The sequence below is a fragment of the Streptomyces sp. NPDC014764 genome (assembly GCF_043082785.1).
GTDB classification, from domain to species: domain Bacteria; phylum Actinomycetota; class Actinomycetes; order Streptomycetales; family Streptomycetaceae; genus Streptomyces; species Streptomyces althioticus.
This window is the reverse complement of the sequence record NZ_JBIBXY010000013.1, coordinates 1-178,558: the sequence shown is the minus strand read 5'-3', so window position 1 is coordinate 178,558 and position 178,558 is coordinate 1. Positions and strand designations below refer to the sequence as shown.

The window sequence follows — 178,558 nt, the reverse complement described above, 5'->3', positions numbered from 1 at the left end:
ACCAGTGGGGCGTCGAACTCGGCAAGGTGCTCGCCAAGCGCGTCGAGCCCGCCCTCACCGAGGGCGCCGACGTCCCCGGCCTCGACCCGTCCACGAAGGCCCTGGTCGCCGCCTACCGGGAGCTGCGCGGACGCGGCTGACCGGACACCGCGGGGGCGGACGGCGCGCGTCCGTCCGCCCCGTACGATCCGCAGCCGCCGTACGGCCCGTAGGGGCCGCGTCCGCGTCCGCTCAGGCCACCGCGCTCAGGGTGTCCGCGAGGCGGCGGCGGGCCGCTCGGGCGGCCGGGAGGGCGGCCAGGGCGGCGGCGCCCAGGACGGCGGCCGTGCCCAGCAGCACCAGCAGCGCGGGGGAGGGAAGCCGGGCGATGCCCGCGCCGATGCCGCTCGACCTGCCCTGGGCGTCGATCAGCCAGTGCGCCAGCGGCAGCCCCAGCGCGGTGGCGAGCAGCACCGCCGCAAGGGCCGTGCCGGCGGTGGCGGTCACCGTGACCGCGGTGATCTGCCGGGGCGACAGGCCGACCGCCTTCAGCGCCAGCAGGTCGCGCTCGCCCTCGCGGACGGTGCCGCCGATCGCCGTCAGCAGCTCCACCAGACCGATCAGCGCCAGCACCGCGACCAGTCCCAGGACGACCGCGCGCAGCGGGGACAGCCCGTCCGCCGGGTTGGTCACGGTGTGCACGTCCAGATGGCCGCGGCCCTCCGCCGCGAGCCGCGCCGCCACCTCCGCCGGGTCCGCGCCGGGTTCGAGGCGGACCTGGTAGAGGCCGGGCCGCATCTCCGGGTCGTTGGCGCGGAGGGTGTCGAGGGAGGTGGAGATGACCCGTCCCGCGTTCTCCGGCTCGATGCTGCGGCCCACGATGTGCAGGATCTGCGGGCGGTCCCCGACGGTCATCCGCACCCAGTCGCCCACCCGGACGTGCAGCAGGTCGAGCAGCCCCTGCCCGGCCACCGCCTCGTCCGGACCGTGCGCCGGCCGGCCCTCCGCCAGCGCGAACGGGTACGGGTCCTCGCGCGTGCCGTACCCGCGCAGGGCGATCGTCGCGGTCTGGCCGGGGACCAGCGCGGCCACCTCCACGCCTGGGTGGGCGGCAGCGACCTGCGGGTCGCTCTCCAGCAGCTTCCGCGCCTCCGCGTCGTCCAGCGAGGCGTCGGCGCGCACGCTGAGCGCTGCGGGCAGCCCGATCCGCTCGGGCGCGCTGTGGAAACGGTCGATGGTCGTCCAGGCGCTCAGCGCCACCACGATCAGCAGCAACGGCAGCGCCAGCCTGGCCACCGCGCCCAGCGACCGCGGCCGCCGGGTGAACGCCTTGTGCCAGCCCAGCACCAGGGCCGGTGGCACTCGCGCGCCCAGCGCCCGGCGCGCCGCCCCGCTCAGCCGCCCCGCCGGCGCCGCCGCCGGACGCGGCACCGGAACCGGCGGCACCCGGCCCGCGCGCCAGGCGGCCAGGCCGGTCGTCGCGCCGATGAACAGCACCGCGCCCACCGGCACCACGAACAGCGCGGCCGTGTGCCCGGGCAGCCCCTGCCACACGTCCACCGCGTCCCCGAGCCGCCCCGGTACCGAGCCGCCCAGCGCCTCGGTGAGCGCGGCGGCGGCCACCGCGCCCAGCAGGGCGTGGCCGAGGTGCTGGATCAGGAAGACGCGCACCACCTGACCGGGGGTGAAGCCGATCGCCTTGAGGACGGAGATGTCCCGCAGATGCCCCCGGATCCGGGTGGTGATCGCGCCGTGCACGGCGAACCCGGCGGCGACCAGCGCGCCCAGCCCGAACAGGCCCAGCACCTGCCCCAGCAGCCGGTTGTCGCCCTGCGCCTCGGCGCGCGCCTGCTGCCAGGTCGCCACCTCGCCGATCGCCCCGGCGCCCAGCTCGGTCACCGCCCGCTGCACGGCGTACCCGGTGTCGCCCGGGTCGGCCAGCCGCAGCCCGATCACCTGCCCGTCCGGGTCCGGCACCGCCGACGGCAGCGCCCACACGAGCCCCGCCCGCTCGCCCGGCCGGAACCGGGGTTCGGCGCTGTCCGCGACGCCGACCACGGTGAACTGCCGCGCGGTGCCGGGCACGGTGAGGGTGTCGCCGGGGGCGGTGAGCAGGGCGCGGGCCAGCTTGCTCTCCAGGACCACGCCGTCGGGCGTCGCCGGGTCCAGCCAGTGCCCGGAGGTGACGATCGGGCGGCCCACCTCGGGCCGGTCCTGCGTGCCGCGCACCTCCACGGAGGCCCGGCCGCCCTGCGAGGCGAGGGTCAGCGAGGAGGTGGGGTAGGGGCCGGCGACCGACCGGACGCCGTCCAGGCCGGTGAGCCTGTCCGCGTCGGCGGAGGCGGTGGTGTGCAGGGTGACGTGGGCGCCGTGCGCCTGCGTGAAGACGCGCTGCCAGGGGTTGGTGGCGTACCCGAACAGGGCCGTGGCCAGCAGCAGGGACACCGCGATGCCCGCGGTGGCGAGCACCAGGAACAGCGCCTCGCCGCGGTGCGTGCGCAGATCGGAGTACGCCCAGCGCAGAGTCGCTCGCACCGGCCTCAGCCCTTCGCGGGTCGGTCGTCGACGCGTATGCGCGTGGCAGGTCGGTGGGTGACGCGCATGTCAGTGCCTCGCGGGTCGGTCGTGGACGCGCATGTCAGTCCCTGAGCTCCAGCACGCCGGACGCTCCGGCCCTGCGCGGTGGCGCGGCCGCGTCGAGGGTGGCGTCGTCGGCTATCCGGCCGTCGAAGAACGAGATCACCCGGTCCGCGGCGCTCGCCAGCCGGGCGTCGTGCGTGACCAGCAGGATCGTCTGCCCGCGCTGGTGGAAGCGGGACAGCAGCCGCATCACCTCGCGCGTGCCCCTGCTGTCCAGGCTGCCCGCGGGCTCGTCGGCCAGCAGCAACGGAGGGTGGTTGACCAGCGCCCGGGCCAGGGCGACCCGCTGCTGCTCACCGCCGGACAGCTCGCCCGGCATGCTCCGCTCCTTGCCCTCCAGGCCCAGCTCGGCGAGCAGTTCCCGGCGCGCCGCACGGGCCTTCTTCGGCGGGACCCCGGCGAGCAGCGCGGGCAGCTCCACGTTGTCCGCCACCGACAGGTCCGAGACCAGGTTGAAGAACTGGAACACGATGCCGATGCGCCGCCGCCGCTCCACCGCCCAGCGCGCCTCGCTCCAGCCGTCGGCGCGCTCGCCGTCCAGCCGGATGGAGCCCTCGTCCGGCCGCTGGAGCCCGCCGAGGAGATGCAGCAGCGTCGACTTGCCCGCGCCCGAGGGGCCGGTGACCGCCACGAACTCGCCGCGCGTCACCCGAAGGTCGACGCCGCGCACGGCGTGCGCCGGGGCGCCCTCGCCGTGATGCGTCTTGACCAGGCCGTCGGCGCTCAGCAGGGGAGCGTCGTTCTCGCTCACTGAAGCTCCTCCAGCTCTTCCTGACACCGCTCCAGCCAGTCGAGATCGGCCTGCAGATGCAGCATCGCGCCCTCGATCAGCAGTTGGGAGATGCGGTTGTCCCGGTCCTCGGCGGCGGCCAGTTTGGACAGCTGCCGCATCGTGTTCAAGTACTGGCGGCGCTGGCGGTTGATCAGGGCGATCTGGTCGGCGAGACCGGTCTGCGGGGCCAGGGCCAGCTTCATGAAGAACTCGTCCCGCACCCGGGGTTCGTCCGCCGTCTCCTCGTACCAGGCGCGCAGCGCCTCGTGCCCGGCCTCGGTGAGGTGGTAGACCTTCTTGTTCGGCCGGCTCGACTGCTCGATGGCCTCGCCCTCGATCAGCCCCGTCTTCTCGAGGCGGCCGAGGGTGACGTAGATCTGGCCGACGTTCGGCTGAGGGTACGCGGAGCCCAGCAGTTGCTCAAGGTCCTGCTTGAGCTCGTAACCGTGCGCCGGGCCGCGGGCGAGCAGCGCCAGGAGGGGCAGCCGCACTCGTGCTCTCCTCCTCGCGCTCCTGGGTAATGTGCCGCAGGACCTAGTATCGCCCATACCTAACGGGTATACATGGCCTCTGACCCCGGCAAGGGTGCCCGGGTGCCGGTGTACAGGGAGGAACCTATGCGGTGGATCCATGCCGCGGGTAGGGGCCTTCTCGTCCTGATCGTCGTTCTGACCGGTTACATCGCCTCCGGCGCGAGCGCCGACGAGGGCCCCGGTGACGGGCGCGGACCGCTCACCCTGGCCACCGCCGGCGATCTCACCGGCTACCTCGGCTCCGTCCTCGACGGCTGGAACCGCACCCACCCCGGCGAGGAGGTCACCCTCGTCGAACTGCCCGACTCCGCCGACGAGACCCGCGCGCAGATGATCACCGACCTGCGGGCCGGCGAGGGCGGCCGCTTCGACGTGCTGAACATCGACGTCAGCTGGACCTCGGAGTTCGCCGCCGCCGGCTGGATCCGCCCGCTGCCCCGCGACCGGTTCCCGCTGGACGCCTTCCTGCCCCCGGTCGTCGGCACCGCCACCTACGACGACCGGCTGTACGCCGTCCCGTACGTGACCAACGCCGGGCTGCTGCTGTACCGCAAGGACGTCCTCGACGAGGCGGGCGTCGAGCCGCCGCGCACCTGGGCCGAACTGGAACGGACCGCGAAGACCCTCGCCCCGGCGCGCGGACTGGACGGCTACGCGGGCCAGTTCCTCCCCTACGAAGGGCTCACGGTGAACGCGGCCGAGGCCGTCTACTCGGCGGGCGGCAGCATCCTCGGCGACGAGGGCGAGCGCGTCACCGTGGACTCGCGGGCCGCCCGCAAGGGCATCGGCTTCCTGGCCCGCGGGGTCCGCGAGGGCTGGATCCCCGAGGAGGCGCTGGCGTACAAGGAGGAGGAGTCCAAGCGGGCCTTCCAGGACGGCCGGCTGCTCTTCCTGCGCAACTGGCCCTACGCGTACGTCGCCGCCTCCGCCCCGGACTCGAAGGTCGCCGGGAAGGTCGGCGCCGTGCCCCTGCCCGGACCGGACGGTCCCGGCACCAGCGTGCTCGGCGGGTCCAACCTCGCCGTCAGCAGCCACGCCGAACACCCCGACTCCGCCGCCCGGCTGCTCGCGTACCTCACCGGCGAGCGGGTGCAGCGCCAGGTGCTGACCCGCGGTGCGCTGCCGCCCGTACGGGCCGATCTGTACGACGACCCGGAGCTGGTGCGCCGCTTCCCGTACCTGCCGACCCTGCGGGAGAGCGTGCTGGCCGCCGCGCCACGGCCCAAGAGCCCGCGCTACGACCAGGTGAGCCTGGTGGTGCAGGCGGTGGTGCACGACGCGATGAGCGGGCGGCAGACGCCCGAGGCCGCTGTGCGCCGGCTGGCGGAGGAACTGGCCGCCGTATCCTCCCGCTGACTCCGTACCTAGTTACCTGTTAGGTAACGCGCACATCTCGTTCGCGCCGGAATCACCCCCTTACGTCCTGACTCGCACCCTGCAACCTCCCGGTAGCTTGCGCATGTTCATTGACACCCGCTGTTCACCGCTACCTAACATGCATGCATAACAAGCAGCGCTCCTCACAGACAGGTCAATCGGGGTGAACAGGCACCATTGGTGGCGTGACGCGGTGATCTACCAGGTCTACGTCCGCAGCTTTCTGGACAGCACCGGGGACGGCATCGGCGATCTCGCCGGAGTCAGGGCGGGACTGCCGTACCTGAGGAAGCTCGGCGTGGACGGGATATGGCTCAGCCCGTTCTACCCCTCGCCCCAGCACGACCACGGCTACGACGTGGCCGACTACCGGGACGTCGACCCGGTCTACGGCGACCTCGACGAGTTCGACCGGCTGGTGGTCTCCGCCCACCGCCTCGGCATCCGTGTGCTGCTCGACATCGTGCCCAACCACTGCTCCAGCGAGCACCCGTGGTTCCGCGAGGCCCTGGCCGCCGCACCCGGCAGCCCCGAGCGGGCCCGCTTCCACTTCGCCGACGGCCGCGGTCCCGACGGCGGTGAGCCGCCCAACAACTGGCACGCCATGTTCGGCGGCCCCGCCTGGACCCGCGTCACCGAGGCGGACGGCCGGCCCGGCCAGTGGTACCTGCACATGTTCACGCCCGAGCAGCCCGACTGGAACTGGCGCAACCCCGAGGTCGCCGACGAGTTCGACCAGGTCCTGCGGTTCTGGCTGGACCGGGGCGTCGACGGCTTCCGCATCGACGTCGCCGCGGGCCTGTTCAAGCACCCCGGACTGCCCGACTCCCCGGACCCCGAGGCCGATGCCCGCACCCGCGACTCGGTCAACCCGCTCGCCTGGAACCAGCCCGAGGTGCACGACGTGTGGCGGCACTGGCGCGCCGTGTGCGAGGAGTACACCGCCCGTGACGGCCGCGAGCGGCTCCTGGTCGGCGAGGTGTCCGTGCCGTCCGCCCGCGAGCACGCCGAGTACGTCCGCCCGGACGAGCTCCACCAGGCGTTCTTCTTCGACCTGCTCGGCGCGCCCTGGGACGCCGACGCCTTCCGCAAGGTCATCTCCGAGGCCATGCAGGACATCGCCGGCACCGGCTCCACCGTCACCTGGGTCCTCAACAACCACGACCAGGTGCGCACCGTCACCCGCTACGGCGAACCCGCCGAGGGCAGCGGACTCGGCGCCGCCCGTGCCCGCGCCGCCGCGCTGCTGATGCTGGCGCTGCCCGGCGCCGCGTACATCTACCAGGGCGAGGAGCTCGGCCTGCCCGAGGTCGTCGACCTGCCCGACGACGTGCTCACCGACCCCATCTTCCGCCGCACCGGCAGCCGCGCCCGCATCCGCGACGGCTGCCGGGTGCCGCTGCCCTGGTCCGGACAGGCCTCGCCGTTCGGCTTCACCCCCGGCGACGAGGGCGCCAAGCCCTGGCTGCCGCAGCCCGACTACTTCGCCGAGTACGCCACCCACCGCGCCCTCGCCGACACCCGGTCCTCCTGGCACCTGTACCGCGACGGCCTGCAACTGCGGTCCGCGCTGCACCAGTTGGGCGAGGGCGCGCTGCGCTGGCTGGACACCCAGCCCGGCGTCCTCGCCTTCGCCCGCGGCGACGACCTCGTCTGCGCCGTCAACTTCGGCACCGCTCCCGTACCCGCCCCGGTCACCGGCACCCCGCTGCTCGCCAGCGGTCCCTGCCCGCCCGGGGAGCTTCCCGGCTCCACCGCCGCCTGGTGGATCCAGGGCTCCTGAGAAGCACGCCCGGCCGCCCGGCCCGGTCACTCCCGTTCTCCCGGATTCCCCCGAAGGGACATCGATGATGATGCGACGACGTACCACCCTGCTCGCCGGATGCACCGCCCTCGTCCTCGCGCTCGGCGCGACCGCCTGCGGAGGCGGCGAGCCCGTCGCGGCCGGCGGCGGCGACAAGTCACTCGACGGCCAGACCGTCACCGTGGCCGGTGTCTGGTCCGGCAGCGAGCAGAAGAACTTCCAGAAGGTGCTCGACGCCTTCACGGAGAAGACCGGCGCCAAGACCCAGTTCGTCTCCACCGGCGACAACGTCTCCACCGTCGTCGGCAGCAAGATCGAGGGCGGCAACGCCCCCGACGTCGTGATGGTCCCGCAGGTCGGCGTGCTCAAGCAGTTCGCCGGGCAGGGCTGGCTGAAGCCGCTGGACAAGAAGGTGCAGTCCGCGGTCGGCGCCAACTTCGCCGAGGTGTGGCAGAACTACGGCAGCGTCGACGGCACCCTGTACGGCCTCTACTTCAAGGCCGCCCACAAGTCGACCGTCTGGTACAGCCCCGAGGCGCTCGAACAGGCCGGCGTCACCGAGCCCAAGACCTACGACGAGATGCTGAAGAGCGGCCGGACCATATCCGACTCCGGGCTCGCCGCCTTCTCCGTCGCCGGCCAGGACGGCTGGACCCTCACCGACTGGTTCGAGAACGTCTACCTCTCCCAGGCCGGGCCCGAGAAGTACGACGCCCTCGCCGCGCACGAGATCGAGTGGACCGACCCGACCGTGGTAGACGCGCTCACCACCCTCGGCAAGCTGTTCAAGGACAAGCAGCTCATCGCGGGCGGCCAGAAGGGCGCCCTGAACACCGACTTCCCCGGCTCGGTGGAGAAGGTCTTCGGACCCGAGGCCGAGGCCGCCATGGTCTACGAGGGCGACTTCGTGGCGGGCGTCGCCAAGGACCAGTTCGGCCGGACCATCGGCACCGACGCGAACTTCTTCCCTTTCCCGCCGGTCGGCGGCGGTGAGGCGCCCGTGGTCAGCGGCGGCGACGCGGCCGTCGTCCTCAAGGACGGCAAGAACAGCGAGGCCGGCATGGCGCTCGTCGAGTACCTCGCGAGCCCCGAGGCCGCGGCCGTCTGGGCCGAGGCGGGCGGCTTCCTCTCCCCGAACGAGAAGCTCGACCTGTCCTCCTACGGCGACGACGTCACCCGTGCCACCGCCGAGTCCTTGATCGCGGCCGGCGACTCGGTCCGCTTCGACATGTCCGACCAGGCCCCCGCGGCCTTCGGCGGCACCAAGGGCGCCGGCGAGTGGAAGATCCTCCAGGACTTCCTGCGTGACCCGTCCGACCCGAAGAAGACCGCGGCCGAGCTCGAGAAGGCCGCCGCCAAGGCCTACGGGAACTGACGGCCATGACCGCCACAGTCGTGAAAGACACGACGTCGTCCGCCCCCGCGCGCCCCGACGGCGCGCGCGGGCGGCGCCTGCGCCGCCGCGGCCGGATCGTCGCCCTGCTGTTCGCGCTCCCCGCGCTGCTGCTGCTCGGTGCGCTGGTCGTCTACCCGGTGCTGTTCTCCGTCGGCCGAAGCTTCTTCGACGCCACCGGCACCGAGTTCGTCGGCGGCGAGAACTACACCGAGATGTTCCGCGACCCGGCGACCCTCAAGGCCGTCCGCAACACGGCCATCTGGGTAGTGGTCGCCCCCACCCTGCTCACCGGGCTCGGACTGATCCTCGCCGTTCTGGTGGAGAAGGTGCGCTGGGCCACCGCCTTCAAACTGCTGCTGTTCATGCCGATGGCGGTGTCCTTCCTCGCCGCCGGCATCATCTTCCGCCTCGCCTACGACGAGGATCCCGACAAGGGCGTCCTCAACGCGGCTGTCGTCTCCGTCCACGACGCCTTCACGGGCAGCTCCTCCTACCCGACGGCCCGCGCCCGCGACGGAGAAGGGCTGACCAAGGAACCCGACGGCTCCTACGTCACCGCCGCGGAGGTCTCACCCGGCGGCACGGCGGCGCTCGGCCTGGTCGGCGTCGCCCCCAAGGACCTGCCGGGCGGGGCCGGACCCGCGTCCGGGGCGGCGTCGGACACGGCCGCCCCGGACGAGGTGCGCGGCGTGGTGTACCTCGACTTCACGCCCGGCGGAGGAGGGGAGCCGGGCGTGGTCGACCGGGAGGAGAGCGGACTGCCCGGCCTGACCGTCGAGGCGGTACGCGACGGGAAGAAGGTCGCGAGCACCACCACCGCGTCCGACGGCTCCTTCCGCTTCACGGGCCTCGACGGCGGCTCGTACGCGCTGAAGCTGCCCGCGGACAACTTCGCCCCGCCCTACGAGGGGATCTCCTGGCTCGGCCCGGCGCTGGTCACCCCGGCGATCATCGGGGCGTACCTGTGGATCTGGACCGGGTTCGCGATGGTGCTGATCGGGGCCGGCCTGTCCACGCTGCCGCGGGACGCCCTGGAGGCGGCCCGGATGGACGGCGCGAGCGAGTGGCAGATCTTCCGGCGGATCACCGTCCCGCTGCTCGCTCCCGTCCTGACCGTGGTGTTCGTGACGCTGGTGATCAACGTGATGAAGGTCTTCGACCTCGTCTACATCATCGCGCCCGGGCCCGTGCAGGAGGACGCCACGGTCCTCGCCACCCAGATGTGGCTGGTGTCGTTCGGCGGCGGCAACAACCAGGGGCGGGGCAGCGCGCTCGGCGTCCTGCTGCTGCTCCTGGTCATCCCGGCCATGGTGTTCAACGTCCGCCGCTTCAAGAGGAGTCAGCGATGAACGTGATCCGTCGCGGCCTGGGCAACGCGGTGGTGCAGGCCTTCCTCGTGGTCATCGGGCTGGTCTGGATGACCCCGCTGGCCGGTCTGTTCCTGTCCTCGCTGCGGTCCGCGGAGGACACCGCGAAGGGCGGCTGGTGGACCGTGTTCACCAGCCCCGGGCAGCTGTCCTTCGACAACTACTCGGCACTGCTGGAGAACTCCGGCATCACCCAGGCCTTTTGGAACACCGTCCTGATCTCGGTGCCGACCACCGTGCTCGTCGTGGTGGTCGCCGCGCTCGCCGGATACGCCTTCGCCTGGCTGGAGTTCCCCGGCCGGGACACGGTGTTCCTGGTCGTCGTGGCGCTGCTGGTGGTGCCCGTGCAGATCGGACTCCTGCCGGTCGCCAAACTCTTCGGCCAGCTCGGCCTGTTCGGGACCATCCCGGGCGTGGTGCTGTTCCACGTGGCGTACGGACTGCCGTTCGCGGTGTTCCTGCTGCGGAACTACTTCGCGGAGATGCCGAAGGAGATGCTGGAGGCCGCGCGGATGGACGGCGGCAACGAGTGGCGGATCTTCACCCGGCTGGTGCTGCCGGTGGGGCGGCCGGCGATCGCCAGCCTCGCCATCTTCCAGTTCCTGTGGGTGTGGAACGACATGCTGGTGGCGCTGCTGTTCGCGGACAGTTCGTCGCAGCCGCTGACGGTGGAGCTGCAGTCGCAGATCCGGCAGTTCGGAAGCAACGTGGATGTGCTGGCGCCGGGGGCGTTCCTGTCGCTGGTGGTGCCGGTGGTCGTGTTCTTCGCGTTCCAGCGGCACTTCGTACAGGGGGTCATGGCGGGGTCGGTGAAGTAGGAGGGGGGGCGGGGAGGGTTGTTCGCCCCCTCCGCCCCTTCCCCGGCCGTCCCGGGGCTGCGCCCCTGGCCCCCTACGGCCCTTCGGGCCTCGTCCTCGAACGCCGAAGGGCTGGTTACGCCGTCGCCGGCGGGTACAGCGTCCTCGGGAGTTGCGAAGCCGCCGCCGTGTCCAGGAGCCACAGGGTGCGGGAGCGGCCGTACGCTCCCGCTGCCGGGGCCTGGATCTCGCCCGCGCCCGAGAGGGCGATGGCCGCTGCCTCCGCCTTGTCCTCGCCCGCCGCGAGGAGCCACACCTCGCGGGCCGCGCGGATCGCGGGGAGGGTGAGCGTGACCCGGGTGGGCGGGGGCTTCGGGGCGCCGTGGACGCCGACCACCGTGCGTTCCGTCTCGCGGACCGCGGGCAGTTCGGGGAACAGGGACGCCACATGCGTGTCCGGGCCCACGCCCAGCATCAGCACGTCGAAGGCCGGGACCGGGCCGTGGTCCTCGGGGCCCGCGGCGGCGGCCAGCTCCGCCGCGTAGGCGGCGGCCGCCGCCTCCACGTCCGAGCCGTGCGGACCGTCCGACGCGGGCATGGCGTGCACGCGCTCCGGGTCCAGCGGCACCGCGTCCAGCAGCGCCTCGCGGGCCTGGGTGACGTTGCGGTCCGGGTCGCCCTCGGGCAGGAACCGTTCGTCGCCCCACCACAGGTCCAGGCGCGACCAGTCGATCGCGTCCCGGGCCGGGGCGGCGGCCAGCGCGGCCAGCAGGCCGTTGCCGTTGCGGCCGCCGGTCAGTACGACCGACGCCTCGCCCCGCGAGGACTGCGCGTCCACGATCCTGGTGATCAGCCGGGCCGCCGCGGCCTGCGCCATCAGCTCCTTGTCCCGGTGCACGACCAGCTGGGGTGCCGTACTCACTTCGCCCCCGCCCTCTTCACCGGTGCCTCCGCCGTCGCTTCGGCCGCGGGACCTTTCGCAACCGACTCGACGGGAGCGGGGACGGCTTCCCGTTCGCCGGCGTCCTGTTCTCCTTTGGCCGGAGCGTCACCGCCGTTCTCCTGCTTCAGCCGCTCCACGCCGTAGCGCAGGGCGGACGCGTAGGTGTCGTCCGGGTCCAGCCGGCGCAGCTCCTCCGCGATCAGCTCCGCGGTCTCCCGGCGCTTGAGCGCCACCGCCCGCTTGGGCTGGCCCTGGATGGCCAGCGTCGCCAGCGATCCGTCGGCGCGGTCCAGCACGATCGGGCCGCAGTCGGTGTCCATGCGGACCGCCGTGAGACCCGGGCCGGCCGAGCGGGTGCGCCTGACGGGGACGTCCAGCCGGTCCGCGAGCCACATCGCCAGCAGCTCGCAGCTCGGGTTGAACTCCTCGCCCTCCACCTCGACGCCCTGCACCTCGCAGGCGACCTGGTCCAGCGCGGCGGCCAGCATCGAACGCCACGGCGTGATGCGGGTCCACGACAGGTCCGTGTCGCCCGGGGTGTAGGCGTCGGCGCGGGCGGCGAGCTCCTTCACCGGCTGCTCGCAGGCGTAGGTGTCGGTCACCCGGCGCTGGGCCAGCGCGCCCAGCGGGTCGTTCGCCGGGTCCAGCGGCGCGTTGACCGGCCACCACGCCACCACCGGGGCGTCCGGCAGCAGCAGCGGCAGCACCACCGACTGGGCGTGGTCGACGACCTCGCCGTGCAGGCGGAGGATCACCGTCTCGCCCGTGCCGGCGTCCGCGCCGACCCGCACCTCGGCGTCCAGCCGCGACTGTGTCCGGTCGCGGGGGGAGCGGGACACGCGCTTGATGACGACCAGGGTGCGCGAGGGGTGCTCGCGCGAGGCGTCGCCGGCCGCCTTCAGGGCGTCGTAGGCGTTCTCCTCGTCCGTCACGATGACCAGGGTCAGCACCATGCCGACGGCCGGCGTGCCGATGGCCCGCCGCGCCTTCACCAGCGCCTTGTTGATCTTGCTGGCCGTGGTGTCCGTGAGGTCTGTCTTCATGGCCGGCGCCAGCTCCGTCCGTCTCGCTCGAGCATTTCGTCCGCCTCGACCGGTCCCCAGGTTCCGGCCTGGTACCGGGCCGGCTTGCCGTGCGCGTCCCAGTACTCCTCGATCGGGTCGAGGATCTTCCAGGACAGCTCGACCTCCTCCGTGCGCGGGAAGAGGTTGGAGTCGCCGAGCAGGACGTCGAGGATCAGCCGCTCGTACGCCTCGGGGCTGGACTCGGTGAACGACTCGCCGTACGCGAAGTCCATCGACACGTCCCGGATCTCCATGGACGTGCCCGGCACCTTCGAGCCGAACCGCACCGTGACGCCCTCGTCCGGCTGCACGCGGATCACGATGGCGTTCTGACCGAGCTCCTCGGTGGCCGTGGTGTCGAAGGGGGAGTGCGGCGCCCGCTGGAAGACCACCGCGATCTCCGTCACCCGGCGGCCCAGCCGCTTGCCGGTGCGCAGGTAGAAGGGGACGCCCGCCCAGCGGCGGTTGTCGATGCCCACCTTGATCGCCGCGTAGGTGTCGGTCTTGGACGCCGGGTCGATGCCGTCCTCGTCCAGGTAGCCGATGACCTTCGCGCCGCCCTGCCAGCCGGACGCGTACTGCGCGCGCACGGTGTCCCGGCCCAGGTCCTTCGGCAGCCGCACGGCGCCGAGCACCTTGGTCTTCTCCGCGGCCAGCGCGTCCGCGTCGAAGGAGGCGGGCTCCTCCATCGCGGTCAGCGCGAGCAACTGCAGCAGGTGGTTCTGGATGACGTCGCGGGCGGCGCCGATGCCGTCGTAGTAGCCGGCCCGGCCGCCGATGCCGATGTCCTCGGCCATCGTGATCTGCACGTGGTCGACGAACGACCGGTTCCAGATCGGTTCGAACATCGTGTTGGCGAAGCGCAGCGCCAGGATGTTCTGGACGGTCTCCTTGCCCAGGTAGTGGTCGATCCGGAAGACCTGCTCCGGCGCGAACACCTCGTGGACGATGGCGTTCAGTTCCTCGGCCGACCTCAGGTCGTGCCCGAACGGCTTCTCGATGACCGCGCGCCGCCAGGAGCCGCCCGTCTGGTCCGCGAGACCGTGCTTCTTCAACTGCTGGATGACCACCGGGAAGGACCGCGGCGGCACCGACAGGTAGAACGCGAAGTTGCCGCCCGTGCCCTGTGCCTTGTCCAGCTCCTCGATCGTGCCGCGCAGCCGCTCGAAGGACTCGTCGTCGTCGAAGGTGCCCTGCACGAAGCGCATGCCCTGGATGAGCTGCTGCCAGACCTCCTCGCGGAAGGGGGTCCGCGCGTGCTCCTTGACCGCGTCGTGGACCTCCTGCGCGAAGTCCTCGTTCGCCCACTCCCGGCGGGCGAAGCCCACCAGCGAGAAGCCCGGCGGCAGGAGCCCCCGGTTGGCGAGGTCGTAGACCGCCGGCATCAGCTTCTTGCGCGACAGGTCACCCGTGACGCCGAAGATGACCAGGCCCGACGGCCCCGCGATACGCGGGAGCCGTCGGTCCGCCGGGTCACGCAGCGGATTGCTGCTCGACAAGGTCTCAGCCCTCCGAGGGGGCGAGGCGCTGGAGCTCCGCCTCGGTCGACTTCAGCAGGTCGTTCCAGGAGGCCTCGAACTTGTCGACGCCCTCGTCCTCCAGAAGCCGCACCACCTCGTCGTACGAGATGCCGAGCGCCTCGACCGCGTCGAGGTCGGCGCGCGCCTGCTCGTACGTGCCCGTGACGGCGTCGCCCCGGATCTCGCCCTTCTCCTCGGTGGCGTACAGCGTCGCCTCCGGCATGGTGTTCACCGTGTTCGGCGCCACCAGCTCGTCGACGTACATCGTCGCCTTGTAGGCCTTGTCCTTCACACCGGTGGACGCCCACAGCGGACGCTGCTTGTTGGCGCCCTCGCGCTCCAGCGCGGCCCAGCGGTCGGTGGAGAAGACCTCCTCGTACGCCTGGTAGGCCAGGCGCGCGTTGGCGATGGCGGCCTTGCCGCGCAGCGCCTTGGCCTCGTCCGTGCCGAGCGCGTCGATCCGCTTGTCGATCTCGGTGTCCACGCGGGACACGAAGAAGGACGCCACGGAGTGGATCTTCGACAGGTCCAGGCCGCGGGCCTTGGCCTTCTCCAGGCCGGTCAGGAACGCGTCCATCACCTTGCGGTAGCGCTCCAGCGAGAAGATCAGCGTGACGTTGACGCTGATGCCCAGGCCGATGACCTCGGCGATGGCCGGGATGCCCGCCTCGGTCGCCGGGATCTTGATGAGGGTGTTGGGACGGTCCACCAGCCAGGCGAGCTGCTTGGCCTCGGCGACCGTCGCCCGGGTGTTGTGCGCCAGGCGCGGGTCCACCTCGATGGACACCCGGCCGTCCTGGCCGTCGGTGGCGTCGAAGACCGGGCGCAGGATGTCGGCGGCGTCACGGACGTCCGCCGTGGTGATCATCCGGATGGCCTCCTCGACGGTCACCTTCCGGGCCGCGAGGTCGGTGAGCTGCGTGTCGTAGCCGTCGCCCTCGGAGATCGCCTTCTGGAAGATCGTCGGGTTGGTGGTGACGCCCACGACGTGCTGCTGGTCGATCAGCTCCGCCAGGTTGCCGGACGTGATCCGCTTGCGCGACAGGTCGTCCAGCCAGATCGCGACGCCTTCGTCGGAAAGGCGCTTCAGTGCGTCTGTCATGGAAATTCCATCTCCTACGTGTCGTATGTGAGCGTCAGCGCCGGGCGGCGGCGATCGATTCCCGCGCGACGGCGGCCACGTTGTCGGCGGTGAAGCCGTACTCCTCGAACAGCACCTTGCCGTCGGCGGACGCCCCGAAGTGCTCCAGCGAGACGATGCGGCCGGCGTCGCCCACGTACTTGTGCCAGGTGAGGCCGATGCCCGCCTCGACGGCCACACGCGCCCTCACGGACGGCGGCAGGACGCTGTCCCGGTACCCCTGGTCCTGCTCCTCGAACCACTCGACGGACGGCATCGACACCACGCGCGTCGGCACGCCGTCGGCCTGGAGCCGCTCGCGCGCCTCGACGGCGACGTGCACCTCGGAACCCGTGGCGATCAGGACGACCTCGGGCTCGCCGCCCTCGGCCTCGAACAGTACGTAGCCGCCGCGGGCCGCGTCCTCGTTGGGCTCGTACGTCGGCACGCCCTGGCGGGTCAGCGCCAGACCGTGCGGGGCGCCCTTGCCGAACTCCTTGGTCCAGCGCTTGAGGATCTCGCGCCAGGCGATCGCGGTCTCGTTCGCGTCGGCCGGGCGGACCACGTTCAGGCCCGGGATGGCGCGCAGCGACGCGAGGTGCTCGACCGGCTGGTGGGTCGGGCCGTCCTCGCCGAGACCGATGGAGTCGTGCGTCCAGACGTACGTCACCGGCAGGTGCATCAGCGCGGACAGACGCACGGCGTTGCGCATGTAGTCCGAGAACACCAGGAAGGTGCCGGCGTAGATGCGGGTGTTGCCGTGCAGCGCGATGCCGTTCATCTCCGCGGCCATGGAGTGCTCACGGATGCCGAAGTGGATCGTGCGGCCGTACGGGTTCGCCTCCGGCAGCGGGTTGTCCGCCGGGAGGAACGACGACGTCTTGTCGATCGTCGTGTTGTTGGAACCGGCGAGGTCGGCCGAGCCGCCCCACAGCTCCGGGATCACCGCGCCGAGCGCCTGCAGCACCTTGCCGGAGGCGGCGCGGGTGGCGACGCCCTTGCCCGGCTCGAACACCGGCAGCGCGTCCTGCCAGCCCTTGGGCAGCTCACCGGCGGCGATCCGGTCGTACTCGGCGGCACGCTCGGGGTTGTTGTCCCGCCACTGCTGGAAGGACTTGTCCCACACGGAGCGGGCGGCCTGGCCGCGCTCCAGCGCCTTGCGGGTGTGCGCGATGACCTCGTCGGCGACCTCGAAGGTCTTCTCCGGGTCGAAGCCGAGGACCCGCTTGGTGGCCGCGACCTCGTCGTCGCCGAGCGCCGAGCCGTGCGCGGCCTCGGTGTTCTGCGCGTTCGGGGCCGGCCAGGCGATGATCGAGCGCATCGCGATGAAGGACGGCCGGTCGGTGACCTTCTTCGCCTCCTGGATCGCGTCGTAGATCGCGTTCGGGTCCAGGTCCCCGTCGGGCTTCGGCGCCACGCGCTGCACGTGCCAGCCGTACGCCTCGTACCGCTTGACCGTGTCCTCGGAGACGGCCGTCTCGGTGTCGCCCTCGATCGAGATGTGGTTGTCGTCCCACAGCAGGATCAGGTTGCCGAGCTTCTGGTGCCCGGCCAGCGAGGACGCCTCGGCGGAGATGCCCTCCTGGAGGCAGCCGTCACCGGCGATGCAGTAGACGTGGTGGTCGAACGGCGACTCCCCGGCGGGGGCCTCCGGGTCGAACAGCCCGCGCTCGTAGCGGGCGGCCATCGCCATGCCCACCGCGTTGGCGACACCCTGGCCGAGCGGGCCGGTCGTGGTCTCCACGCCCGTGGTGTGGCCGTACTCCGGGTGGCCCGGGGTCTTGGAGCCCCAGGTGCGGAAGGACTTCAGATCGTCCAGCTCGAGACCGAAGCCGGCCAGGTACAGCTGGGTGTAGAGGGTCAGGGACGAGTGGCCCGCGGACAGCACGAAGCGGTCGCGGCCGACCCAGTCGGCGTCCGCCGGGTCGTGCCGCATCACCTTCTGGAAGAGGGTGTACGCGGCTGGCGCCAGGCTCATCGCCGTACCCGGATGGCCGTTGCCGACCTTCTGTACGGCATCGGCGGCCAGGACGCGGGCGGTGTCGACGGCCCGCTGGTCCAGCTCGGTCCACTCGAGGTCTGTGGTGGTCGGCTTTGTGCTCACCCTGGGTCAGGGCTCCTCTCCACATGTCGGATGCCGGTGACTGCCCACCGGCGTGGTCGAGCCTACCCCCGTAGGACGTGCCTTTTTCCGCGTCATTCCAGAGTGCGGGCACTCCCCGGGATCCGCCTCCTGACCGGTGAGTTTCCGCATTCGGCAGATGAATACGGAGCCGCTCATCCGCGTGCTCAATCGAGCTTCGGGACGCACCTCGGAGAGGGGCCCGCCAACACGACCGGACCCCCGCGAATGCCGGGGTCTGGGCAACGTCTAGAGTGGCGTGGTACGCGCGAGCCTTTACCGGCACTTCACAGGAACGGCTCGCTGGGATGTCTCTGTAGGGGTGTGCGTGACGGCCGTTGAATCCCGCCCGGCGGGGGTTTTGGGGACGAGTCAGAGCCCTGCGCATCGGCCGTTCCGGGCCCGTGTAATGGCATTCGTGGCTCTCACCAAGCCGCGGATCATCGAACTGCTGCTCATCACCACCGTCCCGGTGATGTTCCTGGCGCAGCAGGGCGTGCCCGACCTGACGCTCGTGCTGCTGACCTGCCTCGGCGGCTACCTGTCGGCGGGCGGCGCCAACGCGCTCAACATGTACATCGACCGCGACATCGACGCGCTGATGGACCGCACCTCGCAGCGTCCGCTGGTGACCGGCATGGTCAGCCCGCGCGAGGCCCTGGTCTTCGGCATCACCCTGGCGGTCGTCTCCACGCTGCTGTTCGGCCTGACCGTCAACTGGCTGTCCGCCTGGCTGTCCCTCGGCGCGCTCCTCTTCTACGTGGTCGTCTACACGATGATCCTCAAGCGGCGCACGGCGCAGAACATCGTGTGGGGCGGCATCGCCGGCTGCATGCCGGTGCTGATCGGCTGGTCCGCCGTCACCAACTCGATGTCCTGGGCCCCGGTCGTCCTCTTCCTCGTCATCTTCTTCTGGACGCCGCCGCACTACTGGCCGCTGTCCATGAAGGTGAAGGAGGACTACGCGCGCGTGGGCGTGCCGATGCTGCCGGTCGTCGCCGGCAACAAGGCGGTGGCCAAGCAGATCGTCCTCTACAGCTGGGTGATGGTCGGCGTGTCGCTGCTGCTCACCCCGATGGGCTACACCGGCTGGTTCTACACCGCGGTCGCCCTGGCGGCCGGCGGCTGGTGGCTGTGGGAGGCGCACGCGCTGCTGAACCGCGCCAAGGCCGAGGTGACGGGCGCCAAGCTCAAGGAGATGCGCCTCTTCCACTGGTCCATCACCTACGTCTCGCTGCTTTTCGTCGCCATCGCGGTGGACCCCTTCCTGCGCTGAGACACCGATCCGCACGCCGACGGGCGGGGCACGTGGCCAAGGCCACGGACCCCGCCCGTCGCCGTTCGATCTACCCGTCGGTAGCATCCTGCTCATGGCAGACACGCAGCAGGTGGACCCGAAGGACGGGCAGAAGGCGGCCCGGCTCGCCAAGCAGATCGGCGGCTACGCCAAGGAGCACGGCGGCGCCGAGGGACACGTGGAGTACCTCGGACAGCGCGGCGCCCGCATCGTCCTCGTCGGAGAGGACGGCGCCTGGGGTGACGTCTTCGCCCCCTCCATGGAGATCGCGCGGCAGGCCGTCGAGAAGGCCGGCATCACGGTGCACGAGGAGTTCGACGGCGAGTTCGCCGCCAAGGTGAAGACCGGCCCGTACGAGTGGAGCCGCATGGCGGGCATCCAGGTCGGCGGCCCCTCCGACGACTGACCGCCCCCAGGGCAACACCTCTTCACCGGTTCACCCGTTAGGACCTGTAGGCAGCGACAGCGTCCACACGGGGAGAGTCCGGAGATGATCGACCCGCCGTCCCTCGTGGACCAGTACTGCCACGGCGTACTGCGCACGGAGCTGGGCCTCGGCACGTTCGAGGCCCAGCTGGCCCGCACCGAGGGGGCGCCGGCGCCCGGCACCACCCTCTTCGACACCCAGACCGGGTTCGCGGTGCGCCGCTGGTGCCCGCCGCTGCTGGGCCTGGAACCGCACTGCCCGCCCGCCCGCTACCTCGCCCGCCGCCGTGAGCTGGGCACGGCCGAGGCGGGCCGCCGACTGCTGCGGGGCAGCGGCATCACCGCCTACCTCGTCGACACCGGCCTGCCCGGCGACCTCACCGACCCCGGCGAGCTGGCCCGCGCCGGCCAGGCCGAGGCGCACGAGATCGTCCGCCTGGAGCAGCTCGCCGAACAGGTCGCCGACACCTCCGGCACCGTCGAGTCCTTCCTCGCCAACCTCGCCGAGTCGGTGCACGGCGCCGCCGCGCACGCCGTCGCCTTCACCTCCGTCGCCGGACTGCGCCACGGCCTCGCGCTCGCCCCCGAACCGCCCGAGCCGGGGGCGGTGCACGGCGCGGCCGGACGCTGGCTCGCCGCGCGGGGCGCGGGAGGACGGCTCACCGACCCCGTGCTGCTGCGCCACCTGCTGTGGATCGCCGTGGCCTCGGGACTGCCGCTCCAGCTCCACGCCGGGCTGGGCGCCCCGGGCGCGCGCGTCGACCGCACCGACCCGGTGCTGCTCACCGACTTCGTCCGGGCCACCGCCGGCCTCGGCACCGACCTGGTGCTGCTGTACGGCTACCCCTACCACCGGCACGCCGCCCATCTCGCGGGCGTCTTCCCGCACGTCTACGCCGACTGCGGCGCCGCCCTGGTCCGCACCGGCGCCCGGGCCGCGACCGTCCTCGCGGAGGTGCTGGAGCTGGCCCCCTTCGGCAAGATCCTCTTCTCCAGCGGCGCCCGTGGCCTTCCCGAGCTGCACGTCGTCGGCGCCCACCTCTTCCGCGAGGCCCTCGCCAGGGTCCTCGGCGGCTGGGTCTCCGAGGGGGCCTGGTCCCTGGACGACGCCCGGCGGGTCGCCACGATGATCGCCTCCGGCAACGCGGCACGGGTGTACGGGCTGAGCTGAGCGGAAGACGCCGCGCGGGGGCGGGGACAGGGGGAGACTGGGCGGGTGAAGCAGACCGACGCCCTGCTCGACCGGTTCCTCCCCGGGCTCGCGCCCCTGTCCCCGCTCGCGGTGTGGGCGCACGGCTCCCTGGCCGCCGGCGACTACGTGGAGGGCCGCAGCGACCTCGACCTGATCGCCGTCCTGCCGCATCCGCCGAGCCCCGGCGCCGTGTGGCGGGTGGCCGTCCTGCACAACCGGCTGCGCGCCGAACCGCTCGCGGGCGGACTCCACTGCACGTACCTGAGCCCGGACACGGCCGAGGACGCCGAGCGGCGCCACCTCACCTGGGCGCACGGACGGCTGCTGCGGCGGCCAGTCACCCCCGTCACCCGCGCCGAGCTGCACACGTCGGGCCGGGTGCTGCGCGGCGCGCCGCCCGCGGACGTCCTGCCGCCGGTGCCGGACGGGGAGCTCGCCGCGTTCGTGTCGCGGGACCAGCACGACTACTGGCGGCCGCACGTGGACCGGGCGGACCTGTGGACGCGGGACGTATGGGTCGACCTCGGGATGCTGACCCACGCGCGGGCCGCCGTCACCCTCCGGGAGGGCCGCCTGATCAGCAAGCGGGAGGCGCTGGACGTGCTGTCCCGCCTCGGCGCGCCCGAGGAGGTCGTGGAGGACATCCGCGCACGCCGCTACGGCGGACCGGTCACGGCCGACACGGCATGGCTGCGGAGGCGCGCCGGACTGGTGCGGGGTTACCTGGGCCCGGCGATCGACGCGCTGGCGGCCGGCTCCTGAGCCGGGACGGTCTGCGGCTGCGGGGCCGCCTCGGGGCGCTCGCGGAGGGACAGCAGGACGCGCAGCACCCAGATCCACATGACGCACGAGCCGAACATGTGCGCGCCCACCAGGACCTCGGGCAGGTCGGTGAAGTACTGCACGTAGCCGATCACGCCCTGCGCCAGCAGGATCAGGAACAGCTCACGGGTGCGCGCCAGCGGCCCCTTGGGGGCGTCGACGGCCTTCAGCACGAACCACAGGGCGAAGGTCAGCGTCACCACGATCCACGCGAGCACGGCGTGCAGCTTGGCCACCGTCTCCCAGTCGACCGGCATCCGCGGGACCTCGCTGGAGTCGCCCGCGTGCGGACCCGCGCCGGTCACCACCGTGCCGACCGCGATCAGCAGCACGGACGCGGCCACCAGGAACCACACCAGCTGCACCACGGCCTTGCCGACCAGCGGCCGCGGCTCGGCGTCGCCCTCACGGGTGCGCTGCCACATCACCGTCGCGACCGCGATCAGCGCCGAGGACAGCAGGAAGTGCGCCGCGACCGTGTACGGGTTCAGCCCGACCAGCACCACGATGCCGCCGAGCACCGCGTTGCCCATGACCACCCAGAACTGCGCCCAGCCCAGCCGGGTGAGGCTCCGCCGGTACGGCTTCTGCGAGCGCGCGGCGACGATCGCCCAGCCGACGGCCGCGCACAGCACGTACGTCAGCAGGCGGTTGCCGAACTCGATGTAGCCGTGGACGCCCATCTCGGCGGTGTTGTGGATGGAGTCCTCGGTGCACTTGGGCCAGGTGGGGCAGCCCAGCCCCGAGCCGGTCAGCCGGACAGCGCCGCCGGTGACCACGATGACCACCGACATCACGAGCGCGGTGAGGGCCGCGCGGCGGACGGTCCGGGGGTCCGGCGTCCAGCGGGCGGCGACGAAGGCGAGCGGGTTGCGCAGGAACGACGGGGCGTCGGCGCGGGTCACGTTTGGCACGCGTCCCATCGTAGGCCGCCGCTTGTGCACGCTTTCACGAGGGTCGGTCGCGGTCATCGCGCGCTCACTCCCACCGGAAGAACCTGCCCGCGGCCGCGAGGCCGGCGACCGCCCAGGCGGTGAGGATCCCCAGGTCGGCCCAGGGCATCCCGGCGCCGTGCTGGAGCACGTCCCGCAGGCCCCCCGACAGCGCGGCGATGGGCAGCAGGCCGAGCACGTCCTGCGCCGCCTCGGGGAACTTGTCCAGCGGCACGACGACCCCGCCGCCGACGAGCAGCAGCAGAAAGACCAGGTTGGCGGCGGCGAGCGTGGCCTCCGCCTTGAGCGTGCCGGCCATGAGCAGACCGAGCCCGGAGAAGGCGGCCGTGCCCAGCGCCAGCAGCGCGACCACGGCGAGAGCGCCGCCCTGCGGGTCCCAGCCGAGCATCAGCGCGATCACCGTCAGCAGGACCACCTGGAGCACTTCGGTCACCAGCACCGACAGCGTCTTGGCGGTCATCAGGCCCCAGCGGGGCAGCGGGGAGGCGGCGAGCCGCTTCAAAACGCCGTAGCGGCGCTCGAAGCCGGTGGCGATGGCCTGCCCGGTGAACGCGGTCGACAGCACCGCGAGCGCGAGGACGCCGGGCGCGAGGAAGTCCACCGCCGCGCCGTCGCCGGTGTCCACCACGTCCACGGTGCTGAACAGCACCAGCAGCAGGGTGGGGATGATCACGGTGAGCAGCAGCTGCTCGCCGTTGCGCAGCAGCATCTTCGTCTCGAGCACCGCCTGCGCGGCGATCATGCGGGCCAGCGGCGCCGCGCCCGGCTGCGGAGAGTAGGTCCCGGTGGCCGTCACGAACGCAGCTCCTTGCCGGTCAGCTCCAAAAACACGTCTTCGAGGGTGTGGCGCTCCACCGAGATGCGGTCCGGCAGGACACCGTGCTGGGCGCACCAGGACGTCACCGTGGCGAGCAACTGCGGGTCGACCTTGCCGGAGACCCGGTACGAGCCCGGCGTCACCTCGGCGGCCGACGCGTCGGAGGGCAGCGCCTTCAGCAGGGACGCCACGTCCAGCCCGGGCCGCCCGGAGAAGCGCAGGGTGTTCTCGGCGCCGCCCCGGCACAGCTGCTCGGGGGAGCCCTGGGCGACGACCCGGCCGGCGTCGATGATCGCCACGTCGTCGGCGAGCTGCTCGGCCTCTTCCATGTAGTGCGTGGTCAGGACGACGGAGACGCCGTCGGCGCGCAGGTCGCGGACCAGGTCCCAGGTGGCGTGGCGGGCCTGCGGGTCGAGGCCGGCGGTCGGCTCGTCCAGGAACACCAGTTCCGGGCGGCCCACCACGGCCATCGCGAGTGCGAGCCGCTGCTGCTGTCCGCCGGACAGCCGCCGGTAGGACGTACGGCCGCAGGAGCCGAGGCCCAGGCGCTCGATCAGCGCGTCCACGTCCAGCGGGCGCGCGTGCAGTTTGGCCACGTGCCGCAGCATCTCGTCCGCCCGCGCCCCCGCGTACACGCCGCCGGACTGGAGCATCACGCCGATGCGGGGCCGCAGCGCCGCCGACTCGCGGACCGGGTCGAGACCCAGGACGCGCACCGTGCCGGAGTCCGGCCGCCGGTACCCCTCGCAGACCTCGACCGTGGTCGTCTTGCCCGCTCCGTTGGGGCCGAGCACGGCGGTCACGCCCTGCCGGGCCGCCAGGTCGAGGCCGTTCACCGCGGTCTTCGTGCCGTACCGCTTCACCAGGGACTGCACCTGGACCACGGGCTCACTTCGCATGGGTCATGAGTCTAGGGAGCTTCCGGGGGGCTCAGGGCCGGGGGTACGGGAAGCCGGCCGGACGTGAGACGCGGTCTTGCGCGGACCGTCCGGAATATGCTCCGGAACGGCAAGTGCGCCGGTCGGAGGGGGTGCGGGCCGTGCCGGCGGGCGCTCGTGGACGGTGCCGGTCCGATCGATCAGAGATCGTTTCCGCAGGTCAGATTAGGTATGCCTAAGTGATGCAAGGCACTGTGGGCCGTCCGGGCGCGGCTTGCCCGCCTCCGAGGAATTACGCAACAATGGCGTTGTGAAAAACGTTGGCGAGGCGTCCCACGAGGATCTGGCAACCGGTGAGCGGTCCACCCGCAACCGGGTCGCCCGCTCCATCCTGGACCACGGCCCGTCGACCGTCGCCGAACTGGCGGAGCGGCTGAAGCTCACCCAGGCGGCCGTGCGCCGCCACCTCGACGCCCTGGCCGCGGACAACGTCGTGGAGGCCCGTGACCGGCGCGTCTACGGCACGCGCTCGCGCGGGCGTCCGGCCAAGGTGTTCGCCCTGACCGACTGCGGCCGGGACGCCTTCGACCAGTCCTACGACAAGCTCGCGGTGGACGCGCTGCGCTGGATCGGCGAGCGTGAGGGCGGCGGCGAGGCCGTCGCCGCGTTCGCCAGGGCCCGGATCGCCGCTCAGGCGGGCGCCTACCGCAAGGCCGTGGAGGCCGTGCCGCCCGAGAAACGCACGGAGGCCCTGGCCAGGGCGCTCAGCGCGGACGGGTACGCTGCGACCGCGCGCAGCGCACCGGTCGGCGAGCAGCTCTGCCAGCACCACTGCCCGGTCGCCCACGCCGCCGAACAGTTCCCGCAGCTCTGCGAGGCCGAGACGGAATTTTTCGCCGAGCTCCTCGGTACTCACGTACAGCGGCTGGCGACGATCGCGCACGGCGACGGCGTCTGCACGACGTTCATCCCCAAGATTTCCCACAACGCATCTGCAAGCACGTCCGGGAGGAACCCCGCATGACTCTCCCCACGGAGACTGCCCACCCCGAGCTGGAGGGTCTGGGCAACTACGAATACGGCTGGGCCGACCGTGACGAGGCCGGTGCGTCGGCGCGACGCGGCCTGAACGAGGAAGTCGTCCGGGACATCTCCGGGAAGAAGAACGAGCCGGAGTGGATGACCAAGCTCCGTCTCAAGGGCCTGCGCCTGTTCGAGAAGAAGCCCATGCCGAACTGGGGTTCCGACCTCTCCGGCATCGACTTCGACAACATCAAGTACTTCGTGCGCTCCACGGAGAAGCAGGCGGAGTCCTGGGAGGACCTCCCCGAGGACATCAAGAACACCTACGACAAGCTGGGCATCCCCGAGGCCGAGAAGAAGCGCCTCGTCGCCGGTGTCGCCGCCCAGTACGAGTCCGAGGTCGTCTACCACCAGATCCGCGAGGACCTGGAGGAGCAGGGCGTCATCTTCCTCGACACCGACACCGCCCTGAAGGAGCACCCGGAGCTCTTCAAGGAGTACTTCGGCACGGTCATCCCGGTCGGCGACAACAAGTTCGCGTCGCTCAACTCCGCGGTGTGGTCCGGCGGCTCCTTCATCTACGTCCCCCCGGGCGTGCACGTGGAGATCCCGCTCCAGGCCTACTTCCGGATCAACACCGAGAACATGGGCCAGTTCGAGCGGACCCTGATCATCGTCGACGAGGGTGCCTACGTGCACTACGTCGAGGGCTGCACCGCGCCGATCTACAAGTCGGACTCGCTGCACTCCGCGGTCGTCGAGATCATCGTCAAGAAGAACGCCCGCTGCCGTTACACGACCATCCAGAACTGGTCGAACAACGTCTACAACCTGGTCACCAAGCGGGCCGTGGCCTACGAGGGCGCGACCATGGAGTGGGTCGACGGCAACATCGGCTCCAAGGTCACCATGAAGTACCCGGCCGTCTACCTGATGGGCGAGCACGCCAAGGGCGAGACCCTGTCCATCGCCTTCGCGGGCGAGGGCCAGCACCAGGACGCCGGCGCCAAGATGGTCCACATGGCCCCGAACACCTCGTCGAACATCGTCTCCAAGTCGGTGGCGCGCGGTGGCGGCCGTACCTCCTACCGCGGTCTGATCGAGATCGGCGAGGGCGCCCCCGGCGCCAAGTCCAACGTGCTGTGCGACGCGCTGCTCGTGGACACCATCTCCCGCTCGGACACCTACCCCTACGTGGACGTCCGCGAGGACGACGTGTCCATGGGCCACGAGGCGACCGTCTCCAAGGTCTCCGAGGACCAGCTCTTCTACCTGATGAGCCGCGGTCTGAGCGAGTTCGAGGCGATGGCGATGATCGTGCGCGGCTTCGTCGAGCCGATCGCCAAGGAACTGCCGATGGAGTACGCGCTCGAGCTCAACCGGCTGATCGAGCTCCAGATGGAAGGCGCGGTCGGCTGACACCGGCCAGGGGCGGCCATCGGCCGCCCCGCCGTTCCGTCAAGCCCCTTACGTAAGGAAAGCGAGCACTACGACAGCCATGGCTGAGGCTCAGAACATCCCGGTCGGATCGACGACCGCCGGTTCGATCGCGGTCGCCGCCGAGTCGACCGTCGCCACGCGCATGAGCGCGCCCCCGTCCTTCGACGTGGCGGACTTCCCCGTCCCCCACGGCCGTGAGGAGGAGTGGCGGTTCACCCCGCTGGAGCGGCTGCGCGGCCTGCACGACGGCACCGCCACCGCCACCGACGAGGGCGTCAAGATCGCCGTCGAGGCGCCCGAGGGCGTCACCGTCGAGGCCGTCGGCCGCGACGACGCCCGGCTCGGCCGCACCGGCGCCCCGGCGGACCGCGTCGCCGCCCAGGCGTACTCGGCCTTCACCCAGGCCTCGGTCGTGACCGTGCCCAAGGAGACCGTCCTCACCGAGCCGATCCGCATCGCGGTGCACGGCGACGGCGGCACCGCCTACGGCCACCAGGTCATCGAGCTCGGCGCCTTCGCCGAGGCCCTCGTGGTCATCGACCACACCGGCGACGCGGTGCTCGCCGCCAACGTCGAGTACGTCCTCGGCGACGGCGCCAAGCTCACCGTGGTGTCCGTCCAGGACTGGGACGGCAAGGCCGTGCACGTCGCCCAGCACAACGCGCTCGTCGGCCGCGACGCCTCCTTCAAGTCGGTCGTCGTCACCTTCGGCGGCGACGTCGTCCGCCTCCACCCGCGCGTCACCTACGCGGGCCCCGGCGGCGAGGCCGAGCTGTTCGGCCTGTACTTCACGGACGCCGGCCAGCACCAGGAGCACCGCCTCCTGGTCGACCACAACGTCCCGCACTGCAAGTCCAACGTCGTCTACAAGGGCGCGCTGCAGGGCGAGGAGGCGCACGCCGTGTGGATCGGCGACGTGCTCATCGAGGCCAAGGCCGAGGGCACCGACACCTACGAGATGAACCGCAACCTCGTCCTCACGGACGGCGCGCGGGTCGACTCGGTGCCGAACCTGGAGATCGAGACCGGCGAGATCGTCGGAGCCGGCCACGCCTCCGCGACCGGCCGCTTCGACGACGAGCAGCTCTTCTACCTGATGGCCCGCGGCATCCCCGAGAAGGACGCCCGCCGTCTGGTGGTCCGCGGCTTCTTCGCCGAGCTCGTCCAGCAGATCGGCGTCCCCGACATCGAGGAGCGCCTGATCGCCAAGATCGAGGAGGAGCTGGAGGCAGCGGTCGCATGACCTTCGTACGCGTCTGTGGACTGGGCGAGCTGGAGGAGGACACCCCCAAGCGGGTGGAACTCGACGGCACGCCGGTCTCCGTCGTGCGCACCGAGGGCGAGGTGTTCGCGATCAACGACATCTGCTCGCACGCGAACGTGTCCCTCTCGGAGGGCGAAGTCGACGACTGCCACATCGAGTGCTGGCTGCACGGCTCGCGCTTCGACCTCCGTTCCGGAAAGCCCGACGCCCTCCCGGCGACGCGCCCCGTCCCCGTTTACCCCGTAAAGATCGAAGGGGACGACGTGCTCGTCTCCCTCACCCAGGAGTCCTGAGGCACCCATGGCAACGCTTGAAATCCGAGACCTGCACGTCACCGTCGAGGCCGACAACGCCACGAAGGAGATCCTCAAGGGCGTCGACCTCACCGTGAAGCAGGGCGAGACGCACGCCATCATGGGCCCCAACGGCTCGGGCAAGTCGACCCTCGCCTACTCGCTCGCGGGTCACCCCAAGTACACGATCACGCAGGGCACCGTCACCCTCGACGGCGAGGACGTCCTGGAGATGTCCGTCGACGAGCGCGCCCGCGCCGGCCTGTTCCTCGCCATGCAGTACCCGGTCGAGGTCCCCGGCGTCTCCGTCTCCAACTTCCTGCGCACCTCCGCCACCGCCATCCGCGGCGAGGCCCCCAAGCTGCGCACCTGGGTGAAGGAGGTCAAGGAGGCCATGGAGCGCCTCAACATGGACCCCGCCTTCGCCGAGCGGAACGTGAACGAGGGCTTCTCCGGCGGTGAGAAGAAGCGCCACGAGATCCTTCAGCTCGAGCTGCTCAAGCCGAAGATCGCCATCCTCGACGAGACCGACTCCGGCCTCGACGTCGACGCCCTGCGTGTCGTCTCCGAGGGCGTCAACCGGGTCCGCGAGTCCGGCCAGGTCGGCACCCTGCTGATCACGCACTACACGCGCATCCTGCGCTACATCAAGCCCGACCACGTCCACGTCTTCGCGGCCGGACGGATCGCCGAGTCCGGCGGCCCCGAGCTCGCCGACAAGCTGGAGGCAGAGGGCTACGAGGCATACACGAAGGGTGGCGCATCCGAGTGACACAGCTGCCGGGCCTCCTCGACACCGAGGCGATCCGCAAGGACTTCCCCATCCTGGACCGTCAGGTCCACGACGGGCGCAAGCTCGTGTATCTGGACAACGCGGCGACCAGCCAGAAGCCGCGTCAGGTGCTGGACGCCCTCGGCGAGTACTACGAGCGCTACAACGCCAACGTCCACCGCGGTGTGCATGTGCTCGCCGAGGAGGCCACGGCGCTGTACGAGGGTGCGCGCGACAAGGTCGCCGAGTTCGTCAACGCGCCCTCGCGCGACGAGGTGATCTTCACCAAGAACGCCTCCGAGTCGCTCAACCTCGTGGCCAACATGCTCGGCTGGGCCGACGAGCCCTACCGGGTGGACCACGAGACCGAGATCGTCATCACGGAGATGGAGCACCACTCCAACATCGTGCCGTGGCAGCTGCTCGCGCAGCGCACGGGCGCGAAGCTGAAGTGGTTCGGCCTCACCGACGACGGCCGGCTCGACCTGTCGAACATCGACGAGGTCATCACCGAGAAGACGAAGATCGTCTCCTTCGTGCTGGTGTCCAACATCCTGGGCACGGTCAACCCGGTCGAGGCCATCGTGCGCCGCGCCCAGGAGGTCGGCGCCCTGGTGTGCATCGACGCCTCCCAGGCCGCGCCGCACATGCCGCTTGACGTGCAGGCCCTCCAGGCCGACTTCGTGGCCTTCACCGGCCACAAGATGTGCGGCCCGACCGGCATCGGCGTCCTCTGGGGCCGCCAGGAGCTGCTGGAGGACCTGCCGCCGTTCCTCGGCGGCGGCGAGATGATCGAGACCGTGTCGATGAGCTCGTCGACGTACGCCCCCGCCCCGCACAAGTTCGAGGCGGGCACCCCGCCGATCGCCCAGGCGGTCGGGCTCGGTGCGGCGATCGACTACCTGTCGGACATCGGCATGGACAAGATCCTCGCGCACGAGCACGCCATCACCGAGTACGCCGTCAAGCGGCTCCTCGAGGTGCCGGACCTGCGCATCATCGGTCCGGCCACCGCCGAGGACCGGGGCGCCGCGATCTCCTTCACCCTCGGGGACATCCACCCGCACGACGTGGGCCAGGTCCTCGACGAGCAGGGCATCGCGGTCCGGGTCGGCCACCACTGCGCCCGTCCCGTCTGCCTGCGGTACGGAATTCCTGCGACCACGCGGGCGTCGTTCTATCTGTACTCCACGCCGGCGGACATCGACGCACTGGTCGACGGTCTGGAGCACGTACGGAACTTCTTCGGATGAGGGGCTGAGGCGTGAAGCTGGACTCCATGTACCAGGACGTCATCCTGGACCACTACAAGAACCCGCACGGGCGTGGTCTCCGGGACGGCGACGCCGAGGTGCACCACGTCAACCCGACGTGCGGCGACGAGATCACGCTGCGCGTGAAGTACGACGGCACGACCATCAGCGACGTCAGCTACGAGGGCCAGGGCTGTTCCATCAGCCAGGCGTCCGCGTCCGTGCTGAACGACCTGCTGGTCGGCAAGGACCTTGCCGAGGCGCAGAAGATCCAGGGCACGTTCCTGGAGCTGATGCAGTCCAAGGGGAAGATCGAGCCCGACGACGCGATGGAGGAGGTGCTGGAGGACGCGATCGCGTTCGCCGGCGTCTCCAAGTACCCCGCGCGGGTCAAGTGCGCCCTCCTGAGCTGGATGGCGTGGAAGGACGCGACGGCCCAGGCGCTGGGCGCCGACGCCGAAAGGACTACGGCATGAGCGAGACCGTGGAGATGAAGCCGGCCTCGGAGGAGGAGCTCCGCGAGGCCCTGATGGACGTCGTCGACCCCGAGCTGGGCATCGACGTCGTCAACCTGGGCCTGATCTACGGCATCCACGTGGACGACTCCAACGTGGCGACCGTCGACATGACGCTGACGTCTGCCGCCTGCCCGCTGACCGACGTCATCGAGGACCAGGCGAAGTCCGCCACGGACGGCCTGGTCAGCGAGTTGCGGATCAACTGGGTCTGGATGCCGCCGTGGGGCCCGGACAAGATCACGGACGACGGCCGTGAGCAGCTGCGGGCGCTGGGCTTCAACGTCTGAGTCCGCCGCACCACGGATCGACGGCGACGTCCCCTTCGGGGGGCGTCGCCGTTTTCGTGCCGCTTCGGGGTCTCCGTTGTGTACGCTCGTACACATGGGATACCTGCTGCTGGCCGGGGCCATCGCGGCCGAGGTGTGCGCCACCACCGCCATGAAGTACAGCGACGGCTTCAGCAGGCTCTGGCCCTCCCTGCTGACCGTGCTCGGTTACGTCGTCTCCTTCGCCCTCCTCGCGCAGACGCTGCGCACCGTGGCCGTCGGCACCGCCTACGCCATCTGGGCCGGCGTGGGGACCGCCGCCATCGCGACCATCGGCATCCTGTTCCTCGGCGAGGGGATGACGGTCCCCAAGGCCGTCGGCATCGGGCTGATCATCGTCGGCGTGGTGGTGCTGAACCTGGGCGGCGCGCACTGATGGCCGGGCGCCGGTACGACCCGGAGCGGCGGCAGCGGATCATCGACGCGGCGATCCGGGTGGTCGGCCGCAGCGGCATCGCCGGACTCAGCCACCGCAGCGTCGCCCAGGAGGCGGACGTGCCCCTCGGCTCCACCACGTACCACTTCAAGACCCTCGACGAGCTGATGGTGGCCGCCCTGCGCCAGGCCAACGAGGGCTTCGCCAAGGTGATCGCCTCACGCGGCGGCCTGGAGGACCCGCGGGCCGACCTGGCGGGCGAGCTGGCGGCGCTGATGGGGGAGTGGCTGGGCGGCGAGCGGACGGGCGTGGAGCTGGAGTACGAGCTGTATCTGGCGGCGCTGCGGCGCCCGGCCCTGCGTCCGGTCGCCGCCGAGTGGTGCGAGGACGTCGCCGTGGTGCTGTCCCGCCGTACGGACCCGGTGACGGCGCGGGCCCTGGTCGCCCTGATGGACGGCATCTGCCTCCAGGTGCTGCTGACGGGGACGCCGTACGACGAGCAGTACGCGCGGGAGGTGCTGGGGCGGCTGCTTCCGGGTGACGGCGGGTCCCGGACAGGCGCCCGAGGCGTGTCCCGGACCGGCACCCGAGATGCGGGCGGCACCGGTTCGCGTCCGGTGCCACCGGCCGGTTAGGTTGCCCTCATGACCGACACGACTGCTCAGAGCACCACCGGCGCAGTGGCCGCCGGCCTCGCCACCATCGCCGCCGACGGCACCGTCCTCGACACCTGGTTCCCGGCCCCCGAGCTCGCCGCCGAGCCGGGCCCGTCCGGCACCGAGCGGCTCTCCGCCGAGCAGGCGGCGAAGCTGCTGGGCGGCGGCGCCATCGCCGCGGCCGGCCCGGACCCGCGCCGGGGCGTCGAGGTCGTCGCGGTCCGCACGGTCATCTCGTCCCTGGACGCCAAGCCGGTCGACGCGCACGACGTCTACCTGCGGCTGCACCTGCTCTCCCACCGGCTGGTGAAGCCGCACGGCCAGAACCTGGACGGCATCTTCGCCCACCTGGCCAACGTCGCCTGGACCTCGCTGGGTCCGGTCGCCGTGGACGAGCTGGAGAAGGTGCGGCTGAACGCCCGCGCGGAGGGCCTGCACCTCCAGGTGACGTCCGTGGACAAGTTCCCGCGCATGACGGACTACGTGGCCCCCAAGGGCGTGCGCATCGCCGACGCCGACCGCGTCCGCCTCGGCGCGCACCTCGCCGAGGGCACCACCGTGATGCACGAGGGCTTCGTCAACTTCAACGCCGGCACGCTCGGCACGTCGATGGTCGAGGGCCGCATCTCGGCGGGCGTCGTCATCGGCGACGGCTCCGACATCGGCGGCGGCGCGTCCACGATGGGCACCCTGTCGGGCGGCGGCAACGTCCGCATCTCCATCGGTGAGCGCTGCCTGGTCGGCGCGGAGGCGGGCGTGGGCATCGCCCTCGGCGACGAGTGCGTGGTCGAGGCCGGCCTCTACGTCACCGCGGGCACCCGGGTGACCATGCCCGACGGCCAGGTCGTCAAGGCCCGCGAACTCTCCGGCGCCTCCAACATCCTCTTCCGCCGCAACTCGGAGACGGGCCGCGTGGAGGCCCGTCCGAACAACGCGGTGTGGGGCGGCTTGAACGACGTGCTGCACAGCCACAACTGACGGCCGACGGCCGCTGCTCGCGGCCGCCTTGCCGATCAGCGTCCTGACCGGCTGCCGAGCTGTCGGCAGTTGTCGGCGTCGATCAGCGTCGAGCGCCCTTCCGCGGCCCGAGGACGGACCGGGAGGGCGCTCGCGTTTGTGTACGGGACGCCTCGCGGTCCCGGTCGCGGTGGTTGCTCCACGCGCCGCTGCAAGCGACGAGCGCCCGCGGCGTGTGTACCCGCACCACCCACCTCGCAGGCGGGGCGGTGTCCGTCAGGCCTCGGGCTCCACGGCAGCGTCGATCTCCGAGATCAGGGCCTCGACGCGAGCCCTGATCTCCTCACGGATGGGGCGGACGGCCTCGACGCCCAGGCCTGCCGGGTCCTCCAGGGCCCAGTCGAGATACCTCTTGCCCGGAAAGACCGGGCAGGCATCACCGCAGCCCATGGTGATGACGTAGTCGGACGCCCGGACGGCGTCGGTGGTGAGGATCTTCGGCCTCGCGGTGGAGATGTCGATGCCGACTTCCCTCATGGCCTCGACGGCGGCCGGGTTGACCCGGTCCCCCGGGACGGAACCGGCGGAGCGGACCTCGACACGGTCGCCGGCCAGGTGGGAGAGGAATCCGGCCGCCATCTGCGAGCGGCCGGCGTTGTGCACACAGACGAACAGCACGGAGGCGAGCGGGTTGACGGACATCGGTTCGTGCCCCTTCGGCTGTGGCATCAACAGGAGGTCGACCCCGGGTTCTCGGCCCATCAGCCGTGACTGGTATCAGTGTCGACTGATGTGACAGTATCAGCTCATGATGACGTCAGCCGACGCTGATCTGATGCGGGTGCTCGCCGACCCCCTCAGATTCCGGATCGTGCAGTTGCTCGCCCGTGAAACGCTCTGCACCACGCACCTCATGGAGGAGACGGGCGCCAAGCAGACGAACCTCTCCAACCATCTGAAGGTGTTGCGCCAGGCCGGTGTGGTCGAGACCGAGCCGTGCGGCCGGTGGACCTACTACAGCCTTCGGCCGGACGTCATCGAGAACCTGGCCGGCCAGTTCGCCGATCTCGCCGCCACTGCTCGCGCGGCCGCAGACAACAAGAGGGCCTGCCCGTGACCCGCACCACCGTGACCGCGCCGCCCGCGGAGCCCTCGGTCGTCGCGAAGCTGTCGGCCCTGGACCGCTGGCTCGCGGTATGGATCCTGCTTGCCATGGCTCTCGGCCTGGGCCTGGGACGTGCCGTCCCCGGTCTGAACGACGTCCTGGCCGAGGTGGAGATCGGCGGCATCTCCCTGCCCATCGCCGGCGGCCTGCTGATCATGATGTACCCGGTCCTGGCCAAGGTTCGCTACGACAGGCTCGATGCTGTCACCGGTGACAAGAAGCTGCTGTTCTCTTCCTTGGCCATCAACTGGCTCGTCGGTCCGGCGGTGATGTTCGCGCTGGCATGGGCCTTCCTGCCGGACCTGCCCGAGTACCGCACCGGCCTGATCATCGTGGGCCTCGCCCGCTGCATCGCCATGGTCATCATCTGGAACGACCTCGCCTGCGGTGACCGCGAGGCCGCGGCCGTCCTCGTCGCTCTCAACAGCGTCTTCCAGGTGCTGGCCTTCGGCCTGCTGGGCTGGTTCTACCTCGACCTGCTGCCCGGCTGGCTCGGCCTCGGTGACGGTCAGCGCCTGGACATCTCCATGGGGAAGATCGCCCTCAACGTCGTCGTCTTCCTCGGTGTCCCGCTGATCGCCGGATTCCTCACCCGCCGTATCGACGAGCGCCGGCTGGGCCGCGACGCCTACGAGGCGAACTTCCTGCCCCGGATCGGTCCTTGGGCCCTGTACGGGCTGCTGTTCACGATCGTCGTCCTCTTCGCCCTGCAGGGGAGGACCATCACCTCCCAGCCGCTGGACGTCGCCCGGATCGCCCTGCCGCTGCTGGCGTACTTCGCCCTCATGTGGTTCGGCGCCTTCGCGCTCGGCAAGGTGATCGGTCTTCCCTACGACCGCACCGCCACGCTGGCGTTCACCGCGGCCGGCAACAACTTCGAGCTGGCCATCGCCGTTGCCATCGCCACGTTCGGTGTCACCTCCGGTCAGGCTCTGTCCGGTGTGGTCGGCCCTCTCGTCGAGGTGCCCGTCCTGGTCGGGCTCGTGTACGTCTCGCTGGCGTGGCGCCGGAAGTTCGCCGTGCGGGACCAGGCCTGACACGGCGCACCGAAGTGGCGGTGCTCCGGCGTCAGGCCACGGGCGACGCGCCGGCCAGCAGTTGCCCCATCGCGGCGAGCACGGACGGCTCGACCCGGTAGTAGACCCAGGTGCCGCGCCGCTCGGAGGTCAGGAGGCCGGCCTCCTTCAGCTTCTTGAGGTGGTGGGAGACGGTCGGCTGGGAGACCCCGACGTCGGAGATGTCGCACACGCACGCCTCACCGCCCTCGTGCGAGGCGACCGCGGAGAACAGCCGGAGGCGGACGGGATCGCCGAGGGCCTTGAACATGCGGGCGGCCGTCTCGGCTTCCTCGGCGTTCAGGGGCCGCTCGGTCAGCGGCGGGCAGCACGGCGCGACACTCCCACCGTCGAGTTCGAGCAGCGGCAGAACCTTGGCATTCGACATGCGTCTATGTTGACACATGTCGAATTACGCCGCCAGAGCCATCGGTGCCGGACACCTCGTTTCGACAGACGTCTATGTTGACGTCTGTCGATACAGGTGCCATGCTGGCTCCAACAAGACATCGACGGAATTCGAAACAGGGGATCGGGGAGTCCGCATGCCCGTGTGCTGAGGTGTGTGATGCCGACAGCCGTGCGGACACCCGGCGCAGCGGGACCCATCTCGCGTCCGCTCCCCTCTCCCCGCTCCGCCGAGGCGCCCGAACCGCAAACGACACAGAGGACAACCGCCATGGAGAAGCAGAACCTGCCCGTCGTGGTCATCGGGGCCGGACCGGTCGGCCTGGCCGCCGCCGCCCACCTCGTCGCGCGAGGTATCGAACCGCTCGTGCTGGAAGCCGGCACCACGGCGGGCAGCGCGGTGCGGGAGTGGAGCCATGTGCGGCTGTTCTCCACCTGGAGCGAGGTGACGGACCCGGCCGCCGAGAAGCTGCTGGCGCCTACCGGTTGGGTCAAGCCCGACCCGGCGTCCTATCCCTCCGGCGGGGACTGGGCCGAGAGGTACCTTCAGCCGCTTGCCGACGTCCTCGGCGGGCGAGTGCGCACCGGGGCACGGGCGACCGGAGTTTCGCGCGCCGGCCGTGACCGGATCGTCGACGCCGACCGCGAGACGCAGCCCTTCGTCGTCCACGTCACCTACGCCGACGGCCGGGAGGAGAAGGTGCTCGCCCGGGAGGTGATCGACGCCTCCGGCACCTGGACGACGCCCGGTCCGGCCGGTGGCAGCGGTCTGCCCGCACTCGGCGAGAGGGCAGCCGCCGACCGGATCACCTACCGTGTCCCGGATCTGAAAGACCCGGCCGTGAGGACCCGGTACGCCGGCAGGCGCACCGCCGTGATCGGCACCGGTGCCTCCGCCTTCACCGCACTTGCCTACCTCGCCGATCTGGCCGAGGCCGACGACGGCGCAGGCACCCACGCGGTGTGGATCCTGCGCCGCGGCATCTCCGGCTCGACCTTCGGCGGCGGCACCGCCGACCAGCTCCCGGCGCGAGGCGCGCTCGGGCTCGCGGCCAAGGCCGCCGTGGACGACGGTCACGCGGACGCGGTCACCGGCTTCCGCACCGAGGCGATCGAGCGGGACGCCGACGGCCGTCTCGTCCTGGCCGCCGAGGACGGCCGCCGCCTGGAACCGGTGGACGAGGTGATCGTGCTGACCGGCTTCCGGCCGGACCTGTCGTTCCTGTCCGAGATCCGTCTCGGACTGGACGAGCGTCTTCAGGCCCCCGTCGCACTGGCGCCGCTGATCGACCCCAACCAGCACTCCTGCGGCACCGTCTACCCGCACGGCCACCGCGAACTGGCCCACCCGGAGAAGGGCGTCTACCTGGTCGGGATGAAGTCCTACGGACGCGCCCCCACGTTCCTGGCGATGACCGGCTACGAGCAGGTCCGCTCCGTGGTCGCCGCCATCGCCGGGGACACCGAGTCCGCCGACCGTGTCGAACTCACCCTCCCCGAAACCGGGGTGTGCGGTGGAGCCGGGCTCTTCGACGCCCCCGCGGCGGAGCAGAGCGGCGACGGCTGCTGCACTCCGGCGCCGCAGCTGATCCAGCTCGGCTCGAAGGCGCCCGCCGAGGAGGCCCCCGCGGGCGGCTGCTGCGGCTCGTGATCGGTCTCCGCATGGGGAACTCGGCCTGACCACCGGCCGTCACCTCTCGCGGCGTCGCGGCCCAGGGGCGTCCTCGCAGACACCCCTCGGCCGTTCGGCACCGCGCGACACGGCCTCGGCGCGACGTTCGTGCCCGAGTCCGCGGGGCCGGCCGCCGAGACGAGGACGAGGACGGGGCGGAGGCCGTGTGACACGATCAAGGGATGCTGCGACTCACCGATTTCATCATCGACTGTCCCGACACCATGGCGCTGGCGGGCTTCTACTCCGAGGTGACGGGGCGGCCGGTGAAGGAGGACAGTACCGCGGACTGGGCCGGAATCCGGTTCGGGGAGATCGAGTTGGCGTTCATCCGGGTCGACGACTTCCGGGCTCCGCAGTGGCCCGACACCGAGCATCCCAAGCAGTTCCACCTCGACTTCGAGGTCGACGACATCGAGGCCGAGCAGACTCGCGTGCTCGGCCTCGGGGCCACGCTGCGGCAGGACTTCACCGGGCCCGAGGGGTACGGGTGGCGGATCTACACCGACCCGGTCGGGCATCCCTTCTGCCTCTGCCGCAACAAGGGCGTCGTCTGGACCGACGAGGGGCCGGTCTGGTCCGGGCGGGACTGACCTGTCGTCGTGCGTGAGATCTTCGCCGGAGTGTCGGCCGAGTGCAGCGCACCCGTGGACGCGGCCGCGTCGAGGGAGGCGGAGCGGCGGCTCGGGCGTGCGGTGCCGGCGAGGTTGGGCGCCCTGCTGCGGGAGACCGACGGGGTGGTCGACGCGTACGGGACCGGGGTCGTGTGGCCGCTCGCCCGGATCGTCGGGCAGAACCTGTTGTTCTGGTCCGGGGAGGGGCTCCGCGAGTCGTACATGCCCTTCGACTCGCTGCTGTTCTTCGGCGACAACGGCGGGGGCGACCAGTTCGCCCTCGTCGTCGCGCCCGAGCGGGACGACGTCTTCGCGTGGGACCACGAGACCGACAGCCGGGTGTGGGTCGCCGGAAGCATCGACGCGTATGTGCGGCGCGCCCTCGCCGAGGACGCGGCCGGGGACTGGTGGCGGTAGCCGTTCCGCGGTAGCTCATGCTCGTACGGGTTACTTTCCGTGACCTTGAGGTCGTTTTGGCAGATGAACGGGTGGACACAGGGTCCGATCAGACGCCAAGGCGACTGGAAGTGCACGGAAGTGGGACGGGCGATGAGTGACAAGTGGGTGCGGGGCGTGCTGCGCTGTGTGATCGGTGTGATGGGGGTGGCCGCGATGCTGATGCTCTGCGGGAGCCTGGCGGGCACCGCGTACGCCGACGAGACGACCAGCGGCTCGAAGAACGGGCCCCGGGTGGGGCTGGTGAACGCCGATCTCGGGCAGATCGACGACCCCGCCGAGGACGTCCTGGAGCACGTGCTGCTGCTCAGCGACGGGCAGATGTGGAACTGACGTCCGCCAGGCGGTCGTAGGTCTCCCTCAGGGCGGCCGTCGTGCGCGGGTCCGCCGGGCGTAGGGGCGGGCGGACGGGGCCCGCGGGAAGGCCCAGGGCGGGGAGCAGGGCTTTCGCCGTCACCGTGCCGGGGAGGCCGCCCGCCATCATCGCCTCGACCAGCGGCATCAGCCGGTGCTGGAGGCGCACGGCCTCCGCCGTGTCGCCCCGGTCGAAGGCGTCGAGGACGGAACTCACGGCGGACGGGGCCACGTTGGCCACGGTGCTGACACACCCGGCGCCGCCCACCGCGTACAGCGCCAGATTGTGCTCGTCGCAGCCCGCGTAGTACGCCAGATCCGTGCGGGCCATCACCTTCTGCGCGGCCAGGAAGTCGTTGCTGCAGTCCTTCACCGCCACGATCCGCGGGTGCTCGGCCAGTCGCAGCAGGGTGTCCGGCTCGACTCGGACGCCGGTGCGGGCCGGGATGTCGTAGAGGACCAAGGGGAGCCCGGTCGCGTCGGCCGTCTCGCGGAAGTACGCCTCGACCGCGTCCTGCGGCGGGCGGCTGTAGTACGGGGCGACCAGCAGGAGGGCGTCGGCGCCCGCCCGCTCCGCATCACGGGCCAGGGCGGCGGTGTGGGCGGTGTCGGGGGTGCCGACGCCGGCGACCAGCGTGGCGCGGGTGCCGACGGCCTCCCGTACGGCCGCGATCAGCGACCGCTTCTCGGCGTCCGTCGTCGTCGGGGACTCACCGGTCGTGCCGGACAGCACAAGGCCGTCGCAGCCCCGGGTCACCAGACCGTCGGCCAGCCGCTGGGCGCCGTCCAGGTCCAGCGCGCCCGAGGCGGTGAAAGGGGTGATCATCGCGCACAGCGTGCGGCCGAGGGAGGGAGGGGTGGTCGTCATGGGAGTAGTGTCGGCTCGCGGACGGTGAAGGTCTACTTACAGGTTCTGACCGGTACTCGTAAGCATTGCTTGAGGGATAGGGCGGAGCGGGCGGGGGTACTCGGGTGGCCCCACCGAGAGGAGGCGCACCGTGGCCGGAACCATCCAACAACGGCCCGTCCGCGACGAGCACAGCGTCGGCGAGCTCGTCGGCCAGGCCACCGAACAGATCTCACGACTCGCACGGCAGGAAGTGGCGCTCGCCAAGGAGGAACTGGCCGAGAAGGGGCGCCGGGCCGGAGTCGGCGGCGGGATGCTGGGAGCGGCGGGAGCGTTCGGTTACGCGGGGCTGCTCGCGCTGGCCGCCACGGGAATCGCCGCTCTCGACCTGGTGCTGCCGCTGTGGGCGGCGGCCCTGATCATCACGGGCGTGCTGTTCCTGATCGCCGGTGTGCTGGCGCTCACCGGACGCGGGCAGCTGCGCCGGGCCACGCCGCCCAAGCCGGAGCGGACGCTGGGCAGCGTCAAGGCCGACGTCGAGGAGATCAAGGGAAGGGCACACCGATGACGCACGACGTGAGGGGCTCGGCGTCCCCGTCGGGAGCCCACGTGGACGCCGGCAGTGAGGCGGCGCACGGGGCCAAGGGCCCGGACGAGCTGCGGCGGGAGATCGAACGGACCCGGCACGAACTCGGCGACACCGTCGAGGAACTGGCCGGGAAGATGGACGTCAAGGCACGGGCCAGGGCGCGCGCCGACGAACTGAAGGACCGGGCCGGCGCGATGAGCGTGCAGATGCGCAGCAGCGCCGCCCACGCGGGCGAGGTCGGCAAGCAGCACCGCACGCAGCTGATGGCCGCCGCGGGCGGGCTCGTGATGCTGGCCGTGGGCGCGGCGGTGATGGTGCAGCGCCGCCACCGCTGAGCGGGCCGGCCGCGCGGCCGGGAGAACCGGAACCCGGTGCAGGGCGGCGGGGGTCGGAATCGGACATCCGCTTCCGACCCCCGCCGCCCGTTGCCGGAGCGGCGTCAGGCCGGGGTCACGGCTTGAAGCGCAGGACCTGCGGGTCGTGGTCGCTGATCTGGTCGTGGAACTCCGCGTTGATGTGCACGCTGTCGTAGCTGAACGAGCACGAGCGGCGGATCGACGGGCTGATCAGGATCTGGTCCAGCGCCTGGCTGTTGCCCTGGTACACGTACGAGTAACGCTCCGACGCGGGCAGCGACTTGATCGCCGACCAGAGGACGCCGTCGCCCTCCATGATGCGGGTGGTGCGGGAGAACTCGAAGTCGTTGATGTCGCCGAGGGCCACGACCGCCGCGTTCTTCTGGACCTTGAGGATCTTCGCGGTGAAGTCGTGGACCTCCTGGGCCTGGAGGTGACGCTGCGTCTCCGAGCTGCGCAGCGGCGGCTGGTACTGCGAGGTCAGGCCCTGGTCGCCGCCCTTGGACGAGAAGTGGTTCGCGATCACGACGACCGTGCGGCCCCGGAAGACGAACTCGCCGGCCAGCGGCTTGCGGCTGTCCTCGAACGCCGACGATTGCGGGGCGATCCGGCCGGGCGACAGGGTGAGGGCGGCCTTGCCGCGGACTCTCACCACGTCGGTCGGCGTGGTGGCGTCACCGCCGGGCCGGTCGGTGAAGGACACCCGGGCCGGGTTGAAGAGGAACGCCTGGCGGATGTTGCCGCCCGGCTCGCCGCCGTCCCGCTTGTCGGCCGGGTCGACGGCGCGCCAGTCGTAGCGCGGGCCGCCTGCCGCCTCGACGGCGTCGATCAGCTTCCCGAGCGTGACGTCGGCGGCGACCGTGCCGTCGTCCGTGGCGCCGTTGTTGTCCTGGATCTCCTCCAGCGACACGATGTCGGGCGAGGAGAGGCGGTGCACGATCGCCTCGGCGTGCGCGGCGAACGTGTCGTCCGACGGGTCGAGGTTCTCCACGTTGTACGTGGCTATCGCGAGTTCGGAGCGGTGCTGCGCGCGGGTCGTCTCGCGCTTCGTGCCGCCCGCCTCCAGCGTGCCGAGCTCGCTCGCGACCAGGGTGTAGCCGCCGTACTGGTTGTAGTCCAGCGGGCCCGTGGTGGCGCCCGCGAGGACGTCGCCGACGTTCGCGTCGGGGAAGTCGGCGGCCTTGCCCAGCGACTGGATCTGGATCCGGCCGGTGTTCTGCGCGTCGTACGAGCCGTAGACCGTGCCGCCGCGCCGGTTCCGGTTCTCGCGCGGCTTCACGGTGACCCACAGCTCCGTGTACGGGTCGGTCGCGCCCACCACGCGGGCGTCGGCGACCCGGACGTTCATGCCCTCCAGCGATTCGTACAGGTCGAGGGCGTACCTGCCCGGACGCAGCGTGAGGGCGTTGACCGAACCGCCGGCCGCCGGGCCGCCCTGCGGGGCGTACGCGGCCGGGACGGTGCGCGCGTCGAGGACGGCCGGGGCCGGGACCGGGTTGCCGCGCGAGACGACCGTGACGGTGGGCTTGGTGATCTCGGTGACCGACTGGTTGCCGGAGGACGCGCCGCCGGGGACGAACTCGGTGACCGTGCCGGAGACGGAGACCTCGTCGCCCACCGCGACACCCTGCGGGGTGGAGCTGGTGAAGACGAACACGCCCTCACTGGTGGCCGGGTCTGCGTCGGGGGCGGGGTCCTGGATCCAGAAGCCGCGGGACGAACCGTAGGTGCGGATGCCGGTGACGATGCCGGTCACGTCGGTGACCTGCTTGCCGGCGAACGGCGAAACACGCGTGTCGCCCTGGATGTCGTGGATGCGCACGGACTCGGCGTGCGCGGGCGTCGTGAGGACGACGGTGGACGCCGCGGAACACACGGCGGCGACGGTGAGCGCGGCGAGGCGCGCGGACGGCTTGCTCGGCAACGGGATTCCCTCCGGGGACCGGAACGAGGGTGGGGCGGGCGCGGTGCGGGACACACCCCGTCTACGCGCGTCAATGTCCAGCCTGCCCGGACCACTTGTCAAGGTTTCGGCCATGCACGCCGCACGACGCGGAGAGGAAGTGGGCGGCATGGGTGGAAATCCGTCTAGGCTGAGCGGCTGAGACGTAGAGGGCACTAGGAGAAACAGCCGATGTCAGACAGCTCCATCCTGCCGCCGGCGCGGCTGCGCCCCGAAGCGGAGCTGGCGCGCGACGCCCTGTCCACTCCGGTGCTGTCCCGGGCCGCCCGGCTGGCCCGCTGGGCAGGCCCCGCGACCCGCGTGGACGCCGGCGGCGGACTGGTGGACGAGCAGCTCCCGGACGCCGCCGCGGAGTTGGGCCTGAGCGGTGAGGACGCCGCGACCGACGCCAGTGAGGCCTGGCGGGTCGCCGTGGACACCGGGCTCGTCGAGGTGGCCGACGAGGAGGAGGGCACCGTCCGCGCGGGCGACGAACTGTCGCTGCTCACCGGGGGATCGCCGCAGGACGTGCTGAACGTGTGGCTCGGCGCCCTGGAGACCGTGCTGGACGACGCGAGCGTGCCCGACCTGGGCGGTCTCGTCGACGCCATCGCCGGCGGCGAGGGGTCGGGGGAGCTGGACCTCGACGCGCTGGACTGGAACCCGGAGGCCGAGGCGGAGTTCCTCGACGGGGTCCTCGGCAACCTGTACCTGCTGACCGTCGGCGAGGACAAGGCCGGCGACGCGCCGGTGCCGCTGCCCGCGCTGGCCGCCTCCGTCATCGTGCCCGACGACATGGCGGAGCCCAGCAACGACGTCCTGGAGCAGGTGTCCGACGCGATGATGCGGCTGGACGACCAGTTCCGGATGCTGGAGCCCATCGGGCTCGTCGAGTACCAGCCCGTCGACGAGGCCCTGATGGCCGACGCCGACGAGGAGCCCGCCGCCCCCGTGGACGACACGGACGTGGCCCGCTACGGGCTGGTACGGCTCACCCCGCTCGGGCTGTACGGGCTGCGCGCCCGGCTGCTGGAGGCCGGCTTCGAGGCGCCCGCGGTCGGCGACCTCGCGGACAAGGGCGCCGACGCGCTGCTCGACGGCACGGCCGTCTACCCGCCGGCCGCCGCCCATGCCGAGACCGAGCACTGGCTGGAGCGGCGCCGGCCGCTGGAGGCCGCGCGGGAGCTGCTCGCCGCCGCGCGCGGCTCCGACGAGGGGGCGCCGCTGCGGAGGCTGCGCTGCCAGCAGGCGCTGTCGCTGGTGGGCGGCGCCGCGGAGCCCGCGCTGCGGGAGGTGCTGGACGACGCCGAACTCGGCGGTCTGGCGCGGGTGTGGCTCGCCGAGCACGGGGCCGCGGACGTGCCGCCGCCGTCCGAGGCGATGATCTTCTGGCTCACCATCGACACGGTGGCCGCGCAGCTCGCCGCCGAGGGCAACTCCGAGGAACTGCGCTCCCTGGTGGAAGGGCTGGCCCGGCAGCACAGCGGCTTCTTCGACACGGCGTGGCGGGTGGACCACCCGGCGACCGCGGACGTCCTGGAGGCGATGGGACGCCTCCACCCGGACAGGAAGATCGCGAAGGAAGCACGGAAGGCAGCTTTCAAGGCGCGGTCGCAGCAAGGGAACTGAAAAGCAGCCGGTGCGCCGGTGATTAATTCGCTCGCCCGGGCGACGGCCGCCCTCGTACAGTGATGCACGTCCAGGTGCGAAGGCAGGACCTACTTCCACTGATAATGGGGCGGTCGCGGGTTCGAGTCCCGCCACCGGCACGACGCGCCGGTGTAGCTCAGGGGCCAGAGCACCTACGTCGGTTCCGCCGGTCTTGAACTCTGGACACCACAACTTCATGCACCTCCCGGTGCGCGGGCTGCGGCTACTTCTTCTCTCCAAAGAAACCGATGCCGCCGCCGACTTGATCTCGGGAGGCGCAGCTCTGGTGGGTGCCCGGTGCGCAGGCAGCGGTTACTTCGGGATCGGGTTCACTGCGGGTTCGAATCCCGTCGTCGGCCTTGGGCCGACGTGGCGGAAATGGAAGACGCGCCTGACATGTTCCGCAGCCGACTCGTTTCTCGGGCACCCTCCTTCGTTGCGCCTCCTTTCCGTGAAACGGACAGGAATTCGGGGGAATTCACCATGGCGCGATTCAACACCCGCGCGGCGAGGCCGCAGCCGACGTCGCGCGTCACGTCCACCGGCCGTGTGCTGCGCACCCACCAGGGCGGCCGTGGCCGCGAGCGTGACGCCCGTTCGGAGCTGTTCCTGCTCGCGGTGGCCAACTTCGTCACGCAGCGGACGTTCTACGAAAGCGGCGACGCCCGCGACGACCGGTTCGCGAAGCTCGTGCGCGAACTCGCCGTGAGCGACCCGGACTGGACGGCCGGACTGCTCGGCTGGCTGCGCGGCGAGGGCAACCTGCGCACCGCCGCGCTCGTCGGCGCCGCCGAGTACGTCACGGCCCGGCTGGACGCCGGCGCGACCGACGGCCCGTCGAACCGCCAGGTCGTGGACTCCGTGCTGCGCCGCCCCGACGAGCCGGGTGAACTGCTCGCCCACTGGACGGCGACCTACGGCCGGAACATCCCGAAGCCGGTCAAGCGCGGTGTCGCCGACGCCGTGCGGCGGCTCTACGGGGGCAAGGCCCTGCTCAAGTACGACACCGCGTCCAAGGGCTACCGCTTCGGCGACATCCTCAACCTGGTGCACGCCGCCCCGGACCCGGCCAAGCCGTGGCAGGGGGACCTGTTCCGGTACGCCCTCGACCGCCGGCACCACCCGGAGACCGCGGAGCCGCCCGCCACGATTCCCGTCCTGGCCGCCCACCGTGAGCTGATGGCGCTGCCCGTCGAGGAGCGGCGCGCGGTCGTCACCGCGCCCGGCGGCGCCGAGCGGCTCGCCGCCGCGGGACTCACCTGGGAGGCGCTGGCGGGCTGGCTGCAGGGACCGATGGACAAGGCGGCCTGGGAGGCCGTCATCCCCTCCATGGGGCCGATGGCGCTGGTGCGCAACCTGCGCATCTTCGACGAGGCCGGGGTGAGCGACGAGGTCGCGGCGCGGGTCGCCGCCCGCATCGCCGACCCGGCGGAGGTCGCACGGTCGCGGCAGTTCCCCTTCCGCTACCTCGCCGCGTACCGGCACGCGCCGTCGCTGCGCTGGTCGTACCCGCTGGAGCAGGCGCTGGGGCACTCGCTGGCCAACGTGCCCGAGCTGCCCGGCCGGACGCTGGTCCTCGTGGACCGCTCGGGTTCGATGTTCTACAGCCGGATGTCGGACCGCTCCGAGCTCACCCGCGCGGACGCGGCGGCCGTCTTCGGCACGGCGGTCGCGCTGCGGGCCGCGAAGGCCGACCTCGTCGAGTTCGGCACGACGAGCAGGCCGGTGCGGTTCCGCCGGGGCGAGTCGGTGCTGAGGATCCTCGACCGGTTCGGGGACCTCGGCGGCACCGACACGACCGAGGCGGTGCGCCGGCACCACCGGGGGCACGACCGGGTGCTGATCGTCACCGACGAGCAGTACGCCGCCGGCCTGCACGGCGACCCGACCGAGCAGGTCCCGGCGGACGTGCCGGTCTACACCTGGAACCTGGCCGGGTACCGCGCGGGCCACGGCCCCTCCGGCACGGCGAACCGGCACACCTTCGGCGGCCTGTCCGACGCGGCCTTCCGGATGGTGCCGCTGCTGGAGGCGGGGCGCGACGCCGACTGGCCTTGGGCGGCCGCCTGACACGAACGCCGGGCACCCCTGTGAGGGGTGCCCGGCGCTTCTCGTGCGTGCCGCGGGTGACTACAGGGCCTGGCCGGCCGGCTTGACCATGCCGCGGACCGTGCGGCCCTTCACGAACTCGCCGATCGCGGTCATCTCCCACTCGCCCGAGTACTGCCGGATCAGCTTCGCCATCATCACGCCCGTCTGCGGCTCGGCGCTCGTCAGGTCGAAGCGGACCAGTTCCTCGCCGGTGGACGCGTCGAGCAGACGGCAGTACGCCTTGGCGACCTCGGTGAACTTCTGGCCGGAGAACGAGTTCACCGTGAAGACCAGGCCGGAGACCTCCATGGGGAGGCGGCCGAGGTCGACGGTGATGACCTCGTCGTCGCCGGCGCCCTCACCCGTGAGGTTGTCACCGGAGTGCTGGATCGCGCCGCCGATGATCTGCAGCTTTCCGAAGTAGCAGCTGTCGATGTGGTTGCGCTGCGGGCCGAAGGCGATGACCGAGGCGTCCAGGTCGATGTCCTTGCCGCGGTAGGCGGGCTCCCAGCCGAGGCCCATCTTCACCTGGGACAGCAGCGGGCGGCCGCCCTTCATCAGGGAGACCGTCTGGTTCTTCTGGAGGCTGACCCGGCCCTTGTCCAGGTTGATCTTCCCGGCGCCGGGCGCGGCGGCGGGCGGGGCCGGGGGAGCCGCCGGAGCCGCCGGGGCGGGCGGCGCCTGCGGGGCGGCGGCCGGGGGAGCGGGCGGGGCGGCCTGCGGGGCCACCGGCTGCGCCGGGGCGGCCGGTTCCTCGACGGAGACGCCGAAGTCCGTGGCGATGCCGGCCAGGCCGTTGGCGTAGCCCTGGCCGACCGCCCGGACCTTCCAGGCGCCGTTGCGCAGGTAGATCTCGACGACCACCAGGGCCGTCTCCGCGCCGAGCTGCGGGGGAGTGAAGGTCGCCAGGACGGCGCCGGTGTCCGCGTCGCGGACGGTCGCGGTGGGCTCGATGCCCTGGAAGGTCTGGCCCGCCGCGTCGGGGCTCGCGGTCACGACGATCTTCTCGATGCCGGGCGGTACGGCCGCGGTGTCGACCGTGATGGCGTCGGGCGCCGAGCCCCCGCCGGAGCGGTAGGTCACGCCGGGGCCCGTGGGCTGGTTGTAGAAGATGAAGTCGTCGTCGGAGCGCACCTTGCCGTCGGCGGTGAGCAGCAGGCCCGATACGTCGAGCCGCACGGGCGCGGCGACGTCCACCGCCACGCGGGCAGTGGGAAGAGGGATGTTCGAGCCGGGGGTCATAGCTGTCATGCCGGGTGAACGAGCGAGGCCGTTTTACCGTTCCCTTACCTGTGGTCCGTTCGGCTGAGCCGCCGGCCCCGTCCCCGCTCAGCCCCGGTTGCGGGGGTGGTCGCGGGCCGCGCGTTCGTTGCCCCGGCGGTAGTTGCCGGTCCAGCGGGCCATGACCAGCTGGGGGTCGGCGCCGGAGACCTCGGTGAGGAAGCGGGCGGCCCGGTCGCCGCGCAGGACGGTGGCGCGGCGGCCGTGGTGGGTGATGTGGACGGTTCCGTCGGGGTGCGCCTCGTAGGTGAAGCCGCTAGGTCTGGCCATGCCGGCGATCGTACGGGGAGGGGGCGCGGACGCCCAGGGATTTCTTCCCCGGCGCCCGCGCCCCCACCTGCCGTCCGGCAGACCTACGGCACGACCACGATCTTGCGGCCCACGCCCGCCGCGAACTGCTCCAGGGCCTGCGGGTACTGCTCCAGCGGGAGACGGTCGCTGATGAAGACGTCCGGGTCGAGGACGCCGTTCGCGAACAGCTCCGCCGCGCGCTCGTAGCTGTGCAGGACGGCCATCGAGCCGGTGATGGTGATCTCCTGGTTGTAGATCCGGTACGGGTCGATCTCCACCCGGGTCGCGTAGTCGGCCACCCCGAACTGGAGGAAGGTGCCCGCCTTGGCGACCCGGCCGAGGCCGTCCTGGATCGCCGCCGCGTTGCCGGTCGCGTCGATCACCAGGTCCCAGCCCTGCGGACGGTCCAGCTCGTCCGGGGTGGCCGCGGACGCGGAGACGCCGAGCCTGCGGGCGGTCTCCAGACGCGACGGGTTCAGGTCGACCATGTCGACGCTCGCCGCGCCGGTCCGCTTGGCCAGCTCCAGCATCATCAGGCCCATGGTCCCGGAGCCGTAGATCAGCACGTGCGCGCCGAGCCGCGACTGGAGCACGTCGTAGCCGCGCACCGCGCAGGACAGCGGCTCGACGAGCGCCGCGTCCTGCGTGCGGACGTGCTCGGGGAGCTTCACGCAGTTCGCCACCGGCGCGACCGCGTACTGCGCGGCGCCGCCCGCCGTGGTGACGCCGATCGCCGCCCACCGCTCGCACAGGTTGTTGTGGCCGGTACGGCAGTAGCGGCACTCGTAGCAGTACAGGGAGGGGTCGACGGCCACCTGGTCGCCGAGCGCCACCTCGGTGACCTGGGAGCCGACGCCGACCACCTCGCCGGCGAACTCGTGCCCCGGCACGATCGGCAGCTTCGGCGCGAACTCGCCCTGCAGGATGTGCAGATCGGTCCCGCACAGCCCGCACGCGGCGACCTCGACGACGACGTCCCTCGGGCCCGGCGTCGGGTCCGGGACCTCGGTGACGACGGCCCGGCCCACGGACTCGATGACGGCGGCCTTCATTTCACGGCTCCCAACGACAGGCCCTGGACGAGTTTGTCCTGGGCGGCGAACCCCGCGGCGAGCACCGGCAGGGAGATGACGAGCGACGCGGCGCACACCTTCGCCAGGAACAGGCCCTGGCTGGTGATGAAGCCGGTCAGGAAGACGGGGGCGGTCTCGGCGACCACGCCCGTCAGGACACGGGCGAACAGCAGCTCGTTCCAGCTGAAGATGAAGCAGATCAACGCCGTCGCCGCGATGCCCGGCAGGGCGATCGGGGCGACCACCCGGGCCAGCACCGTCGGCAGCCGGGCGCCGTCGATCTGGGCGGCCTCGATGACCGCGACCGGGATCTCGGAGAGGAAGGACTGCATCATCCACACCGCGATCGGCAGGTTCATCGAGGTGTAGAGGATGACGAGCAGCCAGATGTTGTCGAGCATCCCGGCGTTCTTGGCGAACAGGTAGATCGGCAGCAGGCCGGCCACCACGGGCAGCATCTTGGTGGAGAGGAAGAAGAACAGGACGTCCGTCCACCGTTTCACCGGGCGGATGGACAGGGCGTAGGCGGCGGGCAGCGCCAGCACCAGGACCAGCAGCGTGGACGTCACGGACGCGACCGTCGAGTTGATCAGGGCGGGCCAGGGGCTGGCGCCGCCGTCCGCGCCGAAGAACTCGCGGTAGCCGTCCAGGGTGAGGGCGGCTCCCCAGGAGGGCGGGTTGGTGGCCGCGTCCGTCTCGGAGTGGAAGGACGTCAGCGCCATCCAGGCGATGGGCAGGAAGAACACGATGCCGGCCAGCCAGGCGACCAGGCCGAGACCCGCTCCGCCGCGGAACCGGCCGCGGGTGCGTACGGCGGTGCTGCTCATGCGCGGGACACCTCCTCGCGGAACAGGGACGAGACCACGCGCAGAGCGAAGGTCGCGATGACGATGGAGCCGATGACGACCAGGACGCCGGCCGCCGAGGCGAGGCCGTTCTCGTGCGCCTGGTAGAAGGTCTGGTAGACGGTGTAGGGCAGGTTGGCGGTGCCGAGACCGCCGGACGTGAGGGTGAACACCGCGTCGAAGTTCTGCACGATGTAGATCGAGCCGAGCAGCGCGCCCAGTTCGAGGTAGCGGCGCAGGTGCGGCAGCGTGATGTGCACGAAGATCTGCCAGTCGCTCGCGCCGTCCACGCGGGCCGCCTCGAGCTGCTGCTGGTCCCGGCTCTGCAGCCCCGCCAGCAGGATGAGCATCATGAACGGCGTCCACTGCCACACCAGCGACGCCTGCACGGCGAGCAGCGGGGTGCCGGAGATCCAGTCGGGCTGGGGACCGCCGACGTAGTGCAGCAGGCCGTTGAGGAGGCCGTACTCCGGGTTGTAGAGGACGTGCTTCCAGAGCAGGGCGGCGGCGACCGGCACCACCAGGAACGGCGCGATGAGCAGGGTGCGCACCACGGCCCGCCCCCGGAACTTCCGGTCCAGCAGCAGCGCGAGCAGCAGTCCGATCACCAGGCTGGCCAGGACCACGCCCACGGTGAGCAGGACGGTCGTCCAGACGGACTTGCGCAGTGCCGGGTCGGTCAGCACCTCCTGGTAGTTGGCGAACCCGGCGAAGCTGCGGGCGTCGGGGTAGAGGGAGTTCCAGTCGAAGAAGGAGATCACCAGGGTCGCCACGAACGGCAGCTGGGTGACCACGATCATGAAGATCAGGGCGGGCAGCAGCGGGGCGCGGGTGGCCCAGGCGCGCAGCCGGGCGGAGGGCCGGCCCGGTACGGCGGACGTCTTCGGTGCGGCCGGAGGGGCCGTGGTCGTGGCGGTCATCGTCCCTCGTACTCCTCGGCGATCTCTTCTGCGAGCTGCTGGGACTTCCTCAGGGCCGTCTCGACGGACTGGCGTCCGGCGATGGCCGCGCTGATCTCCTGGGAGACCTTGGTGCCGAGATCGGTGAACTCGGGGATGCCGACGAACTGGATGCCGGGCGCCGGGCGGGGCTGGACGCCGGGGTCGTCGGGGCGGGCCTGTTCGATGGCCCGCCTGGTCATCTCCTGGAAGGCGGAGGCCTCCGCCCGGTAGTCGGGATTGGCGTAGGTGGAGGCGCGCTTGCCCGCGGGGATGTTGGACCAGCCGACCTGCTCGCCGGCCAGCTGCTCGTACTCCTTGCTGGACGCCCAGGAGACGAACTTCCAGGCGTTGTCCGGGTTGCGGGAGGCGTTCTGGATGCCCCACGCCCAGGTGTAGAGCCAGCCCGACGACTGGGTCTTCTCGACCGGCGCGGGCGCGTAGCCGATCTTCCCGGCGACGGGGGAGCCGTCGGCCTCCAGGGAGCCGGCCGCGGACGTGGCGTCGTACCACATGGCGACCTTGCCCTGGGTGAGGTTGTTCAGGCACTCGGCGAAGCCGGCCTGCGGCGCGCCGGACTCGCCGTGCTCCCGCACCAGGTCCACGTAGAAGTTGACGGCCTCCTTCCACTCGGGGGAGTCGAGCCGCGCCTTCCAGTCCTCGTCGAACCAGGTGCCGCCGAAGGTGTTGACCACCGTGGTGAGCGGCGCCATGACCTCGCCCCAGCCGGGCAGTCCGCGCAGGCAGATGCCCTTCATGCCGGGCCGGGCGCCGTCCGCCTTCGCCGCGAGGTCGGCCACCTGCTGCCAGGTGGGCCGCGCGGGCATCGTCAGTCCCTTCTCCGCGAAGACGTCCTTGCGGTACATCAGGAACGACGACTCGCCGTAGAAGGGCTGGCCGTACAGCTTGCCGTCCTCGCCGGTGAGGGACTGCCGCATCGGCTCGAGGACGTCCTGCTGGTCGTACGCCCTGTCCTCGGCGACGTACGGGTCCATGTCCTTCAGCCAGCCGTTCTTGGCGTAGATGGGTATCTCGTAGTTGGACAGGGTGGCCACGTCGTACTGGCCGGCCTGGTTGGCGAAGTCCTGGCTGATCTTGTCGCGGACGTCGTTCTCCGGCAGCACGGTGAAGTTCACCTTGATGCCGGTCTCCTTGGTGAAGTGGGCGGCGGTCAGCTTCTGCAACTCGACCATCTGCGAGTTGTTCACCATCAGGACGTTGATGGCGTCGCCGCCGGATCCGGCCCCGCCCGCTCCGACCCAGCAGCCGGAGAGCAGCGGGGCGATCAGCGTCCCTGCGGCGGCCGTGGCGAGTACGCCTCGCGGCCTCCGTCGGCTCTGGGTTCGCATGGATCGCTCCTGGACGTATAGGGAGACATCGGGCGTCACCTGGCATGGCTCGGCCCCGTGGGGACGTGTGAGGGTATGGGGTTGAGGGGCGTGGGAGGTGCTACACCCGGACGACCTGCGGTCCGAGCAGGGAGTAGCGGTGGGCCTCGGAGGCCGGCAGCAGGGTGCTCGTCACGATCGCCTCCAGCGCGCCGACCTCGGCGAACCGGCAGAAGCTGACCGCTCCGAACTTGGTGTGGACACCCGCGAACACCACGCGGCGGGCGGCCCGCACCGCCTGCGCCTTGACCTCGCTGACCGCCGGGTCGGGCGTGGTCAGACCGTGTTCGCGGGAGATCCCGTTGGCGCCGATGAACGCCAGGTCGATGACGAAGCCGGAGAGCATCTTCGTCGTCCAGTGGTCCACGGTGGCGAGCGTGCCCGAGCGGACGCGGCCGCCGAGCAGCAGGACGGACGCGTTGCCGTTCTGCGCGAGCGCGCCCGCGACCGGCAGGGAGGCGGTGACCACGGTGAGCGGCCGGTCGGCGGGCAGGGCCTCGGCGATGAGCTGCGGGGTGAAGCCCTCGTCGACGAAGACCGTCTCGGCGTCCCCGAGCAGCTCCGCCGCGGCGGCCGCGACCCTGCGCTTTTCGGGGACGTGGCTGGTGGCGCGGAAGGCGAGCGTCGTCTCGAAGCCGGCGCTCTCGACGGGGTAGGCGCCGCCGTGGGTACGGCGGACGAGGCCGTGGTCCTCCAGGGCGCGGAGGTCGCGACGGACGGTCTCCTTGGCGACGCCCAGCTCGGCGGCGAGCGCGGTCACGTCGACCGAGCCGGTGGCTCGGGCCACCCGCACGATCTCACGTTGACGCTCTTCGGCCGTTCTGGTGGCCATGGCTGGACCCCTCCTCCGCTTGCTTGCCCGTTCGGGCCTCTGCAGGAAGTTGTACAGCGGGGACGGGGTGCTGACCAGGTCTGTTGCGGGTCCGTTGATGCCCGGTTGTGCCCGTCTGGGCGGGCGGGTGCCCGGCTCGGACCTGGGTGGGGAGTGAGAGCGGGCAGGGCGGGCGCCCGTTTTCCGACGCCGGGCGCCCGATTGCCGCCCGTCCGCTCGGGCGGGGGTGCGTTTTCCGCCTGCGCGAGGGGGACGCCCTCAAGGGGCGCGGGGAACTGCGCGAACGGCCCGCGCCGGGCGGCAGTCGGCGGGCGGCGGGTTGTGGCGGGTGGGTTGCCGTCGGGGGCGGGGGTGTGCTGCAGAGGGTGCCGCCCCGAGCGGCACGACTGCCCGCAGAGGAGGCGCCCTCAAGGGGCGCGGGGAACTGCGCGAACGGTTCGCGCCGGGTGGCAGTCGGCGTACGGCGGGTCGTGGCGGGTGGGTTGCCGTCGGGGGCGCGGGTCCAAACGAGGGCGCGTTGCAGAGGTGCCGCCTGCGCCCTCCGTCGCGTCAGTGCGGCCAGATGGGAGGGTCGGTCACGAAGTGACCTCCGAGGCACGCGTGGGACGGGTCCGACGAAGACAGCTCCCCCTGCTCAGCGATCAGCTTCTCCGCGAACGCCTCCGAGTCGTCCCGCGGCTCGTACCCCAGCGCCCGCGCGGACCCCAGGTCCCACCACAGCCGCGTGTTCGCGGAGGAGCCGTACACCACCGTGTGCCCCACCCCCTCCGCCGTCAGCGCCGCGTGGAACAGTCGCGCGCCGTCCGCCGGGCTCATCCACACCGACAGCATCCGCACGCTCGTCGGCTCCGGGAAGCAGGATCCGATCCGCACGGACACCGTCTCCACCCCGTGCTTGTCCCAGTACAGCTGCGCCAGGTCCTCGCCGAAGCACTTGGACAGGCCGTAGAAGGTGTCCGGCCGGCGGGGCGTGTCGATGGGGATCAGAGGATCGTCGCCCTGGGGGCGCGGGGTGTAGCCGACGGCGTGGTTGGAGGAGGCGAACACGATCCGGCGTACGCCTTCCTCGCGCGCGGCCTCGTACAGGTTGTACGTCCCCTCGATGTTCGCCTTGAGGATCTTGTCGAAGGACGCCTCCAGCGAGATGCCCGCGAGATGGACGACCGCGTCGACACCCCGCACCGCTTCCCGCACGGCGTCCCGGTCGCTCAGGTCGCCGACGATCGCGTCGGGCGCGCCCTCCACCGGCCGCAGGTCGAACAGCCGCAGCTCGTACCCGTGCCGGGGGAGCAGTTCCCGCATCAGCGTGCCGAGACCGCCGGCGGCGCCGGTGAGCAGGACGGTGCGGGGAGCGGGCATCTGCGGGTCTCCTTGCGGCGCCGGCCGGAACGGACGGAACGAACGTGCAGGTGGACGCACGGCGTTCATGTGCGTGGACACGCTAAGGAGCCCGGACGCGGCGCGTCAAGTACCCCGGCCCCACCCCTCCCGCGTCCGCCACGCGCAGCGATCCGCTTGACCCGCCTCCCCGCCCCGCCTTAGCGTGGCCCTGTTCAGAAATATGGACGGCAATCAAGAATATGGACCACGACCAGGGAGAGCTTGTGACGTCAGCCCCTCTCGCCGCGCGACTCAGTATCCCCAGCGGGCCGCTGTTCTTCCCGGTCACCGCCTACGGACCCGACGGCGCCGTCGACCCCGACACGTACCGGCTCCATGTGCGGCGCGGTGTCGAGGCCGGGGCCGCAGCCGTCTTCGCCTGCTGCGGCACGGGCGAGTTCCACGCGCTGACGCCCGAGGAGTTCGAGACCTGCGTGCGCGCGGCGGTGGAGGCCACCGAAGGGCGTGTCCCGGTCGTCGCCGGCGCCGGCTACGGCACCGCTCTCGCCGTCCGCTACGCCCGCCTCGCCGAGGCCGCCGGCGCCGACGGCCTGCTCGCCATGCCGCCGTACCTGGTCAAGGCCGGGCAGGAGGGGCTGCTGCGGCACTACCGCGAGCTGGCCGCCGCGACCTCCCTGCCCGTGATCGTCTACCAGCGGGACAACGCCGTCTTCGCCCCCGGCACCGTCGTCGAACTCGCCCGTACCGACGGCGTCGTGGGCCTCAAGGACGGCTACGGCGACCTCGACCTGATGCAGCGCACGGTCAGCGCCGTGCGCGCGGCCGGCGTCGAGGACTTCCTGTACTTCAACGGGCTGCCCACCGCCGAGCTGACCCAGCCCGCCTACCGCGGCCTCGGCGTCACCCTGTACTCGTCGGCGGTGTTCTGCTTCGTGCCGGAGATCGCCCTCGCCTGCCACGCCGCCCTGCGCACCGGCGACGAGGCGACCGTCCGCCGCCTGGTCGACGGCTTCTACCGGCCGTTCGTCGACCTGCGGGACAAGGGCCAGGGATACGCCGTCTCGCTGGTCAAGGCGGGCGTGCGGCTGCGCGGGCTGGACGTGGGGGAGGTCCGCCCCCCGCTGCACGAGCCGGCCGGGGATCATCTCAAGCAGCTCGCTCAACTGATCGAGCGTGGACAGGCGCTGCTCGAGGAGGGCATGTGAAGGCATCGGCGTTCGTCTACCCCTGGGACGTCAACGGGGATCCGGGGGCGTCCGCGCGGCTCGCGGAGCTGGGCACCGCGCAGGTGACCCTCGCCTCGGCCTACCACTCCACCCGCGCGCTGACACCGCGTCACCCACGGACCCGTGTGGTCACCGCCGAGTACGCGGCCGTGCTGTACCCGCCCGACGAGTCCCGCTGGTCCGGCCGCGCACCGCGCCCCCACCCGGCGGGCGACTGGGCGCCGGGCAACGCCTTCGGCGAGGCCGCCGCCGCGCTCACGGACGCGGGCCTGGAGGTGCACACCTGGGTGGTGCTCGCCCACAACTCCCGCCTCGGCGCCGAGCATCCGGACACCTCCGTGGTCAACGCCTACGGCGACCGTTACCCGTGGGCGCCGTGCATCGCCCAGCCGGACACCCGCGCCTACCTGACGGACCTCGCCGCCGAGGCGGCCGTGCGCCCCGGCGCGCGCGGCACCGAACTGGAGTCGCTCGGCTGGTACGGCCTGGCGCATCTGCACGCCCACGACAAGACCGCCGGGGTCCCGCTCGGGGACGCCGGCCAGTACCTGATGTCCCTGTGCTTCTGCCCCGCCTGCCGGGACGGGTACGCGACGGAAGGGCTGGACGCGGACGCGCTCGCCGCCGCCGTCCGGGACGCGCTGGACCCGGTGTGGCGGGGAGAGACGCCGTCAGGGGGCGGCTGGGAGGGCGTCGAGAAGCTGCTCGGCGACACCCCGGCGGACGCCACGCGCGCGTGGCGCGACCGCACGGCCCGCACCCTCCAGGAGCAGACCGTCGCCGCCGTGCGCCGGGCCGCGCCCGAGGGTTTCCAGGTGCTGCTGCACGCCGACCCGGTGTCCTACCACTGCGGCGCCAACGCCGGCGTCGACCCCGCGCACGTCCTCTCCGTCGCCGACGGCGTGGTCGTCCCCTGCACCGGCGGCCCCGGTCCGATCGCCCCGTTCGCCGCCGAGCGCCGGGAAGGCGCCGTGCTCGCCGCCAACTTCACCGTCGTCTCCGGCATGGGCGGCAGTCCCGGCACCCTCGCGGCCGACGCGGACGGGGCGCGCAGCCTGGGGGCGACCGAACTGCGGCTGTATCACGCGGGGCTGGCGTCGGACGCGGACCTCGCCGCCGTACGGTCGGCGCTGGCCGGCCTCTGAGCCAGGAGCACCGCCGCCGTCACCCCCAGCACCACCCCGAGGACGGACAACTGCGCGCGATGGCCGACGGGCTCGACCATCGCGGCGCCCGCCGCGAGACCGATCACGTTCGGGGTGTACACCAGGGTGCCGGCGGTGGCGGTGACCCGGCCCAGCAGCGGTCCGGGCGTACGACGCTGCACCTCCGTGAACACGGCGATCAGCGCGGCGGGCAGCCCCACGCCGATCGCCGCTGCGCTCGCCCACGCCACCGGGTCGTACGGCACCGCGCGCAGCGCCACCGCGACGGCCAGCAGACCGATGCCGTACGCGGCGAACCGCCCCGCGCCCAGCCGCCGCAGGCCCGGGCCCGAGAGCAGCCCCACCGTCACCGACCCCGCGCCCTGCACGGCGTACAGCACACCGGCGTACGCGGGGGAGTGGCCCAGGTCCTCGACCACCGCGTACGTCAGCGCCCCGCTCACCCCCGCGCACAGCATGGTGACCCCGCCCGCCAGGGCCAGCGGGCGCAGCACGCTGTCCCCCCACAGGCGCCGGAGGCCCTCTGCGGTCGCGCCGCGGGTGCCCTCCCGCGCCCTGTCCGGCGGCCTCTCCCGGACCCGCAGCGACATGTACACCAGCGCCGCCGCCAGGAAGCTCGCCGCGTCCAGGACGGCGACAGCTGATCCGCCGTACGCCGTGTACAGCCCCGCGCCCGCCAGTGGGGCGAGCAGCTTCATGCCCTCGTCGGCCGTCATCCGCAGGCCGTTGAAGTGCCCGAGCAGGGAGCGGTCCACTGCGCCCGCGACCAGCGCCGACTCCGCCGCGTCGTGCACCGTGCCGGCCGCGCCGTACACGAAGAGCACCGCGTACAGCAGCCACAGCTCCTCCGGTCCGTCCACCGCGCACAGTGCGAGCAGCAGCGCCGCCATGCACAGGCTCAGCACGATCAGCAGCGGCCGGCGACGACGGCGGTCGGCGAGGGTGCCGAGCACCGGGCCCGCCAGTGCGGGCGCCCACATCGCCAGCGGGCACAGCGCCGCCAGCCTGTCCGAGCCGGTGAGGTCCTTGACCCACACCCCCGACGCCAGCCACAGCGCGGAGGTGCCGAACCCGGAGACCACCACCGCCGTCAGACACCGGCCCGCCGTGCGGTCGCGCAGCACGCGGACCGCCGTCCATCTCGTCGTCATGCCTGGTCATCGTGGTCCTAAGGCGGCGGTGAAGGCATCGGGCGAATGCCCTAGGCGGCGGACGCGGACGGGCGCCGGACCCGCTCGCCGATGAGTTCCGCGCCCGCACGCGGTCACCCCTTCGTACGCCACCGCATCCCGGGAGCAGCCATGACCGACACTCCGCTCGACCTCGGACCGCAGACCAGGATCGTCGCCCCCCTGGCCGAGGGGGTGACCGACGCGCAGCTGGCGGACAGCACGCCGTGCCCGCGTTACGCCGTGCGCCATCTCCTGGGCCACGTCCTCGGGCTGGCCGTCGCCTTCCGTGACGCGGGCCGGAAGGACCTGGGGGCCACCACGGACACCGGTCCGCAGGACGCCCTGCCGGACGTCGGACCCGCCTGGCGCGCCGAACTGCCCAAGGTGCTCGACGAACTCGCCGAGGCCTGGCGGGATCCGGCGGCCTGGACCGGCATGACGCGCGCCGGGGGCGTCGACATGCCGGGCGAGGTCACTGCCGCCGTCGCCGTCGACGAACTGGTGATCCACGGCTGGGACCTGGCCCGCGCGACCGGACAGCCGTACACGCCCGACCCCGCCGCGCTGGAGAGCGCGCACGCCTTTCTGCTGGCCGCCGCCGAGGAGGGCGACCGGGGCGGGGGCATCTTCGGCCCCGTCGTCCCCGTCCCGGCCGACGCCCCGCTGCTGGACCGGACGATCGGCCTCAGCGGCCGCGACCCGGGCTGGACCCCGCCCGCGTGAGACGGGCCCGGGCCGCGCGGTGGGCGAGTGCGGTCCGGGCCCGCAAGAGCCCCGCGGGCCCGGTGCGGCCGGGCGCGCCGCGTGAAGCGACCCCACCTTCCTTTGTCAAAAGCATTGACGAAGGAGCCGGCCACTCCTACGGTCATCCGCGTCGTACTTCGTACGTCATATATGAGACGCGATACGCGAGATCCGATACGCGATCCGACGCGAGATCCGAGAGGCGCGCATGACCTCTGTGCCCACGCCGATCCCCTCCCGCACGCAGTACGTGCTGGAGGAGATCAAACGCCGCATCCTCACCGGCCGGCTCACCCCCGGCCAGGCCTTGGTCGAGACCGACCTCGCCGCACAGTTCGGGGTGTCCAAGACCCCGGTGCGGGAGGCGCTCAAGACCCTGGCCGGCACCGGACTGGTGGTGATGAGCCAGTACAAGGGCGTCACGGTGCGCATGGTCGACGCGGACATGGCGCGCGAGGTGTACGACGTTCGGCTGCTGCTCGAGCCGGAGGCACTGAAGCGCGCCGTGCGCCGCGGCGCCTCCCTGGACGACGCCCGCGAGGCGCTGACCCGCGCCGACGGGGCCACCGACACCGCCGAACGCTCCCTCGCCAACCGCGAGTTCCACCGCGCCCTCTACCTGCCCTGCGGCAACCCGCTGCTCGGCCGGATGCTCGACGAGGTCCGTGACCAGGCCGCCCTGGTCTCCGCGGTCGCCTGGGCCGCAGACCCCTCCTGGGAGCGGGAGGCCGGCGAGCACCGCGTGATCCTCGACCTGGCGCTCGCCGGGGACGCGGACGGCGCCGCCCGCGCCCTGCACGCGCACATCGCGTCCTTCGTGCGACGCGCCTTCCCCGAGGCGGGGTTCGAGGCGGAGTTCACGGCGCCGGAGGGATCCAGGAAGGACGGTCAGGCATGACGACGACGTCCACAGCCCGGACGCGCGCACCCGGGGCCGCCGGGACCCCGTCGTCCGAGGCGCGGCGTGCGGCCCTGGCCGGCGTGGTGGCGATCCCCGTCACCCCGTTCGCCGAGGACGGCTCGGTCGACCCGGACACCTACCGGGCGCTGCTGCGCCGCCTCCTCGACGGCGGCATCACCACCCTCACCCCCAACGGCAACACCGGCGAGTTCTACGCCCTCACCCCCTCCGAGCGCCGCCTCGTCACCGAACTGACCGTCGAGGAGGCCGGCGACCGCGCCGCGGTCCTCGTCGGCGTCGGCCACGACGTGCCCACCGCGGTCGCCTCCGCGCGGCACGCCCGCGACCTCGGTGCGCAGATGGTGATGGTGCACCAGCCGGTCCACCCGTACGTCTCGCAGAGCGGCTGGGTCGACTACCACCGGGCCATCGCCGAGGCCGTGCCCGAGCTGGGCGTCGTCCCCTACCTCCGCAACGCGCAGCTCGCCGGCGCCCGGCTCGCCGAACTCGCCGACGCCTGCCCGAACGTGATCGGCGTGAAGTACGCGGTGCCGGACGCGGCCCGGTTCGCCGCGTTCGCCCGGGACGCGGGACTGGAACGCTTCGTGTGGGTGGCGGGGCTCGCCGAGCCGTACGCCCCCTCCTACTTCTCCGCCGGGGCGACCGGTTTCACCTCGGGCCTGGTCAACGTCGCCCCGTCGGTGTCGCTGACCATGCTGGAGGCGCTGCGCTCCGGCGACTACGCGACCGCCATGAAGGTGTGGGAGCAGATCCGCCGCTTCGAGGAACTGCGCGCCGCCAACGGCTCCGCCGACAACGTCACCGTGGTCAAGGAGGCCCTCGCCTCCCTCGGGCTGTGCCGCCGGGAGGTCCGCCCGCCCAGCAGGCCGCTGCCCGAGAGCGAGCGCGCCGAGGTCGCCGCCATAGCCGCGGGGTGGTCCGTATGAATCCCCGCAAGTCCCCCGAAGAGCTCCGCAGTCACCAGTGGTACGGCACCGACGGACTGCGCTCCTTCAGTCACCGGGCCCGCACCCGCCAGCTCGGCTACCTGCCCGAGGAGCACCTGGGCAAGCCGGTCGTGGCGATCCTCAACACCTGGTCCGACATCAATCCCTGCCACGTCCACCTGCGCGACCGCGCGCAGGCCGTGAAGCGGGGCGTGTGGCAGGCGGGCGGCTTCCCGCTGGAGTTCCCGGTATCCACCCTCAGCGAGACCTTCCAGAAGCCGACGCCCATGCTCTACCGCAACCTCCTGGCCATGGAGACGGAGGAGCTGCTGCGCTCGTACCCGGTCGACGGGGCCGTGCTGATGGGCGGTTGCGACAAGTCGACGCCCGCCCTGCTGATGGGCGCCGCGAGCGCCGGTCTGCCCGCCGTGTTCGTGCCCGCCGGGCCGATGCTGCCCGGGCACTGGCGCGGCGAGACCCTCGGCTCCGGCACCGACATGTGGAAGTACTGGGACGACAAGCGGGCAGGTGTCATCGGCGACTGCGAGATGCAGGAACTGGAGAGCGGCCTGGCCCGCTCGCCCGGCCACTGCATGACCATGGGCACCGCGTCCACGCTGACCGCCGCCGCCGAGGCGCTCGGCGTCACCGTGCCGGGCGCGTCGAGCATCCCGGCCGTCGACTCCGGGCACGACCGGATGGCCGCGAAGGCCGGCATGACGATCGTCGACCTGATCCAGAAGGACCGCCGGATCGGCGACATCCTCACCGCCGACGCGTTCGAGGACGCCGTGACGACCGTCCTCGGCCTCGGCGGCTCCACCAACGCGGTGATCCATCTGATCGCCATGGCCGGACGGGCGGGAGTGAAGCTCACCCTCGACGACTTCGACCGCATCGCCCGTACCGTCCCGGTGCTCGCCAACGTGCGGCCGGGCGGCCGGACGTACCTGATGGAGGACTTCCACTTCGCCGGCGGGCTGCCCGGGTTCCTCTCCCGGATCCCGGACCTGCTCCACCTGGACCGGCCCACCGCCTGCCACGACACCCTGCGCGAGCAACTCGCCGGCGCGCGCGTGCACGACGACGACGTCATCCGGCCCCGCGACAACCCGGTCGCGGCCGAGGGCGGGGTGGCCGTGCTGCGCGGCAACCTCTGCCCGGACGGCGCCGTCGTCAAGCACATCGCCGCCGAGCCGCACCTGCTGAAGCACACCGGTCCCGCCGTCGTCTTCGACGACTACAAGGAGATGCAGCGGACCATCGACGACCCGGCGCTGGGCATCACCGCCGACAGCGTGCTGGTGCTGCGCAACGCGGGCCCCAAGGGCGGCCCGGGCATGCCCGAGTACGGGATGCTGCCGCTGCCCGGCCACCTGCTCAAGCAGGGCGTGCGGGACATGGTGCGGATCTCCGACGCCCGCATGAGCGGGACGAGTTACGGCGCCTGCGTGCTGCACGTCGCCCCCGAGTCGTACGTCGGCGGGCCGCTCGCGCTGGTGCGCACCGGCGACCCGATCACCCTCGACGTCGAGAACCGCACCCTCACCCTCGACGTGGACGACGAGGAGCTGCGCCGCCGCCGCGCGGAGTGGACACCGCCGCCCGCGCGTTACGAGCGCGGCTACGGCGCGCTCTACAACGACCAGATCACCCAGGCCGACACCGGCTGCGACTTCGAGTTCCTCGCCCGGCCGGGCACGGTCCAGGACCCGTACGCGGGCTGACCCGCCCACCCGGGCGGACCCGGCCTCCGCACATCCATGCAGAAAGCGCTTCCTATCCGTTGCGCGCACCCCGGCACCACCCAGGCACCGCGCACCCCGGCACCGCCCAGGCACCCCGCACAGCACGACGTACCGAGAAACGGAGAACAGTCATGGCCCAAGCCGCAGCCGTGGCGAAACCGCCCGCGCCACCGAGGCGGCGCCGTGCCTCCGCCACGCCCCGCCGACTGCCCTACCTGCTGATCGCGCCGGCCGCCCTGCTCATGCTGGGGTTCATCGCGTACCCGGTCCTCAGCGTCTTCTACTACAGCCTGCGGGACTACAACCCCACCAAGCCCTGGCGGAACGGCTTCGCGGGACTCGACAACTTCACCCGCATCTTCACCGAGGACCCCCTCTTCCGGGACACCCTCGTCTTCAGCGCCAAGTGGGTCTTCGTCGAGGTCGGCCTGCAGCTGATGTTCGGACTCGCCCTCGCCCTCATCGTCAACCAGACCTTCGCCGGCCGGGCGCTGGGCCGCGCGCTGGTCTTCTCCCCGTGGGCCGTCTCCGGCGTGCTCACCTCCGCGATCTGGGTGCTGCTCTACAACTCCCAGACGGGCATCACCCGTTACCTCGCGGACATGGGCATCGGCGAGTACGGCGTGAGCTGGCTGTCGGACACCTCCACGGTGTTCCCCGCCGCGGTCGTCGCCGACCTGTGGCGCGGGGTTCCCTTCTTCGCGATCCTCATCCTCGCCGACCTCCAGTCCGTCTCCAAGGACCTGTACGAGGCCGCCGAGGTGGACGGCGCCAGCCGCTTCAAGCAGTTCTGGCACATCACGCTGCCCCACCTGAAGGACGCCATCATCCTCTCCACGCTGCTGCGTGCCGTGTGGGAGTTCAACAACGTCGACCTGCTCTACACGCTGACCGGCGGCGGACCCGCCGGTTCGACCACCACGCTGCCGCTGTACATCGCCAACACCTCCGTCGACGCCCATGACTTCGGCTACGCGTCGGCCCTCACCACGGTGGCGTTCGTGATCCTGCTCTTCTGCTCGATGGTCTACCTGCGGCTGAGCAAGTTCGGAGGCGAGAAGTGATCACCAAGGAGGCCACTCCGGCCGCCCCCTCCCTCGCGCCGGCCGTCCCCGAGCCGCCCCGGCCCACGACGCGGCGCCGGGCCTGGGACGAGGCGCCCCGCTGGCAGATCTACCTGCCGCTCGGCATCTACCTCGTCTTCACCCTCATCCCCTTCTACTGGATCCTGCTGTTCGCGCTGCGCCCGGCCGGCTCCACCTCGCTCGTGCCCTGGCCGATGACCACCGCCCACTTCGAGAAGGTGTGGACGGACCGCGGCTTCGGCACCTTCTTCCAGAACAGCGTCCTCGTCGGCGTCGCCACCCTGTTCATGACCACCCTGGTGGCCCTGGCCGGCGGCTACGCGCTCGCCCGCTTCGACTTCCGGATCAAGCGCGGGTTCATGCTGGCGCTGCTCTGCTCGCAGTTCGTGCCCGGCGCGCTGCTGCTGGTCCCGCTGTTCGAGATCTTCGCCGAGCTGCGGATGATCAACTCCCTGGGCAGCGTCATCATCGCCGAGACGGTGTTCCAGCTGCCGCTGTCGATGATCCTGCTCAGCAACTTCATCAAGAACGTGCCGTACTCGCTGGAGGAGGCCGCCTGGGTCGACGGCTGCGACCGGTTCCGGGCGTTCCGGGTGGTCGTCCTGCCGCTGCTGCGGCCCGGCCTGATCGCCGTCGGCTCCTTCGCCTTCGTCCACTCCTGGAACCACTTCCTGTTCGCCCTGATGTTCCTCAACAACCAGGAGAAGCAGACGATCCCGGTCGGCCTCAACACGCTGATGAGCGCGGACAGCGTCGACCTCGGCGCGCTCGCCGCGGGCGGCATCATCGCGGCCGTCCCCGTGGTGATCGTGTTCGCCTTCATCCAGAAGTGGCTGATCACCGGCTTCAGCGCGGGGGCGGTGAAGGGATGACCGCCTCGCCCGCCGCCCTCGGCGCCCCGCTCCCGGTCGTCCTGGCCGGCGCGCGCGGACACGGCCGGTGGCACGTGGAGAACATCCGCCGCCTCCAGGCGAAGGGCCTGGTCCGCCTCGTGGGCGTCTGCGAGCTCACCCCGCTCACCGAGGACGAGTTCGGCGGCGAACTCCCGGAACAGTCCGACGACTTCGGGGCGCTCCTCGACTCCACCGGCGCCCGTGCCGCGGTGATCTGCACCCCCATCCCCACCCACACCGCGCTCGCGCTCACCGCCGCCGAACGGGGCGCGCACCTGCTTCTGGAGAAGCCCCCGGCGCCCTCGTACGCCGAGTTCCGGCGGATGGCGGACGGGGTCGCCGCGGCCGGGGTGTCCTGCCAGATCGGCTTCCAGTCGCTCGGCTCGCACGCCGTGCCCGCGATCCGCGACCTGATCGCCGAGGGCGCCGTAGGCCGGGTGACCGGTGTCGGCGGGGCCGGCGCCTGGGTGCGCCCCGAGGCGTACTTCCGCCGCGCGCCCTGGTCGGGCCGCCGGCGCCTCGACGGGGTCGACGTCGTCGACGGGGCGCTCACCAACCCCCTCGCACACGCCGTGGCCACCGCCCTGGCGCTCGCCGGGAGCACCCGCGCCGAGGACGTCGCCGGCATCGAGACCGAGCTGCTGCGGGCCAACGCCATCGAGTCCGACGACACCTCCTGCGTCCGCGTCACCACCGCCCAGGGCGGCTCGGTCACCGTCGCCGCCACGCTGTGCGCGGAACGGGCGGACGAGCCGTACGTGGTGGTGCACGGCACCAGCGGCCGGATCACCTTCTGGTACAAGCAGGACCGCGTCCTGCTCCAGCGCGCGGACCACGGCCCCGAGGAACTCCGCTTCGGCCGCACCGACCTGCTGGAGAACCTCGTCGCCCACCTCCGTGCCGGCAGCCCGCTGCTGGTCACGCCCGACGACACCGGCGCCTTCATGCAGGTCGTCGAGGCGATCCGCACCGCCCCCGACCCGTATCCGCTGCCCGACGACGCCTGGCGCCGCGTCCCCGGCGAGGACCGCCGGGTGGTGCCCGGCGTGGACGCCCTGGTGGCGGCTGCCGCGGAGCGCCTGTCCCTCTACTCCGAGCTGGGCGCCCCCTGGGCCCGGCCCGCCCACCACCACCTGCCGAAAGAGGTGAGCACCCGATGACCGGCAACGACTCCGTGGTGCTGCGCGTCGCAGGCCGGCCCGTCGGCCGGTACGTCACCCGGCCGGAACTGCCGGCCCGGCTCTCCCCGCGGCCCTACCTGCACCCCGTCACCACCCTGGCCGGCACGGCGGTCACCGAGCTGAGCCCCGCCGACCACGCACACCACCTCGGCGTCGGTGTCGCCGTTCCCGACGTCGAGGGGTTCAACTTCTGGGGCGGACGCACCTACGTCCACGGCCGCGGCCCCACCGAGCTGGACAACCACGGCGCCCAACGGCACACCGCCTACCACCGGCGCGAGGCCGACGGCTTCACCGAGGAGCTGCGCTGGATGGCCGCTCCCGGCCAGCTGCTGCGCGAGCAGCGCACGGTCACCGCGACCGCTCTCACCGACGGCGCCTGGGCCCTCGACCTCACGTTCGCGCTCACCAACGTGTCGGGCCGCCCGCTGTCCGTCGGCAGCCCCGCCACCAACGGCCGTCCCGGCGCCGCCTACGGGGGCTTCTTCTGGCGGGCCCGCAAGGAGGACACGGCGCCCGGCGTGTTCACCGCGGCGGCCGACGGCACGGACGCGGCGCACGGGCGGACCGCCGACTGGGTCGCCCTGGCCGGCTCGACGTGGACCCTCGTCTTCGCCGCGGCCACGGAGGCGACCCGCCGCGACCCCTGGTTCGTGCGCGCCGAGGAGTACCCGGGCGTCGGCTCCTCCCTCGCGCACGACGCGCGGCTGCCCGTCCCGCCCGGGGAGACGGTGGAGCGCCGGGTCGTCACCGTCGTCGCCGACGGCCTGCTCGGCCGCGAGGAGGCCGCCGCCCTGGTCACGAAGGCGGTGACCGCGTGAGCGCCGCCCCCGACGACCCCGTCTACCGCAACCCCGTCCTCGACGCCGACTGGTCCGACCCCGACGTGATCCGCGTCGGCGACGACTTCTACCTCACCGCGTCCAGCTTCGGCCGCGTCCCCGGACTGCCCCTGCTGCACTCCCGGGACCTCGTCAACTGGACCCTCGTCGGCCACGCCCTGCAACGCCTCGAACCCGAGAGCGCGTTCGCGGTGCCCCGGCACGACTGCGGGGTGTGGGCGCCGTCCCTGCGCCACCACGACGGCCGCTTCTGGATCTTCTGGGGCGATCCCGACCAGGGGATCTTCCAGGTCAACGCGCCCGGGATCCGCGGCCCGTGGACCCGCCCGCACCTCGTCAAGGCCGGCAAGGGGCTGATCGACCCCTGCCCGCTGTGGGACGAGGAGAGCGGTGAGGCGTACCTCGTGCACGCGTGGGCCAGGTCCCGCTCCGGCGTCAAGAACCGCCTCACCGGGCACCGGATGCACCCGCACGGCACCGAACTCCTCGACGAGGGCGAGGTGATCGTCGACGGCGACCGCCTCCCCGGCTGGTTCACCCTCGAAGGGCCCAAGCTCTACAGGCACGACGGCTGGTTCTGGATCCTCGCCCCCGCCGGGGGAGTGGAGACCGGCTGGCAGGGCGCCTTCCGCTCCCGCGCCTTCTTCGGCCCGTACGAGGAGAAGGTGGTCCTGGAGCAGAAGGACACCGACGTCAACGGCCCGCACCAGGGCGCCTGGGTGCGCACCCCGTCCGGTGAGGACTGGTTCCTGCACTTCCAGCAGCGCGGCCCCTACGGCCGGGTCGTCCACCTCCAGCCGATGCGGTGGGGCGGTGAGGGAGGCTGGCCGGTGATCGGTGACGAAGGCGCGCCCGTTCCCGGGCACCGCCGTCCGGACCTTCCGCCGCAGAAGCCCGCCGCGCCCGCCACCGACGACGACTTCCCCGGCGGACGGCCCGGCCGCCAGTGGCAGTGGACCGCCAACCCCCGTGACGGCTGGGCCACCCACCACTCGGCCGACGGGCTGCGGCTCACCTGCGTCCGCACCCCCGACGCGCACGACCTGCGCGCCCTGCCCAACGTCCTCACCCAGCGGCTGCCCGGCGCCCCGTGCACCGTCGAGGTGGACCTGCGGCTCGACGACGGCGAACCCGGGGCGCGGGCCGGGCTCGCCGTCCTCGGTGACGCCTACAGCTGGATCGGACTCGAGCGCGGCACGGACGGCGCCGTGCGGCTCGTGCACCGGTTCGCCGAGACGGCCGCGGAGGCGGAAAGGGACGCGGCACCCCCGCGCCCCGCCCCGGGCGGCCGGGCCCGGCTGCGCGTCGACATCGGCGTCGGCGCGCGCTGCCGCTTCTTGTACGACACAGGAGACACAGAAGACACCGGAGAAGACACCGGAGATGGCGTCGGGGAGGGCGGCTTCCGCCCCTCCGGTCAGGTCTTCGCCGCGACTCCCTGGCGCTGGGTCGGTGCTCTGCTCGGCCTGGCCGCCCTGGCGCCCGCCGGTCAGGGACACGCCGGTACCGCCACGTTCACGCAGTTCAGGATCCGTATCCAGGAGAAGAGAGCCGACCGATGAAGATCAGCATTCTCGGAAGAAGCACGGGCAGAGGGCGTCGCGGCAGGACGTCGGCGGCCGTCGCCCTGGGAGCGGTCCTCGCGCTGACCGCCACCGCCTGCGGGGACGACGGCAGCGGCGGCGCGGGCGCCGAGGGCGACGGCAAGGGGAAGATCGTCTTCTGGGACAACAACGGCGGTGTCCGCACCGACATCTGGAAGGAGATCATCGCCGACTTCGAGAAGGCCAACCCGGACATCGACGTCCAGTACGTCGGCATCGCCTCCACCGAGTACCAGTCCAAGGTGGACACCGCCATCCAGGGCGGCGGCATGCCGGACGTGGGCGGTATCAGCGCCTCGATGCTCGCGGGCTTCGCCGCCCAGGGCGCGCTCGAGCCGCTGGACGAGCGGCTGGAGGGCTCGTCGCTGAACGGCAAGCTCAACAAGGACATGATCGAGTCGCTGCGCGCGGCCGGAGGCGGGGACGACCAGCTGTACTCCGTGCCGACCTCCGCCAACAACGGCGTCCTGTACTACCGCACCGACATGTTCGAGAAGGCGGGGCTGGAGGAGCCGACCACCTGGGACCGGTTCTTCACGGCCGCGGAGAAGCTGACCGACAAGGGCAGCAACCGCTTCGGCTACACCATCCGCGGCGGCGCCGGCTCCATAGCGCAGGCCCTCGACGCGATGTACGGGCAGTCCGGCATCACCTCGTTCTGGGACTCCACCGGCAAGAGGACCACGGTCAACGACCCGAAGAACGTCAAGGCGCTGGAGAAGTACGCGGCCCTGTTCAAGAAGGTCACCCCCGCCGCCGACCTCAACAACGACTTCACCAAGATGGTCGCCCAGTGGGACTCCGGCGAGATCGGGATGCTCAACCACAACCTGGGCTCCTACCAGGACCATGTGAAGGCGCTGGGCGCGGAGAGGTTCCGGGGCATCCCGCAGCCGGTCGGCCCCGGCGGCAAGCGGGTGCAGGTCTCCAACCCGGTCGACGGCATCGGCCTGTTCAAGAGCTCGAAGAACAAGGACGCCGCCTGGAAGTTCATCGAGTTCGCCGCGTCGGCGGAGTCGAACTCGAAGTTCAACGAGTCGGCGGGACAGGTGCCGGCGCACGCGGACGCGGCGAAGGACGCGTGGATCGCGAAGGCGGAGCCGACGAAGCTGGCGGCCGACGCGCTGAGTGACGGGTCCACGACCATCGTGCAGCTGCCGTACTACCTGCCGGACTGGAACACCGTCTCGAAGGCGGACAACGAGCCGAACTTCCAGAAGGTGCTGCTGGGGGACATGAGCGCGAAGGCCTTCCTGGACGGGCTCGCCGGGCAGCTGAACGAGGCTCAGGCCGAGTGGGACGAGCAGATGGGGTGACTGCGGCCTCGGGGGCGGTCCGTTGCACTTCGGCTGCGGGCCGCCCCCGGTCGGGCGCGCAGTTCCCCGCGCCCCTGGCGGGGCGCTTCCCCGTAACACCCCCGGACCACGAACAGGAGAGCCGCACCATCAACGTTCTTGGATGGCATGGGCATGCCAGAAAAGTCGGTGTGCTGGCCGGCTGCACCGGCCTCGTGCTGGCCCTGACCGGCACCGCCGCCCAGGCCCACACCCCCGCGCACCGCGACCCCGCCCGCCAGACGTTGCCCGCGGGCGACGGCTGGGCGTCCCACGGCTCGGGCACCAGCGGAGGCGCCGCCGCCGACGCCGCGCACGTCCGTACCGTGACCGACTGGGCCCAGTTCACCGCCGCCCTCACGGAGGGCGGGGACGCCCCGCGGATCATCAAGGTGAAGGGCACCATCGACGCCGTCGCCGACGGCTGCGACGCGCTCGCCGTCCCCGGCTACGACTTCGACGCCTACCTGGAGAAGTACGCCCCCGAGACCTGGGGACTGGAGCGGGACCTCACCGACGAGCCCGACGACAGCCCCGAGGGACTGCGCCGCGCCTCCGCCGCGCACCAGGACGCGGTGATCAAGGTGAACGTCCCCTCCGACACCACGATCATCGGCGTGGGACGCGACGCCGCGATCAAGGGCGCCAGCCTTCAGATCAAGGACGTCGACAACGTCATCGTCCGCAACCTCACCCTGGAGAGCCCCGTCGACTGCTTCCCGCAGTGGGACCCCACCGACGGCGACCGCGGAAACTGGAACAGCGAGTACGACACCGTCGTCGTGCACGGCTCCACCCACGTGTGGCTGGACCACAACACGTTCACCGACGGCGCGCACCCCGACAGCGCGGCCCCCACCCACTTCGGCATGCTCTACCAGCAGCACGACGGGGAGCTGGACATCGTCAAGGGCGCCAACCACGTCACCGCCTCCTGGAACGTCTTCACCGAGCACGACAAGACGATCCTCATCGGCAACAGCGACAGCGAGTCGACCGCAGTGGGCGACCGGGGCAAGCTGAAGGCGACCTTCCATCACAACCTGTTCGAGGACCTCACCGAGCGCACCCCACGCGTCCGGTTCGGGCAGGTCGACGTCTACAACAACCACTTCGTGGCCGGCTCCGGGTACGGCTACAGCTTCGGCGTCGGCAAGGAGTCCCAACTCGTCGCCGAGCACAACGCGTTCACCCTGCCCCAGGGGACCAGCCCGGCGAAGGTCCTCAAGCGCTGGAACGACTCGCCCCTCACCGCCCGGCACAACCTGGTCAACGGCAGGCCGGTCGACCTGATCGCCGTGCACAACGCGGAGATCCCGGAGGAGACCCTGCGCTCCGGCGCCGGCTGGACGCCCACCCTGCGCAGGTCCGTGCACCCCGCCTGGGCCGTGCCCGCCCTGGTCGCCCTCGGCGCGGGTGCGGGCCGCCTCCGCTGACCCGCGCGCCGTCCGAGGCCGCTGGTGCGGTCCGCCCCCACTGCGGACCGCACCGGCCCACCCCCCGAGTCCCCTCAAGGAGCACCCGCATGCCCTCGCACCTGACCCGGAGGAACGTCCTGCTGGCCGGCGCCGCGGCCGGCTCCGCCCTCGCCCTGTCCGCCGCACCCGCCCACGCCCACCGCCGTCCGGGCCGTCCCTTCGGCCGGCACGGCTCGCCGTCCGCGCGGCTCACCCCCACCACCCTGTACGTCCACCCGCGCGGCGCGGGCGACTTCACCGGCCTCCAGGCCGCCGTCGACGCCGCCACCGGCACCGGACGCACCCTCGTCATCGCCCCCGGCGTCTACCGCGAGACCGTCTCCGTCCCCGCCGACCGCACCGGCATGACCTGGACCGGCGCCTCCGACGACCCGCGTGACGTGGTCGTCGTGTACGACAACGCGGCCGGCACGCCCAAGCCCGGCGGCGGCACCTACGGCACCTCGGGCTCGGCCACCACCACCCTGCGCCCCGACGGCTTCACCGCCCGCCGTGTCACCTTCGCCAACGACTGGCTGCGCGCCGACCACCCCGGCGTCAGCGGTACCCAGGCCGTCGCCGTCAAGGTCATGGGCGACCGCAGCGCCTTCTTCGACTGCCGGTTCCTCGGCCACCAGGACACCCTCTACGCCGACTCGGCGTCCCTGGACACCGTGGCCCGCCAGTACTTCGCGCGCTGTCACGCCGAGGGCGACGTCGACTTCGTCTTCGGCCGGGCCACGGCGGTGTTCGAGGACTGCGACTTCCGCACCCTCGTCCGCCCCGACCTGGCGTCCGCCCCGTTCGGCTTCGTCTTCGCGCCCTCCACCGCCGTGACCAACCCGCACGGCTTCCTGGTGACCGGCAGCCGCATCAGCAGCGAGGCGCCGGACGGCTCCTACAAGCTGGCCCGCCCCTGGGTGCCCAGCTCCGACCCGACCGCCCGGCCCATGCTCACCGTCCGCGACAGCCGCCTCGGCCCCGGCATCGACGCCGTCGCGCCCTACACGGACATGGCGAGCGGGTATCCCTGGCAGGACCAGCGGTTCGCCGAGTACCGCAACACCGGTCCCGGCGCGGTGATCACCGTCCCCGCCAACCGGCCCCAGCTCACCCCCGCCCAGGCCGCCACGCACACCCGCCGGGCCTGGCTCGGAGACTGGCGGCCCCAGGCATGACCTCCCTGCCCGGACCGCCCGGCCTGCTCGACGCGCTCAAGGGCGACCTGACGTTCCCGCTCGCCTGGGGGACCTCGCCCGTCCGGGACCCCGCGCGCTGGCGCCGGACGGCCCGGGCCGCGGTGGAGGACGCGCTGCTCGTCCCCGCCGAACCCGCCCTGCCCTACGACCCCTCCTACCTCACCGGCCCCGAAGCAGACGCGTACACGCGGGAGTCGGTGACCGTCACGCTCACCCGCCGCACCCGGGCCCGCGGCGTCCTGCTCACCCCGCACGGCGCCGGACCCTTCCCCGCCGTGCTGCTGCTTCACGACCACGGCTCACGCTTCGACATAGGCAAGGAGAAGTGCGTCCGCCCCTGGTACGACGAGACCCGGCTCGCCTCCGCCGAGGAGTGGGCCGCGCGTCACCTCGACGGGCGTTTCCCCGGCGACGAACTAGCCCGCCGCGGGTACGTCGTGCTGTGCTTCGACGCCCTCGGCTGGGGCGAACGCGGCCCGCTCGTGTACGAGGAGCAGCAGGCACTCGCGAGCGCCCTCTACCAGCTGGGCTCCTCACTCGCCGGACTGCACGCCCGCGAGGACCAGCGCGCCGCCGCCTTCCTCGCCGGCCTCGACCGGGTGGACGCCCGCCGGGTCGCCGCCGCCGGCTGGTCCATGGGCGGCTACCGCGCCTGGCAGGCCGCCGCGTCGAGCGACCACGTCACCGCCGCCGCGAGCGTCTGCTGGATGTCCGGGCTGAAGCAGCTGCTGGTGCCGGGCAACAACACCCTGCGCGGCCAGTCGGCGTTCCACATGCTGCACCCCGGACTCGCCCGCCACCTCGACCTTCCCGACGTGGCGGGCATCGCCGCGCCCAAGCCGATGCTGTTCCTCCAGGGCGGACGCGACCCCCACTTCCCCGCCGACGGCGTGCGGGCCGCGTTCGACAGGCTGCGCACGGTCTGGCGGGCCTGGGACGCCGAGGAGCGGCTGCGGCTGAGGGTCCGGCCCGAACGCGGGCACACCTTCGACTCCCCGATGCAGGACGAGACGTACGCCTGGCTGGACTCCGTGCTCCGGGCCTGACAGCCCGTGCGAGGGGCCGGACGGTGTCCGGCCCGCCGGTATGCCAATCCGTCACACGAAGAACACCGGAACGACGTGCGGCACGGGCACAATCCAGCCAGCGTTCAACAGATCATCATCTCCCGCTCATCGAGGAGCAGTTGCATGTCCGAGGCATACAAGACGGCCGAACGGCAGGGCACCGGGCCGTCCGGAGCGACAGGCGTCGACCGGTTCTTCCGGATCACCGAACGGGGCTCGACGTTCGGCCGGGAGATACGCGGCGGCTTCGCCACCTTCTTCACGATGGCCTACATCCTCGTGCTCAACCCGCTCATCCTGGGCGGCGCGAAGGACAAGTTCGGTGAGCAGCTCGACCCGGTGCAGCTCACCACCGCCACCGCCCTGGTGGCCGCCGTGATGACGATCATCATGGGTGTCGGCGGAAACCTCCCGCTCGCCCTGGCCGCCGGACTGGGCCTCAACGCGGTCGTCGCCTTCCAGCTAGCCCCGCTGATGAGCTGGGACGACGCGATGGGCCTGATCGTGCTGGAGGGCCTGCTCATCTGCGTCCTGGTGGTGACCGGGCTGCGCGAGGCCGTCATGCACGCCATCCCGCAGCAGCTCAAGCAGGCCATCAGCGTCGGCATCGGCCTGTTCATCGCCCTGATCGGCTTCGTCGACGCCGGCTTCGTCACGCGCATCCCGGACGCCGCGAACACCACCGTGCCGGTCCAGCTCGGCAGCACCGGCACCCTCGCCGGCTGGCCGATGCTGGTGTTCTGCGTCGGCGTTCTCCTCACCGTCGGCCTGCTCGCCCGCAAGGTGCGCGGCGCGATCCTCGTCAGCATCGTCACCATGACCGTCGTCGCCCTGGTCGTCAACGCGGTCGCCGACGTCGAGACGTGGGGCCTCACCACGCCCGAGTGGCCCGACAAGATCGTGGACGCCCCCGACTTCGGGCTCCTCGGCCAGTTCAGCCTGTTCGGCGCGTTCGGCCAGGTCGGCGTGGTCACCGTCGTGCTGCTGGTGTTCACCCTGATCCTGTCCGACTTCTTCGACACCATGGGCACCGTCGTCGGGGTCAGCGCCGAGGCCGGCCTGCTGGACGAGGACGGCAAGGTGCCCGGCCTCGGCAAGGTGCTGCTGATCGACGGAGCCGCGGCCGTCGCGGGCGGCGCCGCCTCCGCCTCCTCGGCGACCTCCTACATCGAGTCGGCGGCCGGCGTCGGCGAGGGCGCCCGCACCGGGTTCGCCAACCTGGTCACCGGCTCGCTGTTCGGGCTCGCGCTGTTCCTCACCCCGCTGCTCACCATCGTCCCGCTCCAGGCCGCCGCCCCCGCCCTGGTCGCCGTCGGCTTCCTGATGATGACGCAGGTCAAGCACATCGAGTGGGACCGCTACGACATCGCCATCCCGGCGTTCCTCACCATCGTCGTGATGCCGTTCACCTACTCCATCACCAACGGCATCGGCGCCGGCTTCCTCGCCTACGTCCTCATCAAGACGGTGCTGGGCCGCGCCAAGGAGGTCCACTGGCTGCTGTGGGGCACCTCCGCGCTGTTCCTGGTGTACTTCGCGATCGACCCGATCGAGCAGCTGCTCGGCGTCTGACCGTCGCACACCACGGCGGGGCCGCCCCCTTGAGCCCCGGGGGCGGCCCCGCACGCGTGTGCACCGCGAGGTCAGTCCCGGAGCGCGGCCCTCATCGTCTCCCGCGCGATCGGGGCGGCCAGCCCGTTGCCGCTGACCTCCGAGCGCTGCGCGTCCGACTGTTCCACCAGCACCGCCACGGCGACCTTCTTGCCGTTCGAGTCGGACTCGGCGTACGAGGTGAACCAGGCGTACGGCGTCTTGCTGTTGTTCTCGCCGTGCTGGGCCGTGCCGGTCTTGCCGCCCACGGTGGCGCCGGACAGCTGCGCGTTGGTGCCCGTGCCCTCGTCCACCACCGTCTGCATCGCCGACCGCAGCTGCTCGGCGGTCGAGGAGCTGACGATCCGCCGCGTCGAGGCGTCCTCGTCGTGGTCCTCCAGCACGTCGCCGCCGCTGTCGGTCACCCGGGACACCATGTGCGGCGACACCAGCTCGCCGTCGTTCGCGAGGGCCGCCGACACCATCGCGATCTGCAGCGGAGTCGCCGTCACGTCGAACTGCCCGATACCGCTCAGCGCCGTCTGGGGCCGGTCCATGTCCGAGGGGTACACACTGGTGTAGGCGCGCACCGGGACGTCCTGCTTCTCGTCGTTGAAGCCGAACTTCTCCGCCATGTCCCGCACCTTGTCCTGCCCGAGGTCGACGGCCATCTTGCCGAAGACGTTGTTGCAGGAGTACTGGAGCGCCACCCGGATCGACGCGTCCTCGCAGGGCGCGGACGGGTTCTCGTTGGTGAGGTTCTTCGACGAGTCCGGAAGCGGGTAGGGATCGGGGCTGTCGGTCCGCTCGTCCACCGAGGAGTACAGCCCGTCCTCCAGCGCGGCGGCCGCCACCACCAGCTTGAACGTCGAGCCGGGCGGCAGCGGCTGGCGCAGTGCCCGGTTGGTCAGCGGCTTGTCCGGGTCGTCGTTCAGCCGCTTCCATGCCTCGCCGGCGGTGTTGGCGTCGGTCAGCGAGGCCGGGTCGTACGACGGGGTCGACACGGCGGCGAGGATCCGGCCGGTCTCCGGGTCGACGGCGACCGCGGCGCCCTTCTTGTCGCCGAGCGCCTTGTAGGCCGCCTTCTGCACGGCCGGGTCGACGGTCGTCACCACGTTCCCCGGGGCGGCCCGTCCGTCGGTGACCGTGTCCGTCACCGTCTTGAGACGGGGGTCGGTGCCGTTGAGGACATCCGCGTAGATGCCCTCGAGCTGGGTCGGCGCGTAGGCCTGTGAGGCGTAGCCGGTCACCGCCGCGTACAGCGGACCGTCCGTGTAGGTGCGCTTGTACGCGAGGTCGCTCCCCTTCGTCCGCGCCGAGCCGGTGATGTGCTCACCGCCCACGACGATGTTCCCCAGCGGCTCCGCGTACGTCTCGATCGCGTTGCGCCGGTTGTCGTTGTCGTCCGCCAGTGCCCGGCCCTCGTAGAACTGCACCCAGGTCGCCCGCACCAGCAGGGCGAACACCAGGAGCAGGGTGAAGACGGAGGCACGCCTGATCGTCCTGTTCATCGCGTGGGGACAGACGAGCGGGAGAGGGCGGGACGTTCCCGCCCGGCCGGATTCTCATCGGCTGTTCATACAGCCGCCCCTGCGGCGTGACCCCGCTCACCCGCCGCCCAGGAAGCCCGCCTCGTAGGCGGCGACCACGGCCTGCGTACGGTCCCGGGCGCCCGTCTTGGCCAGCACCGACGCCACGTGCGTCTTCACGGTCGCGGCACCCACGCCCAGCCGCCCGGCGATCTCCGCGTTGGTCAGCCCGCCCGCCATGTGCCGCAGCACCTCCCGCTCGCGCCCGGTCAGCCGCCCCACCCACGCGGGCGGCGCGGGGCGGGCCCGTGCGTGCTCGGCGGCCAGGGCCCGCACCGCCTCCGGGAACAGCAGCGTGTCGCTGCGCGCCACCAGCCGCACCGCCCCGACCAGCGCGTCGGCCTCCGCCCGCTTCAGCAGGAACCCCGCGGCGCCCGCCCGCAGGGCGTCGTACACGTACGCGTCGTTCTCGAAGGTGGTGACGACGACGATCCGGGGAGGTCCGCCCGGGCCTGCGAGGATCCGCTCGGTGGCGCGGATGCCGTCGGTCTCCGGCATCCGCACGTCCATCAGCACCACGTCCGGTCCCAGCTCCCGCACCACCGCCACCGCCTCCGCCCCCGTGGCGGCCTCGCCGACCACCTCGATGTCCGGCTCGGCGGACAGGATGGCCCGCAGGGCGGTGCGGACCATGCGCTCGTCGTCGGCGACGACGACACGGACCGGGGCGGGGACGGTCATGAGGGTTCCTCGTCAGGGGCAGGCGGACGGGGGGACGGGCAGCAGTACGCGCAGACGCCAGACCCCGTCCACCGGGCCCGCCCGCGCCGTGCCGCCCAGCAGCCGGGACCGGGCCCGGATGCCGTCCAGCCCGTGTCCGCCGCCGTCGCGGGTGGGGGCGGGAGCCACGAGAGGGTTGTCGACGACGATCTCCAGACACCCGTCGCGCAGGTCGACGTGCACGGTCACCGTGACCCCGGCGCCGGCGTGCCGCAGCGCGTTGGTCAGACCCTCCTGCACGATGCGGTACGCCTCGCGGGACAGCACCGGCGGGACGTCTTCCAGCGGCGCGTCCACCGTCGCCGCCACCGGCTGCCCGGCGGCCCGGGTGCGGCGCAGCAGTCCGTCCAGGTCGGCGGCGAGCGTGGGGGCCGGGGCCGTGCCGGAGGCGTCGCCGTCGCGCAGCACGCCCAGCACCGTGTCGAGTTCGCCGACCGTGCGCCGGGTGGTCTCCTCGATCGCTGCCAGCGCCTCACGCACGAACTCCGGGTCGCTGCCCAGGACCCGGCGGGCGGCGCTCGCCTGCAGGGTCACCGCGCTCAGCGCGTGCCCCACCGAGTCGTGCAGTTCGCGCGCCAGCCGGTTGCGCAGGGCGAGGTCGGCGGCCCGTGTCTCGGCCGCGGCGAGCCGCTCGTCGGGGGCCGGACCCAGGAGCGCGGGCGCCCAGCGGGCGAGCAGCGCGCCCGCCCCCGCCGCGCAGGCCGCGAGCGCCAGCAGCGCCGCCACGCCCGCGACCGGGGCGAGCGCCGGGGCCCACGCGTGGTCGAGGATCTCCGGCAGCCCCAGCCGGGAATCCCGCCAGGCCGGGACGAACGGCAGGACGATCAGCACGGCCGCGAACGGCGGCAGCGCCAGCGACATCCCGGCGACGACCGCGCCGAACGTCAGGTGCAGCGCGAACCACAGCGCCGTACGGGCCTTGGCGGCCCGGCCGCGGGCGGGCCCTTCGGCGAGCCGCTCCGCCGGTACCCCGCACAGCCAGCGCGCCGCCGCCCCCTCCAGCGGCCGGGTCAGAGGGAACAGCGAGGTGACGACGGCGAGGGGCAGCCCCACGACGAACGAGGCGAGCTGAAGCGTGAGGGAGGTGAAGACCCGGGCGTCCTCCGAACCGGCCACGGAGCCGACGACCACGGTGCCGACCAGGACGTACGGCATGGCGAGCGCGCCGCCCAGGACCAGATGGACCCAGCGCAGCCGGGCCTGCCGCCCGACCAGCGGCCGCAGCAGGGCCGTCATGCCGCCGGGAGCCGGGCGGGCCGCGCCGCGAGGAAGCGGACGCAGACGGCGGTGACGAGCAGCCCGACGGTCATCTGGCCAGCGTAGGTCAGCAGCGTCAGGGCCGTCGGGCGGTCGGCGGCATCTCCCGGCGCGAGCAGGGCGGCCGCCGTCATCCAGCCGCCCCAGCAGGCCACGGCGGCGGACCCGACGAGCGCGGCGGCCAACGGCACCCGCACCGAAGGCCCGGGAGCCCGCCGGCGGACGAGCGCCCACGCCCCGGCGACCGCGGCCAGCAGGAAGGCGACGTACAAGCCGTCCAGCACCCGGGCGTCGCCGCCCCGGTCCGCGACGGCGTCCGCGGTGAGCCCGACGGTGCCGCCGCAGGCCCACACCACCCGCAGCGTCAGCGGGAACAGGACCAGCACCGAGGCCGCGGCCACCAGGGCCCGCTGCCCGGCCCGCCCCGCGGCACCCGCGCGCCGGTCTCCGGTACGGCCGCGCCACAGGTGCCCCCAGCGGTCCCTGGCGTACAGGGCGAACAGGGCGCCCAGGGCGAGGCCCTGCACGATGAAACCGCCGTACACGACGGCGAACACCCAGCCGTCCAGGAAGGGTTCGCCGTCACCCCCGCCGCCGCCTCCGCCGAGGACGTCCAGCAGCAGCTGGAGGGGATAGCCGGCCATCACCGGCGCCAGCAGACCCGTCGCCACCCACATCGGCGCCGTGAGCAGCCAGGCGGGCACCGCGCGGCCCCACGGCCGGGTCAGCAGCAGCACCAGCATGATCACCGCGCCGTCCATCAGGATCGTCAGCGCGTTGGCGACGGCCAGGGCGACACGGTGGTCCAGCAGCGGGCTGCCGGCCGGGATGCCGAGCTGACTCCCGGCCACCCAGGCGGTCTTGAGACCGAGGTAGGGCAGGCAGGCCGCCACGGCGACGGCACGCAGCAGTCTGCGGGTGCGGGTGGGAACGGACGCGGTCGGTGTCTGCGGCATGCGTCCACGCTCCCGCGCGGACACCCGTCCTCACGTCCTGCGGGACGACGATCCGCCTCCGCCGCCCGGGGGAGGTCCGGCTCAGCCCTCCAGGGCCAGCACCAGCTCGTCCGTCTCCTCGCCCCTGCCCGGCGCGTACGCCCTCGCCTCCCCGGTGACCTGGAAGCCGCACGTGCGCAGCACCCGCAGCGAGCCCGCGTTGTCGGCGGCCACGCGCGCGTACAGCGGGCGCTCGGTCACCTCCGCGAGCAGGGCGCGCAACGCGGCCGTGGCGATGCCCTTGCCCCAGTAGGCGCGGTCGATCCAGTACGTCACCTCGCGCTCGCCCGCCTCACCGAAGACGGACACGGAGCCCACCACGTCGCCGTCCACGAGCACCGTGCGCGCCACGATCTCCGGGGAGCTGCGGATGTGCGCCCACTTCGCCTCGAAGCGGTCACGGTCGGCCGGGTCCTCGGGGGTGAAGGCGGCCATCCGCACCGACTCCGGGTCGTTCGTCTGCCGGAAGAAGACGGGCAGGTCGCTGTCGTGCACCGGGCGCAGGGCGATGTCCACGGGTCAGAGCCTCCGGGTGGCCAGGGTCAGCCGGTCGCGGGCGTCGAACAGGGCGTCCTTCACCATCTGTTCGTGGGCGGGGGTGAGCCGGGCCACCGGGACCGAGCAGCTGATGGCGTCCCGGGCGGGCGTGCGGTAGGGGATCGCCACGCCGAAGCAGCGCAGCCCCAGGGTGTTCTCCTCGCGGTCCACCGCGAAGCCCTGCTCCCGCACCTGGTGCAGCTCCTCGATGAGCTTCTCCCGGTCGGTGATGGTGTTCTCGGTGAGCGCGGGCAGCGTCTCGGGGAGCATCTTGCGGACCTGCTCGTCCGTGTAGGTGCTCAGCAGCGCCTTGCCCAGCGAGGTCGAGTGCGCGGGCAGCCGGCGCCCGACGCGGGTGAAGGGGCGCAGGTAGTGCTGGGACTGGCGGGTGGCCAGGTAGACGACGTTGGTGCCGTCGAGACGCGCCAGGTGGATCGTCTCGGTGGTGTCGTCGGAGAGCCGGTCCAGCGTGGGCCGGGCCGCCGCGACGACCTCGTCGCCGTCGATGTAGGAGGTGCCGACCAGCAGCGCCCGCACGCCGATCCCGTAGCGGGTGCCCGTCGCGTCCGTCTCCACCCAGCCGAGATCGACCAGCGTGCGCAGCAGCATGTACAGGCTGGACTTGGGGTACCCGACGGCCTCCTGGACCGCCGCCAGGGAGTGCATCCCGGGGCGTCCGGCGAAGTATTCGAGCAGTTCAACGGTCCGTACCGCGGACTTGACCTGCGCCCCGCCGCCAGTCTCGCCAGCCGACATCGCCCTTGACCCCTTCGTTCGCCGGGAAATAGTCTCCGAAGCACATTCACCCACAGAGACAGTGTTCAGTATATCGAACACCTGCTGGGGGTGACGTACATACTGCGGCATTGCATGCGGCATTCAAGTGGAGGGACCCGCGGTGGCAGCAGCACCAGTCTGGAGTGTCGACCCCCGAACCGGGAAGCAGCGTGAACAGGTTGCGGTGGAGGCCACAGCCCAGGAGGTGGACGCCGCCGTCCGGGCCGCCGACGAGGCGCGCGAGGCGCTGACCGACCGCACCGTCCGCGCCGCGTTCCTGCGCTCCGCCGCCGACGAACTGGAAGCCGCCCGCGACCGGCTCGTCGAGGCCGCCGACGCCGAGACCGCGCTCGGCCCGGTCCGCCTCACCGGCGAACTCGCCCGCACCTGCTACCAGCTGCGCGCCTTCGCCGGCATCGTGGAGGAGGGCGCCTTCCTCGACGTCGTCGTCGACCACCCCGACGACACCGCCACCCCGCCGATCCCGGACCTGCGCCGCTACAAGATCCCGCTGGGCGTCGTCGCCGTCTACTCGGCGTCCAACTTCCCGTTCGCCTTCTCCGTGGCCGGCGGCGACACCGCGAGCGCGCTCGCGGCCGGCTGCCCCGTCGTCGTCAAGGCGCACCCCGACCACCCCGCCCTGTCGGAGCTGGTCGCCAAGGTGATCCGCCGGGCCGCCGCCAAGCATCGGGTGCCCGACGGCGTACTCGGCCTGGTGCACGGCTTCGAGGCCGGGATCGAGCTGATCCGGCACCCGATGGTCGCGGCCGCCGGCTTCACCGGCTCGGTCCGCGGCGGCCGCGCCCTCTTCGACGAGGCCGCCGCCCGGCCCGTGCCCATCCCGTTCCACGGCGAACTCGGCTCGCTCAACCCGGTCCTGGTCACCGAGGCCGCCGCCGCCGAGCGCGGCGAGGCGATCGGCGCGGGGCTGGCCGGCTCGATGACGCTGGGCGTCGGCCAGTTCTGCGTGAAGCCGGGCCTGGTCCTCGCCCCGGCCTCCGCGGCCGGCGACGCCTTGCTGAAGTCGCTCACGGACGCGGTCAGCGACACCGACCCCGGTGTCCTCCTCGACCACCGCATGCGCGACAACTTCCTCGCGGGGGTCGCCGAGCGCGCCCAACTCCCCGACGTGGAGACCCCGGTGACCGCGGGGGCGGGCGGCGAGCACACGGTCAGCGCCGGCTTCCTCACCGTCCCGGCGGAGCGGCTGAGCCGCGAGGGCGCCTACGACCTGCTGCTGGAGGAGTGCTTCGGACCGGTCACCGTGGTGGCCCGCTACACGGACGAGGCGGAGGTGCGTGCGGTGCTGTCCCGGCTCCCCGGCAACCTCACCGCGACCGTGCACGTGTCCTCCGAGGAGGCGGCCGGACAGGGCCGCGGCGCCGAACTGCTGCGGGAGCTGACGCCGTTGGCGGGACGCGTCCTGGTGAACGGCTGGCCGACCGGCGTCGCCGTCGCCCCCGCCCAGCACCACGGCGGCCCCTACCCGGCGACCACCTCCACGTCCACCTCCGTGGGCGGCACGGCGATCGAGCGCTGGCTGCGGCCCGTCGTCTACCAGGGCGCCCCCGAGGCGCTGCTGCCGCCGGAGCTGAAGGACGACAACCCGCTCGGGCTGCCCCGCCGCTTCAACGGCCGCCTGGAGCGCTGACCCCGTTCAGCCGGCCATGTTCACCCGCCGGCCGGCTCCAGGCCCGCGTCCCGGGCCAGGAGCGCGGCCTGCACCCGGTTGTCGCAGTCCAGCTTGGTCAGGATCCGGCTGACGTACGTCTTCACCGTGGCCTCGCTCATGTGCAGCCGGGCCCCGGCGTCCGCGTTGGACAGCCCTTCACCGAGGAGCGCCAGCACCTGGAGCTCCCGCTCGGTGAGCGCGGACAGCCGGCGGCGCGCCTCCTCGCCGCGCGCGGTCGCGGCGGGCGAGGCCAGGGTGTCGACCACGTGCCGGGTGGCGGCCGGGGAAAGATAGGCGTTTCCGGCCGCCGCCGCACGGACCGCGTGGATCAGCTCCTGCGGCGCGGAGTCCTTCAGCAGGAACCCGGCTCCGCCGTGGCCCAGCGCCCGCAGCACGTTCTCCCGCTCCCCGAACGTCGTCAGGATCAGCACCCGCACCCGGGGCGCGACCCGGCCGATCTCGGCCAGCGCCGTCAGCCCGTCCAGCTCCGGCATCTGGATGTCCAGCAGCGCCACGTCGACGGCGGTGGAGCGGGCGGTCTCCACGGCCTCCCGGCCGTTCCGCGCCTCGGCCACGACGTCGATGTCGTCGGCCGAGGTGAGGATCATCCTGATGCCGGCCCGGATGAGTGGCTCGTCGTCGGCGACCAGGACCCGGATCACGCGGCCTCCTGTGCGGTGCGGTGGGACGGGCGGATGGCGGAGCCATGCCATCATGCCCGATCCCGACGCCGGCCCGGAGCCGGCGGTCCGTCAGACCACGTGCGGGTAGGACTCCTTGGCCACCAGCTTCCCGTCGCGGAAGCAGAACCGGTACACGATGTCCTTCTCGTCGTCCACGAAGTGCTCGCACACCGCGTCCTCCGGCAGGGGCGGGCCCTGCTTCTCCACGCCGTCGGTGAGCAGCGAGTCACCCTCGGGGAACTGCCCGCGCAGGTCCGCCTCGGCGTCGCCGACGCGCGCGTCCTCGTACACGAACGCCGGTATCACGCCCTTCTCCACCTCGTCGATCAGTTTGCCCACCCCCCACACCAGCAGGGCGACGGTGCCGGCGGCGAGGACGACGGAGACGAGGGCGCACCCCAGGGCGACGTTCTTCTTGCTGCTCATGATGGCGGCGTACTCCTTCGGGTCGGAGCGTTCGATGTCCGCTCCACCGTCGCCCGCGGCGCCCATCCCGGTCTGCCTCCGAAAGTCGCGTCCCGCGGCGACGGACGTCGCGTCCCCGCGGCCGACCGGCGAGGCGCCGTCGCCGTACGGCAGCACACCGGCGAGCCGGAAGCCGCCGTCGGGGGAGGGGCCGCTGTGCACCATGCCGCCGACGAGCCGGGCCCGTTCCTGCAGCCCCGCCAGCCCCTGGCCACCACTGATCGCGGGCGGCGCCGGGGGCGCCCCGTCCGGCACCGGCGCGTTGGCCACCTCCACCACCAGGCTGTCCGGCTCGTAGCGCAGCTCCACGGTGATCGGGGCGCCCGGCGCGTGCTTGTGCGCGTTGGTGAGGCCCTCCTGGACGATGCGGTACACCGCGTGGTCCGCCGCCGGGGCGAGCGGCCGCGCCTCACCCCGGCGGCGCAGCTCCACCGGTGCGCCCGCGCCGCGCGACGACGCGACCAGCGCCTCCACCCCGGCCGCGCCCCGGGCGGGCGGCGCCCCCGCCGCCTCCGGCTCTGGACCGGGAGCGGGCGCGGCCGGCTCCTCGGTGTCGTCCCGCAGGATGCCGACGGCCTCGCGCAGCTCCCGCATCGCCGACCTGGCGGCCTCCCGCAGGATGCCCACTCCCTCCCGCTGCCGGTCGCCGAGCTCCGGGTCCACCTCGAGCGCCCCCGCGTGCACCGCGATCAGGGCGAGCTGGTGACCGAGGCTGTCGTGCATGTCCTGGGCGATCCGCTGCCGCTCCAGCAGCCGCGCCTGCCGTGCCACCATGGCCTGCTCGCGGACCAGTTGGGCGTTGTGCCGGCGCAGGGCCCACAGCAGGTCACGACGCTGCGCGCGGTACCGGGAGGCGAGCCCCGGCACGACCGCCATCACCAGGTAGGGGCCCGCGCCCAGGGCCGCCGCCATCAGCAGCGACAGCTCCAGCGCGTCCTCGGACCCGTCCCCGAGCAGACCGCCCGCGACGTACAGCGCCAGCCCGGCGGCGTACGCGCCGACCGCGCGCCAGGGGCGCTTGATGCGGCTGCCCGCCGACCAGCTCGCGTAGACGAGCAGCGGGCCGGCGCCGAGGATCGAGCCGGCCAGTGCGGAGGAGACGACGAGCACGGTGGCGGGCAGCGACCGCCGGACCAGCGAGAGCAGCCCCACGAGCAGGGCCACCGCCCAGCCCTCCGCTGCGGATCCGCTCTCCATGGCGTACATCGGGCCCGCGATGCCCGCCAGCACCAGGAGCAGCACGGTCTCCCCGGCGATCCGGCCGCGCGACCAGGGGGAGGCGGCGGCCAGCCGGGACAGCGAGGGGCGGGCGGGGGGAGGGGTCTGTGCTGTGTCCACGCGCCCGACCCTAGGGGCCCGCACCGGGGCGCCGGCATCCTCCCTCCGTAGCTTCCCCGAACGACGAAAGTGAACGGCGCCCGTCAACGTCCGTATCTTTTCCGGCCGTTGCGAGCCGCGACGTCCGGAGACTGCACCCGCACGGGCGGCCCTGGGCGCCTTCCAGGGCCGCTGACCGGATCCGCCACGCGCGGCGAGGCCGCTCCTGGGACAATCACGCCATGGACCTGGACATACCTGAACTTCCCTTCCCGCTACGGACCTACGGCCCCGACGGCTCCTGGTCCTACGAGGACGGCGTCCTCACCGGATGGGCGGGACCCCGGCAGGACCGCTTCGTGCCGCCCACCGGCGAGGCCCTGGAGCCCGCCGCCGACGCGCCCCGGCTGCTCGGCGCGCCCGACGGCGACTTCCAGCTGATCGCGCGGGTCACGGCCGGCTTCGCCGGCTCCTTCGACGCCGGGGTGCTCTACGTCCACGTCGGCGAGCAGGCGTGGGCCAAGCTGTGCCTGGAGTACTCCCCGGACGTGCCCACCGTCTGCACCGTCGTCACCCGGGGCCACTCCGACGACGCCAACTCCTTCACCGTGGAGGGCAAGACGGTCTGGCTGCGGGTGAGCCGCACCGGGCGCGCCTTCGCCTTCCACGCCTCGCGCGACGGCAAGCAGTGGACCTTCGTCCGGCTGTTCACCCTGGGCGACGAGAAGGAGACGGGGGCGGCCCTGGTCGGGTTCGCGACGCAGTCGCCGATGGGGGAGGGGTGCGTGGTGACCTTCGACCACATCGAGTACCGGCTGCACTGGCCGCCGGACCTGCGCCGACGGCAGCTGAGCGAGGTCAGGGGCCCACCGGGGAATGCCGACGGCTGCCTGAACGTTCATCCGGCTGCGGAGGACGTCTCCGCAGCCGTGCCGACCCTGGAGAGAGCCCGCCCATGCGCGTCGAGATCTGGAGCGACATCGCCTGCCCCTGGTGCTATGTCGGAAAAGCCCGTTTCGAGAAGGCGCTGGCCTCCTTTCCGCACCGTGACGGGGTCGAGGTGGTCCACCGCTCCTTCGAGCTCGACCCGGGCCGCGCCAAGGACGACGTCGAGCCCGTGCTCACGATGCTCACCAAGAAGTACGGCATGAGCCAGGCGCAGGCCGAGGCCGGCGAGGACAACCTGGGCGCCCAGGCCGCCGCCGAAGGGCTGCCCTACCGCACCCGGGGCCGCGACCACGGCGGCACCTTCGACATGCACCGCCTGCTGCACTTCGCCCGTGAGCACGGCCGCCAGGAGCAGCTGCTCGACCTGCTCTACCGGGCCAACTTCGCCGAGGAGCGTTCCCTGTTCGGCGACGACGAGCGGCTCCTCGAACTCGCCGGCTCCGCCGGCCTCGACCCCGAGGCCGCCCGCGCGGTGCTCGCCGACCCGGAGGCCTACGCCGCCGAGGTCCGCGCCGACGAGCAGGACGCCGCCCAGCTCGGTGCGCGCGGGGTGCCGTTCTTCGTGCTCGACCGGAAGTACGGCGTCTCCGGCGCCCAGCCCGTCGACGTCTTCACCCGGGCGCTCACCCAGGCCTGGGGCGAGCGGTCCCCTCTGGCCCTCGTCGACGGGGACCCGGACGCCGAGGCCTGCGGCCCGGACGGGTGCGCGGTGCCCGACCGGGAGAACACGCAGGCCGGCGCGGACGTATAAGCGTTCCTTAGCGGTACCGCGCAGACATATGCGATGGACGGGGGCACGGACGGGTCGCAGAGTGGTCCCATGGAGACCTTCGAGAGCCTCGTCCGTGCCGAGTTCACCCCGAAGAACACCTACCTGAACACCGCGAGCAGCGCCCTGCTCCCCGCCCGGGCCGTGGCCGCGCTGGACAGGGCCGTCCGGCTGCGCGCGGAGGGACGCCCGCTCGACCCGCTGTTCGCCGACGTCGAGGCGTGCCGTGCGGCGTACGCCCGGCTGGCGGGCGTGCCCGTCGAGCGAGTGGCGGCCGGGGCGACCGTCGCCGTGTTCTCCTCGCTGGTCGCCGCGTCCCTGCCGCCGGGCGCGGAAGTCCTCACCGCCGACGACGACTTCACCTCCGTGCTGAACCCCTTCCACGCGCGCGGCGACCTCAAGGTGCGGTCCGCGCCGCTGGAAGGGCTGGCCGACGCCGTGCGGCCGGGCACCGCGCTGGTCGCGGTCAGCGCCGCGCAGTCCGCCGACGGCCGGATCGCCGATCTGCCCGCGCTGCGCGAGGCGGCCCGCTCCCACGGGGCGCGCACCTACGTCGACTTCTCCCAGGCGGCGGGCTGGCTGCCGGTGGAGGCCGGCGCGTACGACTACACCGTCGCCATCACCTTCAAGTGGCTGCTGGGCGCGCACGGCGCGGCCTTCCTGACCGCCCCCGGGGACTTCGGCGACCTGGTCCCGGTGCAGGCAGGCTGGACCGCCGGGGAGAACCCGTGGGACAGCTGCTACGGACCCGTCGCCGAACTCGCCCACAGCGCACGGCGGTTCGACACGACTCCCGCGCTGTTCAGCTACGCGGGCCTGCGGGCGTCCCTCACGCTCCTCGAGGAGCTCGGCGTGGACGCCGTCCGCGCCCACGACCTCGCCCTCGCCGACCGCTTCCGGGCCGGACTCACCGCGCTGGGCCACGAGCCCCTGCCCGCGCCCGGCTCGCCCATCGTGTCCGTGCCAGGGCTGGGGCGGCTCCAGCCGGAGCTGTCGCGGGCGGGCATCGAGGTGTCGAACCGCGCCGGCAACCTGCGGGCGTCGTTCCACCTCTACAACACGGCCGCCGACGTGGACCGGCTGCTCGACGCGCTGTCCGGCTGAGCGCACGGCAGCGGGCCGGTGCCTCCTTGTCCCACACGAGGAGGCCCGGCCCGCAGTCGGTGAGGCGGTGCGCACACGTCACCGCCGTGCGTGTCCCTACTTCACCGGGGTGAAGTCCCGCGCGCCGATGAACTCGGGGCGGCGGATCGGGGCCGCGAAGGGCTCGACCGCCGCGTTCTCGACGCTGTTGAACACGATGAACACGTTGCTGCGCGGGAACGGCGTGATGTTGTCGCCGGAGCCGTGCATGCAGTTGCAGTCGAACCACGTCGCCGAGCCGGCCTTGCCGGTGAACAGCTTGATGCCGTACTCCGACGCCATCTTGGTCAGCGCCTCGTCGGACGGCGTCCCCGCGTCCTGCATCTGCAGGGACTTCTTGTAGTTGTCCTTCGGGGTGGCGCCCGCGCAACCGAGGAACGTCTTGTGCGACCCCGGCATGATCATCAGACCGCCGTTGGTGTCGTAGTTCTCGGTGAGCGCGATCGAGACCGAGATGGTGCGCATGTTCGGCAGGCCGTCCTCGGCGTGCCAGGTCTCGAAGTCCGAGTGCCAGTAGAAGCCGCTCGCGCCGAAGCCGGGCTTGACGTTGATCCGCGACTGGTGGACGTACACGTCCGAGCCGAGGATCTGCCGGGCGCGCCCGACGACCCGCTCGTCGCGCACCAGGTTCGCGAAGACCTCGCTGATCTTGTGCACCTCGAAGACCGAGCGGATCTCCTGGGACTTCGGCTCGACGATCGAGCGCTCGTCCGCGCGGATCGCCGGGTCGGCCACCAGCCGGTCCAGCTCGCGCTTGTAGACCTCGACCTCGTCCGGGCCGATCAACTGGTCGACGGCCAGGAAGCCGTCGCGGTCCAGCGCCTGGAGGTCACCCGCGGAGACGGGGCCCGGGGTGTCCGGGGAACCCCAGACGACCGGGTCCTGACGCGGGGTGACCACCTCGGTGGCACCGCGGGTGGGGTAGAGATCGGTGACGCGCGTGGTCGTGGTCATGGTGGATCACACCTCCTCGGTGAGCAGCGGGTAGACGCCGTTCTCGTCGTGGTCCTCCCGTCCGGTCACGGGCGGGTTGAAGACACAGATGCAGTGGAAGTCCTCCTTGACCTTGAGCGTGTGGCGCTCATGGCCGTCGAGGAGGTACATGGTGCCGGGCGTGATGTGGTAGGTCTTCCCGGTCTCGCGGTCGGTCAGCTCGGCGTCGCCCTTGGTGCAGACGACGGCCTCGATGTGGTTCGCGTACCACATGTCCGTTTCCGTACCCGCGTACAGGATCGTCTCGTGCACGGAGAAGCCGACCTTCTCCTTGGCGAGGACGATGCGCTTGCTCTCCCACGTGCCGGACGCCGATTTGACGTGCCGGTCGGTGCCTTCGATCTCCTTGAACGAACGGACGATCACGGTGTTGCGATGCCTCCTCGGCTGGATGTGTTTCAGGCGGTTTCGCGGACGGCGCGGGCCAGGACCCTGAGGCCCTCGTCCAGCTCGTCCGGGGTGATGGTCAGGGCGGGGAGCAGCTTGACGACCTCGCTCTCCGGGCCGGACGTCTCGATCAGCAGACCGAGCTCGAAGGCGCGCTTGGCCACCCGGCCGGCGCGCTCCTTCTCGTGGAACTCCAGGCCCCACACGAGGCCGCGGCCGCGGTACTCCTTGACGTCGGCGAGGTTCTCCTCGGTGATGGCGATCATCGCCTGCTCCACCTGCTCGCCGCGTCCCCGGGTCTGCTTCTCCATCGCGGAGCCGTCCGCCCAGTACGCCTCCAGGGCGGCGGTGGCCGTCACGAACGCGGGGTTGTTGCCGCGGAACGTGCCGTTGTGCTCGCCCGGCTCCCAGACGTCGAGCTCCGGCTTGAACATGGTGAGGGCCATGGGCAGGCCGTAGCCGCTGATCGACTTGGAGACGGTGACGATGTCCGGCGTGATGCCCGACTCCTCGAAGGAGAAGAACGCGCCGGTGCGGCCGCAGCCCATCTGGATGTCGTCGACGATGAGCAGCATGTCCTGGCGCTCGCACAGGTCGGCCAGGGCGCGCAGCCACTCGGGCCGCGCCACGTTGATGCCGCCCTCGCCCTGCACGGTCTCGACGATCACGGCGGCCGGCTTGTTGAGGCCCGAGCCCTGGTCCTCCAGGATGCGCTCGAACCACAGGAAGTCCGGGACCTGGCCGTCGAAGTAGTTGTCGAACGGCATGGGCGTGCCGTGCACCAGCGGGACACCGGCGCCGGCCCGCTTGAAGGCGTTGCCGGTCACGGCGAGCGAGCCCAGCGACATGCCGTGGAAGGCGTTGGTGAACGACACGACGGACTCGCGGCCCTTCACCTTCCGCGCCAGCTTCAGCGCGGACTCCACGGCGTTGGTGCCCGTCGGGCCCGGGAACATGACCTTGTACGGCAGGTCACGGGGGCGCAGGATGTAGTTCTGGAAGGACTCCAGGAACGCACGCTTGGCCGTCGTCGACATGTCGAGCCCGTGCGTGACGCCGTCCCGCTCCAGGTAGTCGATCAGGGCGCGTTTCAGGACGGGGTTGTTGTGGCCGTAGTTGAGTGAACCGGCTCCGGCGAAGAAGTCGAGGTACTCGTGGCCGTCCTCGTCGTACATGCGGCTGCCGTGCGCGCGGTCGAAGACGGTGGGCCAGCCGCGGCAGTAGCTGCGCACCTCGGACTCGAGGGTCTCGAAGACGCTGAGGTCGGGCTGGGTGATGGTCACGACGAATCGCTCCTCGGTGGCGTGGGAAGTCAGAGGGAGTCGGAAGATCGGGGGGCCGGGCCGGCGCGTCAGAGAGCGAACGGCCCGATGCGGTGCAGTACTTCGGGGTCGTGCGGTCCGTCCGGGAAGTCCGTGGTGCCGAACAGCACCTCGCGCTCCAGCAGGGCGCCGTGGCGCTCCGCGAACGCGGTGAACAGGCGCTCGGAGGCGGTGTTGCCGGGTGCGACGGTGGTTTCCACGGTGTCCACGCCGTGCTCCGCGGCGGTCCGGGCGGCCAGCGCGTCGAGCATGGCGGCGGCCAGACCACGGCCGCGGTGCGCCTCGTCGACGGCGACCTGCCAGACCAGCAGGGTGCGCGGGCTGTCCGGGCGGAGGTAGCCGGTGATGAAGCCGACCGCCTCCCCGCGCTCGTCGCGAGCGACGGCCGAGGTGGCGGCGAAGTCACGGCACCACAGCAGATAGCTGTACGACGAGTTCAGGTCGAGGACCTTCGAGTCCCTGGCTATCCGCCACAGCACGGCTCCGTCCGCCACGGTCGGGCGGTCGATTTGCAGGTCTGCTTGTGCGGCAGTCATGCGAATTGAACTTACCGAGGTAAATTCAAAATTGCATCGTCCTGCGGGGTTACGTACGAGCGCGTCATGTGTTATCGCGCGTGCAGGTGTGTCCGCGCGAGCAGTCGGTGAAATGTCCCGTTTCGCACGGGGTAAACCGGCATGAATCGGGCGCGATGTGGAACCGGTCACATCTGTGTAACTCTCGTGACCACGCTCGGAAACGTCCGGTAGCCGCTCCTCGGATTGGGGAGTTTAGGCTCCGGGAGACCGGGCAGGAGAAGACGGGAAGCTGTTCTGCAGAGTAATAGGGAAATAAGCCGGAGAATGTCGCGTGAGTCTTTGTGCGAGGTATTCCGATAATCCCTTGGAATTCACGCCCCGGTCACCCCGTCGATGCGCTCCCGCAGGAGATCGGCGCGGCCGTCGTGGGGCGCGTACTCCTCGATCACATGGATCAGCACCCGACGCGGGCCGAGTTCCGTTCCGGAGGAGCACACCCCCGGTGCGGCCTCGATGGCGGAGTACCTGGGATGCGCCCAGCCGCGGGCGCTCGTGCCGCCCGGGGCGGCACGAGTGGACGCGGGCGGCGGCCTGTGGGCGCCGGGGCTGCGCGACAGCCCCGTCCCGCACCGGCACCGGCGCCCGAAAAGCTCACTCAGGGCCGTGGGGCCCCGCCCCGCTCAGATCCAGGCCTGCTCCGCCGCCGCCAGCCCCGCCGCCACGTCGACCGGCACCCCTGCGTCCGTCAGGGCCGTGGCCAGTGCCGCCAAGCACGCCCGGACCGCGCCACGCGTGGCCTCGGGCCCGTAGTGGTTGACGCGGATCATCTCGCGGGACAGCGCGCCGCCGCCCGCGGCGAGAGGCAGGCCGGGGTCGGCCGCCAACGCCCGCGCGACGAGCTCCGACGCGGTCGTACCGTCCGGCGCCCGCAGCGTCGTGGCGACCGGCGCCGCATCCGCCGCGTCGTGCACGTACGGCGCGATCCCCCCGCCGAGTGCCAGTGCACCCGCCCGGGTCGCGGCCGCCGCCGAGGCGTGCCGCGCCATCACGGCCTCCAGCCCTTCCGCCTCGATCCGCTCCACGCACGCCTCCAGCGCGAGCATCTCCAGCTGAGCCGGAGCGTGCAGCAGCGCCTTGCGGCCGCCGTCGATCCACCGCTCCTTCCAGTCGAGGAGGGAGAGGTAGGAGCGGCGCGGAGCGTTCGGGTTGGCCGCCATGCGCGCCCAGGCCCGCCCGCTCACCGAGACCGCCGACACCCCGGCGGGCCCGCCCATCGCCTTCTGCGCCCCGATGACGCACAGGTCCACGCCCCACGCGTCCGGCAGCACCGGCTCCGCGCCCACCGAGGCGACCGCGTCCAGGTAGAACAGCGCCCCGTGCTCCCGCACGACCTCGCCGATCGCGGCGACCGGGTTGGTGTTGCCGGTGGCGGCCTCGGCATGCACCAGCGACACGAAGTCGATCTCCGGGTGCTCGGCGAACGCGTCCCGCACCTGCTCGGCGGTCACCGCCGTGTGGAACGGCACCGTCAGGTCGATGACGGTGGCGCCGCAGTCCCGCAGCCAGTCGCCGAAGGTCTGCCCGTAGGGGCCGGTGATGACGTTCAACGCGGTCGTTTCGGGACCGGCCGCCGCGCGGATCGCGCCCTCCAGCGGCAGCAGCGCCTCGCCCTGGGTGATCAGCACGTCCTGCCCGGTGCCCAGCAGTCGCGCCACCCGGTCCTCGATCGAGGCGAAGCGCGCGGCGCTCAGTGGGGGCAGGTCCAGGAGGAGGTTCGTCACGGCTGTGCTCTCTTTGCTCATGCTTCACGGCGGCGCGGGTACGTACGACGTCGTCGAGGGTAAACCTTCGCCGGACGGGTGACCGTTGCGGCGGGGGCCGGGGTCCGGCCACAACGGCACAAGGGCAGGTTTGGGGCGCTCAAACCTTTACTTATAGTCTGACTATTCAGCTACTCCTCAGGAGGCCCCTCGTGAAGACGCATCTCGGCCGCAGGACCCGGGTCCTGGTTGCCACCACCGCGACGGCCGGGATGGTGCTCCTCGCCGCCTGTACGTCCACCGACGACGGCGGCGACGGGTCCACGACCGCCGGCGGCGTCGAACTCGTCAAGGCGGGGCAGCTCACCACCTGCACCCACCTGCCGTACCCACCGTTCCAGTCGGAGATCGACGGCAAGGTGCAGGGCTTCGACGTCGCCCTGATCGACCTGGTCGCCGACGACCTCGGCGTGGAGCAGCAGATCCTCGACACGCCGTTCGAGAACTTCAAGACCGGCGCCTTCCTCAACTCGGGCGAGTGCGACCTGGCCGCGGCCGGCATGACCATCACCGACGAGCGGAAGAAGAACGTCGACTTCTCCGACCCGTACTTCAACGCCACCCAGGCCGTCCTCGTCGCCAAGGACAGCGGCGTCGGCTCCCTCGCCGACGTGAAGTCGGAGAACGTCAAGCTGGGCGCCCAGGCACAGACCACCGGCGAGGACTACGTCAAGGGCGAGGGCTTCGACCCGGTCTCCTTCGAGTCCTCCGACGCCGTCCTCAACGGCCTGCGCACCGGCCAGGTCAAGGCCGTCGTCATCGACTACCCCGTCGTCCAGGGCTGGCTGAAGGACAAGGCCAACGCGGACGCCTTCACGGTCGCCGAGCAGATCGACACCGGCGAGCAGTACGGCTTCACCGTGAAGAAGGGCAACAAGGCCCTCCAGGACGCCGTGAACAAGGCGCTCGCCGACGCCAAGGCCGACGGCACGTACAAGAAGCTGTACGAGCAGTGGATCGGCCCGTACGACGAGTCCGCCGCCTCGCCGGCCGCCTCCTGACCCCATGGCCGACACGGAGAAGACGCCGCTCACGCCCAGGCGGAAGGGCCTGACCCGGCGGCAGAAGCGCAGCGTGTCGCGCGGCATCCAGTACGTGGTGTTCGTCGCGGCCGTGATCGCCTTCGGCGTCACGGCCGACTGGGGCCGCCTGCAGAACCAGTTCGCGCAGGTCGACATCGCCGAGCGGATGTTCCCCGAGATCATCACGCTCGCGCTGAAGAACACCGTCCTCTACACGGTGACCGGCTTCGGCGTCGGGCTCGCGCTCGGCATGCTGATCGCGCTGATGAGGCTGTCGTCCGTCGGCCCCTACCGCTGGCTGGCCGGCATCTACATCGAGATCTTCCGCGGCCTGCCCGCCCTGTTGATCTTCATCTTCATCGGCGTCGCCGTCCCGCTGGCCTTCCCCGGCACGGAGATCATCGGCGGGACGTACGGCAAGGTCGCCCTCGCGCTCGGCCTGGTGGCCGCCGCCTACATGGCGGAGACCATCCGGGCCGGCATCCAGGCCGTGCCCAAGGGACAGATGGAGGCGGCCCGCTCGCTGGGCTTCTCGCCCGGCCGCGCCATGGTGTCGATCATCATCCCGCAGGCGTTCCGGATCATCCTGCCGCCGCTCACCAACGAACTGGTCCTGCTGTTCAAGGACTCCTCGCTGGTGCTGTTCCTCGGTGTCACCCTGGAGGAGCGCGAGCTGTCCAAGTACGGCCGCGACCTGGCCAGTCAGACCGCCAACTCGACACCCATCCTGGTGGCCGGCCTGTGCTACCTGCTCATCACCATCCCGCTCGGCTTCGTCGTGCGCCGCATGGAGGCCAAGGCCCAGGAGGCCGTCAAATGAGCCGCCCCGAGATCCGCGTCAGCGGACTGCACAAGTCGTTCGGCGACAACCACGTGCTGCGCGGCATCGACCTGGAGATCGGCCAGGGCGAGGTCGTGTGCGTCATCGGCCCGTCCGGCTCGGGCAAGTCCACGCTCCTGCGCTGCGTGAACCTCCTGGAGGAACCCAGCAAGGGCCAGGTCTTCGTCGGCGGCACCGAGCTGACCGACCCGGACGTCGACATCGACGCCGTACGCCGCCGTATCGGCATGGTGTTCCAGCAGTTCAACCTGTTCCCGCACCTGACCGTGACGGAGAACCTCACCCTGCCGCAGCGCCGCGTGCTCAGGCGCGGCAAGGCGGAGGCCGTGAAGGTCGCCGCGCAGAACCTGGAACGGGTCGGTCTCGCCGAGAAGGCGGACGCCTATCCGTCCTCCCTCTCCGGCGGCCAGCAGCAGCGCGTCGCCATCGCCCGCGCGCTCGCCATGGGCCCCGAGGTGATGCTGTTCGACGAGCCCACCTCGGCGCTCGACCCCGAACTGGTCGGCGACGTGCTCGCGGTGATGCGGATGCTCGCCGACGAGGGCATGACGATGATGGTCGTCACCCACGAGATGACCTTCGCCCGAGAGGTCGCCGACCGGGTCGTCTTCATGGACGGCGGCGTGGTCGTCGAGGACGGGACGCCCGAGCAGGTCATCGGCGCGCCCCGGCACGAGCGCACCCGCCACTTCCTGTCCCGGCTCCTGGACCCGGCCATGGCGCAGGTCGAGGAGGAGACGTCGGACCAGGTGGGCAAGTCCGGCTAGACCGACAGCGTCCGACAGGACCGCCCTCCCGAAGTCCGCGCCGGCAGGGCGGACTCGCGGGAGGGCGGACCCGGGAAGCGGCGGACCTCAGCCGGCGGCCCAGACGACCGGCTCGTCCTCGTAGGCGTCGCCCTCGTCGAACGACGCCGCGACGACCGGCGCGGTCTTCGTCGCGCTCAGCGAGCAGGTCTCGAACGACGCGCCCTCGGTCTTGAAGTCGGCCGGCGCGGTCTCCCGGTCGCACTTGCCCGGAAGGTCGCCGATCAGGATGACACCCGTGCCGGCGCCGCCCTCCAGATCGCCGTCCAGCTTCAGCGAGGCGTAGGACAGGTCGGTGCCGCCGACGTTCTCCACCTTCATCTTGATGTAGTACGGCGTCATGCCCTTGGCCTTCTCGCCGAAGGCGCCGACCATGTCGGACTCGGCACCCTTCTCGATCGCCGTGACGGTGACCGCGATGGTGCCCTTCTTCTCGCTCGTGTACTTGAACGGCAGGACCGCCCGGTCGCCGACCTTGAGCTTCGTGCCCGGGGCGGTGACGTCTCCCGCGGCCGCGTCACCGCCGGCCGCCGGGCTCTCCTCGGCCGGCTCCGGCGACGCCGGTGCCTCCGCCGACACCGAGGCCGCCGGCGACTCCTTCGCCGCCGCGTCCCCGTCGCTGTCGTCGTTGCACGCCGACAGCCCGAGTCCGACGGTGATGGCCGCGGCGGCCGCGAGCACGGCACGTCCCTTGTGTCCCACTGGGTGTTCCCCCTGATGTGTCACTGAAAGACCGCCCGGGACGACAGCCCGGACGCTCACTTGCCGTCGGTGACGGCGGCACACCCGGGAGACACGGGTGCCTGCCGGTGCGTCACGTCACCGACAGGCACTATGTCACTCTCCGGAATACGGCCGGCACACGGGCGGTACACAGCTGTGTCACAGCCATGCAGTACGTTCCGCTCCGCGTCTCAGCCCACGCGGGCCCGTACGGCGGCCGCCTCACCGGCCAGTTCCCGCGCGGCGACGGGCTCACCCGCCGCCTCCCGCAGCACGGCCGCCTTCTCCAGCACGCCTGCGAGCAGATACGGGTAGTGGATGCCGCGGGCCACCGCGACCGCGTGCTCCGCCCGGTCGACCGCCGCCCGCAGGTCACGGTGGTCGCGCACGTCGTACAGGCGTACGTCGAGCAGGTCGACGAGGGCCCGGGTCTCGAACATCGGATCGTCGAGTGAGCGGGCCAGCTCCAGCGCCTCGAGGAGCCGCCGCCGCGCCTCGCCGTACTCGCCGCGCGCCAGACGGAGGCAGCCGCGGGCGTGCGCCAGGTAGAACGGGTCCGACGGCCCCATGTCCCCGGTGAGCGGCGTCAGTTCGGTGAACGTCTCCTCCGCGCGGTCGGGCCGGCCCAGGGCGAGCCACGCCTGCCCGAGCCAGTAGAGGTCCCGCGCGACCAGGGTGCGGATGCCGTGCTCACGCGCCCCGGCGACGATCCCGCCGAACACCTCCACCGCGTCCTCGGCCCTCCCCGCCTGGAGATGGGCCAGACCGACCTGGGAGTACGCGTGCAGCGCCGCCGCCGTCTGCCCGTCGGCGAGCAGCAGTTCGTACGCGTCGGAGCCCGTCGTGACCGCCGCGGAGAGCCGGCCCGCGGGCACGAGGAAGAACGGAGCGTTGCTGAGCGCCTCCTGATGGCCGCGCCGGTCCCCGATGTGCTCGAAGAGGCGCATGGCCTCCGTGTTGGCCTCCTCGGCGGGGCCGTACCGGCGCCGGGTGTAGAGCAGCCCGGCCATGGAGATGAGCAGCCGGGCACGGCCCCGCAGGTTGCCCGTGGCGCCGGCCAGGCGCATCGCCGTGTCGTAGCACTCCTGCCAGTCGTCGTAGTGCCGCCCCGCCTCGAACAGCGTGTGCGCGCCGACTGCCAGCTCCCAGCAGAGCTCGTCCCGCCCCAGCTGCGCCGCCTGCCGCACGCCCGCCACCAGCGCGGCACGCTCGGCGGCCAGCAGCCTCATGGGCGGCACGGACGGCGGCAGGCTCGCCTCCACCCGGTCCGGCCGCCAGCGCGGGGCGTCCCGGTGGAACATGCTCTGGCCCATGTGGTCGCGGTCGGCTATGTCCGTGACCGCCAGCAGCGCGCCGAGGACGCGGACGACGGCGGCCTCCCGGACCTCCGCCGACTCCTCCGCCTCGGCGCGCTCCCGGGCGTAGGCGCGGAGCAGGTCGTGGAAGCCGTACCGCACCTGGCCGCCGCGTGTGCCCGCGATGTCGAGCAGATGCACGTCGACCAGGTCGTCGAGGAGGTCCTGCGCCTCGGACAGCCCGGTGTCGGCCGCGGCGGCCGCAGCCCGGAGCGGGAAGTCGGGCGCCTCCAGCAGCCCCAGCAGCCGGAACAGGCACCGGGCCGCGGGCCGCAGCCCCTCGTAACTCAGCTCGAAGCTGGCCCGCACCTCCAGGTCGCGGTAGCGGAGCGCGTCCAGCCGGTGCTGCTCGTCCGCCAGCCGCGCCACCAGGTCGGCCGGACGCCAGTGCGGCCGCGACACCAGCAGCGACCCGACGATCCGCAGCGCGAGCGGCAGCCGCGCGCACAGCCGCACCAGATCGGCCGGCTCCGTCCCGGTGGCGGACGCCAGCCGGTCGCCCGTACCGGCGCGCAGCATCGCCAGACCGTCCTCCTCCGACATCTCCCGCAGCTCGATCCGCCGGGCCCCGCCGAGACCGCCCAGCCGCACCCGGCCGGTGACGATCACCCCGCACGAGCCCCCGGCGGGCATCAGAGGCGCCACCTGGTCCTCGTCGTACGCGTCGTCGAGCACCACCAGCACCCGGCGCTCCGCGAGCAGACCCCGGTAGAGGGCCGCGCGCTCCTCGGGGTCGTCGGGCACCGCGGTGGCGGGCACGCCCAGCGCGCGCAGGAACCGGCCGAGCACCGCGGCCGGGTCGGCCGGCCGGGCACTGGCCCCCGCCAGCGCCGCGAACAGCTGTCCGTCGGGGTGGACGGGGGCGAGGCGGTGCGCGGCCTGGACCGCGAGGGCGGTCTTCCCGATACCGCCGGGCCCCGAGACGGTCACCAGGCCCGGAGGCGCCCCGGCCGCGCGTTCCTCGCGCAGCGCCGTCTCGATCCGGGCGAGCTCCGCCCGCTGGCCGCTGAAGTCGTGCAGCGCCGGCGGCAGCATCCGGGCCACCGGGACCCCGGGGCGCCCCCGAGCCGTCGTCCGTGTCCGCTTCCGCCGCTTCCCGGTCGCCTTCGAGGATGGCTTGGTGCAGCTCCCGCACCTCCGCGCCGGGCTCCAGGCCGGTCTCCCCGGCCAGGAGGTCCCGCAGCCGGTGGTACGCCAGCAGGGCGTCCGTCCGCCGGCCGCAGCGGTGCAGGGCGAGCATCAGCTGGGCCCACATCCGTTCACGGAACGGATGCTCCATCGTCAGCGCCGTCAGCTCCCCGAGCAGCTCGCCGTGCCGGCCGAGCCGCAGGTCGACGTCGATCCGCTCCTCCAGCACACCGAGCCGCGACTCGTCGAGCCGCGCGGCCTGCGTGGTGAGCGCCGGGACGTCGGCGACCCCCTCGAACGCGGGGCCCCGCCACAGCTCCAGGGCCTCCCCGAACAGCCGGCGGGCCGTCACGGGATCACCGGCCGCCAGTGCCGCCCGCGCGGCCTCGGCCAGGTCGTCGAACCGGGCCGCGTCCAGCTCGTCGCGTCCGGCCCGCACCAGATAGCCCTCGCCCTGCCTGACGATCCGCTCCGGGTCGCCCAGGAGCTGCCGCAGCCGGTGGACGTAGGTCTGCACGTTCTTGACGGCGCTCCTCGGCCGGTCCTCGCCCCAGAGCGCCTCCGCGAGGGCGTCGGCCGTGACCGGGCGGCCCGGCCGGGCGAGCAGGACCGCGAGTACCAGCCGCCCCTTCGGCGTCCCGAGCCCCACCGGCTCCCCGGCCCGCCACACGGTCAGCCGTCCCAGCACCCCGAACCGCACAGTCGCCACCCTCCAGGCGGTCACTGTAACGGCCTTCGACCATGCACGGCCGGTGGCGGCGGGAGTGCCCGCACCGGGCGGCGGGCGACGAACTATCGTGCGGGGCATGAGCGATCAGGCGGTGCTGCACGTGAAGGGGCGGATCCTCGTCGGACCGGACGAGGTCCGCGACGAGCTGTGGGTGGTCGACGGCCGCATCTCCTACGACCGTCCCGCCGGCGCCCGTGACGTCCGGACCGTCGACGGCTGGGTGCTGCCCGGTCTGGTCGACGCCCACTGCCACGTGGGTCTCGACCGGCACGGGGCCGTCCCCGAGGCCGTCGCGGAGAAGCAGGCGCTCACCGACCGCGACGCCGGCGCGCTGCTGCTGCGCGACGCCGGCTCGCCCTCGGACACCCGCTGGACAGACGACCGCGAGGACCTCCCGAAGATCATCAGGGCCGGGCGGCACATCGCGCGCACCCGCCGCTACATCCGCGACTACGCCTGGGAGGTCGAGCCCGACGACCTCGTCGCGTACGTCGCCCAGGAGGCCCGGCGCGGCGACGGCTGGGTGAAGCTGGTCGGCGACTGGATCGACCGCGACCTGGGCGACCTGTCGGCCTGCTGGCCGCGCGGCGCGGTGGAGGCGGCCATCGCGGAGGCGCACCGGCTGGGCGCCCGCGTCACCGCCCACTGCTTCGCCGAGGACTCCCTGCGCGACCTCGTCGAGGCCGGCATCGACTGCGTCGAGCACGCCACCGGGCTCACCGACGAGACCATCCCGCTCTTCGCCGAGCGGGGCGTGGCGATCGTGCCCACGCTGATCAACATCGCCACGTTCCCCGCGCTCGCCGACGGCGGCGAGGCCAAGTTCCCGCGCTGGTCCGCCCATATGCGCCGGCTCCACGAGCGCCGTTACGACACCGTGCGCTCCGCCTACGACGCCGGCATTCCAGTCTTCGTCGGCACCGACGCCGGCGGCACCCTCCCGCACGGGCTGGCCGCCGAGGAGGTGGCGGAACTGGCCGAGGCCGGACTCCCGCCCGTCGAGGCGCTCGCCGCCGGCACCTGGAAGGCCAGGGCGTGGCTCGGCCGCCCCGGCCTGGAGGAGGGCGCCCCGGCCGACCTGGTGGTCTACGGCGCCGATCCGCGCGCGGACCTCCGGGTGCTGACCGATCCGCGCCGGGTGGTGCTGAACGGGCGCGTCGTCGCGTAGGCGCGCCCGCCGGTGGGGCACGGGAGGGTGACGTCGGCGAACAGCCGTACCCCGAAAATCGAAAACGTTCTCCGGTCTTCCTCGAAGGAGTGAAGAGTCGGCGGATCGCTGACGGGGCGGCGGGGGCACGGACATTCTGTCCGGGTCCCAGCAAAGTCTCATGGGGGTCCCACCACCTTGTACACCATCAACTTCCGTACGCATGCCCGCCGTTGGTCCGCCGCAGCCGTGGCCTGCGCGCTCACCGCGGGACCCGTCGCCCTCGCCGGCGCGGCACCGGCGTACGCCACCGAGGGCCACGGCCACGCGAGCGCCTCCGTGCTGCGCACCGACCTCGACGTGTCCCTGCTCAACAAGTCGGTGCAGGTCCCGCTCACCGTCTCCCTCAACGAGGTCGAGGCGCCGGACAGCGCGCGGAAGACGGCCCTCACCGCCACCCTGGACGGCGTCGACCGTGGCAAGCCGTTCAGCGTGCTGCGCGCGCAGGCGGCCGACGCGGTCGCGACCGTCGAGGGGGACAGGGCGGAGGCGTCCACCACCCTCGCCGACGCCCGCCTGCACGTCCCCGGGCTGCCGCTGCTGTCGGTCGTGGAGATCGAGGCGGTGAGCTCCAAGGCGGTCTGCGAGGCGGGGGAGACCCCTCACGCCTCCGTCACCCTGCCCGCCGCGGTCACCGTCCTCGGCAAGCGGGTCTCGCTGAGCGCGGGCGGTCCTACGCACGTCGACGTGCCGGGGGTGGGGTCGGTCCGCCTCGACCTGTCCACGACCGAGACGACGTCGTCCACGGCCGCGGCCACCGCCCTGAGGCTGGAGGTGTCGGTCAACCCGGCGAAGCTGAACGTGGCCGAGGTGGAGGGGCGGCTCACACTGGCGGAGTCGCGGTGCGAGACGCCGGCGTCGGCGGAGGAGGCCGCGGAGGAGCCGGAGGCAGCTGCCCCCGAGGCCCCCGACGCGCCTGAGAAGCCGGAGCCCGCCGTCGAGCCCCAGGGCGCCCGCGCGGAGACCAACCTCGCGGAAACGGGCGGGGATTCGGCCACCCCGTACGTGGCGGCGGGCGCGGTGGCGCTGCTGGCGGCCGGTGGGGGAGCGGTGCTGCTGTCGCGACGGGGGCGGCGGAACTGACCTGAGCGGTCGGGGGCACGGGGGACGCCCCCCGTGCCCCCGTGGCGGGTGCGCCCCCGAAGGGGCGCGGGGAACTGCGCGACCAGCCCATGCCGGGCCGCGGTCGGCGGACGGTGGGTCCAAGCGGGGGCGCGCTGCAGAGGTGCCGTCTGCGCCCACCCGTGCCGCCGACGCGGCACGAGTGCCCGCAGACGGCGGGTGCGCCCCCTCAAGGGGCGCGGGGAACTGCGCGACCAGCCCATGCCGGGCCGCGGTCGGCGGGTCCAAGCCGGGGGCGCGCTGCAGAGGTGTCGTCTGCGCCCACCCGTGCCGCCGACGCGGCACGAGTGCCCGCAGACGGCGGGTGCGCCCCCTCAAGGGGCGCGGGGAACTGCGCGACCAGCCACGAACCACCCGCGGCGGGCAACCGCTCGGCGGTCAGCCGCCCAGCACCCGCCCCAGCGCCCCCAAGAACCCCTCCGTCGTCCCCCGGTCCCGTACCGCCAGGCGCAGCCACTCCGCCCCGAGGCCCGGGAACGTGTCGCCCCGGCGGGCCGCGTAGCCGAGGGAGCGCAACCGCTCCCGCACATCCGACGCGGCCGGGACGCGGACCAGGACGAAGGGGGCCTCCGCCGGTTCCACGACCTGCAGGCCGTGGGACGCGAAGTCCCGCAACCCCGCGATCAAGTACGCACGGTCCGCCGCTACGACGCGCGCCGCCTCCTCCGCCTCCGCCAGCGCCGCAGGCGACACGCATGCCTCCGCCGCCGCCAGTGCCGGCGTCGACACCGGCCACAGCGGCTGCGCCCGCTCCAGCCGAGCGATGGTCTCCGGCGCCGCCACCACGTACCCGATGCGCAGGCCCGCCAGGCCCCACGTCTTGGTCAGGCTGCGCAGCACGACCAGCCCCGGGACGTCCGTCCGCCCGGCCAGCGCCTCCCGTTCACCCGGCACCGCGTCCATGAACGCCTCGTCGACCACCAGCGTGCGCCCGGGCCGGGCGAGCCCGGCCAGGACCTCGGCCGGGTGCAGGACCGACGTCGGGTTGGTCGGGTTGCCGATCACCACCAGGTCCGCGTCCCCCGGGACCGCCGCCGGGTCGAGGCGGAAGCCGTCGGACTCCCGCAGCAGCACCCGGTCCACCGTGTGCCCGGCGTCCCGCAGCGCCGCCTCCGGCTCCGTGAACTGCGGGTGCACCACCACCGGCCGCGACGCCTTCAGCGCCCGCGCCAGCAGCACGAACGCCTCCGCCGCGCCCGCCGTCAGCAGCACCCGCTCCACGGGCAGCCCGTGCCGCGCCGCCACCGCGGCCCGCGCCGCCCGCCCGTCCGGGTAGGCGGCGAGCCCTGCCAGTGACGCCGCTATGCGGTCCCGCAGCCACGCGGGAGGCGTGTCCGCGCGGACGTTGACCGCGAGGTCGACGAGCGCGCCGCCGCCGTCGCGGACCTCCGCGTCGCCGTGATGGCGCAGGTCGTGACCGGACGCAGGCTCAGTGGGCATGGCTGTGGGAGTGCGAGTGACCATGACCGTGATGATGGTGCCCGTCGTCGTCCGGATGGAAATGCGGCTGTTGCGGCAGCCCCACCTTGTCCTCGAAGCCGGGCAGCGCGATCCGGTACACGCAGGAGTCGCAGTTCATCCGCAGATCACCCTTCACGGCCTCCTCGTACCGCTCGAGGACGAGGTCCAGCAGCTCCGGTTCCGGCCCGATGACGTCCGCCGACCGCACCTCGGCGTCCGGGTGGGCCGCCGCCCACTCCTCGGTCTGCGTCCGCACCCGGTCCGGCAGGATCCCGGTGAACAGGAAGTACGGCAGGACGACGATCCGCCGCGCCCCCAGCCGGACGCACCGGTCGAGACCGCCCGGCACGTCCGGCTTCGCCAGCGACACGAACGCCGTCTCCACTCCTGCGTATCCGCGCCCCTCCCACAGCAGCCGGGCCGCCTTGAACACCTCGGCGTTGGCGTCCGGGTCCGTCGACCCGCGACCCACCAGCAGCACCGTCACGTCGGCGGGGTCCCAGGACGGGTCCACCGCCTCCGCGAGCCGCCGCTCCAGCACCCGCAACAGACCGGGGTGCGGGCCCAGCGGACGGCCGTACGTGTACGAGACACCGGGGTGGCGTTCCTTCTCGCGGGCCAGCGCGGCCGGGATGTCACCCTTGGCGTGCCCGGCGGACACCAGCATCAGCGGCACGGCCGCGAACCGCCGCACCCCCCGCTCCACCAGCTCGGCGACGGCCTCGCCCAGCGGCGGCGGGGACAGCTCGATGAAGCCGCCCGCGACGGGCAGGCCGGGCCGGCGACGGCCCAGTTCCCGCACGAAGGCGCGGAACGCCTCCGCTCCGGCGTCGTCCCGGGTGCCGTGGCCGGCGATGAGCAGGGCGGGCGGGGTGGTCACAGGGTCTCCTCGGTCGGAACGGGGTGGTACAGCAGGGCGTTGAGCGCGGCGGCGGCGACCGCCGACCCGCCCTTCTCGGACACGTTGCTCACGGCGGGCAGTCCGCTCTCCCGCAGCGCCGCCTTGGACTCGGCGGCGCCGACGAACCCGACGGGCAGGCCGACGACGAGCGCCGGGGAGGCGTCCAGCGTCAGCAGTTCCTCCAGGGCGGTCGGGGCGCAGCCGATCACCCACAGGGCGCCAGGACCGACCTCCTCGTAGGCCAGCCGCACGGCGTGCGCGGACCGGGTGAGTCCCGGCCCCGACCGTGCCTCGCGCAGCCGGCACACGGTCTCGCGGCGGGTGATCCCGGCCGCGACCATCTCCACGTCCGCGACGACGGGCGCGCCCGCGTGCAGCGCGGCATGCGCGCGCTGCAGTTCGGCCTCGTCCATGACGAGGTCGGCGGCGTACTCCAGGTCGGCCGAGGAGTGCACGACGCGCTCCACGACCGCCCGGGTCAGCGGAGGGAAACCGGAGGTGTCGAGGCGGGCGCGCAGTCTCCGGAACGACTCCTGCTCGATGGGGTGGACCACGCGGTTCACCGGGCCTCCTCCTGCCAGCGGTAGCCGCGCGGGGTGACCATGCGCCCCGCGATCTCCCGGGTCGCCGTGTTGCCCACGGTCACGACCGTCATCATGTCGACCGTCGCCGGGTCCAGCGCGGCGAGCGTGGTCAGCCGCACCGACTCGTCCGCACGGGACGCGTTCCGCACGACCCCGACCGGGGTGGTGGGCGCCCGGTGCCCGGCGAGCACGGCGAGCGCCTCCGGGAGCTGCCGGTCGCGGCCCCGGCTGCGCGGGTTGTAGAACGTCACCACCAGGTCCGCCTCGGCCGCCGCCCGCACCCGCCGCTCGATGACCTCCCACGGCGTGTGCAGGTCGGACAGGCTGATCGACACGTGGTCGTGGCCCAGCGGCGCGCCGAGCAGCGCGCCCGCCGCGAGCGCTGCGGTCACCCCGGGCACGCCGACCACGTCGATGTCGTCGGACGCCTCCGCGAGCGCCGGGGACGCCATCGCGTACACGCCCGCGTCACCGCTGCCGATCAGCGCGACCGCCTGCCCGCGCCGGGCCTCCGCGACGGCCGTGCGCGCCCGCTCCTCCTCCGCGCCGAGCCCGGACTCCAGCACGCGGGTGCCGGGTCGCAGCAGGTCGCGGATCTGGTCGACGTACTGGTCGAGGCCCACCAGCACCGATGCGCGCCGCAGTTCGTCCCGCGCCCGCGGGGTGAGCAGGTCCCGGGCGCCGGGCCCGAGCCCGACCACCGCGAGCCGCCCCCGCCCCGGGCGCCGTACGACCGCGCAGGTCGCCATGGCGGGGGAGCCCGCCGACTTCCGCTTGGGCACGAGGAGTTCGCCCCCGCGCACGAGTGCGGCGGCCTCTGCGACGGACGGGGTGCCGACGGCGGCGAGCGGCGCCTCCGACGGGTTCGGCACCTCCACCCGCGCCAGCTCCTCCGGCGTGTGCGTCACCAGTGGCACGCCGAGCCGCCGCGCGGCCTCCACGAGCCCCGGCTCCCCGGACTTGGCGTCCACGGTGGCCAGTTCGGCCACGGACGCCGCCGACAGCCCCGCGCCCCGCAACGCGTCCTCGACGAGCCCCAGCACCTCCTCGACGGGGGCGCCCCTCGACGCGCCCACCCCGACGACGAGCGTCGGAGGCCGCAACAGCGCCTCCCCGTCGACCGGTTCGACGATCCGGTCCGTCACCCGGACCGTGTACGCGCCCTCGGCAGCGACCGGGAGGGGCGGCAGCGGCCAGGTCACCTCGGCGCGCAGCGCCACCGCCTCACCGTCCAGCAGCGCCCGCGACACGGCGGCGACGTCGCCCTCCACCGGCAGGCCCAGCGTGTCCAGACCCGGCAGACCCACCGCGTCCGTCGCGGTCGTCACCACCGGCTCGGCGCCCAGCACCTCGGCCACCTCGCGGGCGAGCTCGTTGGCCCCGCCGGCGTGCCCGCCGAGCAGCGACACCGCGAACCGCCCGGCCTCGTCCACGCACACCACGCCCGGATCGCTCGCCTTGCCGTCCAGCAGCGGCGCCACCAGCCGCACCACGGCCCCGGTGGCGAGGAAACACACCAGCCGGTCGCACTCCGCGAACGCGTCACGTACCGCCTCCGCCACCGGACCGCCGTACACGCGCGTGCGGTCCGGCCAGGCGGCGGCCAGCCGGTCCCGTGCCGCCGCTCCCGCCGCCGTGGCGGAGATGAGGCCGATCACTCGCTGACTCCTTCACTGTGCGCCGGGGGCCGGACGCCCCACAGCAGGAAAACCGGATTGGTGGCCGCCAGCCGGGTCACGTCCCCCGGCAGCGGCGCCAGCCGGGACGACTGCAGCAGCACACCGTCGCAGGTCAGGCCGGCACCGGTGAGCGCCGCCCGCGCGGCCGGCACCCGGTCGAGCGCGGCCATCGCCACCACGACCGTCCGCCGCGCCCGGCGCGCGCACGCGCCGACGACCGCGGGCAGTTCCCGGCCCCCGCCGCCGACGAACACGGCGTCCGGATCGTCGCCCAGCCCGTCCAGCACGCCGGGCGCCTCCCCGTGCACGACCGTCACGCCGACGCCGTGTGCGGCGGCGTTGGCCCGCACCCGCTCCACACCGTCCGCGTCCCGTTCCACGGCCACGGCGGCCGCGCCGAGCCGCGCGCACTCCACGGCCACCGACCCCGACCCCGCGCCGACGTCCCAGACCAGGTCGCCGGGGCGCGGACCCAGCCGGGCCAGCGCCAGCGCCCGCACCTCGAACTTCGTGATCATCGAGTCCCGGTGTGCGAACTCCGCCTCCGGCAGCGCCCATCCGGCCGGACCCTCCCCGAGCCCCGCGACCGTACGCGCCGGTCCCGGCGTCCGCTCCTCGTCCAGGCACAGCACCACGCTCACCGCGGAACCCCAGGCCCGGCCGGCCGCCTCCTCGGGCGTCACCCGCTCCACCGCTTCCCCGGCCGACCCCAGCGCCGACGCGACGACCAGCATCCGCCGCTCACCGCGCAGTGCCGCCCCCAGCTCGGCGGGACCGGCGCCCGGCCCGGTCAGCACGGCGACCTTCGGATGCGCCCGGCACACGTTCACCGCCGTCCGCGGATCCCGCCCGTGCGCGCTGACCACCACGGCGTCGTCCCACGGCAGCCCGGCCCGCGCGAACGCGGCGGCGACGGACGACACCCCCGGCCGCACGTCCAGCCGCTCGGGACCGAACCGCTCGGCCAGCGCCCGCACGATCCCGAAGAACCCCGGATCGCCCGACGCCAGCACCACCACCGGCCGCCCTTCCGCCACATACGTCGCCACGGTGTCGAGCGCGGGCGCCAGCGGCCCCAGCACGACACGCTCGGCCCCTTCCGGCACGTCCACGGCGTCGAGGTGCCGCCGCCCGCCGACGACGAGCGCGGCCCTCCCGACCTCCGGGGCCTCGACCGGCGCACCCGTGCCCGTCCCCACCACCGTGATCACGTGCTCGCCCCCCGCTCCCGCAGCTCCCTGCGGGCCCGCGGGTCGGCCTTGCGGAAGCCGTGGAAGTGCCCCGGGTGGTAGAGGTGCGAGCGGGTGCCGTGCGCGTCGAGGGCGGGACCGACCAGGAACAGCGTGTGCTTCCACAGCTTGTGCTCCTTGACGGACTCCTCCAGCGTGCCGATCGTGCACCGCACGACCAGCTCCTCCGGCCAGGTCACCTGGTACGCCACCACGACCGGCGTCGACGTCGGATAGCCGCCCTCCAGCAGCTCCCGCACCAGCTGCCCGCTGCGTGCCGCCGACAGGAACACCGCCATCGTGGTGCCGTGCCGCGCGAACTCCCGGACCTCCTCACCCGGCGGCATCGGCGTCTTCCCGCCGCCCAGCCGGGTGAGGATCACCGACTGCGCCACCTCCGGGATCGTCAGCTCGCGCCCCGCGAGCGCCGCCACCGCCGAGAAGGACGACACGCCCGGCACGATCTCCGTGGCGATGCCCAGCTCGGCGCACCGGTCGACCTGCTCCTGGGTGCCGCCCCACAGCGCGGGGTCACCCGAGTGGATCCGCGCGACCTTCAGTCCTTCGTCACGGGCCCGCGCGTAGACGGTCACCACGTCCTCCAGCGACATCGCCGCCGAGTCGAGGACCTCCGCGCCTTCCCGCGCGTGCTCCAGGACCTCCGCCTGGACCAGGCTGGCGGCCCAGATCACCACGTCCGCCTCGGCGATGGCCCGCGCGCCGCGGAACGTCAGCAGATCGGCGGCGCCGGGACCGGCTCCGACGAAGGTCACCTTGCCGGTGGGGGCGTCGGCCATGGAAACAGGTCCTTCCCTGGATGTGATCGGAGGTCGGAGGGGGCTGGGCGGCTGTCACGCGTGCGCGGGCGGCCGCTGATCGGATACGAAGAGCACATGGCGGTCCTCGTCGCGCTGGGCGCGTTCCTGATGACGCTGGCCGGCGGCTGGTCGGCACACCGTGTGACCGACCGCCGCCACCTGGTGCTGGGCCTGGCCGGCGGCCTGATGCTGGGCGTGGTCGGCCTGGAACTCCTCCCGGAGTCCCTGGAGACCGCCGGCACCGAGGTGTACGGCGTGCCGGCCGCGCTGCTGCTCTTCGTCGGCGGGTTCCTGCTGGCCCATCTGGTGGAACGACTGCTCGCCCACCGGCAGGCCGCGCACGGCGCGGGCGAGAACCACGGCCGCACCCCCGAGGTGGGCCTCACGGCCGCGGCGGCGATGGTCGGGCACAGCGCGATGGACGGCGTGGCGATCGGCGCCGCCTTCCAGATCGGCGGCGGCATGGGCGCCGCCGTCGCGGTCGCCGTGATCGCCCACGACTTCGCCGACGGCTTCAACACCTACACACTCGCCCACGCCTACGGCAACGCCCGCCGCCGCGCCCTCGCGATGCTGTGGGCGGACGCCGTGGCGCCGGTCGCGGGCGCCGCCTCCACCCTCTTCTTCACGATCCCCGAGCCGCTGCTCGGCGGCTACCTCGGCCTGTTCGGCGGCGCGCTGCTCTATCTCGCGGCGGCCGAGATCCTGCCCGAGGCGCACCACGACCACCCGGCGCGCTCCACGCTGGTGTGCACGGTCGCCGGGGTGCTGTTCATCTGGCTGGTCGTGGGCGCCGCCCACTGACCGCCCGCCGGTCCGCCTCACAGCTTCCCGCCCCGCCCGCCTCCGCGCCGGGGCGGCGCGATCAGCGTCGACAGATACGGCAACGGCGTCCCGTCCATCTCCGCCGCGGACCGCACGGACTCCCCCGGCAGTCCCAGCGCGGACCCCCACACCGCGTCGTCGAGCCGCCCGGTCTCCCGCAACGCCGCGGCGACCTCACCGGCCTGCCGTCCGAACTTGTACGCGACGACGGTGCCGGGCCCGGCCAGAGCCTCCTTGAGCACGGCGCTCCCGGCGGTGACCGGCACCAGCGTCAGCGGCTCGGTGCCCTCGGTCAGCACGGCCCCGGACCGGGCGGCGAGATCCTGCATGGCGGTGATCCCGGGCACGGTCGCGACCACCACGCCCGGCACGAGCTCACCGACGGTCTGCGCGAGATAGGTGAACGTCGAGTAGACGTTGGGATCCCCGATGGTCGCGAACGCGACGGAGCCGTGCTCCCGCAGCAGCCCGGCGACCCGCTCACCGGCGGCGTCCCAGGCGGCCTCCCGCCGCTTCCTGTCCGTCCGCTCGTTCAGCGCGAACACGACCCGGACGACCTTCTCGGCGGGCACGTAGTGCAGCACGGTCGCCTCGGCCCGCCCCCGCTCACCCGTGTCCATCACGGGCACGACGACCACCTCGGCGGCCCGCAGCGCGTTGACCCCCTTGACGGTCACCAGCTCCGGGTCCCCGGGCCCCACACCCACCCCGGTCAGCCTGCTGCTCATGACGTCCGGCACCTCTCCACGAACCGACGGGCGACACCGGGCGCCGACGCCCAGTGGGTGTGCAGATAACTGGCGTGCACGCCGCCTTCGACGAACCCTTCGACCCGCCGCTCGGGCGCGCGCACCCCCCAGGCGGGAGATGCCCCGGCCCCCGGCTCGACGACCGTCCGATGAAACTCGTGCCCCCGCATGCGCGTCCCCGCGGCGGCCAGCACGCTGTCGGTCACGGCCACGGCGTCCCGGTACCCGAGCGTCAGCCGCTCCGACATCCGCCCGGAGGCGTCCAGCACGCCGCACATCGGCATCCCGTCCAACTCCCGGCACAGATACAGCAGTCCGGCACACTCGGCGGCGACGGGACCTCCGCTCGCGGCGAGCTCACCGATCTCCTTGCGCAGGGCTTCGTTGGCGGACAGCTCGGAGGCGTACACCTCGGGAAACCCACCCCCGATGACGACCCCGGAGGCCCCCTCGGGCAACGCCTCGTCCCGCAGCGGATCGAAGGTCACGACCTCCGCACCGGCGGCGGTCAGCAACTCGGCATGCTCGGCGTAGGAAAAGGAGAACGCGGCCCCACCGGCCAGGGCGATGACGGGTTCCTTCAGCCCGTCCGGCGCTTGAGGACGAGGCCCGCCAGGGCCGGCAGGGGGGTCCGGGGGCGCAGCTCCCGGGGTCGGGAAGGGAAGGGGCGGCGGGGGCGAAGAAACGAGCGCGTCACCCGCATCCCAAGCCGCACCCACCAGAGGCCCCGCACTGGAAGCGAGGGCGACAAGCCCAGCCAGGTCACACCCCTCGGCGACCATCGCCCCCATCGCCCGAACGGCGTCAGCAGCCAAGTCCCCCCGCTCAGCCACAGGCACCAACCCAAGATGCCGGGACGGAGTCTCGACAACCGCACCCCGCCGCAACACCCCCAGCACAGGAACCCCGGTCGCCTCCAACGCCTCCCGCAGCACAGCCTCGTGCCGGTCCGAAGCGACCTTGTTGAGGATCACGCCCCCGACCCGGACCTCCGGATCGAAGCTCACGAACCCATGCACCAACGCCGCCGCCGACCGAGCCTGCGCCGACGCGTCGACCACCAGCACCACCGGCGCCCGCAGCAACTTCGCCACCTGCGCGGTGGACGCCAGCTCCCCCTCCCCGGAGACCCCGTCGAACAGCCCCATCACGCCCTCGACGACGGCGATGTCACATCCCCGCGCGCCGTGCGCGAACAACGGAGCGACCAGCTCGGTCCCGCACAGGTACGCGTCGAGGTTCCGCCCCACCCGCCCCGTGGCGAGCGCGTGGTACCCCGGATCGATGTAGTCGGGCCCCACCTTGTGCGGGGACACGGCCGTCCCGCGCGCGGACAACGCGGCCATCAGCCCCGTGGCGACGGTGGTCTTCCCGCTCCCCGACGCGGGCGCGGCGATGACCAGCCGGGGAACGGATCCGACGGAGCCCACGGCCCCCGTCACCACTCGATCCCCCTCTGGCCCTTCTGCCCGACGTCCATCGGATGCTTCACCTTGGACATGTCGGTCACCAGATCGGCGAAATCGACCAGCTCCTCCGGCGCGTTACGCCCGGTGATCACCACGTGCTGCGTCCCCGGCCGCTCCCGCAGCACGGACACCACCTCGGCGGTGTCGACCCACCCCCAGTGCATCGGGTAGGCGAACTCGTCCAGCACGTACAGCCGGTACGTCTCGGCGGCCAGGTCCCGCTTGACCTGCTCCCAGCCCTCGCGGGCCTTCTCCTCGTTGCTGACGTTGTCCCCCTGCAACTCGCGCTGCACCCACGACCAGCCCTCGCCCATCTTGTGCCAGGCGACGGACCCGCCCTCACCGGAGTCGCCGAGCACGCGCAGCGCCCGCTCCTCACCGACCTTCCACTTCGCCGACTTGACGAACTGGAACACCCCGATCGGCCACCCCTGGTTCCAGGCGCGCAACGCCAGCCCGAACGCGGCCGTCGACTTCCCCTTGCCCACGCCCGTGTGGACGACGACGAGCGGCCGGTTCCGCCGCTGCCGCGTCGTCAGACCGTCGTCCGGCACGACACTCGGCTGTCCCTGAGGCACTACGCGGCCCTCCTCTGCACGTCCTTCACCACGCCGGCGATCGAGTCGGCCCGCAGCTCGTCCAGCGTCACCGCGGTCCCGCCCAGCTCCCCGGCGAGCCGCCCGGCCAGCCCGAGCCGCACCGGCCCCGACTCGCAGTCCACGACCACGGACGCGACGCCCTCCGCCGCGAACAGCCGCGCCGCACGCGAAGCCAGCGTCACGGGCTCCGGGCCGCCGGTCGCCCGCCCGTCCGTCACCACGACGACCAGCGCCCGCCGCGCGGGGTCCCGCAACCGCTCCACCCGCAGCACGTCGTGCGCCTTGAGCAGGCCCGCCGCCAGCGGGGTGCGTCCTCCGGTCGGCAGCGACTCCAGCCGGGCCGCCGCCGCGTCCACCGACGAGGTGGGCGGCAGCGCGACATCGGCCGCCGACCCGCGGAAGGTCACCAGGCCGACCTTGTCCCGCCGCTGGTAGGCGTCGAGCAGCAGCGACAGCACGGCGCCCTTCACGGCGCTCATCCGCTGCCGCGCGGCCATCGACCCGGAGGCGTCCACGACGAACAGCACGAGGTTCCCCTCGCGGCCCTCCCTGGTCGCCTGCCGCAGATCGTCCCGGCGCACGACGAGACCGCGCCCCGACCGCCCCCGCGCCCGCTGGTGGGGAGCGGCGGCCCGCACGGTCGCGGCGAGATGCAGCTTGGTCAGCGCACCCTCCGGCCTGCGTGCACCGGTCGTCCGCCCGTGTTCGGTGCGCGCCCGCGACCGCCGCCCGGCGACGCCCTCGCCGATCCCGGGCACGCTCAGCGCCTTGGTGCGGAAGGGCTCCGCCGCCCGCACGGGGGACTGCTCCCCGGCCCCGCCGGGCGCGGGCTCACCCTCACCCTCTCCGGGCCGGGCGGCGTCGGCGCCGTCGCCTGCCGGCCCCTCGTCCGGCTCCGGCTGTCCACCGCCCCCGCCGGGACCACCGCCGTCCCCGTCCGGGTCGGGGTCGTCGTCCCCGGAGGACTCCTCCAGCGTCTCGTCGAGCTTGTCCTCGTCCAGCCCCGGCGCGTCGAACGGGTTGCGCCGCCGACGGTGGGGGAGCGCCAGCAGCGCGGCCTGCCGCACGTCCTCCGCCAGCACGTCCGTCCGCCCGGCCCACGCCGCCAGCGCGGTCGCCGTGCGCGCCATCACGATGTCGGCCCGCATGCCGTCCACCTCGAACGCGGCGCACGTCGCCGCGATCTGCCGCAGCGCACCGTCCCCGAGCCGCACCGACGGCAGCGACTCCCGCGCCGCGACGATCCGCTGCCGCACCGCGGCCTCCTCGTCGGCCCACCGTGCGGCGAACCCGGCGGGATCGTCGTCGTACGCGAGCCGCCGCCGGACGACCTCGACCCGCTGGTCCGGCTCCCGGGAGGCGGAGACCTCGACGGTCAGCCCGAACCTGTCGAGCAACTGCGGCCGCAGCTCGCCCTCCTCCGGGTTCATCGTCCCGACGAGCAGGAACCGCGCCGCGTGCCGCACGGACACGCCCTCGCGCTCCACGTACGAGGCGCCCATCGCCGCCGCGTCCAGCAGCAGGTCGACCAGGTGGTCGTGGAGGAGGTTCACCTCGTCCACGTACAGAATGCCCCGGTGCGCGGCGGCCAGCAGGCCGGGTTCGAACGCCTTCACGCCCTCCGCCAGCGCCCGTTCGATGTCGAGCGCGCCGACCAGCCGGTCCTCGGAGGCGCCGACCGGCAGCTCCACCATCCGCGCCGGACGGGACGCACCGCCGCCCCCGCCCGCGTGCGGTCCGTCCGGGCATCCCGGGTCGGGCGAGGCCGGGTCGCACGAGAACCGGCACCCCGGCACCACCGCCACTTCCGGCAGCAGCGAGGTCAGCGCACGCACGGCGGTGCTCTTCGCGGTGCCCTTCTCGCCCCGCACCAGCACACCGCCGACGGACGGCGACACCGCGTTCAGCAGCAGCGCGAGCCGCAGGTCGTCCTGGCCCACCACGGCCGTGAAAGGAAAGGGGATGGTCACTGGTCGTCGCCCTCCGAGTCGCCTTCGAGGTCGCCCTCGAGTTCCAGGTAGGTGGCGCGCAGCCGCTCCAAGGTGCCGGCGTCCGGCTCGGCCCACAGTCCGCGGTCCGCCGCCTCCAGCAGCCGTTCCGTGATGCCGCGCAGCGCCCAGGGGTTGGACTTCTTCATGAAGTCGCGGTTCTCCGGCGAGAACACGTACTCGGCGCTGAGCTTCTCGTACATCCAGTCGTCCACGACCCCGGCCGTGGCGTCGTACCCGAACAGGTAGTCCACGGTGGCCGCCATCTCGAAGGCGCCCTTGTAGCCGTGCCGGCGCATGGCGGCCATCCAGCGCGGATTCACCACCCGCGCCCGGAACACCCGGTGCGTCTCCTCGCCGAGCGTGCGCGTCTTCACCTGGTCCGGGGTCGCCGAGTCGCCGACGTACGCCTCCGGGCTCGCGCCCGTCAGGTGCCGCACCATCGCGACCATGCCGCCGTGGTACTGGAAGTAGTCGTCCGCGTCGACGAGGTCGTGCTCACGCGTGTCGACGTTCTTCGCCGCCACCGCGATCCGCCGGAACGCCGTCTCCATGTCGCCGCGCGCCGCGCGCCCGTCGAGCCCGCGCCCGTACGCGTAGCCGCCCCAGACCGCGTACACCTCGGCGAGGTCCGCGTCGGAGCGCCAGTTCCGCGCGTCGATCAGCGGCAGCAGCCCCGCCCCGTACGCCCCCGGCTTGGAGCCGAAGACGCGTGCGGTGGCCCGCCGCCGGTCACCGTGCTCGGCGGCGTCCTCCTCGACGTGCGCCCGCACGTAGTTGGAGTCGGCGGGTTCCTCCAGCTCGGCCACCGCCCGTACCGCGTCGTCGATCAGTCCCACCACGTGCGGGAACGCGTCCCGGAAGAAGCCCGAGATGCGGACGGTGACGTCGATACGGGGCCGGCCCAGCTCCTCCAGGGGCACGATCTCGAAGCCGGTCACGCGCCGCGACGCGTCGTCCCACACCGGACGGCACCCGAGCAGCGCCAGGACCTCCGCGATGTCGTCGCCCTGCGTGCGCATCGCGGACGTGCCCCACACCGTCAGGCCGACGGACTTCGGGTACGCGCCCGTGTCCTCCAGGTACCGTCGCACCAGCGAGTCCGCCAGCGACTGCCCGACCTCCCAACTCAGGCGCGAGGGAATGGCCTTGGGGTCGACCGAGTAGAAGTTCCGGCCGGTCGGCAGCACGTTGACCAGCCCGCGCGTCGGCGATCCCGACGGGCCCGCCGGGACGTACCCGCCGTCCAGGGCGCGCAGGATGTGCCCGATCTCGTCCGTCGTCCGCTCCAGCCGGGGCACGACCTCCTCGCACGCGAACCGCAGCACGGCCACCGCGTCCGCGAGTTCCGTGCCCAGCACGTTCCGCACCAGCCCCGGCACGGTGTCGGCCGCCCAGTCCCGCTCCTCCATGCCCTCGGCGAGCCGCCGGCACAGCTGCTCGAGGAGGTCGATCGCGTCGGCGGCCGTGCGGGACGGGCCGTCCACCAGGTCCGTCAGCTCGACCGGCGCCTTCACCGGCGCGCCGGGCTCGGCCAGCAGCTCCTTCTCCACCAGCCCGAAGTGTGCGGCGAGGCAGGCCCGCAGACCGGGCAGGGCGTTGGCCCGCCCGCCCCACACCTGCGAGGCGCGCAGCACCGCCAGCACCAGGTTCACCCGGGGCTCGCCGACCGGCCCGCCGCCGAGGATGTGCAGACCGTCGCGGATCTGCACGTCCTTGATCTCGCACAGGTAGCCGTCGATGTGCATGACGAACTCGTCGAACGCGTCGTCGTCCGGCTGGTCGTCGACGTGCAGGTCGTGGTGCAGCTCGGCGGCCTTCACCAGCGTCCAGATCTGCGCCCGCACGGCCGGCGCCTTCGCCGGGTCCAGGTCGCTGACCAGCGCGTACTCGTCGAGCAGCTGCTCCAGCTTGGCCAGGTCACCGTAGGTGTCGGCGCGGGCCATCGGCGGCACCAGGTGGTCGACGACCGTGGCGTGCCCGCGCCGCTTGGCCTGTGTGCCCTCGCCGGGGTCGTTCACGATGAACGGGTACACCAGCGGCAGGTCGCCCAGCACCGCGTCCGGCGCGCACCCGGCGCTCAGCCCGAGGCCCTTGCCGGGCAGCCACTCCATCGTGCCGTGCTTGCCCATGTGGACGATCGCGTCGGCGCCGAAACTGTTCTCCAGCCAGCGGTAGGCGGCCAGGTAGTGGTGCGACGGCGGCATGTCCGGGTCGTGGTAGATCGCGATGGGGTTCTCCCCGAAGCCGCGCGGCGGCTGGATCATCACCACCACGTTCCCGAACTGGAGGGACGCCAGCACGATGTCGTCCCCGTCGACGTACAGCGAGCCCGGCGGCTCACCCCACGCCTCGGTCATCGCCTCCCTCAACTCCCGGTCCAGCGTGGCGAACCAGGCCCGGTAGTCGGCCAGCGGCACCCGCGCGGGCGCGGCGGCCAGCTGCTCCTCCGTCAGCCACTCCACGTCGTGCCCGCCGGCAGCGATCAGCCGGTGGATCAGCTCGTCGCCCTCGGACGGGTGCCCCTCGACGGCGTACCCGGCGTCCCGCAGCGCGTCCAGCACGCGCACCGCCGAGGCGGGGGTGTCCAGCCCGACCGCGTTGCCGACGCGCGAGTGCTTCGTCGGGTAGGCGGTGAAGACCAGCGCCAGCTTCTTCTCCGCGTTCGGCTTGTGCCGCAGCGCCGCGTGCCGTACGGCGATCCCGGCGACCCGCGCGGCCCGCTCGGGGTCGGCGACGTACACCGGGACGTCGTCCGGGCCCTGTTCCTTGAAGGAGAACGGGACGGTGATCAGCCGGCCGTCGAACTCGGGGATGGCGACCTGCATGGCCGCGTCCATGGGGGAGAGGGCCGCGTCGGACTCCTCCCAGGCGGCCCGCGAGGTCGTGAGGCACAGCCCTTGCAGCACCGGCACGTCCAGCTCGGCGAGCGCGCCGACGTCCCAGGCCTCCTCGTCGCCGCCCGCCGACGCCTGCGAGGCGTGGCTGCCGCCGGCCGCGAGCACGGTGGCGACCAGCGCGTCCGCCCGGCCCAGCAGCTCGTACAGCGCCGGGTCGGCGCCGCGCAGTGAACCGCAGTACACGGGCAGGGCGTTGGCGCCACGTGCCTCGATCGCGTCGCACAGGGTGCCCACGAAGGCGGTGTTGCCGCTGAGTTCGTGCGCGCGGTAGAAGAGCACGCCGACCGTCGGACGGCCCGGTACGGCGGGACGCTCGCCGTGCACGCCGAACTCCGGCATCCTGCGCGGCTGTTCGAACCCCTCGCCGGTCAGCAGCACGGTGTCCGACAGGAACCGCGCCAGTTCGGCGAGGTTGTCCGGGCCGCCCTCGACGAGATAGCGCAGCGCCTCGGCCACCACGCCCGCCGGGACGCTCGACTCGGCCATCAGCTCCGCGTCGGGCACGCTCTCCCCGCCGAGCAGCACCGTGGGGACGCCGGACGCCTTCAGCGCGGCCAGTCCGTCCTCCCAGGCGCGCTTGCCGCCCAGCAGCCGCACCAACGCCAGGTCGGCGCCGTCGAGCAGCGCGGGCAGTTCCTCCGTGACGTCGACGCGGGTGGGGTTGCCGATGCGGTAGCCGGCGCCGGAGGCCCGGGCCGCCAGCAGGTCCGTGTCGGCGGTCGACAACAACAACACAGTGCTCATGCGGGCGCTCCCGGTGGAATGAATGGCAGTCCTCGTGGCGCGCCGGACTCGATGAGCCGCCACAGCGCGTCGGTGTCCGCGTGCTGTTCGATCAGGTCGCCGAGCCGGTCGAGCTGCTCCTCGCGCAGCGCGGCGAAAGAGGTGTCGGGGGCCGGCACGAAACGGCGTCCCGCGCGGTCGGCGACCGCGCGCAGAAACGCCCGCCGGAACCCGTCCGACTCCAGCGCACCGTGCCAGTGCGTGCCCCAGGCCGCGTCCACGCGGCACCCGTCCAGGAAGGCCTCACCGCCGAGCACGTCGGCGACCCCGTGATGGATCTCGTAGCCCTCGACGCGCTCCCCGAGGGCCTCGCCGACAGGGCGGGCCAGGGTCTTCCCGCGGGCGAACCGCACCCGTACGGGCAGCACGCCGAGCCCGTCCACATGGCCCGCGCGGCTCTCCACGTCGTCCTCGATGTGCTCGCCGAGCAGCTGGAAGCCGCCGCAGATGCCCAGCAGCGGCCGGCCCTCGGCGGCCCGCCGCACCAGCGCGTCCGCCAGCCCGCGCTCCCGCAGCCAGCGCAGTGCCTTCACGGTGCCGCGGGTGCCGGGCACGACGACGAGGTCCGCGTCGGCGAGTTCGTCCGGCCGGTCCACGAACCGCACCACGACGCCCGGTTCGGCCGCCAGCGCGTCCACGTCGGTGAAGTTGGACATCAGCGGCACCGCGCACACCGCGACCCGCAGCACCTCCTCGCCGGCCGGCGCGGCCACCGCGGACTCCCGTACGGCGCCCCGGAGCGACACGCGGAGCCCGTCCTCCTCGTCGATGCCGAGGCCGTGCCGGAACGGCAGCACGCCGTACGAGCGCCGCCCGGTCAGGCCGTGCAGCATCTCCAGGCCCGGCTCCAGCAGGGAGACGTCCCCGCGGAACTTGTTCACCAGGAACCCGGCGACCAGCTCCTGGTCCTCCGGGGAGAGGAGGGCGACCGTGCCGAAGAAGGACGCGAAGACGCCGCCCCGGTCGATGTCCCCGACGACCAGCACGGGCAGCCGCGCGCCCCGCGCGATCCCCATGTTGACGATGTCGGTACGGCGCAGGTTGATCTCCGCGGGGCTTCCGGCGCCCTCGCAGATCACCGCGTCGTACTCGCTCCGCAGCCGCTCCAGACAGTCGAGGACCGTGCCGAGGAGGCTCTCCTGGCGGCCGCCGTGGTAGCCGCGGGCGCTCATCTCGCCGACCGGGCGGCCCATCAGCACCACCTGGCTGGACCGGTCGCCGCCCGGCTTCAGCAGCACCGGGTTCATCAGCGCCGTCGGCTCCACCCGGCACGCCTGCGCCTGCATCGCCTGGGCGCGCCCGATCTCGGCGCCCTCGCGGGTGACGAACGAGTTCAGCGACATGTTCTGCGCCTTGAACGGCGCGACCTTCACCCCCTGGCGTACCAGCCACCGGCAGATCCCGGCGGTGACCACGCTCTTGCCGGCGTCCGAGGTGGTCCCGGCGACCAGCAGTCCGCCACCGCTCACTTCGCACGTCCCTTCCGTAGGCGCCGCGCGGCCACCCCGGCCGCCAGCGCCAGCCAGCCCACCCGCCGCGACAGGCGCACCGCCCGGTCGATGTCGGCGACGGCGACGGGGCGTCCGCCGCCGTTGAGGACGGGCCGGTGCTCGACCCGCCCGCCGTAGGAGAGCGTCCCGCCGAGCCGCACGCCGAGCGCGCCCGCGAAGGACGCCTCGACGGGACCGGCGTTGGGGCTGGGGTGTTTGCCCGCGTCCGCGCGCCAGGCCCGTACCGCCCCGCGCGGGTCCGGCCCGCTCAGCGCGGCGAGGACGGCCGTCAGGCGCGCGCCCGGCCAGCCGGCGACGTCGTCGAGACGGGCGGACGCCCAGCCGTAACGGCGGTACCGGGGCGACTTGTGACCCACCATCGCGTCCAGGGTGTTGACGGCCCGGAAGCCCACCAGGCCCGGCACCCCGGCGACCGCGCCCCACACGAGGGCGCCCACCACGGCGTCGGAGGTGTTCTCGGCGACGGACTCCACCACGGCACGGGCGATCCCGTCGGCGTCCAGGGCCTGCGGGTCACGGCCGCACAGGTGCGGCAGCCGCTCCCTCGCGGCCTCGACGTCCCCGGCTTCGAGCGCCCGCCCGATGGTCCGGGCCTCCCGGGCCAGCGAGGTACCGCCGACGACGGCCCAGGTGGCGACGCCGGTCAGGGCGACGGAAGCGGCAGGACCACGGCGTGCGGCGCGGGCTGCCAGGCCTGCGACCGTGACGGCGCCGCCGACGCACACGGCGGTGTGCACGGCCCCGCGGCCCCGGTCGTCCCGCCACAGCACCCGCTCCACGGCAGCCGCGGCCCGCCCGAAAGCGGCGACCGGATGCCCACGGCGGGGATCGCCGAGCAGCAGGTCGCCGAGGAGGCCGGCGGCGGCGCCGTACGCGAACACGCGATCGGCACCCATGGGTTCAGCCGGTGACGGATCCGGAGGTCACGGCCCCGAAGGGGGGTGGGGTGTCGCTGATCGACCTCGACAGGCTGCCGCGCATGGCGATATGTCCTCACTCAGGGTGTCCACGCCCTGGTTCGACGAGACCGGCGGCGAGAGTTCCTGGCTCCCGGGGCTCACCCCGGTGACAGTGGCGGGACCGCGCCGGATTCGCACCGGCTTCCTCTCCTGCCGCCGTATTGGCGGAGGCAGTCCACCATGCCCTTGGAAGGGCCGTCAACTTGCCTTTGACCTGCGGGGCTGAAGTGTGCCGAGGCCCACAGAGGGGCTCACGTGGGTGAACGGCGGGAACGGCGCATGGACACGCCGGACACGGCGCACGGACGCGCGGACACGGCAGCGGGCGGGACGGGAGCCGCTGCTCCCGTCCCGCCCGCTCACGCGTGCGGCCTTGTCGTCAGGCCATGATCAGGTAGATGCCGTAGCCCACGGCCGCCGCGCACGCGGCGAAGCAGGCGTAGGCGCCGGTGACCGCGAGGGCCGTGGACCGGCCCTCGGCGGTGGCCCGCTCGCGGCGGGACATACCGGAGATGCCGAGGGTGAACAGGGCCACCAGGGCCACGGTGACCACGAGGCTCACGCCGAACACGGAGCCGAGGGCCGCCCAGTCGATCTTCATGCTGCTTCCTTCTGCGTGCCGGACGCGGTCAGACGGTCGAGGTGGCCGACGGGGCCTGCGGGTCGGCGGCGGCCGGGGCCGGGATGGTGGCCGAGAGGTCCTCGGAGGGGCCGGCGGGCGGCGGGGTCACAGCGGCGATGGCCTGGGTGACCACACCGGCGGGCTCCTCGGCGGGGGTGTCGTGGTCGTTGACGTTGGTGTGGTCGACGATCTCGCGCCGGGAGATCTTCCAGATGGCCGCGCTGGAGGTGATCAGGAAGACGGCAACGACGGCGGTGCCCCAGTCCCCGAAGCCGCACACCCACTCGGCGATCGCCGCGACCAGGGCGGCGGCCGGCAGGGTCAGGCCCCAGGCGACGAACATCCGGGTGGCCGTGGACCAGCGGACCACGCCGCCCTTGCGGCCGAGGCCGGCACCCATGACGGCACCGGACACGGAGTGCGTGGTGGAGAGGGAGAAGCCCAGGTGCGAGGAGGCCAGGATGACCGTCGCGGCGCTGGTCTGGGCCGCGAAGCCCTGCTGCGGCTGGAGGTCGGTCAGGCCCTTGCCCATGGTGCGGATGATGCGCCAGCCGCCCAGGTAGGTGCCGAGGGCGATGGCGATGCCCGCGGAGAGGATGACCCACATCGGCGGGTCGGAGTCGGGGGCGACGGCGCCGCCGGCGACCAGGGCGAGGGTGATGATGCCCATCGTCTTCTGGGCGTCGTTGGTGCCGTGGGCCAGGGAGACCAGGCCGGCCGAGGCGATCTGCCCGGCGCGGTAGCCCTTCTCGGAGGACTTGGCGTCGGCGTTGCGGCCCATGCGGTAGGTGAGCCGGGTCGCGAGCATCGCGGCGACGCCCGCCACCAGCGGGGCGGCGATCGCGGGGATCAGGACCTTGGTGACCAGCACGTCGCCGTGGACCGCGCCGAAGCCGGCGGAGGCGACCGTGGCGCCGATCAGACCGCCCATGAGGGCGTGCGACGAGCTGGACGGCAGGCCGACCAGCCAGGTGAGGAGATTCCAGAGGATCGCGCCGACCAACGCGGCGAAGATGACCTCGGGACGGATGCCGGCCTCGTCGACGAGGCCCTTGGAGATCGTGTTGGCGACCTCCACCGAGAGGAATGCGCCGACAAGGTTCAGCACGGCGGACATGGCCACCGCGACCTTGGGCCTCAGTGCACCGGTCGAAATGGTCGTTGCCATCGCGTTCGCGGTGTCGTGGAAACCGTTCGTGAAATCGAACGCGAGTGCGGTTACCACCACAATCGCGAGGATCAGCGAGAAGCTTTCCATTTACCCAGGCAATCGTTCGAGGTCATTGGCTGGTCGAACGTAGGTAACCAGGGTGAACGGAAGATGAACTGGAACGGGCATCGCGGTGACCGTAAGAGGGGGTGCGCGCTCCGCCGTCCAGCCCAGGCGGCCTGGGCTCCTGGCAGGATCTCCACATGGCCGAACGGGACGGGACAGGGCAGGAAGCGGAGGGCGCTGTGAGTGGTGTTCCGGGCACGCGCGGTGAGGGCTCCGCGGGGCCGGGCGGGGAGGTGGCGGACGCCTGGGGGGAGCTGGTCGCGACGGCCCGCCGGACCGTCGCCGACGGCCTGGTCGTCGGCACCTCGGGCAACGTCTCCCTACGGGTCGGCGACACCGTTCTGGCGACCCCCTCGGGCGTCCCGTACGACCGGCTCACCCCGGCCGACGTGACGGCGGTGGACCTCGAAGGCCGGCAGGTGCTCGGCACGCTGGTCCCGACCAGTGAACTGCCCCTCCACCTGGCCGTCTACCGCGCGACCGCCGCGCGCGCCGTCGTCCACACGCACGCCGTGCACGCCACCGCCGTCTCCACGCTCGTCGACGAGCTCCCGGCGATCCACTACATGACCGCGGCCCTCGGCGGCCCTGTGCGTGTGGCCGCGTACGCCGCCTACGGCACGCCGGAACTGGCCGAGAACACCCTGCGTGCCCTCGACGGCCGCACCGGCTGCCTGATGCGCAACCACGGCACCCTGACCTACGGCGCCGGCCTCGACCAGGCGTACGACCGCACGGCCCAGCTGGAATGGATGTGCCGCGTCTGGCTCACGGCGTCCTCGGTGCCGGGCCTGACCCCGGCCCTGCTGAGCCCGGAGCAGCTCGCGGAGGCGGGGGAGCGGCTGCGGGGGTACGGGCAGCGCTGATGAGGCGAGCTCGGCTCGGCGGCGGCCGGGCGGGGCGTTCCGTGACGCCATGTCGACAAACCGGTTCGCCGTCCTGGGAATCCCTGGCGTCCGCGGGCCGAGGGTAGTTGCCGTCAGCCGTCAGCCGTCAGCCGTCAGCCGTCGCCCGTCACCCGCCGGCTCCCGGGTGTCAGGACGGGCCCGCCGGGAACCCTTTCCGTCGACGCGGCCGTGAGGCCGACCGCGTCCGGGCGGGTTTCAGGTCACGTGTCCACTGGCCGGGTCCGCGTCCGGCCCCGACACTGGGAGGCGTGCGCACTGTGACTGCGACGGCAGCAGCCGTCACCGCCGTGATAGGGGCCGGTGCCGCCGCGGTGGCCGCCGGCCGGTTCGCCAGCGACGCCGCCCTGAGGATCCCCTCGGGCCGGCCCCTGCCCACCGAGCCCGGGCTCACCGTCCACGCCACCGCCGCCGGCCAGGTCACCCTCACACGTGACCTCGCCGCCCTGCGTCCCGGCCGCTACGGCCTCGTCGGCGAGCGCTTCCACGCGGTCGTGGGACCCGTCCTGGACGGTACCGCCCACTCCGCCGACACCGTCGTACGCCGCCTCGAACGCGTCACCTACGGGACGCCCGAACCCGGCGACCGGGCCCGCTTCACCCCGAACGTCCACGTCGGCGACCCCGGCACCGCGCTCGGCGTCGACCACACCGTGCTCGACGTGCCGGGCGAACTCGGGCCGCTGCCCGCGTGGTTCGTGCCCGGCAACCGGGACACCTGGGTGATCGCCGTGCACGGCCTCGGCGCCACCCGCGAACACGTCCTCAACGTCCTCGGCGCGCTTCACCGCCACCAGTTCCCCGTGCTCGTCCCCGCCTACCGGGGCGACCCGGAGGCGCCCCGTTCCCCGGACGGGCTCAACCACCTCGGCGAGACCGAGTGGCGCGACCTCGACGCCGTGCTGCGGCACGCGGTCGGCTCCGGCGCCCGCAAGGTGGTCCTCTACGGCTTCTCCACCGGCGCGACCATGGCGTTGCGCGCCGCGGCCCGCTCGGAACTGCGCGAACGGGTCGCCGGGCTGCTCCTGGACTCCCCGGTGCTCGACTGGGAGTCCACCCTGCGCGCGCTCGCCGGCGCCCGCCGCACCCCGGCCGTGCTCCTGCCGCTCGCCGTCCGCGCCGCCCAGGGCCGCACCGGCCTGTACGGCGACCACAGGCCCGGCGCGGTGCGCCTGGACGGCATCGCCCTTCCTACGCAGATCTTCCACGGCCCCGACGACACGGTGGCCCCCTGGCGGTTCTCCCGCCGCCTCGCCGCCGCCCACCCCGACACGGTCACCCTGCAGACCGTCAGGGGCGCCCCGCACGCCGCGATGTGGAACGCCGACCCGGCCGCGTACGAGGAGTCGCTGCGGAGGTTCCTCGTACCGCTGATGTGAGCGTGGGCGCCGCCCGGCGGGCACCCCGGCGGGGCCTTCCGAGGGGCGCCGCAACGGGCGGTGCGAGGGATTCCGTTTAGGGTCGGACCACTGGCTTGATCGGGCCCCTCCGGCACCGTCCGGGCCGGGACGGCGACGGTCACCGAGGCGTCCCGCGGCATTCCGTTTGGGTTTTCGGACCGTCAACCGGAAGACTGCACCCGTGACGTCCCGTATCCCGCGCGACTCCAGGCTTCGACTCGTCCGCCCGCGACCCCTGGCCGCCGCTCCCGCCGCGATCGAGCAGCGGCGTGTGCGCCGCCCCGCGCCACGCCCCCCGGAGGGCACACCCGCGCCCGCCGAGCTGGCCGGAATGGCACGCTCCGTCCTGGCCGCGGCCGCCCGCGTGGCCCGCTGGGCCGACCGCGCCCTGGGCCCCGGCGGTGACAGCGCCACCGCCGACGGCAAGGCCACCCTGTCCGACGCGACCGCCCGCCGGGCCGCCGACGCCCTCGGCCTGACCGTCGATCAGGTCCGTGCCGACTGGGACACCGCCCGGCTGGCCGGTCTCATCGAGGTGCACGGCGACAGCGCCCGCCCCGGCTGGCGGCTGCGCGCCTGGGACCGCGACGACAGCGCCGTGCTGCGCGGCTGGGTCGCCCTCTGCGACGCCTGGTCGCTCTCCTGCCCCGAACCCGAGGACCACGAGCCCGCCGCCGTCGCCGAGGTGGTGACGGCCATGCCGCAGGTGCTGTCCTTCCTGCAGCTGTCCGCCGGGCCGGTGCCCGTGCCCCAGCTGCTCGACCTGCTGGAGCAGCGGGTCACCGAACTGCGCACCGAGCGCTGCGAGGTGGACTACGGGCCGCGGCCCGGCGCGCCCGACACCCCCGCCGTCGCCCCGGAGCCGCGCCCCGCGCCCGCCGCGGACGCCCCGCTGCAGCCGCTCCTCGACTGGGCGCTGCGCGCCCTCGCCTCCGTCGGCGCGCTCACCTACGGCGACGGCCAGGCCACCCTGACGCCGCTCGGCAGCTGGGCGGTGTGGGTCAAGCTCGAGCAGATCTGCGTCGCCGCGCAGAGCCCGGCGGGCAACATCGAGCAGGGCGCGGAGGACATGCTGCGCGGGTGCGCGCGGCTCCGTCCGGCCGCGGCCCGCGCCGAGTACCGCGCCTGGCTCGCCGCCCGGCCGGTCGGCAGCGCCGTCACCGAGCTGATCGCCGCCGCGCGAGGGGAGGACGCCCTGCTGCGGGGCCTCGCCTTCGAGGCGCTGAGGGTGGTGGGCGCCCCGGCCGAGCCGGAGGTGCGCGCCGCCCTCGACGAGCCCGCGCTGCGGCCGTACGCCCTGCTGTGGCTCGCCGAGCACGACGGGACGGACCCCGAGGACGCGCACGAGGTGCTCACGCGGGAGGAGGCGACGTGGCTGTGGGTGGACACGGCGGCGGCGGTCGCTGACCACGGTGAGGCGCCTCTGCTGCTGCGTCACCTGGAGACGGCGGTCCAGCCCACGGTGCCGGCCCTCCTGGCCGAGGTCCGCGCGGTGGGGCACCCCCGCACGGTCCAGGTCCTGGTCGCCCTGGCCGCCGCCCACCCGGACCCCGCCTTCGCGAAGGCGGTCCGAAGAGCGGCGTTCCAGGTGCACAAAGGGGGGTAGCCACGGCGCGGTGTGCCGTTGCGCCCACCCGTGCCGCCCTGCGGCCTCCGGCCCGGCTGCGGGCATTCGTCCCGCCGGGGCGGCACGGGCGCCCGCAGCGGTGCCCCCGCGGCGCGGCGGGTCCGGGCACGCCTGCGCGCCCGGGATCGCAGGACCCCTCCGGTCAGGCGCCCGCCTCCGGCGCGTACGTGCCGAAGCTCCACACGTTGCCCTCCAGGTCACGGACCATGTAGTCCCGCGACCCGTAGTCCTGGTCGGTCGGCGGCGTCAGCACCTCCACCCCCTGCTCCACCGCCCGCCGATGATGCGCGTCGACGTCGTCCACGACGACGTACACCCCCGCAGGACCCGCGTCCTTCATCACCGCGTCGAACACACCCCCGCGCCCCTTGGAACCCAGCATCACCACCCCGTTCCCCTGGGCCAGTTCGGCGTGCTCCACCGTGCCGTCCTCCCCCTCGTACACCGACACCTCCGTGAAGCCGAGGCCCTCCGTCAGCTGACGGATCGCCGCCTTCGCGTCCGCGTACAGCAGTGTCGGTACGACCCCCGGCCGCGAGCTGCCCGTGCCTGCCATGGTGATCACTTCCTCGTGTCCGGAGTGCTCCGGGATGCACTGGTGTGTCCCGTCAACGGTCAGTGTGACACCGGCCACCGACACCCGCGTGGAGCGAATCCGCACGCGGAAAACCGCTTGCCCCGCCCCGTTAGAATGGCTCGCATGGCCATTCTCCTCGCGCATTAGACGGCGGGAACGCCCTCAGCCGCCCACCGCCAACCACACCTGCCCTGGAGTCTGTCCGTGATCTCCGCCTCCGGCATCGAGCTGCGCGCCGGTGCCCGCATCCTCATCGAAAGCGCCACCTTCCGCGTCGCCAAGGGCGACCGCATCGGCCTCGTCGGCCGTAACGGCGCGGGGAAGACCACCCTCACCAAGGTCCTCGCCGGCCAGGGCATGCCCGCCGCGGGCACGGTCACCCGCTCCGGTGAGGTCGGCTACCTGCCCCAGGACCCCCGCACCGGCGACCTCGACGTCCTCGCCCGCGACCGCATCCTGTCCGCCCGCGGGCTCGACGTACTGATCCGGAAGATGCGCGAGAACGAGCAGCGCATCGCGAACGGCCAGGGCGCCACCCGCGAGAAGGCCCTGAAGCAGTACGAGCGCCAGGAGACCGAGTTCCTCACCAAGGGCGGGTACGCCGCCGAGGCCGAGGCCGCCACCATCGCCGCCGCGCTGAACCTCCCCGACCGGGTGCTCGGCCAGCCGCTGCACACCCTGTCCGGCGGTCAGCGCCGTCGCGTGGAGCTCGCCCGCATCCTGTTCTCCGACGCGGACACCCTGCTCCTCGACGAGCCGACGAACCACCTTGACGCCGACTCGATCGTCTGGCTGCGGGACTACCTGAAGACCTACCGCGGCGGCTTCATCGTGATCTCCCACGACGTCGACCTGGTCGAGACGGTCGTCAACAAGGTGTTCTACCTGGACGCCAACCGCGCCGCGATCGACGTCTACAACATGGGCTGGAAGCTCTACCAGCAGCAGCGCGAGGCCGACGAGAAGCGCCGCCGGCGCGAGCGGCAGAACGCGGAGAAGAAGGCCGCCGCGCTCAACGCCCAGGCCGACAAGATGCGCGCGAAGGCGACGAAGACGGTCGCCGCGCAGAACATGGCCCGCCGCGCGGAGAAGCTGCTCGCCGGTCTGGAGGAGGCGCGCCAGTCCGACAAGGTCGCCAAGCTGCGCTTCCCCGAGCCCGCGCCCTGCGGCAAGACCCCGCTGATGGCGGAGGGCCTGTCGAAGTCGTACGGCTCCCTGGAGATCTTCACCGACGTCGACCTGGCGATCGACAAGGGGTCCCGGGTCGTGATCCTGGGGCTGAACGGCGCCGGCAAGACCACCCTGCTGCGGCTGCTCGCGGGCGTCGAGCAGCCCGACACGGGCGCCGTCGTCCCCGGTCACGGCCTCAAGCTCGGCTACTACGCGCAGGAGCACGAGACCCTCGACCCGGACCGCACGGTCCTGGAGAACATGCGCTCGGCCGCACCCGACCTGGACCTCGTCGAGGTCCGGAAGGTGCTCGGCTCGTTCCTGTTCTCCGGCGACGACGTCGACAAGCCGGCCGGGGTCCTCTCCGGCGGTGAGAAGACCCGTCTCGCGCTGGCGACCCTCGTCGTCTCCTCGGCGAACGTCCTGCTGCTCGACGAGCCCACCAACAACCTCGACCCGGCCAGCCGGGAGGAGATCCTCGGCGCGCTGCGCACCTACAAGGGCGCGGTCGTCCTCGTCACCCACGACGAGGGCGCCGTCGAGGCGCTCCAGCCGGAGCGGATCATTCTGCTGCCGGACGGCGTCGAGGACCTGTGGGGCTCCGACTACGCGGATCTGGTCGCGCTCGCCTGACCGCCGAGACCCGGCGACCGGGTCAGCGGTGTTTGATCGAATGCGTGATCCACTGCGTATGGATCATTCGGCCCATCGGTGATCCATCAATCGTGTGAGATCTCCTCATCCTGAGGTGTGTCCTACACGGATTTCGCGGCCGGACCCTCTCGGAACGAGGGTTCGGCCGTCGCGCCTTTCTGACCTGCGAATTCCTGGAGAAACCCAATCGGCGGTCGCGCCGGAGCCGCTTGGAATTCCTCATTCCGGATGTGGGGACACGCTCCCGTCGTCACAAGGTTGTCTTATCGACCTTGCCGAATGGGTGGCCATCGGGCCCGGGAGGGGTGATCATGAGGAGACCAGAGCGCACTTCCCATGAGGAGGCACGGGTGGCCGAGACTCTGAAGAAGGGCAGCCGGGTGACCGGCGCCGCGCGCGACAAGCTCGCGGCAGACCTGAAGAAGAAGTACGACGCCGGTGCGAGCATCCGCGCGTTGGCCGAGGAGACCGGCCGCTCGTACGGGTTCGTGCACCGCATGCTGAGCGAATCGGGCGTCACGCTCCGAGGGCGTGGCGGGGCGACACGGGGCAAGAAGTCTCCGTCGGCCTGATCCCCGGGGCCCCGCAGACCCGATGGTGACCACCCGGTCGGCCGTCCGACCGGCCGGGTGGTTACTGTGCAGTCACTTAGACGACCGCACCCATCGGAGGCGCCCCATGGCTTCGTCCCCCCAGGACCTCGGTCCGGTTCTCGACAAGGACGGCGTACGGCTCACCGTCGACGACGCGATCGCCACGGTGACGCTGACCAACCCGGCCAAGCGCAACGCGCAGAGCCCCGCTCTGTGGCGGGCGCTGACCGAGGCGGGGCAGCGGCTGCCCGGATCCGTCCGGGTCGTGGTGCTGCGCGGGGAGGGAAAGTCGTTCTCCGCGGGGCTCGACCGGCAGATGCTGTCGCCCGAGGGAATCCCGGGTGAGCCGTCGTTCGTCGACCTGGCGCGCAGTGACGACGCCGCGCTGGACGCCGCCATCGCCGGCTACCAGGACGCGTTCACCTGGTGGCGGCGCAACGACATCGTGTCCATCGCCGCCGTGCAGGGACACGCCATCGGGGCCGGCTTCCAGCTGGCCCTCGCCTGTGACCTGCGCGTCGTCGCGGACGACGTGCAGTTCGCCATGCGCGAGACCAGCCTCGGCCTGGTGCCCGACCTCACCGGCACGCACCCCCTCGTCGGCCTCGTCGGCTACGCCCGCGCGCTGGAGATCTGCGCGACCGGGCGGTTCGTCACGGCCGAGGAGTCGGTGAACATCGGTCTGGCCAACCTCGCCGTGCCCGGCGCCGAGCTCGACGGAGCGGTGCAGGACCTCGCGGCGGCGCTGCTGGCCGCTCCTCGCGACGCCGTCATCGAGACGAAGGCGCTGCTGCGGGGGGCCCAGGGGCGCACCTACGACGAGCAGCGGGGCGCCGAGCGGGCGGCCCAGGCTCGTCGTCTGCGCGATCTGGCGGGGCTCGGCGAGTAGTCCGGCGGCCGTGACCGGCCGACGGGGCCGGGTCAGTCCAGGTCGGTGACCAGGACGGCCACCGTCGGCCGGTCCGGAAGCGCCTCCGCCACGGCGGCCCGCACGGCGTGCGCGACCTCCAGCGGGCGGAAGCCCTCGGCGACGGCGAGGTCCACGCGCGCGTGGCGGCGGGGAAGGGCGTCCCCGGCGCCCGACGCCTGCTCGGTGAGCCGCACCGGACGGCCCCACGACCCCGTCAGCCTGGTCACCCCGGCCACCCGCAGAACCACGGCGGCGACCCGCTCACCTTCCGAGCCGTCGCCCTCTCCAGGGCTGACCACGTCCCCCGGCGCGCCCGGCCCCCCGGGCGAGGGCGTCGCTGCAGACTGCCCCGGCGCCCCGGCCGGGGCGGCGGAGGGCTCCTCGCCCAGCAGTTCCGTGACCCGGAGGTCCACCTCGGTCAAGTCCAGGCCGAGCCGTTCCGTCGCCGTGACCGCCAAGGACGTCCGCAGGCGGGACGCCGTTTCCGGGAGGGGCCACGCCGCCGTGGCCGCGAACTCCGCCGTGAGCCGCAGAGGGCCCGGCGGGAGGGCGCTCGGCGGGGCCGTCACCGCCGGCTCGGCGGCCGTGCCGGGGTCGGCGAGGCCGATCCGGACGCTGTCCAGGCGCACCTCCGGCACCTCCCGTTCCGCCGCGCCGCGCAGCACCCCGCTCGCCGCCCGTTCCGCGAGCCACGCCCCGTCGTACGGCCCGCCCAGCGGCAGGAACCTGCCCATCCCCACCTGCTGCCGCACCATCCGCGTCCACCGGTCCGCCGTCATTCCTCCAGCCTGCCGTATCAGCGGAGCGAATCGGGGAAAACGCGCATACGGTGGTCGAAGGAGGACGACCGAAGGGATGTATGGCGATGACCGACATGACCGAAGGCAGCTCGGTACGGGCTCCTGACACGGACAAGACGCTCGGCGACTCCGGCGCGCGCCGAGGACAGACCACGCGGCGCGGCGGCGGCGACCCCGCGGGCCGGGGCCGTACGACCATCGCCGACGGTGTGGTGGAGAAGATCGCCCACCTGGCGGCCCGGGACGTCCTGGGCGTGCACGCCATGGGCAGCGGCGTCTCCCGCACCCTGGGCGCCATGCGCGAGCGGGTGCCGGGCGGGTCGAAGTCGACGACGCGCGGGGTGAAGGCCGAGGTCGGCGAGGTGCAGACCGCGCTGGACCTGGAGATCGTCGTCGACTACGGCGTGTCCATCGCCGACGTCGCCAAGGACGTACGGGAGAACGTCGTCGCGGCCGTCGAGCGGATGGCCGGCCTCGAGGTCGTCGAGGTCAACATCGCGGTGAGCGACGTGAAACTGCCCGACGAGGAGGAGGACGAGCCCGATACCCGGTTGCAGTGAGACACGCTGAGCGGAGGAGCGAGGCATGAGGATGGCCGTCGTCGGCATGATCGCCGGCATGGCGTTGGGCTTCGCCGGATACTTCGGCGGATTCGGGGCGTTCCTGCTGGTGGCCGCCCTGGGCGCGGTGGGTTTCGTGGTCGGCCGGCTGCTCGAGGGCGACATGGACCTCGGCGACTTCTTCCGCCCCCGTGACGAACGGCGGCGGTGACCGGGGTGGGCGCGGGGGCCGTGGAGCTCGGCGGAGACCCGCGGGCCGTCCCTTCGGGGGAACGCGGGGAGACCACGATCGCCGACCGGGTCGTCGCGAAGATCGCGTCCCAGGCGGCGCGTGAGGCTCTCGGTGTGCTGCCGCGGGACGCCGAGCCGCCGCACGCGAGCGTCGTCGTCCGGCACGGCAGCGCGCGCGTGCGCGTGCACGTCGAACTCGACTACCCCGGCGACATCGGCGGCCGCTGCGCACGGGTGCGGCGGCGGATCGTCGACCGGGTGCGCGACCTCGCGGGGATGTCCGTACCTGAGGTCGTCGTGCAGGTGGAACGGCTGCATCTGGCCGCCCACCCCGACACGGTGGGCGGGAGGCTGTCATGAGCGGGACGCCGGACACGAAGGCCGGCCCGTCGGCGCCGTCCGCGGAGAGCGGCGCCACCACGGGCGGCGCGAGCGGCGGCCGCCGGCGCTTCTGGTCGCCCCGCCGCGTCCCGGCGGGCCTCCTGGCACTGGTGGTGCTGGTGATCGCGGGTGCGTTCCTCTACGACATCGCGGCGGTACGCGCCCACCGGCCGGGGATGAGCTGGCGGCACGACCTGGCCCGGCAGCTGGCCGAGCGGCGGCTGGACGACGTGTGGGTGCTGACCGGGGCGGCCGTCGCCGCCGCGCTGGGTCTGTGGCTGCTGGTGCTGGCCCTCACCCCGGGCCTGCGGTCGGTGCTGACGATGCGCCGCGTCCACGCCGACGTCCGTGCCGGCCTCGACCGGGACGCCGCCGCGACGGTGCTGCGCGACCGGGCGCTCGAGGTGGCCGGAGTGCAGGCGGTGCGGGTGGCCGTGAAGCGGAGGAGGACGGACGTGCGGGCGGTGTCGCACTTCCGCGACCTGGACGACGTACGCCAGGACCTGACCGCCGTGCTGGAAGGGGCGATCCGCGGGCTGGGCCTGGCCCGGCCGTCCCCGCTGACGTTGCACGTACGACGGCCCGGCCGGAAGGGGCGGTGACCGTGAACACGACCGTCAACCGTGTGCTGCTCGCCCTCGCCGGGCTGGTGCTGTTCGTGCTGGGCGGCTCGGTGCTGGCGATCGGCCTGGGCGCGCCCGCGCCCTCCTGGTGGCTGCACGACGGCCGGAACGACGTGCTGCTCGACGACTCCGAGCGGACCCGGTGGCGGGACCAGGGCTGGTGGTGGCCGGTGGTGATCGCCGCGCTCGCCGTGGTGGTCCTGCTCTGCCTGTGGTGGCTGGTCTCGGTCCTCAGGCGCCGGCGCGTGTCGGAGACCGTGGTCGACACCGGCGACGGCGAGGTCGCGGCGCTGCGGGGCCGCGCCCTGGAGCGCGCGCTCGCCGAGGACGCGAACCGTCAGGACGGCGTAGCCGAGGCACGCGTCCTGCTCACCGGCCGCCGAGACACCCCACGCACCCGCGTGGTGCTCCTCCTCGAACCCCACGTGGACCCGGGCACGGCGCTGGACACCTTCACCGCGGGCCCCCTGACCCACGCCCGCAACGCCACGACCCTCCCGGCCCTCCCGTCGGAGGTCCGCCTCCGGGCGGTGAAACACCGCCCGGAACGCGTCACCTGACACCACCGTGGCCGACCCGACGGGGGGGTGCACGCGTGTCCGAAGACCACCGAGACGCGTGCATCCCGCCCTGAGGCAGCCCCGGGTTCAGAACCCGTGCCGCGACCCTCCGTCCACCGGCAGCATCACGCCCGTGACGTACGACGCCGCCGGGGAGAGGAGGAACGCCGCCGTGCGGCCGAACTCCTCCGGGGTGCCGTAGCGGCGGAGGGGGATGCGGGACTCGGCTGCCTGGCGGGTGGCCTCCGGGTCGGCGGAGAGGGCGTCCAGTTCGCGGACGCGGTCGGTGTCGACGCGGCCGGGCAGCAGGCCCACGACGCGGATGCCGCGCGGACCCAGTTCGTCGGCGAGGGACTTGGCGAAGCCGGCCAGGCCCGGACGCAGGCCGTTGGAGATGGTCAGGCCCGGGATCGGCTCGTGCACCGAGCCGGACAGCACGAAGCCGACGACACCCCCCTCGCCCAGCTCCGCCGAGGCCGCGCGGGCCAGCCGTACCGCGCCGAGGAACACCGACTCGAACGCCGCCTGCCACTGTTCGTCGGTGGTGTCGGCGACGAACCCGGGCGGGGGCCCGCCCACGCTCACGAGGACGCCGTCGAAGCGGCCGAACCGCTCGCGCGCGGTGGCGATCAGCCGCTCGGCGGCCGTGGGGTCGGCGTTGTCGACGGCCACCCCGGCCGCCGCGTCCGGCCCCAGCGCGGACACGGCCTCCGCGACCGCGTCCCCCTTCCGCCCCGTGACGACCACCTTCGCGCCCTCGGCGACGAGCGCCCGCGCGGAGGCATGGCCCAGCCCGCGGGTGGCCCCGGAGACGACGTACACCCGGTCCTTCAGTCCAAGATCCATGGCCCTATCCTGCCTCCTCGTCACCGAACAGGGCGAGGGCGCTGTTCACCAGGCCGATGTGGCTGAACGCCTGCGGGAAGTTGCCCAGCAGCCGGCCGTTCACCGTGTCGTACTCCTCGGCGAGGAGTCCCACGTCGTTCGCCAGGCCGAGCAGCCGTTCGAACAGGGCGCGGGCCTCTTCGGTCCTGCCCGTCATGTGCAGGGCGTCCACGAGCCAGAACGTGCACGCCAGGAACGCGCCCTCCTGCCCGGGCAGCCCGTCCAGCCCGGCGGCGTCCGGGGTGTAGCGGCGTACGAGACCGTCCTGGCCCAGCTCCGCCCGGATCGCGTCGATGGTGCCGAGCACCCGGGGGTCGTCCGGCGGCAGGAAGCCGGCCCGTGGGATCAGCAGCAGCGCCGCGTCCAGCTCACGCGAGCCGTACGACTGCGTGAACGTGTTGCGTGCGGGGTCGTAGCCCTTCTCGCACACCTCCCGGTGCACCTCGTCGCGCAGCGCACGCCAGGCGTCGAGGTCGCCGTCGAGGTCCGGGAATCTCTCCAGCCCCCGCACCATGCGGTCCGCGGCGACCCACACCATCACCTTGGAGTGCACGAAGTGACGCCGGCCCCCGCGCACCTCCCACAGCCCTTCGTCCGGCTGCCGCCAGGCCGTCTTCAGGAAGTCCAGCAGGACAGACTGGAGCGCCCACACGTCCGGCTTCCCGGGCAGCCCCGCGCGCCGGGCCAGCGCGAGGGAGTCCACGACCTCGCCGTACACGTCGAGTTGGAGCTGGTTCACGGCGTCGTTGCCGACCCGCACCGGGGTGGCGCCGCCGAAGCCGGACAGCCACGGCAGTTCGAACTCCGGCAGCCGCCGCTCGCCCGCGAGCCCGTACATGATCTGCAGGTCCGCCGGGTCGCCGGCAACCGCGCGGAGCAGCCAGTCGCGCCAGGCCTCGGCCTCCTCCATGTACCCGGCGGCGAGGAGCGCGCTCAGGGTGAGCGTGGAGTCGCGCAGCCAGCAGAACCGGTAGTCCCAGTTGCGCACGCCGCCCGGCTCCTCCGGCAGGGAGGTGGTGGGGGCGGCGACGATCCCGCCGGTGGGACGGTAGGTGAGCGCCTTCAGGGTGATCAGGGACCGCATCACCATGTCCCGGTACGGCCCCCGGTAGCGGCAGCGGGACGCCCACCCCTGCCAGTCCTTCAGGCTGTGCCGCAGCGAGGCGTACGGGTCGACCAGCGGGGGCCGCGGCTCGTGCGAGGGGTGCCAGGTGAGCACGAAGGCGACCCGTTCGCCCTCCTTCACCGTGAACTCCGAGTGGGTGCCGAAGTCCTCGCCCCAGGTGTGCACCTCCGGCACGCTGCGCAGCCACGCCGAGTCGGGCCCGGCCACGGCGACCCGGTGCCCGTCGGCCCTGCGCACCCACGGCACGATGGAGCCGTAGTCGAAGCGCAGCCGCAGCGTGCTGCGCACGGTCACCTCACCGCTCAGCCCCTGCACGATCCGTACCAGGTCGGGTGCGGTGTGCCGTTGCGGCATGAGGTCGGTGACCTGCACGGAGCCGTCGGGCGTCTCCCACACGGTGTCCAGCACCAGCGAGTCCTCGCGGTAGGCGCGGCGCGTGCACCGCTCCTGGCCCGGCGGCGCGATGCGCCAGTGCCCGTTGTTCTCGTCGCCGAGCAGCCGGGCGAAGCAGGCCGCCGAGTCGAAGCGGGGCAGGCAGAGCCAGTCGATCGAGCCGTCGGTGCCCACCAGGGCAGCGGTCTGCTCGTCGCCGATGAGCGCGTAGTCCTCGATACGAAGCACGGGGTGCGGGTTCCCGGCCGCAGCGCGCCGCAATCAGCCCGGCGGCCGGGGGAGTGACGGCCCGTCGGCCGCGGCGGCCCCGTCGCCGGAGAAGATCACACCGGGTTCGGCGGGCGCCTGGTTGAGCACCCACAGCCCGATCAGCGTCGCCAGCGCGAAGACGACGGCGACCAGCACGGTCAGCACCAGCCGGCGGCGGCGCTCCCTGCGCAGCCATTCGCCGCGCGCGGTGCGGTAGGCGTCCGGGTCGGGCAGCACTCCGCCGGCCAGGGCGTGCAGGGCGTCGGCCAGCTCCCGTTCGGTGCGCTCCGCGTCCGGCGGCCGGTGCGGCTCGGACCGCCCGTGTCCGGTGCGGCGCCGGCCGGTCCCACGCGACGGAGTCGCGTCCTGATGCTTCATCGCCGGGCCTCCATGGCCTGGGTCAGCGCGGCGATGCCGCGGGAGGTGTGCGTCTTGACGGAGCCGCGGGAGATGCCCATCGCGGCGGCGATCTCGGCCTCCTTCAGCCCGAGCCAGTGGCGCAGCACCAGCGCCTCCCGCTGCCGGGCCGGGAGCTGCTGGAGCGCGTCGATCAGCACCCGCTGGTCGTCCCGCAGCAGTGCGGTGTTCTCGGCGGACGCCACGGTGGGCTCGGGCGGGGAGGCCGGCTGCTCCTCGTGCCGGCGGGCGACCTGGAGGTGGCGTATCCGCATCCGGGTCAGATTGCAGACGGTGGAGCGCAGGTAGGCCTCGGCCGCGGCGACGTCCTTCAGCCGCCGCCACCGGCGGTAGATCTGGTAGTACGCCTCGGCGACCACGTTCTCCGGGTCGTCGGCGCCGAGCAGCACGGCGAGCCGCAGCATCGAGGAGTAGTGCAGCTCGAAGAGGCGGGCCACGCCGGCCTCCCGCTCCAGGTCGGCGGGGTCGGCGCACGGAGCGGCGAGCGGGACGGACAGGCCCGGCGGCTCGGGCGGCGGGGGGACGGCCGGGGCCGGGGGCAGGGTGACCGGGGGACGGTGTCTGCGTATCACGCGTTGTTCGCTCCCGTCGGGGGACGTCGCCCGGCAGGCGGGCGGGACGGCAGGTCGGTGGTGTCGGGGCCGCGTGGGACGCCGAGCCGGGCGAGGAGGGGCGTGGCGGCCACCGCGACGGCCAGGTTCAGCACCAGGGCGGCGACACCGGCATAGATCTCGGGTGAGCCGGCGACGAGCGGCACGATCGAGGAGAAGCCCTCCCGGACCACCAGGTAGGTTCCGGCGGCCATGCCCACGGCCCAGCCGGCGAGCAGCGCCCGCGGGTGCAGCCACCGTGTGTACAGCCCGACGGCGACCGCGGGGAAGATCTGGAGGATCCACACCCCGCCGAGCAGCTGGAGGTTGATCGCGTCCTGGTCGCGCAGCCCGAACACGAACGCCACCGCGCCGAGCTTCGCGGTCAGCGACACCGTCTTGGCGACCCGCACCTGCCGTTTCGGCGTGGCCGTCGGGTGGACGTACTCGACGTACACGTTGCGGACGAAGCTGGTGGCCGCGGCGATGGACATCACCGCCGCCGGGACCAGCGCGCCGACCACGATCGAGCCGAACACCAGACCGGCGAGCGGGCCCGGCATCAGCCGGTCGACCAGCATGGGCACGGCCGCCTCGGCACCGCCCGCGGGCGCCCGCACCCCGGCGGCGAGGGCCGCGATGCCGAGGAAGCCGAACAGCGCGAGCAGCGCCGTCCAGGCGGGCAGCCCAGCCGACACCTTGCGCAGGGTGCGCGTCCCGTCGGCGGCGAACCCGGCGGTCAGCACGTGCGGGTACATCAGCAGCGCCAGCGCGGAGCCGAGCGCGAGCGTCGCGTACGCGGGCTGCTGTCCGGGCGTGAGCACCAGCGGGGAGTGGGCGGCGTCGGTGCCGCCGAGGGCGCGGGCGGCCCCGTCGAAGACCGCGCCGGGCCCGCCGAACCGGTCGAGGACCAGCCAGCAGACCGCGGTGAGCGACACGAACACCGCCACCGCCTTCAGCGCGGAGATCACCGTGGGGGCGCGCAGCCCGTGCCGGTAGGTGGCCACCGCCAGCCCCGCGAACACCGCGACCATCGCCAGGTCGCCGGCCGCGCCCGGCGGGTACAGCCCGCCCGCGGTGAGCACCGCGCGGATGCCGAGCAGTTGGAGCGCCAGGTACGGCATCGTCGCGAGGATGCCGGTCAGCGCGACGACCAGGGCCAGCGGAGGCGAGCCGTAGCGGCCGCGCACGAAGTCGGCGGCCGTGATGTAGCCGTGCCGCCGGGCCACCTCCCACAGCCGGCTGAGCAGCACGAACGCCAGCGGGCAGACGATCACCGTGTACGGCACCGCGAAGAAGGCGGACGCGCCGTTGCCGTACACGAGGCCTGGCACGGCGGTGAAGGTGTACGCGGTGTAGACCGTCCCGCCGAGCAGCAGCCAGGTCCAGCCGGCGCCGAGGCCGCGGTCGGCCAGCGCCCAGCCCTCCAGCGAGGGCAGCCGGTCGCTGGGATGCAGCCGGCGCGCGGTGACGGCGAGCAGCGACGCCCCGCCGATCACGGCGAGGAACGTCGTGGTCATGGCTGCGCCGGCCATGGATCACCGCCCTTGGTGTGCTGTGCCCCTCGGAGAAGAGTTGCGCGGGCGGTCCGTCCGGATGACCGGAACCGGTCGGTTCCGTGTCCGGAACACATCGGCGGAACGTCCGACGGTGCGCCACTCTCGCACAGAACCCGGCGAACGGGGAGAACGGAGGAGCGAGGTCAGACGGCCGCGGACTCGGTGCGGGCGGCGTCGGCCTCCGCGGTGTCCGTGTCCTGGCCCGTGTCCGCCCTGCGCTCGCGCGCCTCGCGGCGGGCCAGCACGACCCAGCCGACCGGAACGGCGGCGGCGAACAGCCACCACTGGACCGCGTACGCGTAGTTCAGCGCCGCGTTCTCCTTGCCGGGGTTGCCGAGCTGCTGGGGGAGGCCGCTCGCGGGCTCGGGCGCGGTCTGCGCCACGTAGCCGCCGAGCACGTCGGCGTCCAGCCGCTCCGCCTCCCGCTCGCTGTCGATCAGCATGATCTGCCGGTCCGGCAGCCCCTCGAGGTCCTTGATGCCGCTGGCCTCGGTCGTCTCGTCCGGCATCAGCCGGCCGGTGATGGTGGTCTCGCCGCGCGGCGGGGCGGGGATCTTCGGGAACTCGGTCTGGCTGGGGCCGTCGGCGGGGATCCAGCCGCGGTTGACCAGCAGCACCTTGCCGTCGTCGAGGACGAACGGGGTCATGACGTGGAAGCCGATCTCCTCGTCGGCGTTGGTGCGGCGGCGCACCACGACCTCGGCGTCCGTGTCGAACCGGCCCGTGGCGGTCACCGTGCGGTACCGCTCGGCGCGGGTCACCGCGTGCCCCGGGGCCGCGAGCTGCTCCACCGGCACCGGGTCGGCGGCCAGCGCGTCGGTCACCAGTTGGTTACGCGCGGAGCGCTCCTCGTAGCGGTTCATCTGCCAGATGCCCAGCGCGATCATCGTGGGGACGAGAAGCAGGGCGACCAGCGTGAGGGTCACCCATTGCCGGGACAGCAGGAAGCGGTACACCCCATGAAGGTACAACCCGGGCGGGAGGCGCTCCGAGCCGGGTAGGTCCCGGCGCGCCCTCCCGCGCCTGCTCGCGCCCGGGCGGTCAGGTCTCCGAGGCGGGCTCGACGTCGGAGAGGAGCTGGCCGAAGGCGGCCTCGTCGACCACGGGCGTGCCGTACTGGCGGGCCTTGACCGTCTTGGACGTGCCCGAGTCCGGGTCGTTGGTCACCAGCAGGCTGGTGAGCCGGGACAGGCTCGTCGCCACGTGCAGCCCCGCCTCGGTCGCCCGGTCCTCCAGGAGGTCACGCTCGGTGGACGTGTCACCGGAGAACGCCACCCGCATGCCCTGCTTGAGTCGCTTGCCCGGTTCGTACCGGCCCGGGTTGGGATAGGGGCATGCGGGTCTTTTGCGGGAGGGGCGCCAACTGGAGGGCGCTCGCCCGCCGTAGGACGCCTGCTGCCCGATGCGGGGACGGTCCGACCACTCGGTGAGCGGCCGGCACTCGTGCAGCGGCAGTCGTACGCCGCCCGCCGCCGCGGCCCGCAGACTGGGCCGGAAGGCCTCCGCCAGCACGCGCGCGTCGTCCAGCGCGTGGTGCGCCCGCCGCTGCACCACGCCGAAGTGCGCCGCGAGCGACTCCAGCTTGTGGTTGGGCAGCGGCAGCCTCAGCTCCTTCGACAGGGCGATGGTGCACAGCCGTTGCCTCACCGGGGCCTCGCTGCGCGCACGGGCGTACTCGCGGGCGATCATCTGCCAGTCGAACACCGCGTTGTGCGCCACCAGCACGCGGCCCTCCAGGCGCGCCGCGAACTCCGCCGCGACGTCCTGGAACAGGGGCGCGCCCTCGAGCATCTCGCTCGTCAGCCCGTGTATCCACACCGGGCCCGGGTCGCGCTCCGGGTTGACCACCGTGTACCAGTGGTCCTCGACCTCGCCGCGCGCGTCCAGCCGGTAGACGGCCGCGGAGATGATGCGGTCGTCCCGGGCCAGCCCCGTGGTCTCCACGTCGACGACCGCGTATCCCTGCGGATACGCGGCCGGCCACGCGGTGGGGGAGGCGGCTGCGGCGGTGAGGTCTTCGAGCATGGTTCACGAGGATACGGCCCGCTGCTGACAGGCCTGTCCGTCAGGTGCCCCGTGCGGCGCGTCCGTTCACGACGCGCGCGTGACGGCGAGCGGGGCGGCCCGCGGGGCGGTCACCAGCGGATCGGCACCGGCAACGCGGTCAGCAGTCCCGACACCGCGACCACCAGGGCGAGTAGGCCCACCTCCGCCCGTGCGGGTGAACGCGCGGTCAGCGGGTCGGCCGCCCGTGCCAGCCGCACCCGCGCCCACAGGGCGAGCGCGGACACGCCCGCCATCAGGACCACCTTGGCGAGCAGCACGCGCCCGTACGCGGTGCCCGTCAGCTGCTCCAGGATCGTCCCGGGCGGCATCCGGCGCAGCGAACTGCACACTCCTGTAGCGGTGATGGCGGCGAGCAGGACGAGTGCCACGCGCGCGTAGCGGCCCAGCAGTGCCGCGCCCGCCTCCACGTGCCCCCACAGTCGCATCGTGCGCAGGACGTGCGGCAGGCCGCCCACCCACAGCGACGCGCACGTCAGGTGCACCAGCGTCAGCCCCGAGCCGACGAGCGGGCTGTACTCCGTCGTCGGGTGGGCGCGGAGCGCCTCGGCGACGACGACCGCCGCCAGCGGCAGGGCCTGGGTGACGGGGCGCCTGGACGCGGAGCACAGGGCCGCCGCGAGAAAGCCGTTGACCTCCAGCAGGGCGAGCTTGCCGTCCCGCGTCTCGTACAGCCCGCCCACGTCGATGTCGGCCGGGCTGCTCGGCACGAGGTTGCCGGTCGCCACGACGGACGCGAGTCCCAGGGCGGCCACGAAGCCGACGGAGTTGGCGACGGTCGACCAACTGCGCGGCAGGGCGGGCGGCGCGCCCGGCAGCGTGCGCGCGAGCCGCACGGCGAACAGCTCGCCCGTGGACACGGCCAGCGCGGCGAACAGCACGGTGCGCAGGAGGGCTATGCCCCCGGTTCCGGGCGGGTCCGCCTCCCCGGTGCCGTGCAGCGCGGGCGACGGTCCGAGCAGGGGTATCAGCGCACCGAGCACCACCAGGACGAGCACGGCCACGGCCCGCCGCCGCCCACCGGACGCCCGCACCGCCCGGGACCGGGCCCTGGATTTCGTCAGAGTCACCCCAGGATCTTCACAAGATCACACAGAGCAGGGCAAGTGCGGGGCGATATGCGGACTTTGTTCGCGCCCTGTGATGGTCGCGCGGCCGCTGCCGAGCGCCGGTCACACGACTTGGCGCCCGACGCACCACGGGGGCGCGCCCGACACGCGCGTCCGCCGGAGTGTGCTGACGACGTTCGGCGGACAGCGCGTGCGAAGCCGGCCCGGGCAGGTGGCTGTGCCGGCGGTGCCTGCCCGCCACCCGCCACGGCCGAGGTCGCGGCCTCCGCCACCCTGGCCGTCATCGCTTCCGGGCCGGGGTCCGGGCGCGGCGGCGGCCGCACCCGGCGCACCGGGGCCGAGCGGCTCGCGGCGGACGGCCAGGGCCGTGCCGGCTCCGTCGGCACCTCGGCTCGCGGTCTCATGACTGAGGGACGGTCAGCCTTGGCGTGCGGATCGCCCGGGCGAGCCGGACGCTCGCCGGACGCCGTCGCGCCCTGCCCACGGCGGGCACGCCGACAGCCGACTGCTCCGCGCACCCGGTGCGCATCACAGCGGCCCCCGGCCGCCGACCGCAGCCACCGGCCGCCCCTCGTGGGGAACGTCCGTCAGCAGCCGCCCGTGCCGGCCCGTGGGTGGTGCGTCGGTGCCGCAGGCGAGCGAGCGGCGCTCACAGCGATCGTGCGCCGCATCCACCCTGACTGCCCGGGTTCTCGCGACCGGTCACGCGGCCCGAACGTGCCGGCCCCCGGCCGAGTGCTGCCGCCGGTCGTCCCTTGTGGGGAACGTCCGTCAAGGAGCCGCCCGTGCCGGCTGTGGGTGGTGCGTCGGTGCCGCAGGCGAGCGAGCGGCGCTCACAGCCATCGCGCCGCATCCACCCCCCACCGTCCCGGCCCTCGCGCCCAGTCACGCGGTCCGCCCTCGAAGGCCACCGGCGGCAGGGCGTACCGCAACCGCCCGAGCGCGCTGTCCCGTTCCGCAAGCCATGGAGTGGGGGAGAGGCCGGTCCCGGGCTCCCCGGTCGCGCAATCCCCGGCGCCCGCAGACAGTTCGGCCGCCGTGCGTGCCAGTGCCACCCGGACCAGCCGGCTGCCACCCGTGTCCGCCTGGTCCGACAAGGACCGGAGCACCCCGGCCGCCAGCAGGTACCCCGTGCCGTGGTCCAGCGCCTGCGCGGGCAGCGCGCCGGGGCGGTCCCGCCCGCCCTCGGCGCATGCGATGCCCGTCGCGACCTGGACCAGGCTGTCGAAGCCGCGGCGCCCCGCCCAGGGGCCCGTCGCACCCCACGCCGACAGCTGTGCCACGACCACCCCCGGCCGCCGCTCGGCCAGCGCCTCCGCGCTCAGCCCGAAGCGGTCCAGGGCCCCGGGCCGGTACCCGGTGACCACCACGTCCGCCCCCGCCAGCAGCTCCTCGAAGCCCTCCCGGTCCGCGGCCAGGTCCAGCAGCGCCGACCGCTTCCCGAAGCCCGTGTCGGTGTGCTGGTCGGGCAGTTCGGGCAAGTCCGGCGGGTCCAGGCGCAGCACGTCCGCGCCGAGCAGGGCGAGTGTGCGGGTGGCGACCGGCCCGGCGATGACCCGGGTCAGGTCCAGCACCCGCAGTCCCGCGGCGGGCAGCAGCGGACCCCTGCCGCCCACCGCCGCGAACTTCCGCGCCGGCGCGGAGTCCAGCCGTACCCGCTCCACCAGCGGCAGCCGCGCCACCGCCGCCGCCTGTTCGTGCGCCGCCCACTCCTCGGGCGTGCGCAGGGCGACGGCCAGGCCGCCGGCGGCCGCGACCGTCTCCTCCACCTCCCGCGCGGACCTCCCCGCGAGCGCCGCGGCCACCGCGTCCGGGTCCTCCGGCGTGCCCAGCGCGGAGAGCAGCCGCGCCCGGTGGTGCGGATAGTTGGCGTGGGTGCGCACCCACCCGTCCGCCGTCCGCCAGAACCGTGACAGCGGCGCGAAGCTCTCGGCGGCCCGCCCGTCGGTCCGCAGGTGACGCTCACTCACGAACGCGGTGGCCACCGCCCCGTCGTCCACCCGCACCGCCGGGACCTCACCGGCGCTCGTGCGCCGGGCTGCGAGCTCGGCGGCGGCCAGCGCGCACACGCCGACGCAGGCCCCCGCGAACTCCCTCACCGGCAACCGTGAGGACAGCGCACCGGGCCGCTCGACGGCGGACACCCGCGACACGAGCGCGGGTTCCCCGCCGAGACCTGACCAGAGGGACGCGAGACGAGTCATGGCCCTACTGTGCAGCACCGCACCGCACGGCCGGGCAGACGGGAGGGGCCGGGCGCACCCGCCCGGCCCCTCCTGAACGCTTCACGGAGCGACGACGACTACCGCGTCACCGCGTCACCGCGTCACCGCGTCCAGCGCGTCCGCCATGCCCCAGCCGTAGAAGCCGTTGCGGTTCTTCGGGCCCTCGCACACCGCGTCGACCTTGCCGTCGTTGTCGATGTCGTACGGCTTGGTGCAGGCGGTGGCGTCGGCCTGCGCGTACAGCAGGGCCTTCACCAGCGCCGGCGGCGCGTACGGGTGCTTCGACTTGATCAGCGCGGCGACGCCCGCGACGTGCGGGGACGCCATCGACGTACCGGCCATGTAGCCCCAGCCGCCGCCGGGCAGCGTGCCCAGGATCAGGCCGCTGGTGGCGGGCGGGGCCGGCGTCTGCAGGGCTGTCGAGTCGCCACCGGGCGCGGCGATGTCGATGATCCCGCGGCCGTAGTTGGAGAACGACGACTTCAGACCCTTCGCGCCGGTCGACGCGACCGTCACCACGCCCGGGAGCTGCGTGGGGATGTCCAGGCACTTCGACGGGTCGATCTCGCGGTCGGACGGGGTGCCGTCGTTCGGCGAGGACGGGTCGGTGATCGAGTCGGACGCCAGGTCGTAGTTCTCGTTGCCCGCCGCCGCGACGTTGACCGCGCCCTTGCGCTCCGCGTACCGCGTGGCCCGCGAGACGGCCTCGACGAGCGCCTTCTGGTCCGGGTCGTTCTTGCAGTTGAAGTACCAGGGGTCGGTGTAATAGCTGTTGTTGGTGACGTCGACTCCGTGCTCGGCCGCCCACATGAAGCCGCACACCACGGCCTCGGTGTAGAAGTAGCCGTCCGGGTTGGACACCTTGATGCCGGAGACCTTCACCCCGGGGGCGACACCGGTCATGCCGATGCCGTTCTTCGCGGCGGCGATCTCACCGGCGACGTGCGTGCCGTGCGGGCTCTCGGCCGCGCCGGGGCGCCAGGCGCCCTCGCTGGTGTCGGGCTTGCCCGCCACACAGTTCACCGAAGCGGCCCGGTCGAAGTTGGGCGCGATGTCGGGGTGCGTGTCGTCGACGCCCGTGTCGATGACGGCGACGGTCACCTCCGGGCTGCCCAGCGACTTCTCGTGCGCCTTGTCCGCCTTGATGGCGGGCAGGTCCCACTGGAGGTTCTGCAGCGGGTCCTGGCCGTCGGCGGCCTCCTGCGTCGCCTCGGCGACCTCGGCGGCGCTGAGCACCTTCGGGGAGCCCAGGTCCGTGGTGGCCGCCGACGGCAGCGGCGCGTTGCGGGTGGCGCCGGCCGACTGCACCCCCGGCACCTTGCGGATCGTCTTCGCGAAGTCGGCGTTCGACGAGTGGACGACGATCACGCCGATCTTCTCGTACGACGTCACGATCGTCCCGCCGGCCTTGGCGATCGCCTTCTTCACATGAGCCGGCGCGCCGTGCCCGCCCTGCACGTTGACCACGTAGCTCAAGGAGGCCGAGTCCGCGGAGGCGGCCCCCTGGTGGGCGGGGGCGGCCGTGGCGGCCGTGTTAGGCAGGAACGCGAGCGCGGTCGCCAGGGCCATGCCGGCCGGGACGACCAGCGCCCGGCGGTGGCGCGGGTGAGACGCTGTCATGAAGTCTCCAGTTCGTTCACTTTGACGTGCTGACGGTACGGCGGGTGTGCGGGGGCCAGGTTCACTTGACGGCGCGGAGCGCGTCGACGATGCCGTGCCCGTAGAAGCCGTTGACCTGTCGGCCGCCCTCGCATGTCGCGTCCTGCGTTCCGTCACCGTCCTGGTCGTACGATGCGGGGCAGCCCGGGTTGTTCGCCTGCGCCTTGAGCAGCGCCTGCAGAGCCGCCGGGGGCAGCCACGGGTGCTTGGACTTCAGCAGCGCCGCGACGCCGGCCGCGTGCGGGGAGGCCATCGAGGTGCCCTGGAGCCAGGCGTACTCGCCGTTCGGCATCGTGGACAGGATGCGGCCGTTCTTCGACGGGGTGTCCGGCGTCTGGTAGCGGCCGTCGCCGCCCGGCGCGGCCACGTCGACGACGCCCTTGCCGTACGAGGAGTAGTACGACTTGAGGTTCTCGGAGCCCGTTGCGCTGATCGTGACGACGCCCGGGAGCTGCGTGGGCAGGTCGAAGCACTCGCTCGGGTCGATGGTGCGCGGCACCGGAGTGGTGTCGTTGGGGCTGGACGTGTCGTCGATCGCGTCCGAGGCCAGGTCGTGGTTGGAGTTGCCGGCCGAGGCGAAGTGCAGGGTGCCCTTGCGCTGGGCGTACAGCTGGGCGCGGTTGACCGCGTCGACGATGGCCCGCTGGTCGGGGTCGTCCATGCAGTTGTACATCCACGGGTCGACGTAGTAGCTGTTGTTCGTGATCTCCACGCCGCGGTCGGCGGCGAACACGAACGCGCAGACGACGGCCTCCGCGTAGAACAGCCCGTTGGCGGGGTCGGTGACGTTGATCGCCGAGACCTTCACGCCGGGCGCGACACCGGCCACGCCGACGCCGTTGCGGGCGGCGGCGATCTCACCGGCCACGTGCGTGCCGTGGTAGTCGTCCGCGGTGTACGGCCGCCAGGCGCCCGGGGTGGTGTCCGGGGCGCCGCCGAAGCAGTTGGCGGACTGGGACTTCGAGAAGTTCGGGGCGAGGTCCGGGTGGGTGTCGTCGACGCCGGTGTCGATGACGGCGACCGTGACGTTCCTGCTGCCCGGGTTGATCTTCGCGGCCTTGTCGGCGCCGATGGCGCGCAGGTCCCACTGGTCGGCCTCGATCGGCTCGCTGCCCGGCGTCTTCGCGGACGCGGCCTTCAGCTTCGCGGCGTCGGCGGCCGTCAGGTACTCGGCGGAGCCGGCGTCCGTGGTCCCGGCGGGGGTCAGCGGGGCGGTGCGGGTGGCTCCGGCCGACTGCACGCCGGGCACCTTGCGGAGGGTCTTGGCGAAGTCGCCGTTCGCGGAGCGGACGACGATGACGCCGATCTTCTCGTACGCGATGACGATCTCGCCGTCCGCTGCGGCGATCGCCCGCTTCACCTTGGCGATCGTGCGGTGGTCCGTCCTGGTGTTGACGACGTACGCCAGGACGGGCGCGTCCGCCGCCTGCTCCGCCGCGGCCGTGGGCGTGGCCGGTGCGGCCGAGGCCGCCGCGGGCAGGAAGCCGAGCGAGGCGGTCAGCGACAGCACGACGGGAACGGCGAGGGCGAGCCGGCGTCTGGAACGCAGATGAGCCATGGGGTCTCCACATCATCCGGAAACGAAACCGGCCCGAGACAGGGGTGGCTGCCCGGGCAGGTACATGACGGGTGGTGCAGGGTGAAGCTATCCCGCCCGTCCGCTGGCCAGCAATGATTTGCGTGCAACGTCTTCGGAAAACGTCCACGGAAAAGAACCGAACCGAGTTGAACCGGTCCTCGCGTGGCGCCGTGCCCTTGGGCAGGAAGCGCGAGGACACTCGCCTTCGTCGACTCAAGAACCGACCCGCAACGCGAGGAGACTCCGTGGCCGCCGAAGCACCGCCCCCCTCGACACAGAAAGCCAAACTCCCCACGCCGGAGGAGTTCACCGAGGTTCAGGAGAGCGCTGAGTTCGGTGAACTACGCCGCTCCTACCGTTCGTTCGCCTTCCCGCTGACCATCGGCTTCATCGTCTGGTACCTGCTGTACGTGCTGCTGTCCAACTACGCGGGCGGCTTCATGGGCACCAAGCTCGCCGGCAACATCAACGTCGCCTTCGTCTTCGGCGTGCTGCAGTTCGTCAGCACCTTCCTCATCGCCTGGTGGTACTCCAAGCACGCCGCCGCCAAGCTCGACCCCAAGGCCGAGGCCATCAAGACCCGTATGGAGGGCGGCGCATGAGCCCCGCGATCACCCATGTCACCCTCGCCGCGAACGAGGCCAGCGAGCACCGGCCGCTGATCATCACGCTGTTCGCGCTCTTCGTGGTCGCCACCCTCGGCATCACCGTGTGGGCCGGCCGGCAGACCAAGGACGCCGCAGACTTCTACGCGGGCGGACGGCAGTTCAGCGCCTTCCAGAACGGACTGGCCGTCTCCGGCGACTACATGTCCGCCGCGTCCTTCCTCGGCATCGCCGGCGCCATCGCCCTCTTCGGCTACGACGGCTTCCTCTACTCCATCGGCTTCCTGGTCGCCTGGCTCGTCGCCCTGCTGCTCGTCGCCGAGCCGCTGCGCAACTCCGGCCGCTACACGATGGGCGACGTCCTCGCCTACCGCATGCGCCAGCGTCCGGTCCGCACCGCCGCCGGCACCTCCACCATCGTCGTGTCGATCTTCTACCTGCTGGCCCAGATGGCGGGCGCGGGCGTGCTCGTCTCCCTGCTGCTCGGCATCACCTCCGACGCCGGCAAGGTCCTCATCGTCGCCCTCGTCGGCGTCCTGATGATCGTGTACGTGTCCATCGGCGGCATGAAGGGCACCACCTGGGTGCAGATGGTCAAGGCCGTGCTGCTCATCGGCGGCACGATCCTCATCACCTTCCTGGTGCTGCTGAAGTTCAACTTCAACATCTCGGACCTGCTGGGCAAGGCCGCCGAGAACAGCGGCAAGGGCGACGCCTTCCTGGAGCCCGGCCTCCAGTACGGCGCCGACAACCTCACCAAGCTGGACTTCCTCTCCCTGGGCATCGCCCTGGTGCTCGGCACCGCCGGCCTGCCGCACATCCTGATCCGCTTCTACACGGTGCCGAACGCCAAGGCCGCCCGTAAATCCGTCAACTGGGCCATCGGCATCATCGGCGGCTTCTACCTGATGACCATCGCGCTCGGCTTCGGCGCGGCGGCACTCATCTCGCAGGACGAGATCATCGCGTCCAATCCGTCCGGCAACACGGCGGCACCACTGCTCGCCCTGCACCTCGGCGGCGTCGACTCGGCCTGGGGCGCGATCCTGCTCGCCACCATCTCGGCGGTCGCGTTCGCCACCATCCTCGCCGTGGTCGCCGGCCTCACGCTGGCCTCGTCGTCCTCCTTCGCGCACGACATCTACGCCAACGTCATCCGCAAGGGGAAGGCCACCGAGAAGGAGGAGATGAGGGCGGCCCGCTGGGCGACCGTTCTCATCGGCATCGTCTCCATCGCGCTCGGCGCCCTCGCCCGCGACCTGAACGTCGCCGGCCTGGTCGCCCTGGCCTTCGCGGTCGCGGCCTCGGCCAACCTGCCGACCATCCTCTACAGCCTCTTCTGGAAGCGGTTCACCACCCAGGGCGCGCTGTGGTCGATCTACGGCGGTCTGATCGTCGCCGTCGGCCTGGTGCTCTTCTCGCCGGTCGTCTCCGGCGACCCGAAGGCGATGTTCCCGGACGTCGACTTCGCCTGGTTCCCGCTGAAGAACCCGGGCATCATCTCCATCCCCTTCGGCTTCCTGATGGGCTGGCTGGGCACCGTCCTGTCCAAGGAGGAGCCCGACGCCAAGAAGTACGCGGAGCTGGAGGTCCGGTCCCTGACCGGCACCGGCGCCCACTGACGGACACCGCGCGCGACGGCCGCGTCGTACGGACCCTCGTAGGTCCGTACGACGCGGCCGTCGGCATCTCGTCACATCGCGCCGCTGGGTGATGTCGGCGGCGTCACGTACGCTCGCAAGTACCGGACATCGAGAGATCGGCGTACAGGGAGGGGCCCCACGTGCTCATCGACATCTACGGCCGAGTGGCGACCGACCTGCGGGTCTCGCTCACCGACCGGTGCAACCTGCGCTGCACGTACTGCATGCCCGAGGAAGGACTGCAGTGGCTCGCCAAGCCCGATCTGCTCACCGACGACGAGATCGTCCGGCTGATCGACATCGCGGTCACCTCCCTGGGCATCGAGGAGGTGCGCTTCACCGGTGGTGAGCCCCTGCTCCGACCCGGCCTGGTCGGCATCGTGGAGCGGGTCGCCGCCCTGGAGCCCCGCCCGCAGATGTCCCTCACCACCAACGGCATCGGACTGCGCCGCACCGCCGACGCACTCAAGGCGGCCGGCCTGGACCGGGTCAACGTCTCGCTGGACACGCTCCGCCCCGACGTCTTCAAGACCCTGACCCGCCGCGACCGCCACCAGGACGTCCTGGACGGCCTGTACGCGGCCCGCGAGGCCGGTCTGACACCCGTGAAGGTCAACTCGGTCCTGATGCCGGGGCTCAACGACGACGAGGCCCCCGACCTGCTCGCCTGGGCCGTCGAGCACGACTACGAGCTGCGGTTCATCGAGCAGATGCCGCTGGACGCCCAGCACGGCTGGAAGCGCGACGGCATGATCACCGCGGGGGACATCCTCGCCTCCCTGCGCACCCGCTTCGAGCTGACCCCCGAGGGCGAGGAGAAGCGCGGCTCCGCCCCCGCCGAGCGCTGGCTGGTCGACGGCGGACCGCACCGGGTGGGCGTCATCGCCTCCGTCACCCGGCCCTTCTGCGCCGCCTGCGACCGCACCCGCCTCACCGCCGACGGACAGGTCCGCACCTGTCTGTTCGCCACCGAGGAGACCGACCTGCGCGCGGCCCTGCGCTCCGACGCGGACGACGAGGAGATCGCCCGCATCTGGAAGCTGGCCATGTGGGGCAAGAAGGCGGGCGCGGGCCTCGACGACCCCACGTTCGTCCAGCCGGACCGCCCGATGTCCGCCATCGGCGGCTGAGCCCCCGGGGACGTTCCGGCCGGGGAGGGCTCAGGCCCCCTCCGGGGCCTCCCACTCCTCGAAGCGCACCACGTCCTTCAGGAAGCCGCGCACGCCGAGGAACTGCGCCAGATGCTCCCGGTGCTCGTCGCAGGCCAGCCACGTCTTGCGCCGCTCCGGCGTGTGGATCTTCGGGTTGTTCCAGGCCAGCACCCACTCGGCGGGGGCGCGGCAGCCCTTCGCGGAACAGATGGGCGTCTCGGGGTCGGGGTTGATCACCGTCCGACCCTAACCCGTGCGCAGGAGGGACATACGCCCCGCGGAAAAGGCGACGCCGAGCAGCCACGGGGGGAGCTGCCCGGCGTCGGTCCGTCGCTCCGACGGGGGATGCGGAGCGCGTACGAAGTATGTCACGGGTCACCCCGCCCCCGGCACCGAAAGAACATGATTGATCTGAGGATTCTTTGAGGTTGACCGGGAAGTTACTTCCGCTCCCGGCGGCCCGCGCTCACGCCCCGCTCCTCAAGGGCGTCCCGGATCCTCGGATCGTGCGCCCGGCGCCGTGTGCGACGCCACTTCTTCCGGATCGGGTTCCGTCGCACCGTCGTTCGTCCGCGGCGGTGCGATCATCTGCTTCATCGGGGTCGTCACGAAGGTCGACGGCAGGGACGGAGCGTTCTCCCGGCCCGCGTTGGCGATCACCACGGCGATGTACGGCAGGACCGCCCCGAGCACCAGTGCCACGATCGCGACGTGCCGCTCCACGTTCCACAGGGTGGCCGCCAGGATGACCGAGATCGTGCGAACGACCATCGAGATCACGTACCGGCGCTGCCGTCCCCGCACGTCCTCCTGGAGGCCCGCCCGGGCGCCCGTGATCCGGAACACCTGAGCGCCGCCGCCACGCTGCTTCCGCATCACATTCCACCATCCGCCCGCATCGGACCCTTCCGGACAAGGCCAACGGTACGCCGCGCCCCGCCCGGTCACGAGAGCGGGTCACCCCGCTCCGCGCCGCCCGGCTGCGCCGTACCGCGTACGGCATGTCCGACATGCGGCGTAGTGCGACCGGGCCGACACTTGCCGTGATGCTCGCGTCAAGTCGTACGAGGAGGCAGTCATGGGCTGGTTGTGGGCGATCATCGTGGGATTCGTGCTCGGCCTGCTCGCCAAGGCGGTGATCCCCGGGAAGCAGCACATCCCGCTCTGGCTGGCCACCATCTGCGGCATGATCGGCGCGGTCATCGGCAACGCCATCGCGCGCGGCTTCGGCATCGAGGAGACCCGGGGCATCGACTGGGGACGGCACATCTTCCAGCTCGGCGCGGCCATCGTCGTCGTGCTGCTCGCGGAGATGATCTACAACTCGATGAAGCGCAGGAAGTACGAGAGCCGGCGGGCCTGACCGCCGGCGGTCAGGCGCGGCGGAGGGGCGGGCCCCGCACGGGGCCCGCCCCTCACGCACACCGCCGGCTCAGCCGGCCGCGACCTCCACGGCCGCCAGGTTCTTCTTGCCGCGGCGCAGCACCAGCCAGCGCCCGTGCAGCAGGTCCTCCTTCGCGGGGACGGCGTCCTCGGCGGCGACCTTGACGTTGTTCACGTAGGCGCCGCCCTCCTTCACCGTGCGCCGCGCGGCGGACTTGCTGGGCACCAGGCCGACCTCGGCGAACAGGTCCACCACCGGACCCAGCTCGGCCACCTTCACGTGCGGCACCTCGGAGAGCGCCGCCGCCAGCGTGCGCTCGTCCAGCTCACCCAGCTCGCCCTGACCGAACAGGGCCTTCGACGCGGCGATCACGGCGGCCGTCTGGTCGGCGCCGTGCACCAGCGTCGTCAGCTCCTCCGCCAGCGCGCGCTGCGCGGCACGCGCCTGCGGACGCTCCTCCGTCTGCCGCTCCAGCTCCTCCAGCTCCTCACGGGACTTGAAGGACAGGATCCGCATGTAGCCCGAGATGTCCCGGTCGTCCACGTTCAGCCAGAACTGGTAGAACGCGTACGGCGTGGTCATCTCCGGGTCCAGCCAGACGGCGCCGCCCTCGGTCTTGCCGAACTTGGTGCCGTCCGCCTTCGTCATCAGCGGCGTCGCGTACGCGTGGACCGTGGCGTCCGGCTCCAGCCGGTGCAGCAGGTCGAGGCCGGCCGTGAGGTTGCCCCACTGGTCGCTGCCGCCCTGCTGCATCGTGCAGCCGTAGCGGCGGTACAGCTGGAGGAAGTCCATCGCCTGGAGCAGCTGGTAGCTGAACTCCGTGTAGCTGATGCCCTCGGAGGACTCCAGACGCCGGGCGACCGAGTCCTTCGTCAGCATCTTGTTGACACGGAAGTGCTTGCCGATGTCCCGGAGGAACTCGATCGCGGACAGGTTCGCCGTCCAGTCGAGGTTGTTGACCATCACGGCCGCGTTCTCGCCCTCGAAGGACAGGAACGGCTCGATCTGGCTCCGCAGCCGCTCGACCCAGCCCGCGACCGTCTCCGGCGAGTTCAGCGTGCGCTCGGCCGTCGGCCGCGGGTCGCCGATCTGCCCGGTCGCGCCACCCACCAGCGCCAGCGGCCGGTGACCGGCCTGCTGGAGCCGGCGCACGGTGAGCACCTGCACCAGATGCCCCACGTGCAGCGACGGCGCGGTCGGGTCGAAGCCGCAATAGAACGTGACGGGACCGTCCGCGAGCGCCTTGCGCAAAGCGTCCTCGTCAGTGGACTGGGCGAACAGCCCGCGCCACTTCAGCTCGTCGACGATGTCCGTCACGGTTCTCGTGTCTCCTCGGTGATCTGCGGCCGTACGGGCGACGGCCTGCTGCGAACGCCTACGAGGTTATACGCCCCGGCTGACCGAGCTCATATTGAAATCGGGGATGCGCAGCGGGGGCATCGCGGCCCGGGTGAACCAGTCGCTCCACTCCCGGGGCAGCGTCTTCTCCGTACGGCCCGCCTCGGCCGCCCGGCCCAGCAGGTCCACCGGCGACTCGTTGAACCGGAAGTTGTTCACCTCGCCGGTGACCTCGCCGTTCTCCACCAGATAGACGCCGTCCCTGGTCAGCCCGGTAAGCAGCAGCGTCGCCGGGTCCACCTCGCGGATGTACCACAGGCAGGTCAGCAGCAGCCCCCGGTCCGTGGCCGCGACCATCTCCTCGAGCGAACGGTCCTCGCCGCCGTCCAGGATCAGGTTGTCGACGGCCGGCGCGGTCGGCAGACCGGTGAGGCCCGCGCTGTGCCGGCTGGTGGTCAGCCGGTGCAGCTCGCCCTCGCGCAACCAGTCCGTCACCGACAGTGGCAGCCCGTTGTCGAACACCGACTGGTCGCCGCCGGAGGAGTGCGCGATCACGAACGGCGCCGACTCGAGGCCCGGCTCGTTCGGGTCGCTGCGCAGCGTCAGAGGCAGCTGGGTCAGCCGCTCGCCGACGCGGGTGCCGCCGCCCGGCGTGGAGAACACCGTGCGGCCCTCCGCCGCGTCCCGCCCGGACGCCGACCAGAACTGGTAGATCAGCAGGTCCGCCACCGCGCTCGGCGGCAGCAGCGTCTCGTACCGGCCCGCCGGCAGCTCCAGCCTCCGCTCCGCCCAGCCGAGGCGTACGGCCAGCTCGGCGTCCAGCGCGGCCGGGTCGACGTCCTTGAAGTCGCGGGTGGAGCGGCCCGCCCACGCCGACCGGGTGCGGTCCGGGGACTTGGCGTTGATCTCCAGGGTCCCGTTCGGCTGGTCGTGCCGCAGCCGCAGCCCCGTCGACGTGCCCAGGTAGGTGGAGACCAGCTCGTGGTTGGCGAAGCCGTACAGCTCCCGGCCGCCGGCCCGGGCCCGGGCGAACGCCTCGCCCAGCGCCGGGGCGAAGTCGGCGAACACCGCGGAGGCCGTCTCGGCCGGCGCCTCGGTGAACTCGGGCGACGGATCCACCCCGGTCACCAGCGGCTGGGCGTCCTCGGCGGGGCCGGCGCCGCGCGCGGCGGCCTCGGCGGCCCGCACCAGCGGCTCCAGCTCGTCCACGGTCACCGCGGACCGGGACACCACCCCGGTGGCCGTGCCCTGCGCGCCGTCCACCGTGGCGATCACGGTGAGAGTACGCCCGCGGGTGACCCCGTTCGTGGTGAGCGCGTTGCCTGCCCAGCGGAGGTTGGCGGACGAGTGCTCGTCGGCGATCACGACACAGCCGTCGGACCGGGACAGCTCCAGCGCCCGCTCGACGATCTCGTGCGGCTTGGTGGTGCGCGCGCTCATCGCCCGGCCTCCTGCGTGGTGTTGAGGATGTTGACTCCCTTGAACAGGGCGGACGGGCAGCCGTGGGAGACCGCCGCGACCTGGCCCGGCTGGGCCTTGCCGCAGTTGAAGGCGCCGCCCAGTACGTACGTCTGCGGACCGCCGACGGCGGCCATGGAGCCCCAGAAGTCGGTGGTCGTGGCCTGGTAGGCGACGTCCCGGAGCTGCCCGGCGAGCCGTCCGTTCTCGATCCGGTAGAACCGCTGGCCGGTGAACTGGAAGTTGTAGCGCTGCATGTCGATCGACCAGGACCGGTCGCCGACCACGTAGATGCCCCGGTCGACGCCCCCGATCAGGTCCTCGGTGGACATCCCCGCCGGATCCGGCCGCAGCGACACGTTGGCCATGCGCTGCACCGGCACATGGCCGGGGGAGTCGGCGAACGCACACCCGTTGGACCGCTCGAAGCCGGTGAGCTTCGCGATCCGCCGGTCCAGCTGGTAGCCGACCAGCGTGCCGTCCTTCACCAGGTCCCACGACTGCGCCTCGACGCCCTCGTCGTCGTAGCCGACGGTCGCCAGGCCGTGCTCGGCGGTGCGGTCGCCGGTGACGTTCATCAGCTCGGAGCCGTACTTCAGCTTGCCGAGCTGGTCGAAGGTGGCGAACGAGGTGCCGGCGTAGGCGGCCTCGTAGCCGAGGGCGCGGTCCAGCTCGGTGGCGTGCCCGATGGACTCGTGGATGGTGAGCCACAGGTTGGACGGGTCCACCACCAGGTCGTACAGCCCCGGCTCGACGCTCGGCGCGCGCATCTTCTCCGCGAGCAGCTCGGGGATCCGCGCCAGTTCGTCGTCCCAGTCCCAGCCGGTGCCCGTCAGGTACTCCCAGCCGCGGCCGGCCGGCGGGGCGAGGGTGCGCATCGAGTCGAACTCGCCGCTGGACTCGTCGACGGACACCGCCGTCAGCACCGGGTGCAGCCGGACGCGCTGCTGCGTGGTCACGGTCCCCGCGGTGTCCGCGTAGAACTTGTTCTCGTGCACGGTGAGCAGTGAGGCGTCCACGTGGTCCACGCCGTTCGCCGCGAGGAGCCGCCCGCTCCACTCGGCCAGCAGCCCGGCCTTCTCCTCGTCGGGCACGGTGAACGGGTCGATCTCGTACGACGACACCCAGGTCTTCTCGGAGTGCACCGGCTCGTCGGCCAGCTCCACCCTCCCCCACTGCCCGGAAGGCGTGGCAGGCGCCCCGACGTCGCTGCCGGCCGCCTTGATCACCTGCGCGGACAGCTTCGCCATGGCCACCGCCTGGGAGGCGACCTTCGCGGCGGCGTCGAGGGTGAGGTCCACCCCGGACGCGAAGCCCCAGGTGCCGCCGTGCACCACCCGCACCGCGTACCCGAGGTCGGTGGTGTCCGACGAACCGGCGGGCTTGGCGTCCCTCAGCCGCCAGGAGGCGCTGCGCACCCGCTCCAGACGGAAGTCCGCGTGCTCCGCCCCGAGCGCCCGCGCCCGGGCGAGCGCGGCGTCGGCGAGGGCGCGTAGCGGCAGGGCTGTGAAGGCTTCGTCAATGCTATGAGACACCTACGTCTCTTCCTGTCGGGTTCGAATCGTTCCGTTGTCGCTGCGTCGAGTTGGCGCTGCGGCGCATCATGTCGCGCCGGACCGGACCGGGACCACAACTTTGCGGCGAGCCCCGCCGTATTCGTGTCACCGGGCAGGTGACCGCCTCGCCCGGCCGGGTCCTTTCTGTAGGGACCCGACAGAGCGGCTCCCACGCCACTGTCGGTGCCCCGATGTCCCGCGGCGGACCGGGACCGATAGGTTTTCGGTGCAGCCGCCTGTCGTCACGGTGTCCGGGCGGGTGGACCAGACCGCTATCGAAGGGGTGATCCGTTGAGCCGCTCGGTTCTCGTCACCGGAGGCAACCGGGGCATCGGCCTCGCCATCGCCCGCGCGTTCGCCGACGCCGGCGACAAGGTCGCCATCACGTACCGCTCGGGTGAGCCCCCGGCCGGCTTCCTCGCCGTCCGGTGCGACATCACCGAGGCCGAGCAGGTGGAGCAGGCCTACAAGGAGATCGAGGAGGCGCACGGCCCCGTCGAGGTGCTCGTCGCCAACGCCGGTATCACCCGGGACCAGCTCCTGATGCGCATGTCCGAGGAAGACTTCACGTCCGTCCTCGAGACCAACCTCACCGGCACCTTCCGCGTCGTCAAGCGCGCCAACCGCGGCATGCTGCGCGCCCGCAAGGGCCGCGTCGTGCTGATCTCCTCGGTCGTCGGGCTGCTCGGCTCCGCGGGCCAGGCCAACTACGCCGCCTCCAAGGCCGGTCTGGTGGGCTTCGCGCGGTCCCTCGCCCGCGAGCTGGGCTCGCGCAACATCACCTTCAACGTCGTCGCGCCCGGTTTCGTCGACACCGACATGACCCGGGAGCTCACCGAGGAGCAGCAGGCGAAGATCCTCGCCCAGGTGCCGCTCGCCCGGTACGCGAAGACCGAGGAGATCGCCGCCGCGGTGCGCTTCCTCGCCTCGGACGACGCCTCGTACATCACTGGAGCCGTCATTCCCGTTGACGGCGGACTGGGAATGGGTCACTGACACACATGAGCGGAATTCTCGAGGGCAAGCGCGTCCTGATCACCGGTGTGCTGATGGAGTCCTCCATCGCCTTCCACACCGCGAAGCTGGCCCAGGAGCAGGGTGCCGAGATCATCCTGACCGCGTTCCCGCGGCCCACCCTGACCGAGCGCATCGCCAAGAAGCTGCCCAAGCCCACCAAGGTCATCGAGCTCGACGTCACCAACGACGAGCACCTGGGCCGCCTGGCCGACGTCGTCGGCGAGGAGCTCGGCGGCCTGGACGGCGTCGTGCACTCCATCGGCTTCGCGCCGCAGGACGCCCTCGGCGGCAACTTCCTGAACACGCCGTTCGAGTCGGTCTCCACGGCCATGCACGTCTCGGCGTTCTCCCTGAAGTCGCTCACCATGGCCTGCCTGCCGCTGATGCAGAACGGCGGCTCCGTCGTCGGCCTCACCTTCGACGCGCAGTACGCCTGGCCGCAGTACGACTGGATGGGTCCGGCGAAGGCCGCCCTGGAGGCCACCAGCCGCTACATGGCGCGCGACCTGGGCAAGCAGAACATCCGCTGCAACCTCATCTCCGCCGGCCCCATCGGATCGATGGCCGCCAAGTCCATCCCCGGCTTCTCCGAGCTGGCCTCCGTCTGGGACAACCGCGCCCCGCTGGAGTGGGACCTCAAGGACCCGGAGCCGGCCGGCCGCGGCGTCGTCGCCCTGCTGAGCGACTGGTTCCCGAAGACCACGGGTGAGATCGTCCACGTGGACGGCGGTCTGCACGCCGTCGGCGCCTGACGGACGCCCCGCACGAGGGCCCGCGCCTCCCGGGGGAGCGCGGGCCCTCGTGCGTGCCACGGGTCAGTCGGCCGTGGGAGCCGTGAACCGTCCCGGCTTGCACGCCATGGGGTAGGAGGCGGCCTCCTCGGCCGCCGTCGCCTCGTCGCCCACGCGGATAGCGTCCACCAGCCGGCCATGGTCCATGTGCGTCTCCGGCGACATGTCCCCGCCCACGTCGTCGCGCAGCCAGTCGCGCAGCACCTCGACCAGGTCCGCGTAGAGCGCGGTCATCACGTCGTTGTGCGAGGCCGCCACGACAGCCATGTGGAACGTCGCGTCCGCCGTCACGAACGTCTCCGCGTCGCCCGACTCCCACGCCTCCTCACGGCGCTGCAGCAGCGCGTCGAGCTGCTTGAGGTCCTTCTCCGTGCGCCGGTGGGCCGCCAGCCGCGCCGCGGAGGACTCCAGGGAGGAGCGCAGCTCGGCGACGTGCCGGGGGTCGGCGCCCGCGAAGCGACGGTGCATCACGCCTGCCAGCTCGCTGGTGGCGACCACGTAGGTGCCCGAGCCCTGGCGAATGTCGAGCAGGCCGTTGTGCGCCAGCGCGCGCACCGCCTCGCGGACGGTGTTGCGGGCGACCCCCAGCTGCTCCACCAGTTCCGGCTCGGTGGGGATGCGTGAGCCGACCGGCCACTCGCCCGAGGTGATCTGGGCCCGCAGGGCGGCGATGACCTGCTCGGACAGTGCGGATCTGCGCGGATGGCTCAGAGGCATGATTCACCTTCGCACGGCAGGGGCCGCGTAGGACGTCCTCTCCATGGACCACCGGGACAACCAATCATCCCATGATTCTATGATGGGTCGCATGACTCGTATGACTGGTGACGAGACCCGGACGACCGCGTCCGCCGCCGCCCGTACGCCCGCCGCGTCGGCGCCCCGGGAACACTCCGGCGCTTCCTCGCGCGCGTGGCGGAAACGGCTGCTCGTCGTCGGCATCGTGCTGGCCGCCCTGAACCTGCGCCCCGCCATCACCAGCTTCGGCGCCCTGCTCGAAGAGGTGCGCGACGGGCTCGGCATGAGCGGCAGCGTGGCCGGGCTGCTCACCTCCCTGCCCGCGCTGTGTTTCGCCGTCTTCGGCGTCACCGCGCCCCGCCTGGCCCGCCGCTTCGGCCCCGGCGCGGTGGTGTGCGCGGGCATGGCCGCCATCGCCACCGGTCTGCTGGTCCGGCCCTTCGTCGGCACCACCGCCGCCTTCCTGCTGACCAGCGGCCTCGCGCTCGCCGGCATAGCCGTGAGCAACGTGCTGATGCCGGTCATCGTCAAACGCTGGTTCCCCGACCGGGTCGGCTCCATGACCGGGCTCTACTCGATGGCCCTCGCCCTGGGAACCGCCTCGGCCGCGGCGATCACCGTCCCGGTGACCGACGCGCTCGGCGGCGACTGGCAGGCGGGGCTCGCCGTCTGGGCCGCCCTCGCGGCGGCCGCGATCCTGCCCTGGCTCCCGTTCGTACGGGAGCGGGGCGCACCATCGAGGGACGGAGCGCCGGAGTCGCCCCCGCGGGACGGACAGGGGCAAGGGGAGCCCGCCGGGCAGACGCCGGTACTGCGCATCACCCGCAGCCCTACGGCCTGGGCGCTGGCCGTCTTCTTCGGGCTCCAGGCCACCGCCGCCTACATCACCATGGGCTGGATGGCGCAGATCTTCCGCGACGCGGGCGTTCCCGCCGGCCGGGCCGGACTGCTGCTGGCCGTCACCATGGTGATGGGCGTGCCCCTGGCCTTCGTCATCCCGCGCCTGGCCGCCCGGCTGCCCCGCCAGGGCCCGATCGTGCTCGCCCTGGGAGTCAGCGGCCTGATCGGCTACGCGGGCCTCTACTTCGCCCCGGCCGCCGGCGCCTGGGCCTGGGCGGTGCTTCTGGGAGTCGCCAACTGCGCCTTCCCGCTGGCGCTCACCATGGTCGGCATGCGGGCCCGGACGGGTGGGGGCGTGGCCCAGCTGTCCGCCTTCGCGCAGAGCACCGGCTACCTGATCTCCATCCCCGGGCCGCTGCTGGTGGGCGTGCTCTACCAGCACAGCGGAGGCTGGGGGCTGCCGATCGTGCTGATGGCGGGGCTGATGGTGCCGCAGATGATCGTCGGGGTGGTGGCCGGCCGGGACCGCACGGTGGAGCACGAGGCGGCGGGCTGAGGCGCCCGGCTTGTGGACCGGGGTGCCCGGGGTACGGATCGGGCCGCCCTTCGTGAGGGGCCGCCCCTCGCCCCGGGCCGCCGCGCCGGCCGGGCACCCCGTGGCCGGTGCCGGGCGGGGAGGGTGCGACACTTTCCCCATGCCAGTCCTCGACCCGAACCCGCAGAACGGCCAGAAGAAGATGCTGCTCGTCTTCGGCGCGTTCTTCGCGATCTTCATCGTCATCGGCGTCATCGCGACGGTGCTCGCGCCCTGAGCGCGGGCGGCGGCGCCCGTGCCCCGTGCCCCGAGCGCGGTGACCGGCTCCGCGCCCTGAGGGTGGTGCTGGCACCACCGTCCCCTAGGGGGCCAGGCTCAGGGTCAAGTGGGTGGATCACCGGATGGGTTGACGCCCCGCCGATCCCTACCTTCGAGATGTGGCCGCGACCGGCGGCCCCGGAGCTCTCGAAGAGCGGAGGCACCCATGTCGGCGCGCACGCACTCCCGGCCCGTTCCGGCCCCCCGGGCCGGTGCCGCCACCCGGCTGCCGTGGTGGGCCCTGGCCCTCCCCTCGCTCGCCTTCGTGGCCCTGCTCGCCCTCGTCCTCAACCCCTCCGACGCGCACGCGACAGCCGGTGAGCCCGCGCTCACCCTCCTCGTCGAGCGGGCGCAGCAGCTCATGGCCCGCTGAACGCGCCGAGGCGCCGGTCAACTCCCTGCGCCCCGTGGCCTGTTTCGTGCGAAGCTGGGTGCCATGAGCGTCGCAGAACCCCGCAGGATTGTCCTTTTCCGGCATGCGAAAGCCGACTGGCCTCCGGTGTCCGACCACGAGCGGCCCCTCGCCGAGCGAGGCCGCCTGGACGCCGCGGCCGCCGGCCGCAAGCTGGCCGACTCCGGCGTCGCCTTCGACCTGGCCCTGTGCTCCACGGCGGTACGCACCCGGGAGACGTGGAAACTCGCGGTCCACGAGTTCCCGAAGCGGCCGAAAACCGTCTACGAGGAGCGGGTCTACGAGGCCTCGCCCGGCGAGCTGATCGCCCTGCTCAACGAGACCCCCGACGACGCGCAGAACGTCCTGCTGATCGGACACAACCCGGGCGTGCAGGGACTGGCCGACATCCTCGGCGGCGCGTCCGGGGGCGACGCGCGCGAGCGCATGACGCGGCGCGGCTTCCCCGCCGCCGCGTTCGCGGTCCTGACCTTCACCGGCCCCTGGAAGTCCCTGGAGCCCGGTACCGCCACGCTGGTCGACTACTGGGCGCCCACCGAGTGACCCCCGGCTGACCCGCCCGGCACGACAAGGGCCCGGCACCGACCTCGTCGGAGCCGGGCCCTTCCGTCGTCAGGGCCGGTGCGCGCGGCTCAGTCGCCGGCGATCGTGTCCGCGGCCTCCACCTCTTCCCGCGTGATGCCCAGCAGATAGAGGACGGTGTCCAGGAAGGGGACGTTCACGGCCGTGTGCGCCGCCTCGCGCACCACCGGCTTGGCGTTGAAGGCGACACCGAGACCGGCCGCGTTCAGCATGTCCAGGTCGTTCGCGCCGTCACCGATCGCCACCGTCTGCGACAGCGGCACACCCGCCTCGGCCGCGAAGCGGCGCAGCAGCCGGGCCTTGCCCGCCCGGTCCACGATCTCGCCGGTCACCCGGCCGGTGAGCCTGCCGTCGACGATCTCCAGCGTGTTCGCCTGGGCGAAGTCCAGACCGAGGCGCTCCTTCAGGTCGTCGGTGACCTGGGTGAAGCCACCCGACACCACGCCCACCTGGTAGCCGAGCCGCTTGAGAGTACGGATCAGGGTGCGGGCGCCCGGCGTCAGACGCACCTCGCTGCGCACCTTGTCGATCACGGAGGCGTCGAGACCCTCCAGCAGCGCCACCCGCGCGTGCAGCGACTGCTCGAAGTCCAGCTCCCCGCGCATCGCCGCCGCCGTCACCTCGGCGACCTGGTCCTCACAGCCCGCGTGCGCCGCGAAGAGCTCGATCACCTCGTCCTGGATGAGCGTGGAGTCCACGTCCATCACCACCAGGCGCTGCGCCCTGCGGTACAGGCCCGCCGCGACCACGGCGATGTCGATGCGGAACCGGGCCGCGTCCGTCACCAGCGCGGTGCGCAGCGCCTCCGTCTCCACGCCGGACACCGCGAACTCCACGGCGGTCACCGGGTACTTGGCGAGCCGGAAGATACGGTCGATGTTGCCGCCGGCCTTGGTGATCCGCGCGGCGACCGCGGCCGTCGCCTCCGAGGTGAGGGGGTGGCCCAGCACGGTCACCAGGGACCTGCCGAGACCGCGGGGGCGGTTGTCGCCCCTGCCGGAGATGATCTCCGCCTGCATCTTGATCGACTCCGCCCAGCTGTGGACGGTAGCCCGCAGGTCGCCCTCCATCCCGGCCGGAGGCTGGGTCACGAGCGCGCACAGCACGATGCGTCCGCGGGTGACGACCTGCTCGATGTCGACCACGTCGACGGAGTAGGCGGCGAGTGTGTCGAAGAGGCCGGCCGTGATGCCGGGCCGGTCCTTGCCGAAGATCTTGACCAGGAGGGTGGGAACGTCGGAGGTCTGCGATGCGCTCATGGTGCTCTTACCGTATCCGGCACGGAGTGCCCCGCGCCCGCACGGTCCGCCCTCCGGACACCCCGCCCGGTCCCGCCCCCGGCCGTGAACACGGTTCGGCGTCGGGCACCAGGCCGGCCCGCCTCCTAGCGTCCCCCCGACCCCCGGGCGCCCTCGTCTCCCCCCTCGGGCTCGCGCGCCCCCGGAGGGCGGGGCGCCGACGGTGGTGGGGGAGGGGGCGGGACCCTGTCCGGCCACAGGCGGCCACGGTCCGGGCGGGGCGGGCGAGAGGGCGGGGCGAGGCCGGCGACCGTGGGGGCCGCCGCCACGTCGTCCGCGCCGGCACCCGTGTCCGCAAGCGTGCTCCGGCCCGGCACCGCGTCCTCGGGGGCAGCCTGTTCCGTCCGCGCCCCCGGCAGCCGTAGATACGGATTGGTGTCCGGGTCGGGCGGGCGGTACGGCAGGCCCGGCCGGTAGGGACCCGAGGGCGCCGGCGCCGACGAGCCGTCGCCTCCGGCACCCCGTGCCAGTGCCGCCACCCGCGTCCCGGCCACCCCGCACGCCCACGCCAGCAGCGCCCCCGCCGCACCGGCCCCGGCGCCCCACACGGCACCGAGCAGCGCCGCCGCGCCGAGCCGCCCGTTCAGATCCAGCCCCGCGTCGAACGCGTCGTACCCCAGCATCGACAGCGAGGCGCCCACGGACACCTCCGTGAGCCACACCAGCACCGGCAGCGTCACCGCCGTGGCGGCGCCCAGCCGCACCGCACACCGCCCGGCGAAACCACCCGCCCCCGGCGCACCCCCCAGCGGCGTCCGCACCCCCGTCAGCACGCCCGCCAGCAGCACCGCCGTCGCTGCCCCGGCCCCCAGCAGCCACACCCGCCCGTCCAGCCCGGCCAGCGCGCCCAGGGTGACCGGCTCCCTGGTCCCCGTCCGCAGCAGCTCGTCCAGGGGATGCGGCAGCGCGCCCAGCAGCGCCCCGTCCCCCTGGGCGTCCCACGGGACGAAAAGCCCGACCGACACCCCCAGCCACACCCCGTTCGGCGCCCCCAGCAGCGCGGCCCCGGCGATCCGGCGGGGATGGTCGTCGCCGGCCGCCGCGTACCCGGCGGCGGCGATCCCCGCCGCCACCGTGACCAGCAGCACCGCGACGACCGACGAGGCCACCGGCCGCACCACCCGGTGCAGGGCGTCCCACCCGCGCGGCAGCGGAGTACGCCGGGAGGCGAGCAGCGCGACCAGCAGCACGCCCGCCGACCAGAACAGCCCCGCCAGCAGCGTCGGCGCCGTGTCGACGGAGAACCCCACCGTCACCTCCGCGTCGACCAGGTCCCCCACCCGGTCCGGCAGCAGCTCCCCGATGTCGCCCAGCCCGGGGACGTCCAGCCCTCCGCCACCGTCCGCGCCTGGCAGGCCGGCCACACCGAGCGCGGCCACGTCGACGGTGATCACGTCGTGGCCCGCCCACACCAGCCCGCCCGCCGTCGCCACGGCCAGCGCGACCACCGTGCCCGCCCGCGCGGCGAGTTCACGGCCGGACACGACAACTCCCGCCACCCGTAAGGACCTCAGGAAGACGAGGGAGAGCAGCAGCGCCCCCACCAGCCCCACACCGAGCGGCATCACGTCGACCGCCGTGTCCGCCTCGGCGCCGGACAGCCCGAACATCGACACGTCCCCCGTCGGCGTCACCGAACCGCCCACCGCCAGCGCCACCACCGCGGCGGCCGTCGGCCCCGGCGACGCCGCCGTGTCCGCGTCCAGCAGACGCAGTCCCAGCGCGGCCGTCCCCGCCATCCCGATCAGCGCCCAGCTCACCGCGGCGACCGCGGACATCACCACGTCCGCCCACGGCAGACCGGTGGCACGCCCCGGGCCGGCGGAGCCTGTGGCAGTACTCATGGGCAGACCCCCCGATCCGCGGAGCGGCCCGGCAGGCCGCACATGTCCCCCTCGCGTGGTTTACCACTCTCCGGGGCGATTTCAACCCCCGCCCGGACAGGGCCGTCGACGCCTTGTCGCCGGGTCGTGACAGGGCCGACTTTCGGTCGGAGGGCCGCGCCTGAAATAGTTCCCCCCGATGTTCGACATCCCTAGACTCCCTGCGACGGGGGAAATTCGGGGGAACAACTCAGTGGGGCATGGAGTGCCGGAACTCGTACTGGAATCAAACGGACGCACCTGGACGCTCGATCCGTCCAGGTCCTACACCCTGGGACGTGACCCGCAGGGCGACGTCGTCCTCGACGACGCCAGGGTGTCCTGGCGTCACGCCACGATCAGCTTCAACGGCCGCAGTTGGCTGATCGAGGACCACGGCAGCACCAACGGCACCTTCGTGCAGGGTCAGCGGATCCATCACCTGGAGTTCACCGCCGACACGGTGCTGAACCTGGGCAACGCGAACGACGGCCCGCGCGTGACGCTGTCCGGTGTCGCCGCAGCCGCCGTGCCGCAGGCGCAGCAGCCGTACGCCGCCCAGGGCGGGGGCGCCGGCTGGCAGCAGCCGCCGGCCCAGCAGGGCTGGCAGCAGCAACCGCAGCAGCAGAACGCGCCGCACATCCCCCAGCAGCAGGGCCCCGGTGGTGGCGCGGGGGCGCCGCCGGTCTACGGCGACCGCAGTCCCACGACGTTCCACCAGTTCTCGCTCGGCCGCGTGATGCGCATCGGCCGTGCCCTGGAGAACGACCTGGTGGTCTCCGACCTCCAGGTGTCCCGCAACCACGCGGAGTTCCACTCGACGCCCGACGGGCGCATGGAGATCCGCGACCTGGGCTCGCACAACGGCACCTACGTCAACGGCCAGCCGATCGCCAAGGGCGGATCGCAACTGCTCGGCCCCACCGACATCGTGGGTGTCGGTCACTCGACGTTCCGGATCGTCGGCGACCGGCTCGAGGAGTTCGTCGACACCGGTGAGGTGTCCTTCTCCGCCCGCCACCTGACCGTCACGGTCGACGGCGGCAAGCAGATCCTGAAGGACGTCTCCTTCGGCGTCCCGGAGAAGTCCCTGATCGCGGTCATCGGTCCCTCCGGCTCCGGCAAGTCGACGCTGCTCAAGGCGCTCACCGGCTACCGCCCCGCCAACGAGGGCGAGGTGCTGTACGACAACCGCAACCTGTACAAGCAGTTCGCCGAGCTGCGCCAGCGCATCGGTCTGGTCCCGCAGGACGACATCCTGCACAAGGAGCTGACCGTCAAGCGCGCCCTGAAGTACGCGGCCAAGCTGCGCTTCCCCGCCGACACCACGGCGGCCGAGCGTGAGGCCCGCATCGACGAGGTGCTGCGCGAGCTGAAGCTGGACATCCACAAGGACAAGAGGGTCACGTCCCTGTCCGGCGGTCAGCGCAAGCGCGTGTCGGTGGCGCTGGAGCTGCTCACCAAGCCGTCGCTGATCTTCCTGGACGAGCCGACCTCCGGCCTCGACCCGGGCATGGACCGCGACGTCATGCAGCTGCTGCGCGGCCTCGCCGACGACGGCCGCACGGTCCTCGTGGTGACCCACTCGGTGGCCGAGCTGGCGATCTGCGACAAGCTGCTGGTGATGGCGCCGGGCGGTTCCGTCGCCTACTTCGGCCCGCCCGAGGAGGCGCTGAACTTCTTCGGTTACGACACCTGGGCCGACGTCTTCTCCGCCTTCGAGAACTACCGCGACTACGACTGGGCGGGCCGCTGGAAGGGCTCGCAGCACTACCAGATGTACGCCGCGGACATCGACGCGGTCGCCCCGCAGTCCGTACAGGTCCCCGCGATGCAGGCGATGAAGCCGCCGAAGCCGCAGGGCTGGGCGTCGCAGTTCACCACGCTGGTGCGCCGCTATGTGTCGGTGATCGCCTCCGACAAGGGCTTCCTCGCCCTGTCGATCATCCTGCCGCTGGTCCTCGGCTCGGTCAGCCTGCTCATCGACCAGGGCAAGGACCTGCTGGTCAACACGGAGATCAACCCGAGAACGGGCAGGCCCGTCGGCAACGGCACGGCGCTCACGGTGCTGCTCATCCTCGCGGTGGGCGCGTGCTTCGCCGGCGCCGCGAACTCCGTCCGTGAGCTGATCAAGGAACGTGTGATCTACGAGCGGGAGCGCGCCACCGGCCTGTCCCGCTCGGCGTACCTGATGTCGAAGGTCTTCGTGCTGGGCCTGATCACCATGATCCAGGGCCTGATGATCGGCGTCATCGGCTTCGCCAGCCGCACGGTGCCCGACGAGGGGCTGGTCCTCGGCGGCCAGATCCTGCTGGAGCTGTGCATCCCGATCATGGCGCTGGGCTTCACCGCGATGATGTTCGGACTGATCATCTCGGCCCTGGTGAAGACCGCCGAGAAGACGATGCCGCTGCTGGTGATGTTCGCGATCGTCCAGGTCGTCTTCACCGGCTGCCTGTTCCCCCTGGCCAACTCGGTCGGCGTCAACGAACTGTCGTACCTGATGCCGTCGCGCTGGGCGGTGGCCGCCGCGGGCACCACGCTGGACTTCAACAACATCAGCCCGCCCGCCAAGGGGGACAGCGACGACCCGCTGTGGGAGCACGCGGCCGGCGCCTGGGCGATGGACATGGGCGCGCTGCTCGCGCTCGGTGTGGTCTGCGGCTTCTTCGTGGCGCGCTTCCTGCGCCGCCACGAGCCGGAGGTCATGCGCAAGTAGTCCCGCCGTACGGCCCCGAAGGGCGGCACCCCGTCAGGAGGGTGCCGCCCTTCGGCGTCTGTGTGCGGAGGGAGAGGTCCGCGCCGACCTCTCAGTACGCGCTGTCGACGTTGTCCATGGTGCCGTACTTGTCGGCCGCGTAGTTGCAGGCGGCGACGATGTTGGCGACCGGGTCGTAGATGTTCTTCGGGGTGCCCTTGACGTGATACGCGTCGAAGGTCGGCGGGATCACCTGGAGCAGCCCCTTGGAGGGGATGCCCTTCTGGGCGTTGATGTCCCAGAGGTTGATCGCCTTCGGGTTGCCGGAGGACTCCCGGATGATGTTGCGGTGGATGCCCTCGTAGGAGCCCGGGATCCCGTTCTTCTTCATGATGGACATGGCCTCGCGGATCCAGCCGTCGAGGTTGTCGCCGTACTTCTTCGGAGCGGCCTTCTTCACCGCGGCGCGCTCGCTGGAACGGCTCGCGGACTCCGCCGCCTCGCGGGCCTTCGCGGCCTTGGCCGCGGCGGCCGCCTTCTTCTTCGCGGCGGCCTCGGCGGCGGCCTGCTTCTTGGCCGCGATCTGCTCGACCTTCACGCTGGTGCCGGCGAGCTGGCTGTTCACGTCGGCCTTGACGCCCTGGATCTGCTGGGTGCTGTAGGCCACCTTCGCCGTCTGGGCGGGGGCCTCGGCCGTGGTCGTCGTCGAGGCGTTGCTCGGGACCGCCGAGAAGCCGATGGCGGCGGCGCCGAGAGCGGCGACGCCCGCGGCGGCGATCTTGTGGTGGCGGGTCAGGGCTCGACCATGACCACGGGTGAGGATGTGCTTGGGCATGCGGAACGGACCTCTTCGAATAGCGCGGAGGTCGCTCGATGTCCGGTGGGACTGTGCTTCTTCGGCACACGAACGCCGCGGGCAAGAAGCCCACGGCGCTGAGCGACGCAGCCATTGTTAGCGGCCGCAAAATCGCCGGGCAAAGGTGTGACCTACGAAGCCGGGTAGTGGATCAGGGGGGCGTCAAAGCGGGCAGATGGGACTGTTCGCCCCGCGTATAGGGAGGATATGAGTCTCCTAATCCGCTTCGTACGTGATGTACGCCCTATGCCCGGCCTCACACCCCGCCCCCTCCCTCCTCACCGCGTGTTGCTGACGCAATGCGCTGTGTGAGGAGTTTCCGCCCCCCTCGGCCGGGCCGGTCCGCGCCGCTCCGTCAGTACGGCAGCAGCAGGTGCACGTCCCCGAACTCGTGCCACAGATACCGCCCGTCCAGCGCCTCCTCGTACCCCCGCGCGACCGCCTCCCGCCCCGCGACCGCCTCCAGCATCAGCAGGTGTGACGCCTCCGGCTCGTGCAGCCCGGTCAGCAGCCCGTCCACCACCCGCACCCCCCGCTCCGGGGTCACCACCAGGTCCGTCCACCCCGCGCGGGCCCGCACCACCCCGTCGGCACCGGCCGCCGACTCCAGCGCCCGCACCGCCGTCGTGCCCACCGCGACCACCCGGCCGCCGCCCGCCCGCACCGCGCCGACCAGCCGCGCCGTCGCCTCCGGCACCGCGAACCGCTCCGGGTACGGCGGCTCGTGCGCCTCCGCCGACGCCACCCCCGTGTCCAGCCGCACCGGCGCGACCTGCACCCCGCGGCTCACCAGCTCCGTCACCGTCCGCGCGGTGAACGGACGCCCCGCGCTGGGCATCTCCGCGCTTCCCGAACCGTCCCGCGAGGGCAGCGCGAACACCGTCTGGTACGCCGACAGCGGCTGGTCCCGCTCCGTGTACGCGTACCGGATCGGCCGCCCGTGCTCCTGCAGCAGCCCCGGCACGTCCCGCGACACCCGCGCCCACCACAGCCGCGGCGCCCCCGCGCTCAGCGGCTCCTCGACCCGCAGCCGCGCACCCCCGGCGAGCCGCACCCCAGTACCCGCACGCGTGCCCGCGCGCACGCGCGTGGTGCCGCGCCCGTCCGGGTCCCGCAGCTCGACCGCCCAGCGCCCGTCGTCGCCGCGCGTGGAGAAGTGCACCACCACGCGCGCGCCGCCGACCCGCCCGTCGACGGCCGCCGCCAGCGTGGGCGACGTGTTCACCACCAGCAGGTCGCCCGCGCGCAGCAGCAGCGGCAGCTCCGAGAACGCGTGGTGGGACACCCCGGTGCCCCGCGACACCAGCAGCCGCACCGCGTCCCGGTCGCGGCCGGGCGCCCGCCGCTCCGCCGGCACCCGAGCCGACAGCTCCTCCGGCACCCGGAACGTGACCGTCACCGCCGTCCCTCCAGCAGCGCCGGGGCGCCGTAGCGGCCACTGGCCGGCCGCTCCTCCAGCAGCCGCAGGAACCCCGGCACAACCGTCTCCGGCTCCGGCCGCGCATCGTCGTCGTCCGGCACGGCCGCCGTGTACAGGTCCGTCGCCATGTCCCCCGGGTCGACCGACCACACCCGCAACCCCGGCTCCTCCTCCGCCAGCACCGCCGCCAGCTGGTCGAGACCCGCCTTCGACGCGCCGTACCCTCCCCACGTCGGATACGCCTCCGCGGCGGCGTCCGAGCTCACCACCAGCACCGCGCCCGCCCCCGCGGTCCGCAGCAGCGGCAGCGCCTCCTGCACCAGGCCAAGCGCGGCGACCAGGTTCACCTCCAGCGCCCGCCGCAGCCCCTCCAGCGGCAGCTCCGCCAGCCGCACCAGCGGCTCGGCGCCCAGCGCGCTCGCGTTGTGCAGCAGCAGGTCCACCCCGCCCAGCCGCCAGGCCGCCGCCACCAGCTCCGCCCGGTGCGCGGGGTCCGTGACGTCCCCGGGCACCGCCGTCACCCGGGTGCCGTGCGCCGAGGCCAGCACCTTCGTCTCCGCCAGGCGGTCCTCGCCCCGCGCGTCGAGCACCAGGTCCCAGCCCCGCTCTGCCAGCCCCAGGGCCAGCGCCCGTCCGAGCCCTTTCGAGGCTCCCGTGATGATCGCAACCGGCATGACAACCGTCCCCTCGTCCGTCGTGTCGTCCCGCCCTGTCGGCGTGTGATCAACGTAGGAAGCCGGGCCCCTGCGCCGCCTCGGGCGCGGGACGCAGCCGCCCGGGTCCCTTCGGCCTACGACGGCACGCCCCCGTCCCTCGCCCTAGGCCGCGCCGGCGGGCCCCGGACCCGGGACCTAGGACCAGCGGCGGGGGAGAGGGGCGGCCGGCGGTCCGATCCGCGGGCCCGTGGCCCGCCGGTACCGTGAGGACATGAGCCACGGCCCCCGGTCCGGCCTCGCCGCGGTGAGCTCCGCGTTGCTGGCCATGAGCAGGCATCTCGAGGTGCGCGACGTCCTCAAGACGATCGTCGCCTCCGCCCGCGAACTCCTCGGCGCCCAGTACGCCGCCCTCGGCGTCCCCGACGACCACGGCGGCTTCGCCCAGTTCGTGGTGGACGGCGTCAGCGACGAGCAGTGGAAGGCCATCGGCCCCCTGCCGCGCCGGCACGGCATCCTCGCCGCGATGCTCGACGACGCCGCCCCGCAGCGCCTCGCCGACGTGCGCCGCGACCCGCGCTTCGAGGGCTGGCCCAGCGCCCACCCCGACCTCGTCGACTTCCTGGGCCTGCCGATCCGCGACGGCGACGAGGTGCTCGGCGCCCTGTTCCTCGCGAACAAGAACTGCCCGAAGCCGGACGGCGCCTGCGGCTTCACGGCGGACGACGAGGAGCTCCTCGGCATCCTCGCCCAGCACGCGGCCATCGCCCTCACCAACGCCCGCCTCTACGAGCGCAGCCGCGAGCTGACCATCGCCGAGGAGCGCTCCCGTCTGGCCCACGAGCTGCACGACGCCGTCAGCCAGAAGCTGTTCTCCCTGCGCCTCACCGCCCAGGCCGCCGCCCGTCTCGTGGACCGCGACCCGGCCCGTGCCAAGGGCGAGCTCCAGCAGGTGGCGGAGCTGGCCGCCGAGGCCGCCGACGAACTGCGCGCCGCGGTCGTCGAGCTGCGCCCCGCCGCCCTCGACGAGGACGGGCTGGCCGCCACCCTGCGTACCCAGGTGCAGGTCCTCGACCGCGCCCACAGCGCGCGCGTCACCTTCACCGGCCACGGCGTGCGCGCCCTGCCCGCCGCGCAGGAGGAGGCGGTGCTGCGGGTCGCCCAGGAGGCGCTGCACAACGCCCTGCGCCACTCCGGCGGGAGTCACGTCGACGTGACCCTGGAGCGGCGCGGCAACGGCGCGGTCCTGCGGGTCGGCGACGACGGCGGCGGCTTCGACCCGCACACCGTCCGCCGGGCGGGCCGCCATCTGGGCCTGGTCTCCATGCGGGACCGGGCGAGCGGGGTCGGCGGCAGGCTGACCGTGGAATCGGCGCCCGGAAAGGGCACCACCATCGAGATGGAGGTCCCCGGTGGCTGACGCGATCAAGGTGCTGCTGGTCGACGACCACCAGGTGGTCCGGCGTGGTCTGCGCACCTTCCTGGAAGTGCAGGACGACATCGAGGTCGTCGGCGAGGCCGCGGACGGCACGGAGGGGGTCGCCCTGGCCGGCGAGCTCCAGCCCGACGTCATCCTCATGGACGTCAAGATGCCCGGCATGGACGGCGTGGAGGCGCTGCGCAGGCTGCGCGAGCTGGACCACCGTGCCCGGGTGCTGGTCGTCACCAGCTTCACCGAGCAGCGCACGGTGATCCCCGCCCTCCGCGCGGGCGCCGCGGGCTACGTCTACAAGGACATCGACCCGGACGCGCTGGCCGGCGCCATCCGCTCCGTGCACGCCGGGCACGTGCTGCTCCAGCCGGAGGTGGCGGGCGCGCTGCTGTCCCAGGAGGAGAGCGGTTCCGGGGCGGGACGCGCGGGCTCGCTCACCGAGCGGGAGCGCGAGGTGCTGGGGCTGATCGCGGACGGCCGGGCCAACCGGGAGATCGCCCGCGCCCTCGTGCTGTCCGAGAAGACGGTGAAGACGCACGTGTCGAACATCCTGATGAAGCTCGACCTGGCGGACCGCACCCAGGCCGCGCTGTGGGCCGTGCGGCACGGCCTCAGCGGCTGACCCTCGGCCCGTTGTCACCGGAAGGTTCCCCTCCGGTGCGAGATTCATACCGTAGGGGGAATGGCTCACGGGCCCCGTATCCCCCGCCCGTGCCACGCGTTGCCCAGTGCGGACCGCGGCGCTCGCCGCGGTCGTCGCAAGGAGGGCTCGGAAAGTGAAGAACCTGAAGAAGGCAGCGGCCGTGACGATGGTGGCCGGCGGTCTGCTCGCCGCCGGTGCGGGCATGGCCTCCGCCAGCGAGGGCAGCCACGCGGACGGCAAGGCCGTGGGCTCCCCGGGCGTCGTCTCCGGCAACCTCGTCCAGGTCCCGGTCGACGTCCCGGTCAACGTGTCGGGCAACAGCATCAACGTGATCGGTGTGCTGAACCCGGCCTTCGGCAACGTCGCCGTCAACGACTGACGACCGACGCCACCAGACGACAAGCCCCGGCCGCCCGCCCCCACCCGGCGCCGGGGCTCGTCCCTGCCGGGGGCCGGCGACGAGAGACCTGTCCCCGCCCGGCGGCGAGGGCTCAGCGCGCCCCGCGCTCCTCCACGAACGCGTTGTAGGCCGCCACCTGCGCCCGCCGGGCCGTCCGCTCCACCGGCCGCAGCGCCAGCGCCCGCGCCGACATCTCCGACGCGCTCACCGCGCCGCCGTGCCCGTGCGCCGTCGCCAGCGACACCAGCGCGCCCACCCGCTGCGCCAGCTCGAGCACCCGCACCGCACGCGGCGGATACCCCGGCGCCAGCACGTCCTGCCCGCGCGACGCCGTGGCCCGCGCCCGGTACGCGTCGATCGCCGCCTCCGCGACCGGACCCGACCCGGCCACGTCCAGCCGCGTCAGCGCCTCCGTCGCCTCCCGCAGCGCCTCCGCCAGCTCCCGCTCCGCCTCGCCCAGCGACGGCACGTCCGCCGGCGGAGCCTCCCGCACCGGCAGACAGTGCCAGAGGACCTCCACATGCACATCGCCCTCGGGCCCGGCCTCCGACACCTCCGGCACCAGCCCCAGCGCCGCCCCCTGGCACACCACGGCCTCCTCGGCCTCCAGCGCCCGCGCGTTGAACTCCGGCGGGCCGCTCAGCCCCAGCGGATGCCCCGGCGCCGGCAGTGCCACCCGCAGCCCCGACACCCCGAGCCCCCGCAGCCGCCCCAGGGCCAGCGTGAGCCCCACCGGCGCGGACTCCCCGGGCACCCCTTCCACCCGGTGCACCGCGTCCTCCCCGACGACGGCGAGCGCCGCCTCGTCCGGGGAGACAAGTCCGGCGAGAAGGGCGTTGCCCCAAGAAGCGAGACGACCAGAGCGTGGTTCCGAAAGCATGCGTACACCCTAGACAGCACCCGGAAACCGGACCGATGGAATGTCCGGGTCGGCCGGTGGCGTAGATTTCATGATGGGCTCCCGCCCACGGGTGCGGCGGACCGACCCACAAGGCGTACGCGACAGCCGAGACCGGCCACACTGCAAGGGGAGACAAGGCGCTCATGAGCGATGTTCTGGAACTTCAGGACGTATCCGTGGTCCGCGAGGGCCGGGCTCTGGTGGAGCAGGTCTCCTGGTCGGTCAAGGAGGGCGAACGCTGGGTCATCCTTGGCCCCAACGGCGCCGGCAAGACCACCCTGCTGAACATCGCGTCCAGCTACCTCTACCCGAGCAAGGGCACCGCCACCATCCTCGGCGAGACGCTCGGCCGTCCCGGCACCGACGTCTTCGAGCTGCGCCCCCGCATCGGCGTGGCCGGCATCGCCCTCGCCGACAAGCTGCCCAAGAAGCAGACCGTCCTCCAGACCGTGCTCACCGCCGCCTACGGCATGACCGCCGGCTGGCAGGAGGAGTACGAGGACATCGACGAGCAGCGCGCCCGCGCCTTCCTCGACCGCCTCGGCATGTCGGAGTACCTGGACCGCAAGTTCGGCACCCTCTCCGAGGGCGAGCGCAAGCGCACCCTCATCGCCCGGGCCCTGATGACCGACCCCGAGCTGCTCCTCCTCGACGAGCCCGCCGCCGGCCTCGACCTCGGCGGCCGGGAGGACCTGGTGCGCCGCCTCGGCCGCCTCGCCCGCGACCCGATCGCCCCCTCCATGATCATGGTCACCCACCACGTCGAGGAGATCGCCCCCGGCTTCACCCACGTCCTGATGATCCGTCAGGGCAAGGTCCTCGCAGCCGGCCCGCTCGAGCTCGAACTCACCAGCCGCAACCTGTCCCTGTGCTTCGGTCTCCCGCTCGTCGTCGAGCAGGTCGGCGACCGCTGGACCGCCCAGGGCCTCCCGATGAGCTGACACGACCCCACCCCGCGCACAACCCCCGGCACGACAAGGCCCGTTCGACCGACCGGCGCCCTGTCCGTGACCGGGTGCGCGGTTCTACCATGACCTTGTGGACATCGACGCATGGCTGTGGTGGCTGATCGGCGCGGCGGCACTCGGCATCGCCCTGGTGGTCACCGCGATGCCCGAACTCGGCATGCTCGCGGTGGGCGCCGTCGCCGCGGCAGTGGTCTCCGGAATCTTCGGCGGCGGGGCCGTCGCCCAGGTCGCGGTCTTCGCCGTCGTCTCGACCGCGCTGATCGCCGTCGTCCGGCCCATCGCCCGCAGACACCGGTCCCAACGGCCCGAACTCGCCAGCGGGGTCGACGCCCTGAAGGGGAAACAGGCCGTCGTCCTCGAACGCGTCGACGGCAGCGGTGGCCGCATCAAACTGGCGGGCGAGGTCTGGTCGGCCCGCGCCCTCGACACCGGCCGCTCCTACGAGGTCGGCCAGGAGGTCGACGTCGTGGAGATCGAGGGGGCCACCGCGATCGTCATGTGATCCCGCACCTCCCGTACGGCACAACCGGTGCGAACACGCCCCCGGTTGGCCCCGCGGTCTGACAGACTCGACCAGCAAGATCTACAACCGCACGACCGTGCACAGGCACACACGACATGCCGTAGGCGCCGAGGCTAAGAAGGGTTCGGGGAACCGACGATGGAACCGGTCATCATCGTCCTGATCATCCTGGTGGTGTTGGTCTTCATCGCCCTGATCAAGACGATCCAAGTCATCCCACAGGCCAGCGCCGCCATCGTCGAGCGCTTCGGCCGCTACACGCGGACACTCAACGCGGGCCTCAACATCGTCGTCCCGTTCATCGACACCATCCGCAACCGCATCGACCTCCGCGAGCAGGTCGTCCCCTTCCCGCCGCAGCCGGTGATCACCCAGGACAACCTGGTCGTCAACATCGACACCGTCATCTACTACCAGGTGACCGACGCGCGGGCCGCCACCTACGAGGTCGCCAGCTACATCCAGGCCATCGAGCAGCTCACCGTCACCACCCTGCGCAACATCATCGGCGGCATGGACCTCGAGCGGACCCTCACCTCCCGTGAGGAGATCAACGCGGCGCTGCGCGGCGTCCTCGACGAGGCCACCGGCAAGTGGGGCATCCGCGTCAACCGCGTCGAGCTCAAGGCGATCGAGCCGCCCACCTCCATCCAGGACTCGATGGAGAAGCAGATGCGCGCCGACCGTGACAAGCGCGCCGCCATCCTCCAGGCCGAAGGTGTCCGGCAGTCCGAGATCCTGCGCGCCGAGGGCGAGAAGCAGTCCCAGATCCTGCGCGCCGAGGGTGAGGCCAAGGCCGCCGCGCTGCGCGCCGAGGGCGAGGCCCAGGCCGTCCGCACGGTCTTCGAAGCGATCCACGCCGGCGACCCGGACCAGAAGCTGCTCTCCTACCAGTACCTCCAGATGCTCCCGAAGATCGCGGAGGGCGACGCCAACAAACTCTGGATCGTCCCCAGCGAAATCGGCGACGCCCTCAAGGGCCTCTCCGGCGCGATGGGCAACTTCGGCTCCAACCTGGGCGGCAACGGCGCCTCGGGTGGCACCGTCCCGGCCCAGGAACGCCGCGAAAAGCCGTCGATCGACTGAGAGCACCCCGCGAGTTCCCCGCACCTCCTGAGGGGCGCGGGGAACTGCGCGATCAACCACGTCCGACCCGCACCCGGGTCATCCGCTCAGCCCCTACGGCGAAGCCTCACGCGGCGGCCGACGCCAGCCACTCGGGCAACGCCTCGAAGTCGTCCCTGGCCAGCGCCAGCAACATCGCATCCGCAGGCGTCGGCTCGTACGGCTCCCGCAGCAGCGGCATCCCCGCCTGCTCCGGTGTCCGGTCGGCCTTGCGGTGATTGTCCTCGGCGCACGACGCCACCGTGTTCAGCCAGGTGTCCTGCCCGCCGAGCGACCGCGGCACCACATGGTCGACGGTCGTCGCCCTCCGACCGCAGTACGCGCACCGGTGCCGGTCCCTCACCAGCACACCCCGCCTCGACCACGGCGCACGTCTTCGGAACGGCACCCGCACGTATTGACACAGCCTGATCACCCGGGGCGCCGGTATGTCGACCGCGGCTCCCCGCATCCGCAGTTCGGGATGGGCCTGCTCGACGACGGCCTTGTCCTGAAGCACCAGAACGACGGCCCGGTTGAGTGTCACCGTCGACAACGGCTCGAAGCTCGCGTTCAGCACCAGCGTGTCCCGCATACCAGCCCACCTCCCGTGCGCACCGGCCCGCCCCTCGGCGGGCTGGAACAACTCTGGCCGGGCGCGCCGGGATGGACAACGCAATATCCGCTGCTCCCGCGGGAGACGACTCCCGGGGACCCCGACGGAAAAAATGCCCGCCCCTGATCAATTCCAAGACCAGGGGCGGGCAAACGTTCCGGGAACGCCCGGTGTCGCGCGGGGGACTCAGGACTCCGCGGGCACCTCGTACTCGCCGATCAGCTGGGCACGCGCGAGCGTGTGGAACCGCAGGTTGAAGCCCACCACGGCAGGGGAGGCGTCCGCGTCCGGACCCAGCTTCTCCTGGTCCACGGCGTACACCGTGAACACGTACCGGTGCGGGCCGTCCCCGGGCGGCGGCGCGGCGCCGCCGAACTCCTTGGTCCCGTAGTCGTTCCGCGCGTGGACGGCGCCCTCCGGCAGCCCCTCGAAGGAGCCGCTGCCGGCGCCGGCCGGCAGCTCGGTCACCGAGGCCGGGATGTCGAACACCACCCAGTGCCAGAACCCGCTGCCCGTCGGGGCGTCCGGGTCGTAGCAGGTCACGGCGAAGCTCTTGGTCTCCGGCGGGAAACCCTCCCAGCGCAGGTGCGGCGACGTGTTGCCCGCCGCGTGGACCTGAGCGTCCGTGAGCGTCGCACCCTCCTTCACATCGTCGCTCGTCACCGTGAACGACGGCACGGGCGGATGGAAGTCATGGGGGAGCGGCCGCCGCTTGAGCTCGGTCACCTCGGTACCTCCTGATCGATGACGTTCAGTCACGAACGAGCCTAGAACCAGTTCCGCTTGGAGCCGACCTCCGACAGCCACTGGTTCAGGTACGCCGCCCAGTCGGTCCCCTGGTAGTCGTTCAGACCCACCTGGAAGGAACGGAACGTGTCGCTGCCCTCACTGAACAGACCCGGCCTCTTGTCCATCTCCAGGATGACGTCCATCGCCTGCGCGTCGGCGACGAAGCTCAGCTCCACCTGGTTCAGCCCGCGGTACTGCGACGGCGGGTAGAACTCGATCTCCTGGTAGAACGGCAGCTTCTGCCGCGTCCCCCGGATGTGGCCGCGCTCCATGTCCGCGCTCTTGAAGCGGAAACCGAGCTGGATGAAAGCGTCCAGAATCGCCTTCTGCGCCGGCAGCGGGTGCACGTTGATCGGGTCCAGGTCACCGGAGTCGACGGCCCGCGCGATCGCCAGCTCGGTGGTCACACCGATGTCCATTCCGCGCAGCGGCTGCCCGTCGATCATCGTGACCGGAGTCTCCCACGGGATCTCGAGCCCGAACTGCACGGCGTGCACCGCGCCCGCCTGCAGCTCGAAGGCGCCGCCCAGCTGCTGCTTGGTGAACTCGATGTTCTGCTTGTACTCCTCGTCGCCGCTCTCGACCTCGACCTTGGCCTGAAGACCGACCGACAGCCCTTCGATCTGCTGGTTCACGGACCCGCCCTGGATCCGCACCTCGCCCTGGACCACACCCCCAGGAACGACGTTGACCTCGTGCAGCACCGTCTCGACCGAGGCCCCGCCGGCCCCCAGACTCGCCAGCAGCTTCTTGAACGCCATGTCTCTCCCTCTCCAGGCGACCCCGGCTGGGTCACACCTGATCCACGGGCCCGCAGCACGTCGTGCGCCGGACTCCGATCCCTAACAACGCGATCCGGCCGCGGCCGGTTCCGTGTGCCCCACACCCTGGCAACCGCGGCGACCGGTTGACCAGCCCGGCGCCGGCCCCGCCTCCAGTACCCTCGGACGGCATGATCGCGAGCCCCGACCGTACGCCCCTGCCGAGGGAGTTCTTCGACCGGCCCGTCCTCGAGGTCGCCCCCGATCTGCTCGGCCGTCTCCTCGTCCGCGACACCCCGGACGGCCCGATCGTCCTCCGCCTGACCGAGGTGGAGGCCTACGACGGACAGAACGACCCCGGCTCGCACGCCTATCGCGGACGCACGCCCCGCAACGAGGTGATGTTCGGTGCGCCCGGCCATGTGTACGTCTACTTCACCTACGGCATGTGGTTCTGCATGAACCTGGTCTGCGGCCCCGAGGGCCGGGCGAGCGCGGTCCTGCTCCGTGCGGGGGAGATCGTGGAGGGCGCGGAGCTCGCCCGCACCCGCCGGCTCTCCGCCCGCAACGACAAGGAACTGGCCAAGGGCCCGGCCCGCCTCGCGACAGCCCTGGACGTCGACCGCTCCCTCAACGGCACCGACGCCTGCGCCACCGGCGACACCCCGCTCCGTGTCCTCCACGGCACGCTCGTCGATTCCTCCCAGGTGCGGAACGGACCGCGTACCGGCGTCTCCGGCGAGGGGGGCGTGCACCCGTGGCGGTACTGGGTGGCGGACGATCCGACGGTCAGCCCGTACCGCGCCCACGTGCCGCGTCGGCGCCGAAGTTGACTCGCCCGTGGAAGATGCGTAATGTAGCCCGAGCCGCTTGAGCCGGGCAGGGCGTTCGTTCTGCATCCGCAAGCGGCCAACCCACTACCTACGACCACCCCCTCAGCGGGGTCGATTTCGGCGTGTCCGCATGTCCGAATTCGAAGTCGCCGGCCCCGATTATGAATCGGGCGGGGAGATCGGTTAACGTAGTGAATGTCGAAAGGGCGACGGGCGAAAGCCCAAAACCTGACGACATCCCGCCGACCGGGAATCGGAGCCGAAGGGGTCTGATAGAGTCGGAAACGCAAGACCGAAGGGAAGCGCCCGGAGGAAAGCCCGAGAGGGTGAGTACAAAGGAAGCGTCCGTTCCTTGAGAACTCAACAGCGTGCCAAAAGTCAACGCC

Annotated in this window: 168 protein-coding genes, 2 pseudogenes and 1 riboswitch; of the genes and pseudogenes, 86 read left to right on the top strand and 84 right to left on the bottom strand. The window is 72.6% G+C overall.

Features of this window, described 5'->3' with window-relative positions; genetic code table 11:
• Positions 1-140, top strand: a 140-nt coding sequence (locus tag ACF1AG_RS26335; RefSeq protein WP_391810493.1) for a hypothetical protein, incomplete at its 5' end; no start/stop codon positions are given.
• 91 nt (positions 141-231) lie between these two features.
• Here ACF1AG_RS26335 and ACF1AG_RS26330 read toward each other — a convergent pair.
• The 3 genes from ACF1AG_RS26330 to ACF1AG_RS26320 form a co-directional block, all read right to left on the bottom strand.
• On the bottom strand, positions 232-2,514 hold the full coding sequence (locus ACF1AG_RS26330; protein ID WP_387794774.1) for an ABC transporter permease: 2,283 nt from the start codon (positions 2,512-2,514) through the stop codon (positions 232-234).
• Between the two features lie 103 nt (positions 2,515-2,617).
• Entirely contained in the window at positions 2,618-3,370 is a 753-nt protein-coding gene (locus ACF1AG_RS26325; RefSeq protein WP_359602002.1) for an ABC transporter ATP-binding protein, read from the bottom strand.
• Positions 3,367-3,882 carry a PadR family transcriptional regulator gene (locus ACF1AG_RS26320; RefSeq protein WP_387794775.1) on the bottom strand — a complete coding sequence of 172 codons (516 nt, stop codon included), beginning with the start codon at positions 3,880-3,882 and terminating at the stop codon, positions 3,367-3,369. The genes ACF1AG_RS26325 and ACF1AG_RS26320 overlap by 4 nt, the downstream gene beginning before the upstream one ends.
• A gap of 126 nt (positions 3,883-4,008) precedes the next feature.
• On the opposite strand from ACF1AG_RS26320, the gene ACF1AG_RS26315 reads away from it, so the two are divergent.
• The 5 genes from ACF1AG_RS26315 to ACF1AG_RS26295 all read left to right on the top strand — a co-directional run bounded on the left by ACF1AG_RS26315 (position 4,009) and on the right by ACF1AG_RS26295 (position 10,686).
• Complete coding sequence (locus ACF1AG_RS26315; RefSeq protein WP_359602000.1) at positions 4,009-5,280, top strand: ABC transporter substrate-binding protein; 1,272 nt, start codon at positions 4,009-4,011, stop codon at positions 5,278-5,280.
• 184 nt (positions 5,281-5,464) lie between these two features.
• Positions 5,465-7,084: a glycoside hydrolase family 13 protein gene (locus tag ACF1AG_RS26310; protein WP_391810488.1), complete on the top strand. Its 1,620-nt coding sequence runs from the start codon at positions 5,465-5,467 to the stop codon at positions 7,082-7,084.
• Between the two features lie 67 nt (positions 7,085-7,151).
• The gene (locus ACF1AG_RS26305; protein WP_391810492.1) at positions 7,152-8,480 is read left to right on the top strand and encodes an ABC transporter substrate-binding protein; all 1,329 of its coding nucleotides are present in this window, start codon (positions 7,152-7,154) and stop codon (positions 8,478-8,480) included.
• A gap of 5 nt (positions 8,481-8,485) precedes the next feature.
• Positions 8,486-9,850, top strand: coding sequence for an ABC transporter permease subunit (locus ACF1AG_RS26300; RefSeq protein ID WP_391810487.1), 1,365 nt, complete (start codon positions 8,486-8,488; stop codon positions 9,848-9,850).
• Positions 9,847-10,686, top strand: coding sequence for a carbohydrate ABC transporter permease (locus tag ACF1AG_RS26295; RefSeq protein WP_093767551.1), 840 nt, complete (start codon positions 9,847-9,849; stop codon positions 10,684-10,686). Before ACF1AG_RS26300 ends, ACF1AG_RS26295 begins: the two co-directional genes overlap by 4 nt.
• Before the next feature lie 115 nt (positions 10,687-10,801).
• Here ACF1AG_RS26295 and pgl read toward each other — a convergent pair whose 3' ends face one another.
• From pgl to tkt, 5 genes are read right to left on the bottom strand one after another with little or no spacing between them, the layout of a single operon-like run.
• The gene (gene pgl, locus ACF1AG_RS26290; protein ID WP_359601995.1) at positions 10,802-11,587 is read right to left on the bottom strand and encodes a 6-phosphogluconolactonase; all 786 of its coding nucleotides are present in this window, start codon (positions 11,585-11,587) and stop codon (positions 10,802-10,804) included.
• The gene (gene opcA / locus ACF1AG_RS26285) at positions 11,584-12,651 is read right to left on the bottom strand and encodes a glucose-6-phosphate dehydrogenase assembly protein OpcA (RefSeq protein ID WP_387794777.1); all 1,068 of its coding nucleotides are present in this window, start codon (positions 12,649-12,651) and stop codon (positions 11,584-11,586) included. Before opcA ends, pgl begins: the two co-directional genes overlap by 4 nt.
• Positions 12,648-14,171, bottom strand: a complete 1,524-nt coding sequence (gene zwf, locus ACF1AG_RS26280) for a glucose-6-phosphate dehydrogenase (RefSeq protein WP_359601993.1) — start codon at positions 14,169-14,171, stop codon at positions 12,648-12,650. The genes opcA and zwf overlap by 4 nt, the downstream gene beginning before the upstream one ends.
• Positions 14,172-14,175: 4 nt before the next feature.
• Complete coding sequence (tal, locus tag ACF1AG_RS26275; RefSeq protein ID WP_359601992.1) at positions 14,176-15,294, bottom strand: transaldolase; 1,119 nt, start codon at positions 15,292-15,294, stop codon at positions 14,176-14,178.
• A gap of 34 nt (positions 15,295-15,328) precedes the next feature.
• Entirely contained in the window at positions 15,329-17,416 is a 2,088-nt protein-coding gene (gene tkt, locus ACF1AG_RS26270; RefSeq protein ID WP_359601991.1) for a transketolase, read from the bottom strand.
• Positions 17,417-17,756: 340 nt separating this feature from the next.
• On the opposite strand from tkt, the gene ACF1AG_RS26265 reads away from it, so the two are divergent.
• The 4 genes from ACF1AG_RS26265 (at position 17,757) to ACF1AG_RS26250 (ending at position 21,111) form a co-directional block, all read left to right on the top strand.
• Positions 17,757-18,710 (top strand): heme o synthase, encoded by a 954-nt coding sequence (locus ACF1AG_RS26265; RefSeq protein ID WP_163087356.1) that lies wholly within the window; start codon positions 17,757-17,759, stop codon positions 18,708-18,710.
• Between the two features lie 94 nt (positions 18,711-18,804).
• Entirely contained in the window at positions 18,805-19,137 is a 333-nt protein-coding gene (locus tag ACF1AG_RS26260; RefSeq protein ID WP_359601990.1) for a hypothetical protein, read from the top strand.
• 84 nt (positions 19,138-19,221) lie between these two features.
• On the top strand, positions 19,222-20,328 hold the full coding sequence (locus ACF1AG_RS26255) for an amidohydrolase family protein (protein ID WP_359601989.1): 1,107 nt from the start codon (positions 19,222-19,224) through the stop codon (positions 20,326-20,328).
• A gap of 45 nt (positions 20,329-20,373) precedes the next feature.
• Positions 20,374-21,111, top strand: a complete 738-nt coding sequence (locus tag ACF1AG_RS26250) for a nucleotidyltransferase (protein WP_359601988.1) — start codon at positions 20,374-20,376, stop codon at positions 21,109-21,111.
• Here the strand turns inward: ACF1AG_RS26250 and ACF1AG_RS26245 are convergent.
• Genes ACF1AG_RS26245 through ACF1AG_RS26235 form a run of 3 tightly spaced genes read right to left on the bottom strand, consistent with a single transcriptional unit; the run spans position 21,069 to position 23,840 of the window.
• Positions 21,069-22,094, bottom strand: a complete 1,026-nt coding sequence (locus ACF1AG_RS26245; protein ID WP_359601987.1) for a COX15/CtaA family protein — start codon at positions 22,092-22,094, stop codon at positions 21,069-21,071. The two genes, ACF1AG_RS26250 and ACF1AG_RS26245, sit on opposite strands and share 43 nt — an antisense overlap.
• Before the next feature lie 55 nt (positions 22,095-22,149).
• Positions 22,150-22,920: an ABC transporter permease gene (locus tag ACF1AG_RS26240; protein ID WP_359601986.1), complete on the bottom strand. Its 771-nt coding sequence runs from the start codon at positions 22,918-22,920 to the stop codon at positions 22,150-22,152.
• Positions 22,917-23,840 carry an ABC transporter ATP-binding protein gene (locus ACF1AG_RS26235; RefSeq protein ID WP_359601985.1) on the bottom strand — a complete coding sequence of 308 codons (924 nt, stop codon included), beginning with the start codon at positions 23,838-23,840 and terminating at the stop codon, positions 22,917-22,919. Before ACF1AG_RS26235 ends, ACF1AG_RS26240 begins: the two co-directional genes overlap by 4 nt.
• A 289-nt stretch (positions 23,841-24,129) precedes the next feature.
• Between ACF1AG_RS26235 and ACF1AG_RS26230 the strand changes: the two genes are divergently transcribed.
• From ACF1AG_RS26230 to dapD, 11 genes are all read left to right on the top strand, one after another.
• Positions 24,130-24,843 (top strand): ArsR family transcriptional regulator, encoded by a 714-nt coding sequence (locus ACF1AG_RS26230; RefSeq protein WP_359601984.1) that lies wholly within the window; start codon positions 24,130-24,132, stop codon positions 24,841-24,843.
• Positions 24,840-26,261 carry a Fe-S cluster assembly protein SufB gene (gene sufB, locus ACF1AG_RS26225; RefSeq protein ID WP_145825154.1) on the top strand — a complete coding sequence of 474 codons (1,422 nt, stop codon included), beginning with the start codon at positions 24,840-24,842 and terminating at the stop codon, positions 26,259-26,261. Before ACF1AG_RS26230 ends, sufB begins: the two co-directional genes overlap by 4 nt.
• 79 nt (positions 26,262-26,340) lie before the next feature.
• Entirely contained in the window at positions 26,341-27,525 is a 1,185-nt protein-coding gene (gene sufD / locus ACF1AG_RS26220; RefSeq protein WP_359601983.1) for a Fe-S cluster assembly protein SufD, read from the top strand.
• A complete protein-coding gene (locus ACF1AG_RS26215) occupies positions 27,522-27,839 on the top strand; it encodes a non-heme iron oxygenase ferredoxin subunit (RefSeq protein WP_024887259.1) in 318 nt (105 codons plus the stop codon). The genes sufD and ACF1AG_RS26215 overlap by 4 nt, the downstream gene beginning before the upstream one ends.
• Positions 27,840-27,846: 7 nt before the next feature.
• Positions 27,847-28,611 (top strand): Fe-S cluster assembly ATPase SufC, encoded by a 765-nt coding sequence (gene sufC, locus ACF1AG_RS26210; protein WP_359601982.1) that lies wholly within the window; start codon positions 27,847-27,849, stop codon positions 28,609-28,611.
• Complete coding sequence (locus ACF1AG_RS26205; RefSeq protein ID WP_359601981.1) at positions 28,608-29,864, top strand: cysteine desulfurase; 1,257 nt, start codon at positions 28,608-28,610, stop codon at positions 29,862-29,864. Before sufC ends, ACF1AG_RS26205 begins: the two co-directional genes overlap by 4 nt.
• Positions 29,865-29,875: 11 nt before the next feature.
• Entirely contained in the window at positions 29,876-30,340 is a 465-nt protein-coding gene (sufU, locus tag ACF1AG_RS26200; RefSeq protein ID WP_019522225.1) for a Fe-S cluster assembly sulfur transfer protein SufU, read from the top strand.
• On the top strand, positions 30,337-30,669 hold the full coding sequence (locus ACF1AG_RS26195; protein WP_004989638.1) for a metal-sulfur cluster assembly factor: 333 nt from the start codon (positions 30,337-30,339) through the stop codon (positions 30,667-30,669). The genes sufU and ACF1AG_RS26195 overlap by 4 nt, the downstream gene beginning before the upstream one ends.
• A gap of 94 nt (positions 30,670-30,763) precedes the next feature.
• A complete protein-coding gene (locus tag ACF1AG_RS26190; protein WP_359601980.1) occupies positions 30,764-31,084 on the top strand; it encodes a multidrug efflux SMR transporter in 321 nt (106 codons plus the stop codon).
• Positions 31,084-31,719 (top strand): TetR family transcriptional regulator, encoded by a 636-nt coding sequence (locus tag ACF1AG_RS26185; RefSeq protein ID WP_359601979.1) that lies wholly within the window; start codon positions 31,084-31,086, stop codon positions 31,717-31,719. The genes ACF1AG_RS26190 and ACF1AG_RS26185 overlap by 1 nt, the downstream gene beginning before the upstream one ends.
• A gap of 9 nt (positions 31,720-31,728) precedes the next feature.
• Entirely contained in the window at positions 31,729-32,718 is a 990-nt protein-coding gene (gene dapD / locus ACF1AG_RS26180) for a 2,3,4,5-tetrahydropyridine-2,6-dicarboxylate N-succinyltransferase (RefSeq protein WP_359601978.1), read from the top strand.
• Positions 32,719-32,973: 255 nt separating this feature from the next.
• On the opposite strand, the gene ACF1AG_RS26175 is transcribed toward dapD, so the two are convergent.
• A complete protein-coding gene (locus ACF1AG_RS26175) occupies positions 32,974-33,399 on the bottom strand; it encodes an arsenate reductase ArsC (RefSeq protein ID WP_359601977.1) in 426 nt (141 codons plus the stop codon).
• A 106-nt stretch (positions 33,400-33,505) separates the two neighbouring features.
• On the opposite strand from ACF1AG_RS26175, the gene ACF1AG_RS26170 reads away from it, so the two are divergent.
• A complete protein-coding gene (locus ACF1AG_RS26170) occupies positions 33,506-33,814 on the top strand; it encodes a metalloregulator ArsR/SmtB family transcription factor (protein WP_359601976.1) in 309 nt (102 codons plus the stop codon).
• Positions 33,805-34,899 (top strand): ACR3 family arsenite efflux transporter, encoded by a 1,095-nt coding sequence (gene arsB / locus ACF1AG_RS26165; RefSeq protein ID WP_387794841.1) that lies wholly within the window; start codon positions 33,805-33,807, stop codon positions 34,897-34,899. The genes ACF1AG_RS26170 and arsB overlap by 10 nt, the downstream gene beginning before the upstream one ends.
• Positions 34,900-34,930: 31 nt before the next feature.
• Here arsB and ACF1AG_RS26160 read toward each other — a convergent pair whose 3' ends face one another.
• The gene (locus ACF1AG_RS26160) at positions 34,931-35,305 is read right to left on the bottom strand and encodes a metalloregulator ArsR/SmtB family transcription factor (RefSeq protein WP_359601974.1); all 375 of its coding nucleotides are present in this window, start codon (positions 35,303-35,305) and stop codon (positions 34,931-34,933) included.
• Between the two features lie 291 nt (positions 35,306-35,596).
• Here ACF1AG_RS26160 and ACF1AG_RS26155 point away from each other — a divergent pair, with 291 nt between their 5' ends.
• The 4 genes from ACF1AG_RS26155 to ACF1AG_RS26140 all read left to right on the top strand — a co-directional run bounded on the left by ACF1AG_RS26155 (position 35,597) and on the right by ACF1AG_RS26140 (position 38,400).
• Positions 35,597-36,976: an NAD(P)-binding domain-containing protein gene (locus ACF1AG_RS26155; RefSeq protein WP_359601973.1), complete on the top strand. Its 1,380-nt coding sequence runs from the start codon at positions 35,597-35,599 to the stop codon at positions 36,974-36,976.
• Positions 36,977-37,179: 203 nt separating this feature from the next.
• Positions 37,180-37,590, top strand: a complete 411-nt coding sequence (locus ACF1AG_RS26150; RefSeq protein ID WP_387794781.1) for a VOC family protein — start codon at positions 37,180-37,182, stop codon at positions 37,588-37,590.
• Between the two features lie 9 nt (positions 37,591-37,599).
• Positions 37,600-38,028, top strand: coding sequence for an SMI1/KNR4 family protein (locus tag ACF1AG_RS26145; protein WP_387794782.1), 429 nt, complete (start codon positions 37,600-37,602; stop codon positions 38,026-38,028).
• Between the two features lie 132 nt (positions 38,029-38,160).
• A complete protein-coding gene (locus ACF1AG_RS26140) occupies positions 38,161-38,400 on the top strand; it encodes a hypothetical protein (RefSeq protein WP_359601970.1) in 240 nt (79 codons plus the stop codon).
• On the opposite strand, the gene dapA is transcribed toward ACF1AG_RS26140, so the two are convergent.
• Positions 38,375-39,289 carry a 4-hydroxy-tetrahydrodipicolinate synthase gene (gene dapA, locus ACF1AG_RS26135; RefSeq protein WP_387794783.1) on the bottom strand — a complete coding sequence of 305 codons (915 nt, stop codon included), beginning with the start codon at positions 39,287-39,289 and terminating at the stop codon, positions 38,375-38,377. The two genes, ACF1AG_RS26140 and dapA, sit on opposite strands and share 26 nt — an antisense overlap.
• Positions 39,290-39,419: 130 nt before the next feature.
• Here dapA and ACF1AG_RS26130 point away from each other — a divergent pair, with 130 nt between their 5' ends.
• The gene (locus ACF1AG_RS26130) at positions 39,420-39,836 is read left to right on the top strand and encodes a phage holin family protein (RefSeq protein ID WP_163091921.1); all 417 of its coding nucleotides are present in this window, start codon (positions 39,420-39,422) and stop codon (positions 39,834-39,836) included.
• A 41-nt stretch (positions 39,837-39,877) separates the two neighbouring features.
• A complete protein-coding gene (locus ACF1AG_RS26125; protein ID WP_387794784.1) occupies positions 39,878-40,192 on the top strand; it encodes a DUF3618 domain-containing protein in 315 nt (104 codons plus the stop codon).
• Between the two features lie 115 nt (positions 40,193-40,307).
• On the opposite strand, the gene ACF1AG_RS26120 is transcribed toward ACF1AG_RS26125, so the two are convergent.
• Positions 40,308-42,137, bottom strand: coding sequence for an endonuclease/exonuclease/phosphatase family protein (locus ACF1AG_RS26120; RefSeq protein ID WP_387794785.1), 1,830 nt, complete (start codon positions 42,135-42,137; stop codon positions 40,308-40,310).
• Positions 42,138-42,347: 210 nt separating this feature from the next.
• On the opposite strand from ACF1AG_RS26120, the gene ACF1AG_RS26115 reads away from it, so the two are divergent.
• On the top strand, positions 42,348-43,784 hold the full coding sequence (locus ACF1AG_RS26115) for a hypothetical protein (protein WP_387794787.1): 1,437 nt from the start codon (positions 42,348-42,350) through the stop codon (positions 43,782-43,784).
• A gap of 504 nt (positions 43,785-44,288) precedes the next feature.
• The gene (locus ACF1AG_RS26110; protein ID WP_387794788.1) at positions 44,289-45,875 is read left to right on the top strand and encodes a TROVE domain-containing protein; all 1,587 of its coding nucleotides are present in this window, start codon (positions 44,289-44,291) and stop codon (positions 45,873-45,875) included.
• A 60-nt stretch (positions 45,876-45,935) separates the two neighbouring features.
• Here the strand turns inward: ACF1AG_RS26110 and ACF1AG_RS26105 are convergent, their stop codons facing one another.
• The 8 genes from ACF1AG_RS26105 to ACF1AG_RS26070 all read right to left on the bottom strand — a co-directional run bounded on the left by ACF1AG_RS26105 (position 45,936) and on the right by ACF1AG_RS26070 (position 53,903).
• Positions 45,936-47,138, bottom strand: a complete 1,203-nt coding sequence (locus ACF1AG_RS26105) for a TerD family protein (RefSeq protein WP_391810491.1) — start codon at positions 47,136-47,138, stop codon at positions 45,936-45,938.
• An 87-nt stretch (positions 47,139-47,225) separates the two neighbouring features.
• Positions 47,226-47,447 (bottom strand): hypothetical protein, encoded by a 222-nt coding sequence (locus ACF1AG_RS26100; protein ID WP_359607602.1) that lies wholly within the window; start codon positions 47,445-47,447, stop codon positions 47,226-47,228.
• An 83-nt stretch (positions 47,448-47,530) separates the two neighbouring features.
• On the bottom strand, positions 47,531-48,520 hold the full coding sequence (locus ACF1AG_RS26095) for a zinc-dependent alcohol dehydrogenase family protein (RefSeq protein WP_359603992.1): 990 nt from the start codon (positions 48,518-48,520) through the stop codon (positions 47,531-47,533).
• The gene (locus ACF1AG_RS26090; RefSeq protein ID WP_048458443.1) at positions 48,517-49,368 is read right to left on the bottom strand and encodes a carbohydrate ABC transporter permease; all 852 of its coding nucleotides are present in this window, start codon (positions 49,366-49,368) and stop codon (positions 48,517-48,519) included. The genes ACF1AG_RS26095 and ACF1AG_RS26090 overlap by 4 nt, the downstream gene beginning before the upstream one ends.
• Positions 49,365-50,306 carry a sugar ABC transporter permease gene (locus tag ACF1AG_RS26085; RefSeq protein WP_359603994.1) on the bottom strand — a complete coding sequence of 314 codons (942 nt, stop codon included), beginning with the start codon at positions 50,304-50,306 and terminating at the stop codon, positions 49,365-49,367. The genes ACF1AG_RS26090 and ACF1AG_RS26085 overlap by 4 nt, the downstream gene beginning before the upstream one ends.
• The gene (locus ACF1AG_RS26080) at positions 50,303-51,673 is read right to left on the bottom strand and encodes a sugar ABC transporter substrate-binding protein (RefSeq protein WP_359603996.1); all 1,371 of its coding nucleotides are present in this window, start codon (positions 51,671-51,673) and stop codon (positions 50,303-50,305) included. The genes ACF1AG_RS26085 and ACF1AG_RS26080 overlap by 4 nt, the downstream gene beginning before the upstream one ends.
• Positions 51,674-51,773: 100 nt before the next feature.
• On the bottom strand, positions 51,774-52,544 hold the full coding sequence (locus ACF1AG_RS26075) for a DeoR/GlpR family DNA-binding transcription regulator (RefSeq protein WP_359603998.1): 771 nt from the start codon (positions 52,542-52,544) through the stop codon (positions 51,774-51,776).
• A 549-nt stretch (positions 52,545-53,093) separates the two neighbouring features.
• Entirely contained in the window at positions 53,094-53,903 is an 810-nt protein-coding gene (locus ACF1AG_RS26070; protein ID WP_387794789.1) for an NAD-dependent epimerase/dehydratase family protein, read from the bottom strand.
• A gap of 245 nt (positions 53,904-54,148) precedes the next feature.
• Here ACF1AG_RS26070 and ACF1AG_RS26065 point away from each other — a divergent pair, with 245 nt between their 5' ends.
• Both ACF1AG_RS26065 and ACF1AG_RS26060 read left to right on the top strand, forming a co-directional pair.
• The gene (locus ACF1AG_RS26065) at positions 54,149-55,090 is read left to right on the top strand and encodes a 5-dehydro-4-deoxyglucarate dehydratase (protein WP_359604002.1); all 942 of its coding nucleotides are present in this window, start codon (positions 54,149-54,151) and stop codon (positions 55,088-55,090) included.
• On the top strand, positions 55,087-56,256 hold the full coding sequence (locus ACF1AG_RS26060; protein ID WP_359604004.1) for a hypothetical protein: 1,170 nt from the start codon (positions 55,087-55,089) through the stop codon (positions 56,254-56,256). The genes ACF1AG_RS26065 and ACF1AG_RS26060 overlap by 4 nt, the downstream gene beginning before the upstream one ends.
• On the opposite strand, the gene ACF1AG_RS26055 is transcribed toward ACF1AG_RS26060, so the two are convergent.
• The gene (locus ACF1AG_RS26055) at positions 56,193-57,428 is read right to left on the bottom strand and encodes an MFS transporter (RefSeq protein ID WP_359604006.1); all 1,236 of its coding nucleotides are present in this window, start codon (positions 57,426-57,428) and stop codon (positions 56,193-56,195) included. The genes ACF1AG_RS26060 and ACF1AG_RS26055 overlap by 64 nt on opposite strands.
• 150 nt (positions 57,429-57,578) lie before the next feature.
• Between ACF1AG_RS26055 and ACF1AG_RS26050 the strand changes: the two genes are divergently transcribed.
• The 14 genes from ACF1AG_RS26050 to ACF1AG_RS25985 all read left to right on the top strand — a co-directional run bounded on the left by ACF1AG_RS26050 (position 57,579) and on the right by ACF1AG_RS25985 (position 74,023).
• Positions 57,579-58,172, top strand: coding sequence for a TIGR03086 family metal-binding protein (locus ACF1AG_RS26050; protein WP_391810486.1), 594 nt, complete (start codon positions 57,579-57,581; stop codon positions 58,170-58,172).
• Positions 58,173-58,401: 229 nt separating this feature from the next.
• Positions 58,402-59,091 (top strand): GntR family transcriptional regulator, encoded by a 690-nt coding sequence (locus ACF1AG_RS26045; RefSeq protein WP_359604010.1) that lies wholly within the window; start codon positions 58,402-58,404, stop codon positions 59,089-59,091.
• Positions 59,088-60,041: a dihydrodipicolinate synthase family protein gene (locus ACF1AG_RS26040; protein WP_359604012.1), complete on the top strand. Its 954-nt coding sequence runs from the start codon at positions 59,088-59,090 to the stop codon at positions 60,039-60,041. The genes ACF1AG_RS26045 and ACF1AG_RS26040 overlap by 4 nt, the downstream gene beginning before the upstream one ends.
• Entirely contained in the window at positions 60,038-61,768 is a 1,731-nt protein-coding gene (gene araD, locus ACF1AG_RS26035) for an L-arabinonate dehydratase (protein WP_359604013.1), read from the top strand. Before ACF1AG_RS26040 ends, araD begins: the two co-directional genes overlap by 4 nt.
• Positions 61,769-61,920: 152 nt before the next feature.
• Positions 61,921-62,853, top strand: a complete 933-nt coding sequence (locus ACF1AG_RS26030) for a sugar ABC transporter permease (RefSeq protein WP_359604015.1) — start codon at positions 61,921-61,923, stop codon at positions 62,851-62,853.
• Positions 62,850-63,746, top strand: coding sequence for a carbohydrate ABC transporter permease (locus ACF1AG_RS26025; protein ID WP_359604017.1), 897 nt, complete (start codon positions 62,850-62,852; stop codon positions 63,744-63,746). The genes ACF1AG_RS26030 and ACF1AG_RS26025 overlap by 4 nt, the downstream gene beginning before the upstream one ends.
• A complete protein-coding gene (locus ACF1AG_RS26020; RefSeq protein ID WP_387794790.1) occupies positions 63,743-64,927 on the top strand; it encodes a Gfo/Idh/MocA family protein in 1,185 nt (394 codons plus the stop codon). Before ACF1AG_RS26025 ends, ACF1AG_RS26020 begins: the two co-directional genes overlap by 4 nt.
• The gene (locus ACF1AG_RS26015) at positions 64,924-65,769 is read left to right on the top strand and encodes a PmoA family protein (protein WP_359604021.1); all 846 of its coding nucleotides are present in this window, start codon (positions 64,924-64,926) and stop codon (positions 65,767-65,769) included. The genes ACF1AG_RS26020 and ACF1AG_RS26015 overlap by 4 nt, the downstream gene beginning before the upstream one ends.
• Positions 65,766-67,352 (top strand): family 43 glycosylhydrolase, encoded by a 1,587-nt coding sequence (locus ACF1AG_RS26010; protein WP_387794791.1) that lies wholly within the window; start codon positions 65,766-65,768, stop codon positions 67,350-67,352. Before ACF1AG_RS26015 ends, ACF1AG_RS26010 begins: the two co-directional genes overlap by 4 nt.
• On the top strand, positions 67,349-68,710 hold the full coding sequence (locus tag ACF1AG_RS26005) for a sugar ABC transporter substrate-binding protein (protein WP_359604025.1): 1,362 nt from the start codon (positions 67,349-67,351) through the stop codon (positions 68,708-68,710). The genes ACF1AG_RS26010 and ACF1AG_RS26005 overlap by 4 nt, the downstream gene beginning before the upstream one ends.
• Positions 68,711-68,880: 170 nt before the next feature.
• On the top strand, positions 68,881-70,164 hold the full coding sequence (locus tag ACF1AG_RS26000) for a polysaccharide lyase family 1 protein (RefSeq protein ID WP_391810485.1): 1,284 nt from the start codon (positions 68,881-68,883) through the stop codon (positions 70,162-70,164).
• An 89-nt stretch (positions 70,165-70,253) separates the two neighbouring features.
• The gene (locus ACF1AG_RS25995) at positions 70,254-71,363 is read left to right on the top strand and encodes a pectinesterase family protein (RefSeq protein ID WP_359604029.1); all 1,110 of its coding nucleotides are present in this window, start codon (positions 70,254-70,256) and stop codon (positions 71,361-71,363) included.
• Positions 71,360-72,430 (top strand): dienelactone hydrolase family protein, encoded by a 1,071-nt coding sequence (locus ACF1AG_RS25990; protein ID WP_359604031.1) that lies wholly within the window; start codon positions 71,360-71,362, stop codon positions 72,428-72,430. The genes ACF1AG_RS25995 and ACF1AG_RS25990 overlap by 4 nt, the downstream gene beginning before the upstream one ends.
• Before the next feature lie 144 nt (positions 72,431-72,574).
• Positions 72,575-74,023 carry an NCS2 family permease gene (locus tag ACF1AG_RS25985; protein ID WP_387794793.1) on the top strand — a complete coding sequence of 483 codons (1,449 nt, stop codon included), beginning with the start codon at positions 72,575-72,577 and terminating at the stop codon, positions 74,021-74,023.
• A 71-nt stretch (positions 74,024-74,094) separates the two neighbouring features.
• On the opposite strand, the gene ACF1AG_RS25980 is transcribed toward ACF1AG_RS25985, so the two are convergent.
• The 6 genes from ACF1AG_RS25980 to ACF1AG_RS25955 all read right to left on the bottom strand — a co-directional run bounded on the left by ACF1AG_RS25980 (position 74,095) and on the right by ACF1AG_RS25955 (position 79,895).
• Positions 74,095-75,552, bottom strand: a complete 1,458-nt coding sequence (locus ACF1AG_RS25980; RefSeq protein ID WP_359603903.1) for a penicillin-binding transpeptidase domain-containing protein — start codon at positions 75,550-75,552, stop codon at positions 74,095-74,097.
• Positions 75,553-75,648: 96 nt separating this feature from the next.
• Positions 75,649-76,311 carry a response regulator gene (locus ACF1AG_RS25975; RefSeq protein WP_387794794.1) on the bottom strand — a complete coding sequence of 221 codons (663 nt, stop codon included), beginning with the start codon at positions 76,309-76,311 and terminating at the stop codon, positions 75,649-75,651.
• A gap of 12 nt (positions 76,312-76,323) precedes the next feature.
• Entirely contained in the window at positions 76,324-77,586 is a 1,263-nt protein-coding gene (locus ACF1AG_RS25970) for a sensor histidine kinase (RefSeq protein WP_387794795.1), read from the bottom strand.
• Positions 77,583-78,563, bottom strand: coding sequence for a hypothetical protein (locus ACF1AG_RS25965; protein WP_387794796.1), 981 nt, complete (start codon positions 78,561-78,563; stop codon positions 77,583-77,585). Before ACF1AG_RS25965 ends, ACF1AG_RS25970 begins: the two co-directional genes overlap by 4 nt.
• A gap of 81 nt (positions 78,564-78,644) precedes the next feature.
• Entirely contained in the window at positions 78,645-79,118 is a 474-nt protein-coding gene (locus tag ACF1AG_RS25960; RefSeq protein ID WP_359603911.1) for a GNAT family N-acetyltransferase, read from the bottom strand.
• 3 nt (positions 79,119-79,121) lie between these two features.
• Positions 79,122-79,895, bottom strand: coding sequence for an IclR family transcriptional regulator (locus ACF1AG_RS25955; RefSeq protein WP_004989734.1), 774 nt, complete (start codon positions 79,893-79,895; stop codon positions 79,122-79,124).
• A gap of 142 nt (positions 79,896-80,037) precedes the next feature.
• Between ACF1AG_RS25955 and ACF1AG_RS25950 the strand changes: the two genes are divergently transcribed.
• Positions 80,038-81,567, top strand: a complete 1,530-nt coding sequence (locus ACF1AG_RS25950) for an aldehyde dehydrogenase (NADP(+)) (RefSeq protein ID WP_359748005.1) — start codon at positions 80,038-80,040, stop codon at positions 81,565-81,567.
• Between the two features lie 20 nt (positions 81,568-81,587).
• On the opposite strand, the gene ACF1AG_RS25945 is transcribed toward ACF1AG_RS25950, so the two are convergent.
• Together ACF1AG_RS25945 and ACF1AG_RS25940 are read right to left on the bottom strand one after the other, a co-directional pair.
• Complete coding sequence (locus ACF1AG_RS25945; RefSeq protein ID WP_359603915.1) at positions 81,588-82,250, bottom strand: response regulator transcription factor; 663 nt, start codon at positions 82,248-82,250, stop codon at positions 81,588-81,590.
• A 90-nt stretch (positions 82,251-82,340) separates the two neighbouring features.
• Positions 82,341-84,074: a sensor histidine kinase gene (locus tag ACF1AG_RS25940; RefSeq protein ID WP_391810484.1), complete on the bottom strand. Its 1,734-nt coding sequence runs from the start codon at positions 84,072-84,074 to the stop codon at positions 82,341-82,343.
• A gap of 221 nt (positions 84,075-84,295) precedes the next feature.
• On the opposite strand from ACF1AG_RS25940, the pseudogene ACF1AG_RS25935 reads away from it, so the two are divergent.
• The 3 genes and pseudogenes from ACF1AG_RS25935 to ACF1AG_RS25925 form a co-directional block, all read left to right on the top strand.
• Positions 84,296-84,892: pseudogene (locus ACF1AG_RS25935) on the top strand (DUF1349 domain-containing protein); the annotation flags it as partial.
• Positions 84,893-85,008: 116 nt separating this feature from the next.
• The gene (locus tag ACF1AG_RS25930; RefSeq protein WP_387794798.1) at positions 85,009-85,752 is read left to right on the top strand and encodes a DsbA family oxidoreductase; all 744 of its coding nucleotides are present in this window, start codon (positions 85,009-85,011) and stop codon (positions 85,750-85,752) included.
• Positions 85,753-85,821: 69 nt separating this feature from the next.
• Entirely contained in the window at positions 85,822-86,874 is a 1,053-nt protein-coding gene (locus ACF1AG_RS25925) for an aminotransferase class V-fold PLP-dependent enzyme (protein WP_359603923.1), read from the top strand.
• A gap of 96 nt (positions 86,875-86,970) precedes the next feature.
• Here the strand turns inward: ACF1AG_RS25925 and thpD are convergent, their stop codons facing one another.
• The 6 genes from thpD to ACF1AG_RS25895 form a co-directional block, all read right to left on the bottom strand.
• The gene (gene thpD / locus ACF1AG_RS25920; RefSeq protein ID WP_359603925.1) at positions 86,971-87,867 is read right to left on the bottom strand and encodes an ectoine hydroxylase; all 897 of its coding nucleotides are present in this window, start codon (positions 87,865-87,867) and stop codon (positions 86,971-86,973) included.
• A 6-nt stretch (positions 87,868-87,873) separates the two neighbouring features.
• A complete protein-coding gene (locus ACF1AG_RS25915) occupies positions 87,874-88,272 on the bottom strand; it encodes an ectoine synthase (protein WP_004932953.1) in 399 nt (132 codons plus the stop codon).
• 32 nt (positions 88,273-88,304) lie between these two features.
• Entirely contained in the window at positions 88,305-89,576 is a 1,272-nt protein-coding gene (ectB, locus tag ACF1AG_RS25910) for a diaminobutyrate--2-oxoglutarate transaminase (RefSeq protein ID WP_359603927.1), read from the bottom strand.
• A 68-nt stretch (positions 89,577-89,644) separates the two neighbouring features.
• On the bottom strand, positions 89,645-90,151 hold the full coding sequence (gene ectA / locus ACF1AG_RS25905) for a diaminobutyrate acetyltransferase (protein ID WP_387794800.1): 507 nt from the start codon (positions 90,149-90,151) through the stop codon (positions 89,645-89,647).
• A gap of 353 nt (positions 90,152-90,504) precedes the next feature.
• A complete protein-coding gene (locus tag ACF1AG_RS25900; protein WP_387794801.1) occupies positions 90,505-90,630 on the bottom strand; it encodes a DUF664 domain-containing protein in 126 nt (41 codons plus the stop codon).
• Between the two features lie 183 nt (positions 90,631-90,813).
• The gene (locus tag ACF1AG_RS25895; protein WP_359603931.1) at positions 90,814-91,914 is read right to left on the bottom strand and encodes an aminotransferase class V-fold PLP-dependent enzyme; all 1,101 of its coding nucleotides are present in this window, start codon (positions 91,912-91,914) and stop codon (positions 90,814-90,816) included.
• Between the two features lie 191 nt (positions 91,915-92,105).
• Here ACF1AG_RS25895 and ACF1AG_RS25890 point away from each other — a divergent pair, with 191 nt between their 5' ends.
• From ACF1AG_RS25890 to ACF1AG_RS25880, 3 genes are read left to right on the top strand one after another with little or no spacing between them, the layout of a single operon-like run.
• Positions 92,106-92,954, top strand: a complete 849-nt coding sequence (locus ACF1AG_RS25890) for a transporter substrate-binding domain-containing protein (protein WP_391810483.1) — start codon at positions 92,106-92,108, stop codon at positions 92,952-92,954.
• A gap of 4 nt (positions 92,955-92,958) precedes the next feature.
• A complete protein-coding gene (locus tag ACF1AG_RS25885; protein WP_359603934.1) occupies positions 92,959-93,795 on the top strand; it encodes an amino acid ABC transporter permease in 837 nt (278 codons plus the stop codon).
• A complete protein-coding gene (locus tag ACF1AG_RS25880) occupies positions 93,792-94,583 on the top strand; it encodes an amino acid ABC transporter ATP-binding protein (protein WP_359603936.1) in 792 nt (263 codons plus the stop codon). Before ACF1AG_RS25885 ends, ACF1AG_RS25880 begins: the two co-directional genes overlap by 4 nt.
• Before the next feature lie 87 nt (positions 94,584-94,670).
• On the opposite strand, the gene ACF1AG_RS25875 is transcribed toward ACF1AG_RS25880, so the two are convergent.
• The 3 genes and pseudogenes from ACF1AG_RS25875 to ACF1AG_RS25865 form a co-directional block, all read right to left on the bottom strand.
• Complete coding sequence (locus ACF1AG_RS25875; RefSeq protein WP_391810482.1) at positions 94,671-95,324, bottom strand: hypothetical protein; 654 nt, start codon at positions 95,322-95,324, stop codon at positions 94,671-94,673.
• A 212-nt stretch (positions 95,325-95,536) separates the two neighbouring features.
• Entirely contained in the window at positions 95,537-97,735 is a 2,199-nt protein-coding gene (locus ACF1AG_RS25870; protein WP_391810481.1) for an NB-ARC domain-containing protein, read from the bottom strand.
• A gap of 85 nt (positions 97,736-97,820) precedes the next feature.
• Positions 97,821-98,636 (bottom strand): annotated as a pseudogene (locus ACF1AG_RS25865) (BTAD domain-containing putative transcriptional regulator); the annotation flags it as partial.
• On the opposite strand from ACF1AG_RS25865, the gene ACF1AG_RS25860 reads away from it, so the two are divergent.
• Together ACF1AG_RS25860 and ACF1AG_RS25855 are read left to right on the top strand one after the other, a co-directional pair.
• On the top strand, positions 98,635-99,726 hold the full coding sequence (locus ACF1AG_RS25860; protein ID WP_359748021.1) for an amidohydrolase family protein: 1,092 nt from the start codon (positions 98,635-98,637) through the stop codon (positions 99,724-99,726). The pseudogene ACF1AG_RS25865 and the gene ACF1AG_RS25860 overlap by 2 nt on opposite strands.
• A gap of 177 nt (positions 99,727-99,903) precedes the next feature.
• Positions 99,904-100,848, top strand: a complete 945-nt coding sequence (locus ACF1AG_RS25855) for an SCO1860 family LAETG-anchored protein (protein ID WP_391810480.1) — start codon at positions 99,904-99,906, stop codon at positions 100,846-100,848.
• 417 nt (positions 100,849-101,265) lie between these two features.
• On the opposite strand, the gene cobC is transcribed toward ACF1AG_RS25855, so the two are convergent.
• Genes cobC through cobM form a run of 6 tightly spaced genes read right to left on the bottom strand, consistent with a single transcriptional unit; the run spans position 101,266 to position 107,538 of the window.
• Positions 101,266-102,327, bottom strand: coding sequence for an Rv2231c family pyridoxal phosphate-dependent protein CobC (cobC, locus tag ACF1AG_RS25850; protein ID WP_387794805.1), 1,062 nt, complete (start codon positions 102,325-102,327; stop codon positions 101,266-101,268).
• Positions 102,317-103,228: a sirohydrochlorin chelatase gene (locus tag ACF1AG_RS25845; RefSeq protein ID WP_359601485.1), complete on the bottom strand. Its 912-nt coding sequence runs from the start codon at positions 103,226-103,228 to the stop codon at positions 102,317-102,319. Before ACF1AG_RS25845 ends, cobC begins: the two co-directional genes overlap by 11 nt.
• Positions 103,225-103,812, bottom strand: coding sequence for a precorrin-8X methylmutase (locus tag ACF1AG_RS25840; protein ID WP_359601486.1), 588 nt, complete (start codon positions 103,810-103,812; stop codon positions 103,225-103,227). Before ACF1AG_RS25840 ends, ACF1AG_RS25845 begins: the two co-directional genes overlap by 4 nt.
• Complete coding sequence (gene cobJ / locus ACF1AG_RS25835; protein ID WP_391810479.1) at positions 103,809-105,491, bottom strand: precorrin-3B C(17)-methyltransferase; 1,683 nt, start codon at positions 105,489-105,491, stop codon at positions 103,809-103,811. The genes ACF1AG_RS25840 and cobJ overlap by 4 nt, the downstream gene beginning before the upstream one ends.
• Positions 105,488-106,723 (bottom strand): precorrin-6y C5,15-methyltransferase (decarboxylating) subunit CbiE, encoded by a 1,236-nt coding sequence (gene cbiE, locus ACF1AG_RS25830; protein ID WP_391810478.1) that lies wholly within the window; start codon positions 106,721-106,723, stop codon positions 105,488-105,490. The genes cobJ and cbiE overlap by 4 nt, the downstream gene beginning before the upstream one ends.
• The gene (gene cobM / locus ACF1AG_RS25825) at positions 106,720-107,538 is read right to left on the bottom strand and encodes a precorrin-4 C(11)-methyltransferase (protein ID WP_391810477.1); all 819 of its coding nucleotides are present in this window, start codon (positions 107,536-107,538) and stop codon (positions 106,720-106,722) included. Before cobM ends, cbiE begins: the two co-directional genes overlap by 4 nt.
• A gap of 96 nt (positions 107,539-107,634) precedes the next feature.
• Between cobM and ACF1AG_RS25820 the strand changes: the two genes are divergently transcribed.
• Positions 107,635-108,363, top strand: a complete 729-nt coding sequence (locus ACF1AG_RS25820) for a permease (RefSeq protein ID WP_359601490.1) — start codon at positions 107,635-107,637, stop codon at positions 108,361-108,363.
• 17 nt (positions 108,364-108,380) lie between these two features.
• Here the strand turns inward: ACF1AG_RS25820 and cobI are convergent, their stop codons facing one another.
• The 9 genes from cobI to ACF1AG_RS25775 all read right to left on the bottom strand — a co-directional run bounded on the left by cobI (position 108,381) and on the right by ACF1AG_RS25775 (position 121,222).
• On the bottom strand, positions 108,381-109,112 hold the full coding sequence (cobI, locus tag ACF1AG_RS25815; protein WP_391810476.1) for a precorrin-2 C(20)-methyltransferase: 732 nt from the start codon (positions 109,110-109,112) through the stop codon (positions 108,381-108,383).
• Positions 109,109-110,578, bottom strand: coding sequence for a cobyrinate a,c-diamide synthase (locus tag ACF1AG_RS25810; RefSeq protein WP_391810475.1), 1,470 nt, complete (start codon positions 110,576-110,578; stop codon positions 109,109-109,111). Before ACF1AG_RS25810 ends, cobI begins: the two co-directional genes overlap by 4 nt.
• A complete protein-coding gene (cobO, locus tag ACF1AG_RS25805; RefSeq protein WP_359601493.1) occupies positions 110,572-111,180 on the bottom strand; it encodes a cob(I)yrinic acid a,c-diamide adenosyltransferase in 609 nt (202 codons plus the stop codon). The genes ACF1AG_RS25810 and cobO overlap by 7 nt, the downstream gene beginning before the upstream one ends.
• Positions 111,180-113,171, bottom strand: a complete 1,992-nt coding sequence (locus ACF1AG_RS25800) for a putative cobaltochelatase (protein ID WP_359748039.1) — start codon at positions 113,169-113,171, stop codon at positions 111,180-111,182. The genes cobO and ACF1AG_RS25800 overlap by 1 nt, the downstream gene beginning before the upstream one ends.
• Positions 113,168-116,833: a cobaltochelatase subunit CobN gene (gene cobN, locus ACF1AG_RS25795; RefSeq protein ID WP_391810474.1), complete on the bottom strand. Its 3,666-nt coding sequence runs from the start codon at positions 116,831-116,833 to the stop codon at positions 113,168-113,170. Before cobN ends, ACF1AG_RS25800 begins: the two co-directional genes overlap by 4 nt.
• Entirely contained in the window at positions 116,830-118,341 is a 1,512-nt protein-coding gene (locus tag ACF1AG_RS25790; RefSeq protein ID WP_359601496.1) for a cobyric acid synthase, read from the bottom strand. The genes cobN and ACF1AG_RS25790 overlap by 4 nt, the downstream gene beginning before the upstream one ends.
• Positions 118,338-119,279 carry a cobalamin biosynthesis protein gene (locus tag ACF1AG_RS25785; RefSeq protein ID WP_359601497.1) on the bottom strand — a complete coding sequence of 314 codons (942 nt, stop codon included), beginning with the start codon at positions 119,277-119,279 and terminating at the stop codon, positions 118,338-118,340. The genes ACF1AG_RS25790 and ACF1AG_RS25785 overlap by 4 nt, the downstream gene beginning before the upstream one ends.
• A 118-nt stretch (positions 119,280-119,397) precedes the next feature.
• A riboswitch (cobalamin riboswitch) is annotated at positions 119,398-119,537 on the bottom strand.
• A gap of 184 nt (positions 119,538-119,721) precedes the next feature.
• Positions 119,722-119,943, bottom strand: a complete 222-nt coding sequence (locus ACF1AG_RS25780; RefSeq protein ID WP_359601498.1) for a hypothetical protein — start codon at positions 119,941-119,943, stop codon at positions 119,722-119,724.
• 28 nt (positions 119,944-119,971) lie between these two features.
• Positions 119,972-121,222, bottom strand: a complete 1,251-nt coding sequence (locus tag ACF1AG_RS25775) for an anion permease (RefSeq protein ID WP_391810473.1) — start codon at positions 121,220-121,222, stop codon at positions 119,972-119,974.
• Positions 121,223-121,377: 155 nt separating this feature from the next.
• On the opposite strand from ACF1AG_RS25775, the gene ACF1AG_RS25770 reads away from it, so the two are divergent.
• From ACF1AG_RS25770 to ACF1AG_RS25760, 3 genes are all read left to right on the top strand, one after another.
• Positions 121,378-122,106, top strand: a complete 729-nt coding sequence (locus ACF1AG_RS25770; RefSeq protein WP_359601500.1) for a class II aldolase/adducin family protein — start codon at positions 121,378-121,380, stop codon at positions 122,104-122,106.
• Between the two features lie 290 nt (positions 122,107-122,396).
• Positions 122,397-123,524 (top strand): alpha/beta hydrolase, encoded by a 1,128-nt coding sequence (locus ACF1AG_RS25765; protein WP_359601501.1) that lies wholly within the window; start codon positions 122,397-122,399, stop codon positions 123,522-123,524.
• Positions 123,525-123,726: 202 nt separating this feature from the next.
• Entirely contained in the window at positions 123,727-125,151 is a 1,425-nt protein-coding gene (locus ACF1AG_RS25760; protein ID WP_387794813.1) for a hypothetical protein, read from the top strand.
• 163 nt (positions 125,152-125,314) lie between these two features.
• Here ACF1AG_RS25760 and ACF1AG_RS25755 read toward each other — a convergent pair whose 3' ends face one another.
• Positions 125,315-125,728 (bottom strand): VOC family protein, encoded by a 414-nt coding sequence (locus ACF1AG_RS25755; RefSeq protein WP_359601502.1) that lies wholly within the window; start codon positions 125,726-125,728, stop codon positions 125,315-125,317.
• A gap of 225 nt (positions 125,729-125,953) precedes the next feature.
• On the opposite strand from ACF1AG_RS25755, the gene ACF1AG_RS25750 reads away from it, so the two are divergent.
• The 3 genes from ACF1AG_RS25750 to ACF1AG_RS25740 all read left to right on the top strand — a co-directional run bounded on the left by ACF1AG_RS25750 (position 125,954) and on the right by ACF1AG_RS25740 (position 129,055).
• On the top strand, positions 125,954-127,552 hold the full coding sequence (locus ACF1AG_RS25750; protein ID WP_359601503.1) for an ABC-F family ATP-binding cassette domain-containing protein: 1,599 nt from the start codon (positions 125,954-125,956) through the stop codon (positions 127,550-127,552).
• 371 nt (positions 127,553-127,923) lie between these two features.
• On the top strand, positions 127,924-128,145 hold the full coding sequence (locus tag ACF1AG_RS25745) for a helix-turn-helix domain-containing protein (RefSeq protein ID WP_006132657.1): 222 nt from the start codon (positions 127,924-127,926) through the stop codon (positions 128,143-128,145).
• 106 nt (positions 128,146-128,251) lie between these two features.
• Entirely contained in the window at positions 128,252-129,055 is an 804-nt protein-coding gene (locus ACF1AG_RS25740) for an enoyl-CoA hydratase/isomerase family protein (protein WP_387794814.1), read from the top strand.
• 32 nt (positions 129,056-129,087) lie between these two features.
• Here ACF1AG_RS25740 and ACF1AG_RS25735 read toward each other — a convergent pair whose 3' ends face one another.
• Complete coding sequence (locus tag ACF1AG_RS25735) at positions 129,088-129,855, bottom strand: hypothetical protein (protein ID WP_391810472.1); 768 nt, start codon at positions 129,853-129,855, stop codon at positions 129,088-129,090.
• Positions 129,856-129,941: 86 nt separating this feature from the next.
• Between ACF1AG_RS25735 and ACF1AG_RS25730 the strand changes: the two genes are divergently transcribed.
• Genes ACF1AG_RS25730 through amaP form a run of 5 tightly spaced genes read left to right on the top strand, consistent with a single transcriptional unit; the run spans position 129,942 to position 132,231 of the window.
• Positions 129,942-130,436, top strand: a complete 495-nt coding sequence (locus tag ACF1AG_RS25730; RefSeq protein ID WP_359601506.1) for an Asp23/Gls24 family envelope stress response protein — start codon at positions 129,942-129,944, stop codon at positions 130,434-130,436.
• 25 nt (positions 130,437-130,461) lie between these two features.
• The gene (locus tag ACF1AG_RS25725; protein WP_359601507.1) at positions 130,462-130,647 is read left to right on the top strand and encodes a hypothetical protein; all 186 of its coding nucleotides are present in this window, start codon (positions 130,462-130,464) and stop codon (positions 130,645-130,647) included.
• Positions 130,644-131,027 (top strand): Asp23/Gls24 family envelope stress response protein, encoded by a 384-nt coding sequence (locus ACF1AG_RS25720; protein ID WP_359601508.1) that lies wholly within the window; start codon positions 130,644-130,646, stop codon positions 131,025-131,027. Before ACF1AG_RS25725 ends, ACF1AG_RS25720 begins: the two co-directional genes overlap by 4 nt.
• Positions 131,024-131,650, top strand: coding sequence for a DUF6286 domain-containing protein (locus ACF1AG_RS25715; RefSeq protein ID WP_359601509.1), 627 nt, complete (start codon positions 131,024-131,026; stop codon positions 131,648-131,650). Before ACF1AG_RS25720 ends, ACF1AG_RS25715 begins: the two co-directional genes overlap by 4 nt.
• A complete protein-coding gene (amaP, locus tag ACF1AG_RS25710; protein WP_359601510.1) occupies positions 131,647-132,231 on the top strand; it encodes an alkaline shock response membrane anchor protein AmaP in 585 nt (194 codons plus the stop codon). Before ACF1AG_RS25715 ends, amaP begins: the two co-directional genes overlap by 4 nt.
• An 87-nt stretch (positions 132,232-132,318) precedes the next feature.
• Here amaP and ACF1AG_RS25705 read toward each other — a convergent pair whose 3' ends face one another.
• The 11 genes from ACF1AG_RS25705 to ACF1AG_RS25655 all read right to left on the bottom strand — a co-directional run bounded on the left by ACF1AG_RS25705 (position 132,319) and on the right by ACF1AG_RS25655 (position 146,026).
• A complete protein-coding gene (locus ACF1AG_RS25705) occupies positions 132,319-133,077 on the bottom strand; it encodes an SDR family oxidoreductase (protein WP_359601511.1) in 759 nt (252 codons plus the stop codon).
• A gap of 4 nt (positions 133,078-133,081) precedes the next feature.
• Entirely contained in the window at positions 133,082-134,863 is a 1,782-nt protein-coding gene (locus ACF1AG_RS25700; RefSeq protein ID WP_359601512.1) for a glycoside hydrolase family 15 protein, read from the bottom strand.
• A 33-nt stretch (positions 134,864-134,896) separates the two neighbouring features.
• Positions 134,897-135,262, bottom strand: a complete 366-nt coding sequence (locus ACF1AG_RS25695; protein WP_359601513.1) for a hypothetical protein — start codon at positions 135,260-135,262, stop codon at positions 134,897-134,899.
• Positions 135,259-135,873 carry an RNA polymerase sigma factor gene (locus ACF1AG_RS25690; RefSeq protein WP_387794817.1) on the bottom strand — a complete coding sequence of 205 codons (615 nt, stop codon included), beginning with the start codon at positions 135,871-135,873 and terminating at the stop codon, positions 135,259-135,261. Before ACF1AG_RS25690 ends, ACF1AG_RS25695 begins: the two co-directional genes overlap by 4 nt.
• Entirely contained in the window at positions 135,870-137,426 is a 1,557-nt protein-coding gene (locus ACF1AG_RS25685) for a sodium:solute symporter (protein WP_359601514.1), read from the bottom strand. The genes ACF1AG_RS25690 and ACF1AG_RS25685 overlap by 4 nt, the downstream gene beginning before the upstream one ends.
• A 167-nt stretch (positions 137,427-137,593) precedes the next feature.
• Positions 137,594-138,406, bottom strand: coding sequence for an SURF1 family protein (locus ACF1AG_RS25680; protein ID WP_359601515.1), 813 nt, complete (start codon positions 138,404-138,406; stop codon positions 137,594-137,596).
• Between the two features lie 85 nt (positions 138,407-138,491).
• Entirely contained in the window at positions 138,492-139,475 is a 984-nt protein-coding gene (locus ACF1AG_RS25675) for a DEDDh family exonuclease (RefSeq protein WP_359601516.1), read from the bottom strand.
• Positions 139,476-139,585: 110 nt separating this feature from the next.
• On the bottom strand, positions 139,586-140,578 hold the full coding sequence (locus ACF1AG_RS25670; RefSeq protein ID WP_391810490.1) for a copper resistance D family protein: 993 nt from the start codon (positions 140,576-140,578) through the stop codon (positions 139,586-139,588).
• A gap of 839 nt (positions 140,579-141,417) precedes the next feature.
• Positions 141,418-142,788 (bottom strand): CoA transferase, encoded by a 1,371-nt coding sequence (locus ACF1AG_RS25665; RefSeq protein WP_391810471.1) that lies wholly within the window; start codon positions 142,786-142,788, stop codon positions 141,418-141,420.
• Between the two features lie 114 nt (positions 142,789-142,902).
• A complete protein-coding gene (locus tag ACF1AG_RS25660) occupies positions 142,903-144,429 on the bottom strand; it encodes a S8 family serine peptidase (RefSeq protein WP_359601518.1) in 1,527 nt (508 codons plus the stop codon).
• A 61-nt stretch (positions 144,430-144,490) separates the two neighbouring features.
• On the bottom strand, positions 144,491-146,026 hold the full coding sequence (locus ACF1AG_RS25655; RefSeq protein WP_391810470.1) for a S8 family serine peptidase: 1,536 nt from the start codon (positions 146,024-146,026) through the stop codon (positions 144,491-144,493).
• A 266-nt stretch (positions 146,027-146,292) separates the two neighbouring features.
• On the opposite strand from ACF1AG_RS25655, the gene ACF1AG_RS25650 reads away from it, so the two are divergent.
• From ACF1AG_RS25650 to moaA, 3 genes are all read left to right on the top strand, one after another.
• Positions 146,293-146,649, top strand: a complete 357-nt coding sequence (locus ACF1AG_RS25650; protein WP_359601520.1) for a DUF485 domain-containing protein — start codon at positions 146,293-146,295, stop codon at positions 146,647-146,649.
• On the top strand, positions 146,646-148,274 hold the full coding sequence (locus tag ACF1AG_RS25645) for a cation acetate symporter (protein ID WP_359601521.1): 1,629 nt from the start codon (positions 146,646-146,648) through the stop codon (positions 148,272-148,274). Before ACF1AG_RS25650 ends, ACF1AG_RS25645 begins: the two co-directional genes overlap by 4 nt.
• Before the next feature lie 161 nt (positions 148,275-148,435).
• Positions 148,436-149,425 carry a GTP 3',8-cyclase MoaA gene (gene moaA / locus ACF1AG_RS25640; RefSeq protein ID WP_391810469.1) on the top strand — a complete coding sequence of 330 codons (990 nt, stop codon included), beginning with the start codon at positions 148,436-148,438 and terminating at the stop codon, positions 149,423-149,425.
• A 30-nt stretch (positions 149,426-149,455) separates the two neighbouring features.
• Here moaA and ACF1AG_RS25635 read toward each other — a convergent pair whose 3' ends face one another.
• Positions 149,456-149,683 carry a hypothetical protein gene (locus ACF1AG_RS25635; RefSeq protein WP_359608101.1) on the bottom strand — a complete coding sequence of 76 codons (228 nt, stop codon included), beginning with the start codon at positions 149,681-149,683 and terminating at the stop codon, positions 149,456-149,458.
• Between the two features lie 243 nt (positions 149,684-149,926).
• Entirely contained in the window at positions 149,927-150,322 is a 396-nt protein-coding gene (locus tag ACF1AG_RS25630; RefSeq protein ID WP_359748077.1) for a DUF3099 domain-containing protein, read from the bottom strand.
• A 202-nt stretch (positions 150,323-150,524) separates the two neighbouring features.
• On the opposite strand from ACF1AG_RS25630, the gene ACF1AG_RS25625 reads away from it, so the two are divergent.
• Positions 150,525-150,809, top strand: a complete 285-nt coding sequence (locus ACF1AG_RS25625) for a GlsB/YeaQ/YmgE family stress response membrane protein (RefSeq protein ID WP_359608097.1) — start codon at positions 150,525-150,527, stop codon at positions 150,807-150,809.
• A 69-nt stretch (positions 150,810-150,878) separates the two neighbouring features.
• Here the strand turns inward: ACF1AG_RS25625 and tyrS are convergent, their stop codons facing one another.
• The 3 genes from tyrS to ACF1AG_RS25610 form a co-directional block, all read right to left on the bottom strand.
• On the bottom strand, positions 150,879-152,147 hold the full coding sequence (tyrS, locus tag ACF1AG_RS25620) for a tyrosine--tRNA ligase (protein WP_359748081.1): 1,269 nt from the start codon (positions 152,145-152,147) through the stop codon (positions 150,879-150,881).
• Positions 152,148-152,213: 66 nt separating this feature from the next.
• Entirely contained in the window at positions 152,214-153,608 is a 1,395-nt protein-coding gene (locus tag ACF1AG_RS25615) for a metallopeptidase TldD-related protein (protein ID WP_359606068.1), read from the bottom strand.
• Entirely contained in the window at positions 153,605-155,161 is a 1,557-nt protein-coding gene (locus ACF1AG_RS25610; protein ID WP_359606066.1) for a TldD/PmbA family protein, read from the bottom strand. The genes ACF1AG_RS25615 and ACF1AG_RS25610 overlap by 4 nt, the downstream gene beginning before the upstream one ends.
• A gap of 312 nt (positions 155,162-155,473) precedes the next feature.
• Here ACF1AG_RS25610 and fabG point away from each other — a divergent pair, with 312 nt between their 5' ends.
• Together fabG and fabI are read left to right on the top strand one after the other, a co-directional pair.
• Positions 155,474-156,178 (top strand): 3-oxoacyl-[acyl-carrier-protein] reductase, encoded by a 705-nt coding sequence (gene fabG / locus ACF1AG_RS25605; protein WP_387794823.1) that lies wholly within the window; start codon positions 155,474-155,476, stop codon positions 156,176-156,178.
• Between the two features lie 5 nt (positions 156,179-156,183).
• Complete coding sequence (gene fabI / locus ACF1AG_RS25600) at positions 156,184-156,951, top strand: enoyl-ACP reductase FabI (RefSeq protein ID WP_359606064.1); 768 nt, start codon at positions 156,184-156,186, stop codon at positions 156,949-156,951.
• Between the two features lie 63 nt (positions 156,952-157,014).
• Here the strand turns inward: fabI and ACF1AG_RS25595 are convergent, their stop codons facing one another.
• Entirely contained in the window at positions 157,015-157,707 is a 693-nt protein-coding gene (locus ACF1AG_RS25595; protein WP_359606062.1) for a FadR/GntR family transcriptional regulator, read from the bottom strand.
• A 100-nt stretch (positions 157,708-157,807) separates the two neighbouring features.
• Here ACF1AG_RS25595 and ACF1AG_RS25590 point away from each other — a divergent pair, with 100 nt between their 5' ends.
• The 4 genes from ACF1AG_RS25590 to ACF1AG_RS25575 all read left to right on the top strand — a co-directional run bounded on the left by ACF1AG_RS25590 (position 157,808) and on the right by ACF1AG_RS25575 (position 160,376).
• Positions 157,808-159,124, top strand: coding sequence for a CynX/NimT family MFS transporter (locus ACF1AG_RS25590; protein ID WP_391810489.1), 1,317 nt, complete (start codon positions 157,808-157,810; stop codon positions 159,122-159,124).
• Positions 159,125-159,263: 139 nt separating this feature from the next.
• Positions 159,264-159,380 carry an SGM_5486 family transporter-associated protein gene (locus tag ACF1AG_RS25585; RefSeq protein ID WP_006132620.1) on the top strand — a complete coding sequence of 39 codons (117 nt, stop codon included), beginning with the start codon at positions 159,264-159,266 and terminating at the stop codon, positions 159,378-159,380.
• A gap of 207 nt (positions 159,381-159,587) precedes the next feature.
• Positions 159,588-159,794, top strand: a complete 207-nt coding sequence (locus ACF1AG_RS25580; protein WP_387794824.1) for a hypothetical protein — start codon at positions 159,588-159,590, stop codon at positions 159,792-159,794.
• Positions 159,795-159,857: 63 nt separating this feature from the next.
• Entirely contained in the window at positions 159,858-160,376 is a 519-nt protein-coding gene (locus ACF1AG_RS25575; protein WP_359606060.1) for a histidine phosphatase family protein, read from the top strand.
• Positions 160,377-160,465: 89 nt separating this feature from the next.
• On the opposite strand, the gene serB is transcribed toward ACF1AG_RS25575, so the two are convergent.
• Together serB and ACF1AG_RS25565 are read right to left on the bottom strand one after the other, a co-directional pair.
• Positions 160,466-161,674, bottom strand: a complete 1,209-nt coding sequence (gene serB, locus ACF1AG_RS25570; protein ID WP_359606058.1) for a phosphoserine phosphatase SerB — start codon at positions 161,672-161,674, stop codon at positions 160,466-160,468.
• Between the two features lie 125 nt (positions 161,675-161,799).
• Positions 161,800-163,557 carry a streptophobe family protein gene (locus ACF1AG_RS25565; RefSeq protein WP_387794825.1) on the bottom strand — a complete coding sequence of 586 codons (1,758 nt, stop codon included), beginning with the start codon at positions 163,555-163,557 and terminating at the stop codon, positions 161,800-161,802.
• A 244-nt stretch (positions 163,558-163,801) separates the two neighbouring features.
• Here ACF1AG_RS25565 and ACF1AG_RS25560 point away from each other — a divergent pair, with 244 nt between their 5' ends.
• On the top strand, positions 163,802-166,294 hold the full coding sequence (locus ACF1AG_RS25560) for an FHA domain-containing protein (protein WP_387794826.1): 2,493 nt from the start codon (positions 163,802-163,804) through the stop codon (positions 166,292-166,294).
• 91 nt (positions 166,295-166,385) lie between these two features.
• On the opposite strand, the gene ACF1AG_RS25555 is transcribed toward ACF1AG_RS25560, so the two are convergent.
• The 3 genes from ACF1AG_RS25555 to ACF1AG_RS25545 form a co-directional block, all read right to left on the bottom strand.
• The gene (locus ACF1AG_RS25555; RefSeq protein ID WP_359606777.1) at positions 166,386-167,108 is read right to left on the bottom strand and encodes a transglycosylase SLT domain-containing protein; all 723 of its coding nucleotides are present in this window, start codon (positions 167,106-167,108) and stop codon (positions 166,386-166,388) included.
• 376 nt (positions 167,109-167,484) lie between these two features.
• Positions 167,485-168,528: an S-adenosylmethionine:tRNA ribosyltransferase-isomerase gene (locus ACF1AG_RS25550; RefSeq protein WP_387794827.1), complete on the bottom strand. Its 1,044-nt coding sequence runs from the start codon at positions 168,526-168,528 to the stop codon at positions 167,485-167,487.
• Positions 168,525-169,223 (bottom strand): SDR family oxidoreductase, encoded by a 699-nt coding sequence (locus ACF1AG_RS25545; RefSeq protein ID WP_359606780.1) that lies wholly within the window; start codon positions 169,221-169,223, stop codon positions 168,525-168,527. The genes ACF1AG_RS25550 and ACF1AG_RS25545 overlap by 4 nt, the downstream gene beginning before the upstream one ends.
• A 253-nt stretch (positions 169,224-169,476) precedes the next feature.
• Here ACF1AG_RS25545 and ACF1AG_RS25540 point away from each other — a divergent pair, with 253 nt between their 5' ends.
• From ACF1AG_RS25540 to ACF1AG_RS25530, 3 genes are all read left to right on the top strand, one after another.
• Positions 169,477-170,622 carry a GAF domain-containing sensor histidine kinase gene (locus ACF1AG_RS25540; protein WP_359606782.1) on the top strand — a complete coding sequence of 382 codons (1,146 nt, stop codon included), beginning with the start codon at positions 169,477-169,479 and terminating at the stop codon, positions 170,620-170,622.
• A complete protein-coding gene (locus tag ACF1AG_RS25535; protein WP_359606784.1) occupies positions 170,615-171,256 on the top strand; it encodes a response regulator transcription factor in 642 nt (213 codons plus the stop codon). Before ACF1AG_RS25540 ends, ACF1AG_RS25535 begins: the two co-directional genes overlap by 8 nt.
• A 154-nt stretch (positions 171,257-171,410) precedes the next feature.
• Entirely contained in the window at positions 171,411-171,656 is a 246-nt protein-coding gene (locus tag ACF1AG_RS25530; protein ID WP_359606786.1) for a chaplin, read from the top strand.
• Between the two features lie 112 nt (positions 171,657-171,768).
• Here the strand turns inward: ACF1AG_RS25530 and ACF1AG_RS25525 are convergent, their stop codons facing one another.
• Entirely contained in the window at positions 171,769-172,557 is a 789-nt protein-coding gene (locus ACF1AG_RS25525; RefSeq protein WP_359606788.1) for a hypothetical protein, read from the bottom strand.
• 164 nt (positions 172,558-172,721) lie between these two features.
• On the opposite strand from ACF1AG_RS25525, the gene ACF1AG_RS25520 reads away from it, so the two are divergent.
• The 3 genes from ACF1AG_RS25520 (at position 172,722) to ACF1AG_RS25510 (ending at position 175,155) form a co-directional block, all read left to right on the top strand.
• A complete protein-coding gene (locus ACF1AG_RS25520; protein ID WP_024887131.1) occupies positions 172,722-173,519 on the top strand; it encodes an ABC transporter ATP-binding protein in 798 nt (265 codons plus the stop codon).
• Positions 173,520-173,616: 97 nt separating this feature from the next.
• Complete coding sequence (locus tag ACF1AG_RS25515; protein ID WP_033275590.1) at positions 173,617-174,048, top strand: NfeD family protein; 432 nt, start codon at positions 173,617-173,619, stop codon at positions 174,046-174,048.
• A 159-nt stretch (positions 174,049-174,207) separates the two neighbouring features.
• Positions 174,208-175,155: an SPFH domain-containing protein gene (locus tag ACF1AG_RS25510; protein WP_359606790.1), complete on the top strand. Its 948-nt coding sequence runs from the start codon at positions 174,208-174,210 to the stop codon at positions 175,153-175,155.
• A 106-nt stretch (positions 175,156-175,261) separates the two neighbouring features.
• On the opposite strand, the gene ACF1AG_RS25505 is transcribed toward ACF1AG_RS25510, so the two are convergent.
• The 3 genes from ACF1AG_RS25505 to ACF1AG_RS25495 form a co-directional block, all read right to left on the bottom strand.
• A complete protein-coding gene (locus ACF1AG_RS25505) occupies positions 175,262-175,768 on the bottom strand; it encodes an HNH endonuclease (RefSeq protein ID WP_048458543.1) in 507 nt (168 codons plus the stop codon).
• 207 nt (positions 175,769-175,975) lie between these two features.
• The gene (locus ACF1AG_RS25500; protein ID WP_359606792.1) at positions 175,976-176,515 is read right to left on the bottom strand and encodes a YbhB/YbcL family Raf kinase inhibitor-like protein; all 540 of its coding nucleotides are present in this window, start codon (positions 176,513-176,515) and stop codon (positions 175,976-175,978) included.
• Positions 176,516-176,556: 41 nt separating this feature from the next.
• A complete protein-coding gene (locus ACF1AG_RS25495) occupies positions 176,557-177,339 on the bottom strand; it encodes a sporulation protein (protein ID WP_359606794.1) in 783 nt (260 codons plus the stop codon).
• A 191-nt stretch (positions 177,340-177,530) separates the two neighbouring features.
• Here ACF1AG_RS25495 and ACF1AG_RS25490 point away from each other — a divergent pair, with 191 nt between their 5' ends.
• On the top strand, positions 177,531-178,172 hold the full coding sequence (locus ACF1AG_RS25490) for a DNA-3-methyladenine glycosylase (protein WP_359606796.1): 642 nt from the start codon (positions 177,531-177,533) through the stop codon (positions 178,170-178,172).
• Positions 178,173-178,558: the final 386 nt, after the last annotated feature.

What these genes read in the sequence shown, in the direction of transcription:
- cobM (WP_391810477.1), bottom strand. Translation starts at nt 107,538, where the DNA reads ATGGCCGACGCCCCCACCGGCAAGGTGACCTTCGTCGGAGCCGGTCCC.
- ACF1AG_RS25880 (WP_359603936.1), top strand. Translation starts at nt 93,792, where the DNA reads ATGAGCCGCCCCGAGATCCGCGTCAGCGGACTGCACAAGTCGTTCGGC.
- ACF1AG_RS25630 (WP_359748077.1), bottom strand. Translation starts at nt 150,322, where the DNA reads ATGCGGAAGCAGCGTGGCGGCGGCGCTCAGGTGTTCCGGATCACGGGC.
- ACF1AG_RS25990 (WP_359604031.1), top strand. Translation starts at nt 71,360, where the DNA reads ATGACCTCCCTGCCCGGACCGCCCGGCCTGCTCGACGCGCTCAAGGGC.
- ACF1AG_RS25565 (WP_387794825.1), bottom strand. Translation starts at nt 163,557, where the DNA reads ATGAGTACTGCCACAGGCTCCGCCGGCCCGGGGCGTGCCACCGGTCTG.
- sufC (WP_359601982.1), top strand. Translation starts at nt 27,847, where the DNA reads ATGGCAACGCTTGAAATCCGAGACCTGCACGTCACCGTCGAGGCCGAC.
- ACF1AG_RS25580 (WP_387794824.1), top strand. Translation starts at nt 159,588, where the DNA reads ATGTCGGCGCGCACGCACTCCCGGCCCGTTCCGGCCCCCCGGGCCGGT.
- tal (WP_359601992.1), bottom strand. Translation starts at nt 15,294, where the DNA reads ATGACAGACGCACTGAAGCGCCTTTCCGACGAAGGCGTCGCGATCTGG.
- ACF1AG_RS26030 (WP_359604015.1), top strand. Translation starts at nt 61,921, where the DNA reads ATGGCCCAAGCCGCAGCCGTGGCGAAACCGCCCGCGCCACCGAGGCGG.
- ACF1AG_RS25885 (WP_359603934.1), top strand. Translation starts at nt 92,959, where the DNA reads ATGGCCGACACGGAGAAGACGCCGCTCACGCCCAGGCGGAAGGGCCTG.
- ACF1AG_RS25545 (WP_359606780.1), bottom strand. Translation starts at nt 169,223, where the DNA reads ATGCCGGTTGCGATCATCACGGGAGCCTCGAAAGGGCTCGGACGGGCG.
- sufD (WP_359601983.1), top strand. Translation starts at nt 26,341, where the DNA reads ATGGCTGAGGCTCAGAACATCCCGGTCGGATCGACGACCGCCGGTTCG.
- ACF1AG_RS26055 (WP_359604006.1), bottom strand. Translation starts at nt 57,428, where the DNA reads ATGACGACGAGATGGACGGCGGTCCGCGTGCTGCGCGACCGCACGGCG.
- ACF1AG_RS26195 (WP_004989638.1), top strand. Translation starts at nt 30,337, where the DNA reads ATGAGCGAGACCGTGGAGATGAAGCCGGCCTCGGAGGAGGAGCTCCGC.
- ACF1AG_RS26115 (WP_387794787.1), top strand. Translation starts at nt 42,348, where the DNA reads ATGTCAGACAGCTCCATCCTGCCGCCGGCGCGGCTGCGCCCCGAAGCG.
- ACF1AG_RS25595 (WP_359606062.1), bottom strand. Translation starts at nt 157,707, where the DNA reads ATGCCTCTGAGCCATCCGCGCAGATCCGCACTGTCCGAGCAGGTCATC.
- ACF1AG_RS25995 (WP_359604029.1), top strand. Translation starts at nt 70,254, where the DNA reads ATGCCCTCGCACCTGACCCGGAGGAACGTCCTGCTGGCCGGCGCCGCG.
- fabI (WP_359606064.1), top strand. Translation starts at nt 156,184, where the DNA reads ATGAGCGGAATTCTCGAGGGCAAGCGCGTCCTGATCACCGGTGTGCTG.
- cobN (WP_391810474.1), bottom strand. Translation starts at nt 116,833, where the DNA reads ATGAGCACTGTGTTGTTGTTGTCGACCGCCGACACGGACCTGCTGGCG.
- ACF1AG_RS25665 (WP_391810471.1), bottom strand. Translation starts at nt 142,788, where the DNA reads ATGACTCGTCTCGCGTCCCTCTGGTCAGGTCTCGGCGGGGAACCCGCG.
- dapA (WP_387794783.1), bottom strand. Translation starts at nt 39,289, where the DNA reads ATGACGACCACCCCTCCCTCCCTCGGCCGCACGCTGTGCGCGATGATC.
- ACF1AG_RS25675 (WP_359601516.1), bottom strand. Translation starts at nt 139,475, where the DNA reads ATGCTCGAAGACCTCACCGCCGCAGCCGCCTCCCCCACCGCGTGGCCG.
- sufB (WP_145825154.1), top strand. Translation starts at nt 24,840, where the DNA reads ATGACTCTCCCCACGGAGACTGCCCACCCCGAGCTGGAGGGTCTGGGC.
- ACF1AG_RS25980 (WP_359603903.1), bottom strand. Translation starts at nt 75,552, where the DNA reads ATGAACAGGACGATCAGGCGTGCCTCCGTCTTCACCCTGCTCCTGGTG.
- ACF1AG_RS25540 (WP_359606782.1), top strand. Translation starts at nt 169,477, where the DNA reads ATGAGCCACGGCCCCCGGTCCGGCCTCGCCGCGGTGAGCTCCGCGTTG.
- ACF1AG_RS25860 (WP_359748021.1), top strand. Translation starts at nt 98,635, where the DNA reads ATGAGCGATCAGGCGGTGCTGCACGTGAAGGGGCGGATCCTCGTCGGA.
- ACF1AG_RS25660 (WP_359601518.1), bottom strand. Translation starts at nt 144,429, where the DNA reads ATGACAGCGTCTCACCCGCGCCACCGCCGGGCGCTGGTCGTCCCGGCC.
- ACF1AG_RS25685 (WP_359601514.1), bottom strand. Translation starts at nt 137,426, where the DNA reads ATGGCCGGCGCAGCCATGACCACGACGTTCCTCGCCGTGATCGGCGGG.
- ACF1AG_RS25615 (WP_359606068.1), bottom strand. Translation starts at nt 153,608, where the DNA reads ATGAGCGCGCGCACCACCAAGCCGCACGAGATCGTCGAGCGGGCGCTG.
- ACF1AG_RS26020 (WP_387794790.1), top strand. Translation starts at nt 63,743, where the DNA reads ATGACCGCCTCGCCCGCCGCCCTCGGCGCCCCGCTCCCGGTCGTCCTG.
- ACF1AG_RS25930 (WP_387794798.1), top strand. Translation starts at nt 85,009, where the DNA reads ATGCGCGTCGAGATCTGGAGCGACATCGCCTGCCCCTGGTGCTATGTC.
- ACF1AG_RS25510 (WP_359606790.1), top strand. Translation starts at nt 174,208, where the DNA reads ATGGAACCGGTCATCATCGTCCTGATCATCCTGGTGGTGTTGGTCTTC.
- ACF1AG_RS26050 (WP_391810486.1), top strand. Translation starts at nt 57,579, where the DNA reads ATGACCGACACTCCGCTCGACCTCGGACCGCAGACCAGGATCGTCGCC.
- ACF1AG_RS25505 (WP_048458543.1), bottom strand. Translation starts at nt 175,768, where the DNA reads ATGCGGGACACGCTGGTGCTGAACGCGAGCTTCGAGCCGTTGTCGACG.
- ACF1AG_RS25975 (WP_387794794.1), bottom strand. Translation starts at nt 76,311, where the DNA reads ATGACCGTCCCCGCCCCGGTCCGTGTCGTCGTCGCCGACGACGAGCGC.
- ACF1AG_RS25785 (WP_359601497.1), bottom strand. Translation starts at nt 119,279, where the DNA reads ATGGGTGCCGATCGCGTGTTCGCGTACGGCGCCGCCGCCGGCCTCCTC.
- ACF1AG_RS26005 (WP_359604025.1), top strand. Translation starts at nt 67,349, where the DNA reads ATGAAGATCAGCATTCTCGGAAGAAGCACGGGCAGAGGGCGTCGCGGC.
- ACF1AG_RS25725 (WP_359601507.1), top strand. Translation starts at nt 130,462, where the DNA reads ATGAGGATGGCCGTCGTCGGCATGATCGCCGGCATGGCGTTGGGCTTC.
- ACF1AG_RS26040 (WP_359604012.1), top strand. Translation starts at nt 59,088, where the DNA reads ATGACGACGACGTCCACAGCCCGGACGCGCGCACCCGGGGCCGCCGGG.
- ACF1AG_RS26170 (WP_359601976.1), top strand. Translation starts at nt 33,506, where the DNA reads ATGATGACGTCAGCCGACGCTGATCTGATGCGGGTGCTCGCCGACCCC.
- ACF1AG_RS26095 (WP_359603992.1), bottom strand. Translation starts at nt 48,520, where the DNA reads ATGAAGGCCGCCGTCATCGAGTCCGTGGGCCGGGCCGTCGTCACCGAG.
- ACF1AG_RS26045 (WP_359604010.1), top strand. Translation starts at nt 58,402, where the DNA reads ATGACCTCTGTGCCCACGCCGATCCCCTCCCGCACGCAGTACGTGCTG.
- ACF1AG_RS26080 (WP_359603996.1), bottom strand. Translation starts at nt 51,673, where the DNA reads ATGCGAACCCAGAGCCGACGGAGGCCGCGAGGCGTACTCGCCACGGCC.
- ACF1AG_RS25780 (WP_359601498.1), bottom strand. Translation starts at nt 119,943, where the DNA reads ATGAAGATCGACTGGGCGGCCCTCGGCTCCGTGTTCGGCGTGAGCCTC.
- ACF1AG_RS25645 (WP_359601521.1), top strand. Translation starts at nt 146,646, where the DNA reads ATGAGCCCCGCGATCACCCATGTCACCCTCGCCGCGAACGAGGCCAGC.
- ACF1AG_RS25695 (WP_359601513.1), bottom strand. Translation starts at nt 135,262, where the DNA reads ATGAAGCATCAGGACGCGACTCCGTCGCGTGGGACCGGCCGGCGCCGC.
- ACF1AG_RS26160 (WP_359601974.1), bottom strand. Translation starts at nt 35,305, where the DNA reads ATGTCGAATGCCAAGGTTCTGCCGCTGCTCGAACTCGACGGTGGGAGT.
- ACF1AG_RS25965 (WP_387794796.1), bottom strand. Translation starts at nt 78,563, where the DNA reads ATGCCGCAGACACCGACCGCGTCCGTTCCCACCCGCACCCGCAGACTG.
- ACF1AG_RS25495 (WP_359606794.1), bottom strand. Translation starts at nt 177,339, where the DNA reads ATGGCGTTCAAGAAGCTGCTGGCGAGTCTGGGGGCCGGCGGGGCCTCG.
- ACF1AG_RS26075 (WP_359603998.1), bottom strand. Translation starts at nt 52,544, where the DNA reads ATGGCCACCAGAACGGCCGAAGAGCGTCAACGTGAGATCGTGCGGGTG.
- ACF1AG_RS25925 (WP_359603923.1), top strand. Translation starts at nt 85,822, where the DNA reads ATGGAGACCTTCGAGAGCCTCGTCCGTGCCGAGTTCACCCCGAAGAAC.
- ACF1AG_RS25715 (WP_359601509.1), top strand. Translation starts at nt 131,024, where the DNA reads ATGAGCGGGACGCCGGACACGAAGGCCGGCCCGTCGGCGCCGTCCGCG.
- ACF1AG_RS26190 (WP_359601980.1), top strand. Translation starts at nt 30,764, where the DNA reads ATGGGATACCTGCTGCTGGCCGGGGCCATCGCGGCCGAGGTGTGCGCC.
- ACF1AG_RS25740 (WP_387794814.1), top strand. Translation starts at nt 128,252, where the DNA reads ATGGCTTCGTCCCCCCAGGACCTCGGTCCGGTTCTCGACAAGGACGGC.
- ACF1AG_RS26295 (WP_093767551.1), top strand. Translation starts at nt 9,847, where the DNA reads ATGAACGTGATCCGTCGCGGCCTGGGCAACGCGGTGGTGCAGGCCTTC.
- ACF1AG_RS25730 (WP_359601506.1), top strand. Translation starts at nt 129,942, where the DNA reads ATGACCGACATGACCGAAGGCAGCTCGGTACGGGCTCCTGACACGGAC.
- ACF1AG_RS25655 (WP_391810470.1), bottom strand. Translation starts at nt 146,026, where the DNA reads ATGGCTCATCTGCGTTCCAGACGCCGGCTCGCCCTCGCCGTTCCCGTC.
- ACF1AG_RS26110 (WP_387794788.1), top strand. Translation starts at nt 44,289, where the DNA reads ATGGCGCGATTCAACACCCGCGCGGCGAGGCCGCAGCCGACGTCGCGC.
- ACF1AG_RS25490 (WP_359606796.1), top strand. Translation starts at nt 177,531, where the DNA reads ATGATCGCGAGCCCCGACCGTACGCCCCTGCCGAGGGAGTTCTTCGAC.
- ACF1AG_RS26235 (WP_359601985.1), bottom strand. Translation starts at nt 23,840, where the DNA reads ATGCGAAGTGAGCCCGTGGTCCAGGTGCAGTCCCTGGTGAAGCGGTAC.
- ACF1AG_RS26015 (WP_359604021.1), top strand. Translation starts at nt 64,924, where the DNA reads ATGACCGGCAACGACTCCGTGGTGCTGCGCGTCGCAGGCCGGCCCGTC.
- ACF1AG_RS25735 (WP_391810472.1), bottom strand. Translation starts at nt 129,855, where the DNA reads ATGACGGCGGACCGGTGGACGCGGATGGTGCGGCAGCAGGTGGGGATG.
- ACF1AG_RS25525 (WP_359606788.1), bottom strand. Translation starts at nt 172,557, where the DNA reads ATGCTTTCGGAACCACGCTCTGGTCGTCTCGCTTCTTGGGGCAACGCC.
- ACF1AG_RS25705 (WP_359601511.1), bottom strand. Translation starts at nt 133,077, where the DNA reads ATGGATCTTGGACTGAAGGACCGGGTGTACGTCGTCTCCGGGGCCACC.
- cobI (WP_391810476.1), bottom strand. Translation starts at nt 109,112, where the DNA reads ATGAGCAGCAGGCTGACCGGGGTGGGTGTGGGGCCCGGGGACCCGGAG.
- ectA (WP_387794800.1), bottom strand. Translation starts at nt 90,151, where the DNA reads ATGACTGCCGCACAAGCAGACCTGCAAATCGACCGCCCGACCGTGGCG.
- dapD (WP_359601978.1), top strand. Translation starts at nt 31,729, where the DNA reads ATGACCGACACGACTGCTCAGAGCACCACCGGCGCAGTGGCCGCCGGC.
- ACF1AG_RS26070 (WP_387794789.1), bottom strand. Translation starts at nt 53,903, where the DNA reads ATGCCCGCTCCCCGCACCGTCCTGCTCACCGGCGCCGCCGGCGGTCTC.
- ACF1AG_RS26100 (WP_359607602.1), bottom strand. Translation starts at nt 47,447, where the DNA reads ATGGCCAGACCTAGCGGCTTCACCTACGAGGCGCACCCCGACGGAACC.
- ACF1AG_RS25520 (WP_024887131.1), top strand. Translation starts at nt 172,722, where the DNA reads ATGAGCGATGTTCTGGAACTTCAGGACGTATCCGTGGTCCGCGAGGGC.
- ACF1AG_RS25555 (WP_359606777.1), bottom strand. Translation starts at nt 167,108, where the DNA reads ATGCCCAAGCACATCCTCACCCGTGGTCATGGTCGAGCCCTGACCCGC.
- ACF1AG_RS26150 (WP_387794781.1), top strand. Translation starts at nt 37,180, where the DNA reads ATGCTGCGACTCACCGATTTCATCATCGACTGTCCCGACACCATGGCG.
- ACF1AG_RS25775 (WP_391810473.1), bottom strand. Translation starts at nt 121,222, where the DNA reads ATGGAAAGCTTCTCGCTGATCCTCGCGATTGTGGTGGTAACCGCACTC.
- ACF1AG_RS25755 (WP_359601502.1), bottom strand. Translation starts at nt 125,728, where the DNA reads ATGGCAGGCACGGGCAGCTCGCGGCCGGGGGTCGTACCGACACTGCTG.
- cobC (WP_387794805.1), bottom strand. Translation starts at nt 102,327, where the DNA reads ATGCCCACTGAGCCTGCGTCCGGTCACGACCTGCGCCATCACGGCGAC.
- ACF1AG_RS25985 (WP_387794793.1), top strand. Translation starts at nt 72,575, where the DNA reads ATGTCCGAGGCATACAAGACGGCCGAACGGCAGGGCACCGGGCCGTCC.
- araD (WP_359604013.1), top strand. Translation starts at nt 60,038, where the DNA reads ATGAATCCCCGCAAGTCCCCCGAAGAGCTCCGCAGTCACCAGTGGTAC.
- ACF1AG_RS25585 (WP_006132620.1), top strand. Translation starts at nt 159,264, where the DNA reads ATGCCAGTCCTCGACCCGAACCCGCAGAACGGCCAGAAGAAGATGCTG.
- ACF1AG_RS25575 (WP_359606060.1), top strand. Translation starts at nt 159,858, where the DNA reads ATGAGCGTCGCAGAACCCCGCAGGATTGTCCTTTTCCGGCATGCGAAA.
- ACF1AG_RS26155 (WP_359601973.1), top strand. Translation starts at nt 35,597, where the DNA reads ATGGAGAAGCAGAACCTGCCCGTCGTGGTCATCGGGGCCGGACCGGTC.
- thpD (WP_359603925.1), bottom strand. Translation starts at nt 87,867, where the DNA reads ATGACCACGACCACGCGCGTCACCGATCTCTACCCCACCCGCGGTGCC.
- ACF1AG_RS26300 (WP_391810487.1), top strand. Translation starts at nt 8,486, where the DNA reads ATGACCGCCACAGTCGTGAAAGACACGACGTCGTCCGCCCCCGCGCGC.
- ACF1AG_RS26085 (WP_359603994.1), bottom strand. Translation starts at nt 50,306, where the DNA reads ATGACCGCCACGACCACGGCCCCTCCGGCCGCACCGAAGACGTCCGCC.
- ACF1AG_RS25625 (WP_359608097.1), top strand. Translation starts at nt 150,525, where the DNA reads ATGGGCTGGTTGTGGGCGATCATCGTGGGATTCGTGCTCGGCCTGCTC.
- ACF1AG_RS26260 (WP_359601990.1), top strand. Translation starts at nt 18,805, where the DNA reads ATGGCAGACACGCAGCAGGTGGACCCGAAGGACGGGCAGAAGGCGGCC.
- serB (WP_359606058.1), bottom strand. Translation starts at nt 161,674, where the DNA reads ATGAGCGCATCGCAGACCTCCGACGTTCCCACCCTCCTGGTCAAGATC.
- ACF1AG_RS26255 (WP_359601989.1), top strand. Translation starts at nt 19,222, where the DNA reads ATGATCGACCCGCCGTCCCTCGTGGACCAGTACTGCCACGGCGTACTG.
- opcA (WP_387794777.1), bottom strand. Translation starts at nt 12,651, where the DNA reads ATGAAGACAGACCTCACGGACACCACGGCCAGCAAGATCAACAAGGCG.
- ACF1AG_RS25870 (WP_391810481.1), bottom strand. Translation starts at nt 97,735, where the DNA reads ATGCTGCCGCCGGCGCTGCACGACTTCAGCGGCCAGCGGGCGGAGCTC.
- ACF1AG_RS25820 (WP_359601490.1), top strand. Translation starts at nt 107,635, where the DNA reads ATGGCGGTCCTCGTCGCGCTGGGCGCGTTCCTGATGACGCTGGCCGGC.
- ACF1AG_RS26215 (WP_024887259.1), top strand. Translation starts at nt 27,522, where the DNA reads ATGACCTTCGTACGCGTCTGTGGACTGGGCGAGCTGGAGGAGGACACC.
- ACF1AG_RS26090 (WP_048458443.1), bottom strand. Translation starts at nt 49,368, where the DNA reads ATGAGCAGCACCGCCGTACGCACCCGCGGCCGGTTCCGCGGCGGAGCG.
- ACF1AG_RS25770 (WP_359601500.1), top strand. Translation starts at nt 121,378, where the DNA reads ATGGCCGAACGGGACGGGACAGGGCAGGAAGCGGAGGGCGCTGTGAGT.
- ACF1AG_RS26175 (WP_359601977.1), bottom strand. Translation starts at nt 33,399, where the DNA reads ATGTCCGTCAACCCGCTCGCCTCCGTGCTGTTCGTCTGTGTGCACAAC.
- ACF1AG_RS26305 (WP_391810492.1), top strand. Translation starts at nt 7,152, where the DNA reads ATGATGCGACGACGTACCACCCTGCTCGCCGGATGCACCGCCCTCGTC.
- ACF1AG_RS25955 (WP_004989734.1), bottom strand. Translation starts at nt 79,895, where the DNA reads ATGTCGGCTGGCGAGACTGGCGGCGGGGCGCAGGTCAAGTCCGCGGTA.
- ACF1AG_RS26140 (WP_359601970.1), top strand. Translation starts at nt 38,161, where the DNA reads ATGAGTGACAAGTGGGTGCGGGGCGTGCTGCGCTGTGTGATCGGTGTG.
- ACF1AG_RS26185 (WP_359601979.1), top strand. Translation starts at nt 31,084, where the DNA reads ATGGCCGGGCGCCGGTACGACCCGGAGCGGCGGCAGCGGATCATCGAC.
- ACF1AG_RS25590 (WP_391810489.1), top strand. Translation starts at nt 157,808, where the DNA reads ATGACTGGTGACGAGACCCGGACGACCGCGTCCGCCGCCGCCCGTACG.
- ACF1AG_RS25970 (WP_387794795.1), bottom strand. Translation starts at nt 77,586, where the DNA reads ATGACGGCCCTGCTGCGGCCGCTGGTCGGGCGGCAGGCCCGGCTGCGC.
- ACF1AG_RS26315 (WP_359602000.1), top strand. Translation starts at nt 4,009, where the DNA reads ATGCGGTGGATCCATGCCGCGGGTAGGGGCCTTCTCGTCCTGATCGTC.
- ACF1AG_RS26105 (WP_391810491.1), bottom strand. Translation starts at nt 47,138, where the DNA reads ATGACCCCCGGCTCGAACATCCCTCTTCCCACTGCCCGCGTGGCGGTG.
- ACF1AG_RS26245 (WP_359601987.1), bottom strand. Translation starts at nt 22,094, where the DNA reads ATGGGACGCGTGCCAAACGTGACCCGCGCCGACGCCCCGTCGTTCCTG.